Here is a 167,234-nt window from a genome sequence, read left to right as displayed (position 1 = left end):
CCCCCCCCCCCCCCCCCCCCCCCCCCCCCCCCCCCCCCCCCCCCCCCCCCCCCCCCCCCCCCCCCCCCCCCCCCCCCCCCCCCCCCCCCCCCCCCCCCCCCCCCCCCCCCCCCCCCCGCTCCTACAGATGGGCCAGTACAATCGGCTGATGCGTCGATATGCACACTTTATTGATGGCGAGGCCCGCGAGCCCGCGGGCGGCAGCTGGCTGGAAGTCTTCGATCCGTCGCGCGGCGAGGCCTGGGCCGAAGTCGCCGCCGGTGACGCCCGCGACGTGGACGATGCCGTCAACGCCGCGCAGACCGCCTTCCCCGCCTGGTCGGGCCTGCGCAACAGCGAGCGCTCTGCGCACCTGGAGCGGCTGGCCGCGGCGCTCGAAGCCAGGATCGATGATTTCGCCCGGGCCGAAGCCCGCAACGGCGGCAAGCCGCTTGCGCTGGCCCGCGATGCCGAGATCCCGCGGGCGGTCGCCAACCTGCGGTTCTTCGCCCACGCCGCCACCCAGTTCTCCAGCGAGTCCCACCACGGCGAAGCCGGACTCAACTACACCCTGCGCCAACCGCTGGGCGTGGTGGGCACCATCTCGCCCTGGAACCTGCCGCTGTACCTGTTCACCTGGAAGATCGCGCCGGCATTGGCCGCGGGCAACACGGTGGTGGCCAAGCCTTCCGAAGTCACTCCCGCCACTGCCGCCATGTTCGGCCAGCTGGCGCACGAGGCCGGCCTGCCCGCCGGCGTGCTCAATATCGTCCACGGCGGCGGCCCCGAAGTGGGCGAATCAATCGTCCGCCACGATGCGGTCCGGGCGGTGTCGTTCACCGGCAGCACTGCGGTGGGACGCCGCATTGCCGGCTTGGCAGGGCCACTGCTGAAGAAGGTGTCGCTGGAGCTGGGCGGCAAGAACCCGACGCTGGTGTTTGCCGACTCCGCGTGGGAGGAGCATCTGGATACCTTCATCCGCTCCGCCTTCCAGAACTCCGGCCAGATCTGCCTGTGCGGCTCGCGCATCCTGGTGGAGCGCTCGATCTACGAAGCGTTCCGCGATGCCTTTGTTGAACGCGCGCGCGCCCTGCGTCCCGGCGACCCGATGGAGGAAGGCATCAACCTCGGCCCGCTGGTCTCCCGGGCCCACTTCGACAAGGTCATCGGCGCGCTTGAGCGCGCCCGCGAGGAAGGCGGCACGATCCTCTGCGGCGGCCACGCACTGGACCGGCCAGGCTGGTTCGTGGCGCCCACCGTGATCGAAGGCCTGGGGCCGGACACCAGCACCAACCTCGAGGAAATCTTCGGACCGGTGGTGAGCCTGCAGCCGTTCGATGACGACGGTCAAGCGCTGGAACTCGCCAACGCCGGCGACTATGGACTGTCCGCGTCGGTCTGGACCCGGGACCTGGACCGCGCGCACCGCTTCGGCGCCGAACTGCATACCGGCATGGTCTGGATCAACACCTGGCTGCAGCGCGACCTGCGCACCCCCTTCGGCGGCATGGGCCAGTCCGGCCTCGGGCGGGAGGGCGGTGTGGAGGCGATGCGCTTCTACACCGAACCCCGCAACGTCTGCATCGCCATCTGACCTCCACCCCCTGAATTCCACCCCCTCACCTCACGGACCCCCATGTACCGACTTCACGACCTGCTGGAACGCAACCGCAATTGGGCCGAGCGCGTTGAAGCCGAAGACCCTGGCTTCTTCGACCGCCTGTCCGGCATCCAGACGCCACGCTTCCTGTGGATCGGCTGCTCCGACTCACGCGTGCCGGCCAACCAGATCATCGATGTCAACCCGGGCGAGGTGTTCGTGCACCGCAACGTCGCCAACGTGGTGGTGCACACCGACCTCAACTGCCTGTCGGTCATCCAGTTCGCCATTGATGTGCTGAAGGTCGAACACATCCTTGTCGTCGGCCATTACGGTTGCGGCGGCGTTGGCGCCGCGCTGGACGGCGGCAGCGTGGGCTTGGCGGATAACTGGATCCGTCACGTCAAGGACGTCAAACACAAGCACCGCGGACTGATCGAATCCATCGACGAACCCGAGATGCGCCACGACCGCCTGTGCGACCTGAATGCACTGGAACAGATGATCAACATCTGCGAATCCACCGTGGTGCGCGAAGCCTGGTCACGCGGGCAGAAGGTGTCGGTGCATGCCTGGGTGTACTCGCTGCGCAACGGCCGGGTGCACGACCTGGGGCTGGCGATCGACTCCCCCGCGGCCCTGCCAGAACAATACGGTCCGGCGCTGGAACGCATCTGCCAGGACCGTGAGGAGCGCTGAATGGACAAGCCAACCGTCCGCACCACCACCGCACCCGGCCCCGTCGGGGCTTACCCGCATGCCAGGCGCGTGGGTGACCTGCTGTTCCTGTCCGGCATCGGGCCGCGCGATGCAGCCACCAATGCCATTGCCGGCAACCGCTATGACGGCGATGGCAACCTGGTGTCCCATGACATCACCGCCCAGGCCCACGCCGTGTTCGCCAACGTGCGAGCGGTGCTGGAGGCCAGCGGCGCAGGCTGGGAAGACCTGGTGGACGTGACCGTCTACCTCACCCACATGGCCGCTGATTTCAAGGCCTACAACGCGGTGTGGGCCGAATACTTTCCCGATATCGATACCGCCCCCTGCCGCACCACCCTGGGTATCGATGCCCTGCCTACCCCCATCGCGATAGAGTTGAAGTGCGTGGCGGTCCTGCCGCCGCAGCGCGACTGACCCGGCCCGGAGGAAACCATGCTCCCCACCCCGCTCAACCTGCAGAAGTGGATCGACGACAACCGCCACCTGCTCAAGCCGCCGGTGGGTAACAAGTGCCTGTACGACGGGGATTTCATCGTCATGGTTGTCGGCGGCCCCAACGCCCGCACCGACTACCACTACGACGAAGGCCCGGAGTGGTTCTACCAGATCGAGGGCGAGATGACGCTTCGCATCCAGGACAATTCCGAAGGCGAACCGGGCAAGCCACGCGATATCACGATTCGCGCCGGCGAGACCTTCCTGCTGCCGCCCAAGGTGCCGCATTCGCCGCAGCGCGGCGAGGGCTCGATCGGACTGGTCATCGAGCGCAAGCGTTTGCCCCATGAGAAGGACGGGCTGATGTGGTTCTGCGAGCAGTGCAACCACAAGTTGTACGAGGAGTACTTCCCGCTCGAGAACATCGAGGTCGACCTGCCGCCGGTCTTCGACCGCTTCTACGCGTCGGAAGACAAGCGCACCTGCAGCGCCTGCGGCCACCTCAACCCGCGCCCCGCGCGGTACGAAATCCCTTGACGGCGAAAGCCCGCTCCGCGTGAACTGTCACGCGGCTTCGCGCGCATGGCGCGCTCCTGGTGGTGGTCGCGGTATCCTGCGTGGATGCTGAAAATCGATATCCACGCCCATTGCCTTCCGCGTGACTGGCCCGACCTGGCGGCCAAGTACGGCGACCCGCGCTTTCCGGTGATTCACCACACCAGTGACGGCCGTCACCGGATCTACCGCAACGGCAAATTCTTCCGCGAGATCTGGTCCAACACCTGGGATGCGCAGGAGCGGATCGATGAGTTCGCCAAGTTCGGGGTGCAGGTGCAGGTGCTCAGCACCGTGCCGGTGATGTTCAGCTACTGGGCCAAGGCCAACCAGGCGCTGGAACTGCACCAGGCGCTCAACGACGACATGGCCGAAACCTGCCGCGCGCATCCGCGTCACTACGCAGGCATTGGCACCGTGCCGCTGCAGTCACCGCGGCTGGCCATCCAGGAGCTCGAGCGCTGCATGGAGCAGCTGGGCCTGCAGGGTGTGCAGATCGGTTCGCACGTGCAGGTGTCGGCGGATACGCACTGGAACCTCGACGCGCCGGAACTGTTTCCCTTCTTCGAAGCCGCAGCCGACCTTGGCGCGGCCATCCTGGTGCATCCCTGGGACATGATGGGCACCGACACCATGCCCAAGTACTGGCTGCCCTGGCTGGTGGGCATGCCGGCCGAACAGTCGCGCGCGGCCTGCTCGCTGGTGTTCGGCGGGGTGCTGGAACGCCTGCCGAAGCTGAAGATCTGCATGGCCCACGGCGGCGGCAGCTTCCCGTACACCATCGGCCGCATCGAACACGGCTTCAACATGCGCCCCGACCTGGTGGCCACCGACAACCCGCACAGTCCGCGCAAGTACCTCAAGCAGCTGTATTTCGACTCCTGGGTCGCTGATCCGAAGGCGCTGGAGTACCTGATCGACGTGTGCGGAGTGGACCGGGTGATGCTGGGCACGGACTATCCGTTCCCGCTGGGCGAGCAGAAGCCAGGCGCGGTGATTGAAGGCGTGACCCTGGACGAGGCAGCGAAGGCCCGCCTCTATCACGGTACCGCGCTGGAATGGCTCGACTTGCCCAAGGGACGGTTCGCATGACCGATCTGCACTCAACCGAACACGCGCACGCCCTCGATGCGGCTGACCCGCTGTCCGGGCTGCGCGCCGAATTCCACATCCCCCTGCACGAAGGGTGCGAACAGGCCTATTTCTGCGGCAACTCGCTCGGCCTGCAGCCGCGGCGCGCACGCGCGTACGTGGAAGAGGTGCTGGACAAGTGGGCCGTGGAAGCGGTGGAAGGCCACTTCACCGGCACCGGGCAATGGATGCCGTATCACGCGCTGGTGCGCGACGGCCTGGCCGCCACCGTGGGCGCCCTGCCCTCGGAAGTGGTGGCAATGAACTCGCTCACCGCCAACCTGCATCTGCTGATGGTCAGCTTCTATCGGCCCACCGCGCAGCGGCCGGCGATCCTGATGGAAGCCGGGGCGTTTCCGTCCGATCGCTACGCACTTGAATCGCAGGTGCGCTTCCACGGCTTCAATCCGGATACCGACCTGATCGAAGTACAGCCGGATGAAGCCGACGGCACCATCTCGATGGCAGCGATCGAGCGCGCCATCGCCGAGCACGGCCCGCGCCTGGCGCTGGTGCTCTGGCCCGGGGTGCAGTACCGCACCGGCCAGGCGTTCGACATGGCGGAGATCGTGCGCCTGGGCCATGCCGCCGGCGCCGTGGTTGGTTTCGACCATGCGCACGCGGCCGGAAATCTGGCGCTGCGCATGCATGACTCCGATGCGGACTTCGCCGTCTGGTGCCACTACAAATACATGAACGCAGGACCCGGCGCGGTCGCCGGCTGCTTCATACACGAGCGCCATGCGCGCACCGACCGGCCGCGCTTCGCCGGTTGGTGGGGGCACGAGCAGGACAGCCGCTTCCGCATGGGCCCGGAATTCGTGCCGACGCCCGGCGCCGAAGGCTGGCAGCTGAGCAACCCGCCCATCCTCGGCCTGGCGCCGCTGCGGGCATCGCTGGAACTGTTTGAACGCGCCGGCATGGAAACGCTGCGCAGTCGATCCGAGCGGCTGACCGCTTATTTGCACACGCTGATCGAAGCCCGCCTGCAGCACGTGCTGCAGACCGTGACCCCGGCCGATCCACGCCGCCGCGGCGCCCAGCTGTCGCTGCGGGTCCGTGCCGGACGCGATGCCGGCAGGGCCCTGTTCGAACACCTCGCCCGCCACGGCGTGCTGTGCGACTGGCGCGAACCCGACGTGATCCGTATCTCACCGGCCCCGCTCTACAACAGCCATGCCGACGTGCTGCGCTTTGCGCAGGAAGTCGAGGCGTGGGCCTCGGAACAAACCAGTGATCGGATAAATACATGACCGACAACAATCAGCACATCACCATCGTCGGAGCCGGTCTGGCCGGTGCCGTACTCGGCGCCCTGCTGGCCCGACGCGGCCACAAGGTGGACATCTACGAGCGGCGTGGCGACCCGCGGCTGCAGGGTTACGAAGGCGGCCGCTCAATCAACATGGCGCTGGCCGAGCGCGGCCGGCATGCCCTGCACAAGGCCGGCGCGGAAGACGAGGTCATGGCGCGCACGGTAATGATGCGCGGGCGCATGGTGCATTTCGCCGATGGCGAGCCGCAGCTGCAGCGTTACGGGCGCGATGACTCGGAAGTGATCTGGTCCGTGCATCGGGGCAACCTCAATATCACCCTGCTTGAGCATGCAGAGGCCGCGGGGGCGAAGCTGCACTTCAACCGCCGCCTGGATTCGCTTGACTTCGAAGCCGGCCGGGCGCGTTTTATCGACGACTCCAACGAAGGCAAGGCCAGCACCGTCGACTTCGGCGTGATCGTGGGCGCGGACGGCGCCGGTTCCGCGGTGCGCGCGCAGATGCAGCGCGAGACCAAGCTGGGCGAGCGCTTCGAGCCGCTGGATCACTCGTACCGCGAGCTGGAGATCCCCCCCGGCGAGGACGGCCAGTTCCGCATCGAAGCCAACGCCCTGCATATCTGGCCGCGCGATGACTACATGTGCATCGCGCTGCCCAATGACAGCGGCAACTTCACCGTCACCTTGTTCATGCCCAACGAGGGCGATCCAGGCTTCGACACCGTGCGATCCGTGCAGCAGGCGCGCGAGCTGTTTGAGCGTGACTTCCCGGATCTGCTGCCGCTGCTGCCCAATCTGGAGCACGACTGGCAGCACAACCCGGTCAGCCCGCTGGGCACGCTGTACCTGGACCGCTGGCGGCTGTACGGGCGCGCGGTGCTGGTGGGCGACGCCGCCCACGCCATGGTGCCCTTCCACGGCCAGGGCATGAACTGCGCGCTGGAAGACTGCGTGTCGCTGGCCCGTCATATCGGAGACGCGCCGGACATGGCCGCCGCCTTTACCGCCTACGAGAGCGAGCGCCGCCCGAATGCCGAGGCCATCCAGCAGATGGCCCTGGACAACTATCGGGAAATGCGCGACCGGGTGGACGACGCCGACTACCTGCTGCAACGCGAGCTGGAACTGAAGCTGCAGCAGCGCCATCCGGACCGGTTCGTGCCGCGCTATGCGATGGTCACTTTCATGCGCATCCCGTACGCGCTGGCGCTGGAGCGCAACCGGATCCAGCAGGAGATCCTGGTGCAGGCGACCGAAGGCGTTGAATCCCTGGACACGCTGGACTGGGATGCACTGGACGAGAAGATCAAAACCCAGCTGGATCCCTTGACCGACGAGCAGAAGGCAGGTGCGAGGAAGTGAGCGGCAGCTTTCTTTTCTACGACCTGGAAACCTGGGGCCGTGACCCGCGCCTGACCCGCATTGCCCAGTTCGCGGCCATCCGTACGGACCTGGACCTGCAGCCGATTGAGGAACCCGTCGACTTCCTGGTCCGCCCGGCGGCCGATCTGCTGCCCTCGCCGGGCGCCTGCATGGTGACCGGGATCGATCCATGGGACACGCTGCGCGATGGCATCAGCGAGGCCGAAGCCTTTGCCCGGATCCAGGAAGAGATGTCGCGCCCGGGCACGTGCACCGTCGGCTACAACTCGCTGCGTTTTGACGACGAGTTTGTGCGCCACGGCCTGTTCCGCAATTTCTTCGATCCCTATGAGCGCGAGTGGCGCGGCGGCAACAGCCGCTGGGACCTGCTCGATGTAATGCGTCTCGTGCATGCTTTGCGTCCCGACGGCATCCACTGGCCGCAGCGCGAAGACGGCAAGGGCACCTCGTTCAAGCTGGAGCACCTGGCCGAAGCCAACGGCGTGCGCGAAGGCGATGCGCATGAGGCGCTGTCAGACGTGCGTGCGCTGATCGGCATGGCCCGCGCGTTCCGTCGCGCCCAGCCGCGGCTGTGGGATTACGCCCTGCGCCTGCGGGACAAGCGATTTGCCGGTGGCATGCTGGACGTCACCGCGGCCGATCCGGTGCTGCACGTCTCGCAGCGCTATCCGGCCACGCGGCTGTGTGCCGCGCCGGTACTGCCACTGGCGCGCCATCCGCAGATCGACAGCCGGGTGATCGTGTTCGACCTGGACGGTGATCCGGAAGCGTTGCTGGATTTGGACCCGGACGAGATCGCGGACCGGGTGTTTGTTTCCTCCCGCGACCTGCCGGAAGGCGTGAGCCGGATCCCGCTCAAGGAGGTCCAGACCAACCGCTGTCCGGCGCTGGTCGCCTGGAACCACCTGCGCCCGGCGGACCTTGAGCGCCTGGAGATCGAACCGGCCAAGGTGCTGGCACGGGCCGCGCGCCTGCGGGCTGCTGGCCCGGAACTGGCGGAAAAGATCCGCCTGGTATTTGCCAGACGTGCCGCACGCGAGCCCGGTGACGCAGACGCATCGCTGTATGACGGGTTCCTGCCCGATGGCGATCGCCGGCGCATGATCGAGGTGCGAGCAACCGCGCCCGACACGCTGGGACTGCGGGAGTTCGGCTTTGAGGATCCGCGCCTGGTCGAACTGCTGTTCCGCTACCGTGCCCGCAACTGGCCGGACACGCTCGACGCGGCCGAGCGCGAACAGTGGGATGCGTACCGTCGTCGCCGCCTTGCGGCCGAGAGCGACCTGTCGGAGGTGTCCCTGCCGGGCTTTTTCCTGGAGCTTGAAACGCTGCGCGGCGTCCATGCCGCCGACGGCGGCCGGATTGCCCTGCTCGACCGCCTGGAGACCTGGGGCCGGGAGCTGCAGAACGACCTCGGCCTGCCCGCCTCCGCCAGCTGATATCGATGACCACCTACTTCACCGACAAGGCCTTCCGCTTCCTGCGTGCGCTGGAGCACAACAACGAGCGCGAATGGTTCCACGCCCACAAGGCCGATTACGAGACCCATCTGCGCGAACCGTTCCAGCGCCTGCTCACCGACCTGCAGCCCGACCTGGCCACGGTCAGCCTGCACTACCGCGCCGACCCGAAAAAGATGAACGGCTCGCTGTTCCGGATCCACCGCGACACCCGTTTTTCCAACAACAAGGCGCCGTACAAGAACTGGCAGAGTGCGCGTCTCTTCCACGAGCGTCATCGCGAGACCGCCGCGCCGGCCTGGTATCTGCAGCTGCGCCCGGATGACAGTTTCTTCGCCGCCGGCATCTGGAATCCCGAATCACCGGTGCTGCGCCAGATCCGCCAGTTCATTGTCGATAATCCCGCCGGCTGGAAGTCTGCTGCGCACGCGCCGACCTTCCGCCGCCGCTACCGCATGTGGGAATCGGACATGCTGGTGCGTCGCCCGCGCGGGTTCCCTGAAGATTTCCCTTTCATCGACGACCTGCGCCATCGCAATTTCGTTTTCATGCGCAGCCTGGGCGCGGACCTGATCACCGGCCCGGGCCTGCGCCAGACGCTGATCCGTGACCTGAAGGCGACCGCGCCCTTCATGGACTACCTGTGCGCCGCGCTGGACCTGGAGTTCTGAGGCGCTGCAACGCTGGGTTCCAGTGCGAGGACCCCGTTTGAACAATGGGTTAACCGGCGATGTGGGCATCCTGTAGGACGACGTCCACAGACCGGAGAGCACATGAAGATCCAGGCAGCAGTCACCCCCGCCAAGGGCGAACCATTTTCAATCGAAGAGGTGAGGCTGTCCGGGCCCGGGCCCAACGAAGTGCTGGTCAAGGTGGTGGCCACCGGCGTCTGCCATACCGACGCGGTGGGACGCGACCTGGCGGTCTCGCCCTACCCCATCGTGCTCGGCCACGAAGGGTCCGGGGTGGTCGAAGAGGTTGGCGACAACGTCACCAGCATCGCGCCCGGCGACCACGTGGTGATGTCGTTCGCGCACTGCGGCCGCTGTGACAACTGCCTCACCGGACACCCGACCGTGTGTGACGTCTTCAACGACCTCAATTTCGGCGGACGCATGGACGATGGCACCGCGCGCCTGCACCAGGGCGAAAACGACCTGTCGACGTTCTTCGGCCAATCCTCGTTCGGCACCCACGCAGTGGCCCACGAACGCAACGTGGTCAAGGTGGACAAAGACGTGGACCTGGCGCTGCTCGGCCCGCTGGGCTGTGGCATCCAGACTGGCGCCGGCACCGTGCTCAACCGTCTGAAGCCCGAATTCGGCAGTTCCATCGCGATCTATGGCTGCGGCGCGGTGGGCCTGAGCGCGATCATGGCGGCGAAGATCGCCGGCTGTCCGCAGATCTTCGCGGTCGACGTGCACGACAACCGCCTCGAGCTGGCCCGCGAACTGGGCGCGACCCACGCCTTCAACGGCAGGAAGGTGGACGTAGTCGAGGAGATCAAGGCCGCATCCGGCGGAGGCACACGGTACGCGGTTGAGACCACCGGCGCGCCACCAGTCGTGCGCCAGTCACTCCATGCCCTGCGTCCGATGGGTACGGTGGCGATCGTTGGGGTGACCCCGCAGATGGAGATCGACGTGCACAACGACCTGATGGCCGAAGGCAAGGGCATGATCGGCGTGATTGAAGGCGACTCGGTGCCGCGGGTGTTCATTCCCCAGCTGGTGGAGTTCTACAAGGCGGGGAAATTCCCGTTCGACAGGCTGGTCGAGTTCTATGACTTTGCCGACATCGCCCAGGCATTCGAGGATTCGGAAAGCGGCAAGACCGTCAAGCCGGTCCTGCGGCTGCAGTGAATCGAGCTGCATTGAACTGAGCTGCACTGAACCGAGGAGACCCCATGACTGACCATCCCCCTGCCCCCTACAAGGACCTCGGCCTGCTGCCGATCGCCGGCCAGAGGCGCGAAGGTACCGCCGGCCGACGGCTCGAGGTGACCAATCCGTTCAGCGGCGAACAGCTGCTGGAGATCCAGATGGCCAACCACGCGGACCTGGACGAGGCTTATCGCGCCGCCTCGAAGGCGCAGCCCGACTGGGCGGAGATGGGCCCGAGTGCGCGGGCCGCGGTAATGCACCGCGCGGTGGCAATTTTCGATGCGCGCAAGGACGAGATCATCGACTGGCTGGTACGCGAGTCCGGCAGCACCCGCATCAAGGCCGGGATCGAATGGGGCTCTGCGCGCGCGATCACCCTGGAGGCAGCCAGCATGCCCGGCCGCAGCCACGGCCGCGTGCTTGCCTCCGATGTGCCGGGCAAGCAGAGCCTGGTGTTCCGGAAGCCCCTGGGCGTGGTGGGCGTGATCAGCCCGTGGAACTTCCCCCTGCACCTGAGCATCCGCTCGGTTGCTCCGGCGCTGGCGCTGGGCAACGCGGTGGTGGTCAAGCCGGCCAGTGACACGCCGGTGACCGGAGGACTGCTGCTGGCACGGATCTTCGAGGAGGCCGGACTGCCATCCGGCCTGCTGAGCGTGGTGGTGGGCGCGGGTTCGGACATCGGCGATGCCTTCGTCGAGCACCCGGTGCCGTCGTTCATTTCATTCACCGGCTCCACCGCGGTTGGCCGCGGCATCGGCCGCATCGCCAGCGGCGGCGAACACCTCAAGCACGTGGCGCTGGAGCTGGGTGGCAACAGCCCGTTCGTGGTGCTGGCCGATGCCGACATGGAAGCCGCGGTGGACGCCGCAGTGGTCGGCAAGTTCCTGCACCAGGGGCAGATCTGCATGGCGATCAACCGCATCATCGTCGAGGCGCCCGTGCTGGAGGAGTTCACCCGCCGGTTCGTCGAGCGGGTCAAGGCGCTTCCGGCAGGTGACCCGGACAAGGCGGAGACAGTGATCGGACCGGTGATCAATACCAGGCAGCTGGACGGGCTGCGGGCCAAGGTGGCCAGGGCGAAGGACGAGGGTGCGAAGCTGCTGGTGGGCGACGAGCCCGACGGCAACGTGATGCCGCCGCACGTGTTCGGGGACGTCACCGCGGATATGGAGATTGCCCGCGAGGAGATTTTCGGTCCGCTGGTGGGCATCCAGTCCGCACGTGATGCGGAGCACGCGCTGGAACTGGCCAACGACAGCGAATACGGGCTGTCCAGCGCCGTCTTCACCGGCGACGCGGCAGGCGGAATGGAGTTCGCCCGACGCATCCGCGCCGGCATGGCCCATGTGAATGACATGCCCGTCAATGACGAGTCCAACGCGCCTTTCGGCGGCGAGAAGAACTCCGGCCTGGGGCGCTTCAACGGCGACTGGGCCATCGCGGAGTTCACCACCGACCAGTGGGTCACGATTCAGACCGGTTCCCGGCCATATCCCTTCTGAGGCACCGGGCGGTCATGGCCGCCCGGTGATCCCACTCAACTGATCAGGCGCTCTGGCGCTCTTCCGGCGCGGCCTGCAGCGCTACGGCCGCGTCGGCAGCACGACGCCCCAGCGCAGCAAAATCAGGCAGGCGGGCAGCCTCACCTGCCGGCTGCTCCTCCAGTTCGCGCGATTCGCTCAGGAACGCCTCCAGCGAGTCGTCCATCGCCTCCATCCACGGCGTGTGGTGCGGGGGTGACAAGGTGCCAGTGATGGCGGAGCGATAGCTCTTGTCGCGGTAGTCCAGGATGCCCGCGCGCTTGTCGTGCTGCCATTCCTTGAACATTTCCGCCACGCGCTCGATGTCGAAGTCCGGGTAGTCGCTGCGGTCGACGAGGTCACGCACGTAGGCGGCCTGGAAGTCGATGTCGTCGTCAACGCTGGCACAGGCGTTTTCGCGCGCAAACCAGGCCTCGCTATCGGCACGCATGGCTTCGGTATCCGGCAGCTGCGTCCGGCCCAGCATCACATCGCGCGCCACCCAGGCCTGCGTGTCGAACATGTTGAAGGTGAAGTACTGGTCCTGCATGCCCAGGTAGATCAGCTTGGGGTTGTCGATCCAGAACACGCCCTGATACAGGCCCTGCGGGTAGAGGCGGTTGTTGGTACGCAAGGCCAGTTCGTCAGGCAGGAACGGGAAATGGTGCTGGTAGCCGGTACACAGGATGATCGCGTCCACATCCCTGGAAGTGCCGTCCACGAAGTGCGCGGTGTTGCCTTCGACGCGCTCGAGCAGGGGACGCTCGCTGAACGCCTCGGGCCAGTCGTAGCCCATCGGCGCGCTGCGGTAGCTGAAGGTCACCGACTTGGCGCCGTACTTGTAGCACTGGGTGCCGATATCCTCGGCCGAATAGCTGCTGCCCACCAGCAGCAGGTCCTTGCCGGTGAATTCGCAGGCGTCGCGGAAATCGTGCGCGTGCAGCACCCGGCCCGGGAAGCTGGACAGGCCTTCAAATGACGGCGCATTGGGCGTGGAGAAATGGCCGGTCGCCACCACCACCCAGTCGAACTCCTCGCTCACCATGCGGTCGTGATCCAGCTCGCGCACGGTGACGGTGAACTTCCCGGTGTCCTCGCTGTATTCCACCGAGTGCACCGAAGTGTTGAAACGGATCTGGTCGCGCAGGTTGCTGCGTTCGATCCGGCCCATGATGTAATCGCGCAGCACCGGCCGCGGCGGATAGGAAGCGATCGGACGACCGAAGTGCTCCTCGAAGCTGTAATCGGCGAACTCCAGGGTCTCCTTCGGCCCGTTGGACCACAGGTAGCGGTACATGCTGGCGTGCACCGGCTCACCATGCTGGTCCAGACCGGTACGCCAGGTGTAGTTCCACATGCCACCCAGATCGGACTGCTTCTCGAAGCAGACGATTTCGGGAACATCGGCGCCCGCGCGGCGGGCGGCATCGAAAGCGCGAAGTTGGGCCAGGCCGCTGGGACCGGCGCCTAGAACGGCGATTCGCTGGGTCATTATTTTTGTCTCTCCATGTCGTGGCCACCAGACGTCAAACGACTTCAGGCGGCAAGGCTGACGCCCGGCTGCAGCGGGCTGCACCGATCAGGCACTGAAGGAAATCGGGTCCCTTCGGGACGGAGCATCTGCTCCGATACGACCGATACCGGCGAAGCGTTCGCGCCACACAGACACTTGAAGAAAGTGCCGCAATCAACGCCGAAAAGAGCGGAAATAGACGTAAAAAGCGCGAACGACGGCCGATTGTACCACATCAGCGCACTCAATCGGCGTTGGAGATTCCGTGGGGCACATGCCCGGTCGCCACGTGCAGCCGCGCGGAGTCGATGTTGTGCCGCGAGTCGTCGAAGAAGATATCGGCACCGAACGCATCCAGAAAAGGCCCCTTGGCCCGCCCCCCCAGGAACAGCGCCTCGTCCAGGCGCACGCCCCAGTCGCGCAGCGTACGGATCACCCGCTCGTGTGCCGGCGCGGAGCGCGCTGTCACCAGTGCCGTGCGGATCGGTGACGCCTCCCCCGCCGGGTACGCCGCCTGAAGATCGTGCAATGCCGAGAGGAAGCCGCGGAACGGCCCCCCCGACAGCGGCTCGCGGGCGCGACTGCGCTCGTGCTCATGGAAGGCGTCGATCCCCTGCAGCTGCGACACCCGCTCGCCCTCATCGCTGAAGATCACCGCGTCACCGTCAAAAGCGATCCGCAGCTGGTCATGCCGGTGCAGTGCCGCCTTGGCCGGCAGGATAGTGGCTGCGGCAATGCCGTTTTCCAACGCCGCGCGCACCGAGTCCGGATTTGCCGAGAGGAACAGCTGGGCGCCAAACGGACGCGTGTACGGCCAGGTCGGTTCGCCCGAGGTGAACGCCGCCCGCGAGATCGTCAGCGCGTGGTGCTGGATGGAATTGAAGATGCGCAGGCCGGTGTCGGCCGAGTTTCGCGAAAGCAGGATCACCTCCACCCGCGGCGCATCTTCCGCCCCACCCTCGTTCAACGCGAGCAGCTTGCGCACCAGTGGGAATGCGATGCCCGGCTCGAGCACATCATCCTCATGGATGCGCTGGTGTTCGGCGTAGGCTTCGATCCCGTCCCGCTCGAACAGCCCGTGACTGTCTTCCAGATCAAACAGCGCACGTGAAGAAATGGCGACGATCAGCGGTGGTATGGAATTGTCAGACATGACCCGAGTATGCGCGAAGGCAATCGCAGCAGGCGAGACGCCCGCCTGATCAGACCATGAACTGCTCGCTCAGGATCCGCTCTTCAAGATTGTGCTCCGGATCGAACAGCAGGGTCACCACCCGGTCTTTCGATTCGCGGACGGTGACCTCCACCACATCGCGCACCTCGTGCGAATCAGCGGTGGCACTGACCGGGCGCTTGTACGGGTCCAGCACCTTGAAGCACACCTCGGTCTCCGCCTTGAGCAGCGCACCGCGCCAGCGCCTGGGCCGGAACGGAGCGATCGGCGTCAGCGCAATCACGTCCGAATCAAACGGCAGAATCTGTCCGCTGGCGGAAAAGTTGTAGGCGGTGCTGCCCGCCGGGGTTGCCACCAGTACGCCGTCGCAGATCAGCTCTTCCAGTCGGGTCTGGCCGTTGAGATCGATGCTCAAGTGGGCGGCCTGGCGGGTCTGGCGCAGCAACGACACCTCGTTGTAGGCCAATGAACCCACGCTTGCGCCGGACTCGGTCTGCACGATCATTTCCAGCGGCCGCAGGACTGCCGGCTCGGCCGCGCTGATGCGTTGCAGCAGGTCTTCTCCTCCATGGAACTGGTTCATCAGGAACCCCACCGTGCCCAGCTTCATGCCGTACACGGGCTTTCCCAACGCGCCATGGCGATGCAGCGTCTGCAGCATGAAGCCGTCGCCGCCGAGCGCGCAGAGGATATCGGCCTCGTCGGGGGCATGTTGCTCATGCCCGGCCATCAGGGTTTCCAGGGCCTGCTGCGCCTGCGGAGTGGGCGCGGCAAGAAATGCAATGCGGGGTGACTGGGAAGTACTCATGCGGCGAGCATAGCGCAGGCCACCAGTAGCGCGGGTCGAGGCGACCCGCGATCCATCATCCGGGATCCACGGGGCGGAAAGGTCCGCCCCGTGGAGGTCTTCCGGCTCAGCCGGCCAGCTGGGACAGCCGGCTCACCGCGACCGATACGGTCGGGTAGTCGAGGGTCTTCTGCGAAGACATTTCATCCAGCATCGTCAGGGTGAGGCGCAGCGAAGCGTCGTCGCGGCTGATCCACGCCTGCACCTTGGCATCAGGATCACGGCCGGATGCCGACAGCGCCTTTGCGGTCAACAGGATCTGCTGCGCGCCCAGCTCGTTGCGCAACACCCCACGGGCGACGGCGTGCCAGCGGCCCTGCACTTCCAGCCCGTCGATCTGCTCGAACAGCCAGGGCAGCTGCAGCGCTTCACCGAGGCGGAAATGCACCTTGGCGACGTCGATCGGCTTCTGCTTGCGCGCCGAGGCCAGCTCGATGATGTCGAACACCGGCTCCAGGTACGGCAGTTCGGCCAGGTCCTCGGCCAGCTGCACCGACATGCCGCGCTCGCGCCACTTGGCACGGCGGGTGTCATAGCCCGGACGCTGCGAGTCGGGCAGCACGCCAGCGGCACTGCGGATGGCGTTGAAGCCGGCGCTGTAGCGGTCCACCGCGTCGGTGATGTCAGGCATCTCGCCCGGGCGTTCCAGCAGCCAGCGCACGAACGAACGCTGCAGGTTCCAGATCTCCAGCAGGGCGTCGATCTGCACGCCTTCGGGCACCTTGCCGTCCAGGGCTTCGATCTGGTTCCACAGGGTGCGCGCATTGAGCACCTCGCGGCTGATCGTGTACGCCTTGGCCACTTCCGCCGCATCGCGGCCGGTGTCTTCCTGCATGCGCATCAGGAAGGTCGCGCCCATGCGGTTGATGGTGGCGTTGGTGATCGCCGTGGCGATGATCTCGCGCTTGAGCGGATGGTCTTCCATCGCCGCGGCGTACTTCTTCTGCAGCGGGGTCGGGAAGTAGCGCTGCAATTCCTTGGACAGATACGGATCCTCTGGAATGTCGGAATCCAGCAGCTGGTCATAGACCACCTGCTTGGAATACGACAGCAGCACCGCCAGCTCCGGACGCGCCATGCCCTGGCCACGGGCCTTGCGCGCCGACAGCTCGGCGTCGGACGGCAGGTACTCGATCTGCCGATCCAGCAGCCCCTGGGCTTCCAGCGTGCGGATGAAGTGCTGCTTGGAGCCCAGTCGCGGCGCGCTCATGCGTTCCATCAGGCTGAGCGCCTGGTTCTGGCGGATGTTGTCCCACAGCACCAGGGTTTCCAGCTCGCCGGTCATCTCCAGCAGCAGCTTGTTGCGGGCCTTCAACGAGAGCTTGCCGTCACGCACCTGTGCGTTGAGCAGGATCTTGATGTTGACCTCGCGATCAGACGTGCCCACGCCGCCGGAGTTGTCGATGAAGTCGGCGTTGAGGATCACCCCGGCCTGCGCGGCATCAATGCGGCCCAGCTGGGTGAAGCCGAGGTTGCCGCCCTCGCCCACGATCTTCGCGCGCAGCTCGCCGCCATCGACCCGCACCGCGTTGTTGGCGCGGTCGCCGACATCAGCGTGCGACTCCGCGGCGCCCTTGACGTAGGTGCCGATGCCGCCGTTCCACAGCAGGTCCACCGGCGCGCGCAGCACGGCCTTGATCAGGTCGTTGGGGCTGAGTTCGGTCACGTCGGCATCCAGGCCCAGCACGTCGCGCATCTGCGGCGACACCGCGATCGACTTGGCCGAGCGCGGCCACACGCCACCGCCCTTGCTGATCAGCTTGCGGTTGTAATCGTCCCAGCTGGAGCGCGGCAGCTTGAACAGGCGATCGCGTTCCTTGAACGACTTGGCCGCATCCGGATCCGGGTCCACAAAGATGTGGCGGTGGTCGAACGCACCTACCAGGCGGATGTGTTTGGACAGACGCATGCCGTTGCCGAACACGTCACCGGACATGTCGCCGATACCCGCCGCGGTGAAGTCCTGCTTCTGGCAGTCGATGCCCAGCGCGCGGAAGTGGCGCTTGACCGACTCCCACGCGCCCTTGGCGGTGATGCCCATGCCCTTGTGGTCGTAGCCCACCGAGCCGCCGGAGGCGAACGCATCGCCCAGCCAGAAGTTGTAATCGGCCGAGATGCCGTTGGCGATGTCGGAGAACGTGGCCGTGCCCTTGTCGGCCGCGACCACCATGTAGGTGTCCACGTCGTCGTGGCGCACCACGTCGGTCGGCGGCACGATCTCGCCGTCGACTATGTTGTCGGTCACGTCCAGCAGGCCGCTGATGAAGCGCTTGTAGCAGGCAACGCCTTCAGCCTGGATGGCGTCGCGGTCACCGCCCACCGGCAGGCGCTTGGCGATGAAGCCGCCCTTCGCGCCGACCGGCACGATCACGGTGTTCTTCACTGCCTGGGCCTTCACCAGACCCAGCACCTCGGTGCGGAAGTCTTCGCGACGATCCGACCAGCGCAGGCCGCCACGGGCCACGGTGCCGTAACGCAGGTGTACGCCCTCCACGTGCGGGCCGTAGACGAAGATCTCGCGGTACGGGCGCGGCTTGGGCAGCTCCGGCACCTTGGCGCAGTCGAGCTTGAACGCCGCGTAATCCTTGTCGTTGCCGTCGTTGTCGCGCTGGTAGAAGCTGGTGCGCAGGGTGGCGTCGATCGCGCCCATGAAGCTGCGCAGAATGCGGTCCTCGTCCAGGCTCGACACACCGTCCAGCAGCGTGCGCAGGGCCTCGCGCACCTTCTCCTGGCGCGGGTTGCGGGCGCGGCGGCGGGCTTCCAGCACCGGCTCCAGCGCGGCTTCAACCGCCGCATCACCCTTGGCCAGCAGCTTCAGCTGCGCACGCACGCTGGCGGTGTCGCCGCCGCGGCCCTTGGGCGCGAAGCGGGCTTCGAACAGTTCCACCAGCAGGCGTGCCAGCAGCGGATAGCTGTTGAGGGTTTCCTCCATGTACGCCTGCGAGAACGGGGTCTCGATCTGCAGCAGGTACTTGCAGTACGCACGCAGCATGCTGACCTGGCGCCAGTCCAGCCCGGCACCAAGCACCAGCCGGTTGAAACCGTCGTTCTCGGCATCGCCGCGCCACACGTGGGCGAAGGCTTCCTCGAACACCCCGGCCACGCTGTCCAGCTCCACGCCCGCGGGCGCCTCGACATTGAAGTCCTGGATGAACAGTGCCCGGTCATCAGCGCTGATGCGGTTCAGGTGCTCCGCGATCACCCGCAGGCCCATGTTCTCCATCATCGGCAGCACGTCCGACAGGGGCAGGTCACGCTCCTGGGTGAACAGCTTCAGCCGCAGGGTGCCGGCATCTTCGCTGTCTTCCGGCGCGCGATACAGCCACGGCCGCAGATCGCCCGGGGAGGCAAGCAGGGCCAGGTGCGCGACGTCGGTCGCCGCCACTTCCGGCGTGGCCCGCTCGATGTAGGTGTTGCTCAGCGAACGGCCGAAGCGGGTGGCCAGTTCCAGCCCCTCACCTTCGCCATTGTTTGCAACCAGTTGGTCACGCAAATCATCCTGCCAATTACGCACTATGTCCTCCAACCTGGATTCCAGTCGTTTCGGTTCGACCTGCACCCTTACACCGGGGCGCGGGCGAGCAATGAGATGCACCTGGGCGAGCGGTGACTCGTCCAGGCGCACGGTTGAATCGATCCGGTCGGCGCCCAGCTCGTGTTTGAGCATGGTCTCTACCTTGAGCCGCATCACGGTGTTGAACCGATCGCGGGGAACGTAGACCAGGATCGAAAAAAAGTGTCCATAGCGGTCGCGCCGGATGAACAGCCGGCTGCGGATCCGCTCCTGCAGCTGCAGCACGCCAAGGCCCAGTGCAGCCAGCTCCTCGCCGGTGGACTGGAACAGCTCGTCACGCGGCAGCGTTTCCAGGATGTGTTTGAGCGCCTTGCCGCTGTGGCCGGTCTCGCGCAGCCCGGAAGTGCTCATCACGTATTCGAAGCGCTCGCGCACCAGCGGGATTTCCCACGGGCGGCGGTTGTAGGCGCTGGAAGCGTAGAGCCCGATGAAGCGTCGTTCGCCGATGGCATTGCCTTCGGCATCGAAGCTGATCACCCCCACGTAGTCCATGAAGCCCGGGCGATGCACGGTGGAGCGGGAGTTGGTTTTGGTGAGCACCAGCGGGTCGACGCGGCCGGCCTGGCGCACCTCATGCGCGGACAGGCTTTGCAGGGGCCGGGGCGCACCGGGCTCGCTGCCCTGCATCAGGCCCAGGCCACTGTCTTCTACCGCTTCCAGCACCTGCTCGCCATCGCGCTCGCCCACCCGGTACTCGCGGAACCCGAGGAACGTGAAGTGGTCGGCTGCCAGCCAGCGCAGGAACTCCTGCGCCTCCCGGCGTTCGGTATCGGACACCGGCAGGGCCGCGTCGGCCAGTTCGGCCGCCACCAGCAGCATCCGCTCGCGCATCGACGCCCAGTCCGCCACCGCGTGGCGCACGTCTTCCAGCGTGGCGGTGACGGCCTTGTGGATCGCCTTGGCGGCCTTGGTCGACTGCCGGTCGATCTCCATATGGATCAGGGATTCCGGCTCGCCCTCGCCCACCGCAAGCAGCTCGCCGGCCGCATCGCGCCTGACCGTCACCACGGGATGGCCGAGCACGTGCACGCCCACTCCCATGTCGGTCAGCGCCATGGTCACCGAATCGACCAGGAACGGCATATCGTCATTGACGATCTGCAGCACCGTATGCGGCGACTCCCAGCCCTGGGTGTCCCGGGCCGGATTGAACAGACGCACGCTGGCGGCCCCGGGGGTGCGCGTGCGGGCAAAATCAAGGAAGCCGTTGGCCAGCGCTGCCCAGCCACCCACGGTGTGCAGCGACACTTCATCCTCGGTCAGGCGACGATAGAACTCCGTGCCGAACCGCACCGCATCCTGCTGTCGCGACTTGCCGGCAAGCCGGCGGATCGCGGCCAGCACCGGCTCACGCACGTCCTCGGGTGCGCCGGTCGTGCGCGCGGCGACTTTGCTGCTTGATGTGCTCATGTCCGACCCGGTGATGCAATAAAGCCCGCATTTGCATGCGGGCCATGAATGAATGAAGCGGGCAACCGGATCTGCATCAGCGCAGTCCGGTCTCCTGCCGCGCGATGACCAGGCGCTGGATCTCGCTGGTGCCTTCGTAGATCTCGGTGATCTTGGCGTCGCGGAAATAGCGCTCGATCGGCATCTCCTTCGAATAACCCATGCCGCCATGGATCTGCAGCGCCTGGTGGGTGATCCACATGGCGGCTTCCGAGGCGGTGAGCTTGGCGATCGCGGCTTCATTGGTGAAGCGTTGACCCTGCCCTTTCACCCAGGCAGCGCGCAGGGTGAGCAGCAGCGAAGCGTCCAGCTTGCACTTCATGTCGGCGATCTTGGCCTGAGTCATCTGGAACGCGCCGATCGGCTGGCCGAAGGCCTTGCGCTCTTTCACATACTCCAGCGTGGCCTCATAGGCGGCGCGGGCGATGCCGATGGCCTGCGAAGCAATGCCGATGCGGCCTGCATCCAGCACGCTCATGGCGATCTTGAAGCCCTGCCCTTCCTCGCCCAGCACCTCGTCAGCCTGCACCACGTAATCCTGGAACTCGATCTCGCAGGTGGCCGAGGCGCGGATGCCCAGCTTGGGCTCGGTCTTGCCACGGTGGAAGCCGGCACGGTCGCCGTCCACCAGGAACGCGGTGATGCCGCGCGAGCCCTTCTCGGGATCGGTCACTGCAAACAGCACGAAATACTTGGCCACCGGACCGGAAGTGATCCAGCTCTTCTTGCCGTTGATCACGTAGGTGCCGTCGTCCTGCTTCACCGCGCGGCAGCGCATGGCGGTGGCATCGGAACCGGACTGCGGCTCGGTCAGCGCAAAGGCACCGATCTCGGCGCCCTCGGCAATCGCGCGCACGTACTTCTGCTTCTGCTCCTCGGTGCCGTGGGTCAGGATGCCGTTGCAGAACAGCGAGTTGTTGACCGACATGATGGTCGAGTGCGCGGCATCGCCGGCGGCAACTTCGATCATGGCCAGTACGTAGGCCACCGGATCCATGCCCGCGCCACCGTACTCAGGCGGCACCTCGATCCCCATCAGGCCGTTCTCGCCAAGCAGGCGGATGTTGTCGAGCGGGAACTCGCCGGAGGCATCAAATGCCGCGGCGCTCGGTGCGATCTTTTCCGCGGCAATGCGCCTGGCGACGTCCTGGATCATCAACTGCTCTTCGCTGAATCCAAACTCCACGTGGCCTACTCCCGGCTGTTTTCAAATAAGGCGCCTATTGTAGCCGGGGGCAGGCGCGCGCGGCAGCATTCGCGCCGCTCCTTGACGACACTTCCTGCCGCCCGCATCATCAATCTCTGTATCGCGATGCGGAGATATGAGTGGACCTGGATTCCTGGTCGGCCCGGCTGAAGGTGCTGGCCGACGCCACGCGGGTTCGCCTGCTGGCACTGCTTGAACGCGAAGAGCTCACCGTGGCCGAACTCTCGGCCGTAACCCGCCTGGCGCAGCCGCGCGTGTCCACCCACCTGGCCCGGCTCAAGGAAGCCGGTCTGGTGCGCGACCGTCGCGCCGGCGTGTCAGCCTACTACCGCTTCGAAGAGGAACCGCTGGATCCGGCCCTGCGTGATCTCTGGCGCACCCTGCGCAAGGGCAGCGACGATCCGCTGCTGCGACAGGACGCCGAGCGCCTGCCGGAAGTGCTGGCAATGCGCGCCGCGGACCAGAACTGGGCGGATTCGGTGGCCGGCGACATGGAACGCCACTATTCGCCCGGCCGCACCTGGGAAGCCCTGGCGCGCAGCGTGCTGCCGCTGTTTGAAACCGGTGACGTGCTCGACATCGCCGCAGGTGACGGCGTGCTGGCGGAACTGCTGGCCCCGCACGCCCATCGCTACGTCTGCATCGATGTCAGCCGCCGCGTGGTCAATGCCGCCACCGAGCGCCTGCGCCGCCACCGCAATGTGGAAGTGCGCGAGGGCGACATGCACGCCCTGCCGCTGGAAGACGCCAGCTTCGACCTGGTGGTGATGATGCAGGCGGTGACCTATTCCGAACGGCCGGCCGTGGCGGTAGCCGAGGCCGCCCGCGTGCTGCGCCCCGGCGGACGCCTGCTGCTGAGCAGCCTGGCCAAGCATGAGCATCGCAGCATCGTGGATTCCTACGGCCACTTGAACCTGGGCTTCACTGCCCGCGAGCTGCGCCGCTTCGTGGACAAGGCGGGACTGCAGCTGCAGCACATCGAAACGGTCACCCGCGAAAAGCGTCCACCGCATTTTGAAGTGATTTCGCTGATTGCTGACAAGCCCGCCGCCGAGAGGCCCGCGCCATGACCGCCCTGCCGTGGCTGAAGCCCGAGCGTGCCGAGGCCCTGATTGACGCCCTCGGCCAGCGGATTCTGGTGCTGGACGGAGCCATGGGCACCATGATCCAGCGGGAGCGCCTGGACGAAGCCGCCTATCGCGGCGAGCGCTTCGCCGACGACAGCTTCGATCAGAAAGGCAACAACGACCTGCTGTGCCTGACCCGGCCGGACCTGATCCGCGCCATCCACGACGCCTATCTGGATGCCGGCGCCGACCTGGTTGAAACCAATACCTTCAATTCCACCGCCGTATCCCAGTCCGATTACGGCCTGCAGCACCTGGCCCACGAGCTCAATTCAGAAGGCGCCAGGCTGGCCCGTGCCGCGTGCGATGCGGCCGAGCAACGCACGCCGGACCGGCCGCGCTTCGCAGTCGGGGTCATCGGGCCCACCAGCCGCACCGCATCCATCAGTCCGGACGTCACCGACCCGGGCTTTCGCGCCGTGTACTTCGATGACCTGGTGGGCTGGTACCGGGAAGCCGCCAACGGGCTGCTCCAGGGCGGCGCGGACATACTGATGGTGGAGACCGTGTTCGACACCCTCAACGCCAAGGCGGCGCTATTCGCGATCTCAGAAGCCTTCGATGTCCTCGGCGCGCGTGTACCGGTGATGGTGTCGGGCACCATCACCGATGCCTCGGGGCGCACCCTCTCGGGGCAAACGGCGGAAGCGTTCTGGTATTCCGTGCGCCATGCAAAGCCGCTGGCCGTGGGTTTGAACTGCGCCCTGGGCGCCGACCAGCTGCGTCCACACGTGCAGGCCATTGCCGACATCGCCGACTGCTTCGTCACCGCCCACCCCAATGCCGGGCTGCCCAATGCGTTCGGCGAATACGACGAGACACCTGAGGAGATGGCGCCGGTGCTGGCGGAGTTCGCCGCATCGGGTCTGGTCAACATCATCGGCGGCTGCTGCGGCACCACGCCCGAGCACATCCATGCGATCGCCGAGGCGGTCAAAGGCCTGCCGCCGCGCAGCGTGCCGCAGATCGCGGAGGCGGCGGCATGAGCCTGCAGCGCCATACCCGCCTGTCCGGCCTGGAGCCGCTGGTCATCACGCCAGAACTGCTGTTCGTCAACGTGGGCGAGCGCACCAACGTGACCGGCAGTGCCAGGTTCAAGAAGCTGATCAAGGACGACCGCTTTGATGAGGCAGTGGAAGTCGCGCGCCAGCAGGTGGCCAGCGGCGCCCAGATCCTCGACGTCAACATGGATGAGGGCCTGATCGATTCGGAAAAGGCCATGACCCGGTTCCTCAACCTGATCGCCGCCGAGCCCGATATCGCCCGCATCCCGGTGATGGTGGATTCGTCGAAGTGGTCGGTGCTTGAAGCCGGGTTGAAATGCCTGCAGGGCAAGGGCGTGGTCAACTCGATCTCGCTCAAGGAGGGTGAGGAAGAATTCCTCGCCCACGCCCGCACCGTGCTGCGCTACGGCGCCGCAGTGGTGGTCATGGCCTTCGACGAACAGGGCCAGGCCGACACCAAAGCGCGCAAGGTCGAGATCTGTACCCGCGCATACCGGCTGCTGACGGAGAAGGTCGGCTTCCCCCCGGAAGACATCATCTTCGACCCCAACGTGTTCGCCATCGCCACCGGCATCGACGAGCACAACAACTACGCGGTCGACTTCATCCAGGCCACCCGCGAGATCCGCCGCACCCTGCCCCACTGCCATGTGTCGGGGGGCGTCTCCAACGTGTCGTTCTCCTTCCGCGGCAACGAGACCGTGCGCCAGGCGATCCACGCGGTGTTCCTGTACCACGCCATCGCCGCGGGCATGGACATGGGCATCGTCAACGCAGGCGCGCTGCCGATCATCGATGACCTTGATCCCGAGCTACGCGGGCGGGTCGAGGACGTGGTGCTCAACCGCCGCCCCGATGCCACCGAGCGGCTGCTGGAAATCGCCGAACGCTATCGCGGCGGCAAGGGCGCGTCGAAGGTCGAAGACCTCGCCTGGCGCGAAAAGCCCGTGGCCGAACGGCTCAGTCATGCCCTGGTCCACGGCATCGACCAGTACGTGGTGGAGGACACCGAAGAGGCGCGGCAGCAGTCGACCCGCCCGCTGGATGTGATCGAAGGCCCGCTGATGAACGGCATGAACGTGGTCGGCGACCTGTTCGGCGCCGGCAAGATGTTCCTGCCCCAGGTGGTCAAGTCGGCGCGGGTAATGAAGAAGGCCGTCGCCCATCTGCTGCCCTTCATCGAGGCCGAGAAGGAAAAGAGCGGCGATGCCGGCCAGCCCAATGGCCGGGTGGTGCTGGCGACGGTGAAAGGCGACGTGCACGACATCGGCAAGAACATCGTCGGCGTGGTGCTGGCCTGCAACAACTTCGAGGTCTTGGACCTGGGGGTGATGGTTCCCGCGCAGAAGATCCTGGACAAGGCGCGCGAGATCGACGCGGACCTGATCGGGCTGTCGGGCCTGATCACGCCGTCGCTGGAAGAGATGGGTCACGTGGCGGCTGAAATGAAGCGCCAGGGCTTTACCACCCCGCTGTTGATCGGCGGCGCCACCACCTCGCGCGCCCACACCGCCCTGCGCATCGCCCCGAACTACAGCGCACCGACTGTGTGGGTAAAGGACGCTTCGCGGGCTGTCGGCGTGGCCCAGTCGCTGGTCAGCAAAGAGCTGCGTGAGCCGTTCGTTGCTGCCAACGAAGCCGACTATGTCGAGATCCGCAAACGCCATCGCAATCGCGGCGAAGGCAAGCGGCTGGTGTCACTGGCCAAGGCCCGCGGGCAGCGTTTCGATGGCGGATGGGACGCGTATACGCCACCGGCACCAAAGGAAACCGGGATCACCGCGTTTGACGACTGGCCGCTGGAAGACCTGCTGCCGGTGATCGACTGGACGCCGTTCTTCCAGGCCTGGGAACTTGCCGGCCGGTTTCCAAAAATTCTTGAAGATGAAGTGGTTGGCCCGCAGGCGACCGAGCTCTACCGCGACGCACGCACCATGCTGGACCGGATCATCGCGGAGAAGTGGCTGCGCGCGAAGGCCGTGTTCGGCATCTGGCCCGCCAACAGCATCGGCGATGACGTGGAGCTGGACGCCGGTGAAGACAAACCCCGGCGGCTGCATTTTCTACGCCAGCAGGTGGACAAGCCGGCGGAACGGCCGGACTTCTGCCTGGCGGATTTCATCGCGCCGAAAGACTCCGGTCGCAAGGACTGGATCGGTGCGTTCGCGGTCACCGCAGGCATCGGCATCGACGAGCACGTGGCGCGCTTCCAGGCCGACCATGACGACTACAGCGCGATCCTGCTCAAGGCCCTGGCCGACCGCCTGGCCGAAGCGCTGGCCGAGCGTCTGCATCAGCGCGTTCGCACTGAATTCTGGGGCTATGCGGCCGATGAAAACCTGGGCAACGACGACCTGATCGCCGAGAAATATGACGGCATCCGCCCCGCTCCCGGCTACCCGGCCTGCCCAGTACACAGTGAGAAGCGCAGCCTGTTCGACCTGCTCGACGCGGAAAGCAACGCCGGCATGGAGCTGACCGAAAGCTTCGCGATGCTGCCCACGGCGGCAGTGTCCGGCTACTACTTCAGCCACCCGGGCAGCCAGTATTTCGTGGTCGGCCGGGTGTCGAAGGAACAGGTGGCCGATTACGCCAAGCGTAAAGGCGTGGAGCTGGCCCAGGCCGAGCGCTGGCTGGCCTCGAACCTAGACTACGACCCGGAATAGCTTCTACCAGACCAGGTCGTCGGGCACCTGGTATTTCGGGTCGGCGTAGGGGTCATCCCCGGCAGGTGCATCCGGATCGACCTTCAGCGCGACGGCTGGGGGAAAGATCGCCTCGGCCTCGGCCAGCACCGCCGCAGTCACCAGCAGGTAACGCCCGGCCTGCTGCAGCACGCCCAGCTCACCGGCGTTGAGCGCCTTGAGCTGGTCGCCGGTCACATGGATGCGTTTGATCTTGCCGCCGTACTCGAAGTGCCGGGCAATATCGGCGTCCTCCGAATTCAGCGTCTTTCCTTCCAGCAACGCGGTCAGCCTGGCGCGCGCCTCACGGCGCTTGCGGGCCTCTTCCTGCTTCTGCTGCTCGGCCCGGATCCGCTCCTCTTTCTCGCGCTGGGCACGGATGGCATAGGCCTTGGCCAGATCGATCTCTTCGCTGCTGCCGCGCCCGCCCCTGCGGGGCTGCTGGCGCGGGCCCTTGCCCGGCCCACGGGCGCTTTTATCCTGCCCACGGCCACTTTTATCAGGCCCCGGGGCGGCTTTGCCGCGCGCTCGATCCCCCTGCGGTTTTCCACGCCGGGGATCGGTCTTGCGTTCTGGCTTGCGCTCGGGCTTGGCCGGCGCCTTGAAACCAAGGCCCAGCAACTGGTCACGAAGGGTAGTGCTCATATTTCCAACTCAGTAATGCGGCGGGGGCGGCTCGTCCGCAGGATCCGCATAGAACTCGCTCCGTCCCTGACGGAACTCCTCCAGGCCGCGCTTCAACACCTCGGCAGTGCGCGCCGCCTCGGCGCGCAATTGGGCGAGCGCATCGCTGAGCTCGCCCATGGCCTGCTCCTGGAACGCAAGCCGCGTTTCCAGCTCAACCACCCGTGCTTCCAGCCCGTCGCCCATTGATCCGTGATCCCGGCTTATTGGGCCGTGGGCGCGACGTCGATCAATTCGACATCGAACACCAGGGTCGCATTCGGGCCGATCGGACCGCCCGGCGTGCCTTCAGCACCGTAGCCCAGCGGCGCCGGGATCCAGAACTTGTAGCGGGCACCGCGGGCCATCAGCTGCAGGCCTTCCTGCCAGCCCGGCACCACCTGGTCGAGCTGGAATTCGGCCGGCTCGCCGCGCTGGCGGGAGCTGTCGAACACGTCGCCGTTGAGCAGGCTGCCCTCGTAATGCACGCGCACCCGGTCCTGCGGACCCGGCGAGTCGCCTTCGCCTGCTTCCAGCACTTCGTACTGCAGGCCGGAGTCGGTCACCTGCACCTCGTCGCGCTGCGCATTCTCAGCCAGGAAAGCCTCGCCTTCCGCCGCGGCCACGCTGGCTGCCTCGGCACGCCCCTGCTCCATGCGCTCGCCCAGCGCCTGCATGATCTGCATGAACTGGGGCTCATCGACCTTCGGGTCACGCGCCTCGACCGAATCACGGATGCCATCAAACATCGCGTCCAGATCCACCTCGTCCCGGATGGGGAAAAGGGTGCCGCCCATTTCCAGACCGATCACGTAACCGGCCTGCTGCTGGGCAGTTTCCAGGCCATCGATGCCCTCGATGCCGGGGGTGTTGCGGACTTCGCGCTCGGCGGCCACGGTCGGTGCGGCGGCGCTGTCTTCATCAATCTTCTTGCAGGCGCCCAGAGCCAGCGGGATCGCAAGGGCCAGGAGCACCGCGGATCCGGTACGGGGGGAAAATTTCATGAAAAACTCCTTTACAGGACGTCGAGCAGTTCGACGTCGAAAATCAGGGTTGCGTTGGGGCCGATCGGGCCGCCAGCGGTGCCTTTGGCCCCGTAGGCGAGATGGCCGGGAATCCAGAACCGGTACCGGGCACCTACCTGCATCAGGGCCACTCCCTCGGTCCAGCCGGGGATGACCTGACCCAGGCCGAAGTCAGCAGGCTGACCGCGGTCGCGGGAGCTGTCAAATACAGTGCCGTCCAGCAGCGTGCCGTGATAATGAACGCGCACGCGGTCATGCGGCATAGGCCGGCGACCGGTGCCCTGCTCGATCACCTGGTACTGCAGGCCGGAAGCGGTGGCAATCACGCCCTCGTTGGCCCGATTGGCCTCAAGGAATGCCGCACCTTCGGCGCGGTTGCGCTCACCGAGCTGGGCGGCTTCAGCCTGCTGGCGCTCCTGGATCCGACGGGAAAACGCCGTCCGCAGCGCATCGGCTTCGGCATCGGACATCAGCAGTTCACCGCCTTCAACCCGGGCCCGCAGCCCCTGGATCAGCGTCGCCAGATCCAGCTCATCGCGCAGCTGCACGAGTGAACGCGCCACGTCGGCGCCAATCATCAAGCCGGCCTGTTCAAGATCCACATCGGGCGGCGGCGAGCCGGGCGGCTGACCCGGAACCGGCTGCCCGTTGCGCACCGCCGCGCGGATCGACAGCGCCTCGCCGACAGTCCGGGCCGTGTCTGCATCCACCAGTGGGGCGCCACCTTCAAAGGCATGCTCGATCGCCCGCTGCAGCGCGACGTAGTCCAGATCCGGACCCACCGGCTCCAGGGAACGGCCGACATCCATGCCCACCATGTAGCTGAGCCGGTCGCGCTCGCTCTCAAGCGCCTGCGCGAAAGCCGGCAAGGCAAGAAAACAGGCGGCAGCAAGACACAGCGCGACTGCGCCACGCAGTGCTTTATTCATGGGGGGAAACTCCGAATTGGGGCGCCGGCGCGCGACGCGATCGGCACTATTGTCGCGGCATCCCCCGCCGCGGGCAATCACTGCCCTGAACGAAAGTTCTGCCCGGCTGAAAAATATTTGACCTGGGCGTTGACCGCCGGTGTTCTGGTGTTATAGTTGCATACAACACCAACCAACTTGGCAGGAGGATCGCCATGAACCAGGCGCTCCAAAACACGATTCTGGCACCTGCAGTCGCGGCAGCGACCCTGCTGTTCGTACTGGTGGTGCGTATAGGCAGCATCGGAGTAACGCAATGAGTGCAGTGCAATGGAGCGACGGCACCCCCATTTATCGCCAGCTGAAGGAGCGCGTGATTGCGCTGATGCTCGAGGGCGGGCTTACGCCCGGTGATGCCCTGCCATCGGTGCGCCAGGTGGCTGCCGACTATCAGGTCAATCCCATCACGGTCTCCCGCGCCTACCAGGAGCTGGTGGACGAAGGCCTGGTGGAAAAACGCCGCGGCCTGGGCATGTTCGTGACCGAAGAGGTTCCGCGCAAACTGCTGGTCAACGAACGCGAACGCTTCCTGAGCGAAGAATGGCCGCAGGTACTCGAACGCATCCGGCTGCTGGGCCTTTCCCCTGCCGAACTGCTGGACACCGAATCCACCGGAGAAGACAAATGAACCCTGACCTGTACACGGCCGGCGCGCCGGAACGGGTGATCCACGCCCGCGGCCTGCGCAAGACCTATGGCGGCACCGTGGCGCTGGCCGGCACCGACTTCACCATCGAACCGGGCCGCATCGTCGGCCTGATCGGTCCCAACGGCGCGGGCAAGACCACGGCGCTCAAGGCGATGCTGGGCCTGGTGCCCTTCGAGGGCGAGCTCGACGTACTGGGCCGCGATCCGCGCACCCGCCGCGACGAGCTGATGAACGACGTGTGCTTCATCGCCGATGTGGCGGTGCTGCCGCGCTGGATCCGGGTCCGGGAAGCGATCGATTTCGTCGAAGGCGTGCACCCGCGCTTTGATCGCGCCCGCTGCGAGCGCTTCCTGGCCAACACCAAGCTGACCCCGAAGATGCGGGTGCGGCAGATGTCCAAGGGCATGATCGTGCAGCTGCACCTGGCCCTGGTGATGGCCATTGATGCGCGCGTGCTGGTGCTGGACGAGCCGACCCTGGGCCTGGACGTGCTGTACCGCAAGCAGTTCTACCAGCGCCTGCTGGAGGACTATTTCGACGAGGACAAGACCATCGTCATCACCACCCACCAGGTGGAAGAGGTGGAGCACATCCTCACCGACGTGCTGTTTATCCGCGACGGCCGGATTGTGCTGGATGCGCCAATGGAAGACCTGGCCGAGCGCTTCACAGAAGTGCTGGTCAACGGCGAACAGATCGACACCGCCCGCCAGCTTGGCCCGCTCGAGGAGCGCGCCCTGCCCTTCGGCAAGACCGTGATGCTGTTTGACGGCATCCCCCGTTCCACCCTGGCTCCGTTTGGCGAAACCCGCACCCCGGGCCTCGCCGACCTGTTCGTCGCCACGATGAAGGGAACCTACGCATGAACGCCATCACTGATTCCACTGTTTCCACGCCCCGGCCGTCCGGCGGCCGGAAGATCGGCAGTGCCCAGCGCTTCGGCTGGCTGCTGCGACGCGAGTTCTGGGAGAACCGGGGCGGGTTCCTGTGGGCTCCGGCCATTGCCGGTGGCATCACCCTGCTGTTCACCGCGCTGGCGGCGATTGGCGCCAGCCTGCTCACCTCGCGCAGTGGCAACAGCATCCAGATCGACGATGCCGCCCCTCCCGAACAGGTGGCCCAGGCGCTGGGTGCCGCGGGCGACGTGGCCCTGCTGCTGGGGATCTCCATCAGCATGGTGGTGCTCGGGTTCGTGGTGTTCTTCTACGCTCTGGGCAGCCTGCACGACGACCGCCGCGACCGCAGCATCCTGTTCTGGAAATCCATGCCCATTTCCGATGCCGCAACGGTGGGTTCCAAAGCCGCATGGGCCCTTTTGCTGGCCCCGCTGTTGGCCATGGCCATCGGGATCCTGATTGGCCTGGCGCTGTGGGTGGTGACTGCACTGACCACCAGCGTCAACGGGGTGCCCGGCACCGCCGGCCTGCTGACCAACTCCCATCCGTTCCGGATCACCGGTTACGTGCTCACCCTGCTGCCGCTGTATGCACTGTGGGCATTGCCGGCAGTCGGCTGGCTGATGCTGTGCTCGGCCGCGGCCCGCAGCAAGCCATTTCTGTGGGCACTGATCGTGCCGATCATGGGCTGTGCCCTGGTGAGCATGGTCAGCGCGATCCTGGGCTTCAAGTTCAACCACGGCGCCATGTGGTACGCGGTGGCCAACCGCGGCCTGCTGAGCGTGTTCCCCGGTTCGTGGCTGCCCAGCGTCCACGGCATGGGCACCACCTCCATCAACGGTCCGGAAGACATCCCGCTGCTGATCAGTCCGCTGCAGAGCTGGCAGGTAGCCGGAACCCTGGACCTCTGGCTGGGCGTGGTGGCCGGCGTCGTCATGATCCTGATCGCCATCCGCCTGCGCCGCTGGCGCGAAGAAGGCTGACCGCCCCCTACATCTGGATACCGTCATGCATAAGCGCTCAAGAACCGGCATCGCCATCGTCCCGCTCCTTGCCCTTGCCCTGGCTGCAGGCTGCAGCAGCGAGCCCCCCCCGCCTGACACGGATGAAAACGGCGGCCCCACCAGCTTCATCGGCCGCCAGGCAGCCAAAGGCATCGCCGAGGCCCAGCGCAAGCTGGAACAGAAAAACATCCAGGTCGGCAAGAACAGTCGCATCCATATCAACGGACGCAGCTTCGGCACCGGTGGTGACAACAACGACCTGCCAAAGGCGGAGATCACCCCCGACGGCGTCCTGCTGATCGCCGGCGAGGAAGTGCCTGCGGATGCCCGCCAACGCGCGCTGCTGCTGGATTACCGCGGTCATCTGCTGGGCGTGGCCCAGGCCGGCATGGCCCTGGGCGCCCAGGGCGCGGACATTGCAGGCACCGCGCTGACCGGCATTGGCCAGGCAGTGTTCGGCGGTGAAGACGGGCGCAGGGAATATGAGGCCAGGATCGAGGCCGAGGCGGAGCGGATCAAGCAGGAAGCCACCGGCCTGTGCCGGCTGCTGCCGGAGCTGCATGACAGCCAGAAGGTCCTGGCCGCGGCCATGCCCGAATTCGTCCCCTACGCCACCATGACCCGCAAGGACATCGAAGACTGCGGCAAGGACACCGACACCAACCCGACCGTGGAGCCCGCCCATGAAATCAGTATCTGATCCCATGAAGACCATCCGCAGCATTCCCATGCGCCATCGCTGCCTGCTGCTCTGCGCCCTGCTGCTGCCGGTCGCCGCACATGCCACCGATGCGCACTGCAGCCACTCCGCCCCGCGCCAGCTGCAGCTGGATATGGACGGCGTGCGCACAGTGAAGTTCGAGGTCGCTGGCAACAAGCTGCGGCTGGATGCGGCCGCCAGCGCCGACGGAGCGCTCCAGGGTCGCGCCTGCGCTTCCAGCGCCGGAGCGCTGGAGCACCTCAAGCTGGAACAGCAGCGCGACGGTGACCAGCTGACCGTGCGCCTGTACCGCGAGGGGCGGCTTGGCGGGCTGTTCTCCAGCCGCGGCCATGCCTATTTGGACCTGTCCGGCAGCGTGCCCGATGACGTGCTGGTGCAGCTGTCGGTTGGTTCGGGCGATGCCTGGGTGACCGGCGCATCGGCGGTGAGCGCCGATGTGGGGTCGGGCGATATCGATGCACGCGGCATTGCCGGGCTGGTCACGGCCAAGGTCGGCTCGGGAGACATCACCCTCCACGACATCGGTGCCCTGAACGTGCTTTCCGTCGGCTCGGGCGATATCGAAGCCATCCAGGTTCGCGGAAGCGTCGAGGTCGGCAGCATCGGATCGGGTGATCTCGAGCTGGAGGGCGTCGCCGGTGACGCGCAGATCGGCAGCATCGGCTCGGGCGATGCCGATCTTCGCGATGTGCGCGGCAGCGTCACCGTCGGCTCGATTGGCTCCGGCGACCTGGACGTGCGCGGTGTGGGCGCTGACCTCACCGTCCGTTCGGTGGGCAGCGGCAGCGTCCGCCACACCGGCGTTGGCGGCAGCGTGGACGTGCCGCGCCGCCGCTGATTTTCAAACCCGCGTCTGCAACATCACAGATCGAGGACCCTGACATGCTCTCCATCCGTACCCTGCACCTGACCACCTGCGCCGCCGCCCTCTGCCTGCTGCTGCCCGCTGCACAGGCCGCCAACCCGGAAAAGGATTCAGTCCGCGGCGAGATCCGCCAGGAAATGGCCGAAGCGCGGCGCGAAGTGCGCGCCGAACTGGCCGCGGCGCGGATCGAACTGCAGACCGGCAACCTGGACGTGGGCAACAGCCTGCGCTTCGGCAAGGACCTCAGCAGTGATCGCACGCCGGCCGCGAAAGCCGAGATCACCCCTGATGGCGACTTCCTCATCGACGGCGTGACGGTGGCCGTTGACGGCCGACAGCGCCTGGACCTGCTGGCCTATCGCGGCCAGGTGATCGATATCGCGCTGGCCGGCATGGACATCGGCGAGCAGGCGGCCCTGGCTGCCATCGACTCGGTCGACCGCGGCCTGTTCCGCCTCATGGTCAGCGCCCTGAGCGGCCGCCTCGAGCGTGATATCGAGAAGACCGTCACCGGGCTGGTGGAGCCGGTGGTGCTGCAGATCTGCGACAGCCTGCCGGCGCTGTACGGCTCGCAACAGCGACTGGCTGGCAGCGTTGCGGAATTCGGCCCCTACGCCACCCTGGATCCGGACGAGATCAGGGACTGCGAAGCCGACGTGCGGCGCGAATTCGCCGGCCTCGGTCGCGACTGATCCTCAGCCGCCAATGCCACCGGTGGTCAGCGCCACCGGATCAAGCAGTCGCCTGAGCTCTTCTTCGGTCAGACCGCTGTCTTCCAGCGCTACTTCCAGCACGGGCCGGTTTTCGGCATATGCACGCTTGGCGATCGCCGCTCCTTTCTCGTAGCCGATCACCGGGTTGAGCGCGGTCACCAGGATTGGATTGCGCTCCAGCGCATCGGCCACGTTGTCCTTGCGCACCTTGAGCCCGGCGATGCTGTCGTCGGCCAGCAGGCGCATGCCGTTGGCGAGCAGCTGGATGGAATCGAGCAGGTTGGCCGCCACCAGCGGCAGCATCACGTTGAGTTGGAAATTGCCGCTCTGCCCGGCCACGGTGATCGCCGTGTTGTGGCCCATCACCTGGGCACACACCATGCATACGGCCTCGGGCATGACCGGGTTGACCTTGCCCGGCATGATCGAGCTGCCCGGCTGCAGCGCCGGCAGCTCCACCTCGCCCAGCCCGGCCAGCGGGCCGGAATTCATCCAGCGCAGGTCATTGGCGATCTTCATCAGCGCCACCGCCAGCGCGTTGAGCTGGCCGGACAGCTCCACCGCGTCGTCGACCGAGGCGATGCCTTCGAACTTGTCCTTCGCGCTCTCGAATTTCGCTTTGCTTCTCGACGACAGCAGCCTGGCCACCCTGGGTCCGAACCGCGGATCGGCGTTGATACCGGTACCGATCGCGGTGCCGCCCAAGGGCAGCCGGCGCAGCCGCTTCAGGCTGTCTTCGATCCGGCCCTGGGCGGAATCAAGCTGCGACGCCCAGGCGCCGAACTCCTGGGCGAAGGTCAGCGGCATGGCATCCATCAGATGGGTGCGCCCGGTCTTGACCACCTTGGTCATGCCCCGCGCGCGACGGTTGATGGTGTTGCGCAGGTGCCTGAGCGCCGGCAGCAGGTCTTCCACAGTGGCCAGCTGGGCGGACACGCGGATCGCGGTGGGAATCACATCGTTGGAGCTCTGCCCCAGGTTGACGTGATCGTTGGGGTGCACCTTGCGCCGTGCGGTGGAAGCCAGGGTGGCAATCACCTCGTTGGCATTCATGTTCGAAGAGGTGCCCGAACCGGTCTGGTAGATATCGATCGGGAACTGCGCATCGTGGCGGCCTTCGGCCACTTCCCGTGCAGCCTTGGCGATCGCTGCGCCCAGGGAATTCGGCAGCAGATCCAGGCCGACATTGGCTTCGGCCGCCGCTGCCTTCACCAGCCCGAGGGCGCGGATGAAACCGCGCGGCATCGGCCGGCCGGAGACGGGGAAGTTCTGCACTGCGCGCTGGGTCTGCGCACCCCACAGGGCATCGGTGGGCACCTGCAGCTCACCCATGCTGTCGCGTTCGATACGGAAGGATCCTGACATCGGCGTCTCCGGCTGGCTTGTAAAAAAGGGCGCCGGCCCGCGGTCATGATCGCCGCTGCCGGCATCGGCCCAGCATACGCCAGCCCCCCGGGGGCGCTAGAATTGAGGGGCTGCGGCCTGGCCCAGCCAGCGGCGCCCTGCCGCTCCCTTCCACTCGCCGGCATCCGTGCCGCGCCATCACCAGCCGAGACCCATGTCCGAAGCCACCCTGCTCGCCCTGTCCCCACTCGACGGCCGCTACGCGCCCAAAGCCGATCCGCTGCGTCCGATCTTTTCCGAATACGGCCTGATCCGGGCCCGGGTGCGGGTCGAGGTGGAATGGCTGCTGGCCCTGGCGGCCGAGCCAGGCATTGTCGAGCTTGCCGGTTTTGACGACGCTGCCCGCAAGCGGCTGAAGGCCCTGGCCAACGATTTCAGTGTGGAAGACGCCGCCCGGGTCAAGGAGATCGAGCGCACCACCAACCATGACGTCAAGGCGGTGGAGTACTTCATCAAGGAGCGTCTGGGTGATGACCCCACCCTGGCCGGGGCGCTGGAGTTCGTGCATTTCGCCTGCACCAGCGAGGACATCAACAACCTGTCCTATGCGCTGATGCTGGGCGAGGCCCGCGACGCGGTGATGGTGCCGAAGCTGGATGTCCTGGTCGGCAAGCTGCGCACCATGGCCCATGAACTGGCGGCCGTGCCGATGCTCTCGCGCACCCACGGCCAGACCGCATCCCCGACCACGCTGGGCAAGGAGCTGGCCAACGTGGTGGCCCGGCTGCAGCGCCAGCGCGAGGTGCTGGCCGAGCTGCCCATGCCGGGCAAGATCAACGGCGCCGTGGGCAACTACAACGCCCATGTGGCGGCGTATCCGGACGTGGACTGGCCGGCGTTTTCCGAACGCTTCGTCAGCGGACTGGGGCTGGACTGGCAGCCCTACACCACCCAGATCGAACCGCACGACGGCATCGCCGAAGCCTGCGACGCGCAGGCCCGCATCGACACCATCTGTATCGACCTGTGCCGCGACGTGTGGGGCTACATCTCGCTGGGCTACTTCCGCCAGGCGCTGAAGGAAGGCGAAGTCGGCAGCTCCACCATGCCGCACAAGGTGAACCCGATCGACTTTGAAAACGCTGAGGGCAACTTCGGCGTGGCCAACGCTCTGCTCGGGCACTTCTCGACCAAGCTGCCGATCAGCCGCTGGCAGCGCGACCTGACCGACTCCACCGTGCTGCGCGGCTTGGGCACTGCCTTCGGCCACGCGCTGGTGGGTTACGACGCCCTGCTGCGCGGTCTGGACAAGCTGAGCATCAACCAGGACCGGCTGCAGGCCGATCTGGACGCCGCCTGGGAGGTGCTGGCCGAAGCCGTACAGACGGTCATGCGCCGCCACGGCCTGCCCAATCCCTACGAGCAGTTGAAAGCCCTCACCCGGGGCCAGGGAATCACCGCCGATTCCATGCGCGGTTTCATTGAATCGCTGGAGCTGCCTGCAGCCGACAAGCAGTGCCTGCTGCAGCTCACCCCCGCCACCTACACCGGCCTGGCTGAGCAGCTGGCACGGGAGATCTGAGGCTTCGTTCCGCGCCCGCTCCAACCGCCCCGCTCCATCCGGAAAACCCATCGTCCCGCACCGCTTCACTGGATAGCGTTACCCTTCAGCCATGACCCCACCCCCCATTGAAATCGATGCCAGCGACCTGCCGCCGCTGGGCATGCCACCCGAACAGTTCCTGCGCGATTACTGGCAGAAACGGCCGCTGCTGATCCGCAACGCGTTCCCCGGATTCGAGTCGCCGATCGCGCCGGAAGACCTGGCCGGACTGGCCTGCGAGGACGGCGTACTGGCCCGGATCGTGCAGCACGATCGCGCCAGGGACGGCTGGAAGGTCAGCCACGGTCCGTTCCCTGAGGAAAAGTTCCCCGGCATGCCGCATCAGGACTGGACCCTGCTGGTCCAGGACGTGGACAAGTGGGATGCCGACATCGCCGCCCTGCTGCCGCACTTCGACTTCCTGCCGCGCTGGCGGATCGACGACGTCATGGTCAGCTTCGCCGCCCCCGGTGGCTCGGTGGGTGCGCACATCGACCAGTACGACGTGTTCCTGCTCCAGGCCCACGGCCACCGTCGCTGGCAGATCGATGCGCGCCCCAGCCCGCCGCTGGATTACCGGCCCGACGTCGAACTCCGCCTGCTGCAGCAGTTCGACCCCAGCCATGACTGGGTGCTGGGCCCGGGCGACATGCTGTATCTGCCGCCGGGCGTGCCCCATCACGGAGTAGCCGAGGACGCCTGCCTGACCTTCTCGGTGGGCATGCGCGCGCCATCGGCCGCCGAACTGGTGGGCGACTGGGCGGACGCGATGATCGCCGAGGCCGACGACAGCCTGCGCTATCACGATTCCGACCTGGAGCTGCCGCAGGATCCACATGAGATCGACGCGGCGGCCATGGAACGGGTGGTCGAGGCGCTCAACCAGCTGCGGATGCGCGATCCCGATCGTCTGGGCGACTGGTTCGGCCGCTTCATCACCCTGTACCGGGTGGGCGCACAGGCCGCCCCGGGCGAAGACCAGCGCTCGCGGATCGAAATCGAATGGGACCTGCAGCAGGGCGGGACCCTGCAGCGCCATCCCTGGACCCGCATGGCCTGGCGTCGCGCCGCCGAGGGCGGTACCGCACGCCTTTACGTGGCTGGCGAGGATCACCTGCTGCCGGCTGCCGACGCGGGCCGTATCGCTGCAGCAGCCACCGTGGACGGCACCCTCTACAGCCGCCTGTCCGATCCTGCCCGCGACCTGCTGATCGAGCTGCTGGCACAGGGCCACTACCGGCTTGCCATGCCAGACGACGAGGCCGAATGACCACCGGTCCGGCGCCAGGCTTTGAGATTGAGCGCGCGCTGCCCGGGCCGGGGACCGTGGCCTCGCGCGATGAAGCCGTAGTCGCCACCGCCGCCGTGATCGGCGCTGCGCGCAGCCGGCTGTGGATCCACAGTCGCGAGCTGGACCCGGGCCTGCTGGATGACCCCGACGTGCTCACCGCGCTGCGCCAGTTTGCCGTGGGCGGACGGGGCCGGCAGGTCTCGATCCTGCTGCACGATCCCGCCGCGGCGCAGCGCGCCCATGCGCCACTGCTTGCCCTGGCCCAGCGCCTGCCCAGCGTGTTCCAGTTCCGCGCGGTTGACGACCCGGTGGACCATGCCTACGCCGCCGCCTTCATCACCACCGATTCGGGTGGCTACTACTTTCGTAGCCTGGGCCATCGTTACGACGGCGACTGGGACGTGGCCGATGCCGGTCGCGCACGCCAGCTGGCCGAAAGTTTCAAGCCGGTCTGGGAGCGCTCCAGGCCATGTTCCGAACTGCGCGCGCTGGGCCTGTGACCCAGCCATCGCCTGACCCAACCCCGGCTGACCGATACGCGCCGTTCCACCTGCAGCGGTCGCCCTGAACGGGCGCTGGGTCTATAATCAGTAGGGTTTCATTCATCGAAATGCATCATTGCCGCCCACGCCGGCGCACGGCCGGAGCGGCATACCGCCTCCCCCACACTTCTCGAGTCCTGACCCCAGACGTGGAAAGCCTCCTAAAGCAGTTTGCCAAGTCTTCCCAGCTCGGCGCCAATGCCGCCTTCATTGAAGACCTTTACGAACAGTATCTGGTCGATCCCGACAGCGTCGATGCCAATTGGAAAACCTGGTTCGACAGCTTCAATGGGCGCGAAGCTGGTGATGTTCCCCATTCGGCAGTCATCGCCCAGGTGTCCGCCGCCGCCCGCTCCGCCCGCAGTGGCACGGCGACCGAAGTCGTCGATGGCGAGGCCTCGCGCAAGCAGGGCGCCGTCCTCAAGCTGATCACCGCCTACCGCTCGCGCGGCCACCTGCAGGCCAACATCGACCCGCTCGGGATGATGGAGAAGCTGGACGCCCCGGACCTGGACCTGCCCTTCCACGGCCTGTCCGACGCGGATCTGGACGAAGAGTTCCGCACCGGCCCCGGCGGCGGCAGCACCAGCACCTTTGGTGGCCCCGAACGGATGCGCCTGCGCGACCTGCTTGGCCTGCTGCGCACCACCTACTGCGGCAGCATCGGCGCCGAGTTCATGCACATGCCCGATGCCGAGCAGCGCCAGTGGCTGTATCAGCGCGTGGAAGCCGCCGGCGGCACGTTCCACCGCAGCGCCGATGAGAAGCGCCGCACGCTGGAACGCCTGACTGCGGCCGAAGGCCTTGAGCGCTACCTGCACACCAAGTACGTGGGTCAGAAGCGCTTCTCGCTGGAAGGCGGCGACTCGCTGATCCCGGCCCTGGACGCGCTGATCCAGCGCGCCGGCCAGGACGGCGTGAAAGACATCGTGATGGGCATGGCCCACCGTGGCCGGTTGAACGTGCTGGTCAACACGATGGGCAAATCGCCCAAGCGTCTGTTCGACGAGTTCGAGGGCAAGTTCGAGTTCGACGGCGTGCACGCGCAGTCCGGCGACGTGAAGTACCACATGGGCTTCTCGGCCGACGTGCGCACCCCGGGCGGCCCAGTGCACCTGGCACTGGCGTTCAACCCTTCGCACCTTGAGATCGTCAACCCGGTGGTCGCCGGCAGCGCCCGTTCGCGCCAGCACCGCCGCCGCGATACCGAGCGCAAACAGGTGGTGCCGGTGCTGCTGCACGGCGACGCCGCCTTCGCCGGACAGGGCGTGGTGATGGAGCTGCTGCAGATGTCGCAGGCCCGTGGCTTCGCCGTCGGCGGCACCGTGCACGTGGTGATCAACAACCAGGTCGGCTTCACCACCAGCGACCAGCAGGACGCGCGTTCCACCCTGTACTGCACCGACGTGGCCAAGATGGTCGCCGCCCCGGTGCTGCACGTGAATGCCGATGACCCCGATGCGGTGGTGTTCTGCATGGAGGCCGCCTACGACTTCCGCCAGAAGTTCGGCAAGGACGTGGTGATCGATCTGGTGTGCTACCGCCGCCACGGTCACAACGAAGCCGATGAGCCGGCTGCCACGCAGCCGCTCATGTACCAGGTCATCCGCAAGCTCAAGACCACGCGTGAGCTCTACGCCGAGCGGCTGGCCAGCGAAGGCGTCGTCGACGCGGACGCGGCCAAGGTGCTGGTCGATAGCTACCGCGACAAGCTGGATGCGGGCGAAGTCACCGCCGAACTCACCGACACCGGCCCGGAAGGCTACGACCTGACCATCGACTGGGGCAGCTACCTGCGCGGCACCCTGGCCGACGAAGTGGACACCCGCTTCGACGCCGACCGCCTGAACGAGCTGGCCGGCATCATCACCCACGTTCCCGAGGACCTGGAGCTGCATTCGCGCGTTGCCCGGATCTACCAGGACCGCCAGAAGATGGCGGCCGGCGAGATTCCCGCCGACTGGGGCTTCGCTGAAAACCTTGCTTACGCCACCCTGCTCGATGCCGGCAAGCGCCTGCGTCTGGTGGGCCAGGATTCGGGCCGCGGCACCTTCTTCCATCGCCATGCGGTGCTGCACGATCAGAAGACCGATCGCGACTACCTGCCGCTGCGCGAGCTTGTGGACAACCCGGACGACGCCACCATCATCGACTCGCTGCTCAGCGAGGAAGCAGTGATGGCGTTCGAGTACGGCTACTCCACCTCCGAGCCCAACACCCTGTGCATCTGGGAAGGCCAGTTCGGCGACTTCGCCAATGGCGCCCAGGTGGTGATCGACCAGTTCCTGTCGTCGGGCGAAGCCAAGTGGGGCCGCCTGGCCGGCCTGGCACTCTTCCTGCCGCACGGCTACGAAGGGCAAGGCCCCGAGCACAGCTCGGCGCGCCTGGAGCGCTTCCTGCAGCTGTGCGCACTGGACAACATGCTGGTCTGCACGCCGACCACCCCGGCCCAGGCATTCCATATGATCCGCCGTCAGCTGTGCATGACCACCCGCAAGCCGCTGGTGGTGATGACGCCCAAGTCGCTGCTGCGCCACAAGCTGGCCGTGTCGACCCTGGACGAGCTGGCCGACGGCGAATTCATGCACCTGATTCCGGACGCCGACGTGAAGCCGGCCAAGTGCAAGCGCGTCGTGGTCTGCTCGGGCAAGGTCTACTACGACCTGCTGGAAGCCCGTGGCAAGCAGGAGCTGGATGCCGAGGTCGCGCTGATCCGCGTGGAGCAGTTGTATCCGTTCCCGCGCGAACTGCTGGCCGAGCAGCTGGCCCGCTACGGCAACGGCACCGATGTGATCTGGTGCCAGGAAGAGCCGCAGAACCAGGGCGCGTGGTACCAGATCAAGCACCATCTGGAGTTCTGCCTGGCCGATGGCCAGAAGCTCCATTACGCCGGTCGCGCGCGCTCGCCTTCACCGGCGGTCGGCGTGTTCGCCCAGCACGTCGAGGAGCAGACGGCACTCATTGCCGATGCCCTGGTCAACCCGCCCAAGGGCATGTCGGCCGAATAACCCCACCCATTCGATTTGCCAGGAAGCTGCCAGATGGCCACTGAAATCAAGGTTCCCGTCCTCCCCGAATCCGTCGCCGACGCGACCATCGCCACCTGGCACAAGCAGGTTGGTGATGCCGTCAGCCGCGATGAAAACATCGTTGACCTGGAGACCGACAAGGTCGTGCTCGAGGTTCCCTCCACCGTCGATGGCGTGATCAAGGAGCTCAAGTTCTCCGAGGGTGACACCGTCACCAGCCAGCAGCTGCTGGCCATCATCGAAGAAGGCGCCGCCCCCACTGCCGAATCCGGCAGCAAGGACAAGCAGGCTCCGGCCGCCGGCGACGAGCAGGTGCAGCCCAAGGCCGAGGCCAAGGCGGCCGACGACAAGGCCCCGGCTTCCACCAAGCCGCAGCCCGTCTCGGGTGGCTCCAGCCTGCCCCCGGGTGCGCGCTTCACCGCAGCGAAGGAAGGCATTGATGCATCGCAGGTGGAAGGCACCGGCCGTCGCGGCGCGGTGACCAAGGAAGACCTGATCAACTACGCGTCGGGCAAGACCGCTGGCGTGTCCGGCGGCGCCCGTCCGGAAGAGCGCGTGCCGATGACCCGCATCCGCAAGCGCATCGCCGAGCGTCTGATGCACTCCAAGGAGTCCATCGCCATGCTGACCTCGTTCAACGAGGTCAACCTGGGCAAGGTGATGGCCATGCGCAAGGAGATGGGCGAGCAGTTCCAGAAGGAGCACGGCATCAAGCTCGGCTTCATGAGCTTCTTCGCCAAGGCCGCCGCCAACGCGCTGCAGAAGTACCCGGTGGTCAACGCCTCGGTCGATGGCGACGACATCATTTACCACGGCTACGCCGACGTCTCGGTGGCCATTTCCACCGACCGCGGCCTGGTCACCCCGGTGCTGCGCAACGTCGAGCGCATGGGCTTTGCCGAGATCGAACAGGGCATCTCCGACTACGCGGTGGCTGCGCGCGACGGCAAGCTGAAGCTTGAGGACATGCAGGGCGGCACCTTCACCATCACCAACGGCGGTACCTTCGGCTCGCTGATGTCGACCCCGATCGTCAACCCGCCTCAGTCCGCGATCCTGGGCATGCACACCATCAAGGAGCGCCCGATCGTCGAGAACGGCCAGGTCGTGGCCGCGCCGATGATGTACATCGCGCTGTCCTACGACCACCGCATCATCGACGGCAAGGACGCGGTGCTGTTCCTGGTCGACATCAAGAACCAGCTCGAGAACCCCGGCCGCATGCTGCTGGGCCTGTGAGCAACAAGGAAACCGACATGGCTGAACAATTCGACGTCGTCGTCATCGGAGCCGGCCCCGCCGGCTACCACGCCGCGATCCGCGCCGCCCAGCTGGGCATGAGCGTGGCCTGCGTGGACGCGGGACTGGGCAAGGACGGCAAGCCCGCCCTGGGCGGCACCTGCCTGCGCGTGGGCTGCATCCCGTCCAAGGCGCTGCTGGACTCCTCGCGCCAGTTCCACAATCTGCAGACCGTGTTCGAACAGCACGGCATCACCGCCAAGGATCCGAAGATCGACGTCGGCACGATGGTCGGGCGCAAAGACAAGATCGTGAAGCAGTTCACCGGCGGCATCGCGCAGCTGTTCAAGGCCAACAAGGTCAAGCCCTACTACGGCTTCGCAACCCTGCACGCCGACCGCGTGGTCAAGGTCAAGCAGCACGAGGGCGGTGACGTCGAGCTCAAGGGCACCAACGTGATCATCGCCTCGGGCTCGGATTCGATCGAGCTGCCGTTCGCGAAGTTCGACGGTGAAAACATCGTCGACAACGTCGGCGGGCTGGACTTCGCCGAGACCCCGAAGCGCCTGGCCGTCATCGGCGCTGGCGTGATCGGGCTGGAGCTGGGCAGCGTGTGGAAGCGCCTGGGCGCCGAGGTCACCATCCTCGAAGCAATGCCTGACTTCCTGGCCGCGGCCGATGCCGAAGTGTCCAGGCTCGCCGCACGCGAGTTCAAGAAGCAGGGCCTGGATATCAAGCTGGGTGCCAAGGTCTCCAAGGCCGAAGTGACTGGCAAAGGCAAGAAGAAGGAAGTGCAGGTCACCTTCGAGGACAAGAAGGGCGAGCAGACCATCACCGTCGACAAGCTGCTGGTGGCCGTGGGCCGCAAGGCCGCGTCCAAGGGCCTGCTGGCCGACGACAGCGGCGTGAAGCTCAACGACCGCGGCCAGATCGAGGTCGACGAGCACTGCCACACCGGCGTCGACGGCGTGTGGGCCGTGGGCGACTGCGTGCGTGGGCCGATGCTGGCGCACAAGGGCTTCGAGGAAGGCCTTGCGGTAGCCGAGCTGATCGGTGGCCTGCCCGGCCACGTCAACATGGACACCATCCCCTGGGTGATCTACACCGAGCCGGAGCTGGCCTGGGTGGGCAAGACCGAGCAGCAGCTGAAGGAAGAAGGCATCCCGTACAACGCGGGCAGCTTCCCCTTCGCCGCCAACGGCCGCGCCGTGGCGATGGTCGAGCCGGCGGGCTTCGTGAAGGTGCTGGCGCACGCCGAAACCGACCGAGTGCTGGGCATGCACCTGGTCGGTGCCAACGTGTCCGAGCTGGTTCACGAGGGCGTGCTGACCATGGAGTTCAGCGGTTCCGCTGACGACCTGGCCCGCATCTGCCACGCTCACCCGAGCCTGGCCGAAGCCATCCACGACGCCGCCATGGCCGTGCACAAGCGCGCGATCCACAAGGCCAACTGAGGCCTGTCGTCCGGCGCATGCCGGGCAGATGTTCCGACGCCGGGCCACAGTGCCCGGCGTCGCCGTTTTCCACTCCCGGCCATGCCCGGAACCCGAAGGACCCTCGATGAAGAACCTCTGCGTTTACTGCGGCTCCAACACCGGCAGCAAGCCGATCTACCAGGAACAGGCGATCGCGCTGGGCACCCGCCTGGCAGCGGACGGCATCGGCCTGGTGTATGGCGGCGGCAACATCGGCCTGATGGGCGCCGTTGCCGACGCGGTGATGCAGGCGGGCGGTGAAGTCACCGGCGTGATTCCCAAGCAGCTCATGGACCTGGAGGTGGGCCATCGCGGCCTGACCCACCTGGAAATCGTGGGCTCCATGCACGAGCGCAAGTCGCGCATGTTCGATCTGGCCGACGGTTTCGTCGCCCTGCCCGGCGGCTTCGGCACGCTGGAAGAAATCATCGAGATGCTGACCTGGCGCCAGCTCGGCATCGGCAACAAGCCCTGCGCGTTCCTGGACGTGGACGGCTACTGGGCCCCCATCGCGCAGATGATGGACCGCATGGTCAACGACCGTTTCCTGCATCCCGGCCAGCGCCAGGACCTCTGGATCGGTGACGGCATTGATGAAATGCTGGCGTGGATGAACACCTACGAGCCGGCACAGGCTTCCAAGTGGCTGGACGAAAAGCAGCGTAAAACGCTGCGCTGAGGCTGAAGACGCATGAGCATTCCCGCAACCTTCCCCGCTTTCCGCATCCACAATGACGATGCCGGCTACCGCGCCGGGATTGAGCAGGTCTCGCTGGACCAGCTCTCGCCGGGCGAGGTGGTCATCCGCGCGGCGCACTCATCGGTCAACTACAAGGACGCGCTGGCGGGCACCGGCAAGGGCAAGATCCTGCGCCGCTTTCCGCTGGTTGGGGGAATCGACGTGGCTGGCCACGTGGCCGCATCCACCGACCCCCGCTTCCGCGAGGGCGACGCGGTACTGGTCACCGGCTGCGGCCTGGGCGAAACCCGCGACGGCGGCTATTCGCAGTACACCCGCGTGGATGCCGACATGGTGGTGGCCCTGCCGGATGGACTTCAGCTGCGTGAAGCCATGATCCTGGGGACCGCCGGCTTCACCGCCGCACTGGCGCTGCTGCGCATGGTTGAGAACCACCAGACGCCTGCGATGGGTCCATTGGCGGTGACCGGCGCCAGCGGCGGGGTGGGATCACTGGCGCTGGATATCTACAGCGCAGCGGGATTCGAGGTGCACGCCATCAGCGGCAAGGCCGATCAGGTCGATTATCTGAAGGGCATCGGCGCGAGTGAAGTGCTGGGCCGGGATGCATTGGACACCGGGCGGCCGCTGGAGTCGGTCCGGTTCGGTGGTGGGCTGGATAACGTTGGTGGAACCATGCTGGCCAGCCTGCTGGCCCAGACCCGTCCCTACGGCAACGTGGGCAGCGCCGGCCTGGCCGCCACCCACCAGCTGGACACCACGGTGATGCCCTTCATCCTGCGCGGCGTATCGCTGCTGGGCGTGGCGTCCACCGACACCCCGCGCTTCCACCGCGATGAAGTCTGGCGTCGGCTGGCCTCGGACTGGAAGCCGCGTCACCTGGATCGCATCTGCACGCGTGAAGCAATGCTTGAAGATCTGCCCGCCGTGTTCGACACCATGCTGGCGGGCGGCTCGCTCGGGCGTACGCTGGTCACGCTCCCGCAGGCATAGGCTTGCGGCCCCTGCGGCGGCCGATACAATCGGCTGTCCATTCAGCGGACAAGTCCATGGCACGCATCCTGATCGTTGACGATTCGCCCTCGCAGCTCGCCGGCATCCGGCGGATCGTCGAGCGGCTCGGCCATGAAACGCTCACCGCCGAGGACGGACAGGCCGGGGTGGAACTGGCCCGGCGCGAGCTGCCGGACCTGATCCTGATGGACGTGGTGATGCCCAACCTCAACGGGTTCCAGGCCACGCGCTCGATCAGCCGCGACCCGGCTACGCGCCACATTCCGGTCATCCTGGTCACCACCAAGGACCAGCAGACCGATCGGGTCTGGGGCATGCGCCAGGGCGCACGCGGCTACCTGACCAAGCCGTTCAACGACCAGGAACTGATGGACGCGATCGCGGCCACCATGACGCCGGCAGCCGAAAGCCCCGCCTGATCTTTCAGGTGATCCTTCAGGCCCGACGCCAGTCGTCGCCGAACGCCTGCTGCAGGTCTTCGTAGGCCTTGCGCTGGGCCTCGTCACGGGGGCGCGGAGCCAGTACTTCCAGCACCACGATCTGATCGCCGTCCGCTCCGCCGCGTATCCCCGGCAGGCCCCGACCGCGCAGGCGCAGCTGCCGCCCGGCCTCCGAGTCCGGCGGGATTTTCAGCTCCACGCGCCCGCCCAGCGTCGGCACGCTCACCTTGCCACCCAGCGCGGCCTCCCATGGCGCAACCGGGAGCTCATGGAAGATGTTGTTGCCGTCCACCTCGAAATGCGGATGCGCGGCGTACTCCACTTCAAGCAGCAGATCGCCCGGCGCTTCCACCGGACCGCCGCCCTGCCCCTTCAGCCGGATCACCTGGCCGGGCCGCACACCTTTGGGCACCCGCACTTCGAGCGTGCGGCCTTTCACGCTGATCCGCACGCTGCTGCCGGCATGGACAGCCTCCAGCGAGACCGCGAGTCTCGCCCGGGTATCGCCGCGCGGCATCGGACCCGCTCCAGGATGTCGCTGACCGGGAGTGCGACGACGACCGAACAGCTCTTCGAAAAAATCACTGAACCCGCCACCCGCGCCGCCGCCGGCAAACACTTCCTCATAATCGAAGTTGCCGTTGCCGAACCCGCCATGCGGCGGGCGCACCTGATCGCCGGGACGGTATCCGCCCGCACGCAGCTGGTCGTAGGCCGCGCGTTTGGCCGGATCCCGCAGCGCCTCGTAAGCCTCGTTGACGGCCTTGAACTTATCCTCGGCGCCGGCCTCTTTGCTGACATCGGGATGGTATTTACGCGCCAGTCGGCGATAGGCGGTCTTGATCTCCGTCTCACCGGCGCCCGGCTCGACGCCGAGCGTGTCGTAGTAGTCCTTGAACTGCATCACTCACCTGACTGGTCTGGAACTGGATCGGTAACATCCTACTCGGCCACGCGGACCGTACGCCCCCGGATCTGGGACCTGTGCGGCACCAATACAAGTCTCCACCGGGCTGCATTCGAACCGGATAGACTGCCCTCATCACCCCCATACCGGAACCAGCCATGGCCATCCAGATCGGCGACGTCATTCCAGAAGTGGTCCTCAAACACATTGATGGCGGCATCCAGGCCATCGATACGCCCACGCTGTTTGAAGGCCGCAAAGTCGTACTGTTCGCAGTGCCGGGCGCCTTCACCCCCACCTGCTCGGAACGCCACCTGCCGGGCTTTGTCGAGCGCTTCGATGAATTCCGGGCCAGGGGAATCGAGGTTGCCTGCCTGGCGGTCAATGATCCATTCGTGATGCAGGCCTGGGGCGAAAGTCAGAATGTTCCCCACGGCCTGCGCATGCTCTCCGACGGCAATGGCGACCTGACCCGCGGCCTGGGCCTGGAGATGGACGGCAGCGCCTACGGCATGGGCCTGCGTGCCAAGCGCTTCGCCCTCTATGCCGAGGACGGCGTGGTCAAGCAGCTGTTCGTCGAAGCTCCGGGCGAGTTCAAGGTATCGAGCGCGGAACACGTGCTAGCCAATATCGACTGACCAGCTCTGGTGAGGTGCTGCCTTAACGCAGCACCTGGAACCCGACCCGGTCCCACGCCCCGCTGTCCGCCAATGCGGTCAGGGTGTGGATGCCGGGTTCGGTGAACTCATGCACGAACGGTCGTGCGCCATCGGTCTCTGCCAGCCAGCGGCCATCCAGCAGCCACTGCACGCGACCCTGGCCGCCCAGCGCCCGCAGGCTCAGCTGCACGCCGCGCACACTGCCGGGAGCTCGCGCCAGCCGCGCCCCGTCCTGCACGCCTTCAATCCGCACTTCGGCCAGCCGCTCACGCCCATCATCGTCGCAGTCCCAGGCCAGCGCCGGCAGACGCGCGGCGGCACGATCGGCAGCGCTCAGCCACGGCGACAGCAGCGCAGGCCAGCGAGCAATCTCCGCATCCCGCGCGTCGTGTAGCTGCGCACAGTTCGATGAGAGCCGGCGACCGGTAACCGCATCCATCCGGAACCGCACCCGGCCTGCAGACCACAGCCTGACTTCGCGCTCGGCAGCAGTGGGCGGGATGGCCCCGTCCAGCACCCAGGCATCCAGCTGGCGGCGGCACAGCGAAGCAGGCTGATCCGCAGCTGCCAGGCCCAGTGGCCAGCAGACCGCATGCTGCTCCACGCTGGCCGGGCGCGGCAATGCAATGGCATCGTCACGCGCGCGCGGGAGGGTATCGATGACTTCGAACAGCAAGGGCAGCGCCGTGATCGCCCCGTACTGGCCCGGCAGCGGGGTGCCATCCGGGCGCCCCACCCACACCCCGACGGTGTAGCCGCGGGTCGCACCCAGCGCCCACGCATCCCGGAATCCGTAGCTGGTACCGGTCTTCCAGGCCACACGGGGCCGGTCACGCAGGTCGAACAGATCGGCGCGCTCGCCGGGCCGGGCGTTGGAAGACAGCGTTTCCGCCACGATCCAGGCCGCTCCGGGCGACATCAGCCGCCGCTCCAGCAGCGGCGCGTCGGCAGTAAGCCGCACCCGTCCCGCCTTGCCCCCGCGCACCAGCGCCGAGTGCGCACCCACCAGGTCCTCCAGCGTCGCCCCGGTGCCACCCAGGATCAACGGCAGGCCGGGCGCTGCACCGCGCGGGAAACGCAGGCGGATGCCAGCATGATCCAGGCGCGCTGCAAACCGCCCGGGACCCACGCGCTGCAGCAGATCCACCGCCGGCACGTTGAGTGAACGCTGCAGGGCGTCGGCCGCAGACACCGGACCGCTGTAGCTGGTGCCGAAATTGCCCGGGCGGTAACCGTCGAACGACTGCGGCGCATCCACCATCAGGCTGGCCGAATGGATCAGTCCGTCATCGAGCGCCATCGCGTACAGGAAGGGTTTGAGCGTGGAGCCGGGCGAGCGCCACGCCCTCACCATGTCCACGTGCCCGAGCCGAGCGCGATCTCCGAACTCCGCCGCGCCGATGTAGGCACGCGCCTGCATGGTCGCGTTGTCGATGACCAGCAGGGCTGCCGAGGTGCGCTCAGGCAAGCCGGAAAAATAGCCGGCGACGCGTTCTTCAAGGGCACGCTGCAGGCCGGCATCGATTGTGGAATCAATCCTGCTGGCCCGCGGATTGGCGCTGCGCAGCCGCTGCGCCAGCAGCGCGGCGTGCATGGGCGGACGCAACGCTCGCGACACCACGGGTTCGATCCGCGCATCATCGACTTCCGCCCGGGTCCAGGCGCCCTGTTCAACCATGCGCTCGAGCAGCTTGTCGCGGGCAGCGCGTGCGCGTTCCGGGTGACGATCCGGCCGCAGCCGGCTGGGCGCCTGCGGCAGCACTGCCAGCATTGCCGCTTCGGCTCTGGACAGACCCGAGGCTGGCTTGCCGAGATACGCCCAGCTGGCGGCCTCCACGCCCTCGATGGTTCCGCCAAACGGAGCACGCTCCAGGTACAGCGTGAGGATGTCCCGCTTGGACAGATGTGCTTCCAGCTGCAGCGCACGCAGCATCTGCCGCGCCTTGCCCCAGGGCGTGCGCGAATGCGGCTCCAGGATCCGCGCCACCTGCATGGTCAGCGTGGATCCGCCGGACACGATCCGCCCTGAACTGAGCCACTGCCAGCCGGCCCTGGCCAGGGCCAGCGGATTGATCCCCGGATGGCGATGGAACCAGCGGTCCTCGTAGGTCAGCAGCGCTTCCAGGTACAGCGGCGATACCGAGTCGGGATCAGCCGGGTGACGCCACACGCCACCGGCATCGGCGAATGCCCGCAGCGGAGTGCCGTCGCGGGCCACCACCACGCTGCTGGTGTCGCGGGCTGTCGGCAGCGGCGCAGGGAACAGCAGGTCCAGCGCCAGCAGTGTCAGCAGCCCGGCCACCGTCCCCCAGCGCAGCAGCGCCATGAAGCGCTGCCGCTTGCGCGGCTCTGGCCTATCCACGTCAGCCAGGCTGGCGGATCACGGCTGCACCACCGTGATCGTTCCCGGCACGGCTCGCCCGACGCCACGCAGCTCCGGCCGGTACATGTCCTCCACCATCGGCGGCGGCACGGTGTAGGTGCCCGGGGTCACCGCACGCACCAGATAGAACACGCGCGCGGTGCGCCCGCGGCCGAGGCTGAGTGCCGCCACGTAGCGGTCGTCGCGGAACTCCTCATGCCGCAGCTCAGCAGCGCTTGAGCGCTCCGAAAGGTTCACCCCCTGCACGGTCACTTCGCCCCACTGCTCGCCATCGGACAGATTGAAGTTCTCAATCTCCAGCCCGGCCGGCAGCAGGTCGGTCAGCAATGCATCGGGCATCGCCTGGTTGGCGGTAATCGACAACGCCACGATCAGCGCTTCGCCCTCCTTCAGCGGACCCGGCTCCCACGGCGTACCGTCCAGGCGGTGCAGGTTGCGCTCCACTTTCAGGCGGCTGAAGTCCGCCTCTGGTGCGGTGCGTGGCACCCCGGCCACTTCCAGGCTGGCATACAGCGGTGGTTCGCCGGCCGGCTCGAAGCGGACGCCGCGCGACAGTTCGGCATGATCAAACTGCCGCCCAAACACGCGGCTGTCGGCTACCGGCTCGTCACTGTCGCCGGTCCACAGCACGCCGGACACGCGCCGGCTGCCATCGGCCGCCAGCGCCTTGCCCAGACGCCCGATGGCGATCTGCTCCTGGGTGCTCAGGTACATCCAGCGCTGGTTGCGACGTGCATCCAGCTCACGGCCTACATCAATCGCACGGGCGGTGTATTCCGGCTTCGCCGCGTCCTGCTCATGCACCAGCGCGATCGACAGCGCGGCGTCGCGCAGCGGCGTGGAGTAATCGCCCAGCCAGCGCGGACGCTCGCGCCGCAGGCTGAAGCCCTCCGCAATCGCCTTGTCGCCACGTGCCGTATCGCCCTGCATCCGCAGCGCCAGGCCAAGCCGGACCAGCGGCAAGCCGCTGAGCGCAGCGGAGGAATGGTTGTCGAACAGGGACCGCAGCGTGCCCAGCGGGGCGCGATTGACCCGGGCCAGCACGAAGCCGGCGTGCGCCTGGTAGGCGAATTTGAGGTACTGGCGATGATCCTGCCCGTAGAACTCCTGCCCGCCCGCCAGCAGGTCTTCGTTGAGCCGCTCCAGCGCCTTCTGCAGCACCGTGTCCGGCACCGCGAACCCTGCGTCGCGGGCGTCGAGCAGGAACTCGGCGATGTACGGTGTCAGGATCGGATTGACCGGTCCGCTGCTGCCCCACATCGTAAAGTGGCCATTGCCGGCCTGCACCGAGGCCAGGCGCCCGAAGGCGGCCTGCACCGTCCGTTGCCGCAGCTCCGCGTCCACATCCTCCAGCCCGAGCATCGACACCGTCGCCGCATCCAGCATCAAGGCCGCGTAGCCACGGCTGGTGGTCTGCTCCGCGCAGGCATAGGGGTAGTGCAGCGCGCCCTGCAGTGCCGCGGCGAAGGGGATCGGCGGGAACGCACTCAGGCTCATCTGCGCCTGTACCGAGCCTGGCATCAGGCCTTCGGCGAACGAGGCGTCGATCCGCACCGGGGCCAGGACATCCAGCGCCCGCGTCTCGGCCCGCAGCACCGCGGGCCAAGCCGCGCGCACCGGCAGATCGTAGCGGCGATCCACGCTTTCACCGTTGCCCTCCACGCGCACGCGCACCTGGGCGGTGGCGTAGTCGTTGGCGGCAGTCAGCGGAAAGTTCAGCGTTGCATTGCCATCAGAGGCCAGCCGCAGCGTGCGTTCGCCCTCGCCCACCGCCAGCGGTCCTTCGCCGCCAACGCGCACCCGGAACGCCCCTTCGCGGCCGGTGAAGTTGGTGAGATCAAGGGTCAGCGTGCTGCGATCACCCGGAGCGAGGACCCGCGGCATGCTGGCTTCCGCCACGATCGGCGCACGCACCACCGTTTCCGCATCGCGATTGCCGTATGCGTCATCCGACCACACCAGTGCCGATACGCGCAGAGTGCCGTTGAAATCGGGCACCGGCAGCTCGACCGTGGCATTGCCGTTGGCATCGAGCTGCACCGGTCCGGAAAAAAGGTCCACCGTCTGCACCCGCGCAGTCGGGCGCCGCGCATGCGGCAGCGCATCCAATGCCATGTCCCCGCCGAAACGGATCCGGGCCGTGCCCCCTTCGTAACTCTCGATCACCCGCCCGTAGACATCCCAGGCGTCGACGCCGAAGCGCCGCTGCTGGAAGAAGTGCGCCACCGCATCAGGCACCGGAAAACGGGTGATATTGGTGATGCCCACATCCACCGCGGAGACGGTGGCATGCGCCTGCCGGCCGGCCTGCTGCGGCACGCTCAGCGTCACCCGCAGCGGCTGCTCCGGCAGCACCTGTCCGGCCACCTTCAGCCCAACCGCCACGCGCCGGTCGCGGCGATCCATTGGCACGTGCACCACACCCACCGCACGCGCAGGCGTAGTCACATCCACGGCACGGCCACCGCGGAACACCAGCGCGGTCACATACACGTCGTGCCGCTCCCAGTCCTCGGTGACCGGAATGCGGAAGGTGCTCCCGGGTTCGGCATCGATGGCGTGCACGTACAGCAGCCGATCACTCTCCACCAGCAGCAGGCCCTTGCCCGGATGCGGCGGCGTCACCGTCACTTCCAGGGTGTCACCTGCCTTGTACCCCGTCTGATCCAGCGCCAGCTTGACCTTGTCCGGCCGCGCGTCGAGGCCGCGGTTCTGGTCATCCCAGCTCCAGCCGGCGCGGAACGGATAGCGCGTGACCAGCCCGGTCGCCGGATCCTTCACCTCCACCCGGTACTCGCCCCACTGCACCGGGAAGTCGAAACGCGTCGCGTCCTGGCCGGCATCCAGCGTGCGCGTTTCCACCTTTTCGAAGCGGCGGGTGAAATCGTAATTCCAGCCGCCTTCGTCATCGTGTCGCCAGTGGTAGTCGCGATGCTCGCGCACCAGGCTGACTTCCAGGCCGGTGGCAGGCTGAGAAGTGCCATCCGCATCCACGCGCACCAGCTCGAAGCCCGCACGGGCATTGGCGTCGGCGCCCTCATCCGGATTGAACAGCGGACGCAGCCCAACCAGCGCCTGCGCCGGCCACAGCACCCGCTTCACAGTGCGGTTGACGGTGCGGCCGCCGCTTTCATACAGGCTGCCGGTCACCAGCGCCGCGATCGGCGTCACCGGCCGGGCCTCCTCGGGCAGCGCAATGTCCTGCGCGAGACGGCCGGTAGCGTCCAGCTCGGCGTCGATCACGTCGCGCGCCTCGCGCGGCAGATCCACCGTGGGATCGCCGAAGAAATGATCGGGCAGGCTGTCCACCGGATGCTGTTCCACCGCCACGGCCAGGGTCGCGGTGAAGCGGTTGCCAGCAGCCGGCGCGCCGTACAGGTACGCCCCTTCCACCTCAAGACGCAGCGGCTCACCGGGCGCCAGGCGCGGCGCGGCGGCGTCGAGCTCGAGCTTCATCCGCTCCGGCAAAAACTCCTCGATCCGCAGCTGCATGCCCTGCACCGCTTCCCGGCTGCCGGGATCGGTACGGAACTCCACCTGCCAGCGGCCGGTCGGCGCATCGGCGGGCACCTCCCGCTCCAGCCGGTAGTAGCCTTGGGGGCCCGGCTCCAGGCGCGTTTCGAAGAAGGTGCGGCCATCCGGCTGCTTCAGTCGGACGAACAGTGGTTGCGAAGCCGGCGACTGCGCGCCGTCCTCACCGGCCGCCACCGGGCGGCCGTCATGGTCGCGCAGCAGTGCGGACACCCGCACGGTTTCACCGGGCCGATAGAGATCCCGCCCGGACCAGGCGAACACGTCGAACCACGCCTGCCCGCGCCCGGCCACCGCGAACTCCGACAGATCCAGCGCCGGCTGGTTGAACGGCAGCATCGACACATCGCGCCCGCGGCTGGCCACCAGCACGTGGGCCGCATCGAGCGCGTAGTCGAACACCGCGTTGCCATTGCGGTCGGTTTCACCGCGATAGACCACCTCGCCCTTGCCGTCGAGCACCTGCAGGGACACGCCGTTGTTGGCCGCGCCGGTCTCCAGCGAGGCCGTGTGCACGAACAACCGGTCCTTGTAGGCCCGCGCATGCAGGCCGATGTCACTGACGCTGAAAAACGCAGTCTCGAACTCGCTGTCGAAGGCGCCGGCCCGCTTCATCACCGCGAAGTACAGGCCCGCTTCCTGCAGTTCGGGAATATCCTGCACGGGCAGGTAGGTAAGCAGGCGCTCGTTGCGCTCGCCACCCAGCACGAACCGGTTCACATACACCGGCTCGGCCATGCGCGACAGCGGAGTGCGATCACCCCAGTCGGCTTCAAGATCCCAGCTGCCACGACGGCCCCCGCGCTGATACTGGTTGAAGAACTGCGGCACCGCGCTGTCGCGCACGCGCAGGAATTCCACGTCCACCTCGGCCACGTTCAGCGATACCACCGGCAGGCCGCGGCTGCCGCGCGCCGGCAGTACGCTGCCCTGCGAGGCGAAGCCGGCGACGGGGCTGAGGTCACCGGTATGGATCACCCGCTCCACGTCGGCGCCCAGCTCGGTGCCATCGGCCGCGGTCAGCGCTGCAGAGATCCGCAGTTTGTATTCGCGATTGGCCTCGGCGTTGGGGAAACGCAGGGTCCGGTTGTCGTCATCGAGCGACCAGCCGCCCTCGCTCGCGGCAGTTCCTTCCAGCGTTACCAGTCGGTCGAAATCCTGGGTGGCTACCAGCGGCTGTGAGAACTCCAGCACCACCGCCAGGCTGCCCTGACGCTCGTCAGGCCAGGCCCTGGCCAGGCCGAAGCCTGCCACCTCCACCCGTTCCGCCGTGATCGCTTCACCGCTGGGCGCGGGCAGCTGGCCCGCGGGCTCGCCGCTGCAGGCCAGCAGCAATGCCAGTGGGCAGGCCAGCAGCGCCCAGCGCGCCAGCCTCCCGATCACCCGTTGATCCATCCACCCGCAGCGCGTCCGTCCGAGCATGCCATTCCCTCCGCAGTTGCCCGGAGTATAGGGAACGTGGGGGACACACCGTCACTCCCGCATGCAGGAGTGACGGTGCAGTTCGGACGGTGCGGTTGAATCAGGCGCTGGGCTGCTCGCCGCCCTGTTCGTCGGTCTGCTCGCCAGCCTGATCGTCCGTTGCTGCCGAAGACGTCGTAGCGGCGCCTTCGCCGGCATCATCAACGCCGGCGTCGTCGAGGTCTTCACCGTTTTCATCCAGCGACGCATCAATGCGCTCGATCGCCTGCAGGGTCTCGTCCTTGCCCAGCCGCATCAGGGTCACGCCCTGGGTGTTGCGACCGACCTGGGCGATCTCGGATGCGCGGGTACGCACCAGCGTGCCGCCATCGGAGATCAGCAGCACTTCATGGTGATCGGCAATCTGCACCGCACCCACCAGCTGGCCGTTGCGATCGGAGGTCTGGATGGCAATCACGCCCTGGATGCCGCGGCCCTTGCGCGGGTACTCGGACACCGGCGTTCGCTTGCCGTAGCCGCGCTGGCTGGCGGTGAGGATGTCGCCATCGCCTTCCGCCCGCACCACGATCATGCTGCACACGTGCTCGCCCTCGGCCAGGCGCATGCCGCGCACGCCGGTGGCGGTACGGCCCATGGCACGCACCTCGCCCTCGTCGAAGCGCACCGCCTTGCCATTGGAAGCGAACAGCATGATGTCCTTGCCGCCGTCGGTCAGGTCGGCGTTCACCAGCGCATCGCCATCGTCCAGGTTGATCGCGATCTTGCCTCGCGCAAGCCGGTATTCGAACTCCTTCAGCGGAGTCTTCTTGACCGTGCCGTTGCGGGTGGAAAAGAACACGTACTGGTCTTCGGCATACTCGCGCACCGGCACCACGGCCTGCACCTTTTCGCCTTCTTCCAGCGCAATCCAGTTGACGATCGGACGGCCACGCGCATTGGGGCCGGCGTCCGGCAGCTGGTAGACCGGCAGCCAGAATACCCGACCGGCGCTGGTAAAGGTCAGCAGCGTGTCATGGGTATTGACCAGCCACAGCTGGTCGATGAAATCCTCGTCCTTGGTCGAAGCGGCATTGCGACCGCGTCCACCGCGTCGCTGGGCACGATAGGACGTCACCGGCTGGCGCTTGGCATAGCCGGAGTGCGACAGGGTCACCACCACGTCCTCGGGCGCGATCAGGTCGAGGATGTCCAGATCTTCCTCGCTTTCGCGGATTTCGCTGCGACGCTCGTCGCCAAACTCTTCCTTCACCGTGCGCAGCTCGGTGCGGATCACCTCCAGCAGCACGTCCGGATCCTCGAGGATCTCGATCAGCCCGCGGATGGTTTCCAGCAGCAGGCGGTACTCGTCGGTCAGACGCTCCTGCTCCAGCCCGGTCAGGCGGTGCAGGCGCATGTCCAGGATCTGCTGTGCCTGGATCTCGGTGAGCTGGTAGCTGCCGTCTATCAGGCCCACGCCGTTGGGCAGGTCCTCCGGCTTGGACGCCTCCGCGCCGGTGGCTTCCAGCAGCGTGGCCACCAGGCCCGCTTCCCAGCGGCGGCTGAGCATCCGCTCGCGCGCTTCGTTCGGGTTGGCCGACGTCTTGATCAGTTCGATCATCTCGTCGATGTTGGCCAGCGCAACGGTCAGGCCTTCAAGCACGTGGGCCCGGGCACGCGCCTTGCGCAGCTCGAAGATCGTGCGGCGGGTCACCACCTCGCGGCGGTGGCTGACAAAGGCTTCCAGAATCTGCTTGAGGTTCAGCAGCTGCGGGCGGCCATCCACCAGGGCCACCATGTTGATGCCGAAGAACGACTCCATCTGGGTCTGCTGGTACAGGTTGTTGAGCACAACCTCGGCCGAATCGCCGCGCTTGACCTCGATGTAGATGCGCATGCCGTCCTTGTCGGACTCGTCGCGCAGCTCGCTGATGCCTTCGAGCCTCTTTTCCTTCACCAGCTCGGCGATCTTCTCGATCAGCCGCGCCTTGTTTACCTGGTAGGGAATCTCGGTGACGATGATCGATTCGCGACCGTTGTCAGCCACCTCGATATCCGCCTTGGCGCGCATACGCACCCGTCCGCGACCGGTGCGGTAGGCAAGCTGGATGCCGCTGACGCCGTTGATGATGCCGGCGGTGGGGAAATCCGGACCGGGCACGTATTCCATCAGCCCGTCGATGTCGAGTTCGGGGTTGTCGATCAGCGCGATGCTGGCGTCGATCACCTCGGACAGATTGTGCGGCGGAATGTTGGTGGCCATGCCCACCGCGATGCCCGCTGAGCCGTTGACCAGCAGGTTCGGCACCCGCGCCGGCATCACCGTCGGCTCGCGTTCCTTCTCGTCGTAATTGAGCTGGAAATCGACGGTTTCCTTGTCGATGTCCGCCATCAGCTCGTGCGCCAGGCGCGACATGCGCGCCTCGGTGTAACGCATCGCCGCAGCCGAGTCGCCATCGACCGAACCGAAGTTGCCCTGCCCGTCCACCAGCAGGTAGCGCAGCGAGAACGGCTGCGCCATGCGCACCAGGGTGTCATACACCGACTGGTCGCCGTGCGGATGGTATTTACCGATCACGTCACCGACGATTCGCGCCGACTTGAAATAGGGTTTGTTGCTGTGCGCGCCCAGCTCGTTCATGGCGAACAGCACGCGCCGGTGCACCGGCTTCAGACCATCGCGTACATCTGGAAGCGCCCGCCCGACGATCACGCTCATGGCGTAATCCAGGTAGCTGCGACGCATTTCGTCTTCGAGGTTGACGGGGATGATTTCTTGCGTGGAATCGACCATCTAGGCTGTTTGCATCCTGACGGCTGCCGGCAGCGGCTGCAGACGACCCGGCGGCCCGGGGCGGCGATGGAACAGCTGCGGGAAGCGCATTGAAAAAGACAGAGAATGATAACACGAACCGGAGGCTGGACGCAGCCATTTCCAGCAATAAAACAATGACTTAGCACCGATCCCGCAGGAGCGCGCCATGCGCGCGAAGCCGCGTGACGTTCCTCGCGGCTTCGTTGGATCGTCCCGGGGATGGTCCGCGGAGCCATGCGGGCGGTCCGGCCCGCCGGACCCTTGGGTTTGCGGTGATCGGGCGGGGACAGGATTCACGCGGCTTCGCGCGCATGGCGCGCTCCTACAGGGGGCAAAAAGACGGGGCGGGTTTCAGGCGAACAGGGCGCGCATCGAGTCCGGGGTGGGATTTTCCACGATGCCCTTTTCGGTCACGATCGCGTCGATCAATGCCGCCGGGGTGACATCGAATACCGGGTTCCAGGCCTGGATGCCGTCGGCGACCGTGCGGCTGCCGGCTACGCCCAGCAGCTCACCCGGATCACGCTCCTCGATCTCGATCAGCTCGCCCGAGGCGGCTTCCATGTCCACGGTGGACGATGGGGCGACCACCATGACCTTCCGGCCGTGAAAGCGCGCCGAGATGGCAAGCTGGTAGGTGCCGATCTTGTTGGCCACGTCACCATTGGCGCAGATGCGGTCCGCGCCGACCACCACCCACTCCACTTCACCGCTCTTGATCAGGTGCGAGGCAGCGGCATCGGCGATCAGGGTGGCATCGATGCCGTCCTGCTGCAGCTCCCACACGGTCAGGCGTGAGCCCTGCATCCACGGCCGGGTTTCGCCGGCAAACACGCGCCCGATCCGCCCCTGGGCGACGCCGGCACGGATCACTCCCAACGCAGTGCCAAAGCCAGCGGTGGCCAGCGACCCGGTATTGCAATGGGTAAGCACGCCGGAACCTGGAGTGATCAGCGCCGCCCCCAGCGCTCCCATCCGGCGGTTGGCAGCCAGGTCTTCGGTTTCGATTGCGCGCGCCTCACGCTCCAGCACTTCTGCCCAGTCGGGGCCAGCGTCGACAAGTACGGTGCGCATTCGCACCAGCGCCCAGGCCAGATTCACCGCGGTCGGGCGTGCCGCGTTGAGTGTCCCGATGGCAGGCTGCAGCTGGCGCTCGGCATCCGCGCCATCCTCCGCATGGATTTCCTGCCCCGCCAGCACCAGGCCCCACGCTGCCGCAATGCCGATCGCAGGGGCACCGCGCACCACAAGGTCGCGGATGGCATCGGCCACCGCGTCACTGCTGGCGCAGGCGACGTAAACCGTCTCAAAAGGCAGCCGGCGCTGGTCTAGCAGCTCCAACGCGTTGCCCACCCAGCGGATGGGACGGATGCGGTCGTAACGGGAGTGATCGATATCTGGCTGGTTCATCGGTCGATTTTAACCGCACGCCCGGGCACCGGCTGCGCGCCGCTCAATACACGCGAAACTCCGCTCCGCAATTGCCGTCTACCCAGACCCCACGCCTGTCCCAGCCCCAGTTCTGGCGCTGGACGCAGCGTGTGCTGGACAGCTGGCGAATCAGTTCCACGCCCTCGCCGACCACCGCATTGCAGCGGCTGCGACGGTGTCCGCGCGATTCACAGCGAACGATCTGCTCACCCACCGATCCCGCGTCAGCATCCGCACCGGCAGCTCCACCCTCGCCGTTCTGCGGCTCCATCGCGGCGATGAACTCACCGCCACAGCCGGACACCACCCACACGCCGCGCGCGTCATAGCCCCAGGTGCTGCCCTGGATGCACTCGGCGGACGAGAGCTGGCGAAGCATGTGCATCCCGCTGCCGGTATCGGCAGCGCAGTACTTGCGGCGGTTGTCACGTGATACGCAGCGCACGATTTCAGCTGCAGAAGCTTCGCCCGCCATGCCTTCAGTCGCTGCAGGCCGGTCAGCACCGGCCCCCTTTCCCAGCATCGTGCACCCGCCGCCAACCGCCACCAAGAGCGCCAGCAATACCGTTCGCCAAAGTCCGTTGATCACCGCCACCTCCGGAAAATCCCCGGACCGACTTTAACCGGTCCTGATGTAATTCCATGTTGCAACGCGGCCAAACACCTGCGCAGGTACGTGTTCAGGCCCGGCTGAATTCGAACGCCAGTACATCGGCAATGCGGTTTGTTTCCAGCATCGCCATCAGCAGCCTGTCCACGCCAAGCGCGACGCCGGCGCTGTGCGGGAGGCCGTGCTCCAGCGCTGCCAGCAGGTTGGCATCCACTTCCGGCTCCACGTCATCGCGCGACTTGCGCAGGGCCAGCTCGCGCTCGAAGCGGCGGCCCTGCTCGGCCGGGTCCTGCAACTCGTGGTAGCCGTTGGCGAGCTCCAGCGGGCCCAGGTACAGCTCGAAACGTTCGGCCACCGGAACCGGATCGGCATCGCCGTCCGACGCCCGGATCCGGGCCAGCATGCACTGTGATTGCGGGTAGTCGTACATCACCGTGATCACATCCGCGGCGAAGCGCGGCTGGATGCGGTGGGTCATCAGCAGGTCCAGCCAGTCATCGCGGCTGAGGCCCTGCGGGTCAATGTCAATGTCACCCAGGGCCGCGCGCAGCTCGGCTTCGGACGCCCGCATCGGGTCGATACCGAGATGATCCCGGTACAGTGCGCGATAGCTGGTGAACACCGGCTGCGATTGTCTGCCCACAAGGGCCAACCCGGCCTGTACCACCTCGACCGTTTCGGCAGCCATGCGCATGTGATCCCAGCCCATGCGATACCACTCGAGCATGGTGAACTCGGGATTGTGGCGACCGCCTGCTTCGCCATCGCGGAACACCCGGCCCAGCTCGTAGCAGTCGCCCACGCCCGCGGCGAGCAGGCGCTTGAGCGGGTATTCGGGCGAGGTGCGCAGCCAGCGGCGACGCGGACCGGCGCTCACGTGGCCGGTGAACTGGACATGGAACGAGGCGATGTTCGGCTCGGTGTTTCCCGCCTGCGACAGGATCGGGGTTTCCACTTCCAGCACGCCGCGCGCGTCGAAGAATTCGCGCATCACCGCGTTGAGCCGGGCGCGCAGGCGCACGGCATCCAGCGACGCGGAGGGACGCCAGATGCGATCAGTCATGAGCCTTCAGAAACTCGAGCAGCCTGGCTTCGTCCCACACCTCGACTCCCAGTTCCTGTGCCTTGGTCAGCTTGGAGCCCGCGGATTCACCGGCGACAACGAACGTGGTCTTCTTCGATACGCTGCCAACGGCCTTGGCGCCCAGCGCTTCCAGACGCTCCTTGGCTGCGTCGCGGGTCATCGCTTCCAGCGTGCCGGTCAGCACTACCGTCTGGCCATCCAGGGGACCGGCCTGGATCTCCGCGGGATCCGGCAGCTGCGCCAGCAGCTCGCGCTGGGCCTTGAGCGAGCGCAGGTACAGCGCGCGGTTCGCGTCTTCACCCATCCACTCCGCGAGCGACTGGGCGGCATCGCCCGGCAGCCCCGCAGATACGAAATGATGCTCGGCGGCAGTTGCGATGGCCTCGGCCGAGGCGAATGACGACACCAGACGTTCGGCGCGGTTGGCAGTGATCCTGGGAATCTCCAGGTCCGCCAGCAGGGTGACCGGATCCAGTCCTTCGGCCAGCTTTGGCGAGGGCGGATGGGCGTCGGCGATGCGCACGCCGCGCTCCAGCAGCTCATCGATCACCTGCTGGTTGCCAGGCTGGTCGAGGAAGTGTCCAAGCGAGCGCGCCACCTCACCACCGATATCCGGCACGCGCTTGAACAGCGGCCATGGGGTGCGCCGGACCAGCTCCAGATCACCAAACCAGGTGGCCAATGCCTTGGCCGTGCTTTCGCCCACGTGACCGATGCCCAGCGCAAACAGGAACCGGGCCAGCGACGCCTCGCGGCTGCGGGCGACCGCTTCCACCAGGTTCTCCGCCCAACGCGTGGCTACCTTGCCGGCCTTGACCGTTTCGGGCGTAGTGCCGTCGCGCTCGTCGGCGAGACGCTTCATTTCCACGAAGTCATCGACGCCCAGGCGATACAGGTCGGCCACGCTGGTGGCAAAACCGGAATCCACCAGCGCCTGGATCAGGCGCTCGCCAAGACCGTCGATATCCATGGCGCGACGTGAGGCGAAATGGAACAGCGCCTGCACCCGCTGCGAAGGGCACACCAGCTCGCCGGTGCAGCGCGCCACCACCTCGCCCTCCTCGCGAACGATCTCCGAACCGCACACCGGGCAGTTTGCAGGCATGCGCCAGGGCTGCGTTCCGTCCGGCCGCAGGTCGGGGATCACCCGCACCACTTCCGGGATCACGTCGCCGGCCCGGCGCACGATCACCGTGTCGCCGATGCGCACGTCCAGCCGCGCCACCTGGTCGGCGTTGTGCAGGGTGGCACGGGTCACCGTCACCCCGCCCACGTGCACCGGCCGCATCAGCACCCACGGCGTGACCGCACCCGTGCGGCCCACGTTGATCTCGATCGACTCAACCAGCGTCGACTGCTCCTGAGCCGGGTATTTATGCGCCAGCGCCCAGCGCGGCGCGCGCGAGACGAAGCCCATTTCCTCACGATCCGCAGCGTCATCAAGCTTGTAGACCACTCCATCGATCTCGAACGGCAGGCTGGCCCGCTGCTCACCGATGCGCCGGTAGTAATCGAGCAGGCCTTCAAGCCCGCTCACCACTTCGCCCAGACTGCTGACCGGGAAGCCCCACTCGCGCAGCAGGCGCATCGATTCGGAATGGGTGTCGGGAAGCGTGTCGCCCTCCACCAGTCCGGTGCCGTAAGCAAAGAACGCCAGCGGGCGCTGGGCGGTGATGGCAGGGTCCAGCTGGCGAAGAGACCCGGCCGCGCCGTTGCGCGGATTGGCCAGCACCTTGCCGCCCTGTTCCCGCACCCGGCCGTTGTAGGCCTCGAATTCGGCCAGCGGCATGTACACCTCGCCGCGCACCTCCAGCACCGCCGGCCAGTCTTCGCCGCGCAGGCGCAGCGGGATGGCGCGCACCGTGCGCAGGTTGGCGGTCACGTTCTCGCCGGTGGCGCCATCGCCGCGGGTCGCGCCCTGGACGAATACGCCGTCCTCATAGCGCAGGCTGACGGCCAGGCCATCGAGCTTGGGCTCGGCGGAAAAGACCGGGGCATCGTTGTCGAGCTTCTGGATGATCCGGCGGACGAAGTCGCCGACCTCGACGTCTTCGAACGCGTTGCCCAGCGACAGCATGGGCATGGTGTGACGGACTTGGGCGAACTTGCCGGAGGGCGCCGCACCCACCCGCTGACTGGGGGAATCAGCGCTGGCAAGTTCGGGATGCTCCGCCTCCAGCGCCTCGAGCTCGCGCATCAGCGCGTCGTAATCGGCGTCCGGGATCTGCGGCTCGTCGAGCACGTGATAGCGGTAGTTGGCGTCGTCGATCAGACCACGCAGTTCGGCAACGCGTTCAGCAGGATTGGCAGGCATCCCGCAATTCTATCGGAGCGGACTTGCCAAACGCCTACCAGCGCGGGCTGCGGGTGATGGGCGGTTCTTCCTGCTCGCGGTCGTAGGCGCGCAGCTCGTCGCGCAGATGTGACACGCGCTGGCGGCCCAGGGCATTGCGCTGCTCGTCCAGCAGCACGCCGTCCAGCAGCTCGGCCATGCGCTGCGCCGTGGGGTGCATGGCATCCCAGGCGTCCAGCGCTGATACCGGCGCCGGCAGGGTGAGGAAAAACGTGATTGCGGGCGTCTCCAGCTCCTGGATTTCGCCCATCTCAAAGCTCCCCGGCTTCTTGATGTTGGCCACGCTGAACACCGGGCCCATCTCGGGCCGGCCTTCCACCAGACGGTGGAACACGTTCATGTGCCCGTAGGTCAGTCCGGCCTTCTCCGCCGCCACCACGATATCGGGGCCGCGCAGCACCTGGCCCGCACGGGCGGCGATGTACAGCGTCACGATCTTGTCGAACTCGTTGCTGGCCCGCCGCCCGAGCTCGGCGTTGGGCGTGGCAGGGTCACCCACCGCATTGTCGAACTGCTCCATCTCGGCCTGGACCGTGGCGTCGGCCACGTCACTGCCGGCTTCGGAGAGCTCCTCTTCGATCTGCGCGCCAAGGGTCGGCTCCATCCGCTCGCCGTTGCGCTGCTCCGGGGCCACCCGGCGGCCCTGCGAGGTCTTGCGCGGCCGCGTGCCGTGATACCAGATGGCACCAAACAGGATGAGGCCAGCCACCACGATCGCGATTTGCATCAGCCTTACGTCTGACACGGAAATTCTCCTTCTGGAACAGTCACGTTCTGAAACATGCGCGAAAAACTGCGCAACAGGGTAACGCGGGATACCGGCCTAGTCAGGCGGCACCGACCAGGCGTGCAGCCTCTGCCAGATCCACCGACACCAGCCGGCTCACGCCGGGCTCACGCATGGTAACGCCGGACAGCTGCTGCGCGGCCTCCATCGTCGCCTTGTTGTGGGTGACGAACAGGAACTGCACCTTCTCGCTCATCTCGCTCACCATCGCCGTGAAGCGGCCCACGTTGGCCTCGTCCAGCGGCGCATCCACCTCGTCCAGCAGGCAGAACGGCGCCGGGTTGAGCTGGAAGATCGCAAACACCAGCGCCACCGCGGTCATCGCCTTCTCACCGCCGGACAGCAACGAGATGTTAGACACCCGCTTGCCCGGGGGCCGGGCCATGATCGCCACGCCGGTATCCAGCAGGTCTTCGCCGGTCAGCTCCAGGTAGGCGTGGCCGCCGCCGAACAGGCGCGGGTAGATTTCCTGCACGCCGGCATTGACCCGGTCGAAGGTGTCCTTGAAGCGTCCCCGGGTTTCACGGTCGATCTTGCGAATGGCGTCTTCCAGGGTCTCCAGCGCCGAGTTGAGATCGGCGTCCTGGGCGTCGAGGTATTCCTTGCGCTGGGCGGCTTCGGCGTGCTCGGAGATCGCGGCCAGGTTGACCGGCTCCAGCCGCCGCAGCTTGGCGTCAAAGTCGGTGACCATCTTTTCCCACTCGGCCGGCCGTGCGTCTTCGTCCAGCCCGGACAGCACCTGGTCCAGCTCGAAGCCGCCGGCAGCCACCTCGCCGGCCAGCTGTTCGGCCCGCACCACCAGGGCCTGCTGGTCAACGCGGCGCTGGGAAATCGTCTCGCGATGCGCCAATGACTGCTCGTCGCGCTGCTGGCGGATCTGTTCCAGCTCGCGCAGCTCATTCTCGATGCCCTGCAGCGCAGATCGCGCTTCATTCAGGGCCGCATCCACCACCACGCGCTGCTCCAGGGTGACCTGGCGCTGGGCTTCCAGCTCCTGCACCGGATCGCCCCCTTCGGCCAGCTGGGCGCTGATCTGGGCCAGGCGCGAGTCCAGCTGCCCACGCTGGCCGCCCATCCGGTCCAGTGCTTGGGTCAGGGCCAGCATCTGGGCGCGCTGGGATTCCAGGGTCAGCGCCAGGGCATGGGCCATTTCACCGGAGGAGCGCGCCGCCATGCGTGCGCTATCGCGCGCCTCGGTCAGCACGCGGCGCTCCGCTTCCAGCGCCTGGCGGGTGCTTTCCAGCTCGGCCATGCGCTCCACCAGGTCCTCGAGCCGCGCGCGCGAATCGCGTGCCTGCCCGGCGCTGGTATCGGTGGTTTCGGCCAGCTGGGCCAATTCCGCGTCGATCTTCTCGATCCGGCCGCGGGCCGAGTCCAGGCGTCCCTGCTGGCTCTGCAGCTGTCCGGCAAGCTCGGACACGCTGCGATGGGCCAGGTACAGCGCGCGCTGGGCCTCTTCGCGCTGCTGCTCGGCGGCCAGCAGCTGGCCGCGGCGGGCGGCGGTTTCCTCTTCAAGCTGCGCTTCACGCTCCTGCAGCTCTTCAATCCCTGCACGCAGGGACTGGATCTCGCGCTCACGTAGCAGCGCGCCCTGCTTGGCGGCGCCCGAGCGCAATACGCGCACCCAGCCGGCGCCGAGGCGCTCACCGCTGCGGGTGATGACGGAATCGCCCTCGCCCAACCCGGCCTGCAACTCGCGTGCTTCGGTCAGGTTTTCCGCCACGTGCAGGCGGGCCAGCAGGCGCCGGATGGCACGCGGCCCTTTCACTCTGGCTGCCAGTGACGTGGCCGGATATTGCCCATCGTCATCGGCTGCGGACACCAGGGCCAGGCGACCTTCGCCCAGATCGCCGAGCGCGCCTACCAGCGCTTCCGGCTGGTCCACCAGCACGCCTTCGATCAGCTGGCCCAGCGCGCTTTCAACCGCGTTCTCCCAGCCGCTTTCCACCTGCAGCCTCTCGCCGACGCGCACCGCCGAATCCAGCCCCTGCCGCTGCAGCCATTCCACCGCCGCGCCCTGCTCCTGCCCAAGGGCCGCGTGCTGCAGCGTTTCCAGCGAAGACAGGCGCCCGCGCTGTTCCTGCAGCCGCTTGCGCAGCTCCGACATTTCATTGTGGGCAGTGCGCTGGTCTTCCTGCAGGGTCAGCGCAGCCTGCTTGCGTGATTCAAGATCTGCAGTGAGGGTCTCCAGCGCGAGCTTCTGCTCTTCGTGCTGTTCGTCGACTTCGGCGAAGCGCCCGGCCAGCGCGTCCAGGTCCAGGCTCTCGCGCTCGGTGGCCAGCTGCTGGCGACGGCGGTCGGCATCCAGTGACTGCCGGTCCAGGTAGTCAACGCGGGTACGTTCCACATCGGCAGCGCGGGTCGCTTCGGCCACCTCGCGGCCATGCACGTCCCAACCCTGCTGCCATTCGATCAGGCCGCCTTCCGCCTCGCGCAGGATCTCCTGACGCTCGGCGTCTTCCTCGCGCAGATGCTCCAGTCGTGGCTCGGCCTCCAGGATCGATTCCTGCAGCGCTTCCAGCCGCTCCTGATCGGTACTGATGTGCTCGCCAATCTCGGCCAGCGCTTCCTGGGCCTCTTCGCGCGCCTTCACCAGCCGACCGGACAGCTCGCGCTGATGGGTGATCTGCTGCTCCACCCGCGCCAGGCTGCCGCCCACTTCGTACACCGCGGCCTGGGCCTGGCCCAATACCTCGGATGCCTCCTCGCGGCGCGCGCGATTGGTCTCGATCCGGCGCTCGGCGTCGCGCTGTTCGGCCACCAGCTGCTCCAGCCGGGTTTCCTCGCGGGCCAGGTCTTCGCGCATCCTGGTCAGGCGCTGGTCCAGCGCCCGGTATTCAAGCGCCTGCCATTCGGCATGGCGGTTCTTCCGATCGGTCTGGATAGCGGTGTACTGCTCGGCCTGGCGGGCCTGGCGGGCCAGGTGGTTGAGCTGTTTGCCAACCTCCTCCCGCAGGTCACTGAGCCGATCCAGGTTCTCGCGGGTATGGCGGATCCGGGTCTCGGTCTCCTTGCGCCGCTCCTTGTACTTGGAGATGCCGGCGGCCTCCTCCAGATACACGCGCAGGTCCTCGGGCCGGGCGTCGATGATCTGGCTGATCATGCCCTGCTCGATGATCGAGTAGCTGCGCGGCCCCAGGCCGGTACCAAGGAACAGATCGGTGATGTCACGGCGCCGGCAGCGGGTGCCGTTGAGGTAGTAGTTGCTCTGGCCGTCGCGGCTGACCAGCCGCTTCACCGAGATCTCGTTGAACGAGGCGTATTCGCCGGAAATCGTGTGGTCCGAGTTATCGAAGATCAGCTCAACGGTGGCCTGCGACACTGGCTTGCGGGCAGACGAGCCGGAGAAGATCACGTCAGTCAGCGAATCCCCACGCAGCCGGCTGGCGGTGCTCTCGCCCATGACCCAGCGCACGGCGTCGATGATGTTCGATTTGCCGCACCCGTTGGGGCCCACTACGCCGGTCATGTTGGTCGGCAGGTGCAACGTGGTCGGGTCAACGAATGACTTGAAGCCGGACAGCTTGATGGTGGACAGGCGCATGCGGCGGTCGGATGCCTCGGCGACGACCGGCGATGCCGGATGCCGCACTCATGAAAGGAAAGGGATGAACAATCCCACGCAAGTTGCTGATTGGTAAAGCTATCGCGCAAGGTCAATTTTGCGCCACCCTGCAGTATAGCGGCCTGTCGCGCCTGTAGTCAGCGCGTCCCCGCAAGCCGGGACGACCACAAAGTCGCAGAGTCCATTGCGAACGTGGCCCAGCGCGCGACGCCGGTTCAGGCACAATCGCCCGATGTCCAGACCCGCCCCCACCGCGGCATCAGGCCGCCAAGCCAACCCCACCCTGCGCGAGCGCTTCAAGGCGATGCGCAACGTGCCACCGTTCCTGCGACAGATCTGGGCCGCCAGCCCGGCGCTGAGCATCACCAGCCTGGGCCTGCGCCTGGTGCGGGCGTTCCTGCCGATCATGATGCTCTACATCGGCAAGCTGATCATCGACGAGGCGGTGCGCCTGGTCGGGCTGGGCGTGGCGTTCGACTCGCTGGGAGACGCGTGGCGCAGCGGACTGCTGCAGCCGCTGCTGTGGCTGCTGGTGGCGGAGTTTGCGCTGGCGATCCTGTCCGACCTGATCGGGCGGATGGTCAGCTATGCCGAGTCGCTGCTGTCGGAGCTGTTCACCAACGCCACCAGCATCCGCCTGATGGAACACGCGGCCACGCTGGACCTGGAGGACTTCGAGGATCCTGAGCTGCAGGACAAGCTGGACCGCGCCCGCCGCCAGACCATGGGGCGCAGCAATCTGATGACCCAGCTGTTCGGCCAGCTGCAGGACGCGATCACCGTGGTCAGCTTCGCCGTCGGCCTGCTGGTGTACGCGCCGTGGCTGATTCTGCTGCTGGCAGTGGCGCTGATCCCGGCCTTCATCGGCGAGTCCCACTTCAACGCACTGGGCTATTCGCTCAATTTCCAGTGGACGCCCGAACGCCGCCAGCTGGAGTACGTGCGCCAGACCGGGGCCAGCGTTGAAAGCGCCAAGGAAGTCAAGATTTTCAACCTCCACCGGTTCCTGGTGGAGCGCTACCGGACGCTGGCCGACGCCTTCTACAAGGCCAACCGCGCCCTCGCCCGCCGGCGCGCATTCTGGGGCACGCTGCTGGCCGCGCTGGGCACGCTGGGCTACTACGTGGCCTATGCCTACATAGCCTGGCGCACGGTGCGCGGCGATTTCACCATCGGCGACCTGACCTTCCTGGCCGGCAGCTTCCGGCGCCTGCGCCAGCTGCTGGAAGGGCTGCTGGTGGGCTTCTCCCAGGTGGCCAGCCAGGCGCTGTATCTGGACGACCTGTTCTCGTTCTACGCGATCGAACCGGAGATCCGTTCGCCGGAGAATCCGATGCCGTTCCCGAAGCCGGTCAAGGACGGCTTTGTGTTCGAAAACGTGGGCTTCCGCTATCCGGATCAGGAGCGCTGGGCGCTGCGGAATCTCGATTTCGAGCTGCGGGCGGGCGAGGTGCTGGCGCTGGTGGGCGAGAACGGCGCCGGCAAGACCACGCTGGTGAAGCTGCTGGCGCGCCTGTACGACCCGGACGAAGGCCGGATCCTGCTCGACGGCCGCGACCTGCGCGAGTACGACCTGGACGAGGTGCGCGCGAACATCGGGGTAATCTTCCAGGACTTCGTGCGCTATCACCTCACCGCCGGCGAGAACATCGGCGTGGGTCAGATCGACGCAATGGACGACCAGGCGCGCATCCGCGAGGCGGCGCGTCGGGCGATGGCGGACGAGGTAGTGGAGGAGCTGCCGGGCGGCTACGACCAGCTGATCGGGCGGCGCTTTCGCACCGGCGTGGATCTTTCAGGCGGACAGTGGCAGAAGATCGCGATTGCCCGCGCCTACATGCGCGATGCGCAGGTGATGATCCTGGACGAGCCCACGGCGGCGCTGGATGCGCGCAGCGAGTTCGAGGTGTTCCAGCGCTTCAAGGAGCTATCCGACCAGCGCACGGCGGTGCTGATTTCGCACCGCTTCTCCAGCGTGCGCATGGCCGACCGGATCCTGGTGATGGAACAGGGCCGGGTGGAAGCCGCCGGCACCCACGAGGAACTGATGGCCCAAGGTGGCCGCTACGCCGAGCTGTTCGAACTCCAGGCCGCCGGCTACCGCTGATTACCGCGAGTTCCCCTCCCTGTAGGAGCGCGCCATGCGCGCGAAGCCGCGTGACTTTTGATTCTTCAGGCGAGCGGATCCTGCACGGGCGGGCCGACGGGACGGCCCTCAGCCATCGTGGCTAGCGCTCCATGATTTGAGTTCACGCGGCTTCGCGCGCATGGCGCGCTCCTACTGGAACAGTTCGCCCTGGTCGTCGGCGGGTGCCGAGTAGTCGAGTTTGCCGTTGACGATCCTTGCGGCCGGTGTCCAGGGATGTTCCTGGCTGCGGCCAGGGGCCATGAGGTGGATCACGCGCCAGCCACGTACCTTGAAGTCATCTGAAATCAGGCTGCGATGGCAGCGCCACCACGGAGCTTCCGCGCACATCACGGCGGACCGCTGCTCACCTGCCAACGCCATCAGGCGCTCCCGTCCCCGGGCAAATTCCGGCGTATCCATGTAGTCGGCATAACCGCGGAAGCTGGTGTTGCGCCAGGCCGTGTGCGGCGAATCGGGGCGCACCGGCCGCCGCCCCCCGAGCTCGGTCATGGGAACGTAATCAATCCCCGCCTCCGGCAGGCTGACAGCCAGCGATTCGGCCGAGAACTGCGGGTTGCGTCGCGAGCCTGGAAACCGGCGCACATCGGCCAGCCGCGTCACCCCTGCCTCGCGCAGCATCGCGACCAGTTCGTCCAGTGGGCGGGTCGAATGGCCAATACTCCACAAAGTCGACACATCCGCCCCGGCATGCTCTCGCTCATTCATCCATCCATGATCGACCAAGGGGAGTCAACGGCATGTCCAGCCAAGCGAATCCGGAATCGCACCAGCCAGCAGGCGGCATCGCCCGCAAGGCGCAGATCCTCGGTTTCCTGCTCAAGTACCGCAACGCCGGCGTGTTCTCGTTTGAACTGGACGAGGGCGCGCTGGACGTGGAGCTGCCGAAAGACTCCTCCGGCGACCAGCCCGAGCAGTTCGTCAACGACCTGGAGGCGCTGGGCCCGACCTTCGTCAAGATCGGCCAGTGGCTGTCCACCCGTCCCGACATGGTGCCGCCCGAATACCTGACGGCGCTGGAACGGATGCAGGACGACGTGGCGCCGGAATCCTGGCAGGCCATCCACGCCGTGATCGAGCAGGAACTGGGCATGCGCCCGGAGCGCGTGTTTGCCAGCATCGACGAGACCCCGTTGGGCTGTGCCTCGCTGGCCCAGGTACACCGGGCCACGCTGCGCGATGGCCGCGAAGTGGCGCTGAAGGTGCAGCGACCGGATATCGAATCACTCATCCGCGAAGACCTCGCCCTGCTGGCCGGATTGGCCGAGCGCGTCGACAAGATGACCGACCTGGGTCGCCGCCTGCACTTCGCTGACTGGGTGGGCGAATTCCGCCGCGCCCTGCTGGCCGAACTCGACTACCGGGTGGAAGCGCAGAACCTCGACCGCTTCGACACCCATTTCGAAAAATATCCGCAGGTGTTCGTGCCCAAGCCTGTCTGGGATCTCACCCGCCCGCGCCTGCTGACCATGGAACTGGTGCGCGGCACCAAGGCGACCGATATTTCCGGGCTGCGTCGCACCGAGCAGGACCTGGGCGAGCTGGCCGCGGTGCTGATGCGCGCCTACCTTGACCAGGTGTTCGTGCACGGCGAAATCCACGCCGATCCGCATCCGGGCAACCTGCTGGTGACCGATGACGGCCGCCTGGCCCTGTTCGACCTGGGCATGGTGGCGCACGTGCCGCCGCGCCAGCGCGACCGGCTGCTGAAGCTGCTGTTCGCCGCCGTGGATGGACGCGGCGAAGAAGCCGCCGCCGAGGCGATTGCCATGGGCACCCGGCTGGAGGACTTCGACGAACCGCGCTACGTGCGCGAGGTGTCGCAGCTGGTGGCGCGCTATGCGACCAACGTGAGCGGAGCGTCCATGTCCGAGGGCCGGCTGGTGCTGGACCTGGTGCGCATGTCCACGGTCTGCGGGCTGCGCACCCAGCCGGAGTTGAGCCTGCTCGGCAAGGCACTGCTGCATCTGGAGCAGGTGGCCAAGGCGCTGGATCCGGAGCTCGACGTGAAGCAGGTGGTGGAAAGCCACTTGCAGAGCGTGATGAGCGCGCGCCTGCGCAAGTCGTTCTCCCCGGCCAATCTGGCCAGCGAGGCGATGGAACTGCAGGCGCTGGTGCGCGAGGCGCCGCGCAAGGTCGGCGATGTCCTTTCCCTGCTCGCCGACAACCGCATGCAGGTGCGGGTTGCCGGACTGGAGGAATCGCACCTGCTGGAAAGCCTGCACAAGATCGCCAACCGCATCACCGCCGGGCTGGTGACGGCCGCACTGATCGTCGGCGCGGCGCTGATGATGGGCGTGCAAGGTGGTCCGCGACTGTTCGGCTACCCCGCCATCGCCCTGGGGCTGTTCACCGTGGCGGCGGGCATCGGGCTGGCAATCGTGATCCGCACCCTGGCCAGCGACCGCAAGCCCCGTCCCCGGGAGGAAAGCGCCCCGCGCTGAGGCGCTTGGCCCCGGCGCGTACAGGCTGGCGCAAGGCCTGGCGCGGGATGAACAGGTAGAATGGAAGGCCCCCCGCGTCATAAACAGAACGAAAATGAGTTCCGCTTTTGGCACCGAGACCGTGCTCGACGTCCGTCACTGGACCGACGACTACTTCAGCTTCACCACCACCCGCGACGATGGCTTCCGCTTCGACAACGGCCAGTTCGTCATGCTCGGCCTGCGCCAGGAAGAAGGCGCCAAGCCGCTCATGCGCGCCTACTCGATCGCCAGCGCCAACTGGGAGGAGCAGCTGGAGTTCTTCAGCATCAAGGTGCCCGACGGCCCGCTGACTTCCAGACTCAAGGACATCAAGCCGGGCGATCAGATCATGCTCAGCCGCAAGCCCACCGGCACGCTGCTGATCCATGACCTGCACCCGGGCCGCAACCTGTACCTGATCGGCACCGGCACCGGCCTGGCGCCGTATCTGTCGGTGATCAAGGACCCGGAGACCTACGAGCGTTTCGAGCGCGTGATCCTCTGCCACGGCGTGCGCCACGCCAGCGACCTGGCGTACTCGGAGTACATCCGCAACGCGCTGCCCCGACACGAGCTCCTTGGCGACGTGATCAGCGAGAAGCTGCATTACTTCCCGGCAGTGACCCGGGAAGAATTCCAGTTCAACGGACACGACCACCGTGGACGCCTGACCGCCCACATGGACAGCGGACAGATGATGGAGATCCTCGGCCTTGAGCCGCTGGACGCGAAGCATGATCGGGCAATGATCTGCGGCAGTCCGCAGGTGCTGGCCGATGTACGCAGCCTGCTGGACGCGCGCGGCTTCACTCCGGCGCCGCGCATCGGCACGCCCGGCGAGTATGTGTTCGAGCGCGCGTTCGTCGAAAAGTAGGCTGCACCGCGACCACCGGCCGCTATAATCCGCGTTGTCCGGCCATGCGCCGCTGCCTTAGGGGTTCCCTCAATGAAGATCCTGGTTGCCGTTGACGGCAGCGACATCAGCATGCGCGCCGTGAAGTTCGTGGTCGCCATGAACCGCAAGCTGACCAAGCCCGCGCGGGTGACCCTGATGGCCGTGGATCCGCCGCCCTTCCCGGGCGTGGAAACCCGTCTGGGCAGCAAGGCGGTCCGGCAGATGCATGAGGAAACCCTGGAGTCGATGCTCAAGGACGCGCGGCGCTCGCTGTCGCGGGCCAAGCTGGAACTCACCGAGCGCGCCGAGATTGGCGAGATCGCCGCAACCATCCTCAAGGTGGCGGAGAAGGATCGCATTGACCTCATCGTGCTCGGCTCGCACGGCCGCGGTGCGGTCAAGGGCATGCTGCTCGGGTCGGTGTCGAGCAAGGTCCTGGCCCAGTCCGGAATCCCGGTCACCATCGTTCGCTGAATCTCCCGGCAGCTGTCCAAACACCCGTGCCATAGGTCACGGGGCAGCATTTCTGCGTCTGCGGTAAAATCAAGGGCTTGTCAACGAGCAGGATCCGCAGCACATGAAGAAGACCGGTCTTACCCTGGCGCTTGCCGCCGCCCTCGGAATGGGCGTCAGCGCCTGCAGCACCGACAGCCCTGTTGCCGGCGAAGTCGGCGAGACCAGCGAGCAGGTCATGCCCTTCACCCAGGACAACCCGTTCGCCGCTCCCAGCGAGCTGCCCCTGCAGTACCCCGCCTTTGACCAGATCAAGGACGAGCACTTCGCCCCGGCATTCGAAGCCGGCATGGCCGAGGCGCTGGCCGAGATCGACGCGATCACCAGCAACGCCGAAGAGCCCACCTTCGAAAACACCATCCTGGCCATGGAGCGCTCGGGCGAGACCCTGAGCCGCGCCCTGCGCGTGTTCTACAACCTGGTCGGCACCGACACCAACGACACCCGCCGCCAGCTGCAGGCCGACTACTCGGCCAAGTTCGCCGCCCACAGCGACGCGATCTCGCTCAACCCGGCGCTGTTCGAGCGCATCGACACCCTGTACAACCAGCGCGATTCGCTGGGCCTGGACGCCGAGGGCGTGCGCCTGATCGAGCGTTACCACACCAGCTTCGTCCGCTCCGGTGCCGCCCTGTCGGAAGACCAGAAGGCGCGGATGAAGGAAATCAACGCCGAAGCCGCCAACCTGGGCACCCAGTTCAGCCAGAACGTGCTGGCCGAGGTCAACGACTCGGCGGTCATCGTCGACACCCGCGAAGAGCTGGCAGGCCTGACCGAAGCCCAGATCAGCGCCGCTGCCGACGCCGCTACCGAGCGTGGCCACGAAGGCAAGTACGTCATCACCCTGCTCAACACCACCGGCCAGCCGCCGCTGCCGCAGCTGGACAACCGCGAACTGCGCCAGCGCATCCACGAGGCCTCGGTGGTCCGTGGCGCGCGTGGCAACGAGTGGGACAACCGCGAGATCATCTCGCGCGTGGTCAACCTGCGCGACGAGCGCGCGAAGATGCTGGGCTTTGACAGCCACGCCAGCTACGTGCTCGCCGACTCCACCGCCGGCACGCCGGAAGCGGTCAACGAAATGCTTGGCCAGCTGGCCCCCGCGGCAGTTGCCAACGCCAAGCGCGAGGCTGAGAAGCTGCAGGCCATGATCGATCAGGAGCAGGCCGCCAAGGGCGAGCCGAGCTTCCAGCTCGAGCCGTGGGACTGGGCCTATTACACCGAGAAGGTGCGCCAGGCCGAGTACGACTTCGACGAGTCGCAGCTCAAGCCCTACCTGGAAATGATGAACGTGCTCGAGAACGGCGTGCTCTACGCTGCCACCGAGCTGTACGGCATCACCTTCAAGGCACGCACCGACCTGCCGAAGTACCACGCGGACACCTGGATCTATGACGTGTTCGACAAGGACGGCTCGCAGCTGGCGATCTTCATCTTCGACCCGTATGCACGTGCGTCCAAGCGTGGCGGTGCGTGGATGAACTCGTACGTGTCGCAGTCGCACATGATGGACACCAAGCCGGTGGTGGCCAACCACCAGAACATCACCAAGCCGGCCGGCGACGAGCCGACCCTGCTGACCTGGGACGAAGTGACCACCATGTTCCACGAGTTCGGCCATGCGCTGCACGGCATGTTCTCGGACGTGGAATACCCCTACTTCAGCGGCACCGCGGTTCCGCGTGACTTCGTGGAATTCCCGTCACAGGTGAACGAGATGTGGGCAGACTGGCCGTCGATCCTGGCCAATTACGCCAAGCATCACGAAACCGGCGAGGCGATGCCGCAGGAGCTGCTGGACAAGGTGGTTGCGACCGCCAAGTTCAACCAGGGCTTCGCCACCACCGAGTACCTGGGCGCGGCCATGCTTGACCAGCGCCTGCACCAGGCCGCCACGGACGACATCCCGACCGCGGACGAAGTGGTCGAGTTCGAGGCTGCCGCGCTGGCTGCCGACGGCATCGACTTCGCTGCCGTGCCGCCGCGCTACAAGCTGCCCTACTTCAGCCACATCATGGGCGGCTACTCGGCGGGCTACTACGCCTACATCTGGTCCGAGGTGCTGGACGCCAACACCGTGAACTGGATCGAAGAGAACGGCGGCCTGACCCGCGAGAACGGCGACCGCTTCCGCGCCACCCTGCTCTCGCAGGGCGGCAGCAAGCCGGCGCTGGAGCTGTTCCACGCGTTCTCCGGCGCCGAGCCGGACATCCAGCCGCTGCTGGAGCGTCGTGGCCTGGTTGATCCGGCCAACTGATCCAACCAGTACTGCTGCAACACGAACCGCCCGGAGAGATCCGGGCGGTTTTTTTTGGTCCGTCGTGCGCCTGTCAAACCCGGTCGGGCGCGAACAGCTTCTGCCAGGGTTCGGCAACGTAGGGCCGCAGGATTTCGGCCGGCACCACGACAGTCTGCACCCCGTCCGAATAGGGCCCGACCTGATACGGCGGAAACACGAAACGTAATGCCTCGATGCCACCACGGGCGTCCATCACCGGCTCGAAGTTGGCGAAATTCTCCGGGTCCGGGCCGGAGCCCTCGTTGATCATCCTGGTCGATGAGCCCAGCAGTCGGCGGCGCTCATCCGGCTCCAGTGTTTCCGCATCCATGCGCTGGAGCATCTGTGCATGCAGCTGCTCACGCACGTATTCCGAAATCGCTTCCCAGCCGCCTGCATCGCTCATCAGCTCAGCGGCGGTCAGCATCTGTTCCTGCCGCGGCAGCCAGACATAGCGCGCGATCAGCGGGTTGCCATGGGCACCCCCGGTATAGCTGCTGCCATCCGCGGCCACCGCAACAACCTCCGCGGTCTCGGTCAGCAGGGAGAAATCAAGCACCAGATCATATGGCGCTGTGGGGCGCCCCTCGCCCAGACTGGCCACCGCTTCGTCAAGATCGGCGCGTGCCGCATCCGCGAACGCGGCAAGTTCCATAGCCAAGCCGGGATAACGGCGGGCTTCGGGGGGAAAGCTGATCCCCACCAGGTAGCGTGGATCGCGCTCCATCACGTCTTCAAGCGCGGCGGACGTGGCAGGAGTGTCGGCGATCTGGGCAGGTTCGCGCCCTTCGCCAACATCCACGACAGCGCCAGCAGGCGCCCGTTCCGGCTCATCACGTCCACACCCTGCAAGCGCCAGCGTTGTTGCCAGCGCGATGGCCAGGTGCGCCGGCCAGCGTCCCGTCCTCATCTGTGTACTCCCCTTTATTGCTGATACGTGTATGACAGGCAGAATAGGACCGCCCGTGTGATGGCACGATGCAGTCCGGTGTCTTGTGAAGATTTCGGACAGGAATTACGGGCAAAAGAAAACCCGGCCGAAGCCGGGTTTCCAGGGATACGCAGTTAAGCTGGAATCAAACCGGCTCGACTTCGTCAGCCTGCAGGCCCTTCTGGCCCTGCACGACCTTGAAGGTCACCTGCTGGCCTTCCTGCAGCGACTTGAAGCCGGTGCCCTGGATGGAACGGAAGTGAACGAAAACGTCCTGGCCGTTTTCCGGGGTGATGAAGCCGAAGCCCTTGGCATCGTTGAACCACTTGACGGTGCCGCTCTGACGCTCTGACATGTTGCTACTCCTTGGGTACTACAGTTTTGTTGATGTATACACGGCCCGCTATGCGGTGCCGCGACTGTCGAGCAAGGGGTAACGCGAAAGCGATGGAGCGGATCGTCCCGACCGGCCGGAGCCAACCGTAAAACTTCTAGATCTACCGCATCGGAGCCACGATGTACCGTGATCCCGGCTTTGAACAGTGAGCGCACAATACCCTACTTTTTCCCGAAAGTGTGAATGGGATGTGCTGCACTGCCGCATGCCCTGCGGGCTCCATCCGGAGCCCCTCCGGCAGGCAGTTCAGTCGCCAGGAACCTAGCTGTCGCGCTTGCCCTGGGTGATGCGGTCGCGGGTCGAAACACTGCCCTGGATGGCCGGAATGCGGGCTTCCCCTGCGTGGAGATCTTTCGCCCGGCGCGCGGCGGCTTCGCTCTGGAAACCATCGGTTGCCACCTGCCCGGAATGGCTGCCGGCCTCCTGCCAGGGCTTGGGCTGGCGCGCTGCCTCCTGCTTGGCCTTGAGCACCTTGCGAGTGCTGCGCAGCGCCTGTTTCGCGGTGACTTTTTTGGCTGCTTTTTTGGCCGTCTTTGTAGCCGGCGACTTTGCGGCCACCTTCTTCGTAGCAGCCTTCTTTGTGGCTGTCTTTGCAGTTTTGCGGGCGGCAGTGGCGGCTTCCTTTGCCGCCGCACGCTCGTCCTTTTTTGCCTGGGTCAGCTGCGTCTCAAACCGCTTGAGGATATCGGCAAGGATTTCCGCCTTGTCCGCGCTGCGCTGGTTGGCCGCACCGCTGGTGCCGCGCTTGCTGCCGGTCTGCTGGCGCGAAGCCAGCTTCTGTCGGCGGACCAGGTCCCTGGCGCGGTCCCGGACATCGCGCGCGCGGGTGATCCGGCTTTCCAGCTGGCTGACGCTGAACTTGCGGATCGGGTTATGTCGGCTGTCGTCGTAGAGCTGCATTTCCCCTTTGTTGAGCAGGGTGACCGCTTTCGCACGAGTGATCTGCATCGTTCCTCCAATAGCTTCTGATCAGGGCCTGCGTACAGGCACCTGCATGGAGTAGCACAGGCTTTCTGCAGACGACGTGATCAGGGCAGGAAGATCAGGGATTCAGCAGGCGGCTGACGAAACTGGTGGCCACCTCCGGCTCCAGCATCACGGTAAACAGCATGCCGTAGGCCGCTCCCCACAGGTGGGCACTGTGATTCACGTTGCCCCCGCCCTGACGATCCATCCAGATGCTGTAACCGATATAGAACCCGCCAAACACGAACGCCGGGATCCCGATTGGAATCGGCATGATGTAGATCCGGTTCCACGGCTCCAGCAGGATGAACGCAAACAGCACCGCCGACACCGCGCCCGACGCACCGAGGCTGCGGTAGCTCGCGTCCTTCTGGTGCTTGAGATAAGTCGGCATGATCGCCACCACGATGGCCGACAGGTAGAAGGCCAGGTAGCCCAGCGGCCCGATCCGCATGGAGAAAAACATCTCCATCGCCCTGCCGAAAAAGAACAGCGTGAACATGTTGAACACCAGGTGCATCCAGTCGGCATGGATGAAGCCGTGGGTCAGCAGGCGTTCGTACTGGTTGTTGCGCGTGATCGCCGGCGGCCACAGGATCAGCCGCGCAAGCAGCTTGTGGTCACTGAAAGCGCGCCATGAGACGAGCACGGTGAGGCCGATGATGATGTAGGTGACGATCGATTCCATGGGTTGCCCGCTGCTGCCGCGCTCCTGCGCGAGCGGGGATCGTGCAATGAACATGCGCGCAAGTCCACGACTGAAGGCACCCGTGCCTTGGCGGCTGGTGGCGGCCGGCCGCAAACAGGCATCATTGCCCGTCCCGGTTTTGCTGTTCCTATGCCGATGTCCAATTTGAAGCGGCCCCTCGTGGCCTGTCTTGCCCTGCTCTTCTCCCTGGCCGCTGCGCCGGTCTTCGCTGGCCCACAGTCCACCCCGCTGACCACCCATGCCGAGCGCTCCGGCTACGCTGAAACCGGTCGCTACGACGAGGTGATTGCCCTGTGCGAAGCCTTCGCCGGCGCCCATCCTGATGCAGTGCGCTGCTTCGATTACGGCACCAGCCCCGAGGGCCGCCCGATGAAGGCGCTGGCTGTCACCCGCAGCGGCGCGCTCGAGCCAGCCCAGGCCCGTGAGCGCAACCTGCCGGTGTTGTTGATCCAGGGCGGCATCCATCCCGGCGAAGCCGACGGCAAGGACGCCGGCTTCCTCGCCCTGCGCGAGATCCTGGCCGACGAAGCGGCCACCGGCAGCCTGGACAATCTGGTCATGCTGTTCGTCCCGGTCTTCAACGTGGACGGCCATGAGCGATTTGAAGCCTGGAATCGCCCCAATCAGCGCGGACCGCGCGAATCCGGCTGGCGCGCCACGGCGCAGAACCTCAACCTCAACCGCGATTACGCCAAAGCCGAGTCTCCTGAGATGCAGGCCATGCTGCGCCTGATCGAGGCCTGGGATCCGCTGCTGCAGGTGGATCTGCACGCCACCAACGGCGCCCAGTTCGAACATGACATCGCGATCCAGATGGAACCGCTCCACGCCGGTGACGATGCCCTGCGCGACATCGGCCGCATGTTCCGCGACGGAGTCATCGACAACCTGACCGCCCAGGGGTCGCTGCCCCTGCCGTTCTATCCGTCGCTGGCCGAGTATGACAACCCGGCCTCGGGCTTCGTCGCCAACGTCTATCCGCCACGTTTTTCAACCGGCTATTTCTGGCTGCGCAACCGTTTTTCCATGCTGGTCGAAACACACTCGTGGAAGGAATATCCGGTACGCGTGGCGCTGACCCGCAATCTGATTGTCTCGGTGCTCGAGCACCTGGGCGAACACGGCCGCGAGTGGCTGCACGCAGCCCAGGCCGCCGATGCACGGGCTGCCGCACTGGGTGGGCAGCCGGTCGCGCTGGAATACGAAGCGACCGAGGCGTCACGCAGCATCGATTTCCGCGGCTACGCCTGGACCCGCGAGGCCTCCGCAATCTCCGGAGCGCTGGCCACCCGCTACGACGAAACCACGCCGCAGGTCTGGCAGGTACCGCTGCGCGACGAGCTGGTGCCCGCCCGCACCGTGGATGCGCCCCGCGGCGGCTACGTGGTGCCCGCTGCCCATGCCAGCTGGGTGGGTGCGCACCTGGCGCTGCACGGCATCCAATTCACTGTGCTCAATGAAGCCCTTCCACACGCGCAGCTGGAAACATTTCGCTCCAAGGAATGGACCTTTGCAGCCGGCTCCATGGAAGGCCGCCAGCGCCTGACCGTGCAGGGCCAGTGGCAGCCTGAATCGCGTGATGTGCCCGCCGGCAGCCTGTTCGTGCCCATTGCCCAGCCAGGCGCGCGCCTGGTGATGGCGCTGCTGGAGCCACAGGCCGCCGACTCGCACGCTGCCTGGGGACGGTTCAACAACCATTTCGAGCGCAAGGAATACATGGAAGCCTACGTGGCCGAGGAAATCGCACAGCAGCTGCTCGCGGCCGACCCTGCCCTGCGCGAAGCGTTTGAACAGCGGCTGCGCGATGACCCGGAATTCGCCGACAGCCCGCGTGCGCGCCTGGACTATTTCTACCGCCGCCACAGCGCCTGGGACGAGCGTCTGGGCCTGTATCCGGTGTATCGGGCCGATTGGCAGCCATGAGCCAGCTGGTCGCGGCACTCCCTGCCCGGCGGCAGCGCCGGGAAATTGGGTCTATGCTGGACTTGCGCGTTTCCATGCGCAGCCAACCGCAAAATAAAGGAGTGTTGTCCGATGGCCATGCCAGGTAACGCCCCCTTCCACCGACTGCTTCCGCTCGGTGCCCTCGCACTGGCGCTGGCCGCCTGCCAGCCCCAGGCCCCCGTGCCGGAAGCCGCAGCGCCTGAATCCGCCGCCACGCCAATCGCTGGCGTCACCCCCGGTGAGCGGGTCAACTTCCAGTGTGGCGATCTGGTCGTTGGCGCCACCTTCGACGAGACCGGCCAGAACGTGCGCATGTCCTGGTCGGGCCAGCGCATGGACCTGACCAATGTGGTCGCGGCCTCCGGCGCCCTCTATGCGGATGACGCCGGCAATGAATTCCATACCCGCGGTCTGGACGAAGCGCAGTTGACCCTTGCTGGTCAGGAGCGGCGCAGCTGTGTCCGCGCCGACCGCAGCTCCCCCTGGGATGTCGCCGCAGACAAGGGTGTGCGCCTGCGCGGCGTCGGCCAGGAACCGGGCTGGCTGGTGGAAGTCAGCGACGGTCTGGATGGCGAGCCCGCACTCACCGCGCACCTGGACTACGGCCAGCGGCTGCTGGAAGCCACCGGTCTGGAATCCACAGCCGACGGTTACAGCGGACAGTCAACAGACGGCACCTCTGTGGTCCTGACCGTTGAGGAGCGCGAATGCAACGACCCGATGAGCGGCGAACAGTTCCGTGCCGCAGTCAGCCTGACCGTGGGCGGCCAGGAGTACCAGGGTTGCGGCGCGTGGCTGGACGCTGACTGAGCCGGCCCAGCTGACGCCGGCTCAGCTTGAGCCGGCGTTCTCCAGCACTTCCCAGCGGGCGTAGGCGGCTTCAAGCTCGGCCTGCACCGCCGCCACCGCCTCGTTGTGGGCGGTGATTGCGCCGCTGTCCTGACGGAAAAACTCCGGATCCGACATCGCCGCTGTCAGCGTCGCCACCTGCTTCTCCAGCGTTTCGACCCGGGTGGGAAGCTGCTCAAGTTCCCGCGCATCGCGATAGCTGAGCTTCCTCGCGGGTGCGGACGCCGACGATGCCGCGACGCTGGGTACGGCGTCCTGCATCGGCGCTTTCTGCGCCGTCGCGCGTCCCGACCCCGGATTCCAGCGCAGCCAGGATGTCTCCCCCTGGCCCATCCAGTCGCTGTAGCCACCTACGTACTCACCGACCCGGCCATCACCTTCCATCGCCAGGATCGAGGTAACCACGTTGTCCAGGAAGTCGCGGTCATGGCTGACCAGCAGCATCGTGCCGGCGTAATCGGCCAGCAGCTCCTCCAACAGCTCCAGCGTCTCCACGTCGAGATCGTTGGTGGGCTCGTCGAGCACCAGCAGGTTGGACGGCTGGGCGAAGAGCTTGGCCAGCAACAGGCGGTTACGCTCGCCACCCGACAGGCGGGTGATCGGCGCACGGGCGCGTTCGGGCGTGAACAGGAAATCCTGCAGATAGCCGATCGCATGCTTGCGGGCGCCGTTGACCTCGACGAACTCGCGGCCTTCAGCCACGTTTTCCAGCGCGTTCCAGTCCTCGCGCAGGGTGGCCCTGTACTGGTCGAAGTACGCAACCTGCAGACGGGTACCGATGTGCACGCTGCCCTGCTGCGGCTCCAGCTCGCCCAGCAGCAGGCGCAGCAAGGTGGTCTTGCCGCTGCCGTTGGGGCCGATCAGGCCGATCCGGTCGCCGCGCATGATGGTGGTGGAAAAGTCGTGCACCAGCGGACGTTCGCCGTGGGCGAAGTGCACGTTCTTGAGCTCCACGACCTTCTTGCCCGAAGACTCGCCCTGGGCCGCCTGCATCCGCACGTTGCCCGACTGTTCGCGGCGTGCGGCGCGCTCGTTGCGCATTGCTTCCAGTCGCCGCACCCGGCCTTCGTCACGGGTGCGCCGGGCCTTGATTCCCTGGCGGATCCAGACTTCTTCCTGGGCGAGGAACTTGTCGAAGCGTGCCGCCTGCTGCGCCTCGGCATGCAGTCGCTCCTCGCGCCTGCGCACGTAGTTGTCCCAGTCACCGGGCCAATCGGTCACCTGGCCGCGGTCAATCTCAAGGATGCGGGTGGCCAGCGCGCGCAGGAAGCGCCGGTCATGGGTAATGAACACCAGCGAGCCGGACCAGTTGCGCAGGAACTCCTCGAGCCAGTGGATGGCAGCGATGTCCAGATGGTTGGTCGGCTCGTCGAGCAGCAGCACCTCGGGATCGGAGACCAGCGCCCGGGCCAGCAGCACCCGACGCTTGAGGCCGCCCGACAGGCGCGCGAACTGGGCGTCCCCGTCCAGACCCATGCGGTCCAGGGTGGCGGCCACGCGCTGATCCAGGCTCCAGGCGCCGGCGGCCTCGATCCGGGTCTGGAGGGCGGCAAGCGCATCGGTATCCACCGGATCGGCAAGGGCCACGCGGTGGTATTCGGCCAGCACCCGGCCCAGCTCGCCCAGGCCATCAGCAACAACGTCGAATACGCTGCCGCCGGCATCGTCCGGCACCTCCTGCTCCAGCCGGGCGACGCGCGCACCGTCCTGCACACGCACCTTGCCGTCGTCGGGCAGCAGATCGCCCGACAGCACCCGCAGCAGGGTGGATTTACCGGCACCATTACGCCCGATCAGGGCAATACGCTCGCCTGCGGAAATCGACAGGCCAACCTTTTCAAGCAACAGAGGACCGCCGACGCTGACGTCGACGCCTTCAAGAGTAATCAGGGACATCCGCCCATGTTAAGGCTTCTCTAGGGCTTTCCCTAGCTGTGTTTCACGCCTGTGTCTGGTCTGATCGTTCCTGCAAAGCGCCCCTCCGGCATGAGCGGGGGCTCCCAGGACAGGAGCATCAGCATGAACATGGCCGTCTCACCCCTCAATCACGCACCGGCCCAGCTCGCCAATGACGCTGGCGCCCGCATGCACACCGTGCAATACGGCGACATGCTCTCGGCACTGGCCCTGCAATACGGGATCCCGCTGCAGCAGCTGATCCAGGCGAACCCGCAGGTCCTGAATCCCGACCTGATCTATCCCGGTGACCAGATCCAGCTTCCGGGTGCGGACGGTACCCCCGCGCCATTCGGCGAGGTCACGCTTGCCTCCAACCAGGCGCCGGCCCAGCTTGAGCTCAATGGTCCCGTCGCGGGCGCGGCAAACGGGGTGAGCGCCGCGCAACTCATGCAGATCGTGCCGACGCTGAGTGCCGACCAGGCCCCGGCCATCGCGCAAAACCTCAACGTGGCGATGGCCGAAGCCAACATCACCAGCCCGCAGCAGCAGGCCATGTTCATCGCCCAGCTGGCCCACGAGAGCGGCGGATTCCATTACATGGAAGAAATCGCCAGCGGCGCCGCCTACGAAGGTCGTGCGGACCTGGGCAATACCCAGCCCGGCGATGGCGTGCGCTACAAGGGTCGCGGCTACATCCAGGTGACCGGCCGCTACAACTACACCCAGGCGGGCCAGGCGTTGGGTCTGGACCTCGTCAACAATCCGGAACTGGCCGCACAGCCGCAGAATGCCGCGCGCATCGCCGCCTGGTATTGGACCAGCCGGGATATCAACGAGACTGCCAATACGGGTGATTTCGTCCAGGTCACGCGCCTGATCAACGGCGGGACCAACGGGCTGGCGGATCGCCAGGCCTATTACGCCCGCGCGCAGGCCGCCCTGGCCTGATCTCTGGGCCTGAACTGGCAGGGCAAGGTGGTGTGTCCACCATCGGTCCTGCACTGTTCGAACAGGCGGCGATTCCTGCCGACGGGTCAGGATTCGAAATCCCCTGACTGCCGGCCGGATCAGCCAGGCGCTGCAGAAAAGCTCAGGAACTGCAGGAAAGCATCGAACATCCGGCCCGCTCGCGCGCCCACTCCGGACGTTTCACCGCGTAGGCACCCTTCCCCGGCTGCACCTCATACGGCCGACGCAGCACCTCCATCAGCTCCCTGACCCCGGCGTCGTCACCCTGCTCCGCCCGGTCGATCGCCTGCTGCAACAGCCAGTTGCGCGGCACGTACACAGGATTGGCCGCGTCCATACGCTCGCGGCGTTGACCGGGCGTCAACGGATCCCCGGCCAACCGGGCGGCATAACGCTGCAGCCAATCCACGAACCCGGCGCGATTGGACTCAAGCTTGCCGCGGACATAGAACGCACGTTCCAGACCCGCCAGCGAATCCGTACCCGGCTCCCACCCGGACAGCGCGCGGAAGAACAGGGTCATATCCACTTCCGCCCCCGCCATCAGCGTGTGCAGGTCCGCGAGCAGCTGATCGTCCTGCTCGCCCTGCCACTCTGCAAATCCCAGCTTGCGGGCATTCATCCCCCCGTTAGCTGCTGTGAATGCCTGCGCATAGCGGTCCAGACCAGCCTGCAGCGGCGCCGCGTCGGCAAACAGTGGCGACAGGGCCTGGGCCAGGCGCGACAGATTCCAGTGGGCGATGCGCGGCTGCCAACCAAACCGGTAGCGTCGGCCCCGGGCGTCGGTGGTGTTGGGCGTCCAGTCCGGATCGAAGTCCTCGATCCAGCCGTACGGGCCGTAATCGATCGTCAATCCCAGGATCGACATGTTGTCGGTATTCAGCACGCCATGCACGAAACCCACGCGCATCCAGTGCGCCACGAGCACGGCGGTGCGCTCGCACACGGTGGTGAACCACTGCGCGTACAGCGCTTCCCCCTCGCTCTCAAGTTCCGGGAAGTCACGCCGGATGCAGACATCCACCAGCCGTTGCAGCAGCCCGGTCTCACCACGCGAGGACGGCAGTTCGAAGCTGCCAAAGCGCAGGAACGACGGCGCCGCACGACACACCACAGCCCCCGGCTCGTCGCGCGGATTGCCGTCGTAGAACATGTCGCGCTCGATCATGTCGCCGGTGGTCACCAGGCTCAACGCGCGCGTGGTCGGTACGCCCAGATGGTGCATGGCCTCGCTGCACACAAACTCGCGGATCGACGAACGCAGCACCGCCCGCCCATCACCCATGCGCGAATACGGGGTCTTGCCCGCGCCCTTCAGCTGCAGCTCCCAGCGGTCACCTGTTGCGGTGATGGCCTCGCCCAGCGTGATTGCGCGACCATCGCCCAGCTGCCCGGCCCAGTGCCCGAACTGGTGCCCACCGTAGTTGGAGGCAAACGGATCCATCCCGGGCAACAGCCCACTGCCGGAAAACAGCGCCGCAAATTCCAGACTGGCGACATCGGCATCGGAAAACCCGAGTGCGGCCGTCATTTCCGGCGAGTGCGCAACCAGGCGTGGCGCCGGGACCGGGGTGGGCATTACCCGGGACCAGGCGGCTCCGGTCACCTGTCGCAGCCGCGGACCAGCCTCCGGATCGCCCGGCAACTCGCGCAGCAATACATTGTCAAAACGAAGATCTTCCATCCGCTGGAGCGTATCAGCCGCGCCGCAACCCTCCTGCGAGCAATGCCTGCCTCCCGTTCACCGCAACAAGCGTAAAATGGCGGGTCCTGAACGGCCCCCAACGGCGCCGATACAATGACGCCGATGAGCGCTGATACCCCCAAACCCGTGTTTTCCGATTTCCCGCTGTCCGAACAGCTGCTGCGCGCCCTGACGGACGTCGGCTACGAATCCCCCTCCCCGATCCAGGCCGCCACCATCCCGCCGCTGCTGGAAGGCCGTGACGTGCTGGGCCAGGCCCAGACCGGTACCGGCAAGACCGCCGCGTTCGCCCTGCCGATCCTGGCCCAGGTGGATGCGCGGGCCAAGAAGCCGCAGGCGCTGGTACTGGCCCCGACCCGGGAGCTGGCCATCCAGGTGGCCGAAGCCTTCCAGACCTATGCCCGCCACCTGCCGGGCTTCCAGGTGCTGCCGGTGTACGGCGGCCAGGGGTACGGCCCGCAGCTGGCGGCCCTGCGCCGCGGCGTGCACGTGGTGGTGGGAACGCCCGGCCGGGTGATCGACCACCTGGAGCGCGGCACCCTGGACCTGTCCGAACTGCGCTGCCTGGTGCTGGACGAAGCCGATGAAATGCTGCGCATGGGCTTCATCGACGACGTGGAGACGGTGCTCAAGAAGACGCCGGACAATCGTCAGGTGGCACTGTTCTCGGCCACCATGCCGCAGCAGATCAAGCGCATCGCCCAGACCTACCTGAAGAATCCGGTCGAGATCGCGATCAAGGCGACCACCTCCACCGCCGTCAACATCCGCCAGCGCTACTGGATGGTCAGCGGCGTGCACAAGCTCGACGCGCTGACCCGGATCCTGGAGGCTGAACCCTTCGACGGGATGATCGTGTTTGCCCGCACCAAGGTGGCCACCGAGGAGCTGGCCGACAAGCTTGCCGCGCGCGGACTGGCGGCTGCCGCGATCAACGGCGACATCGAGCAGAAGCAGCGCGAGCGCATCATTGCCCAGCTCAAGGACGGCCGTATCGATGTGCTGGTGGCCACCGACGTGGCCGCGCGCGGGCTGGACGTGGAGCGCATCAGCCACGTGCTCAACTACGACATTCCCTACGACACCGAAAGCTACGTGCACCGGATCGGCCGCACCGGCCGCGCCGGCCGCAGCGGTGAGGCGATCCTGTTCGTCACCCCGCGCGAGCGCGGCATGCTGCGCGCGATCGAGCGCGCCACGCGCCAGCCGATCGAGCAGATGGAGCTGCCCAGCGTTGAAGCAGTGAACGAGCGCCGGGTGGAAAAATTCATGGACCGCATCGGCGCCGGCCTGCAGGCGGACGATCTGGGCCAGTTCCGCGAGCTGATCGAGCGCTACGAGCGCGAACACGACGTTCCGGCTATCGAAATCGCCGCGGCCCTGGCCAAACAGGTGCAGGGTGATACCCCGCTGCTGCTGGATCCGCCGCGCGAGCGGCCCAAGCCGCCGCATCACACCGAACGGCACACGGAGCGGCACACCGAGCGCCATGGCGACGCGTCTTTTTCCGGCGACAGCCGGCCGCCACGCGCGCAGCGGCCACGTGAAGTGGGGACGCGTCCGGTGGAAGTCGGCATGGAATCCTTCCGCCTGGAGGTGGGCCACGCCCACGGCGTGAAGCCGGCCAACATCGTTGGTGCGATTGCCAACGAGGCGGATCTGGAAAGCCGCTATATCGGCCGCATCGACATCCGTGACGACTACAGCCTGGTGGATCTTCCCGAGGGCATGCCGCGCGAAATCATGGATCACCTCAAGCGCGTCCGCGTTGCCGGCCAGCAGCTGCAGATGCGCCGGGCCACGGCCGAAGACCAGAGCGAGGCGCGTCAGCCGGCGCGGCGCGGATTCACTCCCCGCCCCCACGGCAAGCCTCCACACCAGCGCGGCCCCGGGGGCAAGCCCCGCGGCTGAGCCAGCCCAGCGCACGCAGGTTCACCCATTCCCGATCCGCCCGGTCCACACTGGGTGGCCACCGGCCAGGGAGGCAGCGTGCGGCTTTCCATCATCATTCCCGCCCATGACGAGGCGCCGCTGATCGGCGCCACGCTCGATGCCATTGCCCGGTCCACCGCGTGGCTGGGAGAGGATGTCGAGGTGATCGTGGTGGACGATGCTTCGAGCGATGACACCGCTGCAATCGCGCGCCGCCACGGCGCACGCGTACTGCAGGTGGAAGCACGCCAGATTGCCGCTGCCCGCAATGCCGGTGCGGCCGGTGCCCGCGGCGACAGGCTGTTGTTCGTGGACGCCGACACCCTCGCCAACCCCGGGGTGGTGACCGCGCTGATGACTGCCATGGACCGCGGTGCGGCCGGCGGCGGCGTGGGCGTACGCTTCCTGCCTCCGCTGCCACTGCATATACGGATCTTTGAATCGGTATCGATCGTGCTGTTCCGCCTCGCCGGGGTGACGCCGGGCTGCTTCGTTTTCTGTACCCGCCAGGCGTTCGACACCGTGGGAGGTTTCGACGAAAGCCTGTACGTGACCGAGGATGTCCGCTTCGGACGGTCGCTGCGGCGGGCCGGCCGGGTCGTGATCCTGCGCGAACAGGTCTACAGTTCCGCGCGCAAAATGCGGACCTACTCCCTGGGGGAGAAATTCCGTTTCATGCTGCGTTTCATGCTTGCGCCGAAACAGGTGTCACGCGATCGGGAACGACTGGACCTCTGGTACGGGTCGCGGCGTCATGAAGATCCGGAGCTGGGGAAACGGCGCAAGCCAGACTGAAGCGGTGAGCGCAAACCTGCACTGGGCCGCGCTGTCGCCGGCTTACATCCCGGCCCGGTTGATCGACTCGTGATCTTCCGGCACGCCAGCTTCACCGGGATAGCCTGCATCTTCCGCCGCCTCTCCGGGCAGCGGCTCGGGTAACGGTTCGGGCAGTGGCTGCGGCAGGCTGGTTTCGGCCGCGGCCGGGTCCTGCCCCTGCAGCCGCTCCATCACGCCGTCCACCACGCCATCCACCATGCGCTCGCCGAGCACATCGGCCATTCGGGCCGGGGTAAAAACTTCCTCGATACGCTGGCCTCCCAGGTCAGGGCCGAACACGTACACCAGGTCCGACAGCGTCGGCCAGCCCAGCAGCGGCGCGGTGAACCAGTACGCCCCCACCAGCACCACCAGCCACATCACCAGCCGCAGCGCTGCTCCAATCAGTTTGAATGCCAGGTACAGGCCCAGTGCCACCAGCACCAGGCCGATCCAGTTGAGCTCCACCTCAACCGCGCCTCATGTCCGCCACGGCGATACAGCGGCTGGGTCGGCCTGGACATCGCCTTCCACCCGCGGCCGCAGCGCGGGATCCAACGCCACGCGGTCGTCGAACACAAAGCACTCGCCTTCATAACCAAGGCCGCCCACGTGCTCGAAATAGCCCAGGATTCCCCCGTCCAGCTGCAGCACGTTGTCCATGCCCTGGGCACGCATCCACAGCACCGCCTTCTCGCAGCGGATCCCGCCGGTACAGAAGCCCACCACCGTGGCGTCTTCCAGCGCGGGACGGTGCGGCGCCAGGGCATCGGGAAGCTCGGTGAAATTGTCGATCGGCAGGGTCAGCGCGCCAGCGAAGGTGCCGTGGTCCACTTCCTCGCGGTTGCGGGTATCCAGCAGCACCACCGGGCGGCCGTTGTCATCAGCCCCCTGCTCGATCCAGCGTGCGAGATCGGCCGGCGCCACCGCAGGTGCCCTGCCCTGCAGCGGATCCGCCTCCGCCCCTTTGCGGAAAGCAATAATTTCGCGTTTCACCTTGACCTTCAGCCGTCCGAAGGGCTGAAGGGCGCTGTGGCTGTACTTGGCCTGCAGCCCGGTCAGGGCCGGAACAGCCCGCAGTTGGCCGAGGAAGGTCTCGATCGCGTCATCCGCGCCGGCCAGGAAGATGTTCACGCCTTCCGGTGCGACGAGGACCGTGCCGCGCAGCGCGCCGGCTTCCGCCCAGTCCCGGATATGGCCGGCGAGCGTGCCGGGATCTTCAATGGCGGCGAAATGATAGGCGGCGATATTGGTCAGCATCCGCCAATTGTACGACCGGGCGCGCCGCTCCCGCGACGCGCCCGGTCAGAAGCAGCCGGCCGAAGCCGGCTGGAGATCAGTTTTCAGGCGTCTGGTTTTCGTGGTTCTGGCGCACGTATTCGTCAAACAGGCGCACGCCGAATGCGGTGGCGCCCGCCGGCGAGGTCGGCTTGCCGCCGGACTCGATCCAGGCCATGCCGGCGATGTCCAGGTGCGCCCACGGGCGATCCTTGTCCACCCACTCACCGACAAAATGCGCGGCCGTGCCGGCACCCGGGCCGCCGCCGCCGTTGCGCATGTCAGCGATCGGCGAGCTCAGACGGCTGCCGTATTCGGGCAGCATCGGCATGCGCCACACCCGGTCACCCGAGGATTCCCCGGCCGCTTCCAGCTGGGCGGCAAGGTCGTCGTGACGGCTGAACAGGCCCGCGTAATCAGCACCCAGCGCGCCAACGATGGAACCGGTCAGGGTGGCAATGTCGATCACCACTGCGGGGTTGTCACGGTCCTGCACGTACCAAAGCGCATCCACCAGCACCATGCGCCCTTCGGCGTCGGTGCTCATGATTTCGTACGTCTTGCCGGCGGCGGTGCGGATCACGTCGCCCGGGCGAGCCGCGGTGCCGGAAGGCATGTTCTCTGCCAGCGCGGCCACGGCCACGGCGTTCACCGGGGCGCGGCGGCCCGCCAGGGCCTTGATCGCGCCCACTGACACCGAGGCGCCGGTCATGTCGTACTTCATACGCCACATGCCGCTGGATCCCTTGATCGAGATGCCACCGGTATCAAAGGTGATGCCTTTGCCTACGAAGGCCACCGGCGCGTCGCCGGCGTTGCCGCCGTTGTAGCGCACCACCATCAGGCGCGGCGGGTGCTGGCTGCCTTGGCCGACGGCCAGGATGCTGCCCATGCCCAGGCGCTCCATGGCCTTCTCGTCCAGCACTTCGATGGTCACGTTGGGCAGGCCATCCAGCGCTTCACGGGCGCGTTCGACGAACGTCTCCGGCCAGATCACGTTGGCCGGCTCGGTCACCAGATCGCGCGAGAAGGCGACTGCTTCGGCCACCGGCTTCCACTGCGACTCATAGTCCGCTGCTGCGGCTGCGCCAGCGGGGGTGCGGATAACCAGTTCACCCTGTCCGGCGCGCGGTGAGCCATCGTCCTCGTCGGACTTGCTGCGGTACTTGTCGAAACGGTACTGGCCCAGCGCTGCGCCATAGGCGATGCGTGACGCCACGCCGGCTTCCTCGCCCCGCCACAGCACATCGATACGCGGAGCGGAGCTGCGCGCGCCGTCCTGGCCCAGCAGGCCGCCGAAGTCCTCCAGCACCCGCGGGGTCACTTCGTCCTTGCCCACGCCGATCAGCAGCACACGGTCGAAGTTGCCGATACCGGGCAGATCCAGCTTGCTCTCGCTGCGGCCCTTGAAGCCGGATGCATCCACCGCACGCTGCAGCGCGCCACCGGTGGCCGCGTCCAGATCGGCAAATGCGCCGCTGGCCACGTTGCCTTCGCGCACCGGAATCGCCACGGTGCCGGTTTCCGGCAGGGCGTAGGCGTCAAAGCGGATGTCGCGCTGGGCCGCGGCAGGCAATGCAACGCTGGCGATCAGGACAGTAATTGAAGCAACAAAGGCAAAACGATGTCGGGACATGAAAACTCCGGCAGGCAAAAACACGGCGACCACGGCGCGGGGCCAGCGGTCGCCATCGGGGTGGTTGGCTTGGTGAAACCTTATAGCAACGCGCCCGCGGCGGCGCCCTGCCGTTGGTCATGCGGTGTGGCAGTGGCGCGGCGAACTAGCGGGAAAGCAGATAGGCCGGCAGCCCCATCAGGGCCAGCAGCAGCAGGATGCCAAGGACCCGCACCAGCACCCAGCCGGGCCGCTCGCGCATCATCGAAGCGAAGGTTTCGGCGGTGCCGTCGCGGATGGCGGCCTCGTTTTCGGCGCGCATTTTTGCCTGGCGCCCTGTCTGGTAGGTGGCCATCAACCGTTTGGCCTCCTGGATGTCGGAATCGTGCTTGACCCAGATCGCGCCAAGCGAGATCCCGAACAGGCCGGGCTGGGTTTCGTACCAGGCAATGCGGTTGGCATCCAGCATGGCCTGGACTTCTTCGGCCTCATCTTCGGGCACGTGGCGCAGGTTGAGCAGCAGCTTGGCCATCAGGATTTCCCGTCGGCCGGCAGCTGGTAATCAATGTCATACGGAGGCAACTCACCGCCGGGGCCATTGAGGTAGTGCTCCATCCAGCGCATCAGGCGCAGGGAGTAGTCCCAGCGCGAGGCTGCGCGCGCGTTGCCGTGGCCCTCGCCCGGGTACAGCACCAGCCGCACCGGCGCCTGGCCTGCCAGCTGCAGGTAGCGGTACATCATGTAGGACTGCCCCACCGGCACCCGCGGATCGTCTTCACCGTGCAGGATCAGCGTGGGCGTACGCGACTTGTGCGCGTGGGTGATCGGGCTGGCCTGGCGGAATGTCTCCGGGTCTTCCCAGGGCCACTTGCCCATGTGCACCAGGTGCTGCTCGTAGGGGATATCCCCGCTGGTCACCAGGCTGGCCTGGTCGGAAATTCCCACGAACATCACCGCGGCCGCGAAACGCTCGCTGTAGTACGTCGCGCCCCAGGCACTGGCATAGCCGCCATAGGAGCCACCGGTAATCCCAACCCGGTCGCCATCCACCAGCCCGGTTGCGACCAGGTGATCGACCCCGTCCACCAGGTCGTCGAACTGCTCCATGCCCGGACGGCCCCGATCAAGTTTGGAAAACTCGACTCCACGCCCGGTGCTGGCCCGGTAGTTGGGGAAGAAGCTGGCGAAACCCCGGGCAGCGGCGTACTGCGCAGGCTGCGAGTAGCCGGTCAGCCAGCCGTTGGAATAATGCGATTCCGGCCCGCCGTGGACCACCAGGATCAATGGCACCGGCTCGCTGCCGCTCCGATCAAGCGGATGCACCAGCACCCCTTCAATCTCCAGGCCGTCGCGTGCGGCGTAGCGAACCACTTCATGCCGGGCCAGGCGCACATCGGCCAGCCACGGATTGCTGTCGGTCAGGCGCCGCGCCTGCTGTTCGCTGGCAGCAACATGAAACACTTCGGCAGGATGCTCCGGTGACTGTCCCACCAGGGCGAGATCACCACCGGCGGATGCGCTCAGCGAACCCCAGATCGGTCCGCCTGCGGCCAGTACCGTGCGATCGCCGCTGCCATCCACGCCAATTTCGCCCAGCCGGGTATCCACCCCCTCGTGGCTCACGTAGACCAGCGTGCCGGCATCGCGCCAGGCCACGCTCCATACATGGCCTTCAAGCTCCGGCAGCGAATCACGCTGGGCGCCGCCGGTGTTGCCGACCACGGTCAGGCGACCTTCGCGCGGATCGTTCTCATCGGCAGCGGAAATGATCGCCAGGTGCGCGCCATCCGGGCTCCAGGCCAGCTGGCCGAGCTTGCCGGGATTGTCGACGCGCCCAAGCTCCCGCCCCTGCAGGTCAACGATGCGGACCCGCGCAAACACCAGGGTGTCGTCGGTGAGCTGCCGCGGCGCCACCACCAGCGCCATCCGGTCACCCGCCGGGCTCCAGTGCACCGACTGCACGCTGCCCTCCACCGGGACCGCGCGCGGCTCGGCATCCGGGGCGTCGAGGTCGGCGATCAGCAGTTCGATCGGGCGCCAGTCCTCCTCGTACACCTTCTGGCTGAAGCCCTTGCGACGCAGCGCCTTGAGCGCATCGCTTTCCGGCTGCTGGGCCAGCAGCGCGGCGCGACGACCGTCCGCCGACAGGCTGAAGCCGGTAATGTTGCGGTCGAGCTTGGCCACCCGGGTCGCTTCGCCGCCCTGCAGCGGGATCCGGTACAGGGCGCGCCCGGCATCGCCGTCGCGTCGCGCCAGAAAGCCCAGATGCCGGCCGTCTGGAAACCATTCAACGCCGCCTACGCTGGACTCACCGGTGATGAAGCCGCGGCTGTTGCCGCTGCGATCCACCACGTGCAGCTGGGTCCAGGCGCGTCCGTCCGCGTCCACGCCGGGGCGGCGCGGCACGCCCAGCACATAGGCAATTTCCGAGCCGTCCGGACTGATCGCCGCGCGCGTGACCGACTTCGTCTGGGCAATCTGCTCCAGGCTCATGCCATCGCGGGCCTGCGCCGCCAGCGACAGCGGGATGAAAGCCAGACAAACCAGCAACAGCGAGCGCCATCGGGCCATGGTGCGAATTCCGTATTCAGGGCCCAGCACTTTGCCACAGCCGACCTGCGCCGATAAACCGGAGCGGTGCACAGCAGCCACTGCGGGTTGCACATCGGCGGCGGGATCTCTAGCCTGCTGGCGGTATTACTTCTTTTTGTGCCGTGTATCTGCCGGCATATCCCCCTTTTCCTTTTCCTTCCATCCAAGGAGTTGCTCCATGGAGATCGCCTCCAATCGCGTCGCCAGCATCCATTACACCCTCACCAATGACGAAGGTCAGGTCATCGACCGCTCGCCAGAGGACCAGCCGCTGAGCTACCTGCACGGTGCCGGCAATATCGTTCCCGGCCTGGAACGCGCCCTGGAGGGCAAGAACACGGGCGACACCTTCAAGGTGGATGTCAGCCCCAACGACGGCTACGGGCCGCGCAATGACGCACTGGTCCAGACCGTTCCTCGCGAAGCTTTCCAGGGCGTGGACAGCATTGAGCCGGGCATGCAGTTCAAGGCCCAGACCGACAATGGCCCGCTCGTGGTGACCGTGGCCGAAGTGGACGATTCCCAAGTGAAGATCGACGGCAACCATCCGCTGGCCGGCCAGACCCTGCATTTCGCAATCGAAGTAGCTGAGGTGCGCGAGGCTTCCGAGCAGGAGAAGCAGGTTGGCCACGTTGGCCAGCCGCAGGAATCCGCGGACTGATCTGCGCGTTCTGATCCAGCTTCAAACGGTTGCCGGCCCCGCAAGGCCGGCAACCGGAAGCGCCTGATCCGATGCGGCTGTCAGTCGCTGCGGACACCCGCCAGCACCCGACGCAGATTGGCACGGGCGGCGGAATCGTAGCGCTGGTGGAACAGGTCGCTGAGGAAGATCCTCGGTCGCCCCAGCAAGGCCTTCAGGAACCGGCGTCGGTTGAGCCGGAACAGCCAGCCGGGCACGCTGCCGCGATATTCCGCGACAATCGCCAGGTTGTAGGCATCGAACACATCCGGGTCCGCGCCCAGGATTGCCATGTCGCAATCGAGGAAATGGCGGACATCATCCGCATCCGCCCCGCTGCCGAAATCCTCCGGCAGATGCTGTCCGTGCCGGGCGGTCAACTCGATCAGCCACGAAACCCTCGCCACATCCAGCTCCGCCTGCGGCAGCCAGCGCGCGATGTGCTGTGCCGCCAGGCTTGCGGAACGGACCTCGTTGTCGCGGCGCTTCGGCTCGTAAATGGCATCGTGGTACAGCACCGCCAGCCAGGTTTCCACCGGCCTCGCCCAGCCCGGACCCGCGGCCACATCGGCATAGTGGCGAAGCACCTCGGTCACGTGGCTGAGGTTGTGATACTCACGCGGCGGAGTGCGGTATGCCGCCCGGATGGCGTCTGTCTGCGCCGCGGGCAGCATCAACGCGCCCACGGTCGCTGGCAACGCGACCCCATCGGCCATCCATCCGTTCACGCTCGACTCCCGCAACAGGACATCGACAGTCTAAGGCCCTGCCGGCGGGAGGCGGCATGAAACCGGCCGCTCCAGGCTCGAAGCGGCTCAGGCGGTAATGCGCTCCAGGCGCAGCGCCGGGTTCTCGGTGCAATGCAGCTGGAAATTGCGACCCGCCATCGACACGGTGATTTCGCGGACATTGTTGACGATGCGCCGGTCCCCACTGCGCACGCTGCTGCCGTCATGGATCCGCCAGGCGAACCGTGACATCAGCACCGCAAGGTTGCGTGCGTCGCCGCGGGCTTCCGGGGCCGCCTGGTCCAGCAGGTCCACCACGTGCTCGGGCCTGACCCGATTCCACGCGCAGACCCCCTGGGTGGAACGCTTGCGGCCGAGCGCGAAGCTGTCGCAGTTATCGATCGCCTGGTCAACATCCAATCCATAGAAATCCATGTTGTTCTCCTTTGCTTCCTGGTTGCCCCGGGCGGCCTCATGCCACCCGGTATTCGAAACTTCCCTTGTCATCCGCAGTCACGTCAATACGCGCGATGCTGCCGCCTTCCGCCATGCTGGCCAGCACGTTACCGGCAATTTCCGGAAGCAGCGTACCGTTGAGGATGTGATCGACGTTGCGCGCACCCGAGTCCACCTCGGTGCAGCGGGCCAGCACTGCCTCCACCAGCTCACCACTCCAGTCGAACACGGCCTTGTGATTGCCAGCCACCCGGTCGCGGATGCGCCCGAGCTTGAGCTCGATGATGCGCGCCAGCACATCGTCGTTGATCGGATAGTACGGCACCACTTTCAGCCGGCCGAGAAACGCCGGTTTGAAGTGTTTCATCAGCACTGGCCGCAGACCCTCGGCCAGGGCGTCCGCACCCGGAATGTCCTTGTCTTCCTTGTTCAGGCAGGCCTGCATGATCTGGGCCGAGCCGACGTTGGAGGTGAGGATGATCAGGGTGTTGCGGAAATCGATCTCGCGCCCCTCCGCATCGTCCATCGCCCCCTTGTCGAACACCTGGAAGAACATTTCCAGCACGTCCGGATGGGCTTTCTCCACTTCGTCCAACAGCACCACGCTGTAGGGATTCCGGCGCACCGCCTCGGTCAGCACGCCGCCCTCACCGTAGCCGACGTAGCCCGGCGGCGATCCCTTCAGGCCGGACACGCTGTGGGCTTCCTGATACTCACTCATGTTGATGCTGATGAGCTTGCGCTCACCACCATAGAGAATGTCAGCCAGGGCCAGCGCGGTTTCGGTCTTGCCGACGCCGGACGGGCCGACGAACATGAAAACGCCGCGCGGTTTGTCCGGATCTTCCAGCTTGGCAGTGGCCGTGCGCACGCGCTGGGCGATGGCCTCCAGCGCGTGGCCCTGGCCGATCACCCGCTCGGTCAGCAACCCGCCGAGGTTGCGCACGGTGCGGATTTCATCCTTGACCATGCGCCCGAGCGGAATGCCGGTCCAGGCCGAAACAATCTCCGCCACCACAGTCCCATCCACCTGCAGCGGCACCATCGGGCTTTCGCCCTGGAGTTCGCGCAGTTCGGCCATCAGGGCGTCGAGTTCCACCTGTTCCGGCGACAGCGTGGCTTCCTTGCTGGCTGCCTTCTTCGCTGTCTTGCGTGCTTTCTTCTTTACGGCAACAGGCGCGGGGGCCGGCTCGCCTGCGTCTTCGGCGGCATCACCGGCAGCTGCAGATTGCTCTGCCGCCGCGGGAGTTTCCATCCGGGTGCGCAGCTCGCGGACCTTTTCGGCCAGGGCCGTCTCCTGCTCCAGTCGGGCCCGGCTTTCCGCCAGCACCTTGCGTGCGCCTTCCTGCTGTTCGCGTAGCTCGCCCAGGCGCTCTCCGTGCTGTCGCGAGCCGCCAGCAGCTTCGCGCTCCAGCGCGCCGGTTTCCACTTCCAGCCGCTCCAGGTGCCGGAGCGTGTCTTCGATGACGGCCGGCGTCGCACTCTGTCCCAGCGCCACCTTGGCGCAGGCGGTATCAAGCACGCCGACGGCCTTGTCCGGCAGCTGGCGCCCGCTGATGTAGCGGTGCGACAGCCGGACCGCTTCGGTGATGGCTTCATCCAGCACGCGGATGCCGAAATGCTTTTCCATCAGCGGCACCATCCCGCGCAGCATGGCCGCCGCCAGCGGCTCGGAGGGCTCCTCCACCTTGACCACCTGGAAGCGGCGGGCCAGCGCGGCATCTTTTTCAAAGTACTTCTTGTACTCGGCCCAGGTGGTGGCCGCGATGGTCCGCAGTTCGCCACGCGCCAGGGCCGGCTTGAGCAGGTTGGCGGCGTCGTTCTGTCCGGCGGAGCCGCCGGCGCCGATCATGGTGTGGGCTTCGTCGATAAACAGGATGATCGGATGCGGGCTCTTCTTGACCTCATCGATCACGCCCTTGAGCCGGTTTTCGAATTCACCCTTCACGCTGGCCCCGGCCTGCAGCAGCCCCATGTCCAGCACGTGCAGTTCCACGCCCTGCAGCACCTGGGGAACGTCCTGGCCGGCAATGCGAAGGGCCAGACCCTCCACCACCGCAGTCTTGCCCACGCCGGCCTCGCCGGTGAGGATGGGGTTGTTCTGGCGACGACGCAGCAGGATGTCCACCAGCTGGCGGATTTCCGGATCACGACCAATCACGGGGTCAATGTGCCCATCGCGCGCCCGCTGGGTGAGGTTGGTGGTGAACTGGTCCAGCGCCGGCGTCTTCGACAGCCCACCCTCGCCCGGCTGGGACACCTCCCCGCCCTCGTCTTCGGCGCCCGGCCCGGCGTCGGCGAACCCGACCGCCTGCCCGCCTTCCTGGGACCCCTCGGTCAGCGCGCTGAAGTTGTGCTTGAGCTCCTCGCGCTTGATCCGGGCGAACTGCTTTGAACCGCGATAGGCCAGCTGCGACAGGTCCGGCTGGGTCAACAGCGCCAGCAGCAGGTGGCCACTGCGGATCCGGGTGGTGCCTGAATCCAGCGATGCCAGCAGCCATGCGTGTTCAAACAGGCTGGGCAGGTGTGGCGAGAACACCGGGGTACGCGTGTTGCCATTGCGGAACTTCGCGATCTCGGCCGCAAGATCCTTTTCCAGCGTGCCTGCGGGAATCCCGCTGCGCCGTGCGATCAGGGAAAAATCGCACTGTGGCTGTTCCAGCAGCGCGAGGAACAGATGCTCCAGATCGACCTCGTAGTTGCCGCTCCCCATGCACAGGCTGGCGGCCCGCTCGGCCGCTTGGCGGCAGCTGTCGTTGAGCTTGCCGATCAGTGTCTTGAGATTGATGTTCATGCTTGAAAGCAACGCTCCATGTCATTCATTGCAAGGTGTGGATTCCATATCCGGCGTCAGCCCTGGCCTGCTGCGAGGGCCGCGTGCACACGTAACTGTCCCAGCCCAGCCGCGCACCGTGGCCACCACCGATGCCCGCGCCGCGGACATCCTCGGCCCTGAGCAGCAACCGGATTTCATATTCCAGGCAGGACCCGGTAAGCAGGGTCAGCCACTTCTCCAGCGCGGCGGCAGCGGTACCGCCAGGCAGGAAGTCATCGAAATGCTCCCGCTGCAGGGGGCCGATCACCAACCGCATCCGCAGGTCCCGCTGCCACACCCGGTCACCGGCAAGCGCGGTGGTGCCCAAGCCCGCGTTGGCTATGCCCAGCCGGGTGGCCTGGTGTTCGGGCACCTGATACCAGGCACCCACAAACTGCTCCACCTTGATGCCAACCTCAAAGTAGTCGGCGAGCACCTGCTGCAGCAGGCGTGCCGACACCGGCCGCTGGCGCACGGCCCCGGCGTAATGGGCAATGGCCTGGTCGCACACCCCGCCCTCACCCTCGGCCATGCGATCGCGCAGTCCGGCCATCCCCACACCGGCCAGCGACAGCACCAGCGGCAGGAATTTCTCCTTCCGGTCCAGCTCGTACTGCATTGCCAGGCGATACTTTTTCCACGCCGCGTAATGCAGCGCCACCGCGCGATTGGTGAAGATATCCAGAAAAGCCCGTGCCGCACGGTCGCGCTGGTAGGTTTCGCGCTCCTGCAGGAACTCGGTGTAGTGGGTCGGCAGCGCGCCGACCGTGCCAAGCAATCCCATGAAAGTGGGCGTGATGGTGATGTCGCCAATATTTCCGCTCGTCGCGGCTTCCTCGATGTCCTCCGGCAGCTCAAGCGGCTCGCCTTCCGCCGTCCGCGCCTGGGCACTTTCAAGCTCGGCGGCGGGGAACGCCAACGACAACGTGTTGCGAAAGCGCACGCGCTGCGCCACCAGGTCCTTGCCATCCCTGCCCTGGCGCAGATGCAGCTGCTCGATCAGCCGCATCGCCTGGAAGAATCCGAAGCGGTGCGGCTGATCCAGCAGCTGCTGGATCAGGCCAGGATCGATTCGCCGCTGCGCGGATCGCATCGGACCAGCTCCTCGCCGTTGCGGGCAGAAAGAAGGACGAATCGGGTGAAGCTGTTGGCATGGACGTAGAGGCCGAAGAAGCGGTCCATCACGTGGACGAAGGCGGCGATGCCCGTACCCACGAAGCCGGCCTCGTCGATCGTCATCCGGATCTCGATCCCCCGCACCACCGAGCCGAAGTGTTCGCCCGCCAGCCAGGTGGTGCTGGAACTGTGTTCCAGTCCGACGATGCCCTCGATCTGGCGGCTGGAAACGCTGCTGGACGACAGGTCGTACAGGCGCAGCATTTCCTTTACCGCAGGCAGGCCGCTCTGGGTCAGCGACAGATGGTTCAATGACAGGTGGGATATGAGCCGCCAATGCGCGCTGTGCCCACGCTCAAAGCGCAGCGGTGATGTCGGCTTGCGCAGCAGCTCGATACTGCGGGCCGGGCTGCCGCCCTCGATCACCAGGTCGCCGCCGGGCACGCCGTAGGCCAGCCGGGTTGGCAGGTCACGATTGCTGCAGGTCAGCTCCACCCCGACGACATCCGTCTTGGGCACCACTGGATTGAAATCCAGGTCCACGAACGAAAGTTCGGTTTCATAGCCCGGGCTCTGCCGGGCCACCAGCTCATCGCGCCGTGACAGCCAGTAATGACCGCTGCGATCCGGATCCTCACCGTGATGCAAGGAATAGAACGGCCGGAACTCCTGCACCTGCTCACCCTGCGGCGTCTGCCGGATCCGGCGCACCGCATCGATCGAGTGGACTTCATAGGCGAACGCCCGGCGCGCATCGGCGACCACCGGATAGGTCGCGGCCCTGTGGGTGACCCGGATCGGCTCGCCACGCTGCTGGAACAGGTTGACCACTGGCGTGCATCCGAGCAGCACGTTGTCGGCGCTCAGCCCTTCCAGCAGGCGGCTGCCCGCGTCTTCACCGCGATTTCCGCGCAGCACCAGGTGCACACTGAACCGCCGGCTGGCACCGGCTGCAACCGGCGCCAGGTCAAGATCGAAGAAACCGAACTTCTCCGGGAAGGCGAAGAGCTCGGTGAGCAGGCGGTAAGCCGGATGCGAACGCGCCGGAAAATCGACCAGCGCTTCGTCTTCAGCGAATCCGACCGGAGCAAGTGGCGTTTCCTGCAACCGACGCCAGCGCCCGTCCCGGTCCGCCTCCACGTAGGTGGCCATTACCTGCAGTGAGAGTGCATCCCGCAGCGCCGCGCAGAATGACGGTTCGCCATTGATGAAAAGGCGCAGTGCATCCACACCCAGGCTGGCGAAAGACACCTGGTCGGACAGCAGTTCAAATTCGAGAGTGATCCTGCCACCCGCTCCGGGAGGCACCGTCGTGGCCATGGGCGCATCGGCAATCGCCCGGTATCCGGCCTTCACCAGCGCCAGCGGCAGCAGGTCAACGTTGTAGGCGGTGCGGAACCGGCACTGCACGCCCTTGACCGGGCGCGACTGCAACTGGGTTCCGCGCGCGACCCGCACCGGCGCACCCAGCTTGGCCGCTGCCGGCCCCATGTCAAAGCGCGCGATCGAGCACGAGGGGAATGGCCGCAGATAATGCGGGTACATCACCTCCAGCAATGCGTCGGTGAACTCGGGGTAATCGTCTTCCAGCTTCTTCGACACCCGCGCACTCAGCAGTGCGAAGGACTCGATCAGCCGTTCAACGTGGGGGTCCTGGCTGCCGTCGGCGGAAACCAGCAGGCGCCCGGCAATCTTGGGATAGCGCTCACCAAACTCGCGTCCGTAGCGGCGCAGGAATGCCAGTTCCCGTTCGTAATGTGGAAGAAGATCGTGCATCGGTCAGGCCGCCTGCCGGCGCATCCGGCTGACGGAGTACTGCAGGGTGTTGGGCTGCAGCAGCGCATCAAAGCTGACCGGCTCGCGTGCCGGCTGCAGGTCCAGCAGGGCCTGGATGGTGAAGTGCAGGCCCCCACCAAGGCGCGGGCTGGCATCCAGGCTGACCTGCACGCTGGTCAGGCGTGGCTCATGGCGGGCAACTGCCTGCTCCAGCGAACGGCAGATCGCGGCGCGGTCGTAGGCGTTGGCCAGGCTCATGGAGGAGAAGTCGCACAGCCCGTAGGTCATCAGCGACTGCCGGCAATTGGGAAACTCGGCCAGGTCCGGTTCGGAGAACGCGGAACGGCTGTTGAGCAGCCCTTCCAGATCGCGGGCCACCGACTCCTTGTACTGCTCGATGGAAATCGATTTGAAGACGCCGCCCCCGGTACTTTCAGGCGCGTCATCAAGGAGTTTTTCAATCAGGCTCGGCTCGAATCCATTCATTGACCGTCGTCCCAGGTTGTTCGGCGGCGGCCGCAAGAGCGGTGGCGCCGGGGCGCCACCGCCGAGGTGGATCAGGTCAGGTAGTTCGGGACGTTCTTGGTGTTGCTCCACTGGGCAACGGTCTTGCCGCCCACGCCGCCTTCCGGCTTCTGCTGGTTGTAGGTCCAGCGGATGGCGCCGAAGCTCAGCTGCACCACTTCCTGCGGCATGCCCTCGTCATCCACCGTGGTGGTGACGCGGTGCACGAGCACATTGAGCAGTTCAATGGAGTAATAGTTGATGGCATGGCCGTCCTTGTCGGCACGCATGAATTCGATGCGGGCCTTGGGGAACGTGGTGCCGTTGGCCGCCGCCTGGTTCAGCGCGGTGGTGGCCAGGTCGATCTCCTTCACGATCTCGACCGGCGACATGTTGACGCGTGCCGCAGTCTGGCCGCCCGACGTCGAAGCAGTTGCCGAGCGCGGCTGCAGGAGGTCCTGCGAGAACGACTTGATCTCGACCCAGTCGCGGTGCTTGTCATCGCGGGACTCGCCCTTGATGGTGTCAATGCTGAGGAATGCGTGCTGCATGATCTGGTTTCCTTTGTTCCGTTCTTCCGTGAGATAGGCGGACTGGACATGCGTCCAGTCCTGTTTGCCACCGCCCAATCAGGACGGCCGCGTCAGTACTACCCAGGGGTCTCCGCCCCTTGACGCTGCAAAAACGCTACGACTTCTTGGCACCGGCCGGCAGTTCGGCCACCAGTCGCAGCGAAACAGACAGCTCATCGAGCTGGAAATGCGGCCTGATGAAGGCCACCGCGCGGTAGACACCGGGCTTGCCCGGCACTTCCGAAACCTGGACGGAGGCTTCGCGCAGCGGATACTGCGCCTTGGCTTCCTGGGTTGCGTTGTCGTCAAGCAACACGTATTGGGCGATCCAGCGATTGAGGAAATCCTCCACGTTGCCCACCGAGGCAAAGCTTCCGATCTTCTCGCGCATCATTGCCTTCAGGTAGTGCGCAATGCGCGACACCGCAAAGATGTACTGCAGCTGCGCCGACAGGATGGCGTTGGCATTGGCCGCATCCGAGTTGTACTTTTTCGGCTTCTGCGCCGACTGGGCGCCGAAGAACGCGGCATAGTCGGTGTTCTTGCAGTGCACCAGCGGGATGAAGCCCAGATCACTGAGCTCCTTCTCGCGCCGGTCGGTGATGGCAAGCTCGGTCGGGCACTTGAGCGCCACTTCGCCATCATCGGTGCGGAAGGTATGGGTGGGCAGGTCTTCTACCAGGCCACCGCCCTCCACGCCGCGGATCGCCGCGCACCAGCCGTACTCCTCGAACGCCTTGGTCAGGCGCGCGCCCATCGCGTAGGCGGTGTTGCACCACAGGTACTTGTCGTGATTGCTGGCTTCCACTTCCTCAACGAAGTTGAAGCCTTCCACGGTGGTGCCGTCCTTGGGGTTGTACGGCAGCCGGCCAAGGAAGCGCGGCAGGGTCAGGCCCACGTAGCGGCTGTCTTCACCATCGCGGAACGACTTCCACTTCGCGTACTCGACGGTGTCAAACACCTTGGCCAGGTCTCGCGGCTTGCCCAGGTCGGCGAAACTTTCCAGCCCAAACATGTCCTCGGACGCGGCACTGATGAACGGAGCATGCGCAGCGGCGGCCACGTGCGACATCTGCTCGATGAAGTACATGTCCTCCGGCTGGCGGCCGATGGTGTAATCGCCAATCAGGGCGCCAAACGGCGCACCACCGAACGTGCCGAACTCTTCTTCGTACACCTTCTTGAACAGCGCACTCTGGTCGAAATCGATCGCCGACTTGAAGTCGCGCACCAGGTCTTTCTTGGGCGCGTTCAGCACCTTGACCTTGAGCAGCTGCCCGGTCGAGGTCTGCTGGCACAGGTAGTGAAGCCCGCGCCAGCTGCTTTCCAGCTGCTGGAACTCCGGCGCATGCATGACGGCGCTGACCTGCTCGGAAATGATCCGGTCCAGTTCCGCGACCCGCGCGTCCAGGGTCAGACTCAGGTTCTCGGACACAACCACCGTGCCATCGAGTACTTCCCTGGCCAGCTCGGAAATGATGTCCTTGGCGCGGCGATGCTCTGCATCCGACCTGGCCACCTTGCTCTGCTCGACGATCTGGTCGAGCAGCCCGGCATCGGCGACAGTGGCGACGGCTTCATTGGCGGTCGTGGCTTGTGCGGACATGCTTTACTCCTGGTTCCCGTCGCCGCCCAGCTGCTTGAGCTGCTCGGTGTTGTTGAGGACGTCGTTGAGCAGGTCCTCGAGTTTCTCGTTGCCGGCGAGCTTGTTGCGCAGATCAGCGAGCTTCGCGCGCGACTCCATGAGCCTGCGCAGGGGCTCCACCTGCTGGACCACCGACTCCGGGCGGAAATCGTCCATCGAGTTGAACTTCAACTCGACCCCGAACTCGCCGCCTTCGTCGCTGATTCTGTTCTCCACGCGGTAGGTCGCGCGTGGCGTCATGCCTTCCATCACTTCATCGAAGTTGTCGAGATCGACATTGACGAATTTGCGGTCCTTCACCCGCGGCAGCGGCTGCTCGGGGTTGCCGCTGAAGTCGCCCATCACGCCCATCACGAAAGGCAGCTCCTTCTCTTCGATCGCGTCGCCTTTCTCCACGTCGTAGGTCAACTGCACGCGCGGCGCACGCACCTTCTGCAGGCGCTTTTGCACGCTATCCTTCTTGGACATCCTGTCGTCTCCTTGACGATGTGTGTTGGGGCCGTCAGCTCAGTTGCCGCCGATCCTCTCGAACGGATTGGAAGAGGCTGGGCCGCTGGCGGCCGGCTGCGACGCTGGTGTCGACGTATTGGCGGGCCGGGCCGGCGTGGCCGCGGCCGACGGGGCCCGACGGGCGGGCGCACTGCGGCGCGGGGTAGGCGTCGGGGCGTCCTGCCCGGCAAAGATTTCCGGGCCCATGGTGTTGCGCAACGTGCCGGCCAACACCTCGGCTTCGCGGCGCGCGGTGGCCGAAGCCAGCGCGCCACGTCCCTGCAGCCGCTGCAGCGAGCCGGTCGCAATGCGGAACCCGCTTACGGTGAGAATGCCGTCGGCTACCAGGTCGTCCGGATCGCGCTGCAGGACTTCCTCGGCCGCAACGATCGCGTGGGCGTAGTTGGTACGGTCAAATTCCAGCTGGGCGGTGCGCACCCAGGGTTCCTTGCGGATCGGGTCGGCGCGGGCAGCGTCAGAGAGTGCGCCCACGGCATGATCAACCTGTCCGGCCTCGATGGCCGCTTCGGCCTGGGCCATCAGCCCGGCATAGTCGGGCGCACCTGTCTGTGAGGTGGTGGCGCAGGCGCCCAGCATGGACAGCAGCGCGAAACCGGCAAGAAGGCGAACGCCCCCTTCGATACGACCACGCAATCCCTGCATCTTCCCTGTCAAACGCATCCCTGTAGCACTCCCTTCGGTCATCGATGACCTGTTCAATCAATCCTGATTGGTTCCTTTACACGCAGCTTGTCCCCGCTGCGCACGCCTGGGATCCGATGCGCCGAAGCACGTTGAATCCCGTTCCCTGCTGTATTCCGGTCTGGGTATAGTAGCCTTTCCGCGTTACGTCAAGACTGACGTTTCACGAAGACGCAAGCGACGCTGGATCGTGTCGTTTGCCCCCGTTGTCCAGAAGCCAGCCGTACCCGGCCGGCGCGGACATTAAAAACCAGCGCACCAGGCGATTCAAGTATGGACACTCATTTCGCACGCTCTACCCGCCCCTTTGCCGTTGGCCCGCACCTGCCGGCCCGCTGCGTTTTACTGCTGTTTGCCGCGCTGCTGCTGGCGGGTTGCGCGAGCAACGGTGGCATCGGAAAAGCCGTCAATCGCACCCTGGAATCAGTGGGTCTGCGCGAAACCGACGCCGATGCAGAGGCCGGGATCCAGACCATCCCGCTGCGCCTGTACGCCGGGGACAACCTCAACGCTGGCAATGGCACGCGCGGCCTGGCAACCGTGGTCAGGATCTATTACCTGCGCGGCACCCAGCGCTTCGAACAGGTGCCGTTCGATGCACTGCTGGACGAGGGCCGCGAGCGCGCAGAGCTCGGCAACGACCTGATCGAAGTACGCGAGCTGGTACTCACTCCGGGCATCCGCCGCGAATTGGAAGAGCGGCTGCCGGCGGAAGCCACGCACCTGGGCGTGGTCGCGCTGTTTCGCTCACCAGCCCACGGCCGCTGGCGTTACGCCTTTGATGCACGTCATCGCGACGCACGCTCCCAGGGGATCACCATTGGCTTGCATGCCTGCGCCCTGACCACCAGCAGCGAGGCCTTGGCATCGGCCGTGCCGGGCGACCCAGGCAGTCTGGTTTCGGCTCGCTGCGCGCCCTGAACCGCAAAAACATCCGCGCCCGTTGCCTGATCCAACGATGCATGGGTAAGCTTCACTCCCGCGCCAAGGCAGGCCCGGCAACAGCAAAAGGATTGCAGCGTGTCGCATGTAAGTCAGATGTCGAAGGTGTTCTGGGGCGAAGGACTGTTTCTTCGACCGCAGCATTTCCAGCGCCAGGACGCCTATCACGAAGCCCGCCTGCACGACCTCGCCCGAAGCCTGCATCCCTGCGCCTGGGGGGTGAGGCGGCTTCGGGTTGATACCCAGAGTCTGGCAACCGGGACCCTGCGCCTGCTGGAAGCTTCCGCAATATTTCCCGACGGGGAGAGCTACGACGCTCCCTCTCACGATGCGCTTCCAGACGCTATTGCACTGTCTTCGCTGCCCGAAGGCGTGCAGTCGAGCACGATCCATCTCGCACTCCCGCTGCTGCGCGAGCACGGCGGCAACTGCGGCAAGGGTCTGGAAGAGGGCCAGGCAGCGCGTTTCACCCAGCGCAACCTGCCGACGCCGGACCTGTTCAGCGATGCCGCCGAAGCGGACCTTGCCTATCTCGGCAAGGCCGTGCGCCTGCTGACGGACGACAAGCCGCGCGACGCCTATGTCAGCATTCCCGTTGCCAGGGTGCGCCGCACCTCCACGGGCGGGTTCGAGCTTGATGAAAGTTTTATCGCGCCGGTCCTTCACATCCACGGCAGTCCGCGCCTGCACAACCAGCTGCGGACCCTGCTCGATGCGCTGCAGGCCAAGGTGGATGCGCTGTACGGCGTGCACCGGCAGCCTTCCGAACACATCATCGAATTCCGCTCCGGGGACATTGCTTCTTTCTGGCTGCTGCATACCGCCACCTCGTCGTTCGCGACGCTCTCGCACCTGTTCCAACAGGCCGGGCTGCATCCCGAACGCCTGCATCAGGAGCTGCTGCGCCTGGCCGGCAGCCTGCTGACCTTCTCGCGCAGCTATGCGCTGGCAGACCTGCCGCGCTACGATCATGAGGCGCCGGAAGCCGGCTTCGAGCAGCTGTTCACGATGATCCGCGAGCTGCTGGATACGGTGATCTCGGCCCGCTATTTCCAGATCACGCTGCAGGAAATCAAACCCTCGTTCCATGTGGGCCGGATCGATTCGCAGCGCATCGACGACAACTCGGTCTTCTACCTGGGCGTTGCCGCCGACATGCCCGCCCAGGAACTGATCCAGACCGTGCCAATCCGCTTCAAGGTGGGCGCACCGGATGACGTGGAAAAGTGCGTGCTCTCCGCCCTGCCCGGCGTCAAGCTGGTCCACGCTGCACAGGTGCCCGCGGCAATCCCGGTGCGGCCCGGCAGCCACTATTTCTCGGTCGAGCCGCGCGGTCCGCTGTACGAACGCATGCTCAAGGCGCAATCGCTGATGATCTACGTGCCCGGCGGCGTACGCGAACTCAAACTTGAACTCATCGCGGTGGCGCCATGAACACCAACCAGCCTCCCGTCCCGGGCTCGATGCCCTCGCTGAGCCCGCAGCTGGCGGCAACGCCGGTGGGCGGCGCGCCCACGCCACGCACGCTGGCCGATCTGATGTCCGACGGCTTCTACCTGCTGCTGCTGGTCAAGCGCGGCCAGCTGCCCTCTGACGGGGAAGCCTTTGTCCAGTCGGTGCAGCAGTTTCTGGACCGGGTGGAACGCGGCGCGATGAAGATGGGCATCGCCTCGGAAGACGTCTACGCCGCCAAGTACGCCTTCTGTGCGGCGATGGACGAAGCCATCCTGGCGCAGCCCTCATCGCTGCGTGATGCGTGGGAACTGCAGCCTCTGCAGCTGCGTCTGTTTGGCGACCATCTGGCCGGCGAAAACTTCTTCGAGCGCCTGGAAGAACTGCGTGCACAGGGCGCGCCGCGCCTTCCGTCGCTGGAGGTCTATCACTACTGCCTGCTGCTCGGCTTCGAAGGCAAATACCGTCTGGAAGGGCCGGAAAAGCTGGGATATCTCACTGCCCGCCTGGGCGATGAGATCGTCTATCTGAAGGGCAAGCGCACCGGCTTCGCTCCGCACTGGCCACCGCCGGACAATGTGAAACACACCCTGCGCCGCGTACTGCCGCTGTGGCTGCCCGCTGTCCTGGTAGCCGGCTTTGGACTGCTCGGCTATCTGGGCCTCAATGCCTGGTCCGGACAGCAGACGGACCAGACCCTGGCCGCCTACAACAACGTGGTCCAGATGCCGGAGCGTACCGCCCATATCACCATTACCCTGCCCTGATAGCGGCTGCCGGTGGATCGTGACCCGGGGCCGCAAACCAACGGCACGCTTTACTCCGTCGCAGGCCGCCTAGAATCCAGTACTCATTTGGATTCCAAGGCCTGCCATGCACGCTTCGCGCTCCCTGACTCTCCTCGCTTCCGCCGTCATGGCCGTACTGGCCGTGGGCGGATGCAGCAGCCCTGTTTCGAGCAGCGGTGATACCGCTGGCAACACGCAGCAGCAATCCGGCTTCAACAACGCCACCGGCGTCAGCGCTTTCTTTGAAGCCTTTACCGACGAGTGGATGCTGCGACAGCCTTCGTCCGCCACGGGCAGCCGCTATTTCGGCGATGCGCGCCAGGATGAAATGGACCGGCAGCTGACACCGGGCACTGCAGACTTCCGACAGGAAACAGTGGAGTTGGCGCGACGCGGCCTGCAGGAGCTGGAGCGTTTTGACCTGGCTGCCATGAGCGATACCGAGCGGGTGTCCGCCGAAATGATGCGCTGGCAGCTGCAGGTGATCGTGGAGGGCGCGCAGTTCGAGCACCTGCGCTTTCCGCTCAACCAGTTCAGCGGCGCCAACGTGGGGCTGCCCAACCTGATGACGGTGGTGCACCCGGTAGGCAGCGCGCAGGATGCGGACAATTACCTGGCCCGCCTGCGCCTGATCGGGCCCCGGATCGGCGAGGCCCGCGAAGATGCCGCGGAGCTGGCCACCCGTGGCACCCTGCCCCCACGGTTCATCCTTGAAGCCACCATCAGCCAGATGGAGCAGTTCATCGCTCCGCAACCGGACTCGAATCCGCTGGTCACCACCTTTCAGGATCGTCTGGCTTCGGTGGATGAGCTCGATGACGCGCGCCGCGCAACGCTGACCGATGAAGCCACGGCCATCGTGACGGACAGCGTTTACCCGGCATGGCAGGAAACCATTGCGATGCTGCGATCGCAGCTGCCGCAGGCCACCGACGATGCCGGTCTGTGGCGCTTCGATGATGGCGCACAAGCCTACGCGTACCACCTGCGCCGTTTCACCTCCACCGACCTGGACGCCGAACAGATCCACGAACTCGGCCTGTCGGAAGTGGAGCGTATTGAAGGGGAAATGGACGCGATCCTGCGCTCCCTCGGCCGCACCGAAGGCAGCGTCAACGAGCGCGTGGCCCAGCTGCGCCAGGATCTCGCCTACCCCGACAACGACGACGGCCGGGCGCAGATCATGGCCGACATCGAGACCATGATGCGCGACGCCGAGCGCAGGGCGGACGAGCTGTTCGATATCCGCCCCGAATCGGCGGTGATCGCGCAGCCCTACCCGGAGTACCGCTGGGAAAGTGCTGCGGCCAGCTACACGGCGCCGCCGCTGGATGGCTCACGTCCGGGCGTCTATCAGATGCCGCTGCGCACCAACCGGCTGACCAATTTCGGCCTGCGCACGCTGGTCTATCACGAAGCCGTCCCAGGCCATCACTTCCAGGTGGCGCTGTCGGTGGAAAACCGCGAGCTTCCGAAGTTCCGCCAGACCCGCGCACTGGGCGGCATTTCCGCTTTCAGCGAAGGCTGGGCGCTGTACGCCGAACGTCTGGCCGCGGAGGAAGGCTGGTACGAAGGTGATGCGGAGGGTCGCCTGGGCCAGCTTGATGCCGAACTGTTCCGCGCCCGCCGCCTGGTGGTCGATACCGGCTTGCACGCCAAGGGCTGGACCCGTCAGCAGGCGATCGACTACGGCATTGCGCCATCTGAAGTCGACCGCTACGTGGTCATGCCCGGCCAGGCAACGTCCTACAAGGTTGGCCAGCTGGAAATGATCCGCCTGCGTGACATGGCCCGCGAGGCGCTGGGTGAATCCTTCGATCCGCGCGAGTTCCACAACCGCGTGCTGCTCACCGGCACGGTGCCGCTGAACCTGCTCGAGCGCGAAGTGGACGCCTGGATCCAGGCAACCCCGTAGGTCGGAGCATGACGAAAAAGGGCGGCCACTGGCCGCCCTTTTTCTTTCAACACATGACGCGGTGGATCACCAGATCCGCACGCGATCTTCCGGGGCGATGTACAGCGCATCGCCTTCGGTCACGTTGAACGCGTCGTACCACGCATCGATATTGCGCAGCGGAGCGAACGCACGGATGTGACCCGGCGAGTGGGTGCCGTTGACCAGCTGCTGGCGCAGCGCATCGTCACGCCACAGGATCCGCCACACCTGGGACCAGCCCATGAAGAAGCGCTGCTCGCCGGTGAAGCCGTCCAGCACCGGGGCTTCCTCGCCATCCAGCGAACGACGATAGGCTTCCAGCGCAATGGTCAGGCCACCCAGGTCGCCGATGTTCTCACCCATCGCGGTGCGGCTGTTGATGTGCATGCCAGGCAGCTGCGGGAACTCGTACGACTCGTACTGTGCGCCCAGCTTCGCGGCCTGCTCTTCGAACTTGGCAGCGTCCTCGGCGGTCCACCAGTCACGCAGCAGGCCCTTGCCATCGGACTTGCGGCCCTGGTCGTCGAAACCGTGGATGATCTCGTGCCCGATCACGCCGCCGATGGCGCCGTAGTTCACTGCCGGATCTGCTTCCGGATCGAAGAACGGCGGCTGCAGGATGGCGGCCGGGAACACAATCTCGTTCTTGACCGAGTTGTAGTACGCGTTCACGGTCTGCGGGGTCATGCCCCACTCGGCCTTGTCCACCGGCTGGCCGATGCGGGCGCGACGGTAGTCCCACTCGAACCGCGCCGCACGCGCAGCGTTGCCGAAGGTGTCGCCGTTCACCACTTCCAGGCCGCTGTAATCGCGCCACTCGTCGGGGTGACCGATCTTCAGGCCGAAGTTCTGCAGCTTGGCATGGGCCTCGGTCTTGGTCTCATCGCCCATCCACTCCAGCGCATCCAGGCGCGCGCCCATGGCCGCCTTCACGTTGGCAACCAGCTCATCCATCTTGGCCTTGGCGTCGGCCGGGAAATACAGCTGCACGTAGTCACGGCCGATGGCTTCGCCCATCACCGACTCGGCAAACGACACGCCGCGCTTCCAGCGCTCACGCTGCTCCGGCTGGCCGGACAGGAACTTCTCGCGGAACTCGAACTGGGCGTTGACGAAGTCGCTGGAAAGCAGCGACGCGGCGCGGTCCACGGTGTGGAATGCCTGCCAGGCCTTCAGGGTATCCAGATCGGTGTCGGCATAGATCTCCGCCATCTTGGGGATCGCGGTGTTCTGGCGCACCACCGCCTGCGGGGCGTGGCTGACACCGGCCGCGGCGAAGAAACGCTGCCACGGGAAACCCGGCGCCTGTCCGTCGAACTCGCCCAGCTCCATCGGGTTGTAGGTCTTGTCGCGGTCACGGCTTTCGGCGCGGGTCCAGTGCGCTTCGGCGATGCGGGTTTCCATCGCCATGATGGCGTCCGCGCTTGCCTGTGCGTTGTCCCAGCCGGCCAGTTCCAGCAGCTCGGCGATATAGGCCACGTAGCGCTCGCGCTGCGGGGCGAAGTTGTCGCGCAGGTACATTTCGCGATCGCCCAGGCCCAGGCCGGACTGGCTCATGTACAGGGTGTAGTAATCGGGGTTCAGCTGGTCATCGGACACGCCCACGCTGAAGAAGCTGCGGGTGAAGCCGCCATTCTGCGCGCCCATCAGGTGCGCCATTTCTTCCTTGTCGGACACGCTGCGGACCGCGTCCAGGTACGGCTGCAGCGGCTGCGCGCCCACTGCCTCAATCGACGCTTCGTCCATGAAACCGTGATACAGGGCCGCGACCTTGGCGGCGTCGCCGTCGGTGGCCGGATCACCCAGCTTGTAGCTCTCCACCAGCTGGTGCACGCGCGACTCGGACAGGTCGCGCAGGGCCAGGAACGAGCCATAGCTGGAGCGGTCGGACGGGATCTCGGTGCTTTCCGCCCACTTGCCGCTCACATAGGCGAAGAAATCCTCGCCCGGCGACACGTTGGTGTCCATGCCATCGGTATCGATGCCCCAAGTGCCCATGCGCGGCGCGGCAATCGAGTCGGCAGCATTCGCGGCGCCCTGCCCGTCACCGTCCAGGAAACGGACTTGTACGTGGCAGGAGTCGTCCAGGCAGGAACGCGCATCATGCGCGGTGACCGGCGCGGCCAGCGACAGCGCCAGGGTGGTGGCGGCAAACAGCAGGGTCTTCTTCAAAGTGCATTCTCCGGATGGATAACTGGGCCCCCGCAAACTCGGCGGGGCGACAGCCGCCAAGAATACCCGTTGCCCGCCCGGGAAACAGCGCGCCATTGGTCATGGCTTCACACCAGTGCTGGCACACGCTGACCGCCACCAAAAACCGCAGATCACGACCATTTCAGCGCAGTTGACTGCAGAACCAAACATATTCCCGCCAAAAATGCTACGATAACGGGCTGGATCGGGCGGAAGGACTCCCCGTCCAGTCAGCCCCCCGTCGGCCGGTGGCTTTACCCGGACGACTGATCAAGCAACGCCGGCCCGCCGCCGCACCCAGGCCACGGCACACTGCGCACGTAATGCGCGTAGTGCCAGCCGGCTCACAGAACCATGCGCCCGCGCATGTTCCGACAGGAGACGCAATGTCCACGAATGCCAAGCCCCAGACCCGCCAGCCTGCCGCCAGGACCCGCACGCGCAGCTCGGCCAGTAAGAACGACCGCGGGTCGTCGATGACCAGCGAACGCATTGCGGCCGACCTCGCCGCCTTCCGCAAGGACGGCGGCAAGATCGAAGTCCTGGGCACGACCACACAGTTCCAGAACACCAGCCCGATGCGCTCCGCCTCCAAGACCGCACGGACCAAGCAGGCTCCCGCCACGGCCGCCAAGAAGCGCGCCTGAGTCAGCCGCCGCAGCCTCCACAGCACACGGAAGGCTGCTGAACGACACGACCGGGCCGAACTTCCCAGCCGGCCCGGTTCAATACCTCGACCAGCTGCCCCGCTTCAATCCAGGTGGCCAGGCGGATGACTTCCCCGCCGGCGTCAACATCCACCATGGCCGCTGGATCCAGATCCTGCAGCGCAGCTTCGATCACACCCACCTCGGGCATGTCCGGGTCACGGGTGATATGGAATTCCATGCAGCCCTCGCTTTTTCCGCCTGTGGCGGCCCAGTGCCGGGCATTCGCCTTGCGTGCTCCATCTTCACCCCGTCACCGCCGACGCGCCCTGACCTGGGTCAACCGTTGCAGCTGCCCAACACCTGATCCAGGTCAGTGCCCGCTGCCCGCAGGCCGGACACACTGGTCGTCCACCCGGCGACGGAAGCAGGAACAATGTCCAACCCAATGATCGAAATCAGTGGCGCGATGGTGGCCGATGAGCTCGGCCTGGAGCCGGAAGAGTTCCGCCAGCTGATGGACGTCCGCAAAATCAAGACGCTCTGTGAGCGCGGAACGGGCGAAGACGAAGGCCTATTCCGCGCCACCTTCTATCACGGCGACCGCCGCGCCCGCTTCATCGTGGATCGCCACGGTCGGCCTGTCGGCGCTTGACCGCCGTCTAACGGGGTTCCATCAGGCGCTGCATGTCCGCGTCCTTCTCGTCCCACAGGCCGTTCAACCACTGCTGGAATTGGGCGCGGAACGCGCGGTCCTGCTGATAGTTGCCGCCCACCAGTGCAGCCGGGATCGGCCGCTCGCGGACCAGCACGCGCACGTCGGGCACGCGCCCGGCCATCAGGTCGACCATGGTGGGTCGACCACCGGGGTAGGCAATGGACACGTCCAGGATCGCGTGCAGCCCCTCGCCCATCGCATCGAGCACGAAGGCCACCCCGCCTGACCTCGGTTTGAGCAGGTGCCGGTACGGCGCCTCCTGCCGGGCATGCTTTTCAGGCGTGAACCGGGTGCCCTCGACGAAATTCATCATCGATACCGGGATGTCGCGGAACTTGCGGCAGGCCCGCCGCACCGCCTCCGTATCGCGCTTGGCCAGCTCGGGATTGCGCGCGACCTGGCGGTGCGTGTAGCGGCCCATGAAGGGGAAATCCAGCGCCCACCAGGCCAGGCCCAGTACCGGCACCCAGAACAGCTGCCGCTTGAGGAAGAAGCGCAACAACGGGATCCGCCTGTTGAACACCTTCTGCAGTACCAGGATGTCCACCCAGCTCTGATGATTGGCCAGGACCAGATAGTGGCCGTCAACCTGCAGCCCCGGCGGAAGCTCAACCTGGAAGCGGGTCGGTGTGAACCAGCCGATCATCAGGGTGTTGACCCCGATCCAGCTTTCCGCCAATCCGGTCAGGAGCCGGTCGCACATCCGCTTCAGTGCCTTGCCCGGAAGCGCCGCCTTCAGCAACGCCGCGACAAACAGGGGCACCGCGTGCACCAGCGTGTTGATTACAACCAGCGGCAGCACCACGGCCACCCGCAGTCCAATGAACAATGACACCGGCAAATGGCCCCTGTTAAGTCAAGGACGAAGCGTACCAAAACCGGCCACACGGAACGCCCCGGCCCTGCCCGCTACAATGGACATCCATTCAAATCCGAGGATCCCCTTGGCCAAGCCAAACTACTCATTCGAAAAACGTCAGCGCGAACTCGCCAAGAAGAAGAAAAAGGAAGCGAAGTTGGCGAAAAAACAGGGCGATCGCGACACCGAAAGCCCCGCCGACACGCCTGATCCCAGCCAGCCGCAGTAAGACCGGCTGGGAGGAGGCGCGCGAATCGCCCCCAACGGGCTGCGAAATGTCGCGAACGGGCACTTAAAACAGGCGCATCTGCGCGCAGTGCTACCATGGCCGCGGGCTCTCAGCCCCTTTCAAATGGAAGCCAACGTGCCCGGTTACGACACCAAGATCCTCACGGTCCCGATCGGTGACCACTCCTACCAGCTGCGCGTGCTCAGCGACAATCAGCAGTTCTCGGATCCGGACGGCCATGGCGACAGGCTGGGCATCTCGTCCGCTCAGTGGAGCCTGTTCGGCCTGGTCTGGCCGGTGGGACGTCTGCTGGCCGAGGCCATGGACAAGGCGGATATCGGGGGCAAGCGGATTCTGGAGCTGGGCTGTGGAATCGGGCTGTCCAGCCTGGTGCTGCAACGCCGCGGCGCTGAAGTGGTGGCTTCCGATATCCATCCGCTGGCCGAGCCCTTCCTGGCGTACAACTCGGCGCTCAACGAGTTGCCTTCGGTGCACTTCCGCCAGCTGGACTGGGTGGAGCCGCTGCCGAGCCTGGGCAAGTTCGACATGATCATCGCCAGCGACGTGCTCTACGAACAGGAGCACCCCGCGCTGGTGGCCGGCGTCATCGAGCGCCACGCCAACGACCGGGCCGAAGTGGTACTGACCGATGCCCATCGCGGCAACGTCTCCGCGTTCAACCAGGCGATGGCCGCACTGGGCTTCCAGGGCGAAGAAGAAATCCACGAGCTCCAGGACCAGTTCGGCAAGGCCATCCGGGCCCGCCTGCTGCGCTACCGCCGCGAAGCGGCGCCTGGAACGGTCTGAAGCCTTGCCTGATTCGCCCCACTGCAGTGCGTGCGACGCAGTCTGCTGCCGCCTGACCGTGGTGTTGCAGCCGGGCGACAGCGTGCCCGCCCACCTCACCACGCACACCGATGAAGGGCTTCCGGTGATGGCGCGCGACGAGGAAGGCTGGTGCGTGGCCATAGACCCGGCCCGCATGCAGTGCCGGATCTATGACAGCCGCCCCGAGAACTGTCGTCGCTTTGCGATGGCGGGCCCCGACTGCCGCCAGGTGCGCGCCGACTACACGCAGCAAGGCGAACAGGGCATCCCGCTGATCATGTACTGAGCGGGCGGACTCAGGTGCACCCGCCGCAGCAGGTGCTGCCGCCGGACACATGCACATCCGCCACGCCGAAGTCGATGACCACCTCGCCCGGCGCCTTCTGCCTGTATTCCACCACCAGCGCCTCGCCGAAGCGTTCTTGCAGCTGCGCGATCAGCGGCAGCGGATCATGGTCGTTGACGAAGCGCATGGCCTCGCCCGGCTGCAGCGCGTCCATGGCGCCGAAAATCGCCGCATGACGGAAGCGCTTGGCAATGCCGCGCGCGTCAAACGGATGGATCTGAAGGGAGAGCGTATCGATGGCTGCCATGGTGTTCCTGCTGGTTGATGACCCGACCAGCATCGCCCGGCCAGCGCGCCCGGTCCTTGACCTGGGTCATCCGGCCTGCACTTGGTGGCGCGGATAATGTGACCGGGCTCCCGCGCAGCCAGCCCGGCCGCCCCCATCCCCTGCCCTGCAAGGAGCCATGCCATGCCTGTCCGATATACCGGAGTTTCCCGTTCCATCCTCGACGCCGTCCATGACACCCCACTGCTGGAGCTCGAGGAAGGCATCTTCGCCAAGTGCGAATTCCTCAACCCCTCCGGCTCGATCAAGGCGCGTATCGCCACCTACATCATCGAGCGTGCCGAGAAGGAAGGCCTGCTCAAGCCCGGCGACACCATCGTCGAGGCCACCAGCGGCAACACCGGCAACGCGTTCTCCATGGTGGCCGCGGTCAAGGGCTACCGGATGATCGTGGTCATGCCGGAAGGGCTGACCAGCGAGCGCGTGGCGATCTCGCGCGCCTATGGCGCCGAAGTGCTGCTGAGCGGCAACTTTCACGTCAACGAGGCGCTGGACCGCGCGCGCGAGCTGGGCCAGCAGCCGGGGTTCTTCTTTCCGGGGCAGTTCGAGTCGGAGTGGAACGTGCAGGAGAACCGGGAGATCCTGGGCCCGGAGATCCTCGCCCAGCTGCCGGAGGGGCGCACGCCCGATGCGTTCGTTCACGGCGTTGGCACCGGCGGCACGTTGATTGGCGTCGGCCAGGCTTTCAAGGTTGCCAACCCCGGCGTGCACCTGTTCGCCATGGAGCCGTCGGAATCACGCACCCTGCTGTGCGGTGAAGTGGACCTGCACGGCATCGAAGGCATCTCCGACGGGTTCGTGCCCGGGATCTTCGCCCGCCACCGGGACCTGGTCAGCGACTTCCTCAGCGTTTCGAGTACGGACGCGGTGGCTGAAATGCGCAAGCTGGCCAGCACCCGCGGTCTGCTGTGCGGACCCAGCTCCGGTGCGCACGTGATCGCAGCCCGGCGCATCCGCGAACAGTTCCCCGAGCTGAAGACGGTCGTGACGGTGCTGGCTGACAAGGGCGAGAAGTACCTGCACGATTTCTACATGCAGCAGCAGGGCGAGCCGGAATCCCCACCGCTGCACTGATCCTGCGCTGGTAACTGAACGCGCGGCGCGCAGTGCGCCGCGCCTACACGGATCGATCATGATGCGGCTGACAACATCGCCGCATGACCCAGATTCAGGATCACGCGCCAAGCGCAGCGTATTTCACTGCCGGCAAGCTTCCCATCCCCTCCGCCCGGGCGCGTGAGTGGGACATCACCGTCGGGGATGGGCCGGTGATTGCCACTGCCATCCACGACGGCCACGGCCTGCGGCCCTCTCTGCGCCCGCTGGTGGCCTTGCCAGCCGACGAGCGGATGCGCGAGGAGGATCCGCTTACCGGCATGTTTACCGAGGTGGGCGACGTCCGCATCCAGGTGCCGACGTCGCGTTTCGAGACCGACCTCAACCGGCCGCGGGAAGGCGCTGTTTACGCACGGCCCGAAGACTGCTGGGGGCTGGAAGTCTGGCGCGCGCCCATGCCGGAGCAGGAAATCGAAAGCTCGCTGGCCGCCTGGGACCGCTTCTACACCATGTTCGCCGAACTGGTAGAGCGGATGCTTGAGCGCTGGAATGCGCTGCTGCTGATTGATCTGCACAGCTACAACCACCGCCGCGATGGCGCCGATGCAGCGCCTGCTGCCCAACAGGACAACCCTGATATCGAGCTCGGCATCACCACCGCCGACCCGGACCGCTGGGGCAGCGTGGTGACGCAGTTTTCCCAAGCGCTGCGCGTACATCCGGTCAACGGACGCAAGCCCGACGTGCGCGCCAACGTGCGCTTTCCCACCGGCGGCCATTTTCCAGAATGGGTGTACTCGCGCTGGGGTTCACGGGTGTGCACGATCTCCCCGGAGTTCAAGAAAATCTTCATGGACGAATGGACCGGCCAGGCCGATATTGCCGCGCTGTATGACCTGCGCGCCAGCCTGCAATCGGCGGTGGATGCCGTGCGCCCCAGCTTCCAGGTCCGCACATGAGCAGCCCGGGTTTGAATCGTGCCGATACCACGCGACCGCTGCCCCCGATAGCCGCCGAGGTGGACAACGTGCTGGCAGCCATCGACGCCGAACTCGATTGGCTGCTCGCCCTGACCCCGCTGGGCACGGACGCGCTCTGGGAGGGCTTCGAAGCCGCTGATCGCACCAGCGTGCCGCCGCTGCGCTATGCCGAACCCATCCTCGACCTTGAAACCATGCGCAAGCGTCTGGGCGAACTGCCGGTCGAAAAAATCGAATCGCCGCTGCTGGCCGGGGTATTGCGCGAAAAGCAGCGCGAGCTTGAACGCATGATTGAACTGGTCCGCCTGCGCGGCACCGACGGGTTCGTGACCGCCAGCATCGACCTGTTCGGCGGCGTGGAAGCAGGACTGCTGGAGCTTGCCGAACAGATCCTGGCCGACGTCGGCCCCAGCGAGCGGCTGACCGCGGACTGCGGCGTGGACACCGTGGTATCCGCGGTTGAAGACGAAGTGGCCTGGTATCGCGAGCGGGCACCCGACTTCACCCTTGAAATCACCGTCGACGCCGATGTCGGCTCGCTGATGATGGTCTCGCACGGCCGCCTGTACCTGGACGCCGACATGCGTCTGCCCTCCGCGCGCGTGCAGCCGCTGGTACAGCATGAAATCGGCACCCACATCGTGACCCGCTACAACGGCCTGCGCCAGCCGATGCGCCAGCTGGCCGTGGGACTGGCCAATTACGACCCGTTGCAGGAAGGCCTCGGCGTGCTGGCCGAATACCTGACCGGCTACCTGCCCGGTGAGCGCCTGCGCGTGCTGGCCGCCCGGGTGGTGGCCGCCAACATGGCCATCCACGGCGAGGACATTCCCGCCGTCTTCGCCCGCCTGCACGACACCCACGGCTTCGCCACCGACGATGCGTTCGACATCGCCGTGCGGGCGCTGCGCGGCGGCGGCCTGACCAAGGACGCGGTGTATCTGCGCGGACTGTGCGACCTGCTCGACCACCTGCGTGCCGGCGGCGAATTCGAACCACTGTTCCGCGGCAAATTCGCCCTGTCGCACCTGGTGGTGCTGGACCAGCTGGCCGAAGCCGGATGGGCCGAGCCGCCCGCGTTGCTGCCGCGCTACGCCTGCGCCGCAGACTTCAACCAGACCCTGGACCGCTGCCGCAACGTTCCCGTGCAGCGCCTCTTCCAATCCCACCCCACCCCGCCGCGGGAGCTGTGTGCATGAGCGACAAACCCCTCAAGCTCGGATTCGTCGTCAACAACGTCGCCACCGAGCAGGACAACTACACCACCATCCGCCTGGCGCGCACCGCGCTCCGGCTTGGCCACAGCGTGGCAATGATTGGCCTGGACGGCTTCATCTACGACGCCAACGACACCGTACGCGCGCTCGCCCACATGCCGCGCATCGACGGATACGCCGACGACGCCGCGCTGCTGGCCGAAATCCAGGGCAACGACTCGGTCATCGAACGTATCAATGTGGAGGAGCTCGACGTACTGATGCTGCGCAGCGATCCGGCCGAAGAAGTCGAGGATCGCCCGTGGGCCTCCAACAGCGCGCTGCTGTTTGCCCAGCTGGTGACCCGGCGCGGAGTCATCGTGGTCAACGATCCCGCCCACCTCACCAACGCCTCCAACAAGACCTATTTCCAGCACTTCCCCGAAGAGGTCCGTCCGGCCACCTGCATCACCTGCAATGCCGATGAGATCAAGTCCTTCATTGCCGCCCACGACGGGCGCGGGGTGATCAAGCCGCTGCAGGGCTCCGGTGGCCAGGGCGTGTTCGTGGTGGATGGCCACAGCGGGGCCAATCTCAACCAGATGATCGAGGCGGTCACCCGTGACGGGTACGCCATCGCCCAGGAGTACCTGCCCCGCGCCGCGGACGGCGACCTGCGCCTGATCACCCTCAACGGCCATCCGCTGAAAGTGGATGGACAGTACGCCTGCATCCGCCGCTACAACGACAGTGGCGACGCGCGCAGCAACATCAGCGCCGGCGGGAAGTTCGAACTGGTGACGCCGGATGCGGACGCACTGCGCGCGGCGGAAATCGTGGCCCCCAAGCTGATCCGCGACGGCATGTATTTCGCCGGCCTGGACATCGTTGGCGACAAGCTCATGGAAGTGAACGTGGACACGCCGGGCGGGATCAACATGGCCGACGACCTGGCCGGGGTCGATTTCAGCGGCCACATCATCGCCGACCTGGCTCGCAAGGTGCGCCTGCGTCGCCAGTACAACGGCACGCTGACCAATCTCGAACTTGCCATGCTCTAGGAGGCAACCATTCCATCTTGTGTCACCAGCATCACCTTGCCGGTGTGCGCACCGCTTTCCAGATACGCGTGTGCGGCGGCCGCTTCCTGCAGCGGGAAGCTCCGGTCCACCACGGCACGCACCCGGCCAGCTTCCACCCACGGCCACACCACGCGCTCCACTTCCACGGCCAACCTTGCTTTGTCGGCGGCGCTGCGCGGGCGCAGCAGCGAGCCGGTGATGACCGCCTGCTTGCGCATTACCGTGAACGCCGGAACCAGCAGATCATTGCCGCCCTGGGCGGCGATATAGACGATCCGGCCACCGGTGTTGAGCGCCTTCAGGGTCGGCTCCAGAAACGGACCGCCCACCATGTCCAGGGCCACGTCCACGCCGCCAGCCTCGCGGGCCACTTCGGCAAAATCCTCATTGGTGCTGTCGACGACAATGTCCGCGCCAAGCGTCCGCGCCGCGTGCGCTTTGTCCGCACCCCGGCCCGTAGCAATCACTTTGGCGCCCGCGGCCTTGGCCATCTGGATCGCTGCCACGCCAATGCCCGACGTGGCGCCATGCACGAGCAGCGTCTCCCCGGCCTGCAGACGTCCGTGTTCAAACACGTTGGCGTACACGGTGAACAGGGTTTCCGGCAGCGCCGCGGCCTGCAGCAGGTCCAGCCCGGCCGGAACGGGCAGCAAATGGCGGGCGTCCACCGCCACGTATTCCGCATAGCCACCACCGCCCAGCAGCGCGCAGACCCGGTCGCCCACCTGCCAGCGGCCGGCGCCCTGCACTACCTCCCCGGCAACCTCCAGGCCCAGCGTTTCGGAAGCCCCGGGTGGCGGCGCGTAGTTGCCTTCGCGCTGGACGATGTCGGGCCTGTTGACCCCCGCTGCCATTACCCGGATCAGGACTTCCCCCGCCTTCGGCACCGGTCGTGGGGTCTGCACGGGGTGCAGCGCATCGGCTGCTCCCTTCCCGCCGCGGATGGCAATCGCCGTCATCAACTCGTTCATAAGCATCTCCTTCAGCCCACCATCATAGAAGCCCGGCGCCCCCACTGTAGGAGCGCGCCATGCGCGCGAAGCCGCGTGAATTCTGTTTCCTGCAGATCGCCACATCGTTGGGGGCCGGAGGGGCAGAGCCCGTCAGGACTGTCGGCGACATGGACGTCGCCGACAAGCGTACATGGACGTATTCACAGCGTGTCCTGACGGGCTCTGCCCCTCCGGCCCGCCCCCCCAACCCAATCGTCACGCGGCTTCGCGCGCATGGCACGCTCCTACAGAGAATGGACATTAGTCCCGATTGGGACTAATGTATTATTCATGACCCTTTCTGCAACCAGGAGTTCTCCCGCACATGGCCGCGATCTGGCGGGGCCGGCGCTGCGTGCGTTCTTCAATATCACCCGGCTGTGGGGGCTGAGTACGGAGCAGGAGCGTCTGCTGCTCGGCAGCCCCGGCCGCTCCACCTTCTTCCGCTGGAAGCGCGATCTGGATGGGGCCCTGCCCCGCGATTCACTGGAACGCATCAGCTACCTGCTGGGCATCTGGAAGGCACTGCAGGTGCTGTTCGCCGACCCGGCACAGGCCGACGCCTGGGTCAAGCGGGCCAACCAGGCGCCGCTGTTTGGTGGACGCAGCGCGTTGGAGCGGATGCTTGGCGGACAGGTATCGGACCTGTTCGTGGTCCGCCAATACCTGGACGCCCAGCGCGGATGACTACGGCCGCGGTGCCCAGGCGCACGCGGGTGTCCTGGCGGCCCAGCTGGCGCATCGTGCCCAGCCGCTTTCCGCCGGTGGGTCTGTTCGACCGCATCGCCTCGCCGAACGACCTGGACGCCCTGTTCGAACTGGAAGGCATGACCAACCCCCGCCTGCGCCAGGAGCTCGGTGAGCTGTCACTGGTGCCGCCGGAGCGGCGCATCAGCGGCCCCGGCACCACGCCCATCATGGCTGCCTTCACCCATCCCAGCCCGGACGGTTCACGTTTCTCGGATGGCAGCTGGGGCGTGTATTACGCCGCCCGCGAGCAGGAAACCGCGATTGCCGAAACCGTGTTCCATCGCGCCCGGTTTCTGGCGCACACCAGCGAGCCGGCCTGCACGTTGCAGATGCGTTCCTACCTCGCCGACGTGAAAGGGCATTTCCACGACATCCGGCGCGGCTGGCCGGAGCTGCATGATCCGGGCAGCTATGCGGCCAGCCAGGCGGCCGCGCGGCGTTGGCATGCCGCGGGCAGCGACGGCGTCGTCTACGACAGCGTGCGCCGCCCGGGCGGGCAATGCGTGGCGGTGTTCCATCCGGACCTCGTCACCCCGGCCATCCAGGGCCCGCACCTGCACTATCACTGGGACGGCCAGCGCATCTCCCATTACAGCGTGGTGGACGCGGTGGTGGCCCTGTAGGGCCAGTTGTTCTGCAGAGTTCGGCAGCTCAGGAGCTGACGCGCACCCCATCCGCCACGATGCGGTATTCCACCGGCTCCGCAGCCGTACCACTGCCGCTGTCGTCGGTGAAGTGCTCTACCTGCTCGGGACTGAGTTCCTTGCGCTCCAGCACCCCGTGCACCATCGCGCTGCCGGTGGCGTCCTTGGGCAGGAAGAACGCATGGTTGCCGAACATCACCCGGGCCGCCTGGCCCTCGTGTTCCAGCATCATCCAGCAGCCTTTGGTCTGGCAGACCTCGGTGATGCGGCCGCTGAAGCGCTTCGGCTCGCCCGCGTGCTGGTCGAAGCCCGCGATTGCCTCGGACACTGGCACCGCCGGGCCGTCGGTGAAAGGTTCGCCGTAAACAGCCGGGTCCGCCGCCTGGGCGGACAGCGCAACAGCAGCAAACAGGACGGCAGCAAGGACGCGCATGGCAACTCCGTTGGGTTGTGTCAGAGCGGCAAAGATAGCGCAGCCGTCAGCCGCGGTCGCTGCGCAGGCCGCGATGCAGGGCAGCCACTTCCTCCTTCAGGAACCCGGGCACGCCCGGCACCGTCGCATCCGCGGTTTTGTTGCCCTCCACCGCCAGCGCGGCCTGGCCCAATGCATCCCGAAGGGTCTGCAATCCACCCTGGCCGAACATTGCCCGTGCCGCTTCGCGGCCTGCTTCCTCATCCAGGCGCTCCACGGCCCAGCAGGAAGTCAGCACCCGGAAGGCGAGCTCCTCGGTGGCGGCGATCGCCGGCCACAGACGCTCGACCTCGCGGCGCGGCTGGCGCGATGCGGTGGCGGCCTGCCGGTAGGATTCCAGCAGCACGAAGCAGCGGTGCTGCAACTCGCGGCGCGCGCCATGCGCGGTATCGCTGGCGACCTGGCCGGAGGCCAGCTGGGCGGCGACCGTTTCAATCGCGGTGAAAGTTCGCGTCAGCTGCTCGGGGACCAGCGCGGCCGAAGCCCGCGGCCAAGTGAGCTGGAACACCACCAGCGCCACGGCGCACCCCACCGCGGTATCCACGCCGCGGGCAAGCAGGAAGCTGCCCAGGTCAGGCACCGGCATTCCGCCCGTGGCCAGGGTCAACGCTGCCGCCGTGATGAAGGTCGCTGCCAGCGCGTAGTTGCGCAGAATCAGCATCTCCACCGTGAACTGCAGCACCGTGATCGTGGCCACCAGCCACAGCCCTTCCGGATAGCGCCACAACAGGGCCCCGGCCAGCAGCAACCCGATCCAGGTACCCACTACGCGCTCGATGCTGCGCTGTAGCAGATCCAGCCATTCGCGCCCCTGATGCAGCATCAGCACCGCAGCCGCCACCGCCCAATAGGCGCGATCCAGGCCCAACAGGGTGCCGATGGCGCCGGCCGCCACCGCCGCCACGCCCACCCGGAACACCACCAGCATCGACATGGACCGCCATCGCACGGATTCGCGCAGCAGCGCCCGGGCATCCATATGGCCCAGCGGTGCACGTGCGCGCGTGGCCACCAGCTCGGCTGGCGGATCCTGATCCAGCTCTCCCAGCTGTCTGGCATGCACCGGCGCGTCGGCCGGCAATGGCCTGCTCTCTGCGGCCGCTTCCATCGCATTGGAGAACAGGCTGTTCAATGCCCGCGTGCGCTGGCGCAATCCGGCCAGCGCCGTATCAGCACCCGCATGCGCGGGCTGAAAGCTCACCAGTGCGTTCCAGGCATCACTGAGCGCCTGCGCGGCCACCTGGCGCTTGCCGCCTTCGCGATCCGTCCCCACCGCCTCGATATAGTTTGCCACCGAGCGCGCCGCCGCCTTCACCGCGCGCTCCTCCGGTCCGCGCGGGCGCAGCAACGCACCACTCATATGCGCCAACCAGGCAAACGCACCGCCGCTGAGCACAAGCACGAACGCCTCGGCCGGGTTGATGTGGTCGGCCGGCATGGCCGTGGCCGCGGCGCCGGCCATCATGAACATGTAGGCACCGGGCGGACCGATCCGCAGCGCATTGCCCAGCCAGGTGGAGACCATCGCGATCAGCACCACCGTGGGCACAATCGCCCAGGACACCCCTGACACCGCGTTGCCGATTCCGACCACCAGCGCAAAGGCCAGCGCGATGATCCCCAGCTCTACCGCGCGGCTGCGGTAGGGCCTTACCCGTCCGTACAAAGCGGTGAAGCCGCCGGTGGCCGCCATCATCCCAGCGGAGATATCGCCAAGCAGCCAGCCCACCAGCACCGGCACGCCCATGCACAGTCCCGAACGGGCCGCGAACGCCAGCCGCGGCCGCGCCAATGGGCGCACGGTGACCATGCTGCGCAGCATGCCCATGGGTGCGGGCTCTCCAGCCGAACCGGATTGCATCAGATGTCGATCACGATCTTGCCGAAGTGCTGGCCGCTCTCCTGGTGCCGGAACGCCGCCACCAGCTCATCCAGCGGGAAGTGCCGGTCAAGGACCGGACGCACGCCACTGGCTTCCAGCGCGCGCACCATATCCTGCTGCTGTCGGCGGCTGCCCACCACCAATGCTTCCAACCGCAGGTGACGCCCCAAGGCCAGGCCCAGCGGCAGCTGACCCTCGGCGCCGGTCAACACCCCGATCAGCGAGACGTGCCCGCCCACGCGGGCTGCCAGCATCGACTGCAGCAGCGTATCCGGGCCGCCCACCTCGATCACGTGGTCCACGCCCCTGCCGTCGGTCATGCCGCGCACCGTCTGCCCCCACTCCGGGTCTTCGCGATAGTTGATCACCTCGTCGGCACCCATCCTGCGCAGCCGCTCAAGCTTGGCGTTGCTGGAGGAAGTCGCAATCACCCGGGCGCCGGTCATTTTCGCCATCTGCAGCGCGAAGATCGAAACGCCGCCGGTGCCCTGTACCAGCATCGTTTCACCCGGTCGCAGGCGCCCGTTTTCAAACAGCGCCCGCCAGGCGGTGAGGCCAGCGGTCGTCAACGTCGCCGCCTCGGCGTGGCTCCAGCCTTCGGGGGCACGAGTGAAGGCAGTCGCAGACGTCGTCACCTGCTCGCGGGCGTAGCCATCGATGCCGTCGCCAGGCACGCGGCCGAAACCTTCCACCAGCGGCTCGCCATCCAGCCAGTCTGGGAAGAACGTGCTGACCACGTGGTCACCGACGGAGAATTCCGTCACGCCATCGCCCAGCGCGATCACCTCGCCGGCGCCGTCGGACAGGGGAATGCGCCGCTCTGCCGGCCCGGTCGCGCCGCTGACCACCAGGTAGTCATGGAAGTTCAGCGAACTGGCGCGCAGGCGCACGGTGATCTCGCCCGGCGCGGGATCCTCCGCTGTGCTGGTGCCAATGCTGACGTGGTCGAAACCGCCGCCAGCGGGAATATGGATGGTCTTGATGCTCATGGGGGCTCCTTTTAAAGGGGACGGAGGTGATTATTAACTACCTCCGTCCCCTTTGAAGACAGGCTCCAGCAGGCGGAACGTGCCGGCATCGGCATCCATCTCCGCCATACCGCCCACCGGCACGATGAACTGCTGGCGGATGTGGCCGATCATCGCGCCGCGATAAGCGGGAATGTCGAGCGGCCGGATGTGGTCGTCGAGGATCTGTTCCAACGTCAGCGAGCCGTGCCCGCGCCCGGGCGTGCAGTCGGTGCATTCGCCGAAGATGAAGCCGGCGATCCGGTCCAGCGCACCCATCAGCTTCAAGGTGCTGAACATGCGGTCCACCCGGTACGGCGCCTCCGATACGTCTTCCAGGAACAGAATCTTGCCGTCGAAGTCCGGCATGTACGGCGAACCCGCCAGCGCGGTCAGCACGGTCAGGTTGCCGCCCACCAGCTCGCCGCGCACCTTGCCACCGGTAATCGTCACGGTGCGATTGCGCCGCTGCACCAGCTCATCGCCCGGCTCATCAACATTGCGGTACTGCATCAGCTCGCGGTCGAAGAACAGCCGCCGGAACTGGTCGGCGTTGAAGCGGTTCCAGCTGCCCGATCCGTTGGGCCCGTGGAACGTCACCAGCCCGGTCTGCGCCTGGATCGCGCAGTGCAGCGCGGTCACATCGGAGTAACCCAGCAGCGCCTTGGGGTTGGCCCGGATCACGTCGTAGTCGAGCAGCGGCAGCAGGCGCGCGCCGCCCGAACCACCGCGCACGCACACCACCGCCCGGACCTCAGTGTCGGCAAACATGGTGTTGATGTCGTCCGCGCGTGCTGCATCCAGCCCCGCCAGATGCCCGCGTCGATCGCCGTAATGCTTGCCGGTTTTGACCCGGAAGCCCAGCGCTTCCAGCACCTCCCGGGCCAACTGCAGGTTGAAAGAGTCATCCACCGCTGATGACGGGCTCACCAGCCCGACCGTGTCACCGGAATTGAGCGGCACCGGCAGTAATCGCCGCCCTCCGGCAGATGGCCCCTGTGCCGCCGCGATACCGCCCGTGCCCAGCGCCGGCAGCAATGCCGCCATCGCCGTGCGTCCAATGAACTGACGCCTGTCCATTCACACCCCCAAAAAAGTGGATCACGCAGCCTACCCAAAAAAGGGGACGGAGGTAGTTAAAGCGTTCGTCGCTGGAGCCCCAAAACGCGTTGCAAACACCTCAGGCATTCCTGACGGACATTCAGGTCACCCACCGATTTCAGGCAGGCATGACCGCCGGCATCGTAGGCCCACTCCTTGAGCGCCTGTCCAAATGCCTCGCCAACCTCGTATTGAACTCCCCGGCGTTCCGCTGCATGTCACCCAGCGTGGCGTCAATCGCTGCGCAATCTTCGTGGACAACGCGGACCGCTATCACTACCGACGTGTATTACGCATCGCGTGCCGCAAACACGATGTCGCGGTTCACGCCTTCGCCCTGATGAACAATCACGTGCATCTGCTGCTCAGCGCAACCGCGGCTGGTCGCATTTCCCAGGCGTTGCGATTGGCTGGGCAGACCTACGTGCAGTCCTTCAACCAGCGACACGACCGCACCGGCACCCTGTGGCAAGGGCGATTCAAGTCCAGCCTGATCGATTCGGAGGCGTACGTGCTACGCGTGATCCGCTACATCGAACTCAATCCTGTGCGGGCCGCGATGGTCGAACGTCCCGAGCACTACCCATGGTCGAGCGTGCACACACACCTGGGACGTTCCCAGGACCCCTTGATCACCCCGCATCCAGCCTACGTCGAAATGGGCGCCGATCCTGCGAGCCGCGCAGAGGCCTATCGCGCATGGCTGCTTGCGCCGCTTGATCCGGAAGAGCTGGCGCGCATCCGCGCATACATGACGCAGGAAAAGGCGCTCGGCGATGCCCGCTTCCAGGCCATGGTGGAGAAGACGTTGAACCGGCCAGTGGCAGTCCGGCCCCAGGGGCGGCCGCGACGCAAGGTTCACGACGGCTTGGATTAATCCCCTCCGTCCCCTTTTCTGGGGATGGTCAGCATGATCGCCACGATCGCCGCCACCACCATCGCCAAGTTGCAGGCCAGGGCCACGAACGCGGCCTCGCGCAGGGCCAGGTTGTCCTGGCGCCCGGCGAACGTGGTCAGCGATTGCAGCCAAGCCACCCCGGCCCCGCTACCGGACAGCGTGGTGAAGACAGCGGCGGAGATCGCCACCCCAAACGCCGCGCCCAGCGAGGACGCCATCTTGTAGATCCCCGCGCCGGCCCCGCCCTGCTCGGCCGGCAGGTTGGACAGCGCCGCATCGGTGGATGGCGTGGCATAGAACGCCAAACCCAGACCGAACAGGGTGAAGCCCACCAGCGCCAGCCCGCGGTAGTGCTCCAGGTAGAGCTGCGTGGGCATCAGCAGCACGATCCCCAGCGCTGTGATCGAACAGCCCCAGATCATCGGCCGGCGCGGGCCGAAACGCTGCAGCAGCTTCTCGCCCACCCGGATGAAACCGATGATCGCCGCGGCGTAGCCCAGAGTCAGCAACCCGGCCTGCTGCGCATCCATGCCGCCGCCACGCTGCACCAGCTGCAGCGACACCACCAGCGTGCCCGCGGCCCCGTTGACCAGGAAATTCGACAGCGTCGCGCCTGCGTAGGTGCGGTTGCGGAACAGGTCGAAGTCAAAGAAGGCATGTGGCGACCGCCGCTCCACCGCGAAGAACACCGCACCTGCGACCAGCGCCGCCACCATCAGCCCCAGCGCCGCCGGCGAAGCCCAGCCCAGCGCGCTGCCCTGGATCACCAGCACCTGCAGCGCCAGCAACGCGACCATGAAGGCCAGCACGCCCGGCAGGTCGAACTTCCAGCCTTTCCGCGCCGGCGCCCGGCTCTCCGGCGTGCCGCGCAGCAGCCACAGCCCGGCCACGCTCACCAGTACCGCCATCCAGAAGATCGAGCGCCAGCCGAAATTCTCCGCCAGCAGCCCCCCGACCAGCGAGCACAGCCCCGCGCCGCCCCAGGTGCCGATGGACCACATCGAGACTGCCCGCTGGCGCCCTGCGCCATCCCATCCCGCCTTCAGCAGCGCCAGGCTGGCCGGCATGATGCAGGCCGCCGACAGCCCCTGCAGCGCCCGGCCCCCGAGCAGTGCCGGCGCGGCCAGGCTGCCCGCTGGCGTCAGCGCCACCAGCAGCGAGCCGGCGATGCCGAGTCCGAAGCCGATGCGCGTGATCCTCACCCGCCCCACCCGGTCGGCCAGCCCGCCCATCACCACCACGAAGATCCCCGCGAACAGGGATGTCAGGGCGACCGCGGTATTCATCGTGCCGGTGGCCAGGCCCAGATCAGCCTGCAACACCGGGGCAATGTTGAGCACCGTCTGGGCGAACAGCCAGAACGACATCACCCCCAGCACCAGCCCGGCAAGCAGCCGGTCGTTGCCTGCCAGCGGCGCAGGCGCGGATGTGTGCATCGGTGCGGCAACGGTTCCCATGCGCCCTCCCGGTCCAGGTTCGCCGAGCATATCGCACGGTAACCAGCGCATACTGCCCCGCAGCAACTGCACCCGCAGTTCAGCGCCCCTGGCGCCCGGAGGTTCCAATGAGCAAGAGCCTGGACCAGAAAAAGGATCAGAAGAAAAAGCCGGCCAAGACCATGAAAGAGAAGAAGGCCGACAAGCGGGAAAAGAAGCAGACCAAGTCGTTCGCCCCCGCCTGAAGCTGTTTCAGCTCACAGCGCGCGTCCGCTCAGGCGGACGTGGCGCTCCCGGACGACGCCGCGAACGAGCGGCGCTCGCCTGTCATCGGATCATCAAATGCCAGAGACCGGGCGAGCAGCTGCAGTGGCCGGGCGTGGTCATCCGCGCCCTCTTCCTGCAGCAACGGATAGAAGCGGTCATTGAGGATCGGCGCGCCCAGTGCGGCCATGTGCACGCGCAGCTGGTGCTTGCGGCCGGTCACCGGCTGCAGGCGATAGCGCCATAGGCCCGGCCCCCGCTCCAGCACATCGATCACCGTCTCACTGTTGGCTTCCCCCGGCACTTCACACATGCGGAAAAAAGGCGCGCCCCGCTCCAGCCGGCTCCGGTGTACACACGGAAACTCCCGCCCCGGCAGCGGCGGCGCCACGGCCAGATACTCCCGGTGCACGCGGCGTTCGCGGAACAGCGCCTGGTAGATCGACCGGGTTTCCGGATTGGCCGAAAACATCACCAGCCCGGCGGTATCGCGGTCGATCCGGTGCAGCGGCACCAACGCAGGGTTGTTGAAACGCTCCACCAGCCGGGTCAACAACGTTTCCCGCACCCAGGCGCCGGTGGGCGCCACCGGCAGAAAGTGTGGCTTGATCGCCACCACCAGGTGCGCGTCGGCATGCACGACGGTCTCGGCGAAGGGAACGGACGGCTCGACTTCCACTTCGCGGAAATAGTGGATCAGCGCCCCCACCCGGTAACCGGCGGCCAGATCCAGTGCGCGCCCTTCCTCGTCCAGCACCCGGCCGCGTGCGAAACGGTCGCGCCAGGCCTCGGGCGTCACCCTTGGAAAGTGCGCACACAGCGCATCAAACACGGTGGCCCACGGCCCCGGCGGCAGCTGCAGGCGGCTGGCAGGAACGCCATCGAAAATGGGGCGTGGGGCGGACTTCACGCTGAACAGCTTATCCGCGCCAGCGTGCCCCGTCGCGCGTCCGGCACGTGTTTCGTCCAGACTGTGCGTCCGTCGCTGGGCCGAGCCCGATGCGATCCAAACCGGGGACCCCGTGAGAACTCCAGCAAGCCTGCTGACGCTGATCGAAGAAGGCGTCATCGATGAAGTCATCCGCCCGCTCAAGAGCGGCAAGGAAGCCGCGGTGTACCTGGTGCGCTCCGGCGGCGAGGTCCGCTGCGCCAAGGTCTACAAGGACATGGCGCAGCGCAGCTTCCAGAAGCGCGCCCAGTATCAGGAAGGCCGCAAATCACGCGGCAGTCGCGAGGCCCGCGCCGTTGCCAGCGGCAGCCGCTATGGCCGTCGTCAGCAGGAGGCGGAGTGGAAGAACGCCGAGGTCGACGCGCTGTACCAGCTGCGCGACGCCGGCGTGCGGGTCCCGGAGCCCTATGGATTTTTCCACGGCGTGCTGCTGATGGAACTGGTCAGCGACGCCGGGGGATTTCCCGCACCGCGCCTGGGTGAAGTGGAACTGGACGAAGAACAGGCCCGCCAGTTCCACGGCGTCCTGGTGCGTCAGGTGGTGCAGATGCTGTGCTGCGGGCTGATCCACGGCGACCTGTCCGAATACAACATCCTGGTCGACCCCGACGGACCCGTGCTGATCGACTTCCCGCAGGTGATCAACGCCGCCGGCAACAACTCCGCGCGCACCATGCTGCTGCGTGACGTCAACAACCTCACCGCCAGCCTCGGCCGCTGGGCGCCGGAGCTGCTGGACACCTGGTATGGCGAAGAGATGTGGGCGCTGTTCGAGGCCGGACAGCTGCATCCGGATACGCCCCTGACCGGCCGCTTCACCTTCGACAAGAGCACCATTGACCTGGACGGCGTGCGCGACGCGATCAACGATGCGCGCGAGCTCGCCCTGATCCGCCAGCAGGGCCGTGAAGCGGCGCTGGAAGGAGACTAGACTTCGCCAGCACCGTCAGCGGCAAGAATCACCGCGGCGCTCGACGAAGAAATCGATCGGCTTGTAGCTGAAATTGTTGGACTGCCCGGCCGAGCACGCGGTCATGGCCACCACCATCGGCATCTCGGCGCGCAGCCGCACGAAATCCCCGGGTTTGCTCAGCGGCGGACGCACCGCGATCTCGCCGCTGTCGCCGTCCACGGTGACATTCATGAAAATGTTGAATGCGATCGGCACCCGGTCGGTGCCGATGCCCCACGGCGCCAGCGCCGCAGCCAGGTTGCCCTCGCAGCCCGGCCGGCCTTCCTTCTCGTCGTAGAGCAACTCGAACATCCGCTTCGAGCACGGCGTCAGGGTGAAATCATGCCGGCCGCAGGTGTCCTCCACGATGGTGAACATCGGCCGGCTGCGGTTGGAATACAGCACGTCGCCGGTGGTCAGCCACAGCTTGGATGCGTAGTCGATCGAGCGGCCCGAAGAAAGGTATTCGGCCAGGTCGTCGCGCGAAAACGCGGTGAGATCGCTCACCTGCTGGCCCATCGGATCGATCACCACCAGCTCGTCCCCGGCTTCCAGCTCCACCGCCCGGCCGGAGCACGGGTCAATGCGTTCAACCACCGTCTGCTTCATTGCACCTTCCTCACCCGCAGCGGGCACTGCCAGCCCGGTTCAACCGCGCGGCCAGTGTACTGCAGCGCCTCACTGGCCTCGCCGAAATCGGCAAGGTTGGGATTGATCGAGCCCTGCAGCGCGATGTCGCGCTTGCGGATGGCGGATTGCATCTTCCCGTAGCGGCCATCGGCACGCAGCCGCATGAACTGGCGATGCGAGTTGAACACCAGCGTGGGATACCCGAACCGGCGCGCGTGCCGCGATGCGCCCGGATGCAGGCCGATCACGAAGAACGGATGCCCACCCAGGCTCAGGCTGAAATGTGGGCTTGCCGGGTCGGTGCTCACATCACTCGCCCAGGCATGACCGCGGCGCACGTCCAGATCATGCAGGCGCTGCAGCTGCGACCACAGCAGCGCTTCAAAGCGCCGCTCATCCGTATCGGAGGGGCCATCGAACACAACGGCAAACGAATGCAGCGCGTATTTATCTCCGGCGTCATGCGCAAGGCCCTGCGCGAAAGTGCTCAGACTGTCGAGCAGCCGAACGTCGTTGCCTTTGTCACCCAGCCGTCCGCATTCAAGGATGCACAGCGACTGGCGCGAAACGGCGGTCTTCGCCCCGACGCAAGGGAAATTGTCATCGGCGATGAAGTCGCGCAGCAGCGCGCCGCGTGATCCCTCAGCACGGTCGCTGGTGGCATCCGCGTGTTCGGCTTTACTCGTGTGGGGACAGGCGTTGTGCCTGACCCGGGCCAAGGATCCCATTGAACGTCCTGCTCCAGATTCGTTGGAGAGAACGCTACGACCCGGCTCGAGAAGCCTGCGTGTAGGACCTGAACCTCAGCTTCAGGGCAGCAACGCAGTCCACTCCGGCGTTTCGAACTTCTCCCGGGCCAGCTTCACCGCACGGCCCAGTTCATCCGGATGCAATGACGCCTGCTGCAGTCCACCATGGCGGGTGCGGAATGTTTCGATCATCCGCTCGATCACCTCGGCGCGCGGCAGACCGGTCTGGCTGCGCAGCGGGTCCACACGCTTGAGCGCGCTCTTGGTGCCCTTGTCCGACAGCTTCTCGCGGCCGATGCGCAGCACGTCCATCATTTTCACCGCGTCGATGTCATAGGCCATGGTCACGTGATGCAGCACCGTGCCACGGCGCCGGGCCTGGGCCGCGCCGGCAATCTTGCCTGCGGGCGAAGTGATGTCGTTCAGCGGCACGTACCAGGCCTTCACCCCCAGCCCGGCCAGGGCTTCGATCACCCATTGGTCCATGTAGGCATAGGCCTGTTCGAAATCCATGCCGTGCACCAGCGATTCAGGCGCCACCACTGAATAGGTAATGGTGTTGCCGGGCTCGATGAACATCGCCCCGCCACCGCTGATCCGGCGCACCACCTGGATCCCGTGGCGTTCGGCGGCTTCCGCATCCACCTCGTTGCGCAGCGACTGGAACCGGCCCACCACCACCGCCGATGCGCCCCACTCCCACACCCGCAGCGTGGGTGGCTGGCGGCCCGCCGCCACCTCATCCAGCATCACGTCATCAAGCGCCATGTGCAGCGCCGGCGCCTGCGGCTCCATGTGGATCAGCCGCCAATCGTGATCCTGCCATTGGCTGCGGCTCATGGCTGGCCCCCCGTGCCCGCAGCGGTGTCGCCCAGCGCGCGGCGCACTGCTACCGCTACGCCCTCGGCCGTGATGCCGAACATCTGCGTGTCCACGCCCAGCGCCACCTCAACGGCTTCGGTCAGTTCCGCCTGAGCCGTCTCGACCGGCAGACCCTCCAGCGCCGCATCAATGGCGTCACGCGCGGTGGCAGGCTCAAGGAAAAAATCCCCGCTCACCTGCACCGCGGTCATCCGCCCGGCGTCGATCACCAGGTCCACCACCACCAGCTTGCCGCCCGGCACTTTGTACTCGCCGTGGGACGTTGTTGTGTTTGTCTTATCCATTCGCCCAGTTTATCTGCAATAGCGGCGCGGCCTCGCCCCTCACCGTTCTGGCACTGCTTCTGGCAGCGACCACCGTCAACGCCGAAGAGCCCAGTCTGGATCCGGTCCGCCCAACCCTGTCCGATGGCAGGTTTCAGGCGGCGGCCGCTTAGCCTAGGATGGCCCGGAATCCGCATCCTTCCGGCCGCCCTTGAACCCTACCAGTATCCAGCTCGTCGCCAGCATCCTGTTTGCCGTGGCGATCATCCACACCTTCAGCACCAAGTACTTCCAGCGCCTTGCCCAGCGCCAGCCGGCGCACTCGGGTATCTGGCACCTGCTGGCCGAAGTGGAGGTGGTGTTCGGCGTCTGGGCCATGGTGTTCGTGGTGACCCTGATGGCCATGGCGGGGCCCACGGAGGCCACCGCCTACGTCAATTCACGCAATTTCACCGAGCCCATGTTCGTGTTCGCGATCATGGTGATCGCCGGCACCCGGCCCATCGTGTGGCTGGCCAGCCAGCTGGTGGATGGGCTGGCGCGGCTTCTGCCGTGGCGCAATGGGCTTGAATTCTGCTTCAGCGTGCTGGCGCTGGTGCCGCTGCTGGGATCGTTCATCACCGAGCCCGCGGCCATGACGCTGGCCGCAATGCTGCTGGCCCGGCGCGTCTACCCGATGAACATCTCGGACAAGGCCAAGTACGCCCTGCTGGGCACCCTGTTCGTCAACATCTCGATCGGCGGCGCACTGACCCCCTTCGCCGCGCCGCCGGTGCTGATGGTGGCCGGCAAGTGGAACTGGGACCTGGCCTTCATGATGGTCAACTTCGGCTGGAAGGCTGCCCTGGCGGTGGTGTTCAACGCCGCCCTGGTGGTGTTCGTGTTCCGCAGGGAGCTGAGCCAGCTGCCCTCCGGTGAAGACGGCACGCCCACCCGGCCCATCCCGATCTGGGTCGTGGCCCTGCACGTGCTGTTCCTGTTCGGCCTGGTGGTGTTCGCCCATCACCCGGCGATGTTCATGGGCGTCTTCCTGCTGTTCATGGGCACGGCCACCGCCTACAAGCAGTACCAGGACCGCCTGATCCTGCGCGAAGGCCTGCTGGTGGCGTTCTTCCTCGCCGGGCTGGTGGTGCTGGGTGGCCAGCAACAGTGGTGGCTGCAGCCGCTGCTGATGGACATGAGCCCGGATGCCGTGTTCTACGGGGCCGCCGCGCTGACCGCCATCACCGACAACGCCGCGCTCACCTACCTCGGCTCACTGGTGGAAGGGCTGAGCGATGAGTTCAAGTACATGCTGGTGGCCGGCGCCGTGGCCGGTGGCGGTCTGACGGTGATCGCCAACGCGCCCAACCCGGCCGGCATGTCGATCCTGCGCCGGTTCTTCAAGGACCAGACCGTGAGCCCGCTCGGCCTGCTGGCCGCTGCACTGCCGCCCACGCTCATCGCGTTGGCGGCATTCCGGCTGCTGTAGCGCGCCTGTTGCAGCCCGCCGGCTCAGGCCCCGCGCACCCGCGCCGTCAACCCTTTCAGGAACGCGCGCAGCAGCTGGTCGCCGCAGGCGCGGTAATTCTTGTGCCCGGGGCTGCGAAACAGCGCCGACAGCTCCGGCCGGGACAGCGGGAAGCCGGCATCGGCAAACACCTGGTGCATGTCGGCATCCTGCAGCTCAAACGCCACCCGCAGCTTCTTCAGCACCACGTTGTTACTGATCCGCTGCTCCACCGGTCGCGGCGGCCGGCTCTCATCCCTGCCCCGCAGGTGCACGATCAGGCCGTCCAGGAAGTGCGCCAGCACGCCATCGCTGCAGTCCACGTATCCAGGCTCCTCGTCCTTGAGCAGGAAGACGCGCACCTGATCCTTGTCCAGGGGGAGGGCCGGATCGACGAGGTGGACGATCTCCACCACCTTCTGGTCACTCAGGTCGAGCATGTAGCGGATGCTGCGCAGTACGTCGTTGTTGATCATGGTTTCTCGCGCCGGGCGCCGGTGGGGGTGTGCATCATCGCTTCCATTGGGCCGCATTCCAAACCGCCACCGCCGGATCCCGGCCTGTCGCCACGGCGACTACAATTGCGCCTTCCCTTTTCCGGCGCGCCCATGGCACCCAACTCCAAGATCTACAAGGCGGAACTCCAGGTCACCGACATGGACCGGCAGTACTACGCCAGCCACAACCTCACCCTGGCCCAGCATCCGTCGGAAACCCCGGAGCGGCTGATGGTGCGGTTGATCGCCTTCGCCCTGTACGCCGATGAGCGGCTGGAATTCGGCCGCGGGCTGAGTGACACCGACGAGGCCGATCTGTGGCAGCGCGACTACACCGGCGATATCGAGCGCTGGATCGACCTGGGCCAGCCCGATGAAACCCGCATCCGCAAAGCCTGCGCCCGGGCGCGCCAGGTAGTGGTGGTGAACTACAGCGGCAATTCCGCGGAAATCTGGTGGAAGAAAATTGAATCTTCCCTGTCACGGCTGAAAAACCTCACCGTGCTGGATCTTTCACCGGCGGATGTTGAAGCCGCTACCGGCCTGCTCGAGCGCGGCATGCGCCTGACTGCAATGATCCAGGACGGCGAGCTGCAGCTGATGAGCAGCGAGCGCAATGTACCCATGACCCCCCAAGTGCGGATGGGCTGACTGATGCACCTGCCTGACGACGAATTCGACCCCGACGACAACTTTGCCATCGGCCACGCCCCCCACGTGGATATCGATGAGGACGCTGCCACCGAAACCTTGGTCTGGCAGTTCCTGCTGCTCATCAACCCCGGCGATGAGGAGACGGCGCTGCAGCAGTTCTCCACCTACCAGGAGGCAGCCTCCCATGCCGACGGCGAGGAATTCGAGCCGGCCTGGGCTCTGAAGGACATCATCGACTGGAAATCCGGCTTCCAGGTCCGCGCCGGCGACACCGCCACGCTGATTGAAAGCATCACCGAGCTCGTCTCGCGCTGGAACCTTGAGATTGACTGGGGCGTGGACGACCCGGACGACGATGATTCTCTGGCCGAGGCCAGCCTTTACAGCCTGCTGCAGGCCGCCTATGAGGCCCTGCGCACATACGGCTACACCCTCTGGGTCTGGGAGGCCGACGCCGACACCATGGCGGGCTGGATCACCCTCACCCAGGACAACGAAGCAATGCGCACCATCGCGCCGGCGCTGGGCATCAAGCTGGGGTAAGGCCGCTACACTGCTGCTCCCCTTTTTGCGGCAGCCCCCATGTCCTCTCCTCCCGTACGCCCGGCCGCGCAGCCTGATGCCGTGGAACCGGCAACGATCCTGCTGCACAAGCCGGCCGGCTACGACACCATCAGCGGGCCCAATCCCGCGGCATTGCTGGTGCAACCGGACAGCCGCTGGGGCGAGGATGCTTCCCGGATAGAGCTGCAGCAGCGCCACTTCAACCGCCTGACGCCGATGATGCCGCTGGACGCCGAAGCCAGCGGCATCATGGTGCTCACCCAGGACGGCCGCGTCTGGCGCCGCCTGAGCGAAGACCGCGACGACATCGAGCAGGAGTTCATCGTGGAAGTCGCTGGCGACATCGCGCCCTACGGCCTGCACCGCCTCAACCACGGCCTCAGCTACGGCGGCCGGAAGCTGCCGCCCTGCAAGGTGAGCTGGCAAAACGAAATCCGCCTGCGCTTCGCCATCAAGGGCGTCCAGGGTGGGCAGCTGCGCGACATGTGCGCCCAGGTGGGGCTGGATGTGGTGGCCATCCGCAGGATCCGGATCGGCCGCATACCGCTGGCAAAAATGCCGCCGGGCGCCTGGCGCTACCTGCCCGTGGGCGAGCGGTTCTGAACCGCAGGCGGCGACCGCGGGTTGCGTTCACCGGCCACAACGGGCAAGCTTGTCCGCGCTGAGTTACAAGGTCACCAATCGAATCGTGGCCTGATGTTGTAGATTCTGTACCACTACACCGTTTACCCGTTTCTCCTTGCAGCCAGCTTCTTGCCGCCACGCGGCTCTCAATCTTTTTTTGCTCCAAGGAGAATTAAAATGTCCGACAAACAGACCGGTACCGTGAAGTGGTTCAATGACGAGAAGGGCTTCGGCTTCATCACGCCGGAAAGCGGCCCCGACCTCTTCGTTCATTACAACTCGATCCAGTCCACGGGCTTCAAGAGCCTGCAGGAAGGCCAGCAGGTTTCTTTCGTGGCCGTCCAGGGCCAGAAAGGCATGCAGGCCGATCAGGTTGAAGTGATCTGATCCAGGTCAACGCCTGTTGACAGAAAAGCCCGGCTCACGCCGGGCTTTTTTCGTTTCGGTCCGCGGCACGGTAGGATTCAGAACCCGACAGCCCGGTCATGCCGGTGAACCGGTGCAGCGCATACCGGCCCAGGGCTTCATCCGCTGGCGCGAATCCCCCACCTCGTGGACCGTGCCGTCCAGCAGCGCCAGCGCCATGCCAAAGCGATCCTTGGGCACATTGGCCAGCGACAGGATGTAGTCGGCCCACCTTATCGCCAACGCGTGCAGAATACTGATCTGCGCTGGCCGCCCTACAGCGTAGCCAGCGCCGCCCGGGCCAGTTCGATCGACTGCTCCTCGCGCTGCGGCAATACCTCCGCCATCCACGCGTTACTGGCCGCCACCAATCCACTGGCTCCGGGGAAGCCATCCGCGAACGACATGGGGGCGCCGTGGTAGGCGCTGACGCTGAAAAACAGATTGCGGTAAAGAATGTTGAGGTCCCCTTTTCCGACCTGCATGCGCGCCTGATCGCCGATCCCCGGCACGTCACGGAACTGGATTCCGCGGGACCCGCTGCTGGAGGCTTCTCCAGCAGCGCCCAGAATTGCATCCGTCGTGCCCCCGGCCTCGCCCGCCTGTTTCCGTGCCTGCTCGCGAACGGAATTCATCGCAGCATCCAACTCGGCACCACTCAGCCCCGCGGTGGCGCGGCCAAAATACTCCGCCGCCGCGGCAGCGCTTTCAGACACCCTGGTCACGTGGATGGTTGCATCCAGGACCTGACCGTCACCCTTCCAGTTGTAAGTACACATTCCCATCGCAGAGTGCTGCTCAATCTCCTCCACCGGCAGCCCGAACACGCCCGCCACGGTCTCGGCCGTGACTACCCCACACGGCGCGTCCCGCAACGAGGAGTCGAACTTCGCCGCGCCATCCCCACCGCACCCGACCAGCGTCAATGCCAGCGCAATTGCAGAAGCAGCCGGAAAGAACACCCGCACGACCTCGCGCCGGTCCGCGACGCGGAAAGATAGCTGCAAGATGTGGATCTCCTGGCGCGACCGTGTGCGCGTTCAAGGGGGATGTGCGGGGAGCGTCTGGCTCCCCCCGGTATACGCTGACCAACCGGCAGACCGGACACAGGCCGATATGGGCGCCGGACCCGCACAATCTCTTCTTGCGCTTCTTCATCACAAGGGGCAAGCTGTGCGCGCTGAGTTTCAAGGTCACCCCCACGAATCGTGGCCTGTTGTCGTAGATTGCGTTCCACTACACCGGATACCCGCTTTTCCTCCTTGCAGCCAGCTTCTGCCGCCATATGCGGCTTCCAATCCATTTGCTCCAAGGAGTTAAAAAATGTCCGAGAAACAGACCGGTACCGTGAAGTGGTTCAACGACGCCAAGGGCTTCGGGTTTATCACCCCGGAAAGCGGCCCTGACCTGTTCGTGCACTTCAACTCGATCCAGGCCACTGGCTTCAAGAGCCTGCAGGAAGGCCAGCAGGTGTCCTTCGTGGCCGTCCAGGGCCAGAAAGGCATGCAGGCCGACCAGGTCGAAGTGATCTGACACAGGCCAACGCCTGTTGTTGAAAAGCCCGGCTCCGGCCGGGCTTTTTTGTGAACGCAAAAATCACCGCCACAAGTATCCATACTTCTGCCACCACGCGAGCGCGAGCCGACGATTCACTGCATTGCTTTCTTCCGTCAACACCGTCTCCAGTTGCAGATAGTCACCCTGAGTCTCAACCCGCAACACCGGATCCTGCGAAGCGAGCATCAGCGCATAAAGCACCAGTTTCAGCTCATAAGGACTGGAGGTATCGAGTCGTGCAATCAAAGCCGGGATGGCGGGCTTGCCCAACTCACCCAAGGCTTCGGCAGCGATATACCAATGCCGTGGATGCTCATCATCACCATATGTCCGGACGTAGGTCTGATCAGGCAACTTGCCGATGTAGTAGCCGACAGCGTCCTGCCGCGTTGGCAACGCAGGTGATTGCTCAGCATGCCTTGCAACACAGCTTGTCAGGATAATCGCGCTCAACAATATGTAGACTGTCGTCAAGCGGTAGCTATCTGAAATCATGCCTGCCTCAAGTTGGGATCTGTCCAAGTTGTGCACCCGCATCCGCAAATATCTGTGGCGTCTGAGCCGAGACATCGGACCTCAATCGCCGACTTTCGCCGTGCCGTCCAACTCTTGATTTTTCCTTCTATCATCACGCTCATGGGTGCCTCCTTCGTGGAATAACACCTGAGCAGGAAATCACTGAGTCATTACAGCCACCCGCCCGAAGCTTCGCAGTTTGCCAAACAGTGGCATCGCCCGCGCGATATGCGAACCCAGACCGGAGATCTCGAGCGCATCAAGGGCGCGGGTTTCCACGAACACGTGCACCTTGTCGTGAGCCGCCAGGCTGCCTTCCAGGCGGTCCATCACCGCGGCAAGGTCGGCGCTGGTGACCTTGTATTCGATCGTTACCGCAATAACGTCGTCGGGGCTCTGAATGAATGTGAGCATTGGGAACCTCCGGCTCTGCGGGATTGTGTGGGAGTGGCCAAGTCTACAGTCCTGACCCCGCCGCCCAGTCTCAGAGCTCCGCAAGCCACTGCCAAGCGACGCGCGCGCTTCAGTGACGAATCAATTACGGATACGGATAAGTTGAAGTCGTGAGCTTACATTCGGATCTGACTGGGGAGTCCAGCTCGCCGGCGATATCACCATCTTGGTCATAAGAGAAGTACTCAATATATTGCCTACACGACTCGATCTTTCCTTCAAAAAGTACGGACTTAAGCACTGATGTGTTTTCCCAAGAATGGTATTCACTTACCAACTTGGCAACTATCGGATGACCAGTTTCATCGTAAAAAACGACACTCGATGCCAAGCCGGGGCCAAACTCCCCGATCGATGGATAAACAAATTGAACCCACGGAGTCATGCCACTGATCCCTGCCAGCACATCGACATAGTTAGGCGCTTCCCAAGGGGCCATAATCTCTTCTGGATCGTCCGGAACAATTTCTCCAAGGCCACAACCCGACTCGATGGACTGAAGCGCGTCATATGCGGCTGTCAACTCGTTTGACGTCGAGATGTTAAGGAATTCTTCCAAATCGTAGCTAACGGGTGCGTTATCGGTCCCGACGGGAATCTCCTTCAAAAACTTCGCACAGGATTTTCCCGAATCCTGATCGTCACCGGCATGCGTGATACATCCGGCCAGAAATGAGGCAGACAAAACAATGGGAAGAAGCGCCAAATTATTAATTTTCATTGATTTCTGCGATTGTCGGACTGTAGCCCTGAAGGTGCAAATGATGCTGGTGGTTCCTTAAGTGTTGGGTGTGCCTAAGAAGCCTACTTTCACCACCAATCACGTATCGCCAAGCTCTGAGATCACTCCACCCATATTTTCGTAGGGCATCATTAAATCTGTTCTGCCTTTCCTCATCCATCAGCTCGGGATTGACATCAATATGAAGACTGGTTTGATCTTGGGTTGTCCCGTCGGCTCGAAAGTACTTGAAGTCGCCATTTACGCCATTTCTATGACTCGAGCTTCCTCCGATGGAATGCCCTCTATGGTCGCTGAAGCCATTGCATGAAACATCAACAAAGCTGGTGTCCAGCATGGCGCCAAATAGACTAGCCATCGCATCATCCGCAACATATGGGCGCAGCGTCAATCGCTCATCGTAGTGAAATCCATATCGGACGTCACCCGACGCATAATCATCAACGTCCCGGAGGTCCATCAGCCGGACAATCCCTTCCGCTTGCGCGTTACCGGGCCCCACACGCCCGGCGAGAATAAACGTATACTCTCCCAAGTCGTGCTCTGACCCTATCGCGTCGACATATATGTATCTAATTATATTCGTCTTCGCTGGATTTATATCCGAAGGCGTGATTCGCTCCAACGAACCATCTTCGTACAGGATCCGGTAGGTCAAACAGTCATACTCCTGCCTCGAGAAAAAGTTTTCAATAAAACCGATGGAATGTAGGTGATGTACGTCTGAATTCGATGGGAACCCATGTTGTCCGGCGACCTCAGACCAGATGGTGAACTTCTCAATCCGGCCCTTCTCATGCTCCCAATCCTTGCGTAGCGTCTCGTCTTCAATCAGGTCGTCGATCCTGCTCCAACGATCGGTCGGATCCGACCACTCACTGGGATAGCGGATCACCAAGCGCGAAATTGCGTCTGCCAGCCACTCGGTTTTCAGCGCATTGCGAAGTTCCAGCGGAGTGATTTCCCGGTTGCCGTCGCGGTCGATGGCGCGACCCAAGGCGGCAAACAATGGGCTCTGTTCAATGTTGCGGGCGGTATTGTCGAACTCGTCGCGTTCCTGCGGCTGTGCACGTCCGCTGGCGGCCAGTTCGCGAGCGAACAGCTCCCGAGGCTCCAGCTCGGCGACATCGAAAAGCTCGAAGCCGGGCCAGGCCCAAGGGGAACAGATCTCCACGTTGGAGTGTCCGCTCTCCCGCACCCAGCCGCGGGTCAGCTCCCCTGACGACGTGGGGGCATCAACCTGGAACCATCGGGTGCCATCGGCCTCTTTGAGCGACTCTTCTATTGCGGCGACGGGAATCACCCGGGAATACCCCACCGCCTCTCCTCTGGCATTGGCGGCTTGCAGGGGAGATCGCGACCAGGCACGGCCCGGCGACGTGACCAGCGCCTGTTGGTCGGCGGTGCCGCGACTGACCCAAACTTCGCTCCCAGTCGGCGTCAACAGCTTTCGGCGCGGATAGGAGGTTTTGTCAGGCAGGGCGTTGTACTCGTCCAACGTAATTTCATTGCCCTCTGCATCCACCGCTGCAATGAAGATCCTGCCGTCACCGTAGGTGCGGGTGGCAGCGTTGAAGCCCCCGGCCCGCTGGTCGACGATGGCCACCGTGCCCTTTCGGCCCATGACCCACCGGCCGTCGCCATCGTCTTCAATTTGAACGACGGCCTCACCAGCTTCCAATTCGATGTCCGGCTTGGAAGGCTGGACCAGGCGGGCACCCGGCCTGACATGCAGCAGGGTCTTCTGGCGTGCATCAAGTTGTGCGTCCCGGGACCTGCTTTGAGCGATGAAGCCCGCCAGATCCTCGTGGGTGAAAACGTCCATCTGGGCCAGCGGACGTCCAGAAGAACACTGTGCCAGGGCGTCCATGTCCAGATAACGCTGGTACTCGCCGAGGTGGCCGACGATATCGCCAGCCTGGATCTCCACCGGCTCGGGCGGGATGTACAGCGCGAGCGCAAATACGCCGAACGTTGGGAGCATTTCAAGGCCAGCGTGCGGGCGAAGGTGGAACACCCGTTCCGGGTGGTGAAGCGGCAGTTCGGCTACACCAAGGTGCGTTACCGCGGGCTGGCAAAGAACACCGCGCAGGTGCTGACACTGTTCGCGTTGTCGAACCTGTGGATGGCGCGGCGAGATTTGCTGGCGGCTGCGGGATAGTTGCGCCTGAAAGGCGGGAAAACCCGCCGAAATAGGCGAAAAGTGGTCGAAATCGGTCCGAATTCGGGAAAGATCATAATCTGGCGTCAAGCTGGCGCCGCAGAGACGACAGTTGTAGCCTCAGGGCCCGTTATTCAGATGATCCCTAGCGCGCCTGCTGCCTTGTAAGCGTCAAGACTTTTGCAGCCACGTCTTCCGAAGTGGATAGAAACACCTCGTCATCATCCTCAAACACCCGGCTGCCGTTGTCTTTGATGACGATACTCTCCCCAGATTTAATGAAAGTCCTGGGCGAGAAACAATAGGGAATGTTGTCATTGCCTGTCGGATACTTGATCAGGCTGACGAATTCAGCAGATTGCAAAGAGTTGGAGTCGAGCGCTTCGCAGAACGGATGGGAAGCCATGATGTCGGTCACGATGTCAACATTGATCAGCTCCTGCGCGACCGCCGGCTTTCCAAGTCCCACCCCCTGGACCCTGCCGGTCGACACATCGACCAGCCATCCGGTGTTGTCGTGCGAACTGCAGTCGCATTCACAGGCGAACAGATAGCTCTCTCGTCCCTGGTTCCAGTAAAGCTTCGGCGCATTGCCCTCGCACAGCGCCAGCGCGTCCGGACTGTTGGTGAGCGCCAGCTTGCAATTCCCTGCGGAATCGCAATGGTTTTCCGACACCTGCGCCGCTTCGGCAACCGGCCCCATTCGTGGCGGTAATGGCTCCGCGGATTGCGTGTCGCCGTCCACGAGTTCCACGCACGCGGTAAGGATAAGAACCAGTGAGAGCGTGGCGACCCTATAACTGGCAGATAGACTTATCATGGACATCCTCCAACAGTTTGAAGTTGGCATTGGAACGCTTCGCAGAGTAGCCACTTTCGGAAGCCGAGTAAGGCTCGCGTTGGATGATTCCCATCCGGCGACTCATCGCATCTGCGCGCCAACGACTGTTAGCCGTTCGGGCGCGCTCCTGCACGATGATCTCTAGGAACTTGGCCTGTGTGCTCGGGCGTTCATCACCGTAGCGCTTTCTGGCCGCGGCAAGCGAACCACTTTTGTCGATCGTGCCCTGCTGTACGCTCAGATCGTATAAGGCGGCATAAGTGCCCACGTGCACTTCCTGCATCAGATCGGGAGCGATGCCACGCATCAAGGTGATCGCCTTCACCACGTTCTCATGGTAATCGAGCACAGCACCAAGCTGAATCTCTTGAAATGCAGGGATGTCTCCCAGGTTATTGAAAGCCTGCGACCAAGCGGTGCGGTTGGTACGCAAGAGATTTCGCGCCCAAGTCAGCTGCGCTTGCTGATTCTGGTTGCGGAGAGCCGTTTCCAGAGTCTGATAGTCGGAACCGACGGGGAAAGCGGCTGCGAACGCGGTTGGATCGCGATTGTACATCTGCAGCAGTAAAGGCCCGAGCGTGTTCTGGCCGAAGTTCCATTGGATCAATCCGAACGAAGTGCCCTGCCCATCAAAATCATCTGCGAGCGCATGATAATCCAGATTTGAACGACCTTCGTAGCCACCGCTGACCCGCAACGCGATTTCCTGTGCTTCTTTCAAAGGGAAGCAGCTGTTCGAGGTTGTGCCATGGAAATTTTTCACCAGTGCAACAGGGTGGATGCAATGCACGTGCGTCGATTCAGGAAAGCCCTCGAGTCCCGAAGCTTCTTCCCACCACATCAACTGTTTGATTCGATCCTTCTCCGCCTTCCAGTCGTCGGCATACTCACCGTCCATCAGCTCATCCAGGGCGGTCCATTTGGACATGTCGCCGCCCCATTCGGTCTCGTAGCTTGCGATCAGGTGCGAAATTGCTTGTGACAGCCAGGGGCGGCGAAGCCCCGCACGCATCTCTTCGCGGGTAACCCCATCGCGTTTGTCTACATCCAGTGCATCACGCAGCCGTTGGAAAAGTTCACTTTTCTCGACGGCATCTGCGATCGCCTCAAAGTCTTCTGCAGATGTGGTCTCCTTGTTGACCTGCAGACTGTGCCTGTAGTGATCCGCGTTACTGCCTCGCTCATTGACGATCTCGAAGCCCGGCCAGGCCCAGCACGAACAAAGTTCCACGTTGGCTTGTCCGGTCTCCCTGGCCCATGCAGTCGCACTACCCCCACCTTCGAGACCTACTTCGACCTCCCACCATCGCTTGCCTTCATCATCAGTAAGCGTCTCCGGAAGCCCGGTGATCCGCGCCACCCGGGGAAAGCCCGCCGTTGGCCCATTGTCAGCAGAGGGGTCGAGAGGAAATCTCGACCAGGCGTTGAGCGTGCGGCCATGCTCTACGCGAGCGCCGGAAAGGTCGGTACGCTTGATCCACACCTTGGTCGCGGTAGGGGACGCCACTTCGCGATCGGGATATCCCGCACGGCCGGTGGAGTCCAAGGCATTGAAGGCTTCCAGCGTTATCGCACCGCCACTGCGGTCGAGTATGCGGAGCAGGTGCTTGCTGCCGTCATAGGTCCGGGTGGCATCCCCGCTGTACGCGCCGAGCGCAGAGCGTGGAATAACACTTACGCTGCCGATCGTCGCCTGGATCCACTCAGCCTCCTCGTCGCCAGCGTCCAAGATCAGCACTTCGTTCGCGAGGACAGGGCGATCAGGCTCTAAAGGCAAGGCCAGCTTGGCACCGCGCTTGACGTACAGCAGGTCCTTGGCAGCATCCGGCAGCTCCCGGTCACGTTCGCGACTGCGTCGGAGAAACTCCTTGAGTTCGTCACCGGCAAAAACTTCCAGGTGCAACAGAGGACGATGAGAGCAGAATGGCCCCGCGTCGCGACGACGTCGGTACTGTCCAAGATGCCCGAGAAACTCACCCGAGGCGACGCTGACCGGCTCCTCCAGAATATGCACGGAATCGGTAGTGGCGGGTTCACGGATGTCGACCTTGGTCAGCTCAGGAGTGTAGATCCAGCCCTGAGGTGCATCTTCCGACGGCGTGTTGACCGGGTCGATGGCGGGACCGCCCTCTTCGTAGCTCTCGATTTTGCGCCAGTTACCAGTCCCCGACGTGCTGAGCCTTACCCCGGGCGGTAGCCAGCCGATGACGGGCGTACTGCTGCTCGAGCCACGACGGACCCTGATGCCCTTGCGCTTGTCCTGGGGGTTGTAAGGGTTGCGGTCCACGGCTTTGCTGCCGACGGAGAAGCTACTGTCGGGAGCGCTCCAATAACCCGGTCGCGGCTTGTCTTCCGGATAGTCGTCCACCCTTGCCAAGTGCATGTAAAGGCTGAAGAAAGTAAGGGATTCATCATCGGCCTTGCTTTCGTCATCGGCAGCCGCGGAATGCGATTTCCCAACACTCCCCTCGCTGCCAGCCTTGTCCTCTGGCGGAGGCGGCAGCTGGAGTTTGTGGCGAACAAGGACGAACCCGCTGGAATACTCGGCCTCGCCGGTGGAGTAGCCGGTGACCGGGTACTTTGAGTCCACCCGATACGCCAGCACCTCCCCCGCAGTCAGGCTGTGTACGCCCTTTTCCTGATCAAGGTGCGCGCCCGTATTCCGATCAAAATGGACTCCACCGTGCCAGATCCCACTGAGGCCAATCGGATAGAAGCCGCTCTCAGCCCCGGAAAGTGCCTCGTAGTACAGCTCGGGAAGTCCTTTATCGGAATCACGCTCTTTGGCTGGGAACGGATATGACCAGTCCCCAGAGGTGTTGTCGGCCTGAACCTCTACAGGGAAATCGAATGTGGCGGGGTCGACGGGAGTACCGTCGACGATCACTTCGAAATGAAGGTGGGGACCGGTGCTTCCGCCAGTGCTTCCGACCTCGCCGATGGTCTGCCCTTGGACAACGGTCTGGCCAATCGAAATGGGAGACTGGACGCGCATATGCGCATAGCGCGTACTGACCGTCTGCCCATTGATCTCATGCTCGATCAGCAAGAACCATCCCCACCCCGTACCGCTGGCGGCGTTGTACTGGTGTCGATTCTCGATGACACGCCCGCCAGCCGCCGCGGGAATTGGAGTTCCACTGTCAGCTGGCCAGTCATCTCCCGCGTGGCCGGTCATGGCTCCGGTAATGGGATGGCGGCGACGTCCGAACGTCCGATTACCTCTGCGGAACAGCGGACCGGGATTGTAAGCAGGCATATGGCGCCTCTCAGTCGGGTTTCGTGCAGATGAGGACCGAGGCCGAATCATCGGCCGGGTCCTGGACAAGCTCAGGCTCGACGCCAAGCCGTGAATTTGTGGATTCGCGGAAATCCTTTCCAAGCCTTGCCATCAGCGTCGACCTGCCCTCCTCGAGATCAGCATCGAAATAGAGCGCGAACACCGGCAGAGTCGTGCTCGGAACCGCCAGGCGGGTCACATCGAGCCCGTGGAACTGCTCATCAATGCAATAGGTCACCAGCGTTTCGGACACATCACAGCGGCGGTCTTCAATCGTCAGCAGGTACGGGTTGGACGTCGTATTCGTGTATTCGTCGACGAACAGGTCCCCAAGGTCGCAGGTGGTGAAACCCCGCGTGGCTTGCTCAAACAGAGAAGGCGGCTTAGTCGGCGCGACAGGCTCAGTGGGCATTTTGCCGACTTGATCGCTGCCACAACCCGGAAGTGCGGCAGACACCAGCAGGACGACCGCCAGGATGCCGTTGGCATGCAGAGTCTGAAGATGCAGCATGAGGTAACCCCTAATCGGAGAAGCTGAGAAAACGGCGGTGCTCGATGTTGACCAGACCATCGGGAAGCGACAGATCCACGTTGCCGCTCGCCCCACCTCTGAACGGCCCCTGCGCCCCCTTCACCGTAAAATTCCCCGGACACTCGAAGGTGATATTCCCGCCTTCCAGCGTCACCCGGGTTTCGCCGGCCTGCAGCACGATCTTTTCCTTCGCCAGCACGTCAATCCGCTCGTCAGTGGCGGTGACGGTGACTGACTTGTCTGCCAGCACTTCCAGCTCACCGGTATGCGCCTGCAGGCTGACGGGACCGTTGGCGGCGATGGCGCGGATGGGGCCGGCGTGGGCGTAGAGGGCTGCGTGTTGGCCGCTGACGCTGGAAAAGGTCTGGCCGGCCGCCAGATGGGCATCCTGCTGGGCGGTCAGGTGCAGCGCTCCGCCGGCGAATGCGACGGCGCTCTTTGGCGTGGCGAAGGCGATGGACTCCGGCGATTCGGCGATCAGCTTGGCATCGGCGAAGCGTTCCACCGGATCTTCGCCGGGCTCGCGACTGCCCGGGGCGGGCTTCATGACACTCTGCCCCCCAACGCTGCCGCTGTAGCGGCCCTGCTCTTCCGGGTCGATGGCTTCGCGCAGGACGGTCAGCTGCTCGTTCGCGCTGAAGCCCGGCACCTGCTGCTGCTCCAGGGTGTCGTGCAGCGCTTCGGCGGTGCGCTCGGCACCCTTGAGCTGGGCGACGGCTTCACCGATATCCAGTTGGGTCGAGGCACCTTCCGGTCGGGCGCTGGTGGAAAGCAGCAGACCCTGGCCGGCGTGTACGTTGCCCCAGCCTTCGGTGGCCAGCTCAACGCCCTCCCCGCGCAGGCCACCGCGGCTGCTGCCCTGATGGTCAATCAGATATCCCAGCTCCAGCCGGCTGTCGGCAAGCGTGGTATGCAGCCGCGTGCGCAGCTGGCCGGGGGTGTCGTCGATCAGCCACTGCTGGGTGCTGGCACCGTCGTGCGACTGCGTATGCAGGCCGCTGAGGGTGCCGGGATGGTTGTCGGCTCCGTCGATGCCGCCACCAAAAGGCGGTGCGACCTCGCAGTTGTAGAGCTGGCCGGTGATGCGCGGCTGGTCGATGTCGCCATGGGCAAACTCCACCAGCACTTCGGCGCCGATACGCGGCAGAAAGTGGCTGCCCCAGTTGGGCCCGGCGATCCATTCGGCCACCGGCACCCACGTGCCACTGGTGTGGTCGCCCGGCGCATGACCTGCATGGCTGCTGGCTGTCTCGACAAGCCCGCCGGCATGCGGCGCCGGACCGCGCTGCCAGGCGAACTGGATGCGCACCTGATGATCGCGATTGGGCGTGACCGCCGCATCCGGCAAGCCCACGACCCGCGCGGTCTGCGGCCCATGCGCGGTCGGGCGCACCTGCGGCAGCGGTGCGATCGGCACGCCGGCCGGGGTGGCGATGAACCGGTTGCGATAGCTGCCCTGCTCCAGCTCCGGCGCGCCCAGCAACGCGGTGATGCCTGCGCCCAGGTTGTTTACCCCCACGTGCACCACGTTGAGCGGAACGAATCCGGCGCCCTCGTGCACGTTGTGCTGCACCAGCGAGTACGTCACCCCCGCGGCCAACTCACGCACGCTGCCACTGCCGCCGTACAGATCCTGTGCCAGGCGCAGTGCGTCCAGCCGGTGCTCGGCTTCGGCCTGCGCGTGCGTGCTGTCTTCAAAGCGGCCGTCACGGGGCTGGGTATACACCTCCAGCGCCGGCAGGCTTCCGGCATTGGCCTCAGCCAAACCAGTGGTGCTCGCCAGCCGTTCGCTGTGCCAGCTGCCCACCTGACTGCGGTTGGGCACCAGCTGGCGCCGGCGCGTAAACGCACTGATGGCGTCGTCGCGCTCGGTGGCGTCGGTGCGGTGGAACCGCAGCGCGCGACCTTCCGGCAGCTCGGTCTGCTGGTCGAAGATCACCAGCGTATGACCCGCCTCCGCGCCGTCCTCCTCGTCCGCCTGGGCGTGCTCGTAGCGCCAGGCCAGCCCGGATTCGGACAGCAGGCGGGTGGCGAACTCCCAGTCGCTCTCGCGATACTGGGTGGTGATCGCGCGCACCGGCATGTGGCGGGTGACATCGAAACGCCAGTCGGCCTGCGGATAGTCGGCGAACAGCTGCTCCAGCAACCCCTGCAGATCAAGATCCTGGAACACCAGCGCGTTGCGGCGGTGAGTCAGCAACGCGGTCCACGGCTCGATCAGCAGCCGGTAGCGGGCCAGACCGCCGTCGCCGCCCAGCGGTGCGACTGCGGTACACAGCCCGTGCCAGCGACGCTTCTGCCCGTCCGCGCGCGCCAACCGGAGCGCCAGCGGCTTGCCGAGCAGTTCATCGGGATCAAGAAACGCGCTGGTGGCCAGCACATCCACGTCGAAGCGAAACGGCGCGCACACCGCCTCGCTGCCTTCAAAGCGCTCCACCACCAACCCCTCCACCGGGGCATCCAGCTGGATCAGTCGCGCGTGCTGGGAGGGTGTGGCCAGGGCGGCAAGCGCCTGGTGGGCCATCAACCCAATGTCCGGGTACGTCCTTTGTACGGCCATCGGTGCATCCTGCAATCCGGAATGACAGACGGAAAGCGTGGGAGACGGGCCGCGTCCTGTCAACTGCGCTGGTGACAGTGAGTCCTGCCATGGCCGGGTTACCCTGCCCCCATGCCCAATACTGAAATCCCGGCGCCCCGGATCTGGGTCGACGCCGACGCCTGCCCCGGCCCCATCAAGGACATTCTGTTCCGAGCGGCCGAGCGCGCAAAGGTGTCGGTGACCCTGATCGCCAACCAGTGGCTCAGCACGCCCGGTTCGCGCTTTATCCGCGCGCTCCAGGTACAGGGTGGCTACGACACCGCCGACGATGCCATCGTCGACCGCGTCGAACGTGGCGACCTGGTCGTCACCCAGGACATCCCCCTCGCCGCCCGCGTCCTGGAAAAAGGCGCTGAAGCCGTCAACCCCCGCGGTGAGCCATTCACGACCAACAACATCGCCGAACGGCTGTCGGTGCGGAACTTCATGGAGGAGCTGCGCGGCGCCGGCGTGCAGACCGGCGGGCCGGCGGCGTTCAGCGCACGGGACCGTCAGGCGTTTGCGAACCAGCTGGACAGGTGGTTGGCACGGCGCCGATAGCCGCTGACCTCGGTGCGAATCGGGGCAACAGTTGCGAACTATGGCTTTCGCTGTGCGACAATCTGCAGGAAGTAGCTCCGGAGCCTTTCCATGTCTGAACGCATCAACGCCCGCCTGTCCCGGCCCTTGGCCGAGTTCGTGGCGCGAATGGTCGGTGAAACGGGTCTTTACGAAACGCCCAGTGAGTATGTGCGCGACCTGATCCGTCGAGATATGGAACGACGTGACGATCAGGGCATGCAGGACGCAATTCTCACCGGTTACCGCGACCTGGCAGCGGGTCGCGTGTTTACCTCCAGCGGCGACTTCAAAGCCGACATGGCGGCGCTTGACCGCAAGGAAGCCGATGGCTGGCAATGACCGGCCATCACCTGCTGCATTCCTCCTCACCCGGAACGCCGCAATGGATCTGCGCCGCATCCATGCGCGCTCACGCCGCGAGTGGGGTGATGCCGTGGCCGATCGGTACCTCACCGAGCTTTACGAGGTAATGGCAGACGCAGCCCGCACACCGGAAAAGGGCCGCTTGCGGCAGTATCGTTCGGCGCCATTCATGATGGTCCCTGCACGAAAGCACTTCGTGATCTACGAGTTGGTGCCGCAGGGGATTGTCGTGCTGACGGTGCAGCTCCAAGTGCGCGGTATCGAAACCCTGATCGCCGAACTGACTCCAAGATTTCACGCTGAAGTGGAACGGCTGAAACAGAAGGAATGAAAAGGCGCCGAAAGCGCCTGCGCAGGCTGGGCCGGAAGTAATCCAATCCGATTTCCCGTCGCCAGGCCCATTTTTCACGCTCCCGCCCGCACCCGGTCCGCATGCTGATCCGTCCCACCCACATTCCCGAAGTGGAGGACGTCATGGACCAGCTGCACAGCCACACCGCGCACGCGCCGCAGCCCACACCCCCGGATCCGGTACCGGGCCAGGTGCCCAACCCGGGCAGAGACCCGACACCTGACCAACCCGTTGATCCGGTACCCGATCAACCGGTTGACCCGACGATTCCCCCGATCCGCGATCCCATCCCGGGCGGAACGCCAGACGATCACCCCATCCGCGATCCCGATCCAAACCCAAGGGACCCGCCGCGCCACTGATACCGGAAATCGGGACCCCTTACGCCGCCAGCCGCTCAATCCGGGACGCCGCATCGCCCAGCGCGCGATGTGCTTCCTCCAGGTCGAAATCCGCCTGTAGTCCAAGCCAAAATCGCTCGCTTGTGCCGAATACCGCGGCCAGGCGAACCGCGGTATCGGCGCTGATCCCGCGCTTGCCGAGCACAATCTCGTTGATCCGGCGCGGCGGCACGCCAGCCGCGCGCGCTACTGCGTTCTGGCTGAGCCCCATCGGGTCGAGGAACTCATGCTTCAGCACTTCGCCGGGATGGATATTTGGCAGGGTCTTCTTCATAGGAACACTCCCAATGCTCAGTGGTAATCGACGATTTCCACGCCGTAGGCATCGCCATCCTTCCATTGAAAGCAAATACGCCATTGCTCGTTGATCCGGATGCTGTGTTGGCCACGGAGGTCGTTATATAACGCAAAGCGTTATGGGGGCTGCAACGGACCTCAGCCCAGCGCATCAAAACCGATAGGCCATGCCGACGTTGACCGACAGCACGCCGTCGGCACCACGCTCGAGCAGCGGGCTGTCGCCCAGCTCGCTGGGCAGGAACCGATAGCGCGCCCCAGCGTGCAGGCGCCAGCGCTCGCTGACCCGACGGGTGACCATCACGCCGGCATCCGGCACCACGGCGTCGCCGGGATCGTAGGCGGTGACGCCGCGGGCAACTTCCCGGTCCAGCGTGCCGAAGTAATAGCCGGACAGGTCCGAGGACATCCAGCTCACACCTACGCCCGGCAGCCAGGTCCACGCGCCCGCTTGGACGGGATACACATAGTTAACGGCAACCTCCTGTCCGCCGCCGGCATCGCTGATATCCGTCACCGCCTGCACGCGCACGCGCCCGTAAGCACCTGCCCAAGCCAGACCGATACCGGCGTCCAGACCATGGTCGCGATCGCTGAGCAGGCTCGCATCCACGCCGTTGGCCGCAAGACCGGACGCGCTGAGGTCGTCGATATCGAAGCCATCCAGCCGCGCGGATGCCAACGCATCAACCTGGAAGGTGCCCGTGTTGACCAGGTGGAACACGCCAGTGAGACCTCGCAACGAGAAGCGCTCGCCCTCATAACCGAAGGCCGGCACCGGCAGCACGCGGGTGCCTTCACCCACGTAGGGGCTGTCGGCGGCGATGACCACCGCGCCGAGCGACCAGCCGCCTCGCTCGGCGCCGGGGCGGTCCTGGGCAAGAGCCAAGCACGGCACGAAAACGAGAGCGGAGGTGAGCACGGCAAGGGTGGATTTCATCGGTCATCCAGAATGGAGGGCACTCCGCCGCCTCACGGCAGCGGCGGAAAAACAGTAACCGGTAAGGAGCTCGCCTCAACCATCCTTCCTGAGCAGCGACGCCAACCCCGCAAACGGGGTGGACGTTGACGCGGCGGGCGCGTCTTCCGCGTCACCTGCACCCACGCCGGTGTAGTCGAGCTGGCGCGAGTGCTCGTTGTCGTGGCAGTACACGCACAACAACTCCCAGTTGCTGCCGTCTGCCGGGTTGTCGTCGTGGTTGTGGTTGCGGTGGTGGACCGTCAGCTCCTGTACGTTGGCGCGGGTGAACTCGCGTGCGCAGCGGCCGCAGATCCACGGGTACATCTTCAGCGCACGCTCGCGGTAGCCCTTGGCGCGCGCGTCGGCGCTGCGCCGGGCTTCGGCGACGATGCGGTCAAGCTTGGCGTTGTCGGGGGTGCTCATGGCGCCAAGTATTACAGGCTCAACCCTCCGGTGGATGCCGCCCCTCGGCGAACTCCTCCACGATCTTGCGGCAGAACGCCGGCAGATCATCGGGATTGCGGCTGGAGACCAGCCCGTTGTCGACCACCACCTCCTCGTCCACCACATCGGCGCCGGCGTTGCGAAGGTCGGTGCGCACGCTAGGCCAGGATGTCATGCGGCGCCCGCGCACCACGTCGGCCTCGATCATCACCCACGGTCCGTGGCAGATCACGCCCACCGGCTTGCCGCTCTTGACGAAGTCGCGCACGAAATTCACCGCGTCCTCGTCCATGCGCAGCGCGTCGGGATTGAACACCCCGCCGGGCAGGATCAGCGCATCGAATTTGTCGATGCTGGCGTCGGCAACTTTTCCGTCGACTTTGAATTTGTCGCCGGGCTCGTCGTGGTGCACACCCTGGATTTCGCCGTCCTTGATCGACAGCAGACGCACCGTGGCGCCCGCCGCCTCCACCGCCTTGCGCGGCTCGGTCAACTCCACCTGCTCCACGCCGTCGGTGGCGAGGATGGCGACGGTTCTGTTTTCGAGACTCTTTGTCATGGGGCCTCCTGTAAAACCAAAAGCGCCGCCCACCCTCCGGTGCACGGCGCGTTCTTCTGCGGCTTACCGGTCAGCGATCAGCGAACGGTCAGGCCGGCTGTCTGGACGTCGGTCACGCCCTCGATATCGCGTGCGATCCGGGTGGCATGATCGATCTGGGACTGCTCATCGACCTGCCCCGTCAGCGTCACCACGCCATTGAGGGTTTCGACCTCAACGTCCAGTCCCGCGACGTCGGAGTCGGCCAGCAGCGAGGACTTCACCTTCGTGGTGATCCAGGTGTCATCGATCGGCTGATCGGAGTCCTGACCATCACCGATGCGGCCGTCGGTCAGGTTGCGGTCCTGCGCGGCCTCTCCATAGGTGGTCTGATCCTGCGGCATCGTCCCGGCCGGCGGTGTGGTCGTCTGTGCGTCGCGCTCGGCGGCCGTCTGCATGTCGGTGCGGTCATCAACGCGGTTGTCGCAACCCACGGAGAACGCCAGGGCGGAGGTCAGGGCAATCGCGAGGGGGATGCGGGTCTTGATTGCATTCATATCTGTTGCTCCGGGGAGAGAGGGGCCAATACTGGACCCGGCGTTGTCCACAAGCCGTGACAGGCCTGGCCGGCGTGGCAGATCTTTAACAGCCGCTGCGGTACACCTTCCCCCAGGACCAACGCGGGAGTGCCGTGACATGAAACTGGAAGGCTCGTGCCACTGCGGCAAGGTGCGGTTCCACTGTGAGGCGTACGCGCCAGTCCCATTCCTGCACTGCTATTGCTCGATCTGCCGCAAGACCGCCGGCGGCAGTGGCAGCGCGATCAACCTGGGGGCGCGTGCGGACACGCTGGAGGTCGAAGGGCGCGAACACCTGGGCGTGTACCAGGCAAAGATCCGCGACGACGAAGGCGGCTGCCAGATCAGCTCCGGCCGCCGCCACTTCTGTACGGCCTGCGGCAGCGCCCTGTGGCTGTTCGACCCGCAGTCGCCTGATCTGGTCCATCCGCACGCCTCGGCCATCGACACCCCGCTGCCCAAACCGCCCGAGCGGATGCACATGCTGTTGGACTCAAAGGCCAACTGGGTGCAGGTACCGGACGGGGAGAACGACGTGCGGCTACAGCACTATCCCGAAGAATCGCTGGAAGCGTGGCATCGGCGACAAGGATTGCTGGAAGGCTGAAGCGCCACCCGTTCCCTATCTGCAGCAGCTACCTCAGCTGCAGCTCAACCCGGTTCCTGAGCACCAGCTGGGGGATCCCCTCACGCTGCCCAACCTCGGCAAAGGCGCAGATATCGCGACCTTCCAGGCCCTGATCCAGCAAGGGGAGGAATTCGGCCCGCTCGCCCTGCCAGATCACCAGATCCACGCGCTGCCGGGATGGAAAGGACTGGCCAATGGTGATGAACACCGGACGCCCACGGACGTCATCGCGAATGGCGACCCGGGCCACCGGCCCCGCGATCGCGACAACCTCGCCGACGCGCTCTTGGGCGACAGGCCAAGGAAGCGGCTCCGCGCAGGAGCTGCCCGCAAGTGGTGGCGCGGGCTGAACGGGCACGGGTTGGACGGGCGCAGCCTCGCGGGCGGGCTGCGGGCTGCTCTGCGAAACCGCAGGCGCCGCTATCTATCGCCGGCTATCTTGAATCCGTGCTGGAAAGCGGCGATCTGCGGGCATTGCCCATCGCCTTGCGCACCGTGGCCGAAGCGATGGGCGGCATGACCGCCTTGGCAGCACGTACGGGATTGAGTCGGGAAACCCTCTATCGCACGCTCTCGGAAAAGGGCAATCCGCGCCTCGACACCCTGACGGCGATCCTCACAGCGTTCGGACTCCGACTCGCGGTAGCGCCTGCCAGCGCAAACCATGCCGCTGATCCGCGAGCCGCCACAGGCTGCTAAGCCCCAATCAAAGCGGGATGCGCCGCCAGGATCGACTGATCAGCAAGCCTAACTGGGCGTTGGCTCGCGCCAGTTTTTCGCGCTCCAGCCGGTGATAGTGGTCCACGCAATTCAAAGCAGAAAGATCCCCGGCCTGGTATCAGGCGTGCGCACGGGCCACTCGGGGCACAGGGCTTCGACCACCTCCATGAGTTCAAACAACACAACGAACGGGTCCTCATGCGCCGGCGCATAGGGCACGTCGTCTTCGCGAACGAGGACAGGCTCGGGCCTGATCACGAATAAAGCGCCACATACCCCTCGCGGTCCACTTGGCTCAAACCCATCCGGTCGAACTGCTCCCACATGCCCTGCCAGCGCGCGGCATCGCGCTGCACGGGGCCGACCAGGCGCGGGCAGGTGTCGGCGATGATGGCGTCCATCAGTTCTGTCGGCTGCGTGCCGCTGTAGCGGTACCAGAGCTCCGCGGCCTGGGCGGGATCATCGCGGCACAGGCTGGCGCCCTGCCCGACCAGCCCGACCACCTTTTCCACCACGTCACCGTGCCGCGCCAGGAAGTCCGCGGAGGTGAACAGCTCCAGCGCCGAGAAGTTGTGCAGGCCCACCTCGCCGGTGGTGATGAAGTCCGCATCCAGCCCCGCCAGCTTCGCTTCCACGCCCTCGAAGTTGGCGAAGCACAGCCAGGCGCCATCAAAACCGGCGCGCAGGTTGTCCAGGTGTTCGAAACCGGCCTCTTCAATCCGCACCTGGGCGGGATCGAACGACGCGCTCCGGGCCGCACACCAGCGCGCAAGAATCTCCACCGCGATCGCATCGGTCACCCCGCCCGCGACCGGCGACGCCAGTCGCACCGTTTCACCCCGAAGCAGGCGCTCACCGGCTGCGCGCTGCAGCAGGATGCCGCCGTCCGTCTCGAAAAAACAGCCCAGCGCCTTCAGACCCGGGCGATGCGCATCGATCATGTGCAGCGGCTCGTTGCAGGCAAAAGCCACCTCGCCCGCAACCGTCTCGGCCAGCCCGTCGTAATGGTCGTCCGGAACCAGCAGCTCCAGGTCCAGACCCGCATCCCGGTACCAGCCAAGCTCGATGCCCGCGATCAGCGGCAGGTGGTCGGGGTTGAGGAACCATTCAAGCGACAACTGGAGTTTCATGGAGGCATCAGTGCGGTTTTGAAGGGGAACGGATTGTCGCATGTGGCCCCAGCGGCGCTGCGCTGCCGAGGCCACGCCGCACCAACACCGGGTCGGGTAGAGTTAAATCAGGTGACAGAACCTGACCCCGTCAACGGGGTCACCCAGAGGAGAAAACGATTTGAAGATCCAGCTGAACACAGACAACCAGATTGACGGCACCGACGCCCTCGAAGAGCGCGTGAGCGGGATGATCGAGCAGTACCTGGGGCGTTTTTCCACCCGGCTGACCCGACTTGAGGTATTCCTGTCGGACAACAACTCGCCCATCAAGGGCGGTCCGCACAACAAGCGCTGTGCCCTGGAAGCCCGCCCGCGCGACGGCGACCCGATCGGCGCCAGCCATGACGACGAAGACGTGGAAAAGGCCATCCGCGGCGCCGCCGACAAGCTCCGCACCAAGCTCGACACCTGGGTGGAGAAGCAGCGGGGCTACTGAGCCCCCGCCCATGTTCAGAACACCGCCAGATCCGTCATCCGCGAGAACCGGTGCAGCGCATAGCGGCCGAGCTGGGAATTGCCTTTTTCATCAAGCCCCGGCGACCACACGCACAGGCCCATCACGTGCGGCACCACGGCCACGATCCCGCCGCTCACCCCGCTCTTGGCCGGCAGCCCCACGTAGAAGGCGAAGTCACCTGCGGCATCGTAGGTGCCGGCGGTCATCATCATGGCGTTGATGCGCGTGGCATCTTCCGCGCTGATCACCTGCTCGCCGGAAACGGCGCAGTGCCCGTCGTCCGCCAGGTACTGCACGCTGCGCGCCAGGTCCACGCAGTGCATGTTCAGCGAGCACTGCAGGTAGTAGAGGTCCAGCACGTCCTGCACGTCGTTGTTGAGATTGTCGAAGCTGCGCAGGAAGTTGGCCATCGCCACGTTGCGGTGCCCGCTCTCGCGCTCGGACTTCGCAAGCGCCTCGTCCATGCCGATATCCGGATCGCCGGCCCGTGCGCGCATGAAATCCATCAGCGTCTTTTCCGCATCGTCATATTTCGAAAGCAGCACGTCCGTGCAGACGAGCGCCCCGGCATTCATGAACGGATTGCGCGGAATCCCCTGCTCCAGCTCAAGCTGGATCAGCGAGTTGAACGAATCACCGGAAGGCTCCCGGTCCACCCGTGTCCACAGCTCGTCGCCCACCGCATCCAGCGCCAGCGTGAGCGTGTGCACCTTGGACACGCTCTGGATCGAGAACCGCTCGCGCGAATCCCCCACCTCATGGACCGTGCCATCCAGCAGCGCCAAGGCCATGCCGAACTGGTCCTTGGGCACGTCGGCCAGCGAGGGGATGTAATCGGCCACCTCGCCCTCGCCGAAACGCTTGCGCACCTCCTCGTTGATGGTGCCGAGGATGTCGTCGAGGTCGAGCCGACTGAGGTCGTAGGGATTCTTTGGAGGCCTGGGCATTGCGCGGGTCACAAAACGGGGCCGCACAGTCTACTTCCCACCCGTTTTTTCCGAACCCCTTGCATCTGGCGGCACGCCCCGGCCTGCCCTAGGATGCACTCCGGACATCGCCCGCATGGAGCAACGCCGTGACCCTGAAACTTCCTTCCGCCTGCCTGGCACTCGCCGCCGGCCTGATGGCCGCGCCCATCGCCGCCAACGAACCGGTCCACGACCCGGTCGGCTTCGGCGCCAAACAGCCGATCCCGGCAACCCTGACCCTGAATCACTCCGCCGAGGGCCGCAACGCGCGGCTGAACCCCGTCTACAACCACTACCGGCCCAAGGTGGTCTTCGGCGGCCGCGAAGTGCCCTGCGGAATGAAATTCGCACCCGGCCTGCGCACCATTTCTCCCGGCGAATCCGGCGAGGTACATCTGGAATGCAGGGAGCCGGTTGCCGTGCCCCGCGCGGGCACGCGCCTGACCGTCCGCGAAGGGAAGGACGTCGGGTACGTCGACGTGCACCTGCCGCCCGTCCCAGCCGACGCGCCTTGAAGATCCTTCCGGCGCTTACCGCGGCGATGCAGGTGGACTGGACCATGCAGGGCCACTGATGCGCCGGGGCAGCGAATAGAGCGCCGAGTCCGACCCTCGCCGCGCTGTACGCTGCACGCATGCAACCCCCGTCCCCGCCCGGCGCGCCTGGTCCCGACGCCGATGACCGCGCCCTGCTGCGCGGCATCCTGGTGCACGACATCCGTCGTGACCTGCGCCGCCACCTGCGCCCGATGCTGGCCTGGTACCTGCTGTTCACCCTCTTCGCGACGGTGGCGGCGGCGCCGCTGACCACGTGGTCGCTGGCGGCGCTCCTGCACTGGATCGAACGCCCCTTCTCCGGCCACCTCGGTGGCGTGCTCGACAACCTGCTGGCGCTGGTTTGGATCATGCTGGCCGGCGCCCTGTCCTGGTACGTGGTCATGCTGCAGCAGGCCGGCATGCTGCTGGTCTCCGCCAGCCACGGCGCCCGCTACCGCGTGGCGGCGAAGGCCCTGCTGGGCATGCTCCGCCGCGCCCTCCCGCTGGCCGCGCTAGCCGCCCTGCAGGTGATCGCCCACGCCATCCTGGCGCTGCCGTGGCTGCTGATCGGCGCCGCACTCTACTGGCTGCTGCTTCGCGGCTACGACCCCTACTTCGTGCTGGTGGCGCGGCCCGCGGCACTGTGGTGGTTCCTGGGCGGCTTCCTGCCCGTGCTCGCGATCGGCCTGCTGCTGCACACCACGCTGTACTTCCGATGGCTGCTCGCCACGCCGGCGCTGGTGCTGGAGGGGCGCTCCCCGCTCGCCGCACTGCGCCGCAGCCGCACGCTCACCCGCGGCCGCCACCTCCGCATCGCCGCGCTGGTGGCCAGCGTCGCACTCACGGTCGCTGCCCTGCCGCTGGCCGTGACCTGGCTCTACCAGCAGGCCGCGACCCCGCTGCTGGACTGGCTTCCCCAACACCGTCTGCTGCTGAGCCTCGGGATGCTGGCCTACCTCACGCTGCACGCCGCGACGGTGCTGGGCGCGCTGCTGCTGGGCACCACCTTGAACACGCTGCTGGTGCGCGCCCTGTTCCACCGGCTGGGCGGCACGCGGTGGCCCCGGGCCGTGGACGCCACGCCGCACCAGCCGGGGCGGCTGGTGTGGGGTGCAGAAGCCGCGTTCCTGGTGATCGCGCTGGTGCAGGCCAGCATCGCGGTGGGCAGCATGAACCTGCGCCGCGACATCACCGTGACCGCGCACCGTGGGGCCGCGACGATGGCCCCGGAAAACACCCTCGCAGCGTTCCAGGCGGCGATCGACGCCGGCGCGGACGCCATCGAGTTCGACGTGCGTCTGAGCGCCGACGGCGCCGTGGTCGTGTTCCATGACAGCGATTTCCGCAGGGTCGCCAACGACCCGCGCAGCGTGCTTCAGACGCCGCTGGCGGACATGCGCGAGATCGACGTCGGCAGCTGGTTCGATCCACGCTTCTCGGGCGAACGCATCCAGACCCTGGCCGAAGCCCTCGCCTTCATCGACCGCCGCGCGCTTGCCTTGGTGGAGCTCAAGCCCGACCCACGCAACGCCGAGGCACTCCTCGCCGCCACCCTGCGCGAGATCCGGCGCAACGGCTACCAGGATGCCGTGGTGCTAGCCTCGCTTTCCCCGGACCTTATCCGCGCCGCGCGGGCCGCCGCCCCCGAGGCACGGCTGGCCCTGTTCGCGAACGCCGCCCTGCCGGGCACCGCGCGCCGGACCGACTTCGACATGCTCGGCCTCAACCACCTGCAGGTCGACGCGGCCGCGGTCGCGGAGGCGCGCCGCCGCGGCTACCTGCTGCAGGCATGGACGGTGAACGACCCGGTGCGCATGGCGCGCTACATGGATCTGGGCGTCGACGACATCAGTACCGACGTCCCGGACCTCGCGGTGCGGCTGCGCGCCGAACGGGCCGCGTTGACCGACGTCGAGCTGCTGCTAGTGCGCCTGCACAGCTGGTTCCGGCGCTGAAGTACCCCGCCGCACGCGCTACCAGCGGCTGCGCTTCATCCATGCGGGCATTGCACCGTCCGGCAGCTTGCGCGTGGCGACGGCAGTCCTCGCCCGTCCTGCGGGTGGCTCAGAAAAACACCGCTGGTGCCCGACCCGCTGTACGCTTCCCAAAACACGGAGGGGACACCATGCGGAAAGCAACAATGGCTGGCGCGGGTCATATGAATCAGTGGATCGCTGCCCTGCTCTTCCTCCTGTTCGCCACCGCCGCGCCAGCGGCTACGCCTCTGCCAGATGCCCCACACGTGGTGGTCCAGGGCGAAGGCCTGGTCAGCGTGGCCCCGGATTCGGCAACCGTCACCATGGTGGTTCGCCACCGCTCTGCAGATGGCGCAGAAGCCAAGCGGGTCGTCGACCGCGCAGTCGAGGCTCTGCTGCAGGCTGCGCCCCGGTTCGATTTGAAGGCCGATGACCTCACCGCCTCTGACATCTCCCTGCGCGAGGAGATCGAATATGGCGTCGACGATCGCCGCCTGTCCCCGGTCTTCATCGGCAGCCGCGAGGTAAAGACCCGCATCAACGACCTCGACAGGCTCGGCGCGTGGATGGACGCCGCACTGGCCGCGGGCTTTACCGATATCGCCGACATCAGCTTCAAATCGAGTCGCGAAGCCACCCTGCGCGAAGAAGCGCGGGCACTGGCCGTGGGCGATGCCAAAGAAAAGGCGTCCGGCCTGGCCGTCGCCTTCGGTGGCGCGCTCGGCCCGGTGTACAGCATCAACAGCCTCAACTCCATGCAGGCACACGGCTACGGCAACACCACGCTCGATCGGGTGATGGTGACCGGCTCACGGATGGACAGCGGCCGCTACCTGCAGCCGCAGATCGACTTCACGGAGCGGGTTTCGGCGGTGTTTGAGATTTCGCGTTAGAAGTCGCCTGGCGCCCGCCTCACATCTCAGGCGTTGAAGCCTCAAGAATCCGCCGTGCGGCCTCACGCCGTTCCGCACGGCGGCGGGCGTCTTCCTCGTTCCAGGGGCGCATGGTGGTCTGGGCTTCCCGGTGCTGCTGGCGGATATCCGCTGGAATCACGTCCATCTGCCTGGGACGCTGCGCCAGCGCACGCTCTCCCGGCGGCAGCTGACAGTTGCGCGTCAGCGTCTGCATCTCGTCAGCGGAGCGCGCTACCGCACTCTGCAGATTCACCACCACGCCGAGCGTATCTCCCAGCGGCTCCAGCGCACCGCACACGCGGTCGATCATGGCCTGCGTGCGCAATTCGTAGCCATCCACGCGAACCAGCAGATGGTCCCGATCAACCCAGCCCGCAGACCGCACCCCTTCAACCCGCATCACCGCAGCCCGCGCAGGCTCCTGCTCGATCCACCGCATGGGGTCCGGCAGGCGCATGGCGAGGCGCAGATCTTCCTGCATCGCCGCCGCATGCTTCTGGATTCCCTCCTGGTCACCGCGCAGGGCCGCTGCGCGGATCGCGGCGAGACGTGCCGCGTTTTGCAGGCCGTCCGGTGGCTGTCCGGCCTGGCGCTGCTGGCCCTCGTCCGGATCGCGCTCAAAGGAACACGCTGAAACCAGCAGTCCCAGCGCGGCCAGCAGCATCAACACGAATAGCTGCCTACACCTGTGAGTCCCTGCTTCCCATCTGTGCACGGCTGTCCCCTGCCCCACGTTCCTACCCGGATTCTGCCACGACTGCCGCCGCACCCGTTCCGCGGGGAAAGTACGAACTAAAGATCGCAATTCGGCGACAACCGAACATCCCACCGACGAGCGGCCCCCTCCATCCGGGCCAGCATCGCGTCCAAACTTCCCCACTCTGACAGATCGCCTTCAGCCCCCTTCGGCTGCCGCAGGCAGACGAACTCATGGAACGCGTGATCCAGATCAGAAGGACCATCCTCCACCGCCTCCCAGTGCTCCATGCAAAGCGATGGCACGCCGATCTGCTCGGCGACAAACTGGCCATCTGACTCAAGGCACAGCCGGATCTTGGCGTCCGCCCGCTCCTCCCAGCCCGTCAGCCTCAGCTGGCCAAACGTCTTGAAGTTGCCGCCGTCGCGGTACATGTATTCAAAGATGCAGTCGCCGCCGCTCATGTGCGTTCCTCTTTGCAGTTCGGCCGCCCACACTAAAAGCCTTGTGTCGCAGCGACTGCGATTCCCGCACCAGGCTCGACGCGCTAACCTGGGGCGCTTGAGTCAGGGGGAACGCATGGCATTTGGAACGCATTGGAGTCGCGAGGAGGTAGAAGCCTGTGTGGCTGACTATCTCAGGATGTTGACGCTTGAGCTCAACGGCCAGCGGTACAGCAAGACCGCGCAAGCCAATGCCCTCATGCGTCTGCTGAGCGGACGCAGCCGGCAGTCGGTGGAGTTCAAGCACGCCAACATCAGTGCGGTGATGATTGAGCTCGGCTATCCGTACATTGATGGCTATAAGCCCCGGGCCAACTATCAGGCAATGCTGTTTGAGGCCGTCGAGCAACAGCTCGCGCAGAACCCAGATATCCAAGCGGCTGTAGAAGCCGCCGTAGTACGTCCGGCAGCGACGGTGGAGGTGGAAGACCACATGAGCGTGTGGGTGCCCAAACCGAAAGTGGCGCGGCTTCAGCAGAAGTCGCCGGACTACAAGCCCAATTTCTCACCTGCCAGACGCGACTACCTCGCGCAAGAAGCGCGCAACCGCTCGCTCGGACAAGCCGGGGAGATTTTTACTGCCGAGATCGAAGCCCGACGCCTGCATGATTTGGGCAAGAAAAACCTTGCCGACCGGGTAGAGCACGTGGCCCGAACCCAAGGCGACGGGCTGGGCTATGACGTTCTCTCGTTCGAAACTGACGGTCGCGAGCGTCTGATTGAGGTCAAGTCGACTACGTTCGGCCAGCTCACACCGTTCTACGTCACCCGGAACGAGGTGGCGCGCTCTGAAATGGATTCTGAGGCTTACCACGTGTACCGCGTGTTCGACTTCCGAAACCGCCCGCGCGTGTTTGCAGTCCCTGGTGCGATTTCCGCTTCCTGTGATCTGCAGGTCGTGTCGTATCTGGCGAGATTAATTACCTAACACCCGACCAGATACGCTGAGCGCCCCGTCAAAGGCAGCCTCTTGCGTGTGTGATGCAGAACAGGAGCTTTTGACTGTGTGTCCGCCGCCGTCCCGACTATGGACATTGGCGACTCAAGGGCGTGGACAAGGCGCGCCCACACCGGGCGCGGTGATCTAGCCTCATTGCTCCCCTGCTCCGCTGTAATGACCCAGCGGTTTCTGCACAGGTCAGGTCGCTAAAGCATAAGCCTCAGCGGGTGTCTTCATGCCCAGCGCCTGATGTGGGCGCCGGAAGTTGTAGAACTGGATCCAGTCACTCAGCACGC

General features: G+C 65.8%; 149 protein-coding genes and 7 pseudogenes. 75 read left to right on the top strand and 81 right to left on the bottom strand.

What is annotated here, in order from left to right:
• Positions 1–148: 148 nt before the first annotated feature.
• The 11 genes from WCE59_RS11170 to WCE59_RS11120 all read left to right on the top strand — a co-directional run bounded on the left by WCE59_RS11170 (position 149) and on the right by WCE59_RS11120 (position 11,924).
• Positions 149–1,573, top strand: a complete 1,425-nt coding sequence (locus tag WCE59_RS11170; RefSeq protein WP_343258846.1) for an aldehyde dehydrogenase — start codon at positions 149–151, stop codon at positions 1,571–1,573.
• 42 nt (positions 1,574–1,615) lie between these two features.
• On the top strand, positions 1,616–2,278 hold the full coding sequence (gene can, locus WCE59_RS11165; RefSeq protein ID WP_343258845.1) for a carbonate dehydratase: 663 nt from the start codon (positions 1,616–1,618) through the stop codon (positions 2,276–2,278).
• Positions 2,279–2,716: a RidA family protein gene (locus WCE59_RS11160; protein ID WP_343258844.1), complete on the top strand. Its 438-nt coding sequence runs from the start codon at positions 2,279–2,281 to the stop codon at positions 2,714–2,716.
• An 18-nt stretch (positions 2,717–2,734) separates the two neighbouring features.
• Complete coding sequence (locus WCE59_RS11155; RefSeq protein ID WP_343258843.1) at positions 2,735–3,274, top strand: 3-hydroxyanthranilate 3,4-dioxygenase; 540 nt, start codon at positions 2,735–2,737, stop codon at positions 3,272–3,274.
• Positions 3,275–3,358: 84 nt separating this feature from the next.
• Entirely contained in the window at positions 3,359–4,384 is a 1,026-nt protein-coding gene (locus WCE59_RS11150; RefSeq protein ID WP_343258842.1) for an amidohydrolase family protein, read from the top strand.
• The gene (gene kynU, locus WCE59_RS11145) at positions 4,381–5,676 is read left to right on the top strand and encodes a kynureninase (protein ID WP_343258841.1); all 1,296 of its coding nucleotides are present in this window, start codon (positions 4,381–4,383) and stop codon (positions 5,674–5,676) included. The genes WCE59_RS11150 and kynU overlap by 4 nt, the downstream gene beginning before the upstream one ends.
• Positions 5,673–7,058: an FAD-dependent oxidoreductase gene (locus WCE59_RS11140; protein ID WP_343258840.1), complete on the top strand. Its 1,386-nt coding sequence runs from the start codon at positions 5,673–5,675 to the stop codon at positions 7,056–7,058. The genes kynU and WCE59_RS11140 overlap by 4 nt, the downstream gene beginning before the upstream one ends.
• Complete coding sequence (gene sbcB / locus WCE59_RS11135; protein WP_343258839.1) at positions 7,055–8,518, top strand: exodeoxyribonuclease I; 1,464 nt, start codon at positions 7,055–7,057, stop codon at positions 8,516–8,518. Before WCE59_RS11140 ends, sbcB begins: the two co-directional genes overlap by 4 nt.
• A 5-nt stretch (positions 8,519–8,523) precedes the next feature.
• On the top strand, positions 8,524–9,210 hold the full coding sequence (locus tag WCE59_RS11130) for a DUF2461 domain-containing protein (protein WP_343258838.1): 687 nt from the start codon (positions 8,524–8,526) through the stop codon (positions 9,208–9,210).
• A gap of 102 nt (positions 9,211–9,312) precedes the next feature.
• The gene (locus WCE59_RS11125; protein ID WP_343258837.1) at positions 9,313–10,401 is read left to right on the top strand and encodes an NAD(P)-dependent alcohol dehydrogenase; all 1,089 of its coding nucleotides are present in this window, start codon (positions 9,313–9,315) and stop codon (positions 10,399–10,401) included.
• Between the two features lie 44 nt (positions 10,402–10,445).
• Complete coding sequence (locus WCE59_RS11120; RefSeq protein WP_343258836.1) at positions 10,446–11,924, top strand: aldehyde dehydrogenase family protein; 1,479 nt, start codon at positions 10,446–10,448, stop codon at positions 11,922–11,924.
• Positions 11,925–11,967: 43 nt separating this feature from the next.
• Here WCE59_RS11120 and WCE59_RS11115 read toward each other — a convergent pair whose 3' ends face one another.
• From WCE59_RS11115 to WCE59_RS11095, 5 genes are all read right to left on the bottom strand, one after another.
• Positions 11,968–13,434 carry a flavin-containing monooxygenase gene (locus WCE59_RS11115; RefSeq protein WP_343258835.1) on the bottom strand — a complete coding sequence of 489 codons (1,467 nt, stop codon included), beginning with the start codon at positions 13,432–13,434 and terminating at the stop codon, positions 11,968–11,970.
• Positions 13,435–13,699: 265 nt separating this feature from the next.
• Positions 13,700–14,608 (bottom strand): 5'-nucleotidase, encoded by a 909-nt coding sequence (locus tag WCE59_RS11110; protein ID WP_343258834.1) that lies wholly within the window; start codon positions 14,606–14,608, stop codon positions 13,700–13,702.
• Between the two features lie 49 nt (positions 14,609–14,657).
• Positions 14,658–15,437: an NAD kinase gene (locus WCE59_RS11105; RefSeq protein ID WP_343258833.1), complete on the bottom strand. Its 780-nt coding sequence runs from the start codon at positions 15,435–15,437 to the stop codon at positions 14,658–14,660.
• Between the two features lie 106 nt (positions 15,438–15,543).
• Positions 15,544–20,460 carry an NAD-glutamate dehydrogenase gene (locus WCE59_RS11100; RefSeq protein WP_343258832.1) on the bottom strand — a complete coding sequence of 1,639 codons (4,917 nt, stop codon included), beginning with the start codon at positions 20,458–20,460 and terminating at the stop codon, positions 15,544–15,546.
• A gap of 76 nt (positions 20,461–20,536) precedes the next feature.
• Positions 20,537–21,685, bottom strand: a complete 1,149-nt coding sequence (locus WCE59_RS11095; protein WP_343258831.1) for an acyl-CoA dehydrogenase family protein — start codon at positions 21,683–21,685, stop codon at positions 20,537–20,539.
• Between the two features lie 140 nt (positions 21,686–21,825).
• Between WCE59_RS11095 and WCE59_RS11090 the strand changes: the two are divergent.
• From WCE59_RS11090 to metH, 3 genes and pseudogenes are all read left to right on the top strand, one after another.
• Positions 21,826–22,752 (top strand): annotated as a pseudogene (locus tag WCE59_RS11090) (ArsR/SmtB family transcription factor); the annotation flags it as partial.
• A 20-nt stretch (positions 22,753–22,772) separates the two neighbouring features.
• Entirely contained in the window at positions 22,773–23,819 is a 1,047-nt protein-coding gene (locus tag WCE59_RS11085; RefSeq protein WP_343258830.1) for a homocysteine S-methyltransferase family protein, read from the top strand.
• On the top strand, positions 23,816–26,503 hold the full coding sequence (metH, locus tag WCE59_RS11080; RefSeq protein ID WP_343258829.1) for a methionine synthase: 2,688 nt from the start codon (positions 23,816–23,818) through the stop codon (positions 26,501–26,503). Before WCE59_RS11085 ends, metH begins: the two co-directional genes overlap by 4 nt.
• Positions 26,504–26,506: 3 nt before the next feature.
• Here the strand turns inward: metH and WCE59_RS11075 are convergent, their stop codons facing one another.
• The 4 genes from WCE59_RS11075 to WCE59_RS11060 are packed head-to-tail and all read right to left on the bottom strand — an operon-like array spanning position 26,507 to position 29,138.
• A complete protein-coding gene (locus tag WCE59_RS11075) occupies positions 26,507–27,166 on the bottom strand; it encodes a DUF2058 domain-containing protein (RefSeq protein WP_343258828.1) in 660 nt (219 codons plus the stop codon).
• A gap of 9 nt (positions 27,167–27,175) precedes the next feature.
• Positions 27,176–27,391: a SlyX family protein gene (locus WCE59_RS11070; protein ID WP_343258827.1), complete on the bottom strand. Its 216-nt coding sequence runs from the start codon at positions 27,389–27,391 to the stop codon at positions 27,176–27,178.
• Between the two features lie 17 nt (positions 27,392–27,408).
• On the bottom strand, positions 27,409–28,188 hold the full coding sequence (locus WCE59_RS11065; protein WP_343258826.1) for an FKBP-type peptidyl-prolyl cis-trans isomerase: 780 nt from the start codon (positions 28,186–28,188) through the stop codon (positions 27,409–27,411).
• 11 nt (positions 28,189–28,199) lie between these two features.
• Entirely contained in the window at positions 28,200–29,138 is a 939-nt protein-coding gene (locus tag WCE59_RS11060; protein ID WP_343258825.1) for an FKBP-type peptidyl-prolyl cis-trans isomerase, read from the bottom strand.
• A 295-nt stretch (positions 29,139–29,433) separates the two neighbouring features.
• Between WCE59_RS11060 and WCE59_RS11055 the strand changes: the two genes are divergently transcribed.
• From WCE59_RS11055 to WCE59_RS11030, 6 genes are read left to right on the top strand one after another with little or no spacing between them, the layout of a single operon-like run.
• A complete protein-coding gene (locus WCE59_RS11055; protein WP_343258824.1) occupies positions 29,434–29,805 on the top strand; it encodes a GntR family transcriptional regulator in 372 nt (123 codons plus the stop codon).
• Positions 29,802–30,692, top strand: a complete 891-nt coding sequence (locus tag WCE59_RS11050; protein ID WP_343258823.1) for an ABC transporter ATP-binding protein — start codon at positions 29,802–29,804, stop codon at positions 30,690–30,692. Before WCE59_RS11055 ends, WCE59_RS11050 begins: the two co-directional genes overlap by 4 nt.
• Positions 30,689–31,705 (top strand): ABC transporter permease, encoded by a 1,017-nt coding sequence (locus WCE59_RS11045; RefSeq protein ID WP_343258822.1) that lies wholly within the window; start codon positions 30,689–30,691, stop codon positions 31,703–31,705. The genes WCE59_RS11050 and WCE59_RS11045 overlap by 4 nt, the downstream gene beginning before the upstream one ends.
• A 25-nt stretch (positions 31,706–31,730) precedes the next feature.
• Positions 31,731–32,426 (top strand): hypothetical protein, encoded by a 696-nt coding sequence (locus tag WCE59_RS11040; protein ID WP_343258821.1) that lies wholly within the window; start codon positions 31,731–31,733, stop codon positions 32,424–32,426.
• Positions 32,410–33,285, top strand: coding sequence for a GIN domain-containing protein (locus WCE59_RS11035; protein ID WP_449284148.1), 876 nt, complete (start codon positions 32,410–32,412; stop codon positions 33,283–33,285). Before WCE59_RS11040 ends, WCE59_RS11035 begins: the two co-directional genes overlap by 17 nt.
• Positions 33,286–33,329: 44 nt before the next feature.
• Positions 33,330–34,004, top strand: coding sequence for a hypothetical protein (locus WCE59_RS11030; RefSeq protein ID WP_343258820.1), 675 nt, complete (start codon positions 33,330–33,332; stop codon positions 34,002–34,004).
• Between the two features lie 3 nt (positions 34,005–34,007).
• Here the strand turns inward: WCE59_RS11030 and WCE59_RS11025 are convergent, their stop codons facing one another.
• Positions 34,008–35,390, bottom strand: coding sequence for a class II fumarate hydratase (locus WCE59_RS11025; RefSeq protein WP_343258819.1), 1,383 nt, complete (start codon positions 35,388–35,390; stop codon positions 34,008–34,010).
• A 193-nt stretch (positions 35,391–35,583) separates the two neighbouring features.
• Between WCE59_RS11025 and purB the strand changes: the two genes are divergently transcribed.
• The 9 genes and pseudogenes from purB to pilH all read left to right on the top strand — a co-directional run bounded on the left by purB (position 35,584) and on the right by pilH (position 46,681).
• Positions 35,584–36,951 (top strand): adenylosuccinate lyase, encoded by a 1,368-nt coding sequence (gene purB / locus WCE59_RS11020; protein WP_343258818.1) that lies wholly within the window; start codon positions 35,584–35,586, stop codon positions 36,949–36,951.
• 91 nt (positions 36,952–37,042) lie between these two features.
• Positions 37,043–38,233 (top strand): annotated as a pseudogene (locus WCE59_RS11015) (JmjC domain-containing protein); the annotation flags it as partial.
• 5 nt (positions 38,234–38,238) lie between these two features.
• Positions 38,239–38,763, top strand: coding sequence for a DUF7931 domain-containing protein (locus tag WCE59_RS11010; protein ID WP_343258816.1), 525 nt, complete (start codon positions 38,239–38,241; stop codon positions 38,761–38,763).
• Positions 38,764–38,954: 191 nt separating this feature from the next.
• The gene (locus tag WCE59_RS11005) at positions 38,955–41,813 is read left to right on the top strand and encodes a 2-oxoglutarate dehydrogenase E1 component (protein ID WP_343258815.1); all 2,859 of its coding nucleotides are present in this window, start codon (positions 38,955–38,957) and stop codon (positions 41,811–41,813) included.
• 33 nt (positions 41,814–41,846) lie between these two features.
• Positions 41,847–43,073 carry a dihydrolipoyllysine-residue succinyltransferase gene (gene sucB / locus WCE59_RS11000; RefSeq protein ID WP_343258814.1) on the top strand — a complete coding sequence of 409 codons (1,227 nt, stop codon included), beginning with the start codon at positions 41,847–41,849 and terminating at the stop codon, positions 43,071–43,073.
• 17 nt (positions 43,074–43,090) lie between these two features.
• Positions 43,091–44,527: a dihydrolipoyl dehydrogenase gene (gene lpdA / locus WCE59_RS10995; RefSeq protein ID WP_343258813.1), complete on the top strand. Its 1,437-nt coding sequence runs from the start codon at positions 43,091–43,093 to the stop codon at positions 44,525–44,527.
• A gap of 106 nt (positions 44,528–44,633) precedes the next feature.
• Complete coding sequence (locus tag WCE59_RS10990; protein ID WP_343258812.1) at positions 44,634–45,227, top strand: LOG family protein; 594 nt, start codon at positions 44,634–44,636, stop codon at positions 45,225–45,227.
• Positions 45,228–45,239: 12 nt separating this feature from the next.
• Complete coding sequence (locus WCE59_RS10985) at positions 45,240–46,241, top strand: YhdH/YhfP family quinone oxidoreductase (protein ID WP_343258810.1); 1,002 nt, start codon at positions 45,240–45,242, stop codon at positions 46,239–46,241.
• 56 nt (positions 46,242–46,297) lie between these two features.
• Positions 46,298–46,681, top strand: coding sequence for a twitching motility response regulator PilH (pilH, locus tag WCE59_RS10980; RefSeq protein ID WP_343258809.1), 384 nt, complete (start codon positions 46,298–46,300; stop codon positions 46,679–46,681).
• Positions 46,682–46,697: 16 nt separating this feature from the next.
• On the opposite strand, the gene WCE59_RS10975 is transcribed toward pilH, so the two are convergent.
• Positions 46,698–47,606: a DnaJ C-terminal domain-containing protein gene (locus tag WCE59_RS10975; protein ID WP_343258808.1), complete on the bottom strand. Its 909-nt coding sequence runs from the start codon at positions 47,604–47,606 to the stop codon at positions 46,698–46,700.
• Positions 47,607–47,767: 161 nt separating this feature from the next.
• Here WCE59_RS10975 and WCE59_RS10970 point away from each other — a divergent pair, with 161 nt between their 5' ends.
• The gene (locus WCE59_RS10970) at positions 47,768–48,247 is read left to right on the top strand and encodes a peroxiredoxin (RefSeq protein ID WP_343258807.1); all 480 of its coding nucleotides are present in this window, start codon (positions 47,768–47,770) and stop codon (positions 48,245–48,247) included.
• A 22-nt stretch (positions 48,248–48,269) separates the two neighbouring features.
• Here WCE59_RS10970 and pbpC read toward each other — a convergent pair whose 3' ends face one another.
• The 9 genes from pbpC to smc all read right to left on the bottom strand — a co-directional run bounded on the left by pbpC (position 48,270) and on the right by smc (position 68,204).
• A complete protein-coding gene (pbpC, locus tag WCE59_RS10965; protein WP_343258853.1) occupies positions 48,270–50,594 on the bottom strand; it encodes a penicillin-binding protein 1C in 2,325 nt (774 codons plus the stop codon).
• Positions 50,595–50,648: 54 nt separating this feature from the next.
• Entirely contained in the window at positions 50,649–55,604 is a 4,956-nt protein-coding gene (locus WCE59_RS10960; protein ID WP_343258806.1) for an alpha-2-macroglobulin family protein, read from the bottom strand.
• 100 nt (positions 55,605–55,704) lie between these two features.
• Positions 55,705–58,374: a DNA gyrase subunit A gene (gene gyrA, locus WCE59_RS10955; RefSeq protein WP_343258805.1), complete on the bottom strand. Its 2,670-nt coding sequence runs from the start codon at positions 58,372–58,374 to the stop codon at positions 55,705–55,707.
• A 372-nt stretch (positions 58,375–58,746) separates the two neighbouring features.
• Positions 58,747–59,805 (bottom strand): S-methyl-5-thioribose-1-phosphate isomerase, encoded by a 1,059-nt coding sequence (gene mtnA / locus WCE59_RS10950; RefSeq protein WP_343258804.1) that lies wholly within the window; start codon positions 59,803–59,805, stop codon positions 58,747–58,749.
• A gap of 43 nt (positions 59,806–59,848) precedes the next feature.
• On the bottom strand, positions 59,849–60,301 hold the full coding sequence (locus WCE59_RS10945) for a DUF3011 domain-containing protein (RefSeq protein ID WP_343258803.1): 453 nt from the start codon (positions 60,299–60,301) through the stop codon (positions 59,849–59,851).
• Positions 60,302–60,506: 205 nt separating this feature from the next.
• A complete protein-coding gene (epmA, locus tag WCE59_RS10940; protein WP_343258802.1) occupies positions 60,507–61,499 on the bottom strand; it encodes an EF-P lysine aminoacylase EpmA in 993 nt (330 codons plus the stop codon).
• Positions 61,492–63,834, bottom strand: coding sequence for an NAD-dependent DNA ligase LigA (gene ligA / locus WCE59_RS10935; protein WP_343258801.1), 2,343 nt, complete (start codon positions 63,832–63,834; stop codon positions 61,492–61,494). The genes epmA and ligA overlap by 8 nt, the downstream gene beginning before the upstream one ends.
• Before the next feature lie 34 nt (positions 63,835–63,868).
• Entirely contained in the window at positions 63,869–64,618 is a 750-nt protein-coding gene (gene zipA / locus WCE59_RS10930) for a cell division protein ZipA (RefSeq protein ID WP_343258800.1), read from the bottom strand.
• 82 nt (positions 64,619–64,700) lie between these two features.
• Positions 64,701–68,204, bottom strand: a complete 3,504-nt coding sequence (gene smc / locus WCE59_RS10925) for a chromosome segregation protein SMC (RefSeq protein ID WP_343258799.1) — start codon at positions 68,202–68,204, stop codon at positions 64,701–64,703.
• A gap of 253 nt (positions 68,205–68,457) precedes the next feature.
• Between smc and WCE59_RS10920 the strand changes: the two genes are divergently transcribed.
• Entirely contained in the window at positions 68,458–70,332 is a 1,875-nt protein-coding gene (locus WCE59_RS10920) for an ABC transporter ATP-binding protein (protein WP_343258797.1), read from the top strand.
• Positions 70,333–70,503: 171 nt separating this feature from the next.
• On the opposite strand, the gene WCE59_RS10915 is transcribed toward WCE59_RS10920, so the two are convergent.
• Positions 70,504–71,079 (bottom strand): DUF488 domain-containing protein, encoded by a 576-nt coding sequence (locus tag WCE59_RS10915; protein WP_343258796.1) that lies wholly within the window; start codon positions 71,077–71,079, stop codon positions 70,504–70,506.
• 32 nt (positions 71,080–71,111) lie between these two features.
• Between WCE59_RS10915 and WCE59_RS10910 the strand changes: the two genes are divergently transcribed.
• From WCE59_RS10910 to WCE59_RS10895, 4 genes are all read left to right on the top strand, one after another.
• Positions 71,112–72,815, top strand: coding sequence for an ABC1 kinase family protein (locus tag WCE59_RS10910; protein ID WP_343258795.1), 1,704 nt, complete (start codon positions 71,112–71,114; stop codon positions 72,813–72,815).
• A 94-nt stretch (positions 72,816–72,909) separates the two neighbouring features.
• A complete protein-coding gene (locus tag WCE59_RS10905) occupies positions 72,910–73,710 on the top strand; it encodes a ferredoxin--NADP reductase (RefSeq protein ID WP_343258794.1) in 801 nt (266 codons plus the stop codon).
• A 72-nt stretch (positions 73,711–73,782) separates the two neighbouring features.
• On the top strand, positions 73,783–74,205 hold the full coding sequence (locus WCE59_RS10900; RefSeq protein WP_343258793.1) for a universal stress protein: 423 nt from the start codon (positions 73,783–73,785) through the stop codon (positions 74,203–74,205).
• A 103-nt stretch (positions 74,206–74,308) separates the two neighbouring features.
• A complete protein-coding gene (locus tag WCE59_RS10895) occupies positions 74,309–76,501 on the top strand; it encodes a M3 family metallopeptidase (RefSeq protein WP_343258792.1) in 2,193 nt (730 codons plus the stop codon).
• 73 nt (positions 76,502–76,574) lie between these two features.
• Here the strand turns inward: WCE59_RS10895 and WCE59_RS10890 are convergent, their stop codons facing one another.
• The 4 genes from WCE59_RS10890 to WCE59_RS10875 form a co-directional block, all read right to left on the bottom strand.
• The gene (locus WCE59_RS10890; RefSeq protein WP_343258791.1) at positions 76,575–77,432 is read right to left on the bottom strand and encodes a DUF3298 and DUF4163 domain-containing protein; all 858 of its coding nucleotides are present in this window, start codon (positions 77,430–77,432) and stop codon (positions 76,575–76,577) included.
• A 166-nt stretch (positions 77,433–77,598) separates the two neighbouring features.
• The gene (locus WCE59_RS10885) at positions 77,599–77,808 is read right to left on the bottom strand and encodes a cold-shock protein (RefSeq protein ID WP_343258790.1); all 210 of its coding nucleotides are present in this window, start codon (positions 77,806–77,808) and stop codon (positions 77,599–77,601) included.
• A gap of 303 nt (positions 77,809–78,111) precedes the next feature.
• Complete coding sequence (locus WCE59_RS10880) at positions 78,112–78,798, bottom strand: hypothetical protein (RefSeq protein WP_343258789.1); 687 nt, start codon at positions 78,796–78,798, stop codon at positions 78,112–78,114.
• 94 nt (positions 78,799–78,892) lie between these two features.
• A complete protein-coding gene (locus WCE59_RS10875; RefSeq protein ID WP_343258852.1) occupies positions 78,893–79,504 on the bottom strand; it encodes a rhomboid family intramembrane serine protease in 612 nt (203 codons plus the stop codon).
• Between the two features lie 156 nt (positions 79,505–79,660).
• On the opposite strand from WCE59_RS10875, the gene WCE59_RS10870 reads away from it, so the two are divergent.
• A complete protein-coding gene (locus WCE59_RS10870; RefSeq protein WP_343258788.1) occupies positions 79,661–81,448 on the top strand; it encodes a M14 family metallopeptidase in 1,788 nt (595 codons plus the stop codon).
• Positions 81,449–81,559: 111 nt separating this feature from the next.
• The gene (locus WCE59_RS10865; RefSeq protein WP_343258787.1) at positions 81,560–82,279 is read left to right on the top strand and encodes an MliC family protein; all 720 of its coding nucleotides are present in this window, start codon (positions 81,560–81,562) and stop codon (positions 82,277–82,279) included.
• Positions 82,280–82,300: 21 nt separating this feature from the next.
• Here the strand turns inward: WCE59_RS10865 and WCE59_RS13795 are convergent.
• Both WCE59_RS13795 and WCE59_RS10860 read right to left on the bottom strand, forming a co-directional pair.
• Positions 82,301–82,513 (bottom strand): annotated as a pseudogene (locus tag WCE59_RS13795) (ABC transporter ATP-binding protein); the annotation flags it as partial.
• 134 nt (positions 82,514–82,647) lie between these two features.
• Positions 82,648–84,214: pseudogene (locus WCE59_RS10860) on the bottom strand (ATP-binding cassette domain-containing protein); the annotation flags it as partial.
• Between the two features lie 123 nt (positions 84,215–84,337).
• Between WCE59_RS10860 and WCE59_RS10855 the strand changes: the two are divergent.
• Positions 84,338–85,165 carry a glycoside hydrolase family 19 protein gene (locus WCE59_RS10855; protein ID WP_343258785.1) on the top strand — a complete coding sequence of 276 codons (828 nt, stop codon included), beginning with the start codon at positions 84,338–84,340 and terminating at the stop codon, positions 85,163–85,165.
• A 142-nt stretch (positions 85,166–85,307) separates the two neighbouring features.
• On the opposite strand, the gene WCE59_RS10850 is transcribed toward WCE59_RS10855, so the two are convergent.
• A complete protein-coding gene (locus WCE59_RS10850; RefSeq protein ID WP_343258784.1) occupies positions 85,308–86,870 on the bottom strand; it encodes a protein adenylyltransferase SelO in 1,563 nt (520 codons plus the stop codon).
• A 123-nt stretch (positions 86,871–86,993) separates the two neighbouring features.
• On the opposite strand from WCE59_RS10850, the gene WCE59_RS10845 reads away from it, so the two are divergent.
• A complete protein-coding gene (locus WCE59_RS10845) occupies positions 86,994–88,802 on the top strand; it encodes a DEAD/DEAH box helicase (RefSeq protein ID WP_343258783.1) in 1,809 nt (602 codons plus the stop codon).
• A gap of 78 nt (positions 88,803–88,880) precedes the next feature.
• Positions 88,881–89,618: a glycosyltransferase gene (locus tag WCE59_RS10840; RefSeq protein WP_343258782.1), complete on the top strand. Its 738-nt coding sequence runs from the start codon at positions 88,881–88,883 to the stop codon at positions 89,616–89,618.
• A gap of 42 nt (positions 89,619–89,660) precedes the next feature.
• Here WCE59_RS10840 and WCE59_RS10835 read toward each other — a convergent pair whose 3' ends face one another.
• The 5 genes from WCE59_RS10835 to WCE59_RS10815 form a co-directional block, all read right to left on the bottom strand.
• The gene (locus WCE59_RS10835; protein WP_343258781.1) at positions 89,661–90,107 is read right to left on the bottom strand and encodes a hypothetical protein; all 447 of its coding nucleotides are present in this window, start codon (positions 90,105–90,107) and stop codon (positions 89,661–89,663) included.
• Positions 90,108–90,119: 12 nt separating this feature from the next.
• The gene (locus WCE59_RS10830; protein WP_343258780.1) at positions 90,120–90,899 is read right to left on the bottom strand and encodes a sulfurtransferase; all 780 of its coding nucleotides are present in this window, start codon (positions 90,897–90,899) and stop codon (positions 90,120–90,122) included.
• A 76-nt stretch (positions 90,900–90,975) separates the two neighbouring features.
• Positions 90,976–92,553, bottom strand: a complete 1,578-nt coding sequence (locus tag WCE59_RS10825; protein WP_343258779.1) for a leucyl aminopeptidase — start codon at positions 92,551–92,553, stop codon at positions 90,976–90,978.
• A 145-nt stretch (positions 92,554–92,698) separates the two neighbouring features.
• Positions 92,699–93,064, bottom strand: a complete 366-nt coding sequence (locus WCE59_RS10820) for a DUF6164 family protein (protein WP_343258778.1) — start codon at positions 93,062–93,064, stop codon at positions 92,699–92,701.
• Complete coding sequence (locus tag WCE59_RS10815) at positions 93,064–95,103, bottom strand: S9 family peptidase (protein ID WP_343258777.1); 2,040 nt, start codon at positions 95,101–95,103, stop codon at positions 93,064–93,066. The genes WCE59_RS10820 and WCE59_RS10815 overlap by 1 nt, the downstream gene beginning before the upstream one ends.
• Before the next feature lie 199 nt (positions 95,104–95,302).
• On the opposite strand from WCE59_RS10815, the gene WCE59_RS10810 reads away from it, so the two are divergent.
• Complete coding sequence (locus tag WCE59_RS10810; protein WP_343258776.1) at positions 95,303–95,785, top strand: FKBP-type peptidyl-prolyl cis-trans isomerase; 483 nt, start codon at positions 95,303–95,305, stop codon at positions 95,783–95,785.
• Positions 95,786–95,865: 80 nt separating this feature from the next.
• Here the strand turns inward: WCE59_RS10810 and WCE59_RS10805 are convergent, their stop codons facing one another.
• The 10 genes from WCE59_RS10805 to WCE59_RS10760 form a co-directional block, all read right to left on the bottom strand.
• A complete protein-coding gene (locus tag WCE59_RS10805; RefSeq protein WP_343258851.1) occupies positions 95,866–96,477 on the bottom strand; it encodes an HD domain-containing protein in 612 nt (203 codons plus the stop codon).
• Positions 96,478–96,618: 141 nt separating this feature from the next.
• Positions 96,619–96,966, bottom strand: coding sequence for a hypothetical protein (locus WCE59_RS10800; RefSeq protein ID WP_343258775.1), 348 nt, complete (start codon positions 96,964–96,966; stop codon positions 96,619–96,621).
• A 37-nt stretch (positions 96,967–97,003) separates the two neighbouring features.
• Positions 97,004–99,781 (bottom strand): type VI secretion system ATPase TssH, encoded by a 2,778-nt coding sequence (gene tssH / locus WCE59_RS10795; protein WP_343258774.1) that lies wholly within the window; start codon positions 99,779–99,781, stop codon positions 97,004–97,006.
• Positions 99,782–99,806: 25 nt separating this feature from the next.
• A complete protein-coding gene (tssG, locus tag WCE59_RS10790; RefSeq protein ID WP_343258773.1) occupies positions 99,807–100,895 on the bottom strand; it encodes a type VI secretion system baseplate subunit TssG in 1,089 nt (362 codons plus the stop codon).
• On the bottom strand, positions 100,859–102,694 hold the full coding sequence (gene tssF, locus WCE59_RS10785; protein WP_343258772.1) for a type VI secretion system baseplate subunit TssF: 1,836 nt from the start codon (positions 102,692–102,694) through the stop codon (positions 100,859–100,861). The genes tssG and tssF overlap by 37 nt, the downstream gene beginning before the upstream one ends.
• 3 nt (positions 102,695–102,697) lie before the next feature.
• Positions 102,698–103,180: a type VI secretion system baseplate subunit TssE gene (gene tssE, locus WCE59_RS10780; RefSeq protein WP_343258771.1), complete on the bottom strand. Its 483-nt coding sequence runs from the start codon at positions 103,178–103,180 to the stop codon at positions 102,698–102,700.
• 71 nt (positions 103,181–103,251) lie between these two features.
• On the bottom strand, positions 103,252–103,827 hold the full coding sequence (locus WCE59_RS10775) for an Hcp family type VI secretion system effector (protein ID WP_343258770.1): 576 nt from the start codon (positions 103,825–103,827) through the stop codon (positions 103,252–103,254).
• 58 nt (positions 103,828–103,885) lie between these two features.
• A complete protein-coding gene (gene tssC / locus WCE59_RS10770; protein WP_343258769.1) occupies positions 103,886–105,376 on the bottom strand; it encodes a type VI secretion system contractile sheath large subunit in 1,491 nt (496 codons plus the stop codon).
• Between the two features lie 3 nt (positions 105,377–105,379).
• The gene (tssB, locus tag WCE59_RS10765) at positions 105,380–105,883 is read right to left on the bottom strand and encodes a type VI secretion system contractile sheath small subunit (protein WP_343258768.1); all 504 of its coding nucleotides are present in this window, start codon (positions 105,881–105,883) and stop codon (positions 105,380–105,382) included.
• Positions 105,884–105,922: 39 nt separating this feature from the next.
• Entirely contained in the window at positions 105,923–106,585 is a 663-nt protein-coding gene (locus WCE59_RS10760) for a hypothetical protein (protein ID WP_343258767.1), read from the bottom strand.
• 294 nt (positions 106,586–106,879) lie between these two features.
• On the opposite strand from WCE59_RS10760, the gene tssJ reads away from it, so the two are divergent.
• The 4 genes from tssJ (at position 106,880) to WCE59_RS10740 (ending at position 111,703) form a co-directional block, all read left to right on the top strand.
• Positions 106,880–107,527: a type VI secretion system lipoprotein TssJ gene (gene tssJ / locus WCE59_RS10755; RefSeq protein ID WP_343258766.1), complete on the top strand. Its 648-nt coding sequence runs from the start codon at positions 106,880–106,882 to the stop codon at positions 107,525–107,527.
• A gap of 117 nt (positions 107,528–107,644) precedes the next feature.
• Complete coding sequence (gene tssK / locus WCE59_RS10750; RefSeq protein ID WP_343258850.1) at positions 107,645–108,982, top strand: type VI secretion system baseplate subunit TssK; 1,338 nt, start codon at positions 107,645–107,647, stop codon at positions 108,980–108,982.
• Positions 108,979–109,767, top strand: a complete 789-nt coding sequence (locus tag WCE59_RS10745; protein ID WP_343258765.1) for a DotU family type IV/VI secretion system protein — start codon at positions 108,979–108,981, stop codon at positions 109,765–109,767. The genes tssK and WCE59_RS10745 overlap by 4 nt, the downstream gene beginning before the upstream one ends.
• Positions 109,768–109,915: 148 nt before the next feature.
• Positions 109,916–111,703, top strand: a complete 1,788-nt coding sequence (locus WCE59_RS10740; RefSeq protein WP_343258764.1) for a DUF885 domain-containing protein — start codon at positions 109,916–109,918, stop codon at positions 111,701–111,703.
• 66 nt (positions 111,704–111,769) lie between these two features.
• Here the strand turns inward: WCE59_RS10740 and WCE59_RS10735 are convergent, their stop codons facing one another.
• A complete protein-coding gene (locus WCE59_RS10735) occupies positions 111,770–113,896 on the bottom strand; it encodes a M13 family metallopeptidase (protein WP_343258763.1) in 2,127 nt (708 codons plus the stop codon).
• A 407-nt stretch (positions 113,897–114,303) separates the two neighbouring features.
• Between WCE59_RS10735 and WCE59_RS10730 the strand changes: the two genes are divergently transcribed.
• Entirely contained in the window at positions 114,304–114,564 is a 261-nt protein-coding gene (locus WCE59_RS10730) for a hypothetical protein (protein WP_343258762.1), read from the top strand.
• Position 114,565: 1 nt separating this feature from the next.
• Here the strand turns inward: WCE59_RS10730 and WCE59_RS10725 are convergent, their stop codons facing one another.
• Complete coding sequence (locus WCE59_RS10725) at positions 114,566–114,805, bottom strand: hypothetical protein (RefSeq protein WP_343258761.1); 240 nt, start codon at positions 114,803–114,805, stop codon at positions 114,566–114,568.
• A gap of 207 nt (positions 114,806–115,012) precedes the next feature.
• Here WCE59_RS10725 and WCE59_RS10720 point away from each other — a divergent pair, with 207 nt between their 5' ends.
• Positions 115,013–115,219, top strand: a complete 207-nt coding sequence (locus WCE59_RS10720; protein ID WP_343258760.1) for a DUF6522 family protein — start codon at positions 115,013–115,015, stop codon at positions 115,217–115,219.
• 7 nt (positions 115,220–115,226) lie between these two features.
• Here WCE59_RS10720 and WCE59_RS10715 read toward each other — a convergent pair whose 3' ends face one another.
• Positions 115,227–116,117, bottom strand: coding sequence for an acyltransferase (locus WCE59_RS10715; protein ID WP_343258759.1), 891 nt, complete (start codon positions 116,115–116,117; stop codon positions 115,227–115,229).
• Positions 116,118–116,226: 109 nt separating this feature from the next.
• On the opposite strand from WCE59_RS10715, the gene WCE59_RS10710 reads away from it, so the two are divergent.
• The 3 genes from WCE59_RS10710 (at position 116,227) to WCE59_RS10700 (ending at position 117,484) form a co-directional block, all read left to right on the top strand.
• Complete coding sequence (locus tag WCE59_RS10710; protein ID WP_343258758.1) at positions 116,227–116,370, top strand: hypothetical protein; 144 nt, start codon at positions 116,227–116,229, stop codon at positions 116,368–116,370.
• 135 nt (positions 116,371–116,505) lie between these two features.
• Positions 116,506–117,177 carry a class I SAM-dependent methyltransferase gene (locus tag WCE59_RS10705; protein WP_449284150.1) on the top strand — a complete coding sequence of 224 codons (672 nt, stop codon included), beginning with the start codon at positions 116,506–116,508 and terminating at the stop codon, positions 117,175–117,177.
• Positions 117,164–117,484 (top strand): YkgJ family cysteine cluster protein, encoded by a 321-nt coding sequence (locus WCE59_RS10700; RefSeq protein ID WP_343258848.1) that lies wholly within the window; start codon positions 117,164–117,166, stop codon positions 117,482–117,484. Before WCE59_RS10705 ends, WCE59_RS10700 begins: the two co-directional genes overlap by 14 nt.
• 10 nt (positions 117,485–117,494) lie before the next feature.
• Here the strand turns inward: WCE59_RS10700 and WCE59_RS10695 are convergent, their stop codons facing one another.
• The gene (locus WCE59_RS10695) at positions 117,495–117,791 is read right to left on the bottom strand and encodes a DUF2249 domain-containing protein (protein ID WP_343258756.1); all 297 of its coding nucleotides are present in this window, start codon (positions 117,789–117,791) and stop codon (positions 117,495–117,497) included.
• A gap of 162 nt (positions 117,792–117,953) precedes the next feature.
• Here WCE59_RS10695 and WCE59_RS10690 point away from each other — a divergent pair, with 162 nt between their 5' ends.
• The 4 genes from WCE59_RS10690 to WCE59_RS10675 all read left to right on the top strand — a co-directional run bounded on the left by WCE59_RS10690 (position 117,954) and on the right by WCE59_RS10675 (position 122,123).
• Entirely contained in the window at positions 117,954–118,904 is a 951-nt protein-coding gene (locus tag WCE59_RS10690) for a PLP-dependent cysteine synthase family protein (RefSeq protein ID WP_343258755.1), read from the top strand.
• Between the two features lie 83 nt (positions 118,905–118,987).
• Complete coding sequence (locus tag WCE59_RS10685) at positions 118,988–119,845, top strand: N-formylglutamate amidohydrolase (protein WP_343258754.1); 858 nt, start codon at positions 118,988–118,990, stop codon at positions 119,843–119,845.
• The gene (locus WCE59_RS10680; RefSeq protein WP_343258753.1) at positions 119,842–121,065 is read left to right on the top strand and encodes a flavohemoglobin expression-modulating QEGLA motif protein; all 1,224 of its coding nucleotides are present in this window, start codon (positions 119,842–119,844) and stop codon (positions 121,063–121,065) included. Before WCE59_RS10685 ends, WCE59_RS10680 begins: the two co-directional genes overlap by 4 nt.
• On the top strand, positions 121,062–122,123 hold the full coding sequence (locus tag WCE59_RS10675; RefSeq protein ID WP_343258752.1) for an ATP-grasp domain-containing protein: 1,062 nt from the start codon (positions 121,062–121,064) through the stop codon (positions 122,121–122,123). Before WCE59_RS10680 ends, WCE59_RS10675 begins: the two co-directional genes overlap by 4 nt.
• Here the strand turns inward: WCE59_RS10675 and WCE59_RS10670 are convergent.
• The gene (locus tag WCE59_RS10670) at positions 122,120–123,115 is read right to left on the bottom strand and encodes an NAD(P)H-quinone oxidoreductase (protein WP_449284147.1); all 996 of its coding nucleotides are present in this window, start codon (positions 123,113–123,115) and stop codon (positions 122,120–122,122) included. The two genes, WCE59_RS10675 and WCE59_RS10670, sit on opposite strands and share 4 nt — an antisense overlap.
• A gap of 312 nt (positions 123,116–123,427) precedes the next feature.
• On the opposite strand from WCE59_RS10670, the gene WCE59_RS10665 reads away from it, so the two are divergent.
• Positions 123,428–123,823, top strand: a complete 396-nt coding sequence (locus tag WCE59_RS10665) for an MbcA/ParS/Xre antitoxin family protein (protein WP_343258750.1) — start codon at positions 123,428–123,430, stop codon at positions 123,821–123,823.
• Positions 123,820–124,509: an RES family NAD+ phosphorylase gene (locus WCE59_RS10660; protein ID WP_343258749.1), complete on the top strand. Its 690-nt coding sequence runs from the start codon at positions 123,820–123,822 to the stop codon at positions 124,507–124,509. Before WCE59_RS10665 ends, WCE59_RS10660 begins: the two co-directional genes overlap by 4 nt.
• A 28-nt stretch (positions 124,510–124,537) precedes the next feature.
• Here WCE59_RS10660 and WCE59_RS10655 read toward each other — a convergent pair whose 3' ends face one another.
• The 4 genes from WCE59_RS10655 to WCE59_RS10640 are packed head-to-tail and all read right to left on the bottom strand — an operon-like array spanning position 124,538 to position 128,971.
• The gene (locus WCE59_RS10655) at positions 124,538–124,963 is read right to left on the bottom strand and encodes a DUF4920 domain-containing protein (protein ID WP_343258748.1); all 426 of its coding nucleotides are present in this window, start codon (positions 124,961–124,963) and stop codon (positions 124,538–124,540) included.
• A 46-nt stretch (positions 124,964–125,009) separates the two neighbouring features.
• Positions 125,010–126,830, bottom strand: a complete 1,821-nt coding sequence (locus WCE59_RS10650; RefSeq protein ID WP_343258747.1) for an FUSC family protein — start codon at positions 126,828–126,830, stop codon at positions 125,010–125,012.
• 32 nt (positions 126,831–126,862) lie between these two features.
• Positions 126,863–127,873: a zinc-dependent alcohol dehydrogenase family protein gene (locus tag WCE59_RS10645; protein WP_343258746.1), complete on the bottom strand. Its 1,011-nt coding sequence runs from the start codon at positions 127,871–127,873 to the stop codon at positions 126,863–126,865.
• 33 nt (positions 127,874–127,906) lie between these two features.
• Positions 127,907–128,971 (bottom strand): S66 peptidase family protein, encoded by a 1,065-nt coding sequence (locus WCE59_RS10640; protein WP_343258745.1) that lies wholly within the window; start codon positions 128,969–128,971, stop codon positions 127,907–127,909.
• Positions 128,972–129,164: 193 nt separating this feature from the next.
• Here WCE59_RS10640 and WCE59_RS10635 point away from each other — a divergent pair, with 193 nt between their 5' ends.
• Positions 129,165–129,869: a transposase gene (locus WCE59_RS10635; RefSeq protein ID WP_343258744.1), complete on the top strand. Its 705-nt coding sequence runs from the start codon at positions 129,165–129,167 to the stop codon at positions 129,867–129,869.
• Here WCE59_RS10635 and WCE59_RS10630 read toward each other — a convergent pair.
• Both WCE59_RS10630 and WCE59_RS10625 read right to left on the bottom strand, forming a co-directional pair.
• Entirely contained in the window at positions 129,866–131,347 is a 1,482-nt protein-coding gene (locus tag WCE59_RS10630; RefSeq protein ID WP_343258743.1) for an MFS transporter, read from the bottom strand. The genes WCE59_RS10635 and WCE59_RS10630 overlap by 4 nt on opposite strands.
• A gap of 253 nt (positions 131,348–131,600) precedes the next feature.
• Positions 131,601–132,500: a pseudouridine synthase gene (locus WCE59_RS10625; RefSeq protein ID WP_449284146.1), complete on the bottom strand. Its 900-nt coding sequence runs from the start codon at positions 132,498–132,500 to the stop codon at positions 131,601–131,603.
• 112 nt (positions 132,501–132,612) lie between these two features.
• On the opposite strand from WCE59_RS10625, the gene WCE59_RS10620 reads away from it, so the two are divergent.
• On the top strand, positions 132,613–133,470 hold the full coding sequence (locus WCE59_RS10620) for a PA4780 family RIO1-like protein kinase (protein ID WP_343258742.1): 858 nt from the start codon (positions 132,613–132,615) through the stop codon (positions 133,468–133,470).
• Positions 133,471–133,485: 15 nt separating this feature from the next.
• Here WCE59_RS10620 and WCE59_RS10615 read toward each other — a convergent pair whose 3' ends face one another.
• The 4 genes from WCE59_RS10615 to WCE59_RS10600 form a co-directional block, all read right to left on the bottom strand.
• Positions 133,486–134,100, bottom strand: a complete 615-nt coding sequence (locus tag WCE59_RS10615; protein WP_343258741.1) for an urea carboxylase-associated family protein — start codon at positions 134,098–134,100, stop codon at positions 133,486–133,488.
• Positions 134,097–134,849 carry a guanitoxin biosynthesis heme-dependent pre-guanitoxin N-hydroxylase GntA gene (gene gntA, locus WCE59_RS10610; RefSeq protein ID WP_343258740.1) on the bottom strand — a complete coding sequence of 251 codons (753 nt, stop codon included), beginning with the start codon at positions 134,847–134,849 and terminating at the stop codon, positions 134,097–134,099. Before gntA ends, WCE59_RS10615 begins: the two co-directional genes overlap by 4 nt.
• 81 nt (positions 134,850–134,930) lie before the next feature.
• The gene (locus WCE59_RS10605; protein ID WP_343258739.1) at positions 134,931–135,710 is read right to left on the bottom strand and encodes a lipoate--protein ligase family protein; all 780 of its coding nucleotides are present in this window, start codon (positions 135,708–135,710) and stop codon (positions 134,931–134,933) included.
• Entirely contained in the window at positions 135,707–136,036 is a 330-nt protein-coding gene (locus tag WCE59_RS10600; protein WP_343258738.1) for a biotin--protein ligase, read from the bottom strand. Before WCE59_RS10600 ends, WCE59_RS10605 begins: the two co-directional genes overlap by 4 nt.
• 190 nt (positions 136,037–136,226) lie before the next feature.
• On the opposite strand from WCE59_RS10600, the gene WCE59_RS10595 reads away from it, so the two are divergent.
• Positions 136,227–137,486 carry a putative Na+/H+ antiporter gene (locus WCE59_RS10595; RefSeq protein ID WP_343258737.1) on the top strand — a complete coding sequence of 420 codons (1,260 nt, stop codon included), beginning with the start codon at positions 136,227–136,229 and terminating at the stop codon, positions 137,484–137,486.
• Positions 137,487–137,509: 23 nt separating this feature from the next.
• Here the strand turns inward: WCE59_RS10595 and WCE59_RS10590 are convergent, their stop codons facing one another.
• On the bottom strand, positions 137,510–137,980 hold the full coding sequence (locus tag WCE59_RS10590) for a YehS family protein (protein ID WP_343258736.1): 471 nt from the start codon (positions 137,978–137,980) through the stop codon (positions 137,510–137,512).
• A gap of 132 nt (positions 137,981–138,112) precedes the next feature.
• On the opposite strand from WCE59_RS10590, the gene WCE59_RS10585 reads away from it, so the two are divergent.
• From WCE59_RS10585 to WCE59_RS10570, 4 genes and pseudogenes are all read left to right on the top strand, one after another.
• The gene (locus WCE59_RS10585; RefSeq protein ID WP_343258735.1) at positions 138,113–138,652 is read left to right on the top strand and encodes a YaeQ family protein; all 540 of its coding nucleotides are present in this window, start codon (positions 138,113–138,115) and stop codon (positions 138,650–138,652) included.
• A 9-nt stretch (positions 138,653–138,661) separates the two neighbouring features.
• On the top strand, positions 138,662–139,198 hold the full coding sequence (locus WCE59_RS10580; RefSeq protein ID WP_449284149.1) for a DUF6630 family protein: 537 nt from the start codon (positions 138,662–138,664) through the stop codon (positions 139,196–139,198).
• 78 nt (positions 139,199–139,276) lie between these two features.
• Positions 139,277–139,822 (top strand): annotated as a pseudogene (locus WCE59_RS10575) (pseudouridine synthase); the annotation flags it as partial.
• 198 nt (positions 139,823–140,020) lie between these two features.
• Positions 140,021–140,230 carry a cold-shock protein gene (locus WCE59_RS10570; protein WP_343258732.1) on the top strand — a complete coding sequence of 70 codons (210 nt, stop codon included), beginning with the start codon at positions 140,021–140,023 and terminating at the stop codon, positions 140,228–140,230.
• A 96-nt stretch (positions 140,231–140,326) separates the two neighbouring features.
• Here the strand turns inward: WCE59_RS10570 and WCE59_RS10565 are convergent, their stop codons facing one another.
• Positions 140,327–140,491: a hypothetical protein gene (locus tag WCE59_RS10565; protein WP_343258731.1), complete on the bottom strand. Its 165-nt coding sequence runs from the start codon at positions 140,489–140,491 to the stop codon at positions 140,327–140,329.
• Between the two features lie 32 nt (positions 140,492–140,523).
• A complete protein-coding gene (locus WCE59_RS10560; protein WP_343258730.1) occupies positions 140,524–141,216 on the bottom strand; it encodes a hypothetical protein in 693 nt (230 codons plus the stop codon).
• A gap of 355 nt (positions 141,217–141,571) precedes the next feature.
• On the opposite strand from WCE59_RS10560, the gene WCE59_RS10555 reads away from it, so the two are divergent.
• Complete coding sequence (locus tag WCE59_RS10555) at positions 141,572–141,781, top strand: cold-shock protein (protein ID WP_343258729.1); 210 nt, start codon at positions 141,572–141,574, stop codon at positions 141,779–141,781.
• A 63-nt stretch (positions 141,782–141,844) separates the two neighbouring features.
• Here WCE59_RS10555 and WCE59_RS10550 read toward each other — a convergent pair whose 3' ends face one another.
• The 4 genes from WCE59_RS10550 to WCE59_RS10535 form a co-directional block, all read right to left on the bottom strand.
• Positions 141,845–142,300: a hypothetical protein gene (locus tag WCE59_RS10550; protein ID WP_343258728.1), complete on the bottom strand. Its 456-nt coding sequence runs from the start codon at positions 142,298–142,300 to the stop codon at positions 141,845–141,847.
• A gap of 180 nt (positions 142,301–142,480) precedes the next feature.
• Complete coding sequence (locus WCE59_RS10545; protein WP_343258727.1) at positions 142,481–142,735, bottom strand: SpoIIAA family protein; 255 nt, start codon at positions 142,733–142,735, stop codon at positions 142,481–142,483.
• Positions 142,736–142,859: 124 nt separating this feature from the next.
• Positions 142,860–143,495, bottom strand: a complete 636-nt coding sequence (locus WCE59_RS10540) for a hypothetical protein (RefSeq protein ID WP_343258726.1) — start codon at positions 143,493–143,495, stop codon at positions 142,860–142,862.
• Positions 143,485–145,446, bottom strand: coding sequence for a hypothetical protein (locus tag WCE59_RS10535; RefSeq protein ID WP_343258725.1), 1,962 nt, complete (start codon positions 145,444–145,446; stop codon positions 143,485–143,487). Before WCE59_RS10535 ends, WCE59_RS10540 begins: the two co-directional genes overlap by 11 nt.
• Positions 145,447–145,464: 18 nt before the next feature.
• Between WCE59_RS10535 and WCE59_RS10530 the strand changes: the two are divergent.
• A pseudogene (locus tag WCE59_RS10530) lies at positions 145,465–145,677 on the top strand (transposase); the annotation flags it as partial.
• A 145-nt stretch (positions 145,678–145,822) separates the two neighbouring features.
• Here the strand turns inward: WCE59_RS10530 and WCE59_RS10525 are convergent.
• From WCE59_RS10525 to WCE59_RS10510, 4 genes are all read right to left on the bottom strand, one after another.
• Complete coding sequence (locus WCE59_RS10525; protein ID WP_343258724.1) at positions 145,823–146,431, bottom strand: hypothetical protein; 609 nt, start codon at positions 146,429–146,431, stop codon at positions 145,823–145,825.
• A 40-nt stretch (positions 146,432–146,471) separates the two neighbouring features.
• A complete protein-coding gene (locus WCE59_RS10520; RefSeq protein ID WP_343258723.1) occupies positions 146,472–149,696 on the bottom strand; it encodes a M23 family metallopeptidase in 3,225 nt (1,074 codons plus the stop codon).
• Positions 149,697–149,787: 91 nt separating this feature from the next.
• Positions 149,788–150,309, bottom strand: coding sequence for a hypothetical protein (locus WCE59_RS10515; protein WP_343258722.1), 522 nt, complete (start codon positions 150,307–150,309; stop codon positions 149,788–149,790).
• 10 nt (positions 150,310–150,319) lie between these two features.
• Positions 150,320–152,854 carry a type VI secretion system Vgr family protein gene (locus WCE59_RS10510; protein WP_343258721.1) on the bottom strand — a complete coding sequence of 845 codons (2,535 nt, stop codon included), beginning with the start codon at positions 152,852–152,854 and terminating at the stop codon, positions 150,320–150,322.
• Between the two features lie 147 nt (positions 152,855–153,001).
• Between WCE59_RS10510 and WCE59_RS10505 the strand changes: the two genes are divergently transcribed.
• From WCE59_RS10505 to WCE59_RS10495, 3 genes are all read left to right on the top strand, one after another.
• The gene (locus tag WCE59_RS10505) at positions 153,002–153,472 is read left to right on the top strand and encodes a YaiI/YqxD family protein (RefSeq protein WP_343258720.1); all 471 of its coding nucleotides are present in this window, start codon (positions 153,002–153,004) and stop codon (positions 153,470–153,472) included.
• Between the two features lie 90 nt (positions 153,473–153,562).
• Entirely contained in the window at positions 153,563–153,832 is a 270-nt protein-coding gene (locus tag WCE59_RS10500; RefSeq protein WP_343258719.1) for a ribbon-helix-helix domain-containing protein, read from the top strand.
• The gene (locus WCE59_RS10495; RefSeq protein WP_343258718.1) at positions 153,819–154,187 is read left to right on the top strand and encodes a type II toxin-antitoxin system RelE/ParE family toxin; all 369 of its coding nucleotides are present in this window, start codon (positions 153,819–153,821) and stop codon (positions 154,185–154,187) included. The genes WCE59_RS10500 and WCE59_RS10495 overlap by 14 nt, the downstream gene beginning before the upstream one ends.
• A 402-nt stretch (positions 154,188–154,589) precedes the next feature.
• Here the strand turns inward: WCE59_RS10495 and WCE59_RS10490 are convergent, their stop codons facing one another.
• From WCE59_RS10490 to WCE59_RS10465, 6 genes and pseudogenes are all read right to left on the bottom strand, one after another.
• Positions 154,590–154,883: a HigA family addiction module antitoxin gene (locus WCE59_RS10490; protein ID WP_343258717.1), complete on the bottom strand. Its 294-nt coding sequence runs from the start codon at positions 154,881–154,883 to the stop codon at positions 154,590–154,592.
• A gap of 17 nt (positions 154,884–154,900) precedes the next feature.
• Positions 154,901–155,017 (bottom strand): annotated as a pseudogene (locus WCE59_RS10485) (type II toxin-antitoxin system RelE/ParE family toxin); the annotation flags it as partial.
• 40 nt (positions 155,018–155,057) lie between these two features.
• Positions 155,058–155,846 (bottom strand): MipA/OmpV family protein, encoded by a 789-nt coding sequence (locus tag WCE59_RS10480; protein ID WP_343258716.1) that lies wholly within the window; start codon positions 155,844–155,846, stop codon positions 155,058–155,060.
• 75 nt (positions 155,847–155,921) lie between these two features.
• The gene (locus WCE59_RS10475; protein ID WP_343258715.1) at positions 155,922–156,290 is read right to left on the bottom strand and encodes a YajD family HNH nuclease; all 369 of its coding nucleotides are present in this window, start codon (positions 156,288–156,290) and stop codon (positions 155,922–155,924) included.
• A 19-nt stretch (positions 156,291–156,309) separates the two neighbouring features.
• Complete coding sequence (locus WCE59_RS10470; protein WP_343258714.1) at positions 156,310–156,870, bottom strand: type 1 glutamine amidotransferase domain-containing protein; 561 nt, start codon at positions 156,868–156,870, stop codon at positions 156,310–156,312.
• A gap of 77 nt (positions 156,871–156,947) precedes the next feature.
• A complete protein-coding gene (locus tag WCE59_RS10465) occupies positions 156,948–157,406 on the bottom strand; it encodes a BON domain-containing protein (RefSeq protein ID WP_343258713.1) in 459 nt (152 codons plus the stop codon).
• Positions 157,407–157,545: 139 nt separating this feature from the next.
• On the opposite strand from WCE59_RS10465, the gene WCE59_RS10460 reads away from it, so the two are divergent.
• Positions 157,546–158,034, top strand: coding sequence for a GFA family protein (locus WCE59_RS10460; protein ID WP_343258712.1), 489 nt, complete (start codon positions 157,546–157,548; stop codon positions 158,032–158,034).
• Positions 158,035–158,062: 28 nt separating this feature from the next.
• On the opposite strand, the gene WCE59_RS10455 is transcribed toward WCE59_RS10460, so the two are convergent.
• Positions 158,063–158,263 carry a hypothetical protein gene (locus WCE59_RS10455; protein WP_343258711.1) on the bottom strand — a complete coding sequence of 67 codons (201 nt, stop codon included), beginning with the start codon at positions 158,261–158,263 and terminating at the stop codon, positions 158,063–158,065.
• 125 nt (positions 158,264–158,388) lie between these two features.
• On the opposite strand from WCE59_RS10455, the gene WCE59_RS10450 reads away from it, so the two are divergent.
• Positions 158,389–158,754 carry an addiction module antidote protein gene (locus WCE59_RS10450; protein WP_343258710.1) on the top strand — a complete coding sequence of 122 codons (366 nt, stop codon included), beginning with the start codon at positions 158,389–158,391 and terminating at the stop codon, positions 158,752–158,754.
• Between the two features lie 275 nt (positions 158,755–159,029).
• Here WCE59_RS10450 and WCE59_RS10445 read toward each other — a convergent pair whose 3' ends face one another.
• Positions 159,030–159,905: an ABC transporter substrate-binding protein gene (locus WCE59_RS10445; RefSeq protein WP_343258709.1), complete on the bottom strand. Its 876-nt coding sequence runs from the start codon at positions 159,903–159,905 to the stop codon at positions 159,030–159,032.
• Positions 159,906–160,065: 160 nt separating this feature from the next.
• On the opposite strand from WCE59_RS10445, the gene WCE59_RS10440 reads away from it, so the two are divergent.
• Positions 160,066–160,383 carry an HPF/RaiA family ribosome-associated protein gene (locus WCE59_RS10440; RefSeq protein ID WP_343258708.1) on the top strand — a complete coding sequence of 106 codons (318 nt, stop codon included), beginning with the start codon at positions 160,066–160,068 and terminating at the stop codon, positions 160,381–160,383.
• Between the two features lie 14 nt (positions 160,384–160,397).
• Here the strand turns inward: WCE59_RS10440 and WCE59_RS10435 are convergent, their stop codons facing one another.
• A complete protein-coding gene (locus WCE59_RS10435) occupies positions 160,398–161,351 on the bottom strand; it encodes a glutaminase (RefSeq protein ID WP_343258707.1) in 954 nt (317 codons plus the stop codon).
• Positions 161,352–161,479: 128 nt separating this feature from the next.
• On the opposite strand from WCE59_RS10435, the gene WCE59_RS10430 reads away from it, so the two are divergent.
• The 3 genes from WCE59_RS10430 (at position 161,480) to WCE59_RS10420 (ending at position 164,777) form a co-directional block, all read left to right on the top strand.
• The gene (locus WCE59_RS10430) at positions 161,480–161,887 is read left to right on the top strand and encodes a hypothetical protein (protein WP_343258706.1); all 408 of its coding nucleotides are present in this window, start codon (positions 161,480–161,482) and stop codon (positions 161,885–161,887) included.
• 119 nt (positions 161,888–162,006) lie between these two features.
• Positions 162,007–163,863: a glycerophosphodiester phosphodiesterase family protein gene (locus tag WCE59_RS10425; protein ID WP_343258705.1), complete on the top strand. Its 1,857-nt coding sequence runs from the start codon at positions 162,007–162,009 to the stop codon at positions 163,861–163,863.
• Between the two features lie 203 nt (positions 163,864–164,066).
• On the top strand, positions 164,067–164,777 hold the full coding sequence (locus WCE59_RS10420; protein ID WP_343258704.1) for an SIMPL domain-containing protein: 711 nt from the start codon (positions 164,067–164,069) through the stop codon (positions 164,775–164,777).
• Positions 164,778–164,796: 19 nt separating this feature from the next.
• Here the strand turns inward: WCE59_RS10420 and WCE59_RS10415 are convergent, their stop codons facing one another.
• Both WCE59_RS10415 and WCE59_RS10410 read right to left on the bottom strand, forming a co-directional pair.
• The gene (locus tag WCE59_RS10415; RefSeq protein ID WP_343258703.1) at positions 164,797–165,468 is read right to left on the bottom strand and encodes a hypothetical protein; all 672 of its coding nucleotides are present in this window, start codon (positions 165,466–165,468) and stop codon (positions 164,797–164,799) included.
• A 122-nt stretch (positions 165,469–165,590) separates the two neighbouring features.
• On the bottom strand, positions 165,591–165,959 hold the full coding sequence (locus WCE59_RS10410) for a hypothetical protein (RefSeq protein WP_343258702.1): 369 nt from the start codon (positions 165,957–165,959) through the stop codon (positions 165,591–165,593).
• A 160-nt stretch (positions 165,960–166,119) separates the two neighbouring features.
• On the opposite strand from WCE59_RS10410, the gene WCE59_RS10405 reads away from it, so the two are divergent.
• Positions 166,120–166,926, top strand: a complete 807-nt coding sequence (locus WCE59_RS10405) for a DUF3883 domain-containing protein (protein WP_343258701.1) — start codon at positions 166,120–166,122, stop codon at positions 166,924–166,926.
• 210 nt (positions 166,927–167,136) lie between these two features.
• Here WCE59_RS10405 and WCE59_RS10400 read toward each other — a convergent pair whose 3' ends face one another.
• Positions 167,137–167,232 carry an integrase core domain-containing protein gene (locus WCE59_RS10400; protein WP_343257374.1) on the bottom strand — a complete coding sequence of 32 codons (96 nt, stop codon included), beginning with the start codon at positions 167,230–167,232 and terminating at the stop codon, positions 167,137–167,139.
• Positions 167,233–167,234: the final 2 nt, after the last annotated feature.

Source organism: Luteimonas qiangzhengi, assembly GCF_039548515.1.
Lineage (GTDB): Bacteria > Pseudomonadota > Gammaproteobacteria > Xanthomonadales > Xanthomonadaceae > Luteimonas.
This window is presented reverse-complemented; position numbering and strand designations above follow the sequence as displayed.

Excerpts from the sequence above, each read along its gene's own strand:
- WCE59_RS11170 (WP_343258846.1), top strand. The coding sequence starts at position 149 with ATGCGTCGATATGCACACTTTATTGATGGCGAGGCCCGCGAGCCCGCG.
- can (WP_343258845.1), top strand. The coding sequence starts at position 1,616 with ATGTACCGACTTCACGACCTGCTGGAACGCAACCGCAATTGGGCCGAG.
- WCE59_RS11160 (WP_343258844.1), top strand. The coding sequence starts at position 2,279 with ATGGACAAGCCAACCGTCCGCACCACCACCGCACCCGGCCCCGTCGGG.
- WCE59_RS11155 (WP_343258843.1), top strand. The coding sequence starts at position 2,735 with ATGCTCCCCACCCCGCTCAACCTGCAGAAGTGGATCGACGACAACCGC.
- WCE59_RS11150 (WP_343258842.1), top strand. The coding sequence starts at position 3,359 with ATGCTGAAAATCGATATCCACGCCCATTGCCTTCCGCGTGACTGGCCC.
- kynU (WP_343258841.1), top strand. The coding sequence starts at position 4,381 with ATGACCGATCTGCACTCAACCGAACACGCGCACGCCCTCGATGCGGCT.
- WCE59_RS11140 (WP_343258840.1), top strand. The coding sequence starts at position 5,673 with ATGACCGACAACAATCAGCACATCACCATCGTCGGAGCCGGTCTGGCC.
- WCE59_RS11130 (WP_343258838.1), top strand. The coding sequence starts at position 8,524 with ATGACCACCTACTTCACCGACAAGGCCTTCCGCTTCCTGCGTGCGCTG.
- WCE59_RS11125 (WP_343258837.1), top strand. The coding sequence starts at position 9,313 with ATGAAGATCCAGGCAGCAGTCACCCCCGCCAAGGGCGAACCATTTTCA.
- WCE59_RS11120 (WP_343258836.1), top strand. The coding sequence starts at position 10,446 with ATGACTGACCATCCCCCTGCCCCCTACAAGGACCTCGGCCTGCTGCCG.
- WCE59_RS11115 (WP_343258835.1), bottom strand. The coding sequence starts at position 13,434 with ATGACCCAGCGAATCGCCGTTCTAGGCGCCGGTCCCAGCGGCCTGGCC.
- WCE59_RS11110 (WP_343258834.1), bottom strand. The coding sequence starts at position 14,608 with ATGTCTGACAATTCCATACCACCGCTGATCGTCGCCATTTCTTCACGT.
- WCE59_RS11105 (WP_343258833.1), bottom strand. The coding sequence starts at position 15,437 with ATGAGTACTTCCCAGTCACCCCGCATTGCATTTCTTGCCGCGCCCACT.
- WCE59_RS11100 (WP_343258832.1), bottom strand. The coding sequence starts at position 20,460 with ATGAGCACATCAAGCAGCAAAGTCGCCGCGCGCACGACCGGCGCACCC.
- WCE59_RS11085 (WP_343258830.1), top strand. The coding sequence starts at position 22,773 with ATGACCGCCCTGCCGTGGCTGAAGCCCGAGCGTGCCGAGGCCCTGATT.
- metH (WP_343258829.1), top strand. The coding sequence starts at position 23,816 with ATGAGCCTGCAGCGCCATACCCGCCTGTCCGGCCTGGAGCCGCTGGTC.
- WCE59_RS11075 (WP_343258828.1), bottom strand. The coding sequence starts at position 27,166 with ATGAGCACTACCCTTCGTGACCAGTTGCTGGGCCTTGGTTTCAAGGCG.
- WCE59_RS11070 (WP_343258827.1), bottom strand. The coding sequence starts at position 27,391 with ATGGGCGACGGGCTGGAAGCACGGGTGGTTGAGCTGGAAACGCGGCTT.
- WCE59_RS11065 (WP_343258826.1), bottom strand. The coding sequence starts at position 28,188 with ATGAAATTTTCCCCCCGTACCGGATCCGCGGTGCTCCTGGCCCTTGCG.
- WCE59_RS11060 (WP_343258825.1), bottom strand. The coding sequence starts at position 29,138 with ATGAATAAAGCACTGCGTGGCGCAGTCGCGCTGTGTCTTGCTGCCGCC.
- WCE59_RS11055 (WP_343258824.1), top strand. The coding sequence starts at position 29,434 with ATGAGTGCAGTGCAATGGAGCGACGGCACCCCCATTTATCGCCAGCTG.
- WCE59_RS11050 (WP_343258823.1), top strand. The coding sequence starts at position 29,802 with ATGAACCCTGACCTGTACACGGCCGGCGCGCCGGAACGGGTGATCCAC.
- WCE59_RS11045 (WP_343258822.1), top strand. The coding sequence starts at position 30,689 with ATGAACGCCATCACTGATTCCACTGTTTCCACGCCCCGGCCGTCCGGC.
- WCE59_RS11040 (WP_343258821.1), top strand. The coding sequence starts at position 31,731 with ATGCATAAGCGCTCAAGAACCGGCATCGCCATCGTCCCGCTCCTTGCC.
- WCE59_RS11035 (WP_449284148.1), top strand. The coding sequence starts at position 32,410 with ATGAAATCAGTATCTGATCCCATGAAGACCATCCGCAGCATTCCCATG.
- WCE59_RS11030 (WP_343258820.1), top strand. The coding sequence starts at position 33,330 with ATGCTCTCCATCCGTACCCTGCACCTGACCACCTGCGCCGCCGCCCTC.
- WCE59_RS11025 (WP_343258819.1), bottom strand. The coding sequence starts at position 35,390 with ATGTCAGGATCCTTCCGTATCGAACGCGACAGCATGGGTGAGCTGCAG.
- purB (WP_343258818.1), top strand. The coding sequence starts at position 35,584 with ATGTCCGAAGCCACCCTGCTCGCCCTGTCCCCACTCGACGGCCGCTAC.
- WCE59_RS11010 (WP_343258816.1), top strand. The coding sequence starts at position 38,239 with ATGACCACCGGTCCGGCGCCAGGCTTTGAGATTGAGCGCGCGCTGCCC.
- sucB (WP_343258814.1), top strand. The coding sequence starts at position 41,847 with ATGGCCACTGAAATCAAGGTTCCCGTCCTCCCCGAATCCGTCGCCGAC.
- lpdA (WP_343258813.1), top strand. The coding sequence starts at position 43,091 with ATGGCTGAACAATTCGACGTCGTCGTCATCGGAGCCGGCCCCGCCGGC.
- WCE59_RS10990 (WP_343258812.1), top strand. The coding sequence starts at position 44,634 with ATGAAGAACCTCTGCGTTTACTGCGGCTCCAACACCGGCAGCAAGCCG.
- WCE59_RS10985 (WP_343258810.1), top strand. The coding sequence starts at position 45,240 with ATGAGCATTCCCGCAACCTTCCCCGCTTTCCGCATCCACAATGACGAT.
- pilH (WP_343258809.1), top strand. The coding sequence starts at position 46,298 with ATGGCACGCATCCTGATCGTTGACGATTCGCCCTCGCAGCTCGCCGGC.
- WCE59_RS10975 (WP_343258808.1), bottom strand. The coding sequence starts at position 47,606 with ATGCAGTTCAAGGACTACTACGACACGCTCGGCGTCGAGCCGGGCGCC.
- WCE59_RS10970 (WP_343258807.1), top strand. The coding sequence starts at position 47,768 with ATGGCCATCCAGATCGGCGACGTCATTCCAGAAGTGGTCCTCAAACAC.
- pbpC (WP_343258853.1), bottom strand. The coding sequence starts at position 50,594 with ATGGCGCTGCTGCGCTGGGGGACGGTGGCCGGGCTGCTGACACTGCTG.
- WCE59_RS10960 (WP_343258806.1), bottom strand. The coding sequence starts at position 55,604 with ATGCTCGGACGGACGCGCTGCGGGTGGATGGATCAACGGGTGATCGGG.
- gyrA (WP_343258805.1), bottom strand. The coding sequence starts at position 58,374 with ATGGTCGATTCCACGCAAGAAATCATCCCCGTCAACCTCGAAGACGAA.
- mtnA (WP_343258804.1), bottom strand. The coding sequence starts at position 59,805 with ATGAACCAGCCAGATATCGATCACTCCCGTTACGACCGCATCCGTCCC.
- WCE59_RS10945 (WP_343258803.1), bottom strand. The coding sequence starts at position 60,301 with ATGGCGGGCGAAGCTTCTGCAGCTGAAATCGTGCGCTGCGTATCACGT.
- epmA (WP_343258802.1), bottom strand. The coding sequence starts at position 61,499 with ATGACTGATCGCATCTGGCGTCCCTCCGCGTCGCTGGATGCCGTGCGC.
- ligA (WP_343258801.1), bottom strand. The coding sequence starts at position 63,834 with ATGCCTGCCAATCCTGCTGAACGCGTTGCCGAACTGCGTGGTCTGATC.
- smc (WP_343258799.1), bottom strand. The coding sequence starts at position 68,204 with ATGCGCCTGTCCACCATCAAGCTGTCCGGCTTCAAGTCATTCGTTGAC.
- WCE59_RS10920 (WP_343258797.1), top strand. The coding sequence starts at position 68,458 with ATGTCCAGACCCGCCCCCACCGCGGCATCAGGCCGCCAAGCCAACCCC.
- WCE59_RS10915 (WP_343258796.1), bottom strand. The coding sequence starts at position 71,079 with ATGAATGAGCGAGAGCATGCCGGGGCGGATGTGTCGACTTTGTGGAGT.
- WCE59_RS10910 (WP_343258795.1), top strand. The coding sequence starts at position 71,112 with ATGTCCAGCCAAGCGAATCCGGAATCGCACCAGCCAGCAGGCGGCATC.
- WCE59_RS10905 (WP_343258794.1), top strand. The coding sequence starts at position 72,910 with ATGAGTTCCGCTTTTGGCACCGAGACCGTGCTCGACGTCCGTCACTGG.
- WCE59_RS10900 (WP_343258793.1), top strand. The coding sequence starts at position 73,783 with ATGAAGATCCTGGTTGCCGTTGACGGCAGCGACATCAGCATGCGCGCC.
- WCE59_RS10895 (WP_343258792.1), top strand. The coding sequence starts at position 74,309 with ATGAAGAAGACCGGTCTTACCCTGGCGCTTGCCGCCGCCCTCGGAATG.
- WCE59_RS10890 (WP_343258791.1), bottom strand. The coding sequence starts at position 77,432 with ATGAGGACGGGACGCTGGCCGGCGCACCTGGCCATCGCGCTGGCAACA.
- WCE59_RS10885 (WP_343258790.1), bottom strand. The coding sequence starts at position 77,808 with ATGTCAGAGCGTCAGAGCGGCACCGTCAAGTGGTTCAACGATGCCAAG.
- WCE59_RS10880 (WP_343258789.1), bottom strand. The coding sequence starts at position 78,798 with ATGCAGATCACTCGTGCGAAAGCGGTCACCCTGCTCAACAAAGGGGAA.
- WCE59_RS10875 (WP_343258852.1), bottom strand. The coding sequence starts at position 79,504 with ATGGAATCGATCGTCACCTACATCATCATCGGCCTCACCGTGCTCGTC.
- WCE59_RS10870 (WP_343258788.1), top strand. The coding sequence starts at position 79,661 with ATGTCCAATTTGAAGCGGCCCCTCGTGGCCTGTCTTGCCCTGCTCTTC.
- WCE59_RS10865 (WP_343258787.1), top strand. The coding sequence starts at position 81,560 with ATGGCCATGCCAGGTAACGCCCCCTTCCACCGACTGCTTCCGCTCGGT.
- WCE59_RS10855 (WP_343258785.1), top strand. The coding sequence starts at position 84,338 with ATGAACATGGCCGTCTCACCCCTCAATCACGCACCGGCCCAGCTCGCC.
- WCE59_RS10850 (WP_343258784.1), bottom strand. The coding sequence starts at position 86,870 with ATGGAAGATCTTCGTTTTGACAATGTATTGCTGCGCGAGTTGCCGGGC.
- WCE59_RS10845 (WP_343258783.1), top strand. The coding sequence starts at position 86,994 with ATGAGCGCTGATACCCCCAAACCCGTGTTTTCCGATTTCCCGCTGTCC.
- WCE59_RS10830 (WP_343258780.1), bottom strand. The coding sequence starts at position 90,899 with ATGCTGACCAATATCGCCGCCTATCATTTCGCCGCCATTGAAGATCCC.
- WCE59_RS10825 (WP_343258779.1), bottom strand. The coding sequence starts at position 92,553 with ATGTCCCGACATCGTTTTGCCTTTGTTGCTTCAATTACTGTCCTGATC.
- WCE59_RS10820 (WP_343258778.1), bottom strand. The coding sequence starts at position 93,064 with ATGGCCAAGCTGCTGCTCAACCTGCGCCACGTGCCCGAAGATGAGGCC.
- WCE59_RS10815 (WP_343258777.1), bottom strand. The coding sequence starts at position 95,103 with ATGGCCCGATGGCGCTCGCTGTTGCTGGTTTGTCTGGCTTTCATCCCG.
- WCE59_RS10810 (WP_343258776.1), top strand. The coding sequence starts at position 95,303 with ATGGAGATCGCCTCCAATCGCGTCGCCAGCATCCATTACACCCTCACC.
- WCE59_RS10805 (WP_343258851.1), bottom strand. The coding sequence starts at position 96,477 with ATGCTGCCCGCGGCGCAGACAGACGCCATCCGGGCGGCATACCGCACT.
- WCE59_RS10800 (WP_343258775.1), bottom strand. The coding sequence starts at position 96,966 with ATGGATTTCTATGGATTGGATGTTGACCAGGCGATCGATAACTGCGAC.
- tssH (WP_343258774.1), bottom strand. The coding sequence starts at position 99,781 with ATGAACATCAATCTCAAGACACTGATCGGCAAGCTCAACGACAGCTGC.
- tssG (WP_343258773.1), bottom strand. The coding sequence starts at position 100,895 with ATGCGATCCGCGCAGCGGCGAATCGATCCTGGCCTGATCCAGCAGCTG.
- tssF (WP_343258772.1), bottom strand. The coding sequence starts at position 102,694 with ATGCACGATCTTCTTCCACATTACGAACGGGAACTGGCATTCCTGCGC.
- tssE (WP_343258771.1), bottom strand. The coding sequence starts at position 103,180 with ATGAATGGATTCGAGCCGAGCCTGATTGAAAAACTCCTTGATGACGCG.
- tssC (WP_343258769.1), bottom strand. The coding sequence starts at position 105,376 with ATGTCCGCACAAGCCACGACCGCCAATGAAGCCGTCGCCACTGTCGCC.
- tssB (WP_343258768.1), bottom strand. The coding sequence starts at position 105,883 with ATGTCCAAGAAGGATAGCGTGCAAAAGCGCCTGCAGAAGGTGCGTGCG.
- WCE59_RS10760 (WP_343258767.1), bottom strand. The coding sequence starts at position 106,585 with ATGCGTTTGACAGGGAAGATGCAGGGATTGCGTGGTCGTATCGAAGGG.
- tssJ (WP_343258766.1), top strand. The coding sequence starts at position 106,880 with ATGGACACTCATTTCGCACGCTCTACCCGCCCCTTTGCCGTTGGCCCG.
- tssK (WP_343258850.1), top strand. The coding sequence starts at position 107,645 with ATGTCGAAGGTGTTCTGGGGCGAAGGACTGTTTCTTCGACCGCAGCAT.
- WCE59_RS10745 (WP_343258765.1), top strand. The coding sequence starts at position 108,979 with ATGAACACCAACCAGCCTCCCGTCCCGGGCTCGATGCCCTCGCTGAGC.
- WCE59_RS10740 (WP_343258764.1), top strand. The coding sequence starts at position 109,916 with ATGGCCGTACTGGCCGTGGGCGGATGCAGCAGCCCTGTTTCGAGCAGC.
- WCE59_RS10730 (WP_343258762.1), top strand. The coding sequence starts at position 114,304 with ATGTCCACGAATGCCAAGCCCCAGACCCGCCAGCCTGCCGCCAGGACC.
- WCE59_RS10725 (WP_343258761.1), bottom strand. The coding sequence starts at position 114,805 with ATGGAATTCCATATCACCCGTGACCCGGACATGCCCGAGGTGGGTGTG.
- WCE59_RS10720 (WP_343258760.1), top strand. The coding sequence starts at position 115,013 with ATGATCGAAATCAGTGGCGCGATGGTGGCCGATGAGCTCGGCCTGGAG.
- WCE59_RS10695 (WP_343258756.1), bottom strand. The coding sequence starts at position 117,791 with ATGGCAGCCATCGATACGCTCTCCCTTCAGATCCATCCGTTTGACGCG.
- WCE59_RS10690 (WP_343258755.1), top strand. The coding sequence starts at position 117,954 with ATGCCTGTCCGATATACCGGAGTTTCCCGTTCCATCCTCGACGCCGTC.
- WCE59_RS10685 (WP_343258754.1), top strand. The coding sequence starts at position 118,988 with ATGACCCAGATTCAGGATCACGCGCCAAGCGCAGCGTATTTCACTGCC.
- WCE59_RS10680 (WP_343258753.1), top strand. The coding sequence starts at position 119,842 with ATGAGCAGCCCGGGTTTGAATCGTGCCGATACCACGCGACCGCTGCCC.
- WCE59_RS10675 (WP_343258752.1), top strand. The coding sequence starts at position 121,062 with ATGAGCGACAAACCCCTCAAGCTCGGATTCGTCGTCAACAACGTCGCC.
- WCE59_RS10670 (WP_449284147.1), bottom strand. The coding sequence starts at position 123,115 with ATGAACGAGTTGATGACGGCGATTGCCATCCGCGGCGGGAAGGGAGCA.
- WCE59_RS10665 (WP_343258750.1), top strand. The coding sequence starts at position 123,428 with ATGACCCTTTCTGCAACCAGGAGTTCTCCCGCACATGGCCGCGATCTG.
- WCE59_RS10660 (WP_343258749.1), top strand. The coding sequence starts at position 123,820 with ATGACTACGGCCGCGGTGCCCAGGCGCACGCGGGTGTCCTGGCGGCCC.
- WCE59_RS10655 (WP_343258748.1), bottom strand. The coding sequence starts at position 124,963 with ATGCGCGTCCTTGCTGCCGTCCTGTTTGCTGCTGTTGCGCTGTCCGCC.
- WCE59_RS10650 (WP_343258747.1), bottom strand. The coding sequence starts at position 126,830 with ATGGGCATGCTGCGCAGCATGGTCACCGTGCGCCCATTGGCGCGGCCG.
- WCE59_RS10645 (WP_343258746.1), bottom strand. The coding sequence starts at position 127,873 with ATGAGCATCAAGACCATCCATATTCCCGCTGGCGGCGGTTTCGACCAC.
- WCE59_RS10640 (WP_343258745.1), bottom strand. The coding sequence starts at position 128,971 with ATGGACAGGCGTCAGTTCATTGGACGCACGGCGATGGCGGCATTGCTG.
- WCE59_RS10635 (WP_343258744.1), top strand. The coding sequence starts at position 129,165 with ATGCCTCGCCAACCTCGTATTGAACTCCCCGGCGTTCCGCTGCATGTC.
- WCE59_RS10630 (WP_343258743.1), bottom strand. The coding sequence starts at position 131,347 with ATGGGAACCGTTGCCGCACCGATGCACACATCCGCGCCTGCGCCGCTG.
- WCE59_RS10615 (WP_343258741.1), bottom strand. The coding sequence starts at position 134,100 with ATGAAGCAGACGGTGGTTGAACGCATTGACCCGTGCTCCGGCCGGGCG.
- gntA (WP_343258740.1), bottom strand. The coding sequence starts at position 134,849 with ATGGGATCCTTGGCCCGGGTCAGGCACAACGCCTGTCCCCACACGAGT.
- WCE59_RS10605 (WP_343258739.1), bottom strand. The coding sequence starts at position 135,710 with ATGAGCCGCAGCCAATGGCAGGATCACGATTGGCGGCTGATCCACATG.
- WCE59_RS10600 (WP_343258738.1), bottom strand. The coding sequence starts at position 136,036 with ATGGATAAGACAAACACAACAACGTCCCACGGCGAGTACAAAGTGCCG.
- WCE59_RS10590 (WP_343258736.1), bottom strand. The coding sequence starts at position 137,980 with ATGATCAACAACGACGTACTGCGCAGCATCCGCTACATGCTCGACCTG.
- WCE59_RS10585 (WP_343258735.1), top strand. The coding sequence starts at position 138,113 with ATGGCACCCAACTCCAAGATCTACAAGGCGGAACTCCAGGTCACCGAC.
- WCE59_RS10570 (WP_343258732.1), top strand. The coding sequence starts at position 140,021 with ATGTCCGACAAACAGACCGGTACCGTGAAGTGGTTCAATGACGAGAAG.
- WCE59_RS10555 (WP_343258729.1), top strand. The coding sequence starts at position 141,572 with ATGTCCGAGAAACAGACCGGTACCGTGAAGTGGTTCAACGACGCCAAG.
- WCE59_RS10550 (WP_343258728.1), bottom strand. The coding sequence starts at position 142,300 with ATGATTTCAGATAGCTACCGCTTGACGACAGTCTACATATTGTTGAGC.
- WCE59_RS10545 (WP_343258727.1), bottom strand. The coding sequence starts at position 142,735 with ATGCTCACATTCATTCAGAGCCCCGACGACGTTATTGCGGTAACGATC.
- WCE59_RS10540 (WP_343258726.1), bottom strand. The coding sequence starts at position 143,495 with ATGAAAATTAATAATTTGGCGCTTCTTCCCATTGTTTTGTCTGCCTCA.
- WCE59_RS10520 (WP_343258723.1), bottom strand. The coding sequence starts at position 149,696 with ATGACCGGCCACGCGGGAGATGACTGGCCAGCTGACAGTGGAACTCCA.
- WCE59_RS10515 (WP_343258722.1), bottom strand. The coding sequence starts at position 150,309 with ATGCTGCATCTTCAGACTCTGCATGCCAACGGCATCCTGGCGGTCGTC.
- WCE59_RS10510 (WP_343258721.1), bottom strand. The coding sequence starts at position 152,854 with ATGGCCCACCAGGCGCTTGCCGCCCTGGCCACACCCTCCCAGCACGCG.
- WCE59_RS10505 (WP_343258720.1), top strand. The coding sequence starts at position 153,002 with ATGCCCAATACTGAAATCCCGGCGCCCCGGATCTGGGTCGACGCCGAC.
- WCE59_RS10500 (WP_343258719.1), top strand. The coding sequence starts at position 153,563 with ATGTCTGAACGCATCAACGCCCGCCTGTCCCGGCCCTTGGCCGAGTTC.
- WCE59_RS10495 (WP_343258718.1), top strand. The coding sequence starts at position 153,819 with ATGGCTGGCAATGACCGGCCATCACCTGCTGCATTCCTCCTCACCCGG.
- WCE59_RS10490 (WP_343258717.1), bottom strand. The coding sequence starts at position 154,883 with ATGAAGAAGACCCTGCCAAATATCCATCCCGGCGAAGTGCTGAAGCAT.
- WCE59_RS10480 (WP_343258716.1), bottom strand. The coding sequence starts at position 155,846 with ATGAAATCCACCCTTGCCGTGCTCACCTCCGCTCTCGTTTTCGTGCCG.
- WCE59_RS10475 (WP_343258715.1), bottom strand. The coding sequence starts at position 156,290 with ATGAGCACCCCCGACAACGCCAAGCTTGACCGCATCGTCGCCGAAGCC.
- WCE59_RS10470 (WP_343258714.1), bottom strand. The coding sequence starts at position 156,870 with ATGACAAAGAGTCTCGAAAACAGAACCGTCGCCATCCTCGCCACCGAC.
- WCE59_RS10465 (WP_343258713.1), bottom strand. The coding sequence starts at position 157,406 with ATGAATGCAATCAAGACCCGCATCCCCCTCGCGATTGCCCTGACCTCC.
- WCE59_RS10460 (WP_343258712.1), top strand. The coding sequence starts at position 157,546 with ATGAAACTGGAAGGCTCGTGCCACTGCGGCAAGGTGCGGTTCCACTGT.
- WCE59_RS10445 (WP_343258709.1), bottom strand. The coding sequence starts at position 159,905 with ATGAAACTCCAGTTGTCGCTTGAATGGTTCCTCAACCCCGACCACCTG.
- WCE59_RS10435 (WP_343258707.1), bottom strand. The coding sequence starts at position 161,351 with ATGCCCAGGCCTCCAAAGAATCCCTACGACCTCAGTCGGCTCGACCTC.
- WCE59_RS10425 (WP_343258705.1), top strand. The coding sequence starts at position 162,007 with ATGCAACCCCCGTCCCCGCCCGGCGCGCCTGGTCCCGACGCCGATGAC.
- WCE59_RS10420 (WP_343258704.1), top strand. The coding sequence starts at position 164,067 with ATGAATCAGTGGATCGCTGCCCTGCTCTTCCTCCTGTTCGCCACCGCC.
- WCE59_RS10410 (WP_343258702.1), bottom strand. The coding sequence starts at position 165,959 with ATGAGCGGCGGCGACTGCATCTTTGAATACATGTACCGCGACGGCGGC.